This window comes from Amphritea japonica ATCC BAA-1530 (assembly GCF_016592435.1).
GTDB lineage: Bacteria > Pseudomonadota > Gammaproteobacteria > Pseudomonadales > Balneatricaceae > Amphritea > Amphritea japonica.
The window spans coordinates 634,220-864,905 of the sequence record NZ_AP014545.1 but is presented as its reverse complement, the minus strand read 5'-3'; the positions used below and the strand labels follow the sequence as shown (position 1 = coordinate 864,905).

Sequence of the window (230,686 nt, the reverse complement as noted above, 5' to 3'; positions counted from 1 at the left end):
GATCAAAAGCCGCTCCCATTTCGATCTGACCGTTTACTCCCTGTTCACGAATAATTGCTACTTCAGGACGTACACCTGATTCAATCAATGCCGCGGCAAGGTTATCATTCTGATCGAAGCTCAATTCAACATTCAGGCCCGGATCTTCTTTCTCCAACAGAGTATCAAACTCCTGCTGAGCACATTCAGAGTTATCGCGAAGCGCCTGCATACGGTACGAGGTTTCGGCCCACCAGCGCTGTAGCTGGATACGTGACTCAACATAGATCTCCTCATCATCGAAATGAATCCGTAGTTCATCATCCAGATTCAGAGAGCCGATAACTTTTGTAATCTCACCCAGGCCCGCAGCATTCAGTTCAGTCAGTACTTTTTGCAAGTCATCCCGTTTAACCTGAACCACCGCCCCCAGCTCTTCAGCAAACAACGCTGCCGTAAATTCAGAGCTATCAGCCGCCAGCATATCCAGATTAATATCAACACCCGCATGCCCGGCAAAGGCCATCTCAGCAATAGTAGTAAATAAACCACCATCTGAACGGTCATGGTACGCCAACAACAACCCCTGTTTATTCAACTCCTGAATTGCTCCAAAGAAAGCCACCAGCTGACCTCCCTCATCAACATCTGGCACATCACGGCCTACTTTGTTGTACACCTGAGCTAATGCTGACAAACCCAAACGATTCTTACCATTACCCAGATCCAATAAGATCAGGTCTGTTTCACCCTGGTCAGTACGCAGCTGAGGTGTCAGAGTCTTACGTACATCCGTTACGGGAGCAAAGCCGGTGATAATCAGCGAGGTAGGCGCGGTGACAGATTTATCCTCACCGTTATCCTTCCAGACCGTACGCATCGACATAGAGTCTTTACCGACGGGGATGGTGATTCCTAGCTCAGGACAAAGCTCCATACCGACAGCTTTAACTGTTTCATAGAGCTTCTCATCTTCGCCAGGGTGACCTGCAGCACACATCCAGTTAGCCGACAGCTTGATATCGATAATGTCGTTAATCTGTACGCCAGCCAGATTAGTTACCGTTTCACCCACCGCCATACGACCAGAAGCCGGAGAGTCAACCAAGGCCAACGGGGTACGCTCACCCATTGCCATCGCCTCACCTGCATAAGTATCAAATGAAGCCGTAGTCACAGCACAGTTAGCAACTGGAACCTGCCAGGGACCAACCATCTGATCACGGGCAACCTGGCCGGTAATAGAACGATCACCAATGGTAATAAGGAAAGATTTTGAAGCAACAGCAGGCAACTTAAGCACCCGCTCAGCGGCCTCTTTAAGATCAACAGCAGCAGCATCAAATGCCGACACTTCATAGCTAATTCTTTCAACTGAACGATGCATCTTTGGCGGCTTACCAAACAGCACACTCATCGGCAGATCGACCGGTTTATTCTGGAAATGAGTATCACCCAGCGTCAGATGCTCCTCTTCAATCGCAGTACCCACAACAGCGTAGGGACAACGCTCACGGGCGCAGATAGCTTCGAAGCGCTCCATATTTTCAGGATCTACCGCGAGAACATACCGCTCCTGAGCTTCGTTACACCAGATCGCCAATGGAGACATACCTGGCTCATCGTTATTCACATTGCGCAGTTCAAAATCACCGCCGCAACCGCCATCTTTAACCAGCTCAGGGAAGGCGTTTGATAAACCGCCAGCGCCAACATCATGAATGAAAGCGATAGGGTTCGCATCACCCTGTTGCCAACACTGATCGATCACTTCCTGACAACGACGTTCCAGTTCAGGGTTATCCCGCTGGACAGAAGCAAAATCAAGATCAGCAGAGGACGTACCAGATGACATAGAAGACGCTGCACCACCACCCAGACCGATCTGCATAGCAGGCCCACCCAGACAAATTAGTTTTGCGCCAGCAGATATCTGCCCCTTATCCACATGGTCAGTTTTGATATTACCGTAACCGCCCGCAATCATAATCGGCTTGTGGTAACCGCGCATCTCTTCACCGGCAGCGCCATTAACCTTCTGTTCAAAGGTACGGAAATAACCGTTCAGCGCCGGGCGACCAAATTCATTGTTAAATGCTGCGCCACCTATTGGGCCTTCCAGCATAATATCCAAGGCAGAAACAATCCGTTCTGGCTTACCATAATCCGACTCCCAAGGCTGACTAAAGCCAGGGATATTCAGATCAGAAACAGTAAAACCAGTCAGACCAGCCTTTGGCTTAGACCCTTTACCGGTTGCTCCCTCATCACGAATTTCGCCGCCTGAACCGGTTGCAGCACCCGAATGAGGCGCAATCGCAGTTGGGTGGTTATGGGTTTCAACCTTAATCAGGATTTCGATGCTTTCCTGGTTATAGCCATACTCTTTAGTCGCAGGGTTAGGGTAGAAACGCCCCGCTTCTGACCCCACCATAACGGCGGCATTGTCGGAGTACGCTGACAGAATATTCTCGCCGCCCAACTCATTAGTATTACGAATCATGGCAAACAGGGATTTATCCTGTGCCTCACCATCAATATCCCATGACGCGTTAAAGATCTTATGGCGGCAATGCTCTGAGTTTGCCTGAGCAAACATCATCAACTCGACATCAGCAGGATTACGACCCAGTGCAATAAAACTGTCTACCAGATAATCAATCTCATCATCGGCTAATGCCATGCCCAGTGCCGTATTTGCTTCGACCAACGCCTCACGTCCACCCGCAAGAATATCAATCAGCGTTAACGGTGCGGGCTGATCTTCACGGAACAGTTGTGATGCGCTATCGATAGCGCTCAGCACAGTTTCAACCATTCGATCATGTAACTCAGCTTTTAACAGCTCCAGCTCATCATCAGTCAGTGCCTGAGAAGACTGCACAAAATAGGCAGTCCCGCGTTCCAGTCGCTTAATGCTCTGTAAGCCGCAGTTCCGGGCTATATCAGTCGCTTTCGAAGACCAGGGAGAGATCGTACCCGGACGCGGTACGACTAAAATCAATTGACCTGAAGGCTCTTCCACTTTAGCGTTAGGACCGTAACAAAGAATACGCTCCAACGTGATCTGTTCCTGGTCAGACAGACTAGTCTCCAGGTCAGCGAAGTGCATGAACTCACCGTAAACCCCTGTAACATGGGCAATTCGTGATTTCAGGACAGACAGCAGCTTATCGTGACGAAAAGCAGAAAGAGCAGGCGCTCCACGCAGTACCAGCATGTTAGTTTCAAGCCTCTTGAGTATGCCTAACAGATAGGTGTTATGTAGGAGAAAAGTAAGGCCGAATTTTACTGAAATAGCGGATTAGTTACCAGAAAAAGCCCCATTTTCTTATGCGAATAAATATATTTCACGTTAAAGAGCTACTTTTCCTATTGATCACAGTGTCTTTGTTCGCTGCGTTACTGCTTTTTAGCGAAAGCCAGCGTACTCAATTAGACGCAATTCAAAAGACAGGCGTACTCCGTGTAGCCACCCGCAACACTTCAACGACCTATTATCAGGATAACAACGGTCAACCCACAGGCTTCGAATACGAACTCGCCAAAGCCTTTGCCGACTATCTGGGGGTTGAGCTTGAGCTCATCGTCCCTGACTCCTTTGGTGAGATATTCACCCTGATAAAAAATCGCAGTGCCCACATAGGTGCCGCTGGTTTAAGTATTACCGAGGCACGAAAAAAGAACTTCCGCTTCTCGCCCGCTTACGCTTACTCCACACCTACACTTATTTATCGGGTAACCCAAGGCAAGCCGGCTCCCAAAACTCTGAGTAATCTCAAGGGAAAAACCGTTAAGATCATCGCAAATAGCAGCCATAGCGAACTACTCAAGACACTTCAGCAGCAGCATGACTTCCTTAAGTGGCAGGAAACCTCAAACAGTAGCGTGACTGAACTGTTAGAAGAAGTGTACGAACAAAAGCTTGATTACACCATTAGTGATGATCTGGTATTCGACGCGCAGAAATCCTACTTTCCTGGCCTGAAGAAATCGATTGTTCTCAGCAAACCTGAGCCCGTAGCCTGGATTTTGGTTAAACAGAATGATCAGAGTCTTCAACGGGCGCTCCGCCGTTTTTTTGCACGGCCCAGCACACAAGAACTCTTAGTTACTTTGAAAAAGAAGTACCTTACCCGACAGACTCGCTTAGGTTATGTCGATATCCAAACCTTTCGTAAAGACCTTAAAACCCGTTTCTGTAAGCTAGAGCAGTATTTCATGATGGCCGAGCAAGAAACCGGTATCGACTGGCGCCTGCTCGCCTCAATCGGCTACCAGGAATCACACTGGAAACCGGATGCGGTCTCCCCCACCGGCGTTAAAGGGATAATGATGCTCACCCAGGCAGCAGCTAAAGAGGTAGACGTAAAAGACCGGACTGACCCGATCCAAAGCGTTCTGGGTGGCGCGCGCTATCTGGAAAAAGTTATGAGCAAGATCCCTAAACGAATTGAGGGTGAGAACCGCCTGTGGTTTTCACTTGCTTCATACAATGTAGGCTACGGGCATCTTGAAGACGCCCGGATTCTAACTTCCAGAGCAGGTAAGAATCCTGACTTATGGGAGGATGTAAAACAGTTCCTCCCACTACTGACCCAACGAAAATATTACTCCACTGTACGTCATGGCTATGCCCGCGGTTATGAACCAGTGCTGTACGTTAAGAATATTCGCAACTACTTTGATCTGCTGGACTGGGAGCTCCAAAAGGCTCGAATCGAAGCCGCGAAGCCTCCACTGAAGCCCGCCGAGAACGAAGGTGAGATATTCATGTCAGGTGGCAGCACTGACAGCGCGGTTAAGGATGTTGTCGAAACCATTCCTTCTACCCTTTAAAAGTCGCGAATAACTTCTTTTCGACCTAAATAGTACAACTATCAAAGACAAGAACCCCTTTGATTGATATTAATTATCACTTCATATCTCCACATATCAGCAAAAGCAATTTACAATGCAGATCTATATTATTCAGCTGAGTAAACTCTCCCTGATGTTTCCACGATTTCTAAACACTTTCACTGTCGTATTATGCCTCTGCATAACGACAATCTGTCAGGCAGAACCCGATGACCCTCTCAGCTATTATGCATCAGAGGTTAAACACAACCAGCCTGCCCCATTGCACAAAGACATTAAGGCCATCTGCAATCAGATCGGCAATAAACTCAGCAGCGTTTCAACCAAAGACTGTCTGACAGCCAACTTCTCCCCTCCCCGATTTTATTCCAATCGGCAGCTGCCCCTACTGGAAAAGCACTTCCCCGCAAATCCTGAACTAAAAAAGGCACCCCGTATTCTTTATCTCGGCGGCATCCATGGCGATGAGTATTCCAGTGTCAGCGTCTCATTTAAATGGCTGGAAAAACTCAGGGAAAGCCATAACGGTGATTATGACTGGCACTTTATGCCTCTCGCCAACCCCGACGGTCTACTACAAAAAAAATCTACCCGGGTTAATGCCCACAAGGTAGACCTCAATCGTAATTTCAGACCCGCTGAGACATCAGTCGATCCGTTAAAGCACTGGCAAACTTATGCAAGAAAAAGGGCTCGATACTACCCGGGAACAAGCCCTTTAAGCGAACCTGAAACACAAGCAATCCATCAACTTATAGAAGAATTCAATCCTGATATCATCGTCTCGGTTCACGCCCCACACGGCATTCTGGATTACGACGGCACCATCACGCCACCCCGAAAGCTTGGACCTTTACACCTTAAACAACTGGGCACCTACCCTGGATCTCTCGGTAATTACGGCTGGTTTGTAAAACAGATACCGGTGATGACCATAGAACTCAAACATGCTGGGATAATGCCTGAACGCAAAGATATTGACCGAATGTGGGCCGATCTGAACCGCTGGATTAAATTACGCACCGAAGGAGATGGAACTTTGCTGGCGCGAAAAGAGGCGAGTCAGGAAGCTAACTCCGCCCTATAACAGATAAATGGAAATAGACTCAACCTATCACGGTTCGTTTTAAAACTACCCTAATGAAGGTTTTTCAGCTTTTCTTATGGCTTTCTTTTCAGCACGACGACGACGAAAAAAAGCACTCATCACACCACTGCATTGTTCAGCCAAAACTCCAGCCTCATAATCTGGCCAGTGATTCAGCCAGCGCTGATCAAACAACTGCACATTACTTATCACCACACCAGCCTTTGGCTCAGATGCACCGAACACCACCCGATCTATCCGGGCATGCACAATGGCCCCGGCACACATAGCACAGGGCTCAATGGTGACATAAAGCGTGGCGCCACTAAGACGGTAATTTCCCAATCGACCAGCCGCATCACGCAATGCCATAATCTCAGCATGGGCAGTAGGATCATGACCCGAGATCGGTCTATTAAAGCCTTCACCAACCACCTGATCATCCAGCACTACAACAGCCCCCACTGGCACCTCATCAGCATCTGCTGCTTGCTGTGCCAGCTTGAGCGCATGCTCCATCCACCGAACATCATCTTCTTTCGTCATAAGTCTCAATATAACAAAAAGCCCACAGAAGCAGGCTTTTTCAATTTTAAACTACGTATATATTTCATATAACCTCCTCAACACTGATTCATACTGTAAACCCAGTATCGAAGCTATCCTTACTTACACGCTACTCGGCAAGGAATCGTTATCTAGCCTGGCGCGCCAACTGCTTTAACATAGTGCGAAGTGCGCTTAAGATACCTTTTTTCTATTACGTGCCATGACAGAAACGCCATTAGTACAGTCAATACGATACTACACAACAAACCAATATAAGGGTTCCTGTCATAAAGCCCTAGATGTTCAAGCAACTGAATAGTAGGAAAATGATAAAGATAGATACCATAAGATAAATCACCAAATTTCCCAACACCAACGGCAAGCAAACTCGTATTTGCAATTGCAACTACAAACAAAGGGTACACAATCATATTGATAATTTCAGAACTGCGGCTATCTAGCTGTGACTTAAAGCCCGCGTAATAAATCAACGAAAACACAAGAATCGCAAACACATGAAATGGTCTAAATTTGACAAACCCCAGCACACTACCCAATGCGAAATAAGGAAGCTGTCCCGGAAATTGGTTTACTAAAACAGAGCTCATCGGATGGTCAAAATAATCGGAAAAAAACACAAACCAAGCAATTCCAACAACTAGCGCTATTATGAAGCCCTGTGCTTTACCTAAGCGAACATACATAAAGCATAAAATTGGCACTATAAAATACAGCATCACTTCAACTTTAATTGTCCATAGTGAGCCATTCAATGCCTGCATTTTATTATCTAGCAATGCACCTGGTAACGAGGGTTGTAGAAAATTTAGAAACATGAGATTAGATACAGCATATTTGACACTTTCGAGGCTCGTCATAAACTCATCTATTTGCATAGTACTAGTGATAGCACCAACAACAAGGCAGTAGATAATAACTGCTACATATGCAGGGTAAATTCTTCTAACTCTTTTCTCTAGATACTCCAACCAATTAGCACTTGAAAAATAGCTCTTCGTAACCAAATAACCGCTAATTGCAAAAAAGCCTTTCACCGCAAAACCAGAGTCAAAGTATTGAGTTATCCAGTCCAGCTGCTCGGCACTTGCCAGGACAGAAGTATGTGCAATCAATACTATAAAAGCCAAAAGAAAACGCACTTCGTCAAAGCAATTTATTTTATTCATTTCTCAACGTTCAGTTTTTTCGTTTAAAGGAGCGAAGCGAGCCATTCATTTAGAATATGCTACAAATTTTCGGCTAAGAAAATTAGTAGCAGGCTTCTCAAAAAATGCGTACATACCTATACCAGCAAGAACACTGCCGACAAGACACATCAAAGATAATATATCATTATTAATATCAAAATTAATGACACTCGCCAACTTATAGAACACTGGAAGAGCGAGTATCTGTACCAGATAGATACTGTAAGAAGCATCTCCTAAATAACGAACAACAGGATGAAAAACCTGTTTCGCATGCACCGCACCTAGCACGATTAAAAAAGAAGGCACCCCCCAAACCAATTCTCTCACTAATTCAAGCTGCCTAATATTTTGATTTAATGTTAAGAGCAGCAACATCGCTCCTACAAGTAAACACAACACGCCGAAACTAGTACCTAACGCTTTATTGTTGAATATATACGCAACTAACATCCCAGCAAAAAACTCAAAAACTATCAGTTGAGAGGAAGCAAAAGAAACAAGCCCTAGCAAAAGGAACACAAAAAAATACATTTTCTTCCAAGTATCAAATAACAGAGCCGCCCCAAACACAGCATAAAAAAGCATTTCCCACTCTAACGTCCACCCTACCAAAACAATTGGAGTCTCCCCAGTAAATAGACTGGAAACGAATAAGTAAGACGCCAAAGCCCTTTCAGCTGATACTACTAACTCTCTAAAAGCATTTGGGGCGACAAGGAACGCTATTATCACTACAGTTGTAAGTAACCAGTACGCAGGAAGAATTCGAATTAGGCGAGATTTATAAAACGCTCCCACACTTCGCTTTCTTTTCATCTGTGTGTGTAACATCATAAATCCCGATATTACAAAAAAAACATCTACTCCATTTGCGCCCCAGCCTTCTAATGCGCTAAAAAAATGTGTCGGTTTACCATAGCTTTGTGCTGTGCCTATTATGTGAAAAAAAACGACATTAATTGCGGCGAATGCCCTAAGCACCTGAAGGTTTTCAATCACGTCCTCTACTTCCTACCTTCTGCTAAAATGCCTTTAAACACTCGAACCATAAAACCAGATCCCTTGCACATTAACTTAATACTCCTAAACGTTTTTAGATGTTCAAGTTTTTCTTCTTCAATCATCTGCACTTCGAGTTATCCCGTTTCAGTTTCATTCTTCATCAAAACCGCGCCCTGACTTTCTATTTCAGCGAACTTCTATACCATTATCGAACAGCACTTATTATTACTATTCGCATAAAGATTTTTCATGCACTCCAATCTTTCTCAATCATGCCCTACCATCACCTCGCGAAAAAACTCAAATTTAGAGAGTATAAAATCGTGACAATTTAGTATGTACTTACTTGCCAATCTAGTCATCGATTTGATTGAGTAGGTAGAACCATATCACCTTATTTAGTCATAAGTCTCAATATAACAAAAAGCCCGCAGAAGCGGGCTTTATCGATTTTAATCTACGTATTTATTCCCACTCAATCGTTGCTGGCGGCTTAGAACTCACGTCATAAGTTACCCGGGAAACCTGAGGAATCTCATTAATAATACGGCCAGATACTGTTTCCAGCAGCTCGTATGGCAGGTGAGCCCAGCGAGCGGTCATAAAATCGATCGTTTCAACTGCACGCAGTGCAATAACATATTCGTAGCGACGACCGTCACCCACCACACCTACCGATTTAACCGGCAGGAATACAGCGAAAGACTGGCTGGTTTTATGATACCAATCGGCACGATGTAATTCTTCTAAGAAGATCGCATCCGCTTCACGCAATATATCAGCATAGGCCTTCTTCACTTCACCCAGAATACGCACGCCCAGACCTGGACCCGGGAATGGATGACGATACACCATGTCATATGGCAGACCCAGTTCCAGACCTATTTTACGTACTTCATCTTTAAACAGTTCGCGCAGTGGCTCTACCAGATCCATCTTCATATCGTCTGGCAAACCGCCAACGTTATGGTGAGATTTGATTACGTGTGCCTTACCCGTTTTAGCTGCAGCCGATTCAATAACGTCAGGATAGATAGTTCCCTGCGCCAGGAAGTTAACATCCTTAAGCTTCGTCGCTTCTTCATCGAACACTTCGATAAAGGTGTTACCGATAATTTTACGCTTTGCTTCCGGGTCACTTTCACCCAGCAGCCGTCCCAGGAACAGCTCCTCAGACTCGGAACGGATCACAGTTACACCCATGTTCTTAGCGAACATGTCCATAACCTGATCGCCTTCATTCTTTCGCAACAGCCCGTTATCAACAAAGACGCAGGTTAACTGGCTACCAATCGCTTTATGCAACAACGCAGCAACTACTGATGAGTCAACACCACCGGACAGGCCCAGCAATACTTTCTGATCTCCGACCTGGCTACGTACTTTCTCAATCAGGTCAGTAATAATATTGGCAGGATTCCACAGCGCTTCACACTCACAGATTTCCAAAACAAAACGGGATAAAATTCGACCGCCCTGCTTCGTATGAGTTACTTCTGGGTGGAACTGCACACCGTAGTAGTTCTTAACCGGGTCACACATCGCAGCAACCGGTGCACTTTCGGTACTGGCAATAACACTAAACCCTTCAGGTAGCGTACCAACCTTATCACCATGACTCATCCAAACATCTAGCAACAGAGAGCCATTGTTCGCGATATGGTCTTCAATCCCTTCTAATAAGCGGCTTGGACTATCTTCCAAACGTACCTTCGCATAACCAAATTCACGCAGATCAGAGCTGACAACGCTACCGCCCAACTGTTCGGCCATCGTCTGCATGCCGTAACAGATACCCAGCAACGGAATACCTAAATCAAACACAACCTCAGGTGCGCGAGGAGAGTCGCCTTCGGTAACGGACTCAGGCCCGCCCGCCAGAACAATACCCTTAGGATTGAATTCGCGTATCGCTGATTCTTCCATATCCCATGGGTGTATCTCACAGTACACTCCGATCTCACGTACACGACGCGCAATCAGTTGAGTATATTGAGAACCGAAATCCAAAATCAGAATTCGTTGAGCATGAATATCTTGTGACATTTCGATGACTCCGAAATCATCGCCAATACCCGTTCAGGCTTTCCTGGCGATCGGCTGTTTTAGCAGCGTGTTAAAAAAGAAAAAGTGGAAGGGCCGAAGCCATCCCACCTGTTTTATCTATTAAGCAGCAATTACCCAACGCGATAGTTAGGCGCTTCTTTTGTAATGCTGACATCATGCACATGGCTTTCTGCCATTCCCGCACTCGTGATGCGAACAAATTCAGGCACGGTACGCATAGTCGTTATATCTGCGCTACCGGTATAACCCATTGAGGAACGCAGGCCACCAACTAACTGATGAACAACACCAGCCATCGGCCCTTTACAGGCAACACGACCTTCAATACCTTCCGGCACCAACTTCTCGGCACCCTGAGAGGCATCCTGGAAGTAACGGTCAGATGAACCAGAACTTTGGGCCATCGCACCCAGAGACCCCATACCACGATAAGACTTATACGCACGGCCCTGGAATAGTTCAACTTCGCCCGGCGCCTCATCGGTACCCGCCAGCATTGAGCCAATCATAACCGCTGAAGCACCGGCAACAATTGCTTTCGACAGGTCTCCGGAAAAACGTACACCACCATCAGCGATACAAGGCACACCATATTTTTCCAAAGCCGTTGCAACATTTGCAACAGCACTAATTTGTGGCACACCAACACCAGCAACGATACGGGTAGTACAGATAGAACCCGGACCAATACCGACTTTAACACCATCAGCACCGGCTTCAGCCAGCGCAATCGCTGCATCCGCAGTAGCAATATTACCACCAATAACCTGTACATCAGGGTAGGTTGATTTCACCCAGGCAACACGATCGATAACACCTTTCGAATGGCCGTGAGCGGTATCAACAATAATCACATCGACACCGGCTTTAACCAGGGCATCAACACGTTCTGCCGTTTCAGCACCGGTACCAACGGCGGCTCCAACCAGCAGCTGACCTTTACTGTCTTTGGCCGCGATAGGATGAGTCGAAGCTTTGTTCATATCTTTTACGGTCATCATACCACGCAGACGAAACGCATCATCAACGACCAGAATCTTCTCTATACGGTGTTTACGCAGAAGATTACGCACATCATCAGGATCAGCACCTTCAACGACTGTCACCAGGCGTTCTTTAGGGGTCATGATAGAGGCAACTGACGCATCAAGTTTCTTCTCGAAACGTGCATCTCGGCCGGTCACAATACCCACCAGGTCACCATTATCAATCACAGGAAAACCCGAAAAGCCAAGGCGTGTCGACAGGGCGTTCAATTCACCTACTGACATATCAGGACTGCAGGTAACTGGATCACTGACAACGCCGGCTTCATACTTCTTCACCAGGCGAACCTGCTCAGCCTGCTGCTCGATGGTCAGATTCTTGTGGATAATACCGATACCACCTTCCTGAGCCATAGCGATAGCCAGGCCGGATTCAGTAACCGTATCCATTGCAGCGGAGACCAGAGGGATGTTTAACTCGATGCCTTTAGTCAGGCGTGTCTTCAGCGATACGTCTTTAGGTAAGACCTCGGAGTAACCGGGAACCAGTAGAACATCGTCAAAAGTAAGGGCTTCTTCAGCGATTCGTAACATGTGTGAGACTGCCTGTAATGTCTAAAAAAATAAGACGCGGGATTATAGCCTTTTGTCGAACTATCGACAATCAAAATGCACAAGTTTAATCATTTTCTAAATTATGCCTGGCGCAGGTTACAAAGCGATGATCGGTTAGTTTAATATGCTCTCTATGCAATCCTACTCAAAGCCCCAAAACATGGCCGTTCACAGACCGGACAATAAAGCACTTAGCGTCAGTGAACTTAATCGACAGGTTAAATCACTGTTAGAAAGTTCTTTTCTCACCATTCATGTAGAAGGTGAGCTATCGAATGTCGTCCGCCCCAGTTCTGGACACTGGTACTTCACCCTGAAAGACCGTGATGCCCAGGTACGCTGCGCCATGTTTCGCAATCGTAACCAATACCTGAAATACCAACCCAAAAATGGTGACCAGGTCATCGTCCGGGCCAAAGTAAGTCTCTACCCCGGGAGGGGTGATTATCAGCTGATCTGTGACTTCATGGAAGACGGTGGCGTTGGCTCCCTTCAAAAAGCCTACGAAGCACTGAAATACAAGCTCCAGCAGCAAGGTCTGTTTGACTCTGCCGTCAAAAAAACTATTCCAGATACACCCCGGCACCTTGGCATTATTACATCCGCCACCGGTGCCGCAGTCCACGATATTCTAACCGTTTTGAAACGACGATTTCCCTCACTGCCCGTTACGTTATTCCCTACTGCTGTGCAAGGTACTGAAGCCGCCGGACAGATTGCTGATGCGATTCGTCTGGCCAATGAAGATGGTCGCTGCGACGTTTTGATTGTCGGTCGTGGTGGCGGTTCTCTGGAAGATTTATGGCCTTTTAACGAAGAGATAGTCGCCCAGAGCATCTATAACAGTGAAATTCCTATCATCAGCGCTGTCGGCCATGAAGTCGATGTATCTATCGCCGATTTTGTCGCCGACCTGAGAGCAGCTACACCCTCTGCAGCTGCAGAACTTCTCAGCCCAGACCAGCAGCAAATACTACAACGCCTGAATCAGCTTCAGCAGCGACTCGAACAGGCCTGGCATCGAAGCCAGGCTCAGCGCTTACAAAAAGTAGAATGGACGCGCGCCATGCTCCGCCATCCCGGCGACAAATTAAAAGAGCAGGCACAAAAGTTGGATGATTTGGAACTGCGAATGCAAAGAGCAGTCAAAACCTCCGTCTTACAACAACGCGTACGTCTCAATAGTATTCAACAGCGTTATATACGCTGCATACCGACTTCTCGCATTGAAACCGCTAAACAGAGAACAACAGAGTTAGAACAACGGATGCTCACACTGATCCAATCGGCTCTGAAACAGAACCGCCTCAGACTGTCTGGTATGGCGGCAACACTTAACAGCGTCAGCCCGCTGGCAACACTCGACAGGGGTTACGCTATTGTTCAGGATCAGCAAGGCAAAGTAGTACAAGATATTACCCAGCTTTCGTCCGAAGACAGTGTTGAAACCCGACTAAGCAATGGTCGCTTTGTTAGCCGGGTGACAGAAATAATAATGGACTAAGGAAACCCCATGCGCTTCGTCAGCTTAGTATTCAGTCTGATTTTCAGCATTAACATCTTTGCTTTTGAGCTTCCGGAAGAATCCCGGGTACCCGGCGGCATCGCTTTGATTCCGCTTATCGGTCTTAACACAGAGGCGGCTCCCTCAGCCTGGTATCGCAGTAATCGCGTGATGGTTCTGTCGAGTCAGGATACAGTATATGCACAACAATCCCCGTGGCTCGCTGTAATCGGTATCCCGCTGTCAGCCAAAGCGACTGATGAGCAACTCATGAAAGCCAATGGCCAGCGCTTTCCCTTTCGTATACAAGATAAAGCTTACAAAGAGCAGAGACTGACAGTCACCAACAAACGTCATGTAAACCCAAACAAACAGGATCTGGAACGGTATAAGCGGGAAAAGGACGAGATGGTCGCAGCGTTCAAAAGCTGGTCTTCACCTGCGATTAATGGTCTGGACTTTGTTCTGCCCGCAAGCGGGCGATTCAGCAGCCCCTTCGGGCTCAAACGTTTTTTCAATGACCAGCCCCGTAATCCCCATAGTGGTCTGGATATAGCCGGCGGACAAGGCGGGGATATTAGTGCCCCTTCTGCTGGCAAAGTCGTCGCCGTAGGGGAGTATTTCTTTAATGGTAACACCGTCATTCTTGATCATGGTTTCGGGCTGACAACGATGTACTGCCATATGAGCAAAATTGATGTAAAAATCGGTGACCAGCTCAATACCGGCGACCGTATCGGCGCGATCGGCAAAACTGGACGGGTAACAGGCCCTCACCTCCATTGGAGTGTTAGTCTGAATAACACCCGAGTAGACCCGCTTCTTTTTGTTAAAAACTAGCTGAATATGGTAGGCTTCGCCGTTCTTAAAACCGAATCGACAGAGTAATCATGTCTGAAATTAAATATGAAACAAATGAACAGATCGCCAGCTACGGTATCGGCCGTCAAATGGGCGATCACCTGGCCACTCAAAGCTTTGAAGGCGTAGAGCTGGAAGCAGTAGTTACTGGCATCAGAGAGTCTTTCGCTGGCGAAGCACTAAGCATCGAAGGCGACAAGATCCAGGCTGCATTCAATGAGATCCAGGCACGCATGCAGGAGCAAGCTGCAAAGCTGGCTAAAGAAGCTGCCGCTGAAGGTGAGATGTTCCTGGAAAAGAACGCTCAACGTGAAGAAGTAATTGTTACCGATTCTGGTCTGCAATACGAAATCATCACAGCTGGTGAAGAAGGCGGCGAAAGCCCAACAGCTGAATCGACTGTACGCACGCACTATCACGGTACATTCCCGGACGGTAAAGTTTTCGATAGCTCTTACGAGCGCGGCCAGCCAGCTGAGTTCCCTGTTGGCGGCGTAATCGCAGGCTGGACAGAAGCGTTGCAGCTAATGACTAAAGGCGCTAAATGGAAACTGACTGTACCTTATCATTTGGCATACGGAGAGCAGGGTTCACCTGGTGGCATCCCTCCTTTCGCTACGCTGGTATTTGATGTAGAGCTGCTGGACATTCTGTAAGCACTGCACCTGGTTTGATATGATTGAATAAAGACCGGTAGCGCTTGCGCCCCGGTCTTTTTTTATGGAGAGTAATTATGCAACTCAATGTACAGATCTCCGGCAACGGTGCCCCTCTGATCATCATGCATGGTCTGTTCGGAACCCAGTCAAACTGGAGCGGACAGATCAAAGCACTGGCAGAACATTTCACAGTCTATGCAGTTGACCTGCCTAACCATGGCCGCTCACCCCATACAGACCAGACCAGCTACCCGCTAATGGCCGACAACATCATCGAACTGATGAATCAGCATGATCTGGACCGCGCCCATATTTTAGGGCATTCCATGGGCGGTAAAGTCGCCATGCAACTGGCGCTGAACAATCCTCAGCGAGTCGACAAACTGATCATCGTTGATATTGCTCCGGTTCAGTACCCTAACCATCACAACGAAGTATTTTCCGGCCTCAACGCCGTCGACCTGAACCAGCTAAAATCCAGAGGCGACGCAGATAAGCAACTAAGTATGCATGTAAAGGAGCTCAGTGTAAGACAGTTCCTGCTGACCAACCTCTACCGTACCGAAGAAAAGACTTTTGCCTGGCGGATGAATCTCCCCGTTTTAGAAGCCTGCTACGATGAAATCAGCAAAGCACCAACAGGCCCAGCATTTGAATACCCGGTTCTGTTTATCAAAGGCGAAAATTCAGATTACATCACCAGCGAATACCGTAACCCGATACTAGCGCTATTTCCAAAAGCTGATTACCGGTTAATTCAGGGCGCAGGCCACTGGCCACACGCCGAGAAAGCGTCAGTTTTTACCAAAATGGTTTTGAATTACCTTCAGAAGTAATGCGAGAGAACCTACCACTAGGCCATCCTGAATTAACTCTCCCATAGATCGCTGTTCACTTTCCTGGTCAATCAAGGATAACTTAGTAACCACTCACTTCTATTGTGCAGCGATCACCGTCAGCTCTACCAGGACATTCGGACGAGCCATGTGAGCTTCAACACAGGCACGGGCCGGTTTTGGCTTATCAGCAATCCAGTTATCCCAAACTTCATTCATAGCCGCGAAGTCCTTCATATCCCGGACATAGATAGTCACAGAGAGTAACTTATCAGTTGAAGATCCAGCTTCTAGCAACAGACCTTCAACCTGCTCCAGACATCGCCGAGTCTGCTCTGCGGTATCCCACTCGTCTGCACTGGCTGTCTGGCCACACAGATAGATAGTGTCGTTGTGTTTTACAATTTTGCTCATGCGATCAGTTGAACCGATTCGTTCAATATTCATATTGCTTCTCGTTCATTATTTAATAGACAAAAGTAACTTACAGGGTTTTCCGTTCATACCTGTTAACCCGCAACGGTTCCAGATCAAAACGGGTTTCGCCTTTGGTAATCAGGTCAGCCATCACTTCACCAATCACAGGACCCAACTGGAAACCATGGGCAGAAAATGCAAAGGCATGATAAGCCTTATCAGTACGCATACTCTTACCCAGAACAGGTAGATTGTCTGGCATGTAGGCTTCCAGACCGGACCACATACGGTTAATACAAGCGGTTTTCATAATCGGGAAAAACTCAATGGCATTTTGCGCACCAGTAGCCAATAAACTGTAATCCAGTCGGGTGATATTGTTAGCCCGATCCGCAAAGCCTTTGGCTCCTCCACCAATCAATACCGTACCGTTCTCAAACTGTTTGAACGACAAAGGGCGACTAACAGCACCAACCACCGGACCGGCAAAATGCGGCATCCGGGCAGTGATCATCAGCATCGGCGCGCTATATGACATAGGCACGTTATCACCGATCATCACCGAAATAATATCACCCCAGGCTCCGGCACAATTGACCAGATGTTCGGCCTGATATTGCTGAGTTTTCGTGTCCACCAGCCAGCTGTCACCAACCTTGCGGATCTGTTCAACCTGCTCACCTTCGCAGAAGCAAGCACCTAAACGCTCCGCAGCGATACGAAAAGCCTGAGTTGAATGAAACGGAATCGCATAGCCATCCTGTTCAGATACCACGCCACCAACACAATGGGCCGCCACGTGGGGCAAGCGTTCACGCAACTCCTGCTGATTCAGCATTACTTCATGAAAATAATCCAGGCTATGCATCTGTTGTTCACGAGCGCGCAAGCTTTCCAGGTCTTTTTCATCTGCCGCTATATTGATCAGACTTCGACGTCGAAAGCCGGTATCCGCATCCAGCTCATCATCAAGCTGCTGCCAGCGTTGCATTGCTGCTTTACTTAACTCAACTTCCGCAATATTCCGACCCAGCAGCCGAACACCGCCGGCGTTCACACCTGAGGCATGGCGGGATACTGTATCTTTCTCTACAACAATTACAGACACACCGCGCTGCGCTAAATGATAGGCGGTTGAAGCACCCTGAATACCGCCGCCGATCACCAAAACATCTGAACTTAACTTTTGGGAGGTTGTATTAATAGTCATCAGCTTGCCTCCTCAGTCTTCTTTGCCTCAGGCGTTACATCAGTAAACTGACTCAGTTCCTGCAATGTGACTAAGCGCATAGGTGATCGCAGACGATAATAGCCAACATCGGCAACCGGCTCATTACGCCAGTTTGCCAATAGTTCACTAACCGTGTGGCCACACATTCGCCCCTGACAGGGCCCCATACCGCAACGGGTCTGACTCTTCAGTTGATTAGGTTCACGACCACCTAATTCAAAACCTTTTTTCAGGTCAGCAACCGTACGTTCTTCGCAACGACAAACTACAGTATTGGGGGCTTCTGGAATTCGCTGCTGATCAAGCGGACGATAAAGACGATCAATAAAGCGTCTAAAACGCTGTTGTCTGGCAACGAATCGCAGATCATCAGCCGCTTCGGCTTCTGCCAATGAGCGACTTGTAACCCCAAGATTCACCAGTTGATTAAGCGTGACGACTCGACCCATCGCCGCGGCTGAATCGGCACCGATGATACCGCCAGAATCGCCTGCGACAGCGATGTGCGATTTAGAACTTTGGCCCCAGCGATTTATCTTTGGTTTCCAACACAACTGCTGTTGACACCAGTCATGCTCTAAACCAAGCGCCTGGGTGATATTCAGGTTGGGAATAACACCCTGATGAAGAAAAACATAACTGGCAGGCAGCGAGTGTTCTTTACCGCCACAGTTGAAGCTCAGCCCTGCGGTCTGTTCATCTCCTGTGACCTTCAGGTCTTTGGCAAAGCTATAGATATTTGTACCCGACTTGCGGATCTCATTCAGTAAACCAACGCCTTTGATCAGCATTCCTGGTGCGGTCACTGCCCCAGTCAACTCTGTCATAACGTGCAGATAATTCTCTTTCGGCGTAGTATCCACCAACGCTTTAACCTTAACCCCCAGTCGCAGGTACTGCGCCACAATGAGGTAAAGTAACGGACCGGTACCGGCAAATATTGCCCCGTCACGCACCAGCCCATCGGACTTAAGCATGACCTGCGCACTACCGGCGGACATAACACCCGGGAGATGCCAGCCCGGAATGGGAAAAGGCCGTTCCATCGCACCAGTCGCCACAATAATCTTCTGTGCCGTCAGTCTTTTTGTCGTGCCATTATCAGAGAAAAGGATCTCGCCATTATCACCTACATGCCATACGGTAACACCACTGATATGACGGGCATTACAACCTCTAAACTGGACTGTTAATTCGGCACCCTTGGTATAGTCAGGTCCCAGTACTTCAGCATCAGGCAACGGACTGGCATCGACATTGCGGTAGATCTGACCACCGCTACGGGGCTTATCATCCAGCACTACGACACTAACACCAGCCTGGCTTGCGGTAATAGCCGCTGACATACCTGCGGGACCCGCGCCGATAATAGCGATTTCATAGCTATCCGTAATGTTTTCCGGCTCATCAGGAGCCAATAATTCAGTCATTTTCAGCCCCCGTGTGAGCTAGCTGCGGGTTAGCGGCGATAGTCGCCTCGGTAATCACCTGACGGTTAACTTGCATACCTTCGCTGACTTCGGTCAGACAGGCCTGCCGATTGGGCATACCATCAATCTCGACCATACATTCGAAGCAGACGCCCATAGCACAGTAAGCGGAACGCACCTGCTGATTCACCGGAGAGACCCGGGTAGCGGTTTCCCCTGCCAGCGCCATGGCTGCCCAGACTGTTGTTCCCGGCGCGACCACAACAACGGAATCGTTGATGGTTACCTGTACTTCAGTCTTTGGGTCTTGTTGTTTTGTAACAGATCGGAACATATCCTCACCTGTTGATATCTTTTTTGAGGTAAAAAAAGCCCGGCACAGGAGTCAGCTATAAAGGGTTTAACCTATAAAAAGGCTTAACCATTCAGAAACTAAACCTATGTCGCAAAAACTACTCTTATCGAGTTGATTCGCTTTCGTTCTGGCCGACACACTCCTTCATAAAGAAGCCTGGACCGGGCTGAAAAGTCACGAATGAGTGTTTAGACCCTCAGGTCAGAGTCACTCGGGAGCAAAGGCTTTTCGATAGAAAAGCAGGAGAATTACAGCCGTGAACCTGTAACTCTCCGGGGTAAGCAGATAACGCCGATTAGTTTGCGATCTGATCCAGGATTCCCTGACCCCATTCAGCGCCAACATCTTCAAGAATCTGAGGCCATACTTCAGCACGGGCTTTCTTCGCCGCAGCTGCCAGCTGGTCATCACTCAGCTTAACGATAGTTGCACCGTAAGCTTCCAGTTTCTTCTCGTTAGCCGCCTGGTCAGATTCAGCTTTAGCCCAGCGACGTATCTCAAAGTCAGCTGCTGCTTTACGCAACGCTACCTGATCGTCAGAATCCAGATCAGACATAGACTCGTTATTGATGATCATGTACCAGACTTCAAAGTGAGTATTCACCGGAATGTAAGTCTTAGTTACGTCACGGAAAGAGGCGTAGTAACCTTCCGCACCGGAACCGATCACACCGTCAACAACACCGGTCTGTACGGCAGTGAATGCCTCAGAGAACGGGATTGGTGAACTGATATAACCCAGTGCATCAGCAGTCAGCTGGAAGCTCTTGATACCCGGCACACGTACCTTGATACCTTTATCAACACTAGGGTTGCCCGGAGATACTGCATCACGGTTCAGCGCGACACCGCCAAAGTAAACCGGGTAGGCTGCCAGCATTTCGATATCCTGCTTGGCATACAACTCTTTCATCGCCTGGTTAATCGCTCCGCCCGGACCATAGATAGACTGCGCCTGCTCCCAGTTTGCCGCGATATACGGGAATGCTGAAATCTGCATCTTACGGGATGCTGCAGTGGCTGCAGGCTGTACCGCCATATCAATTGCACCGACGGAAATACGTTCCTGAACTGTGGTGTAATCACCCAGTGCGCTGGCCGCAAAAATCTTCAGAGAAAGATCACCGCCAGTGGCTTTTTCAATATCGGCAGACAGTTCCTTCAGTTCTACATCGATAGTTGCGCCCTGTGGACGGATATGACTGATCTTCAATTCAGCCGCTTCAGCGATAGATGTCAGAGCCAGAGTGCTGGCCAATACCGCAGTTGTTAGAAACGTTTTCTTCATTACAGATTCCTCTCTTTTTAGATTTTTTATCTATAGGTTTTTCTTAATGCGTTTAAGTAATCGAACCCGACTTCGTCTCAGTAACCGAAGTAGTTCGGAAGGTACATCGACAGGTCATCCCAGAACGATGTCAGGAACACTACCGGCAGGTAGCCAGTAATAATCAGTAGCATGGCAGGCTTAATCACCTTAGTGACCTGAACTTTACCGATGCGGGCACCGAGATACAGGATTGAAGCGTATGGCGGCGTGACTCCACCCATAGCGGTATTCACACCCATGATCGCGGCGAACTGAATTGGACTGATACCGATCGCTTCCATCAACGGCAGAAGCAGAGGGGCGATCAGAATAATTGCGGTAACATCGTTAACAACCATGCCCACCAGGAACAGCAGCACGTTAATCAGAATTAGCAGTACCACTTTATCTTCAGTGATCGAGAAGATGGCTTCAACCAAGGCCTGAGGCACAGACTCGACCACAAACATCTGCGACAGAATCATACTGAACAGAATCATCAGCATGATGGCACCCACCGCAGTCGACGCTTCCTTGCCTGCGAACAGGAAGGTTTTCAGATCCAGACCTTTATAGATCAGGAAACCAACAGGCAATGCGTAGATCACCGCGACCGCAGCTGCTTCAGTCGGCGTCATAATGCCGCCGTAGATACCACCCAGAATGATCACCGGCATCAGCAGTGCAGGGGTCGCTTTAAAGCCACGACTAGTCGCTTCAGCTACAAACTCTTTGCCTTTTGGTCGCTCGTCCAATACAAGTGGGAACTTACGCGCCAGCCAGACGTTGACCACCGAGAAGTTCAGCATGATCAGCAAGCCAGGGCCTAAAGTCGCCAGGAAACACGCCAGAATGGAAGTATCCGTCACCCAACCATAAACAATCATGGTTACGCTTGGCGGAATCAACAATCCTAGCAGTGATGCGTTAGCGATCAGAGCAGTCGCGTATTCACGGGGATAGCCCTGTTTTTCCATTTCAGGAATCAACAAAGGACCGATCGCTGCCACACCGGTCAGACCGGAACCGGAGATTGCACCTATTAACGCACAACTAATCGTTGCAACAACACCCAGACCACCACGCAGATGACCAACAAAAATGTTAACGAAGTTAAGTAGACTGGCGGCTATCCCGCTGACACTCATAATGGTGCCGGCCAGTACAAACAAGGGGATCGCAAGCAGTACCGGATTACCCAGCTGCTGGAAGCCCCACAGCATATTGCCTTTCATTATCACGTCGCCGAGGAAATACATCACCATCAGGCCGCCGCCAAAACAGTAGGGTAATGGCAGGCCCAGGGTCAGCAAAACGACCAGAACCGCCACTGCAATCAGTGCAATTTCAACCATCTTATTGCTCCTTATTATCAGTAGTCAGGTCGCGGATGTGATTCCACAGGTGCCACGCGGTATAGATCATCATCAGAACCATACCGGTGAGCAGAGCAACATCTACGTAAAAAGTGGGGATATACAGGGTCGGACTCTCTTTCCAGACCCGCAGGGAATACTTAGTAAAATCCCAGGCCCAGTACATCAGCCAGCAGCCGATAATCAGACTCAGTACTTCACCAACAATGGCCAGTGACACAACCTGACGCTTGGTTTTCAGGAAGATCTCCAGCACATTGGCACGAATGTGGGTATTTTCACGAGAGGCGTTTACCGCCCCGAGGATATACAGCCACATCGTTGGGTAGAGCAACGTTTCCTCTAACCCCATTACCGGGATTTCGAGAACGTAGCGGGTCACTACCTGGACAAACTGGCCACCCGCTACCAGACATATCAGTCCAGTCAGCAGATAGCTGGCAAACTTGTTCATTCGGGTTTCCTCAGATACTTCTTATTATTCCAGCGGCTCTCATCCGGACCATATAATCTCTTACGAGATTCATTCCTTTACACACTGGTAGCCTTAATATTTGTTCAACGCAGGTATAAAATCAATTTCAAAATATTGATACCTCCATAATCTTAAGTTATGGTTAGTCATAAAACATATGAGTAACAATGAGTTACAAATCCGACAAAATTGAGGGTTAACAGTAACAAAATGAATATCACCGTTCGACAGCTGCAATGTTTTCGTGAAGTCATGCGTACTGGCTCAATTTCAGAGGCGGCACGTACCCTGCAACGAACCCAACCGGCGGTCAGTAATATGGTCGCCACCCTGGAAGATGAACTGGGAGTTGAGTTATTCGAACGGCAGCGAGGTCGTTTGATCCGTAAGCCAGAAGCCCATTACTTTCTGGAAGAATCAGAGCAGATACTGGAACGACTGAATAAAACAGCCCGTACCATGAAGGAGATTGCCGGACTGGAGCTTGGCCGCCTGAAGATCGCCTGTATGCCCGCAGCCTCTAACTATTTGATGCCACGCCTGATTGCAGAATTTGTAAGGGATAAGCCCCGGGTAAATGTATCGATGATGATGCGGGACTCTTCTGTGATTGAGGAGTGGGTTGCTTCTCAGCAATACGATATCGGCCTGGCAGAAACACCACCACCTAACCGGGCGCTATCAGCGCTGACCTTTGATCTTAAGTGTGTTTGCGCCCTTCCCATCAATGACCCCTTAGCCAACAAAGCCGTAATCACTCCGAAAGATCTGGACAACCTGCCACTGGCAACACTCCAGGAGGGACACCCGAACTATCAGTCCGCTCTGAAAGCATTTAGAAGTCAGGGAGCAACATTGAATCAGCGCTTTGAGCTACTGACATTCCAGCCCGCGTTAAAGCTGGTAGAAGAAAACCTCTGCTACTGCATCTGTGACCCAATGACGGCCAGCGGCTATCTACAACGTTTTGATGACCGGGCAAGATTAGTATTCAGACCCTTTATACCCGAAGTTATTCTGTCGGTATCAGTTCTGACACCAGCACATCGCCCGGCATCCGTACTAGCCAGCAGTTTTACTGAGCTGGTTACCCAGCAGTTAGAAGAGTTGAATGCGCAGTTCTATTCAGAGTGAGGAACTTCTAAATGTTCAACAAGCAAGCATTCATTAAATAGCAAGCCGTGACTGATCACTCAATCGTTGGAACCAATTGTAATGCGGTTCAGTTGCCGCATTATCAACATTAATCGGCATGTGTGTCCGCGCAATATCATCAAGATTAAAGGTTCTCAGCTCGTAACTGTAACGTGTCTGACCTGAGCTATTAGGTACACTGGCATGGAGGTGCGCACTTGAAAAGCAGAGCAGATCACCGGGTTCTACAACGACAATCTGTTCTCGGGTGGTTTCTATCGGCTCCAATACTTGTGGCGCATATGGGTAATCGATGGAACCGTCCTCCCCCGCTTGATCTCTTGCAGTACAAAAAGCCTCAAACGACCAGCGATCAGTGCTATTCGCCACGGCTCTATCCCAGTAGTCCGGATAGAACACTATCGCGCTCTGTTCAGTAACCGGATATACCGGACTCCACCAGTTTATCTGCTGTTGAATGTTGCTCCCCCAGGTATCCCGGTGAGGTTTGATACTCCCTCTGAACATAGGACTATCCGGTTGTTCACTCTCTCTTGGAGGGACTGAACGCAAAAACAGTTTATCAGCGTAGCTAAGGTTGAGCTCTACCCCGCACTGGCGCAACGCCAGACAAAAGAATCTGGCGAATTGAGGATTCTCAGAAAAGCTTTGCTGTATCCGCTGCAGGTATTTATTGCCGCTCTCCCTGCCCGTCACCTGACCTGATATCTGATCTGAGGTGACCAAATACTTTGCACTTAAGCCTTCATTTACTAGGGCATCTACCTGACTATTTAATTCAGATAACACTGATAGCTGTTTAAACACAATCAGATCACCATTAAACAGAATCTCACTCCGCTCGGCATCGGTAATAGCGGTGCTATATTCATGAATCTGCATCAACCTGCTCTACTTCGACCTAGTAATTCGTTCTGAGAATGGCGTTCTGGGTTGAGTCACACTGCCCTGATAAGAGTGGCTTGACAGCAGCAACTGTTTCGCAGCCTGTTTAAGGTCTTCTATCTGTGAGAATGCAACAGAATTGAAGCCACAACGTAACAGGTAGGCTATCTGATCCGGTAGCACAGAGCCGAATGCACGCAACTCCCCATGAAAATTAAACTTTTCCCGGATCAGTGATGCGGTCGAAAAGCCCGATCCATCCACAAAGCTATCAAACGCCACAGCGACAAGGTCGGTCAGTATAAAGACCTCATGCAAAACCTCTAAATCAGCACTTCCGCTTATCCAGACACCGGGCACTTCTGCATAGTCTCTGAACTCCGGCGCAGCTTTCAACCAACACTCAACGGGCAAAATATAACGATAGCCCGGCTCTGGTTTAAACTCAGAGTTCATTTCTAATACAGGCTCTGATACAGCCCTATTATCTCCAGCCTTCAGGTTATCATCCGGCTTATCGTTTACAGGCCAGCCAACTAAGATAGCTCTGTCTTCCTGTATCCGGTTATCTCTAATTATTTGCTGCATAGACAGACTCCTTGAACAGGGATTTTCCAATACGCAGATATACAGCACTGAAGGATTCAGACGGGGTGGATCGGTTTGCAATATATACCCCGATAATTTTTCCTATCGCGGGAACAACCTTTTCCATGGGCAACGAGGGCCCCAGCACTTTACCTATGGCATTTACCTTTCCGCTCATTCCACCCAGGGTAATCTGATAATACTCCTGACCATTTTTATCGACGCCAAGAATGCCAATATTGGCTATATGATGATGTGCGCAGGCGTTAATGCAACCGGATATCCGCAGACTCAGATCACCCAGTTCATACAGCTGGTTGAGGTCGTTGAAGCGTTGCTGAATCGCAGCATTTACCGTTAAAGATCGCGCATTAGCTAAGTTACAAAAATCAGCACCAGGACAGCATACCGTATCGCTAAGCGTCCCAACTGTCGGCGTATCAAGCTTGAGCTGACGAAGCGCCAACCAGAGACTATAAAGGTCCGTGCTTTTAACATCGGTAAGAATAATATTCTGCTGCTGAGTGGTGCGAATTTCGGCGAAGGAGTACTGTTCGGCCAGATCTGCTAACTGCTCTAACTGCTGAGTTGAAATATCACCCGGCGCAGTCCCCTGATATTTCAGGGATAACGTCACTATTCGATAACCTTCAATTTTATGCGACCGCACATTGCGTTCCAGCCAACGAGCATATTCAGAATATAGATCTGCATCGATTATGCGGCTTTTATCTGTAACCTCCGTAGCCGACTCATAATCTGGTGCGGTAAAGAACGACTGGGCATAACTTATCTCTTCCTGAGTGAGTAACCTATCTACTCCCTCATTTCGATCAAATTCCTGTTCAACCTGACGAGAGAACTCTTCAACCCCCAGGTTTGCCACCAGAATTTTGATTCGGGCTTTATACTTATTATCGCGACGTCCATAGCGGTTATAAACCCGGATAATCGCTTTCAAAAAGCCCAGCAGTTGCTCTTGAGGTAAAAACGCTCTGATCAGGCGACCCAACATCGGAGTGCGCCCCAGGCCGCCACCTGCCCAGACTTTAAAACCGATATCCCCTGCATCAGATTTGATTAACTGCAGCCCAATATCATGCAGCCGAATAGACGCGCGATCTTCTTCGGCACCAATAACTGCAATTTTGAATTTTCGCGGCAAATAAGCAAATTCAGGATGCAATGTAGACCACTGACGTATGATTTCACAATAGGGGCGAGGGTCTGAGACCTCCCCATGCACAACACCAGCCAACGGATCTGAGGTGGTATTGCGAATACAATTACCGCTGGTTTGAATCGCATGCATTTCAACACTGGCCAGCCGGTCTAGTATTTCTGGCACATCTGCTAACTCAACCCAGTTAAACTGAATATTCTGCCTTGTCGTAATGTGGCAATAATCACGATCAAACTCCCGACAGATCCGGGCCAACATTCGCAGCTGAATGGAAGAAAGCATTCCGTAGGGAACGGCGACCCGAAGCATAGGCGCATGCTTTTGAATATAGAGACCATTTTGTAACCGCAGAGGCAGAAACGCCTCTTCACTGATCAAACCACTCTGATAGCGCTCTATCTGATTCTTAAACTGTGAGACCCGGCCTCTGACAACCTGATAGTCGACTTCATCATATTGATACATACTACAAAAAATCTCTCTAATACTGATTAGATACAGTCTAGAGAGGGTTCATTTAGGATCACAGATACAAAAAATTAATTATCTATAAGTACAGATTTAGGCAAATATAACTCAAACAGATAAGAACGTTGAATCGACACACTTCCTGCTTAAACTTAATCCTGATTCGATATCAGACTATTCAGGTAAGCCGCTACCTCCTCGCCTCCTTTGAGTTGCTGAGCCTTCATGCCCAGACTACGGGCAGTTACTACATTCTCTTTCATATCATCCAGAAACAGAACCTGTTCAGGCTCTGCCTGAAGTTGATCCAGCACATAAATAAAAGCTTCAGGATCTGGCTTAGCCAGACGAATCAGGTGGGAGGCAAAAACTAGTTCTTTATCAAAATACTTATCCAGATCGAACTCATTAAACAAGCGAGGGTAATGAAGTTCATTAGTATTGCTTAGAACAGCAAGCTGATAGCATTGTCGTAATTTAATCAATAGCGCAGGCAATTGCGGGTAGATTCGTAAGGGCCATTTTCTAAACTCTGCCACGACCAGTTCAGGCGAGACATCCAGATTCAGATCGCGTTGCAAATATTCAGCCAGTTCAAGAGCAGACAATTCACCCCGTTCAAATGCTAAAGCCACATCAGAATGAAACCATTGTTTCAAATCGAAAGACTGGCCGGCACTCAACCAGTGCGCTGGCAACGGGCCGGCACCCAGCTCAACAACAACATTACCAAGGTCAAACAGAACAACCTCTGCTTTTCTTTTAGAAGTAGTCATGGTGGAGTTTTTAGAATCCAGAAAATGAAATACTGCATCCTACAGCATTCTCATGAAAACAATTTTTTTAACATGCTTAGAAAACAGCCTCAATATATCTGAACCACCGGGCGCCTAAACTAATAACAGCCAAAGCCTGATCAACAAGCCTGAACTTAATATCAACCGCTTATTCCGCCCGCACTTTCAGAACATTGATCTTGCGGCTTTGTAACAAGATAAAACCACCGCTAAGAACAATAATAAACCCACCAGACAGAGTCATCATATCCGGGCGCTCAGCAAATATTACAATACCTAATACAAGGGCAAACAGTAACCGGGTATAGCGAAATGGCGCCACAACCGAAACATCACCACTGCGCATCGCTATCGTCAGGCAGTTATAGGCTGCTACACCAAAAATAACCGCCGCAAGAATCTGCACACCCGCCGGGGTGTTGATAGAAATCGGCTCGTTATAATAAAGTTGCAATATCAGACCACTGACTATCAGAATAAAAAAACCATAAATACCCAACTGCACATTGGAAAGTACCGGAGGAGCTGCACGGGTCGCCAGATCACGGCCTGCAAAACCCAGCATTCCAATCACCGCAAACAACGAGGCCGGATTAAAACTATCCAGCCCGGGACGTATAATCATCAGCACACCGAAAAAACCAGTCAGAATAGCTAACCAGCGTACCCCTCCTACTTTTTCTCTGAAGATCAATGCGGCACCCAATACAACAACAAGAGGCGTTGCCTGTAGAATAGCCGAGGCACTGGATAGAGGCGTCAGGGTAATCGCCAGAGCAAAAAAAAGACGACCCACTATCTCGCAAACTGACCGAATTAATAAAGGTTTTGATAATATGGCTGGATGAAAAACAGACTCACCTTTTTGCAATGTCAGCAGAATAAAAACCAGCATTCCACCAGCACCGAACAGCATCAATATCAGTCCTATAGCCATACTCTCTGCCGCTGCTTTAATGAACATATCCTCTATAGCAAAAGCTGCCATTGCCAGCACCATAAAGATGCTACCGCGAGTATTATCCAAATGTATCGTCTCCTACTAGAAATCAATAAAAATAGTAAACCGCTATATCATTCCACGAAAACAGAACTCTTTTTCACGGCCCAAAACACCTGCTGATTTAGCTATAGACCGAGCTTTCAACATCTACTAACAACCTCATCGGGCAACCTGTGAAGATAGAACTCAATTCTGATGATAAGAGTAAGGTTAAAAGATTAAAACGATCTCACATGTAAAGACAGATACAGAATCTAAAAAATGAATAGGCATAGATAAGCTAATGATAAAGATTGAAGTTAGTACCTGAAAACGACGCGCTTCAACCTTGTAACATCAACACATAATCAACCCACAAATATAGATCCACCAACGGAGAAGCCGCTTTCTATTGATAATACGACTTGATTTTAGGATCGCCTTCCACCCTTTCCTGGTGAGCTAACAGGTCGGGGGTTATATCATGCACCAATGCTGTGGGTATATGATCAAGCATGCCCGAGCACAGCCACTGGACAAAAACCAAGACCTTCAGATCTGCGATGGTTAAACGGTTATCCGCAAAGTATTCACCACCCTGTTTTGCTAAGCGCTCATCCAGCCATTTAAGCGTCCAGGTGACTGGTCCCGCGACTAATTGATCTCGCGCATTTTTCAATGCATCACCATCCAGGCCCAGTGTTCCACCTAACTTATGACTAACATCTTCGATGGCATCCATAACCTCATCACATAGCAACGCTTGATAAGTATCGTCCGGATAGAGCCCAGCCTGCTTTCCGAAATAGCGACCCAAAGCATTACATTGGGTAATTTGCTCGCCATCAATATCAACAACAGGGACCTGACCAAAAGGAGTTTTCTTGCGCACTTCAGCGAACTCATTGAATGAGAAGCGGTGATCCTCGAACTTCTGTTCCATATAATGCAGAATCAGACGGATAGGCTCTCCACGTCCGCCATTCATATCAAAGTAAGTGACCTTAATCTTTGTCATAAGAATTTCCCGATTCACAATCGCTAAGTTTTAATCCGCTTTTGAACAAGCCCGAACTAATTTTATAGTCCATAGAACCTATTACGTCGATAAATTCAGGTATCAGAAAATGAAGATGAACGAAGGGAAGTAAAAAAAACCTTTGCTAACGATTGATAGCAGAAAGGTATGAAGAGTTGCCTTTAAACAGTTTCATCAAAAATAAAGCCTTCGGCGAAGAGCTTTTTAAACACACCTGCATCAATCAACTTCTGATTTATCTCGGCAAACTGCTCATTCACTGCTTCCAGCTGTCTATTGAAATCCTGAAGCTTTTCCGATTGAGAATCGCTTTGTTCCTGCTGATCTTTTATACGATTTTGCAGCTCTTCAGTACGACGGGATTCTCGCAACTGATCAGCTTCTCGTTGTGTTCCGGCATTCTCTTGCGACTCCTGATTTTGTTGTGCAAGCTCAGCACGGGCTTCAGAAGCCATCGCTGCAGCACGGGCAGCGATCGCCCGATCTTGTGGTGAGGGATCAGCAACAGCCAGTGCCGCTCTTAGAATAACTTCTGCTTTTTCCAAAGTTGCTTCAGGATCATTAGGTATCGGGGAGGTATCTATACTAACTTCGCCACCAACAGCATAGAGCCTGCCGTCGGGCCCTCGCTCATACTCAAAGGAAGGCGCCCCGGCATACTGGCCACCTGCAGCCGCATGACTAAGTTCATGTTGCCGTACTTCCTGATCACGAGCAGCCAGTTCACGTATCAGCTGCTGTTCTTCGCTCTGAGGATCTGTTTCGGATGATTTTCTCGACTCACTACGCTGATCGCGACTGAGCTGTTGCTCTTCTGTATAGGGGTCTATGGATGCACCAGCACCAGAGGGGGGTACCGGTTTTGTTACGGGAGAAGCTTGAAGCACTTCAGAAGAGGATAATGAAGAAGGTAATACCGTGCCTGATACCGCAGGTTGATTCCGGCCGGCAGTATTAAGTGACTCATTTGTATTCAGAGTAAGCGCATTGGCAGTTATCTGTAACTGCATCACTCTCACCTCCTTTACATTACTTCCGACTCCTTATCTGGAAATAATAATCTGATAAAGCCGTACCCTAAGCACGAATATCAATTAGTGTACCCAAAGTAGCATCCGCAGACTGCACCACTTTAGTGGATGCCGCAACGGCATTCTTTTCAACGGCGAGTTCACCTAAGGCCTGATTCAGGTCTTTACCGGTGCCTTCTTCAGGTGTATCAGTTTTACCTGCTCCGGCTATATCAGACGCCGCTTTCTGTACACCATCGAGTCCCCGATTGATGCCCAAAACACCTGTATTTAATGCTGATGTAACATTCATAAAACACACCTACTGCTTACTTGATTGCCTGTAGTTTTTCTTAAACCGACCTAAAATTCAGGCCTCAGACACTCAACAATATGAACTTAGAGACAAAACTTATTAGGGACTATTATAGCGCAAACAGCAAAACAGTTCATTTATTGACCACTGAGAAGCGGCTCCAAATCAATGTATTTGGCCACACTTACAGCAGAACAGTCCTCAATATGGGGAATTTCAGCCAATAAGGGTGCTGAAAGCATCGATTTGAGGGTTTCCAGATTCTCGTCGTAACAACTCATGTCAGCATCTGCCCGGTTCGCCACCCACCCAGCTAATCGCAAACCATCTTTTACAATCGCTTCGACCGTCAACAACGTATGACTGATACACCCCAGCTTCATTCCCACCACCAGAATAACCGGGGTTCGCAATAGCTTTGGCAGATCCGCCAGTGTTTGACGACTATTCAGCGGGACACGCCATCCACCCGCACCTTCAATTATCATAAAGTCAGCCGGTTGCATCATCACACCCCGACATAGGGCAGCCATCCGATCAGCATCCAGTCGGCGGCCAATTTGAGTTGCCGCAATATGAGGCGCAATAGCGGGTTCCAGTGCGATCGGATTAACCTGCTCATAGGACAACGTAATCGATGACGTTTGCTGCAACAACAAGGCATCGCTATTACGTAATCCATCAGGCGTCTGCTCACAACCCGCTGCAACCGGTTTGTGGGCAATGGTCGATAAGCCGCGCTGGTTTGCGGCTTCCAGTAACCCTGCTGACACCACGGTTTTACCCACATCGGTATCAGTGCCTGCAACGAAAAAGGTACGTTTAGCCATTTATATAGTCACCATAAAAAACCTGGTAGGTTGCAGGTAGTTTCCCCTCTGCCCCTCGAAACTGTTCATAAGCCTGTTTAAAAGCAGAGATCCTCGCTTTACCAGTCAGGCCACTCTGTCGTCCTGCACTGATATTATGCGCGCCTATCCCTTTCAATTCAGTCGTCAGTTCACGCAACTGATCGTAAAGCAGTACTTCTCTATCCTCCCTCAGGCTAACTTCTTGCAGATACTCAGTTGCCTGTGCCTGAAGGGTTTCAAAACTGATAAATCGATTAACATGCTGGAACTTATCAACCTCTGACCAGGCATCTCGTAATTCAAACAGCGTGTCAGGGCCCAGTGTACTGAACAGGAAACGTCCTCCGGGCTTAAGCACCCGGGCCACCTCACTGAACAGAGAAGGCAAATTCTCACACCATTGAATAGCCAGGCTAGAGAAAATCAGATCAACGGAACTATCTGCCAGAGGAATATTTTCTGCATCACCGCAAAGCCATAGAGTATTAGCCGTGACACGAGTTTGTTTAGCATACTCAAGCATTCCCTGGGCCAGGTCGAAACAGATCAAATGCTCAGGACGCAGTTGCTCGGTCAGCAAGGGAGCGAAGTACCCGGTGCCACATCCAAGATCCATTACCAGTGGAACCGATTTTTGATCCAGACTTTCCAATAGATTATGGCCAATCCTTCGTTGCAATTGCGCTACATTATCGTAACTCACTGCTGCCCGACTAAATGATTCAGCGATCTGCGGCTTAAGAAACTGAGCACTCATAACGGCAGCATCCGAATTTTGTCCGCCAGCAGTTTCGGCTCAGAGAGAAACCCCACATGGGACTGCCCCGCCAGCACTTCAATCTGAGCCAGGGGCGGCAGCTTATCTAACACGCCAATCATCGCTGCGGGGGCCAAAGTATCCAGCTCACAAAGAAGATGCAGAGCAGGTATTTGAGTGTGCTGATATAGCCCCCGGTAATCGCCCCGTAAAATAGACAAACTATCGATCAATCCCCGTGCACTGAAATCAGTTCCAGACTTGATTTTTTTCAATAATTTCAAATCTGAACGAGCAGTTTCACCGCCCTTTATCTGTAGTAGATTAAAGCGCTGCAGGGTTTTCTCCGGGGTTGCTTCCAGATCGCTTTCAAACTGGCTGTAGACCCTTTCATCCATTCCGTAAGACCAGTCTGAACGTTCAACAAAACAGGGACTACTCGCCAATGTAATCAGTCTGGAAACCCGGGCAGGATAACGCTGCGCAAAAGCCATTGTGATAATACCGCCTAAAGACCAACCCAGCCATAGTGCTGCCGGAGGGGCCACTTCTGCCAGCAAGCCGGTTACCGCATCAATATCATAAGGTTCAGGTAAACAGCTTGCACTTTTTCCAAGGCCGGGCAGATCGATCAGTGTAATCTGAAACTCCGCTTCAAGTTCGGGCAACAACGTTTGCCAGATACCACTATGCATACCCCAGCCATGAATCAGTACCAAAGGTTTCCCTTCCGGGTTACCTCTTTTCTCAACAAACAGCATCAGGCGTCTTCCCTCTGCTTTATTTGCGTCATCACGTCCGATAAGGCATCCAGCAAACGGTCTAGCTGTTCATCGGTGTGGGCTGCACTGAGCGTGACCCTCAAGCGGGCTTCTCCCTGAGGCACCGTTGGCGGTCGAATCGCACCGATGAAGATTCCCTTTGCTTCCAGCGCAGCACTGATAGCCATCGCCCGATCAGCCTCACCCACCATAATAGGTTGAATAGGTGTCGGTGATTCCATTAATGGCACTCCCAGCTGTGCACAACCCTTTTGGAAACGAGTAATCAAATGCTGTAGCTTTTCCCGGCGCCATTCGTCCTGCTGCACCAGTTTCAGGCTGGCTCGGGTCGCTTCGGCAATAGCCGGTGACATACTGGTGGTATAGATATAGGTACGGGCATGTTGAATCAGCGTTTCAATCAGTTCTTCAGAACCCGCCACAAATGCCCCGGAGGTACCAAAAGCTTTTCCCAGAGTACCCATTAAAACTTGAACCTGATCACCGCCCAAATCAAAGTGATCTACCGTGCCTCGCCCCTGCTTACCGATGCAACCGATGCCGTGAGCATCATCCACCATCACCCAGGCATTATGATCAGCCGCTGTCTGACAGATGTCAGGCAGCTCAGCCAGGTCACCATCCATACTGAAAACACCATCACAAACGACTAATTTTCGACGGGCTTCAGTACGTTTCAGTCGGGTAGCGAGATTCTCTGAGTCGTTATGCAAAAAACGTTGAAAACGAGCCCCACTGAGCAGCCCTGCATCCAGTAGAGATGCGTGATTAACGCGGTCCTGAAACACCGCATCGCGCTTATCCAATAGCGCATTCACCGCCCCGATATTAGCCATGTAACCCGTGGAAAACAGCAACGCTCTCGGGCGCCCGGTGAATTCTGCTAACTCCTCTTCCAACGCATGGTGTGCCTGACTATGGCCGTTCACCAAATGAGAAGCTCCACCACCGACGCCGAAGCTGTCTGCACCTTTCTTCAGCGCGGTAATCACATCAGGGTGGTTTGCCAAACCCAGATAATCATTAGAACAGAACGCCAGGCAAGCCTTACCATCAACGATAACTTCAGGCGATTGCGGACTTTGTAATATACGTCGCTGACGGTATAGAGACTGCTCTTTACGCGCTTGCAATTCAGCGTTCAGCTGATCAAAAGACATGGTCAGATCCTTAATAGGCTGTCAGGAACAGCCCGGCGGGTAAGGTAACTCAGGCTTCGTAAAAAACAGAACTGTCTTTCTGCTTTTGCAAATCACTGATAATCGTCTGTTCCTGTGTTTCATCAGCCTCAGAAATACGTTGTTCAGGATTAATACCCAAACGTTTAAACAGCTGAAGATCACGATGAGTTTCAGGGTTCGGCGTAGTCAGCAGACACTCGCCGTAGAAAATGGAATTGGCGCCCGCTAAAAATGTCATCGCTTGCATCTCGTCACTCATGCTTTCACGCCCCGCAGACAAACGAACGTGGGATTGCGGCATCATAATACGGGCAACCGCAATATTACGGACAAAATCAAGGTGATCCAGATCCTCCACGTTTTCCATCGGAGTGCCGGCTACTTTTACCAGCATATTGATCGGCACACTTTCCGGCTGCTTAGGCATATTGGCTAATTGTCGTAACAAGCCAATACGGTCAGTCGCCGTTTCACCCATACCTAAAATACCGCCAGAGCAGATTTTCATACCTGACTCACGCACATGGTGCAGTGTATCCAGTCGATCCTGATAAGTACGGGTGGTGATAATCTTATCGTAGAACTCCGGTGAGGTATCCAGGTTATGATTGTAATAATCAAGACCCGCATCAGCCAGCTGATCAGCTTTACCTTCATCCAACATGCCCAGTGTCATGCAGGTTTCCAGACCAAGCTCTTTAACACTTTTAACCATCTCGATCACATACGGCATATCTTTATCCGCAGGATGCTTCCAGGCCGCGCCCATACAAAAACGAGTTGAGCCCGACGCTTTAGCTTTTTTAGCCTTTTCTATAACGGCATCAACTTGCATCAATCGTTCTTTCTCAAGACCGGTGTTGTAGTGACCGCTTTGAGGGCAGTATTTACAATCTTCCGGACAGGCGCCTGTTTTGATCGACAACAGCGTACTGACTTGAACCTCATTCGGATTGAAAAACTGGCGATGTACAAGTTGTGCCTGAAAGAGCAGATCATTAAAAGGCAGATCAAATAATGCCTGCACTTCCTGTTCTGTCCAGTCGTGTCTGATCTCTGTCTGGTTTTGTTGCATCGCCGCGTCTATCCTGTGTTAATACTGAAAGATAAGGATTTTTTTTAAGGACCTAATTTTAACCCGACAGAAGGATCTGTCAACCTATGATAACAAAAATCAAAAACAACTGGTTATTTTTTAAGCAGCCAGAAGACTGTATTCTCTGCGGGATAAACCCTGCTAACGAAACCTCTCTCTGTCAGCACTGCTATACAGACCTCCCCTGGATCAGGTATGCCTGCAAACGTTGCGGCATCCCACTAAATACTTGCGACCAAATTGATTTAACCTGCCCTGCATGTCTGCACAGCCCCCCAATTTTTGATCAGGCGGTGGCGCCATTTGAATATCGTTTCCCTATTGATCAGCTTATCCAACTAGCCAAATTCAGTAACCAGTCTCATTATCTGAATCCATTAGCGGCGCTACTCTGCTCGCACTTATTGAAACCAGATTCATCTACAGTGAAATATCCGATGCCTGAGATGATCATTCCGGTACCTATACACCCAAAACGTTTACAGCAGCGGCAATACAATCAGGCCGCACTACTCGGTCGTGAAATAGCTAAAAGGTTACAGATCCCTTTTAATACCAAACTGGTAATTAAAACCACAAACACACCCCATCAGGCAGACCTTAACCGTAAAGCACGAAAGAAAAACCTTCGTAACAGTTTCCGCTGTACTCATAAACCACCCTCCAGCGTCGCCATTATCGATGACGTCATGACAACCGGTACCACCGCAGCAGAAATCAGCAGGATCTTAAAGGCCTCCGGCTGCCTTAACATCTATATATGGACAATTGCTCATACGGCAAAACAGTTGCATTTAGGTTGATTTGCCGCCTTTATTACTGTTGAATCAGAAACTTAAGATAACTGATACCCAATCGGCTGTTTTAAAACCGGCATAAAAAACCGCCCGCAACACCCTGTAAGGAGTACGCATGGATCTGAGTAGCATCGGCAACCTTATCGGAGGCTTAGGCCTTTTTCTCCTGGGTATGCAGCTGATGACCAATGGCTTGAAGCGTGCCGCGGGTCAAACTCTGCGTAAAGCACTGGAAGCCGCAACAAAATCACGCTTGCGCGGACTTATATCCGGTACCGCGATTACAGCTTTGGTTCAATCATCCAGTGCTGTCACCGTTGCAACAATTGGCTTTGTGAATGCCGGCTTACTGAACCTTGGTCAATCGGTCGCTGTAATATATGGCTGCAATATCGGCACCACGATGACCGGCTGGCTGGTTGCCACTATCGGTTTTAAATTTAAGATCAGTGCGTTTGCCCTGCCAATGATAGGCCTTGGGGTAGTCATGAGCCTGATTGGTGGCGAAAAGCGCTATGCTCACCTAGGCACCAGCTTAACCGGTTTTGGTCTGTTTTTTATCGGCCTTTCCTTCCTTAAGGGAACCTTTACCGGACTGGAAAACAGCATCCCTTTTGAAGCAATCGGTGCAACCAGTTATGGACTGGCCTTGTTTGTTCTGGCGGGCTTTATGATGACAGTACTGATTCAGTCATCCAGCGCAGCTATGGCAATCACCTTATCAATGGCCTCTACCGGCGCCATCCCTCTGGCTGCAGCAGGCGCTCTGGTGATAGGTGCAAACCTTGGGACAACCTCTACCGCCGCCTTGTCAGTTATTGGTGCAACCTCTAACGCTAAGCGAATCGCCTGCGCACATGTATTCTTCAACCTGATTACCGGTACAGTCGGGTTACTCTTACTGGTCGGCATGGCTGGCATCATTAACCGTTCAGAACTGGCCCAGAGCTTTGACCTGGTTATCTTACTAGCACTGTTTCACACCCTGTTTAATGGCGTTGGTGTGCTGATAATGTGGCCCATCACCACCCCGATGGTAAGCTTTCTAAATACACGCTTCCGTCGTAGCGACGAAGATCAGGCTAAAGCCCGTTACTTAGACAAGAATATTCTTGAAACTCCAGCGCTGGCTATCGATGCAATGACCCGCGAACTGGGCAGAGTCAGTCGCATGACCTCTACATTAGCCAAACAGGCAATTAGCGCCGAAGTATCTGATAGTGCCCACATCAGAGCCCAGACCCTCACCATCAACAAACTCATTGTTGACATTGGCAAGTTCAATCAGAAACTTGCGCAGCAACAACTGAGCGAAGAAAGCTCACAAATTCTACCCAGTGCAATGCGAGTTGCCCGCTACTTTAATGAGATGGCCCGACTCTCCAGCCTGATTGTCGAGTACAGTGAGCGTTTCGATCAGATCAATGACAGTAATACTCAGAAAGATATCTATGAGCTGAAAAAAATCACTACAAAAATGCTGGATGCAGCCATCGTAGAGGACGAGCTATATGCCTCTTCCTCTGAGACCCGGGCCGTTCTGCGTCAGCTGGAAAATAAATACCAAAAAATTAAGCAACACGTACTGGATGCAATGATTGCTGGGCGCCTCACCCCGGATGAAGGAACTAATCTATTAGACTCACTCAGCCATATTCACCGACTAGGCGAGCAAGCAGAGAAGAGCTCCCGTTACTGGAGTAGTCTCAGCCCTGTTGAACACCGATCCCCTATCCATGACCGACCACATAAGTCGGACAAAGAGACCTCTGAGGACTCTTCAATAGAGGAAAAAAACGCTAAGACTTCAGATGAATCGCTGGCAGTAAACTAAAACTGAGAGCAGAATAGAGCCTGCTCAATTCAGCGCGCCTGCCCCGTTGTAGACAGCGCTGTTTTCACTTCAACGGCCAGTTGTAAAAGATGACTTCCAGCATAACATTTGAACCAGTAGCGGTTATCCACAGCGGATATAAAGAAAAATTTGGCATCCCTCGCCAGCCAGGTCTGGCCCGTTCGATGACCGCCACTATCGAGCTATTACCACCTTACAACACCCTCGATGCTGTCAGAGGCCTGGAACAGTGCAGTCATATATGGCTGCTGTTTATTTTTAGCGCTTGCGTTGGCAAAGGCTGGTCTCCGCTGGTTCGCCCGCCCCGCCTTGGAGGCAATGAGAAATTAGGGGTACTGGCTTCCCGCTCTCCTTTCCGGCCAAATCCTATCGGCCTGTCACCAGTTAAGCTTGAGAGAATACGCTCAGAAGGCTCCCGAATTCTATTGGACGTCGAAGGTGCAGACCTGTTAGATCAAACCCCAATTATCGATATTAAACCCTATCTGCCCTATGCTGATATTATTTCAGAGGCAGAGTTCGGTCTGGCCAGTTCAATTGAAACCCTGGACCTTCCGGTCAATTTCAGTCCAGCTGCCGAACTCCAATTAGCCGAACACAGCAGTCGTCTGAATCAACCACTGAAACAGCAAATCAGTGAAGTATTACTCTGTGACCCCCGTCCTGCCTACCATAAGAACAAACCTGAAACACGAGAATACGGCATTCGCTTACATGACCTGAATATCCGCTGGAACGTCAGCGAATCCTCAGTACAAGTAACAGTGATAGTGTTAGATTCTTAAAAATTTCAGACAAAAAAATAGCAGCGCGAGCGCTGCCAAAGAGGGTACTAAATATCAGTACTAGAGAGCCTTGCATTTCAATCTTTACTTAAACCACGATTCTTCAATTACATTTTACTCCTTATCTGTCGCAGGAAATGTCTCGCCATCCACTAGTCGAGCTTCCCCTAAGAAGTTGTGACCACTATAAAATTCCAACCTGAAATAATGCTGAAAGGATGAATAATATTTCATTAGATTTTAATTTTAAGATAAACTAATATATTAGATTATTCTAATTAAACGAATCAGCGGGGCTCTCAGGCAGAGTTACCCAATTAAGCATTCTTTACTTAACTCTTCTAACTGAGATTTAAATGCATGAGCGAATTGTCAGAACAGACCTCAGCCTCAAAGCTGGAACACTTCCCAATCACCTTTTTCGCGATGATTATGGGCATGACTGGACTGACGCTTGCCTGGGAAAAAGCAGTCAGTGTGTTTTCCGCTCCCCCTATTATTAGCCATGTACTGCTGACCCTGACAGCTTGCCTGTTTCTGATCATTGTCTTAATTTACCTGCTAAAGATAATGCTAAAAACACGCGCAGTGTTAGGTGAGTTTAATCATCCAATCAAACTCAGCTTCTTTCCCGCCTTCAGCATCAGTCTGATCCTACTGAGCGTAGCAACACTAGAGATATCAAAGACGTTATCACTGTTTGTCTGGGCTAGCGGCAGTGCTCTACACTTACTATTTACTGTATACGTTCTGAACCAGTGGATCCATCACCCAAAATTTCAGATCGCACATATAACTCCCGCTTGGTTTATCCCGGTTGTAGGCAACATTCTGGTCCCCATTGCCGGCGTTGAGCACGGCTATTCCGAGGTAAGCTGGTTCTTTTTTTCGATCGGTCTGGTCTACTGGATCATTTTAAAAACACTCGTGCTTAACCGAATGATCTTTCATGATCCTCTTTCTGGCAAAATGCTACCAACACTCTTTATTCTTATCGCCCCTCCTGCGGTCGGATTTATCTCATACCTGAAACTCAACGGTGAACTGGATAGCTTTGCCCGCGTTTTGTTTTACTCCGCCATGTTTCTGATACTACTTTTGCTAAGTCAGCTACCACGCTTCGCCCGGATCAAATTCTTTATGTCCTGGTGGGCCTATTCCTTCCCGCTGGCCGCTTCTGCCATTGCTGCTCAGGTCATGTATACCACTCTGGAGCAACCTTTTTTCTATTACCTGGCCATGATCCTCATAGGTTTAGCCAGCGCCGTCATTTCCCTGTTGCTCTTCCGTACGCTGCTAGCGGTCATACGTAATGAGATCTGTCAGCCAGAATAAATTGCTTTAGTTGATTTGCTTTCTGTTTAAAACCGGGCTGTAATAGCCCGGTTTTTATTCAGTGTATTTTTTCACAACGGCATTATTCACGGGGTATAAGTATGAGCATTTCCAGCGAACAGGTCCGCTTTGACCAGCAGCATATCTGGCACCCATACTCTTCAATGATTAACCCACCCGCCGCTTACCCTGTAATTTCAGCCCAAGGGGTACGTCTAACACTGGAAGATGGAACAGAGCTGATCGACGGCATGGCATCCTGGTGGTCAGTCATTCACGGTTACAGTAATCCCGCCCTGAATGCCGCGGCACATGAACAGATAGATAAAGTCTCCCACCTCATGTTTGGTGGCTTGACCCATCAGCCAGCCATCGAGCTTTGCCAACAGCTGGTCGAGATGACCGCCGAGCCTCTGCAAAAAGTTTTTCTTGCAGACTCCGGCTCTGTAGCTGTCGAAGTCGCTTTAAAAATGGCGATTCAATACTGGCACGCCAAGGGCAAACCTGAAAAACATAAGCTACTCACTATCCGTAACGGTTATCACGGCGATACCTTCGGGGCTATGTCGGTCTGCGACCCGATAACCGGTATGCATGAAATTTTTAGCGGTGCACTGCCGCAACAGTTTTTTGCTCCTGCTCCGACAATAAAATTTGACCAGCCCTGGGATGAGAATGATTGCTCAGAACTAGAGCAAATGATTATTGAACACCATCATGAGATCGCCGCGCTAATTTTAGAGCCTATTGTTCAAGGCGCCGGCGGCATGCGGTTTTATCACCCCCAATACCTGAAAAAAGCTCGCGTGCTTTGTGATCAATATAACTTGCTGCTTATCGCTGATGAGATCGCCACTGGTTTTGGCCGCAGCGGTAAACTGTTTGCCTGCGACCACGCAGACATCACCCCTGACATTCTCTGCCTGGGCAAAGCAATTACCGGTGGCTATATGACACTGGCTGCCACACTTACTACGACGGAAGTAGGTGAAACGATCTCTGCTGGCGGCGCAGGTTGCTTTATGCACGGCCCCACCTTTATGGGAAATCCGTTAGCTTGCGCGGTCGCCAATGCCAGCTTGAAACTACTGCGGGAATCCGACTGGCAAAGTAATATCGGCCGTATCGAAGAACAATTGAAGCAGGGACTGGCTCCTTGCGCTGAACTGGACTCAGTTGCTGAAGTCCGTTGTTTGGGCGCTATTGGTGTCGTCGAGCTAAAAGAGCCCGTAGTGACTGCAGAAATTCAGCCCCTGTTTGTCGAGCAGGGTATCTGGATACGCCCCTTTGGCAAACTAGTCTACGTTATGCCGCCTTATGTCATGTCCAATGATGATTTGCAGATACTGACAACGGGGATGCTTGAGGTTATTCGAGAGTATTCTGCAAAGCAGTAAGGCATCCTTGCTCGCTTCACCAAAAAAACAAAGCCGCCCATGGCGGCTTTTTTGTGCTGGCTCTGGCAAGGAAAACAAAGTTCCCGTTTAGTAAGTCGCAGAACTAAAGCAAGTATCTACTTAGTTATCTCTCTTTCGTAGCTCAAACGTTTTGCCGCATCCAGCGTCAGCATCTGCATAAAGGCTTTGGTTTCAGCATCATTACCAACCGGCGCACCGCCCGCTCCTCCGCCAAAAACATTCTGTGGCACTTTACGCTTAGCAAACGCATCAGCCCAAAGCCGTTGAATCTGAACTTCAGCGTCTAGCTTTTGCGCCAGTGCGTTATCCGCTTGCAGGATAACTTTCTTCTGATAGGCTTCAGCATCTGCCAATGTACGCTGAGTCTGAGCTTCTATCTTTGCTTTTTCCAGATTAATCTCAGCCGTTTCTCTGGAAATTGCAGCTTCAGCCTTTAGCTTTTCAGCCCCCGTTATCGCAAGTTGTTTCTCAGTTTCAGCTTCCGTCGTTTTCTGGATTTGCTCCACTTTAGCCTGCGCCTGACGCTCAGCCACTTCTCGCTCACCCCGGGCTATAGCAAGCAAGCGCTGCTCCTCTTCCTGAACCCTTTGTTCACGGGCAATCGCCCGATCAGCAGAAGCTTTTTGCTTAAGCTGCATACGTTCAATAAATTTCTGATTAGGTTTCATATCTGTTACTAACGCAGAGACCACCGTAATACCAAAATCAATAAAGCGCTGGGATTTACGGCGGGGCTGACCATCAGCATCCATCACTTTCTTAACCAGGAATACCGTTTTTGTATCTTCACCATAAGCCTCCTGATCGGTACCCAGCGCAGCATTTGCTGAACCCGATGTCCCGCGCGTAGACCTAACCGATACTTCTTCCCGTTTTACCAGAAAAATACCATTGCTCATCTGGTTTTCAAATTCTGAGTTAAACTCTGTACGTCCACCTCCGTAATACTCTTCTGCAGCCATCAATGATGCATTAGCTTGCAGGGTTTCTTTGAATGCCGGTAGAAGCGCAGTTCTTAAAAGGTTTTCCGGAGAACGGTATTCGTGTGCTAACTTAAGGAAAGACTCTTCGTCAGAGGGAATAGAAAAACGCACAGTTGCTTCCGCATGCGCATCCACCTGATCCAGGAACATAATGCTTAACGGTGGCAGACTGGCTGAAGCATTATCGGTATCTTTTTCAGCGCTAATCGCGTTGATACTTGCTCCGGTAGCCGCCTGAACCGTCATCGCGCGCTTCCAGGAGTTATATCGCCCAAACGGATAGAACTTATACCCTACCTCAGTAACGACTGCCTCATTACCGGTAACAGTACGTACATGATAGATATAACCTGGCTCAGCATAGAAAAATGATTTAGACAGGACGTAAAACAATATAAGTAGTGCAATAACCCCCAACACTGTTTTAGCCATCAGCGATGAGTTAGATTTAATTTTTTCGGTAACATCGGTCATGAAAATCCCTTTCGTCGATTTTAAGTCATTATTTATTAATGATCGATTTTACACCAACCAATTGATTTATATAAAATTATTTTCACATGAATTTGAATAATTCTTGTAAATTTCATAAGAACTAAAGCAGATTTCAGCACACATAAAAAAATCGCCTGACAGCGATTCTTTAATTATCAAATAGGCATATTACAACGCCAGGCTTTACATCTTTATTTCACTAATTTGAATAACAGGCTGGGCATCAGTGAAGTTGGGCAGATCCGCCATTATTTGCTTGGCGTGTGGGCCAAAGGCTTTTTGAAAAGTCCCGACTGACTCATATGTCATATGCCCCATAGCAACAAAAGCTGGCGCTTCTCCAGGTGCTCCGCCCGCCATTCCATAATCTACCGCACTCTCTTTTAATGCATCACCCAACAGTTCTGCAACCAAAGGCATATGAGTCTGACAATAGTAATCAATATCAAATTTCACATCAGCAGAGTTGGCGTACATGACACTTACTTTAATCATCTCTTATCCTTGTTCTTTATACATAGTGTTAAAAGGATTGTAGCTTATTAACCCGATTCATTTAGCCCTGATTAACCTCTTTCACTAAACCTGTTATCGCCATCGTTCTGCAAATAAGGTTCACCTCTCTAAAGCTTCACCTCTTTGCTATGACTCACACTACCAGCTAAGGCTTTACTGCTACTCCGGTTACTAGCTGACGAACTAAAACCGGAAACAAGTCGTGCTGATATCGTTGCGCTTCCTGGATATCAAATCCCGCCTGCCGAATATACTCTGCCGTGTCCCTATTCAGCTGACAGCCCCCTGCACAACGATGCCAATACGGGTTAAGACGGTGTTGCCAGCGTTGCACCTTCTCACTGTCGGCTAACACATGTTCAAAAAATAACAGGCTTCCGCCAGGCTTCAACACCCGCGCTATCTCAGACAGTACCTGTAAGGGCTCTGGTACCGAGCAGAGAACCAGAAAACAGACCACTGTATCGCAGCTGCTATCCGGTAGCGGTATCGCCATCGCATCAGCTACCAACAACTCAATTTTAGCTTGCTGCTTAGGTGGCAAAGCTGACAGCACCTTCCTTGCCCTGGCAACAACACTTGTATCGGGCTCTAACGCCAACAGTTGAGTCACTTGATGCTGGTAACAGGAAAAACTAGTACCGGTGCCCGCCCCCACCTCAAGAACCACACCCTCGGCCCGAGCAAGTAACTGATCCCGTTCCGGCGCAACCACCTTCGACACCCGGTCCAGCAACCAGGGGAATAACCAGCGATGATACGGGTTTATTCTGCGTAGACTCATCTCAGTGCATCCACTATTATTGGACTGTAACAACAAAAAATTCTTTTATTTTTCAGGAGCTTTACCTATGGCACGTATCAAAATTGATATGCCCGACAATTATAGCTTCAGCACCGAAATGCCGGTACGCATTAGCGATATTAACTACGGCGGACACCTGGGTAACGATGCCGTTCTGGCCATGGTACATGAAGCCAGGGTACGTTTTCTAAATTCATATAATTATGGTGAGCTGGATATCGAAGGGGCCGGCATTGTTATGACCGATTCAGCGATCGTCTATAAAGCTGAAGGCTTCCATGCCGACTTGGTGCAGATCGATATTGCGGTTGGTGACTTTAATAAATACGGTTGCGATATCTACTACCTATTAAGCAACAAAAAGACCGCCGTTGAGATCGCTCATGCTAAAACCGGCATCATCTTCTTCGACTACAATGAGCGTAAAGTTATCCCAGTACCTGAAGAGTTTCAGAACCGAATTGTAAAAATTGCCGAATAATTGCGCACTAAGCACACAATTTGTAACGCCGACTGATTAAGCTTTATACAGGAAAATAATCACTGAATGGTTTTTAACCCATAACCTAAAAGCCCCATGCTACGGGCTTTAGAATGGTTATCCCAGAGTTACACACAGCTTTGTGGCCCTGTTTCTGTTTATAACTAAAGATTAAAACGGCTGTGCATAAAACACCTACCTCTTAGGCAGGTGCAAATAAAAAAACCGCCATTTGGGCGGTTTTTTTTAACGTCAACTTAAGCCTTACTTATTCATACTCCTGGTATGCCATCGGCGCCAGGTTCTCAAATTTAGTAAACTGACCAATGAAGGCCAGACGATTACTACCGATCGGCCCGTTACGCTGCTTACCGATAATAATTTCAGCGATACCTTTATCTGGTGAGTCTTCGTTATAGACCTCATCCCGATAGATAAACATAATCACGTCAGCATCCTGCTCGATAGCACCCGATTCTCGCAAGTCCGAGTTAACCGGACGCTTATTCGGCCGTTGCTCCAAAGCTCGGTTAAGCTGTGACAGAGCAATTACCGGACACTCAAGCTCTTTCGCTAAAGCCTTAAGAGAGCGGGAAATCTCTGAAATCTCCGCAGTACGACCCTCACTATTCCCCCCCTTGAGTTGCATCAACTGAAGGTAATCGACCATGATCATAGCGATACCACCATGCTCACGAACAATCCGACGCGCCCGGTTACGCATCTCTGTTGGGCTAATTCCCGCAGTATCATCGATGAACAGAGGCTTATCCCGCAACATATTTACGGCAGTGGTCAGACGCGGCCAATCATCCTCTTCCAGCTTACCGGAACGTACCTTAGTCTGGTTAATTCGCCCCAACGAGGACAACATCCGCGTTACCAACTGATCCGCGGGCATCTCAAGACTGAAGACTAATACCGGCTTATCCTGCGCCATCAGCGCATTTTCAACCAGGTTCATTGCAAAAGTGGTTTTACCCATAGACGGTCGTGCCGCGACAATAATCAGATCAGAAGGCTGCATACCACCGGTCGCCTTATCCAGCTCATCAAAGCCAGTGGTCACTCCCGTCATCGCACCATCGGAATTAAACAGTTCATCAATTTTATCCACTGCTTTTTTCAGCAGTGGGTTTACGCCAATAGGGCCACCTTCATTGGGACGATCTTCAGCGATCTGGAAGATCATCTGTTCCGCTTCACTCAGAAGGTCACCACTGGCCCGACCTTCAGGCATAAAGGCGTTATCAGCAATTTCATGCGCAACATTGATCATCTTACGCAGTAACGCACGATCCCGGACAATCTCAGCATAAGCACGGATGTTAGAAGCACTGGGGGTGTTTCGAGCCAGTTCGACCAGATAGTCTAATCCACCCGCCGCATCAAGGTTACCGGTACGGTCCAGTTCTTCAGAGATAGTAACAACATCGATTGGCTGCATGTTGCCAACCAGTTTTTCGATGGTGCGGAAGATCAAACGGTGGTCATGACGATAGAACTGATCTTCCATCACGATTTCTGAAACAGTATCCCAGGCGTTGTTATCCAGCATCAATCCACCCAGCACAGACTGCTCGGCTTCCTGTGAATGGGGCGGGACTTTTACACCCTCCATATCTGCTGAATCAGGATCCAGATAATCCATAAAACCTTATACCTCGACAGAAACCAATAGCCGCTGAACAACTCAACAGCCCTAAAACAAAAAAAGCACTGCGCAGTATAATACTACGCAGTGCTTCTTAACTCACCTGATCTGATTAAATCAGATCAAAAGTAATGCTTAGTCGCCAACAACAATGATGCCGACATGAGCAGTTACTTCAGGGTGAAGCTGGATAGCAACTTCGAATTCACCAGTGTGACGCAATGCGCCTTCTGGCAAACGAACTTCGCTCTTAGAAATTTCGATGCCTGCCGCTGTGATCGCATCAGCGATATCAGCAGTACCGATAGATCCGAACAGCTTACCTTCGTCACCAGCTTTGGCTACGATAGACAGTTCGATTTCGTTCAGCTGGTCAGCACGAGCCTGAGCAGAGCTCAGTTTTTCAGAAGCAGCAGCTTCCAACTCAGCACGACGCGCTTCAAAAGTTTCCAGGTTACCAGCGTTAGCAGGAACAGCTTTGCCGAAAGGGATCAGGTAATTACGACCATAACCACGCTTAACGGAAACCTTGTCACCCAGGCCACCCAGTTTGCCAATTTTCTCGAGCAGAATAACTTCCATCTCGCAAACCTCTATATTTACTCTTGCCCATCAATGCATAACATCAACGGGCTGAAACTTGTTTAATCACCTGCACATCAAATAATGCAGGTTAACCGTAATTACTGGTGGCTGTCAGTGTATGGCAGCAGCGCAACGTAACGTGCACGCTTGATAGCAGTCGCCAGCTGACGCTGGTAACGAGCTTTAGTACCAGTGATACGGCTAGGAACGATTTTACCGGTTTCAGTGATGTAACCTTTAAGGGTATCCAGATCTTTGTAATCGATCTCAGTAACACCTTCAGCGGTAAAACGGCAGAATTTTCTACGACGGAAAAAACGAGCCATGGTATATCTCCTCTAAATAAATGTTAAACCGATTACTCGGCAGCAGCTTCTTTAGCAGCTGGAGCTTCAGCAACAGGTGCCTCTGCAGCAGGTGCTTCAGCAGCTGGAGCTTCTGCAGCAGGTGCAGGAGCTGGCTTCTCAGAACGATCATCGCGACGTGGACGACGCTCTTCACGGCCTTCGGCAGCTTTAATAGGAGATACATCTGTAACTGCATCTTTACGACGTACAACCATGTTACGGATAACCGCATCGTTGTAACGGAAGATGTTAGTTAACTCGTCCAGAGTTTCCTGAGCACATTCAACGTTCATCAGAACGTAGTGAGCTTTATGGATCTTGTTAATTGGGTAAGCCAGGTGACGACGGCCCCAATCTTCCAGACGATGAATTTGACCTTCAGATTCTTCAATCAGCTTGGTGTAACGCTCGACCATAGCTGGAACCTGTTCACTCTGATTCGGATGAACCAGAAAAACGATTTCGTAATGACGCATTATTGCTCCTTACGGTTTATGCAGCTTTCGCACCGTATCGAAAAACGGAAGAAAGCAAGGAGTTAAAGTTAGTTTCCTCTATGGCAAAGCCAAAGGGAGGCGAAATTATACGCGAATAATCGTAAAACACAAACCTGACAAAGGGTATCAGGCCAATAGAAAGGGCATTCGGATCAGATTTTGAAGCCTGCTTGCTTTGAAGACCCTATTTCACCGTCTGACTCATCTTGGCACAGAACAGTTGCCGGCTATGTTTATCCGGATCTTTACGGATCGAAGCCCAACAACTATTGGTATCCTTGAAGAGAGTAAACTTGTGCCCCTTACGCAGATCAATCAAATAAACCTGCTTATAAAAATCATGATCATTCCAATGACTAACCTTTAGATCCGTCTCAAGACAGGTATACCGGGAAACAATATTCACCCCTTTACGTTCAATCCGAACATAATGACGAAAGTAATTTTTACCGCGTTCATTGCCACGGATCTGAAAACGGACGAAGTCCTGACATTGATCAAGCGTCATAACCCGCTTATCTTCTAAAAGCACAGCGGTTGTTATGGGCGTACCTTTATAAGTAAAACCACCTAGCAGATAGATTTGAGACGGGTCTGCCAGCAACGGCTGAGCAACACACAGTAACCCCAATAATATCCATTTGCGTAACATTATTTTCCCCTTTATAAGCCGCAAAGCCGCTTTAAGAAAAAAGAGTATATATAAAAACCCTAATATAGGCACAAACTATTTTGTCTACTACCTATATAGAATTCACAAGCTAATTATTTCTACAGATCGCTGTCAATCTAAAAGAACTCTAATTGACCTATGGTTAACTTCATTCGATTGAGCTAAATCGGCCCCGGAACTCTCGCGGTGTCAGACCGATAATTTTAATAAATACTTTTCGAAAAGCACTAACATCGTCATACCCCACATTAAGCGATATCACTTCAATGCTATCAGACGACTCCTCTAAAGCCTCGCAGGCCTTACTAATCCGTAAATGTTGTATGTATTCCTTAGGCCTATATCCGGTCGCCTGAACAAAGCGACGAAGAAAAGTCCGCTCAGTCAAATAGCTGTCAGTTGCCAGCTGTTTCACTGTAACCGAGGTATCACTACAACTTTGCAGATAGTGCTGACTCTTAAGAATCACTTTATCACCGTGATCGAATGGGGGAATAAAACAACGATAGTAGCGTTGCTGACGAGGAGCAGTATCAACAACTAATCGCTTTCCCAGCAGTCTCATTAGCGCAGGGCTACCAAACTGTGCAACCAGCTCTAAGCCCATATCCAGCCAAGCCATCAGCCCACCAGCGGTAATCAAATCACCATCATTAATCAGTATTTTATTATCATCCACCTGCACTTCAGGAAAACTATTTGCCAGACGCTCAGCCAATATCCAGTGTGTTGTTGCCGGGCGCTGATTTAACAGACCTGTCTGCGCCAAAATAAAGGCTCCGGCACAAACGGAGCAAAGTATTGAACCTGAAGCGTGCATCTCTTTAAGCCAACGAGTTATCTGCTGTTGTTCATCGGTGTAGAAACTACCCGTGATACATGGAGGTATAATAACCACCTGCGGAATGCTCTTAAACTGATTATCTGCGCGACATGCCTGATCAACGTCTTCTAACTCAGAGCTTTCTAACACCTGTATATTAAACAACAGCGCCAGCGGCTGCTCCTGACCGAAACGACTCGCCAACTCGAATAACTCCCGCAGTCCCTCTATTGCAGACCTCATAACTCCGGGGTAGTACAAAATCACAATATTAATACTTTTCATAAAAGCCACAGATCTTGTCAGTTATTGCCTTAAATATGTCAAATATGACTCCAGTATAAAACTATGATCCGCTTGATAATAGCCATATCAACTGACGCTGACCGAAGAGAGATAGATATGACACAACCACAAACTGCCCTGCTGTTAATCGACTTTCAGAACGACTATTTTCCTAATGGAAAATGGGAGCTGGAGAACATCCAATCTGCGGCAGAAAACGGAGCCAAACTACTCGCCGTTTTCCGTGAGCAGAACAGACCCATCGTGCATGTTCGTCATGAGTTTAAGTCGGATGACGCCCCCTTCTTTCTCCCGGGATCAGAAGGAGCGAAGATTCACGCCAGCGTTGCAGCCCAGGGCAATGAAGCGATCGTTTTAAAGCACTCAGCTAACAGTTTTAAAGAGACAAGCCTAAAAGAGATTCTGGATACTCTAAAGGTAGAAAACCTGATTATTGCCGGAGCGATGAGCCATATGTGTATTGATGCCGGCGCCCGCGCGGCTGCAGACCTGGGTTACAACGTAATAATCGCTCAAGACGCCTGCGCCACCCGCGCCCAAGAATTTAACGGTGTAACAGTACCCGCCGAACAGGTGCATGCATCTTTTATGGCAGCACTAGCGTTTGCCTATGCCCGGGTTGAAAATACTCACGTATTGCTAAGCGAATTAGTTTAATAAAAAATCTAAAAAAACCGCCTTTATCGGCGGTTTTTAACTTTAGCCTTTCCTGCAAGAAAATCTTATTCGACTTCTACAATCTCAAAGCTATGGGTAATCTCTACCCCGCCTTTTTCCAGCATGAGCGAAGCTGAGCAGTACTGTTCGGCCGAAAGTTTAACGGCACGTTCCACCTTCTTCTCATTCAGGCCCCGGCCAGAAACAACAAACTTCACATGAATTTTTGTAAATACCGCAGGAACTTCATCGGCTCGTTCAGCATCGATTTCAGCAACACAATCCACGACATCCTGACGAGTCTTCTTCAGAATACCGATCACATCATAAGAGGTGCAACCGCCCAAGCCTAACAGCAACAATTCCATCGGACGAGGGCCTTGCTTCAGTTCACCATCAAGGGTGATATCAAAACCGGAACCGGTCGTTCCTTTGAAACGAACATCGCCGTCCCATTTTACTTTTGCTTGCATAGTCTCTGTATCTTCTTAATTAAAACTTTATTATTTAAATAGCTCAGCTAATTTGGCACCCGGATCTTCAGCCCGCATAAAGGTTTCACCCACCAAAAAACTATCAACATTGTGTTCCCGCATCGCAATAACATCTTCGCGACCCAAAATACCACTTTCAGTAATAACAATACGATCTTCGGGAACCATATCCAACAGGTCAAAAGTATGACTCAGTGAAAGTTCGAAGCTGTGCAGGTCACGATTATTAATTCCAACCAAGCGATTACCCAGCGGCAATGAACGTTCTAGCTCAGCCTTATTATGAACTTCGATCAGGACATCCATACCCAACTCAATGGCCAACGCATTGAGGTCAGCCATCTGCTGGTCACCGAGTGCAGCCACAATCAACAGGATACAATCAGCTCCAATAGCACGGGCTTCATACACCTGATAAGGATCAACAATAAAATCTTTACGTATAACGGGCAGGGAACAGGCAGCTCGGGCTTCCATTAGATAAGCCTCGCTCCCCTGAAAGTAATCCGCATCAGTCAGTACCGACAAACAGCTGGCACCACCTGCTTCGTATGACTGGGCAATATCTGCAGGAATAAATGAATCTCGAATCACCCCTTTAGACGGGCTGGCTTTCTTTGCCTCAGCAATAATCGCTGAACGACCTTCAGTCAAAGCCTTAGCCATGCTCGCGACAAAACCACGAGGGTCCGTAGCACTGCCCCGCTGTTCATCAATCTGCTTTTTAAGATCATCGATGCTAACTTTTGCCTGACGCTCGGCAACTTCTTCGTGCTTGCGGGCAATTATTTTCTTCAGAATAGTGGGAGTATCAGGATTGTTCATTATTCGCCCTTAAAGCCTTGCGTAAAGTCGGCCAGTTGTTTCATTTTTGCGGCCGCTGCGCCACTTAGTATTGTCTCTTTCGCTTTGGCCACCCCGGCCTTCAGGTCTTCAGCCAGATCAGCCGCGTAAAGTGCTGCACCTGCATTCAGTGCAATCATATCGACCGCTTTCATATTGTCACCGGCAAAGGCCGCTTCAATCAAAGCCCGGCTCTCAGCAGAGCTACTGACCTGTAAGCCGTCAAGCGATTGCACATCCAACCCAGCGTCAACTGCATTTATTCTGTATTCGTGGATTGCACCATTTTTCAGTTCAGCAACATAGCTATCCGTCGCCAGACTTAGTTCATCCAGACCATCACACGCATGAACCACCAGCGCGTGTTTGGCTCCCAGCGCCAACAAAGCTTCAGCCATGGGAAGACACAATGACTTATCAAAAACACCCAGAAGATAATGCTTAGCAGAGGCTGGATTAGTCAGCGGCCCAAGAATATTAAACAAAGTACGCAGGCCCATCTCTTTACGCGGGCCAATTGCATACTTCATCGCACTATGGTGTTGCGGCGCAAACATAAAGCCCACACCCACTTCATCAATACAACGCCCCACCTGTTCAGGTGTAATGGCCAGATTCACGCCTGCCGCTTCAAGCAGATCTGCAGCGCCAGAGCTTGAAGACACTGAACGATTACCGTGTTTTGCAACATTGCCTCCAGCGGCCGCAACAACGAAAGAAGACGCACTGGAAACGTTAAACAGATTAGATTCATCTCCCCCCGTTCCAACGATATCCACTGCATTGTTTGCTTTGACGCTGACAGGAATCGCCAAAGCGCGCATAGCTTCCGCGGCACCGGTGATCTCATCGACCGCTTCACCCTTCATCCGCAGGGCGATCAGTAATCCACCGATCTGCGCATCGGTCGCATTTCCCGTCATAATCTGGTTCATAACAGCTTTCATCTGCTCAGCCGTCAGATCCTGACGATCAACAGTTACCGTCAGCGCTTGTTGAATATCCATCGCATGATTACCTGCTTCAATAATTATTTTTTTCGCTTAATAAAATTAGCCAGAAGATCATGACCCTGCTGGGTCAGAATAGACTCTGGATGAAACTGAACGCCTTCGATATCCAGCTCTTTATGCCGTACACCCATAATTTCGTCCATAGATCCATCTTCATTCTGAGTCCAGGCAGTCATTTCAAGGCAATCTGGCAGAGTCTTTTTATCAATCACCAGCGAGTGATAACGGGTGACCGAGACAGGATTTTCCAACCCCTTAAATACGCCGGTATTGTTATGAAACACAGGAGAGACCTTACCGTGCATCACTTGCCGTGCGCGGACAATATCCCCACCAAAGGCCTGAGCCATGCTCTGATGACCAAGACAGATGCCGAAGATAGGCAGCTTACCGGCAAAGTGATTGATCGCAGCAACCGAGATACCCGCTTCATTAGGAGTACAGGGGCCTGGTGAGATAACCAGCTGCTCCGGATTCAACGCTTCAATCTGTTCAATCGTAATCTCATCATTACGATGGACCTGAACATCAGCACCTAATTCACCCAGATACTGTACGACGTTATAGGTAAACGAGTCGTAGTTATCTATCATTAACAACATATTGGACCTGACCTGTTGGATTCAGAACATTACACAAAAGAGCCGATAATATTACCGCAAGCAGCAGCAGGATCATATATAAGGGAAAAGCCTTAACGAAATATTATTCCCGATCCGGAATAAATTTTACCCTGATATCAAATAGGTTCTATACCGTTGTTATGATTCTTCCACGCTAAATATAAGATATTCATTAACTTTTTGGGAAAGTTTCAGCTTAATTTCATGTTCGCTGGATATAGTTAGCCCACATTGAGTGAGTCTCCAGACAGGTGACCACTGTAGCAACCAAAATATGAATATTAACTAAACATCAGGGGCCGTCAGCATGAAATCATTCGTTAACCAAAAAAACACTTTCAGCTCGCTGTTTACACTATTGCTCGTGATGTTCTCTTTCCAGGCACAAGCCAAAAATGCAATCTATACATCCTTCTTCAGTAATGTCGCTGTTTCAGGCTACGACACTGTTGCCTATTTTACTGACGACAAAGCCACTAAAGGCAGCAGCCAATATTCAACCGAGTACAAGGGCGTTAAGTGGCAGTTCAAAAACGCGGAAAACCTGGCAGCATTTAAGCAGGCTCCTGAAAAGTATGCACCCCAGTACGGCGGCTACTGCGCCTGGGCCGTTGCCAATAATGATACAGCCTCCGGTGATCCGCAGCAGTGGACTATTGAAGATGGCAAATTATATCTCAACTACGATGCCAGCATTCAGGCCAAATGGCTGAAAGACAAATCCAACCTGATTCAACAAGCTGACAACAACTGGCCTGCGGTTATTCGATAAGCCGACGAACTGTTACTCACATTTTTTAAAAAGGATTTACCATGAAATCTCGAATTATCTCTATCGCCAGCTGGGTCATTATTCTCTGGATAGCAAAAGTATTCTTAAGCTCTCTGCCCTATAAGTTCACAGGTCACCCGGATACTCAGCATATCTTTTCCACTATCGGTGGCTGGATGAGCAATACAATTTCTACTGGTCTGGGTCACTGGTTTACTCAATACGGCGCTTACGCTGTAGGCTCTGCCGAACTGATTGTATCTATAATCCTGTTGTCGCCAGCAGTGTTCTTTCTCCTTAAAAAGTTGAACCTGATAAGCAAGACGCCTGCTCGGGAAATTATTCACAGCATCGGTGGAGTTATGGCTTCATCGGTTATGTTGGGAGCCGTATTTTTCCATCTGGCAACACCCCTGGGCATTGTTGTGCTGCATAACGGGCAGAGCGATAACGGCTCGTTGTTTTTTGCCGCAGTATCAATTCTGATTCTGGGTATTACAATGGCTCTGGTTAACTATACTCACTGGCGTTCGCTGAAATCTGCCAGCTGAACAACGTTACTTAGGTTAACCTGCTTACATTAAGCACCGGTCCACTGGTCATACATTACTTACTGAGAGCTAACGGGCTTTTATGATTATTCGAATAGTACTGGTAATTTCATACATTGCTTCCTGCATCCGATTGAGAGCTAAGCCCTGGCGCTACTTTCAGCTTAATGCTGACTATTTCAATAAAGCGAAAGGCCTCTATTCGAAGCAGGATATAAATGACCTGATCCCTGAACAGTGGCGCTTATCTCAATGGATAGATAAGCCCACAACAGAGACTACAGACAACCCGAACATTACCGCTGAGTCCTATCCTCTTTTTGTGAAGCCCGAATGGGGACAAAACTCGCAAGGCATACTGCGGGCTGATAATGCTGAAGAGTTAGCCCGAATACGCGCGCAACGTAATACCAAACAGCCAATGCAATACCTGATTCAGGAAGGGGCTAAAGGCAAAATTGAGTTTGAAATTTTTGCTATTCCCAGTGATAAGTCAGCTGTTCGTTACGCCATGCTATCAGTCACTCAGGTTATAAATCATAGCGATGATGATTATCCGATCAACGGCATCTACAACCAGCAAACTGAGTATCTGGATATCACTGAAAAGTTAAGTCAGGATCAACGCGATCAGCTCTGGGATTATATCAAGGCGATAGGCCGCTTTAGAATATCCCGGGTCGGCGTACGCGCTGATTCTATCAATCAACTGATCGCTGGCGATTTTAAAGTGATTGAGATCAATCTGTTCCTGCCAATGCCATTGGTTCTATTGACCTCAAACACAAGCACTCGCGACAAGTACAAAGCCGCGCTGAAATGTACCTGGTTACTGGCTAGAAACACTAAAACGTTGCCAAGCATTAAAAAAGAGCCGGTTATATTTTTTAAGAAGCTCGCTTTTATCCGACGCACTAACCGGACTGATTAAGGACATATTTGATGCAAGCAATAAAAAAAGCGGTCTACAGCTGGATCAGCCAGAAATTTATGGATGGCTGTAGCAGCTATAACAATCTTGATGTCAGAAAGAGTTGCCGTTCTAAAGAGCAGGCACGGGCGGTGTTTGACCAGGGTAATGTTCCCCATGCCAAAGGGCTGATCTTTTTTAACCCGTTCAAAGCCCATAATTTTGCTAAGCAACACGGCTTCCCTCTGGTCATTAAGCCAAATGTAAGTGGCTATTCCCGTGGCAGTTACTTTCCGATCAATAACTACCGCGAGCTCTGGAAAGCGATACTCCTGGCTAAGATCTGGTGGCCCACAACGGTAGTCGAGCAGTACCTAAAGGGCTGCAACTATCGGGTTGTCGCCATTAAGGGGGAATTGATGTCTGTCATTGAACGTTATCCGCCAACGGTAACCGGTAATGGCGCACTCAGCATCGAGGCGCTAATTGATGAAGAGAATGCAGTACGGACAGCAATGAAGCTGTATCCAACTATCTACCCGATTCAGAAAAACGAGCAGACGATTAACTTTCTGAAAAAACAGAACCTTAGCCTGGACTCTGTCCCCGCTTCAGGTGAGGTGATCACTTTGTTCTATCGTATTTCACTGGCCCCTGGCGGCACTGTGAGAACAATCGATAAAAGTACTATCCCAGAAGACAATAAACAGTTGTTTCTCAATGTACTGGAAATGTTCGACGCTAACATTCTGGGTATCGACGTTATTTTTGAAAAAGGTATCGAGCACTCCTATAAAGATCAGAAGTGTATCTTCCTCGAGGTGAATTCCCGCCCCTATCTGAAGATGCATGACTACCCCCGCTTTGGTGAAAAAGAGGATCTGACACCTTATTACCAAAAGCTGGATCAACTCGACATCAGTAACGCAGACACCTACTGATGAATACTATCGCGCGTAATTTCTTCCAGTTTGCCGGGGTCCATTCCCTATTGATAGGCCTGCTGCCTTTTTTTATCCCCGTGCTGCTGTTGCAGCGGGGTAATACGATAGAGGCCATCGCCCTGTTTATCGCATTAACCGGCCTGAGTTTTATCTTTTCGCTGAAACTCTGGGAAAAAGTCTATCAAAAAGCCAACTGGCGGCTGATTACCGCAGCCTCTTTTATGACAGAAATTTGTCTGGTCGCCGCACTACTGTATATCGATGGTATTCAGTTACTGGTGTTAGCGGCCCTGCTGAATGGCGCCTACAACTGTTTCTACTGGACCACTCAGCGGGTGCTATTCAGCACCATGACCACCGAACCAGCTCAATCCTCTGACTCAGCATCCGATGGGCAGCCATCAGCCAATCACCAGACCGGCCGCCACTATGGCAACTTTCAGATTATGGTCGTGGTACTGTTAAAACTGGGGATTCTGATAAGTGTATTCCTGCTCGAAGGTGGCTATGAATTTCAGCTATTCGTACTGAGCACCGTAATTTCTGGCGGCGCTATGTTGTGGTTTTTACGCACCAGTAATACTACAACCCTAGCCACCATCAACGAGACTTTAAGCCGCTCATCCAGCAGGCATGATAGCTTAACCGAATCAGCCACAACCAGCGGCTCTGTACAGGCCCAAAGCCACTACCAGTCTATTTTTAAATTCAAAGATAACCATAACTCAGCGGTCGTTTTTTATCTTGATGGCGTATTCCTGTTCCTGGAAAGTTATTTCTGGATAATCTCTCTGTATTACATTACCCAGGAAAATATTAAGCAGTTAGGCCTGATTGTCGTGTTACTGACGGTATTCTTGTCGGTTATATTCTTCCTGCTGAAAAACAGAATCGACGCGATCGACCGCAACAAAATCTATGTCATTGCAGTCGTGTTCTATGCGGCTTCCTGGTTATTACGCAGCATGCTGGATAACAGCATGCCGGATTACTGGATCTACCCGGCGATTTTGGTTATCGCCTTCCTGACGACCTTCTTCCGATTAAGCTTTAATAAGCGTTTCTTCGATAACGCCCGCCAGCTACGTCCGCTTAATTATCTGCTAGCGAAAAGCTATCTGTCACAAACAGGCATCGTCATTTTCTTCACTCTAATCGCCCTGCTTGCTTCTTATTTTGAGGATGTTCAGTCTGCGTTGGCATCAACCTATCTGATACTCACTCCTATCGCATTAATATATCTGGTCTATAGCGTACCTAAAGAAGCGGTAAACAGATCTCCCACTGAAGAAGAAAGCAGGGCTTCAGTCACAGCACCACCCCAGAATTTACAGTTTAGTAAGACGGAAAATTAACATGGAAAAAATGATCAGTAGTACTGTGAATATCCTGGATCAACTACAGGATTTCATCAGCAGCATAGACGCCGCAACCTATCAGGCAAGTCACAAACCGATGTTTGACAGCAGCATCGGCCAACATCTGCGCCATATCCTCGATATGTTTCAGGCCCTGATTCAGAATAGCGATGCATCGGTCATAAACTACGACATTCGTCAGCGCGGTATCCCACTGGAAACCATCCAGCAGGAAGGTATTGTCGCGTTAGACAGTGTGCGGCAATGGCTAACGGGCTTAACGACTGCTGACCTTCAACGTAACGTTACAATACTAACTGAGGTGGATATTGACGAGCAGTTCAGCGTTCAGCTCTCATCCTCTTTTGGCCGTGAACTGGCATTTGCATCAACCCATGCGATCCATCACCTGGCGCTCATGGCCACTATTGCAAAAGTGCTGGGCTGCCAGGTTGATGCTCAATACGGTACAGCGCCTGCTACCGCTACTTATCTGCGTTCTTTAGCGGCAGAAGCGGAACTTACGACACAACCTGAAGCGTCCGCACAGCCGGCATAAGCTCAAAGGAATCGCCGCATGTGCACAGTAAGCTGGTTAGTTGATTCTGATGGTTATCAGTTATTCTTTAACCGTGACGAACAACGCAGTCGTAGCCGGGCACTGGCTCCCCAGCCATTGCAACAGACAGACTGCAAAGTCTTGATGCCGATCGACCCGGATGGCGGAGGCAGCTGGATCTCGGTAAATGACCAGGGTCTTAGCTTGTGCTTACTGAATTTTTATCAGGGTAAGATGCCAGAAGGCGTATTAAAAAGCCGCGGCCAGTTACTCAAGTCTTTATCGGCCTTACCAACACAGCCTGACATCGCGACTGAGCTCAGTATGGCCAACCTACACCAGTACGCTCCGTTCACCCTGCTAACCTTTGCATTAGATCAGCAACCCCAGGGCTTTCAATGGGACGGTAAAACCTTGTTAATCCTAAGCATTAAAAGCCCGATGACATCCTCATCAGTTGCGTTTGATGCTGTATATTCAGCCCGTCAGCACAACTTCGCCCGCTTAGGCCACGTACCCGATGCCAATCAGTTGCTGGCTTTCCATCAAAGCCACCAATCGGCGAATCCGACAGGTAAACATAGTCTGTCAGATAAATATCAGAGTGAAGAAAATGGCCAGGCAATACAGGGAGAACTGTCCGTTTGCATGCACCGGGACGATGCCAGGACAGTCAGTTTAAGTTACATCGAAGTGACTCTTGAAAAAGCGACCTTTAATTACCTGGATGGCTCACCTTGTGCACACCAGTTAACAAGTATCGAAGCGCTCAGAAAGACCGCAGAGCAAAGCAGCCTGTATCGGGTATCAAAGGGGTTTAATCCAGTCGTCCCTAACCCACAAGAAGCCCTGGCCTGAAGCTCTGATTACCGTTTGAATTAATATATACGCGGCTCAGCTCTTAGTGATCCTGACAACAATGCTTTTCTAATGTCAGTGAGACTGAGTCGGCGAAGCGCAATGCATGAGGTTTATCAATAGTCACACTCGCAAAGCTAACCCAGGGGTGCGCAGTAGCGATATCCAGCACATCCCCCACCAGCTTTTCCAGTAGTAGAAAATGCCCTTCCTCTACATGCTGGATGATCTCTTTACACACCACCTTATAGTTCAGCGCCTTCTCCACATCATCGGTGATAGCCGCTTTCTCCGCCGGATAATGGATCTCGATATTAATCACCACATCCTGCAGTTTCTCCCGCTCTTCCGGGTTGAAACCGATATAGGTGCGCAGACGCAGATTAGTGATACGGATGATGGCATTACTGACACTCGGCATTGGCAGTCCTTTTATGTTGTGTGGCTCAGTTGTTTTTGTAGTCTATCAGAAGAAAACGTTAGCACATCGTTGACAATAAAAGCATATCCGACTGCCATCAAACTCGTGCATAATACTTTAAATGAGAGTCATTCAAACTAGCTTTATCGGGATAATCGTATGACAACCCTCGTTGTAGGTGCAAGTGGAGAAACAGGTCGATTATTGGTTGAACAACTACTTAATCGGGGCGAGCTGGTAAGAATTATCGTCCGTTCAGGCTCTAATCTGCCAGAGGCTGTCAGAAACCACCCTAATCTGAGCATTACTCAGGCCAGCATCACCGAGATGAACGACACTGATTTAACCCAGCTGGTAACAGGCTGCGAAGCGGTGGCCTCCTGCCTGGGGCATACCTTGAGCCTCAAGGGGATCTATGGACAACCCCGCCGACTGGTGACTGATACAGCTCGTCGCATATGCTCTGTCATACAGGAAAACACCTCTGAACAACCTGTAAAGTATGTACTGATGAATACCACAGGTAATAAAAACCGGGATCTTAAAGAGCCTACCTCTTTTCGCCATAACGCTGTCATTGGGTTATTACGCCTATTACTACCGCCCCATGTGGACAACGAAAAAGCTGCTAATTTTCTTCGCACTGAGATCGGTCAGAATCACCCGGCCATTGAGTGGGTTGCTGTCCGCCCCGATGGCTTGATTGATAACCCCGACGTAAGCGAATACGACCTGCATCCATCACCAATCCGGGACCCCATATTTAATTCGGGGCAGACCAGCCGCATTAATGTTGCTCACTTTATGGCGACGTTAATTAACGACGCCGATAGTTGGACTCGCTGGCAAGGACAGATGCCGGTAATTTATAACCGCAGCTAAACTTTTAATGATGAGATCGGTTCCAATCGACACTCTGCTATATTTTGTATGTGCTGTGACAGGTATGATGGCGCTTCGTACACTTTATTCGATATTTTAGACCCTTTGCCGGACACGATTATGACTGATGAAATCAATTACAAGAACAACCCACTACACGGTCTGGGTTTAAAAGAGCTGTTGACGCAAATAGTCGAGCATTACGGCTTTGATATCTTGTACGCCTATCTGAACATCAACTGCTTTAAGACCAACCCCAGCATTGAGTCCAGCGTGAAGTTTCTCAAGAAAACAGAGTGGGCACGGGAAAAAGTAGAACAGTTCTATCTGTATAAATTTAAAAACCTGCCAAGAGTTTCATCCGAGCAGTTTGCCCTGTCACCCCGAGATCGTATTATGCCTGAGGGACAAACGCCGCGAGATCCTGTCGAGCTAAGCCTTGAAGATGCCGAGGTAGAACGCGAGCAGAAAGCTAAAAAGGCCGCTGAGTTCAGCAAAAGTAACCGCAATAACTCTGGCAAAAGCTATGGTGCGAAACGTGGCGGCTATTCCAGCAGGCAGGAAGACGCGCGCGATAAACAAGATCGCTGGAAATCTGAACGCAAAACTTCCGCTTCTCAAAGCTCCTCATCTGATAACGATGATGATCCATGGGCAAAGTGGAGAAAATAAGGCCACTGACCTATTTATGAATTCCACAAACAACCGATACGGCGAAGGCGACAACTCCTATAAAGCAGCTGGCGAACTGGCCGGTCTGACTCTACTGGTCAACGACTTCTACGACATTATGGATGACATTCCGGAATCTAAACGAATCCGGGATATGCACCCTAACGACCTGAGCGAATCCAGAAAGAAGCTAATCTATTTCCTGTCTGGCTGGCTTGGCGGCCCCAGACGCTACGCCGAAACCTTCGGCCCCATCAGCATCCCCGCCTCCCACAGCCACCTGGATATCGGCCACAGCGAAAGCGACGCCTGGATCCTCTGCATGCAAAAAGCAGTTGAACTGCAACCTTATGATGCATTGTTTAAAGAATACCTGATCACCCAGCTACGGGTACCTGCCGAACGGATCAGAATCGTTTGTAATAGATAGTTCGTATCTTATATTGGATCGCAGTTTAGCTAATCGCAAGATGTTGAATCACTAGCGGCTAGAAACACCCAACTCTACTCGCAATCTTTCCTTACAAAAAAAGGCGTATCGATTACTCGATACGCCTGAGAGCCAAAGGCAAGGGACAACCTGGAATAAAGCACTAAAACCAAAAGGCTTTTTCTAGCAAGGAAAACGCAGTTTTCCATCTAGCCACTAGCAGGAGCCGAAGGCTCCGTTCTAGCTACTGTCGCGTAATTAAGCAGCCGGAACGGTGGCGTATGCGACGATCTCACAAAGCATCTCTTCACGCGCCAGACCGGCAACGATCATCGCTGCACGGTTCGGGTACGGTGCTTCAAAGTAGTCAGCGTAAACTTTATTGAATACTGGTAACTGGGAACGGTCTGTTACGTAGATCAGTACCTGAGTCACATCAGCCATCGTCAGCTCAGCGGCTTCAATCGTGTGCTTAAAGTTCTCCATGGTCTGACGCGCCTGGGCCTCGATACCACCCTCAACAACCTGACCTTCAGCATTGATTGGAATCTGTGCAGTCGACAACTGGCCATTAGCGATAACCGCCCATTCCAGTGGAGCCTTAGAGGCAAACAGTTCAGTCTTTACAGCTTGTTTCATAGTCATTCACTTATAAAAATAGAAAAATATTTAAAACATTGTCACCACAGAGAACTCGGAGCACACAGAGGAAAATTAAAAACTACTTAAAGGCGCCTTATACAGTAGCCTGATTAGTAGCGTTTTTCTCAATGCCCTCTGTGTTCTCTGTGGTAATCATTTCTCAAAACAAAAGAGCAGCGACAATCGCCGCTGCTCTTTTCAACCTTGATTTACAGTCCCTGCTCGTCGGCCATCTTGCGGGCGATCTGTGGTGCCGTCCAAAGCGAGGGCAACAAGACTAGCGATACCGGTACCGCCGTCACGACGATAAAGGATTGCAGCGCAGAGATACCGCCTGATCCGATTGAGATCAACAGCGCAGCAACAACACCCATCATGATGCCCCAGAAAACACGGACAAACGCCTGAGGATGGTCAGTACCGGTCATTACCATGGATACAGCGTAAGTCATGGAGTCACCGGTAGTTGCCACAAAGATAGTGGTCAGAATCAGGAACAGAACCGAAATCATAAAGCCCATCGGCAGCTGTTCTGTAATTGCCAGTAGCGCAGCCGGTAGGTTAAAGCCAGTGAATGGCTCGGATATTACACCCGGTGTTGCCAGCTCGTATGCCAGACCGCTACCACCCACGATAGTAAACCAGAAGCAGGTAATAATCGGTGCGACCACTGAGATCAGCAGTACCATTTCACGGATAGTGCGGCCTTTAGATATGCGGGCAACAAACATCGCCATCAAAGGACCGTAACCCAGGAACCAGCCCCAGAAGAACACAGTCCACCAGTCCAACCAGCCAGGACTAGAACGGAAAGTCGCCATCGGAATAAACTGATCCAGATAGATACCGAAAGAGTGTAGGTAGCCATCAATAATGAATGCGGTTGGTCCGAAGATCAGGATAAACGCCATCAGGATAACAGCCAGAATCACGTTAGCCCGGCTGAGGATCTGGATACCTTTGGTCACACCGCTTACCGCAGAGATCGTGTAGATACCGATCAAACCGACCAGAATCATTACCTGAGTCGCGTAGGTATTAGGGATACCGAACAGTTTCTCCAGACCAAAGCTCACTTGCAGTCCCAGAAAACCGATCGGGCCTACCGTACCGGCAACCACCGCCAGAACACAGCTTGAATCAACAATTGCACCCAACGGGCCGGTCATAACCTTGTCACCAAATACCGGATACAACAATGTACGCGGCTTAAGCGGCAGACCTTTCTCATAATGCAGATACATGAATACGATGCCGGTCAGACTACCCAGAATCGCCCAGGCCAGGAAGCCCCAGTGCATGAAGCTCTGCGCTAATGCGTTGTAAGCCGCATCAATAGTACCGGCTTCAGTACCTGAAAATAGCGGTGGTGCTGAAGTAAAGTGCGCCATTGGCTCAGCTGCCGCCCAGAACACACCGCCACCCGCAAGCAGGGTACACATGATCACCGAGATCCACTGGAACGTTGGCATTTCAGGCGCTTTAACACCACCTAATACAACGGAACCGGTACGACCGATAGTCAGGAAAAGGCCGATAACAAAAGTTAACAGCAGCAGAATTTGCCAGTAAGCGCCAAAGTATTTTGTCGAGGTAGCAAATGCACTGTTAACCCAGCCAGACATCATTTCAATGTCATATAGGGCAAAGGCTGCGAACAGCACCAGTACACCACCACTGATTAGGAATACTGGCAGATCTACGCCTGCCAATAGCTTGTTGTCGGCCATAGAAGCCTCTTGATTGGCTGACTGTTGCCCGGCAACAGCAGCTTGGGTTGTGTTACTCATTTTAGTCTCCTGACGGATCTTTATATTTATTAGTTATCAGGTAAATCTATGGTGCATGCCGGACTCTCATTGGCCTGCACCATAAAGGGTTATAAAACTATTCATCGGGATTACAGCGCTGAATTCAGCGAGCCTTCAGCCCTTCATCTAAAAAGTTGAGCCAGTTCAGACCCATGATCTTTGCCACCTCTTCATCGCTGAAGCCCCGCGCCTGCAGACCATCTGTCAGATTCGGAAAATCACGACTATCACGGAACCATGACAGTGGACGTGGCCAGTCAGCATTTGCCTTAGAGCCTTCGCCATAGTCCATAGCTTTCGACCAGCGACCATTGCGCATCCATTCCAGAATCGACAAGGGTTGTTCCTGGCACAGATCGGTACCAATCCCGATCTGATCGATCCCCATCAGGTCAGCAGTGCTGGCCACCATGTCGCAGAAATCTTCCAGGGTACAATCCGGGCCGTTCTTAAGATGGAACGGATACAGACTGAAGCCCAGCAGACCGCCAGATTCACCCAGTGCTTTCAGTACTTTGTCAGACTTATTACGCTTGGCTTCATGGAAGCTCAATGGGTTCGCATGGGAGATAACAATCGGACGTTCAGAAATCTCGATCGCGTCGAGCGTACTGCGCTCACCGCTGTGGCTCATATCCACAATCATGCCGACCCGGTTCATCTCTTTGATCGCCTGGCGACCAAAGCGGGTTACACCGCTATCTTCAGCTTCATAGCAACCGCAAGCCAACAGACTCTGATTGTTATAGGTCAGCTGCATGATCATCAGGTTCAGCTCACGCATCACCTCGACCATGCCGATATCATCCTCAATCGGCGAGCAGTTCTGAGCGCCGAACATGATGCCCACTTTACCCAGCTGCTTCGCCAGACGAATATCATCCGCGCTTCTGACCGGCATGATCAGATCGCTGTTCATCTCAAAGTGACGATTCCACTCAGAGATACGCATCAAAGTTTCACGAATCTGCTCGTGGTAAACGATGGTGGCATGCACCATCGTTACACCACCTTCGCGCAGCTGTTCGAAGATCTTGCGGTTCCAGTTGGAGTACTGGAGCCCGTCAATTACGATCATTTCGTTATGCATAGCAATACCTCCAGACCTAAGCTCGTAAATAAATAAAGCGTTAAGCGCTGATGTAGGTTGTCTTCACAACGGTGTAGAACTCTTTGGCATAAGTTCCCTGTTCACGTGGTCCAAAGCTGGAATCTTTACGCCCACCGAATGGAACGTGGTAATCGGTACCGGCCGTTGGCAGGTTAACCATCACACAACCTGTTTTGGCATTACGTTTGAAGTCAGTTGCATATTTCAGAGACTGTGTGCAGATACCGCCGGTCAGACCGAAGTTTGTATCATTCAGCGTCGCCAGTGCTTCATCGTAATCTTTAACCTTGATAATGCAGGCGATCGGTGCAAACGCTTCTTCACGGTTGATAGTCATCGCGTTAGTTGTTTCAGTGAACAACGCTGGCTGCATGTAGTAACCTTCGGTCTCTTCGGTTAGCACCTCGCCACCACAGACCAGCCTGCCACCTTCGCTCTTAGCCGTTTCCAGGTATTGCAGGTTCTGCTCCATCTGGCGGGCATCAGCAACTGCACCGATATTTACACCAGCCTTCATCGGATGACCGACAACCAGCTTCTTCATACGCTCAACCATCGCCTCAACGAAACGATCGTGAATTCCTTCGGTCACAATCAAACGGGAAGACGCAGTACACTTCTGACCCGTACCGCCGAAAGCACCACCTACGGCACACTCAACAGCGTTAGCCAGATCAGCATCATCCAGTACAACCAGCGCGTTCTTGCTACCCATTTCTAACTGGCACTTAACCAGATTTACCGCTGTTGCAGCCGCTACTTTGCGGCCTGTATCCAGCGAACCGGTAAAGGTCAGCGCATTAATACCGCGGGAATTAATCAGTACATCACCGACTTCAGCACCCGGACCCATCACCAGGTTCATAGTGCCTGCAGGTAATCCCTGACGAGAGATAATTTCAGTCAAAGCCCAAGCAGATGCTGGCACCTGGTTAGCAGGCTTCCAAACTACCGCGTTACCGAATGCCAGTGCCGGTGCAATTTTCCATGCGCCGGTAGCCGTCGGGAAGTTCCACGGAGTGATGATGCCTACAACGCCTACTGGCTCACGACGGGTTTCAATTTCGATGCCCGGACGAACTGATTCAGCGGTTTCACCCATCTGACGCAGTACTTCAGCAGCGTAGTAATGGAAGAACTGACCGGAGCGATAAGTTTCACCTACCCCTTCAGCCAGTGTCTTGCCCTCTTCACGTGCCAGTAATTCACCCAACTCATCTTTACGGGCGATTAGCTCATCACCGATCGCCATCAATACAGAATAACGCTGTTCCAGACCACTCTTCTGCCACTCAATCTGGCCGACTGCTGCTGCAGCGATAGCCGCTTCCGTCTGAGCTTTATCAGCCTGAGCATATTGGCCGATCACATCGCTGATATCAGCAGGGCTGATGTTTGCCACGCTGCCTTTGTTACCTTCGACCCACTCACCTGCAATGTAATTTTGAAAAACTGAATCAGACATTTTTGACCTCCTGCATGTATATGGATCAATCATAGACTTCGTGCTTTAATAATAAAAATTAATAAATAATATTCCGCGATAAGATTTTCTTATCTAGATATTTCAGAGGTGCATCATGCTGCCAGAGTTTAAGATTGCTCAACTGCGTCACTTTGTCTGGGTTGCCGAGCTAAAAGGCTTTCACGCTGCCGCAGAGAAAGCTCATCGCACCCAGCCCGCCATCTCTCTCTCAATTCGTGATCTGGAAAATAAACTCGGGGAATCACTCTTTGAAAAGCGCAACGCCAAGACCGCCAAAACAGAACTGACACCTTTCGGTCAGTATTTCCTGCCAAAAGCCAAAGAGCTTATCGAACATCACGATCGGATTTCGCAGGACATGACGCTGCTGGCAGAGCACAAGACCGGCCACCTGCGCCTGGCTTCCGTGCCTTCCATTGCCAGCCAGGTATTGCCCGAGCTATTACTGGAGTTCGTCAACGACACACCTGAGCTGCATATCAGCTTCTTTGACGATAACTCCGATGCGGTCTATCGAATGGTTGAGAATCAACAGGTAGATTTCGGTATCGCCCATCTGTTTCATGAACAGGAGCACAGCGATAAAACCTTTATCCCTATATGGGAAGATCAGATCGGCGTCGTCTGCCCCAAAGATCACCCACTAGCTGCACATGAAGAGCTTCACTGGAAGGAACTGCGCAAGCACCGCCTGATCGGAAACGGCACCTCCCGTCTATTAGAGGACAGTGAAGCACGACCACTGCTGGGCCACTCTCAATTCTATATCTCTAACATGATTTCACTGATTGCTATGTTGGAAGCTGGCTTTGGTGTGACAACACTGCCCCGCTATGCAGTGCCAAAAGAGAGCGATACCCTGTGCTTTATTCCACTAAGCACACCCGTCGTAACCCGCCGTATCGGCATCGTAAAGCTGACTAATAAATCACTGACTCCACCGGCACAGGCTTTAGTCGATTTCATTCTGGCACGCAGTAATTCAGGAAAATAACAGCAAAAAATAAAAAACATTCACCCCTAACAACCTGTTCTACAGGCCTACACCTATAGAAAAAATAATAGTTTGCGGTGTTTTGATAAGTTTCTCTTATTAGCCGATATAACCTTCTGATTTGTGTGCTCTCCGCTTTTTACCCCATGATAAGTGGTATACCGGAAGGGCAGCCAATCAGATTTTTATGCACCCTCAGATCTGAGCCATACTTAACTCAATTGCGTATGGGACAGCTTCACCCTTCCTCGTATAGCTCTGCATATAACCATTACAACCGAAACCAGCAGAGCAAATAAAAAAGAGGTTTCGAACATATCTATGCTGTTGTCGGTCATTAAGCGCCGAACTTATAAACGATGTATAGAGAACGTTTGAAAGTGTTACACAATAGCTTTCATGCTGTCTCAAGTAGCTATTTAACGAGGATAATAATAATGACCACGCCAGCTGCTATAAAAGCTGCCCTGAGAGGCGACAACGCACTACCGCTACGGCCAATCAATCAGGTAATGGACCTGGAACGATTAGGCGCCATTCACCAGAGCCGGCTGAGTTTTATGCGTACTTTGGTACGCCGGATTATGCGTGAGCGGTGGCAGATAGAACCCGCTCGCTTTGAGCTGGACGAACAAGGCTATGGCACCGTAGTCTACGAAATCAACACTCCAAACAAACTATACAGTTTTGTATTATTTTCCGATTATCTGTCTCCAGACGAACGAAACGATCGGGTCATTGCTACCAAGTGGGACCTGACTATGGCCCTGGTTGATGGTGAAGTTGATGATCTTTATCTGGAAAAACTACGTCAGAACGTGCCTAAACAAGAAGCCGGAAGAGTTGATGCCCGGGTATTTGTTCTGTCACGTGCCAACCGTAGTGCCCGTAACTTTGACTATGTTGTTGATCAGCTGGCCAACAGCAAACAGCCAGATGTGGCACAGATTGCTAAAGTCGGTTATCTGTACCGGACCACCGCCGTATACGGCAGCGGAAAACTGGGTATGGCCGACTGGGAAAAAGTAGCCAGCCGTCATGCCGACTTTGCCCGCCCCTTTGCAGCGGAGATGTTTGTCTGCTTAATGCTGCGTAACTTCAGCCTGCTACAGGCAGAACATATCGCCCAACACAAAGCGCCGGAAAGCTATAACCCGATGCTGCCTGAGATCAAACGTTTCTTCGGTATTGGCAACTCAACCGGTCTGGGCATGGCCCCTTATCTGATCAACCATCCGTTATTGATCAACCAATGGGTGGAGATGCGAGAGCTGGCACTGGCAAGGGTCCGCGTATTAGGCAATATCAATCATCGCATCCAACAGCAGTTCCCTGAATTACTGGAACGCTGCGCAGTCCATACCGCAGAAACCGTAACCGAAGATGATTGGCAAACAGCCAACAACCAACAGGTACTGAAAGATCTGGACGCGATTCGCGAACATACCCGAAACGGCTTCGACAGCTGGGAAACCTTATTGCAGTGGAGTGAGAAGAACTGCTCGCTACAGGGACAGGAAATGCTGGTGTCTGTGATGCTGGAACTCTATCCAGAGTTGGTCGACGACCTGGAAGATTATCATACGGCAGAAGAGTTTCAGGATCTTGATCCGATAATGCCACTACAAGAATTAAAGCAAGTGATCGAAGACCGCTATCAATGGGCACTCAGTTTCGACTTCGCAGCTGAAGGCGCCAAAGATACGTTCTGGTACCGTTCTGAGGAGAAGATGGAGCCGCGTCTGGGTAATGCCCGTGACGAAGATGGTAAAGATAAAGAGATGGCTCTGGGTGTCGCTTATGCCGTACGCAGATGCTACGACCAGCTCTCTGAATATATGGCAGAGAACCCAGAACACAGCACTGCCCGCTTTATGGTTGCACAACCCAAGCTTCGTGGAATCGTACGTCGTATTCAAAGCATGAATCGCTGTATCTACGGTGATATTCAGGCAAACCTGTTGGATCGTGAAATCCTACCGATGCACCTTTTGCGTGCCAAACTGGCATTCTTTGGTGTCGGTAAGTTTGATCCACGATCCAAACTCTGGGTTCGTAACACGATGTTCCAGGGCGCTCCGCTTCTGGAAGATATAGGCAAAACATTCAACGACGACTGGTTTATGCCTCTGGCACCACAGCAGCAAGGAGAATTCTGATGCATGTCTCTATGATCGAACTAAAAGCCGCTCTGCGACGCTGCTTTGAAGCCACTGGTTACTTTGTAGGTAACTATGAAGATGCTGCTAATATGATTCTATGGCTGGAAAAGCACGGACTTAACGGTCTGAGCGAATTAGAACGGGCATTACCTTTTATCGGCGAAGACAGCACAAAAGAGGCAAGCTCTGTTATCTATGAAGACAGCACATCAGCAATTATCGATAGCAACGGCCGCAGCGCATTAAACTGTATTGCAGCCTCTGTCGATCTGGCACATGCTAAGGCGCTGGAGAATGGGATTGCAACCGTGACGGTACATAACTGTCATAACCGGATGTTTATTCTCAAAGCACTGACCGATTGCGGTCGTCGGGGCATCAGTGTTGCAGCCTACTGGCAGAACGGTAGCCAAACGGTTACCGAGCATACCGCTGCCATCAAAGCCGGTGAACGTTACCCGAGTTATAGCGAAGCCACGACCACGCTGTCTTCTAATGAAGAAGATAAGCAGGCACTGACTATTATCTGTAGCTCCCGCGTCGACCTCACTTCGTCTCTGCAGCGCTCAAAAGGCAACCAGAATGCGCGCTATATCAGTGCTAAGCAGGTTGAATTGAACAAAGAATACAGCGTTGATAACGGTATCGATATCGATGAAGCGCTCTGGGCTCAAATCAACAAAATCGGTGAAGGCGTACTGGTCGAGAACAACGAGCGGTCCCGCCAGGGCGCAGGTGGCCGCTGAGGTTAGCAATTAATCACCACAAAAATTAGGTGCTATCGGTACTATAGAGGTGTAGCGATATCACTTGATACAAACGACCCTGCTTCTGGTTAGCACCACCGGAAACGGGGTCTTTTTTTACATACACGACGGCAGTAAATAAAACCTTCTCAGATTAATACAGCCAGACGTCGCTACGTGACTTACTGGACGGGAACTTCGTTCCCTTGCTAGTCGCTAGATGCTTTTCTTTATTCGCACAGTAGTATTCATAACAATAAACGTTGTAGGCTGAATTTCTGCTAGTGCCATTTTGAGCTGCGGGGTATGCTCCAGGCTCGCCTAGCCACTATTACGGACTCTATTCCTACATGCTCTACACCCAACCCGAACTCCTGGCATTGCTGATTGTGACCTGCGGTATCGTCATGCAAACCTGGTTTGGCATCGGCTTTGGTTTAGTTGCGGCCCCACTGCTTTTTCTGATCAACCCTTCCTATGTGCCCGGCCCAGTTCTGATTCTGGGGACTAGCTTATCGGTTCTGGTCGTATCAAGGCTGACCCTGATGAAAAATCAAGGCGAGTTAAGTTGGCGCAGAATAACCCCGGCAATCATCGCTCGTCTGCCCGGCGCATGGTTTGGGGCGCTGCTACTAGTCTCTATTCCCGCCTGGAGCCTGAGCCTGCTATTTGGTATCACACTCCTATTAGCTGTGTTACTGACCTGGAAAGTTTTTCGAGTACAGACAACAAAGCTCAGCCTGATCATTGCAGGATTCTTCTCAGGATTGATCGGCACGGCAACCTCAGTGGGTGGCCCACCCATGGCGCTGGTGTATCAGGAACAAAACCGCATCACCATCCGTAACGAACTCGCCGCGTTCTTTATGATCGGCACACCCTTCTCTATCCTCGCCTTAGTTCAGCAAGGAAATATCGATGCGGATATAGCGATGCTTAGCCTGAAAATGCTACCCGGCGTATTGATCGGTTTTTGGCTGGCCCATAAAGTCGATGGGAAAATTCGCGCCGATAGCGCTAAACCGGTATTGCTTACCGTATCGGCCGTATCGGCGATTTTTGTTATTTATAAAGGTTTCACGGGTTGGCTTGGATAAGTTGCTAGACGTCGCTTCTCAACTTGCTCGTGGCTCGACAAGGCTTCGCCGCTTGCTCGATAAAAAAAGAGATTCATCAATTGAAGATAAAAACCTTTACTCATGAACTATGGCTTTTTGGCCTAAAACAAGCGAACGCCTGTATATTTGGTGGTTTTCTCCTGGCGGTGATGATTGCAACCAGCTTCTGGTATCCGCTAGATAGTATCCATCGCTATGATTTCATCTTCTTGTCAGCCATCGCTTTTCAAGTTTTTCTATTGGCTTTCAAATTTGAAACAGCTCGAGAGTCTGTTGTTATTATTGTTTTTCATCTCGTTGCCACAATTATGGAGCTATTTAAAACATCAGATGCCATTGGTTCATGGACCTACCCTGAAGCCTATTTTTTTGGCATCGGCAACGTGCCCCTGTTCACCGGATTTATGTATAGCGCCGTAGGAAGTTACATCGCCAGAGTCTGGCGCATCTTTGAGTTTGAGTACTCTTATTACCCGCCCAGGCTGGCAACTATTTTGCTGGTTAGCTTAATTTATGCGAACTTCTTTACCCATCACTATATATGGGACCTGAGATGGGTACTCTTGGCTGCCACAATACTTCTTTTTTATAAGACAGACATCTACTTCAGGGTTATCAATACACACCGCAAAATGCCAATCCTGCTCGGATGGTTTCTGGTGGCCCTATTCATCTGGTTTGCTGAAAACATTGCCACTTACACCAACGTCTGGATCTACCCAAATCAGGCCGATGAATGGCAGATGGTATCAATAGCAAAACTCAGCTCCTGGTTCTTACTGATGCTGCTGAGTTTTGTCTTAGTCTCAATCATTAACAATATTCAAATACGTAAAGCCGTAGCTAAAAAAGCGGTAATAGCTGTATCACTAAATGATACTGATCATTAACAAAAAACCGCCTTACGGCGGTTTTAAAAGTACTTGTTCTAGCAAGAAAAACGAAGTTTTTCGTCTAGCCGCGAGCAAGTCGCGAAGCGACGTTCTAGCCACTTACGAGCTATCCCGCCTTCCTCTCAGCCTCATCTACCAACTCAGCATCAGGTGATTCATTCCCCAGTACTTCTGCCAGGGTACTCCGCGAGAGTCTGCCGGTATATTGCCCGTCATCATCCACTACAGGTAATGAATACTCAGAGTTCAGCGTGTCAGGAATGACCGTTTCCAGTACCGCATCGGGCGAGATTGCATCCAGCTCTTCACAGCATTCAACAGTCATTTCAGCAGCATTGTCTTCCGCATAAGCTTCCTGCAACGCCTCTTCTGTAACAACCCCCTGATATCCGTCATCATTAACGTAATAACCGTAATCCTCTTTGAAGCCGCGCATCTGTTTCAACGCTTCTTCTATCGTATCAGCAGTAATCCGATAAGCAGGATCTTTCATGACGGTCTCAACCGTCAGCGCCCGGGCCCGGTTTACATCACGAACAAACGCTTCTACATAATCTGTCGCAGGATTGAGCAAGATATCTTCTGGCTCACCCTGCTGTACCATCTCACCATCTTTCAGGATCGCAATCCGGTCACCGATACGCAGTGCTTCATCCAAGTCATGAGTAATAAAAATGATAGTCTTGTGCAGTTTTTCCTGCAGCTCAATAAGCTGATCCTGCATCTCAGAACGAATCAAAGGATCCAGTGCGGAAAAGGCTTCATCCATCAACAGGATTTCTGCGTCGGTACACAATGCTCGTGCCAGGCCAACACGCTGTTGCTGACCACCGGAGAGTTGCGCAGGATACTGTTCTTCATAGCCTGCCAGGCCTACCGTTTCCAGCCACTCTTTAGCTTTTGCTTTGCTTTCACTTTTGCTGACACCCTGTATCGACAAGCCGTAAGCAACATTATCCACAACCGTGTTATGCGGTAACAAACCGAAACGCTGGAAGACCATGGACATCTTATGACGACGGAAGTTCTGCAACTCCTTGTCGCCCAACTTCATCACATCAGTGCCTTCGATTTCGATCACCCCTTCCGTAGGGTCAATCAAGCGATTGAAGTGACGAATCAGGGTGGATTTACCCGAGCCGGATAACCCCATGATGACAAAAATCTCACCCTTATTAATGGTCATGTTGATGTCTTTCAGACCCAGGGTGTGCCCGGTAGCGGCAAGGATTTCATCCTTACTCTTGCCCTGATGTACCAGCGGCATGTGCTTCTGCGGATTACTACCAAACAGCTTATACAAGCCTTCAATCCGAATCAGTGCCTGTTGATCTTGAACTGGCTCAGCCATTTTCCAGACCCTCCATATGCTGTTGACTCCGTTTCGCATACGCCTGTGATACCCGGTCAAAGATAATCGCCAGCGCAACAATCGCCAAGCCATTCAAAAGACCCAGGGTAAAGTACTGATTAGTAATTGATTTCAATACAGGCTGCCCCAAACCTTTCACGCCGATCATCGAAGCGATTACCACCATCGACAACGCCATCATAATGGTCTGGTTAATACCGGCCATAATGGTCGGCATCGCCAGAGGCAGCTGCACGCCCATCAACCGCTGTATCGGACTGGCACCATAAGCGGTTGCGGCCTCCAGTACATCTTTATCCACCAGCCTGATACCCAGGTTGGTTAAGCGAATCACCGGGGGTATCGCATAAATGATTACCGCGATAACACCCGGAATCTTACCAATACCCAGCAACATCACTACGGGTATCAGATAAACAAATGCAGGCATGGTCTGCATAATGTCGAGCATCGGCGTGACTGTTGATTGAATTCGGTCAGAGCGGGCCATCGCAATACCAATGGGAACCCCGAGCGCTATGGCCATCAAGGTACACACAAGAATGATACTCATGGTGCGCATGGTATCGTCCCACATACCGAAGTAGCCGATCATAAAGAATGAGACTACAACCCCCAGAACGAGTTTCCAGGAACGGCTGGCTACCCATGCCAGAGCAGCAATAACGGCGATAATTACAAACCATGGACTCGCCAGTAACAACTTCTCAAACCACACCAGAAACGCAAGCAGCGGATCAAACAACGCTTCTATTGTTTCACCGTACTCCCGGGAAAAGTCCCGGTAAATACCATCAAGGCCTTTACGGATATCCCGCAGTTCACCCCGGCTCAGCTGAGGAATTTCACTCAACCAGCTTGTTTCAGCCATACAACACCCCTTTCAAACAACGCCTCTGCAAACAACACCTCTGCAAACTACGTTTCTTTAAATACAATTCGTTAAACACAACAAAGCCCGGTTACCTGTGGATAACCGGGCTATTCTTAACACGATTTAGCGATAACTCACTGAAGAGCAGCTTTAACTTTAGCGGCTACTTCAGGGCTTACCCAGGCAGTCCAGCTCGCTTCATACTCAGTCAGGAAATGTTCCGCAGCAACTTCACCATCAGCCTGGTTATCTTCCATCCAGGCAAGCAAGCCATTCATCTGACTATTGGTAAAGGAGCGATTCGCTACATAGTCATACGCCATTGGCGACTTAGCAGCAAAATCTTCAATGGTCACTGTTTGTACAACCGACGGTGGGTACATTGTTGGCTTTGGATCTTCACAGTCTTCGGCAGAGGTACAGTTAACGAACTCGTCCTTATCAACACCGGTGCCAAAGTCTACTTTCACCATTTTGTACTTACCCAGTACAGCGGTTGGCGCCCAGTAGTAACCAAACCAAGCTTCTTCACGAGTGAATGCCTTAGCAATAGAACCGGCAAGGCCAGCGCCTGAACCTGGATCAATCATCTCAAAACCTGAATCTGCCAGGTTCATTGCATTAAACAGGTTTCCGGCAGAAATCTGACAGTTCCAGCCTGCAGGACAACCGTAAAAAGCAGACTTCGTATCATCTTCCGGATGAGTAAACAGCTTAGCGTGTTTCTTTACACCTTCAATGGTGGCCAGCTCAGGGTATTTCTTAACCAGATACTCCGGTACCCAAAAACCTTCTTCACCACCATCGGACAGGGAATTACCGGCGTAGCGAAGACGCTTCTCAGCAACACCTTTATCCAGCGCATCCTTCATGGAGTTACTCCACATCTCAGGCGCGATATCCGGCTCATTCTTTTCAATCATAGAGGTACCCGTCGGCATTGTATCGCCAGGCACCAATTCAGCTTCACAACCGTAGCCATGTTCCAGAATAAATTTATCAACATTGGCAATCAGTGTGGCTGAACTCCAGTTCATGTCCGCAATGGTTACTTTTCCGCACTCGTCCGCAGCTTGTACCTGACCTACAGCCAGTAGCATTGCAGAAGCAGCTATCAGTTTCCTCATGACATCTCCAAGTTAATTTAATCTACTAAAAATTAATCTAATATAATTTGATCTGAATATATTAGTCTTCTAATATTTAGAACTCAAACTAATTTCGATCTATTTCAGCTACTACTAGTCTGGGCTATACTCGCCCAGCTTTTTGAGATGATTGAATAGCCGAAGTTTCAATGGTTCAGATATTAACCAGAGTATAGAAATCCCATGACAGACAACGCTCCCTGCTGGCAGGATGTTCTCATTGAATTAAGGAAGATCATCCGCGCAACCGACCTGCAATCAAAGCGGGTTGTGAAGGCCTGCGGCTTAACAATTCCGCAAGTGATGGTGTTACGTGCAATCCAGGAATTGGGGGATGTCACCGTCAAACGCATCTCGGACAATGTATCCCTTAGTCAGGCAACCGTTTCAACTATTATGAATCGACTGGAGGAACGCCAGCTGGTCGAGCGGATTCGTAGTAATACCGACCGTCGTATCGTCAATGCCCGACTGACCACACAAGGTAATGAGGTACTGGATACTGTGCCTTCATTGTTACATGAATCATTTATCAATCGTTTTGATAATCTCGGCTCAACACAACAGCAACAGATACTCGCGGCTCTGCAAGACGTAGCAGGAATGATGGACGCAGAATCACTCGATGCGGCGCCTCTGTTAGATATTGCCGCGCCAACCCGAGACACTCAGGAGGTCTAACATCGGGTCGCCATGGCAAGCAACTGCGCCTCAAGTCCGGTCCAATTGGCAGGCGTCTCACCGATGACTTCAATTCGACTGTCCATCACTTCATCCAATGCTTGAACTTTCAGTATGGAGTCCGCCAGATTAAAGGCATATATGCCCTCGTCCGTGATAAAGACCGCTTTAAGTCTCTCGGCCGTGATACCTGTCAATAACAACTCTAGTCTGGCAAAATCGAATTCAAATTCCGGGCTAAAAATCCAGCCACTACTGCTATAGCCCTCTCCTTTGTTATCTTTACGCAGAAAGCCACTCTCTGGGAAAACATCTTCTTCAAGTGAATGATCATGAAAATGTGCAGCCTTTTCTTTAGTCTTAACGGTCAATGTAAAGCCTGAGGGCTGATCCAGCCAATCGAGTTTTAACTGACCATTACTACAACTTTCTACCGGTGTGTTAATGGAATGCCCAGAGAGATACTCTTCCAACTCAGGTATAGCACTCGCAGTGTAGAGATCAGTTTTATTCGCTACGATCAGATCAGCGACCTGTAGCTGCTGGTTGAAAGTTTCATGACTGGTATATCGATTGTCCCTGAGCTTACGAATATCAACCAGTGTAATAGTGCAACGCAGATCCAAGACGCCGGAATATTCTGGCTGCCGAAGCGTTTCAACGACCTCTTTAGGGTGACCTAATCCAGTCGGTTCGATCAGCAAACGATCAGGTCGTGACTGGCGAATCAGTTGATTTAGTGCGATCTGCATTGGTACCCCGGCAGTACAACACATGCAACCACCGGGCAGCTCTTTTATAAAAACACCGGGAACTTCACTTTCATTGTTCATCAGTCCGGCATCAATACCCACTTCGCCAAACTCATTGACCAACACAGCCCAGCGTTCATTTTCAGGTTTATTCGCAAGGAGATACTGAATTGCGGTTGTTTTACCGACACCGAGAAATCCGGTGATGATATTGGTGGGGATCTGACTGAACATCAATAAAGTCTGCAGCTGGTTAATTTGTTATAAGGTAACAAATTAACCTTTAGCCGTCACTGCCATGAGGGTTCATTTCAACATTATGTAAAATGAAAAAACGCCCAACAGTCCGTAAGATAACCGATTGCTAAAGCCTATATGACTTGATCCATGTACGACTCATTAAGCGAGTGAGCTAGATAACAGAACTTACGACGCCTTAGAAAACAATAGCCAACCTGTAGACTTACTGAAGTTATAAGAACCACCTACTTCAAATAAATGAAGCACTATATAAAGCTGATACAGATGGCTAAAAATTCTCTCAGCGGCAGTTACCACATCTCTCGTTTAGGAATACAGCGAGCCCGCCGGAAAAAGCCAATTTTTATCTCTTCGTCAGTGAATCTAATATATGACCGAAGTAAACTGAAATCAGAAGCACTACGCTTTTCCATCATGACAGAAGCAGCGACAGCGCATCTACCTGACTGTGCATTCCCCAAATCAACACCTTCTTGCCAGGCATTATATTGGGATCTGTGTGACGCACACCCAGCCAGTAATACAGCTACAAAGAGTATGCTTAAAGTTTTCATCTTCTTAACCTCTAAACGAAGATGAGCACCCCCCACTGTTATGGCGTTCCCTGAAACTATCTAGCTATCGTTCCCTGATACTTTCAATCTATGCCCCAAGCCATGACACAACTAAAGTTTACGAATAGAGATTGAGGATGAACAGAAAACCACTACCCAAGTTGGGTTTTTGTTATAAATCAAGCCATTAGCAAGTAATTAAAGTGTTTTGAAAAAACTAATCCTTATAAAACAAGCGGTTAATAATATTAGTCTGAGGCTATAGCAAGCGCAATAAACCCAAAGTGGGTATATTGCTATCTAATCAGGATCGTAGCCCTATAATTTCCAGAGTTCAGACTCACAAATCATCCGATTCTGATCAGCCGTATCATTATCCTGTTTCTAAGCTCCCGGGCCCTTTAATCTCGTAACGCCTGCTCCATCTGCCGGAGTTTATCAACCATCGGTTTATCCTGATCGGCTTCGGCCAGGGCCTGATAGATATGGATGGAGTCCAGAAATTGATGATAACGGCTGTCTGAATGCAATAAATCATCATCTGCAACGGACCTTTCTTTCAGCAACGCTAGATAGCTATCTATATCGGCAACCGTCCACCGCTCTTGTTCGAGTAACAGGTACATATTCACTAATAGCGGTCGCGGCGTTGTATCCTCAGTAACAATACCCCGGTTATCTACTGGCAGCTCTCGCTCTGTTACGCCCCCGAAGCGCCAAACGGATATACTAGCAATCAATAGCAGCAGGCATAAACCAGCAATCCAACCTTTTCGCCCGTTGTTTTCCTGTTCTGGCTTAGCACTTTGAGTACCCATTCCAATAGAGGGATTCAATGTTGACGTATTGTTGACCGCTGGCGCTACCGGCATAGTTCGCTTTGGCTGCGTCACATCCGTAACAAACAAATCACTTAGCGGCTGAGTCTGATCACCGCTTTTAATTATTGAATTAATAAACTGTCGTCGTTGACGTCGATACTCGCTTATTTCCAGTTCCCCATCAGAATAACGGCGACACAGTTCATATAAACTCCGACTCATAACCCTCTCCATTCGAGATCTCCATTAAAGCTCTCTGACTAGGCGAAATCCGGTCGCCTTATCCGTAATCCCGCTTACAGAAACCGATAACGAAACAGAACAGTCCGACATTTTCACCCTGTAACTGCCACCCACTGCCTCAAGGCCCGACCCGCTTTTCACCAATTCCTGGGCATTCCCAAGGTAGTTCACCAACCCCCAGGCATTAGGCCTGCCCTGCTGCACGCTCACAAGATCACGCCCTTTTAGAATCTGAGCACCGCGTGATAACCGGCAGTTATAGTTTTGTGGTTGGTTACCACCCGTCGCTTTCGCTGCGTGCACCCATTGATCTTTACTCGGTAAGTGATACTGATAACCGGTCGTGCTACTTAACCATGCTATATATTTATCTATCTGTGCCTGATTCAAGCCGGTTATGGGAAGCTTTTGAGCCCCACCAACGGCACTGCAACTCCCTGATAATTTACAGTACTGGTTATAGTCGTTGCGGGATATTTCGAATTTACTGATCGCATATGAACGGCTACTTCCAGGGACAACAATCATAAAAGGAGCCTTGCTCTTTTCAGTTAGCATATCCCAGCATACCGCCGCAGAACGTATCCCTTTGCCGGCCAGACCAGCAGTACAAATACGATCTGACGCTATCCGAGCAACTGAGTCTGGTTTGGGCACTGATACGTCAGAAGACTCCTGATCTGAGCTCCTGTTTGCGTTACCTGCGTTCTGATTAGATAAAGTAGAACTTGCAGGCTTCGGGGCAGTTTGCCTTGACGTACTTGGTTTTACAGTGCTTAGTTTTAATTGCTGCAACGAACGATTCTCAGGGAATAACTGTTGCGCCGTCTGGAGTAGCTGGTTTGCCTGAACAGGAGATCGGGCCATTAAACTATTAACCTGACCGATCACAGCATCTTGCAAATCTCGACTCAGCTGTTGGTATTTTTCTGCGTTCAACTGCGGCTGCAACTCTGACAATAAGCCCGCCGCTTTGACGACTCTGTCAATATCAGGCTTCTTGATTGCTTGTGTAACATGATATAAACGCGCACCGTTCTGATACTCAGCTATTCGCTGATCGACAATCTCTGGATCCGCAAGCAGATCCCGGGCGCTTAGCATCAGTTTCTCGGCCTGAGAAAAACGTTTACGGGCGGCGAGTTGATCTGCCAGGCGAAGGTATACCGCCTGGAACGTCTTTGGTGCCTGCTGAGTGACAAAAGAGTCCCCCTCTCCCAGTTCACTTTTCAGACGCGTGAAAGTTTGCCGGGCAGCACTCAGATCATTAGCCTGAATTTGAGTATCAAACGTTTGCTTCAAACCACTGATAAGTGCCTCACTCTTACGTTCAGCCTGCTCCTGTTGAAACAAGATTTCTGCCTCAGAGATCCCCTCATCCGTTGCATTCAAAGTACCGAGACTTGAATCATACTGTGCAGCACGCTGCAGAAAGTCTCTGGCCGCGTCAAAGTCATTCAGCCTGGTCAGGCGCTTAGCTTCTCCGTCATAGGCAATAGCAAGGCGGGTGTTAATGCCCTGAATATACGCAGGGTCATTCTGCTCAATTTTTAGCCTGGATAACAACGTCACCACACGTTTCTCCCATTCGGGGGTAACCTCAGGGTCAGTTAATAACTGATCAAGCTGCTGTTTCAGAGATTCAAGCTGTGCAACTTTTTCCTGTTCAGACACACTCTCCTGACGAGCCTGTAACTTAGCTAGCAGATCGGTAATTTCAGAACTTTCGGGAAGCAGGCGTTTACCGTCCTGCAGAATACCGATAGCCCCGATAACATCCGAATCGGCAGCAGCAACGGCTTGTTCCGTGTAACGCTGAACCATACGCTTCCGGCCTTGCGTGACGATAACTTGATCCCCTTTGAGAACATCAATTCGATCAAGTAAGCTCAGTGCTTTACGGGTTGTACTATCCGATAATTCGACGGACTCCAGCAAACTTGCAAGTTCAGACTGAAGCGTCTGCAGCTCTGCCTGCCTTGCCGAATTCTCTCCGGCTAACACCGAAGCTGCCAGCTCCTGTTCCGTCATCTGCTTTACCTGTTCCAGATGCTGCTGCTCGTAAGCTATGGTCTGTTGCAGTTCCGGACTGACGTCAAGGGTAACGATCCGCGCCAGCGCTGCAGAAGACGCCTCCCAGTTATGTTGATCTCGCTCGCTTCGGGATTGTTTAATCCAGGCCGATGCCAGCCGATCAGACACTGCGATAATGGTTCGCTGATCAGCAATAGTGGGCTTAAGTCGGACAATTTTTTGCTCAGCACTCTCAAGCCGTTGCTCGAGAATATCTGCATCAATACCCGCGACCTGCTCATCAATAAAACGCTGATATTGCTCCTGTGATTGCTTCAGCGTCAGCTCCATGCCGACAAGATCCGCAGGAATGAGAACCCCGACAAAGGGTACCAGAAGGTCTTCGGCCTCTTGCCAGGCGTGGGCATCGATAAAGCGTTGTTGCTCGTCAACCAATAACCTGGAGAGCTGTTGTTGCAACTGATTTAACCTGTCATTACCTGGTTCAAGCTGTTGTAGTTCCTTTATAACCGGTAGCACATCAGTATAATTATCCAGATTATTCAGTGACTCACTGTTCAGCTGCCGTTGTAGTTCACTAATCCGGGTTGCCCGGTTGAAGCGTAGTCTTTCCAACTCGAGCTTCCGAGTCGTGTTATTTAATTCCTGATTATCGGGAAACAGTTCCATGGCCACCTGCCCCACCTGTTGCGCTGAACTAAACTGATGCAGATCGATCAGTTCAACCATCGTTTCAGCCAATTTAACCGGAATACGGGCATCACCCAGCATTGCACTGCCGGCATCAACACGCCGAATACTGGCCAGTAAAGCTTTCAGCTCTATCAAAGCGGTAACAAACGCCGTTGTTGGCAATTCCAGAGCTCTGTTCAGCTCATTATTCAGAACATTCAGCCGCTCAGCTTTCTGCTTGGTCAGTTGTTCCTGTTTATCGGACAGACGGCGGGAATCTTCATAAATCTGTAGCGCTCTATCGGCCAACTGCTGCGCTTGGTTATAAGCATCGGCATCAGCATTTTCAGCCACCTGATTAAGAAAATACCGGGTTAACTCACGTTTAACCTGAGTATCATTGTAAAACGTGTTTTGCTGCTCAGTCTCCATCGACTGGATCTTATCCAGCCACGCCTTCACCGCCTCATTATTCCGATTTTTCAGATCATCAACAAAATCGTCAATCTGACGTTGATGCAATAAATTTAGCAACGGAAAGTATGCAATACCGCAGACAAACAACAGCATCATCACCCAGACATACCACCGGCTTACTAAGCCGTGACGCTGATGCTGCGGCAAAAACTGCTGAAGAAAGGTCTCAACACTGGCGGTCCGTTGCTGTTCATCAAAGGCCAGTAACTGCCGGAGAGCTTTATTCTGATTTCGGTTGAGCTGTTTAAGCTCCACCATTTTCATGCCTGCTAACCGGGCCTCATCGGCGGGAACTTTTTTTCCATTGCGGATAAATGGATGTTTGCCACAAACCAATTCATAAATGATACAACCCAGGGCATACAGATCATCTCTGGCATCAACCGTTGCAGCCCCATCTAACATGGCAGGTGATGCATAACTGGGTGTCAGAGCCCCCAGATCTCCGGCATCGAAACTGTCTTCCGGTGCCGCTGCAGATTTAGCCGCGCGTGCAATGCCAAAATCGAACACTTTAATCTGGCCATTATTCAGAAAAACATTACTGGGTTTAAAGTCTGAATGAACAATACCCTGTTGATGAGCATATCCCAGCGCACCTGCCATACCAGCAACGTATTCCAGTACTCTATCGAGCGATAGCCCGGCAGGATTTGCTTTAATAACCGTACTCAACGGAGCTCCCTGCATCAGCTCCATCGTCATAAAGACATTATCCCGATCCCGATCAAAATCAAATACATTAACAATATTCGGGTGGGCAAGATTTTGAGTCTTCCGCGCTTCACGCTGCAGTGAGCGAAGTGACTCCGGGTGCTCCCGAAACGTTTTATTCAGGACTTTAATGGCAACCAGAGAATCGTGATCATGGGCATCGAGACGACGCTGATCTTCAGCTTTATAAACATCACCCATCCCCCCGCAACCGATAAACTCTACTAACCGGAAGCGCTCTTTAATGACGGAGCCAACGCCCATGGCTGTCTCGTCTGTGGCATGTTCGGCAAAGGGCTTCTTCCAACGCGACGTACTGGTGCCAGTACTGGTTACCGTTGGGGCAGGCGAGGCCGCGCCCGCCGAATTAATCCGGCTGCTGTCCTCCTGATTATGCAATACCGATGATAACGCCCCGTTTTCGGTGGCAGGACTCAACGGCGCATGTATCGATTCTGTTAGCCGGGTTTTATCTTCGCCTTGCGGCAAAACACCCTGGCCAGACGGCAACAGCACAGCGGTTTTATCATCGGGCTCTGAACGGACAACCGTCGCGTCATCCAGTGCAGCTGACGTTATTCCTGTACGGTGCTGGTTGATGACCTCAACCAACTCACTATGATCATCAGAGCTAATCAGCTGTTGGCTTGCCATCTGCTGCAGGCCCTGAATAATTTTGTCGGCCAGCTCCGGCTGCTCTGATACCAGAACAGCCATCGTTTGCGATAACTGCTCCCGTTGGATCTGTCCCTGTAGATACAGTTTAAGCTGCTGTTTAAAGTCCTTCATAAAAGCGCGATCATTCCTTTATTCAGGCAGCGGTTAAATTGTCGATAAGAATAAGGGTGATATTGTCCCGACCGCCCCGTTCCAGACAACAATCCATCATCTGTTGTGTCAGCTGATCCAGTGGCAAATCACGTTGTTCCATAAAAGTGGCAATATCGGTATCAGAGAGTTCTTTATCTAAACCATCACTACAGATCAGGAAGCGGTCGCCGGCTTGTAGGTTACGAATGTCCATATCCACGAATAGCTCGTCTGACGCACCCACTGCCCGGGTAATAACGTTCCGTTCTGGATGCACTAATGCCTGTTCAGGCGTGAGCATCCCTTGAGCCACCAGCTCCTGAGTATAAGTATGATCCACCGTTTCCTGAACCAGCACACCATTTCGATATAGATAAACCCGACTATCGCCACACCAGTAAATCAGATAATGAGCTGGAAGAAGTACAACTCCAGCCACGGTTGAGCCGATGATTTTATGCGATTCACCGGCCAGATTTCGCAGCTTTCTGTTGGTCTCCAGCAATAGATCTTCAAGCAGATCAACAGCGTCTGGAAACTCTGGCCTGAGTTCAAAATTTTCAAGCGTTTCAACAATCGACTGGCTGGCTACATCTCCGGCAGAATGCCCTCCCATACCATCGGCAACGGCCCAATGGCACTGTGCTGACTGACTTAAATAGGCGTCCTCATTATGCTTTCTTACATGACCGACAGCGGTCATGGCATAACTGTTTACTCTATTTGAAGGTAGCTGCGTATCATCCGACATAAACCACTCCATGGTTCAGATTCATTTACATTCCTTCGAGATAAAAACGAAACTGCGCGGCATCCGGCAAACCATCATCAAACCAAAGCTGAGAAGCGATCGAGTCTGATCCCTCACTCCACCAAACCGACGGCCGGCTAAACTCAGACAATAGATCCAGATGACGATAGTCAGCCCGCTGCTGTTCAAGGTTAACCATTTTAGATACCGGCTTTGCTGCTTTATAGAGATCAACAGAAGGGTAAGCTGGCAATAACCGAAGATTACTGACCTGGCGACAAAACAGAGAGAAGTCAAAACCATCACCCAGTGATTCTAATAGCAAATCTTCAATCTGCATCAGCAACTCTTCCTGATCTTCCAGTTGCTTCAAGCAGATAAACGGCGATAACACTGGCACGGCAAGCAGACATGGAAATTTTCGACCCACGCTATCAATACTGGGAATAAAAACCCCCAGCCAGCCGTTGCTATCGACAATCCCCGGCGATAGATAAAACTGCCATACCGGGGCCACCATATACAGCTCGGACCAACGTTCAGCCAGATAGTTTTTACTACTGCTCATCCCCTGCTGCAGCCAACGATCCAGATTAGTAATACACCCCCGGCTAAGCCCACGGCTAACAAAATCCCCTTTACAGGGCACCTTGCCATAGAAGCCACTCTGAACAACGCTCATATCACAGCGAATCCTGACAGCGGAAACCTGACAACAGATCACCAGCAAATGGATTAATCACACTGCGAGCCCGTAGTTCATATGTTGCACTAAGCCCTCCCTCACTGAAGTTAACTTCATACACGGCCCGATTCTCAGTGCTCTTTAGTTGCGATTGATTCAGCAATCGAAACCAGGCCCAGGGCCCCTCTTCGGTGCTGGATTTACTATCGCCATTGAGGCTTTCGAAACGCAGCCGAACGGTATCACTATCCAGAGAGGGCCATGTCACCGCACTGGAGCGACGTGGGCCGTGACGATAGATAACCTCCTGAGAACCAATACTGAGGAAGAACTTAGATGCATCTGTATCCAAGCGTACGGGGCGCATAACAAAGGGGACTGACAATTCACTGTTACGGAAGAATGTCTCCTTGATATCGTTGGCTTTCTGCAGTTGCGAAAGTGTCGCTTTACCCAACCCCAGTTTCTGACCATCCACTTCCCGTTCGACCCAGATCCGACCTTTAGTATCGATAAAGTCTTTCAGATAGGTATTCACAAAACTATCTAAGGTGCCATCCGGGCCGAAGAAACGGCTAAAATCCTCCAGCGTCACTTCAGAACGAGCATTAGATTTAACCGGATAGCGACCCTCCAAAAAGTTCTTACACTCGTAAACAACCTGGGATTGCCACAACTGATTCAACTCTGTTTTAGTATTATCCAGAACCACCGACCAGTTTTGCGCACCTAATGCTCCCAACCACCCCTGCATCATTTGTGGCATATCGGCCTGATAGCTGTTCACCTTGGCCAGAGGATCGGCCTGATTCCGGGCGATACGCCCCTGGACCGCATCGATAGCGCCGGTACTGGAAAAAGAAGAGTTAGCCGCATCATCCATATAGTTGCTCAACTCAGCCAGATCCCGGCTAAGACGATCTAACAATGACGAACTACCGCGCTTCTCCAGCAATTTATAATAAGGGGTATAATAACGTTCCACCTGCTGTCCCAGGTCCCCCCCCAGATTGTCCAACAAGCCCGCTTTCTTTGCGTTCCGCATCAACCGACTGACCTTTTGTTGCTTAACCGCCAACCCCTGACTCACACTGGAAACATCCCGGGCGAGCTGGTCAGAACTTTCCTCCTGCTTTGCTGAAAACGGCTTACTCAGCGTTGTCTCTTTATTCAGGGTTTCCACCAGATGGCGCAGCGGACTATCCAACCCGGCAGCGACCGAGATCTGACGAATACTCTCTTCTGCATTCGTCGGGCGCTGCATCGTCATATCATTGATCATGTCATCCCAGTGCTGAATAAAATCATCGTAATAGAGACCCAACACTTTGCGCTGCAGGGCGTCGCTGTCCATATAGTGACGGGATTGATAGCGCTCTCCCATCACCCAGTTATTATCAATGTATTCTTTAGACAGACTCGCACTGTTTGGCAGAAACAAAGTGTAGAATCCCTGTTTAGTAAAGACGCCGGGCATAACGAAACGAGTCAGATCAGCACCATTTCTACTTTTGAAAAGATCAAACGCATAGGGTCCAAACACCTCGTCCAACGCAAGGTCATACTTGCGCTCCTGGCTCAACTCCCGTTTAACTGCCTGATACACCTGTTTCTCTAATGAGTCTTTTGATAAGTAGCGGCGCGCTTGGGAAACAATATCCTGATTTAACGTTACTGGCAGAAAGCCATGCTCCATTAAAACATCCATATGCCCCTGAAGATCGGCAACGGTCTGCTCATCTAATGCGTAAGTTTCCTGCCAATCAAGTATCGCCCAGGTGGTTAGAAGCTCAGCATCGTAAGGTTTCACCCCGCCATACATAAGGTAGGTTTTAAGTAGTTCATAGAGACTGTCAGTCTGATTCGGATCGCTGGCAATAATCAACTCTTCTATCCGTGCGACCAGTACGGGAAGAAAGGCATTTTGTAGCTGTTTCAAGTAGGCCGAACGCGCCCCTTCCGTCAACGTCGGGCCCTGGTTCAGACCAAAACGGTGATCTAAGCCCACTTCATCATAAAGCTTTGTCGCAGCTCTCAGGGTATTCAGTTCAGGCAGTACCGCCAGAAAATCAGCTTCAGACAGTGGAACCTGTACCGACTGTGATTCAAACTGGGTATTAAGCTCAACCAGCGCGTTGATTTTTCCCTCATTGTTAACATAGGACCAGCTAAACAGGCTCGTACCAGCCAGGAATAACCCCAGAGCACCACCCATCGCAAATCGCTGCAGCCAACGACGTCGGCGTATCAGCCCCTGATCCACTCCGGCAATACCCGCTTCCCTAAAGATCACCTGTTGCAACAGGTCTTTGAGAAAGTAGCTTTTACCTCGCCCACTGGCACCCACCAGCGTTGTTTTGCTAAAACCAAAACTTTGCGTCAAGGCCCCCAACAAGCGGTCAATTGGAGTACCTGCCTGCGTGCCACTGGTAAAGTAAACACCGCGCAACAGCGCCCCTTCGTTGTAGCGGTTGGAACTGAATATATCGCCGAGAAAGATTGAAACAATATCCCTCAATCCTGCGAACTGACTTGGAAATCCCATAATAAGACTGCGTTTGTCCGGGTCCTGCTCCTGATACATGCGCTCAATCAGTTGCTGTTCAATGCGCACTGTCAGGCTATCAAACCGGGTCGCATAGCCATCAATATCAAACGCAGACGGCCCCTTATCCGGCAGTGGAAATGTTTCTCCCCAAACCTGCCCCCGGGCATCACGGTCATAACTACCAAAGAACTCACTAAACCCAGAGATCAGATCGCACTTAGTAAAGGTGAAATAGACAGGCGCCGATATACCTAAATGCTCATTCAGCTCATCAATACGACGGCGGATGGTCTGCGCATAGAGCGCACGCTCATCTTCTGATTGCTGCATGATGTCAGCAATACTCATCGTCACCAAAACACCATTAACCGGCTGTTGGGGACGATTATTTTTCAACAGATCCATAAACTGCTGCCAGGCGGCTTTATCCACAGATTCATGGCTGTCCTGCGTGGTAAAACGGCCCGCTGTATCGATCAGAACGGCATCATCGGTAAACCACCAATCACAGTGACGAGTACCTCCGATACCCTGAATCGCCTCACTGCCGAGTTTATCGGCCAGTGGGAAATTCAGTCCCGAGTTTACTAAAGCGGTGGTTTTACCCGATCCCGGTGGCCCGATAATAATGTACCAGGGCAACTCATACAGATTGGCCTTTCTACCCGAGCGCCCTTTCGTTGAACGCAATACACTAAGGGCTTCATCAAACCGTTCACGGATAATTGCCTGCTCATCCTCCCGGGCGGTTTCAGCTATTGAAGCCTCCGTCTGAAGCTCACTACCCAGATCATCCAAAAGCTGTTCATTTTTCCGTTTACGGCGCCAAAACAACGCCACTGAGATCGCCACCCAACACAGAACCGTTATAACAATAGCCAGTAATCGCGCAAATTCACCGGCAAGAAAATAGTTTTCAGCAATAGCAATCAGTGGCCCGATAAACCAGATTAGAAGTGCCAGACAGAGAATTCCGATTCCCTGAATAAACCACCGGTTTGTGATTATTCTGATTAATTTATTCACGTGTTTTCCTGTCAATCCCTGAACTAAAACAATGGTTCAATACTGAATAACTATTTACGCAGCAGAATCTCTACGCGCCGGTTCAGTGCCTTGTTCCGGTTTGAGTTATTCTCAACCAGCGGTTCACTCGACGCTTTACCTTCTACCCGCAGAATCACGCCCCCTTCAAGCTGGCTCAGCAATACTTCACCAACGGATTGAGCCCGAGCCTGAGATAACGCCCAGTTAGAAGGATATCGTGCTGAAAAAATCGGCACGTTATCAGAATGTCCCTCGACAACAATAGGCTTACCCACCCCTTTCAGCTGCACACCAATTCGCTCAATCAATGGGGTGAATGCTGCTGAAAGGTGAGCCTGGCCGGAAGGAAATAGCCCCGTATGTCTCAACCGCAGCCGGACCTGATTTCCCTCATCAAACAGCTCAACAGTGCCTGATTCCAGCTCTTCAATCAGCACCGGTTCCAGCAGTTCAAAGTAATCCAGCTGCTCGGGGGATAAGTCCGGTTCTGCAACCGTCAACATAGGGGCAGACAATCGATCAATATTGACCGGCGTAACTTCAACCTCGGCTGTATTACCAATACCTATAAACTGTTCCATCACCTGATCGGATTGCTGGGTAATCGTCCAGATAAAGCCAAGGAATACGCCCATTAGCATGAACAGGAAGAACACCCAGATAACCCAATACGGGACATAGCGAGCAACACCGCTACGGCGATCGGACACCCCTTCCCAGTTAGGCGATAAGCCTTCAGGTTCATAGTCGCGGTGCCGACTAATCAGAATATAAAGCTCACTACGCAGACGATCTAACTCACGCCGGCCATTAGCCATGCGCCGATATTTACCTTCGAAGCCCAGTGATAAACAGGCAAAGTAAAATTCCAGCAATTCGAGATTGCTGGAAGGACGCTTCATTAACTCATCCAGATAGGAGAAAAAACGTTCACCTCCCCACGCCTCCTGATGGCGGCTAATCAAGAGACTTTCACTGCTCCATTGACTGGTGCTGCCCCAGGGAGTATTCAGAACAATTTCGTCAACCAAAGCACACAACGGATAGCTGATATAGTCATTATGCTCACGCCCCCCGGGTAACCCCCAGGCCTGAGACTCATATAATTGAATCTGATCCAGTGCGTAACGGTGAAACTCATCCAAGTCAGGACATTCAACCGTATTCTGTATTTTGCCTAAGAATGACAACAGCGGAGTTACCAGCTGCAAGAGTGGGTTTTCACCCTGTAGCCCAATCCCCCCTGAATGGCTGTCATAACCCGGTTCATAATCCATACCGGCAGCACGCTTTCTTAAAGGCGGCAGCGGCGCTGATTGGGGTGCAGCGCTTTGATGATCTGAATGCTGATAACCCCGATCTGGGACGACATGTTCAGTTCGAGGCGGGGCCTGCCGAGGGGCAGGTTGAGGAGGCTGCTGATCCCGGTTTCCATTGGTACGGGGTTTGCGCCCCCCCGGCATTGGGCGTATTACTGTTTGATCATCCATGATAACAACTATTTATCTGCGTTTAATGGCCCAGAACTGGCACTCAAGCCCTGGGAACTCGCCTCCAATATGGAAAGCAATGCCGCCGGATTTATCCAGCTCTTTCCAGATTTCATGGCTGGTATCGAGCTGAAAATACGTAAAGCCAGCATGATAAGGAATTTCACGTGGCGCAACCGGTAACGGCGAGATAGGAACCCCTGGCAGGGCGCTGGTAATAAGCTCTCTGATACGTTCGACAGGACCAATCTTTATCTGCTGGGGGAACTGAGTTCTGAGCTTCTCCTGTCCCACCTGAGCACTGACAGCAAAGATAAAATCAGCACTTTTTAATAATACCCGATCCCGAATTCTTGCCGCACGAATACCGTATTGCGACGGGGATAACGGTATGCTTTCAGCAATCTGCTCCAGCACAGTGCCAAAGCAGCTTTTCAGTTCCTCCATCACCGGCCTGAACGTCTCAATCAGATTATCCTGCTGATACTCGTTAAATTCGATCGGACGTTTGTCAGGTTTCATAAAGGTCGCCAGCTCACCCGTTAACTGCAGCAGTCGCTCATAGAGTTCAAGCGGCGCCATCTCAATTACCTGTCGATACAAGGTCAGCAGGGGGTCGAAACGGTTCAGTAGTTGCAGCAGCATAAAGTCGGTCACTTCTGCAACGCCTCCTTTACCACCAGAGCTGCTTACCCGGGCAGCAAGCTCTCTGGCTCGGGTGGTCAACATCGACTGTAATTCGGTCAGAAAGTTGAGCAGTAGATCGGACGCCCCGATACTCTGTAGAGGAGAGATAAACTGCTGACGCAAACGGATCTGCCCTCCCTTGACCTCTTCAATATGAGCAATCGCCAGCCGGGTATAACCATCCGGCACCCGGTTATCCGAGTTTTGCCGGGCATCTTCAACAAACATCCGCAAACGTAGCTCACCCACCTGAATGTTGGTGCGTTCACTTTCGGACGACACTATATCGGCAACTTCAACGCTCTTTGGCAAGTAACGGACCAGGCTATTTCGATTATCGTTGCTACCGACTTCAACAACACCCTGCTGCTGAAGTGGAATGGCCAGATACACCACTGCATCAGAGATAGAATCATCAACCAGGATAGGTAGTGGTGGCGCATCCCCCGTATGCATATCAAAACAGGTGCCATCGGTAAAACTCCCGGCACAATCGTCCAGAGATAGCTCACCAATCTTTAAGTTAGATTCATTTATCTTCAGGCGGGAAAAACCCCAGTTAAACTGAGCGATCGTACGGGTGCGATTGTTGATCTCTTTCAGCAAGTACTGATCGTACTGTTGAAAGTGCTGCGGCCGAAGAAACATCCCTTCATGCCAGATAACTTTATTGGTCACTCCATGACTCCACATCAAAATCCAAATCAGATATTAAAAAACACTCAGAAACATCGTTAGTCGAGCAGAACCAGTGTCAGCTGGTTATCTTTGAGCCGGACCTGGACTGACTGATCTTTCTCAGCGTTGACTGCTACGACCTTTTTCATCACACCATTATCGGTATTTTGAAATGCCGCGAGTACACCCACAAACTCAGTATCATCATCGAGCAGTGTTTTTTTAAGCGCCGATCCACCCGGGTTAACCACCATCTCGTCACGTAGTAACAGATCACCGGCTAACAGGGAATTGTCCGCATCATACAGCGCAAAGAAATCACTTTCTTTAAACAAAGCATCGTCTTCTAACTGATAAATACGCAGCACTGTCGGAGAAGGCCGGCCATCAAGATCCTGATTCACACCGGAATCAGCAATCACAGATATAATAAGCTCTGGCGGAGGCGGTGGCGGCTCATCATCAGATAGCATATCTGAAACAGTTGAGCAGCCACTTAAAAATGAGGTGGCGATAAGCAGCACAAATAGTTGCCGCCAAAATCGCTCCATTAATCCCTGGAACATAACGAACTCCCTTTCAACGAGGCTGAATTAAACCCCAGAAGCCCTGTTTAATGCAATGGTTGCAGATCAATAGATAAACAAAAACCGACCCGAAGGTCGGTTATTCTTATCCAGAACGCAGAAACGATCAGGCTTTCGGCACACGCCAGTCATCAGAACCCGAGGTTCCGGCAACTTCATGAGTCCAGCTGATTTTACGGTAGGTAAATGAAACATCTTCCATGTGAGTGAAATGTTCCATCGCCGGATCCTGACAGTTCGGCATATGTGCCTTAATATCAACGATCATGGCATCTTCCAGCACATGAGTGAAGTAATGCTCCTGCTGGCCCGTCATAGAGGTACGGAACCATTTCAGCTCAATTCTAGGCAGACGCTCACCGCTGGTCAGTGCTTCAAACAATTTTGGCGAAGATTTGTCATAGATTTTAGAAACAACCAATGCATCATGGACACGTTGCCCACTTGGCTGACCACTTTGTGGGTCACGAGGAATCATAATCTGGTGGGAAAACCCCTGAACAGTGATCTCATTTTCATGACCTTCCTGATAGCGATTACCCATGGACTCCATGCTGTTCGCGCCTTCAGTGATATTACCCTGAGTTTCGCCCTCAATGGACATATAACCTGGTGTTGGCATTGTTCTCTCCTTAGATAGTGTAGTTAGCCTGCCAGGTTAGAGCACGGATTAAGCCATAAAATAATTACGCATTATAAAACAACAAGTTATACGATTTTCAGTAAATTCACTATAACCTCAAACACCATAAGCTGAGCATTTATCCGCGCAATCAAAAGCAACTGCGCAAACTCATTCGGCGCTTAACAACGCCTGTAGCTTTAGCTGCAAAGGATTGGTCATAACGCCAATCTGATCGACATCGATAATCTCTTCAAAACTTGAGCCTCCTGACAGTTGTGCCACCATCCGTACCAGATCATCCGGCGGGCGAAAAGCGGGTACGGGGGACGTCAATACAACAAAGGGGAGCGCTCCGGCAATTTTTGGTTGTGTTTCGAAGGAGACGCTATAGCCCAGCCCCTCAAGTAAGCGCACAAGACCCGGACTGCTCTCAAGTAGCAACCAGATAACCAGCGCATTAAGGACAAAGGGAGTGATTGAATCAAAGTGTGGCTGCTCCCCTTTCGTCCTTTCCGAAACAAGACGGGGCAGATCATAACTACAGTCGTAACTGAGTACCCAGCGCACTGGCGAGCTGAAGCTCAGAATAGAACCATCCAGGTTGCCACTATAAACCCAGGGTTCGGCCACCAGTTCATTCTGGATAGCAGGAACAGGAGAAGATAACTTAGCGTTATGTCCAAAGGTATCCCGAAGTACCGCTTTATAATTTTCCAGGATAATAGAGAAATTCTTTTCAGCCCCGACCACTTTATCGCGGGATGCACTCTGCATATATTCGCCCAACACTTTCCGGGGGGCAAACAAGGGGGTAATCGTTTTCAGGTAGGTCTGAAGTTCTTTATTCAGAACAGCAGAAACAGTCTTAGACCGCTCCCGTAGCTGAGTCATCTGCTCAAGCTGAATCTCTTTAATAGGCGTCATTGCTCCCTGCATCTCTCTTACTCCCTTAACGTGACAGTCCTTTTGTTTCACGGAGTTTACTGCAGCCAGCGATTAAAACAAAGGGCTATGAAACGACTGACTATAAGTGAGAAATAAAGCGCGCAACTTATCGCTACTAACCTGATTTTGCTCAGTTATTTTATCAAAAAGGCTCAATTAAGGGTGGCTTGATTATTGCTAATTACTGTATGCACCAGGGTCGTAACAGAAAAGATAAGGATGTCAGCCATGGATAAGGTTTACCCAGCAACGATATTGCTCGCCACAATGATTACTGCGGTTGCAGGCAGCGCATCGGAGCGCCCTCCCCGTCTGCCCTCATCCACCTATAATGTTGAAATTCGACCCGATAATTACTATTACCATGAGCAACAGGTAGCAGACTGGTTTATCCAGTGCTTCCAGCGCAAACAACCCTCCGAACGCTACTGGCACTGTAACGCATCGGACAGCGAAACAATTAAACGATTCAGAACCACACTCAAAGATCCTGCTTTAGCCTTTACGGCTCCGGAGTCTCAACAGAATAACGGTGTTAAAAAAGTACCGCCGCGCGCGCTCGCAAAACAGTCTGCGACTGAACGACCAAGCCTTGCTGAGGCGCAGCACAAGGTAACCTCTCAACAGAACGTTATCCCAACAGAAGCCCAATCAGCCGAAGTAAAACCGGCAACCCCGGTACAGATACCGATACAAGTACAGCTCAGAGAGCCTGCAGCGCAGTTGGCTTATCTTGAGCCAAAAGACGATAAGGCAGAGAACGCTGATTTTAAAATCAACCAGATTCCCGAGGTGCAATTAACGTCTGAGAATGCAGATTTTAGTAATCCAGCACTGGAACCTGAAACCCACTATCTACTGCAGCTGGCCGCTTTTCAAAATAAAAAATCAGCCACTCGCTGGCAGCAAAAGTATCCTGATATAAAAACCCGTGTAGTCAGAACCCAGGGGAAGTTCACCCAGTGGTTTAACGTCATCACAGCACAGCCGATTGAATACATCGATGCCATCGCACTGTCTACCGACATCAAAGATCAGACCGGTGAAACACCCTGGATACGCGAGAAAAACGAGCTTTTATAATCGACGGATATGTAGTGGTCAAAGATCTCTGACCCCGAAATATCAGGTAACTGAATGCTCAAATTCCCTGATATTCGACAGCTCCAAAAAAATCTGTTCAGTACGCACCAACAGAGCTGATCAGCCGATAGAAATAGTGCCCGAACCGGCGGCGACAGAGCCGCCACAACTAATCGAATCCCCCACCCTGGCAGCTGGTTTACCATTGATCATTACTGTTGAAGAACCCGCCGCGATAGCCCGTCCATGCGGTGGACATTTACTACAACCGTGCGCTGCGAGCGGATCCCCCACCCGGGCAGCAGGGATACCATCGATGAGGACATCCCCACTTCCAGCCACTATCGGGGTTGGCGGAAAACAGCCATGACCCGACCCAATATCACCTAAACGCGCAGCTTTTGGCATGTTAAACACTCCTTGTTAATTGATGTATGGCCACTATCGGAAAACCGCTCATTATTCATCGTAGGGGAAACACGTATGCGCAGCAACTTCCTGGTTTTCATCTCTATCAATTCCATCTAATCTCCAGCTATCACTTACTCTTTCACGAACATTACGAGCTATTGGCTCACTGGTTATATCGATTCACAGATTCTCTTTACTTTACCGGTTTAGCCTTTCTAAGGTTTTAAAATCCATTCTTTTCTAGCCACTTCCTACTACTCTTAATTCTCTCAATACCTTCCTTCAACTCATCGACCGTCTGCCCCCCTCCAACGCCGCCAAATGCACCATTATAAATCAAGATAACACTCAAACCTTTTTCTGTTATTAGACTACTAAAGAAAGAAGTTTCTTTACCTATATAATCAATAGCCACTGGATAAGGTTTGCTCTTTAAAAAAAACAAACCCAATTCTTTCTCCTTTTCTTCAATATAATCACTTAAGCTATGGATCTTACCCCTATAGGTATATACGTTTAATACCACCTGCCATTTCATACTCTCTAATTCATCTTCATTTACCTCTTCCATAAACTGATCCAGAAGTTCAATACCTTCTAAACTATTAGCAAAGAACACTATCTGCGTCTCTTCTTTAAGAGGGGCTGGCTCACCAAACTGATCATTAAGTGCTTCCCAGCTAACGCTATCTCCAAGGTTAATAAATTCAGATGCATAGATGCTGTTTGGTAGAGAAATCTGGCATAACAAAATAATAAATACCGAATATTTATACACAAAAAGCCTAACCATATTTTTCATTGCACATTCCATTGCTATAACTTAATAATTTTACCAATTAAGAATTATGGAAATTCTAATTCACGAATTGTATTTCGTTCTCAACGATTATACCGCTTACGCAGTTTTGTATCGTTTTCCCGCTTTAGTTTCTCAAAGGTTTCCATATCCATATCCCGCCAGTAATGCTTGGGACGGTTGGTTTTTTTGTCGTATTCTGCTGTCGTCGGGTCAAGATGGCGAAACTCTTCGTGGCTGGGGTCATCCGAGAGAGGCTGAGTGACATCCATAAAGTATTGCATAGAGTCCCAGCTGGCCGCGCACTCTTGCCAGAGCTCTGAAGGCTTGTAAAAATCTGACATATCAATACCCCAGTCATCTTTGTAGTGAGCCAGTACCAGGTTGTAACGCAGCAGGCCGCTCGGCAATGGGGTACTGTGCAGATAACACTCCATCTCGCTAAAAGGCGCTTCATGAAGTACCAGGTTTTTCTTTTTTTGGTGGTATTGAGTGACCAGACCACTTTCACGGCAGAGGTACCAGGCACGGTAGTCCTTGGTGCTGTAAAGGAGCTCGGGGTTTAGTTTTTTTGCTAAAAAACCAATCATCCAACATAAAAAAGACGGACTTATCATTATTAAAGCAAAAAGAGCATCATCACTATTGTAAGGTTCATCACTAAACAGGGTGAGAATAAAAAGAAATAATAGCCCTCCACCAAAAAGAAAAGTAACGAACCGCCCCCCCCCATACATTAAATTTAGCGTATAGGACAGTTTGTTATAGCGTAGTGGACTGATACCTATATGAGCAAACTGAGCCACACTCAGTAACTGTTGTAATATCTTGAATTCTTCTTTCGTTAATGTGCCTGCAGCAGCCTTTTCTTTTATACCCGGTTCATCATCCCGTTCGTACTCTCTAAGCGTCTCAGGTGTAACATTAAACGTATCTCTAGGCAGCACCTCTACCGTCGGTACTATTCTTGCCAGATACTGCCCTTTTCGATAGCTGTTTTTAGGGCCTTGTTCCCGCTGTAACAGGCCTTTATCGGGCCGATAAGCCGTCGATTTATACTCTGCCACTGGCGGGTTAATAAAAGTATCCAGATCCATCATGATAATGCAGTGTCCTTATACTTGGCTGCCGTGACTGAGCTCGCTGGCCCAGCCCGGCTGACTGACTTTTTCAAAGTCTGGTTTTTCAGCCAGACTATTTTTCTTTTCTGCTGCATCATCCAGCGGTTTCAGGCTGGGAAAGGTCGTTTGATCCCCATCATTGGCCATCAGCATACGCCAGCGGGCTTTAACCGCCCAATCATACTCAACAGAGCCTAAACTATAACCGGCCCGCTGCAGTTTTTCTGACGGCGGGGTTGCTACAATTATCTCCAGCCCCCCATCGATCTTGTTATAGCCAACCGACGATACCTGTTGATAGACCTTACGGTTATAGCGCTGCACTGCACCACGGCCGGTGCTTACCAGGGTAATGTTGTTCTGGCGCCGGCGCAGGTAGAGTTCCAGCCCTGCATCCTCCGGCAGATTACTCAGGATGCTGATGGTTTGCAGGCGATTACCTTTGTTATCACAACTGCCGTTATCGAGGATTGAAATACGGATACCGGCAAATAGGTTCAGTAGCCGGGTATAGGCTTCATCTTCATTCTGCAACCAGGGGGCATCATCTTTTTCGCTACCAAAGGGGCCATGTTTAATCCACTCCTCAAGCGGCGTATCCGACAGCCAGATACTCAGCCCTACTCCGGTTAGCATCAGCGCCAGACCAACCCAGCCTACCGGCCCCAGCCCGGTCAGCATACCGGCAGCGGTCATCATTCCGGCGCCCACGGCCGCTACGACCAGTGCCGCCCCCTTATCATTATCTCCTTTATCAAAGGCATTAACCGCATCCCAGATGAAAGCTGCAGTAGATAAAACTCCCGCTATCGCAGTCGCTATCCAGACCCGGGTTATCTGTTGTGGTAGCCTTTCTGCCAGTCTTGTACTAAACGCTTGGGCCGATTTATTAAAAGCAGACCCTGGGCTATTATTAATGACGACTTTGGCGCCCGTTCTTGCCAGAATATTAGGATTTTTACCGCCACTAGCCCAGTATTCGTGATAAAACTTACCCGCATTTAAAGATGCGACAGTTATATCAACAAAAGCAGAAAGGACATTGAAACCTGTTTTCGCTTCCCTTTTTCTAATAAAAGCAGTTGTTGCAACTTTCAAATTCCACATCTCAAACACAAGCATGACAAAAGGAAACTGTACTGTTTTGCCCAATTGTCCCGCCTTGGAATAGAGATCTACCTTGAGACCTTCGCTGGCCAGATCAACATTACGGACAACTGCAACACTCTGCGTCTGACTATGTTGCAGCAGTGCATCAGCCGCCTGTTGATGCCGACGTAGTATTGCCACCGCTTCGCTATTAGCGGGGGCGGTGATAAAACGTACTTCATTCAGCTGTAGCTCTGACAGATTGCGGGCTGCCCGGGCGCGGCTGGTACTGGCCTGAATCTGCCCATCGGCACTACTGATATCGCCAAAAAAACGTTTTTGATGACTTCCCGGGTGCTGGTACTGTCGTTGGGCTTCGCTCAGGCCGAAACGTTGCCCAGTTTTTAAATCCTCAATACCCAGAACAACTTCATCAACAGCACTGCCTTTATGGGCTTTAAAGGTTAGTTCATGGAACAGAGGATCACTGCTGCGTAGCAGGTTAAACAGATTGCCATGCACCTTCATGGCCCGTTCCAGGCTCTGGCCAGCGGCACTGCCCAATACCCGACTCAGGGCGGTATTAGCAACCTCTGCTAGCTTACCGGTCACAAAACCAAACACCTGCGCCGCCCGACGGCTTTCGGTAAAGAGATCAGGCCTAGCTTTTTGCAGAGCCAACAAAGCAGTCACTTCAAAGGTAGCTACCGAGGCTAATTGAATTTCAAGCCCCGCCTGCTGCTGCATATAGCCCAGCCGGAAACGGCCATCCCCCTGATTATCCTCTACCGCCAATTGCGGCAGAGGCTGATCGGTGGCCGGCGACTCTTTCCCGGGCAGCAGCATCGCACTTAACGGCTGGACACTATAGGGATTGAAAATACCCACCACCAGCTGTTGTGCCGGACCCTGAACCGGCGGACGTAACGGATCAACGCCATTAAGTTTATCCAGAACACCCGGCTGACAGGTCAGTGGTGCCAGCAGATCAGTCACCAGCTTAAAGCCGGCGATATAGTCGGCCCCTTCAAGGCTGAAATAATCCGCCAGCAGTTGCTGGTTATTACGGTTTTTCATCTGTGCAGTCAGATATTCCTGGCTATAGCGCCAGCTATTGTCCAGGTTTTGCCGCTGTATTGTTCGAATTGTGCTATGAAAAGCCCCCCCCAGAAAACCTATATCTTCATTCTGAAAAAATTTAGATATCGGGTTTTCTTTACCGCCGATCGTTGGTGGAAGCCCCCGCAGGGCGAGCAATTCTGCACTACGGTAGTTAGGAAGCATCTGTTGACGCTGCAGAAGTAGCTGTTGATATAATTGAACCCCTGCTACAGCTTGCGCGGCATGACGCATCTGAAATAGGTTATCTGGCAACAACAAACCAGGTATCTGCCGTTGCTTAGCATCTGCCCAGATATCCTTTACGCTTGAGGTCGCTTGCCATATTTTCTCAACTTGAGAGCATTGCTGATTCTGCTCATCCAGTAGTATTTTTTCCATTACCGCACTGCGCGCCTGACCCGCATAAAGAAATGAGGTTTTAGTGTCCGGATGCCCCCAACTGGAAGTATTAACCGCAGCCGGCCCTCCCTTTTCATACTTTTGCAGATCGTCATTGACACGATCGAATAGTTCACTCAGATGAGTTGAAGTCAGATTAGTGCTATAACGCTCAGGGGTTGGGGTGAGTAGCTCATCACCGTCATTCCTTGGGCGTTGTGCTGGTTGCTCGGCAATATTCACCAATCGCCCTACTCGCAACTTTAACGATGGTTCAGCCCAAACACGACTACAGCGTTGACGGCGAGCAGCGGCATCGCTTTGCAGATAATTAATCCGGGCTGCTGACCATTGCACTTCGCTAAAGGCCATTTCAAAATCATTAATTTTCTCAACCTTCTGACTTTCCGATGGCCTCAATTTTGATGATGTTTTAGCCTTCTGCTGACGTATGGGTATCCACAACTCAGATAGTGGTTTACCCACCGGCTGACGCAGGTTATCCGTAGTTTTAATCAGCTCTCCCTGACGATGATCGGTAAGACGAATATCCCGCATCTCAAGCTGACCTGCATCATTGTGGCTAACCAATAGCTCTCGCCAGAGCTGGCCCTTACGAAACAGGTAGAGATAACCAAACCTTGGCGGTAGAGCATGTGCTTTTTTATCAATTAAACCGGTCCATTCAAGCATCGGAACAACCGGTTGCAGAGCATAATCCTGAGCCTTCTCCTGACGTTTACACTCATCAACATTGTCAAACAAGCTGACACGTATTGGAGGGCCCTGCTCGGCCTCAATATCCAACCAAACATTACGTTGGGGCTGGCCATCCCAGGGCCATTGCCAGAGTTCAAACGGTGGATGTTTAGGTTGCAGATCTACTGACTCTACCGTTTTCTGGTTACTCAGCCACTCTTGCTCTTGCTGATTATTCAGGTCGTAAAATGCAAAACTGTGGCCTGTTGGGTGCTGCTTGCCATACACCTGTATAAACAGTTTTTTACTGTCGCAGGCAACTTTTGTTTGTCCGGTAGAATCCGTACTCATCCCTGTACCTTTGAATCCTGTATCGTTTAAATTAAATGGCCGGTGGCCACAGCAAAACGTTGCTGCTCTGTTGGCAGTGCCAATATTCGCTCGGCTGATTGTGGTATGGGGATATACACCACCTCCATGTCCGGCCGGTAGCATTGCTGTAAATACTGAAGCATTAATGACTCGTCACTGACACCACAGGCCTGAATATCATCAATGAAGCGTTGCTGCAGCTGCCACCATTCCTCAGACAGTGCTGTTTCATTATCCGGAAAAAGTGTTTTACAGTGTCGCTTGATCAGCTGATCTTTTTTGAGTCTTGCCAATGCCAGCTCCTGACTCTCTGTTAGCACCCATTCATTCTGATCTGGTTTACTGTAATGCTGTTGAATGTGTGCACGCCAGTGATCCGTTTCGCCTTTAAGTTCGGCGTGACGCCATATAATGCCTTTCAACTCACCCAACCAACGGTCTGTATCCTCTACGGCCCCATCATTAAACAGATAGTGAGCAATTACTGGAGATTGGAAGTGAAGCAACCCCTGTCGTTGGCCGTCGAAACGGATAACCAGCCGATCTTGCAGCTGTTTTAACACCTGAGAGAAATCCAAATCAGTCGATGCCAGAAGAATCACACCTTGAGGTACATTCTGTTCCTCTGCCGTAACAGCATAGTATTCAAATAGTTGTGACTCTATTCCAAACTCAAAAAGCCAGGGGCTGTAACTTAGTTGTTCGTTAAACAAGCTACCGTCAAACAGGGCAGCCTTTTCATCCAGATCGCCTATTTCAAATAGCCGCTGTAACTGCTGAGGGTGAAAATCAGACAATAGATACGCCGTAGTATCAGGCATCTCATTCAATGTTTTTTCCAGAGTATTAATCATACCTGCTCCTAATTCCGTCCACATGGGCAATCGTTCAAGGGGCAGCTACCATTAGGCTGCTTCTGACACATTTGAGTCATTGGCTGATTAGTCAACCGGTCTTGCGCTACCTGATGCGTAAACGCAGGTGTTGATTGCCAAGCCACTTGCTGTGGCAACGGATCGCTAATCTGCCCAGGGTTATCACTTTGCGCTTCAACGGGTTGCGTCGGCGGTGTGGGGGATGCTTTGGTTGCGCTGCCCCCTCCTCCGCCTGAGTTAAGTTTAATACTAGCGCCGGTGATGGTGACGCCGGAGGGGTCTAGTTTGACCATGCCGCTGCCCGCTTTCAGGACGATCTCGGTGCCTGCGGTAATCAGAATTTTCTGGCCCGCTTTATGATGTATCTGCTGCCCTGCGTACAGGTGGCTCTTTTGGCCTATAGATATATGCTGGCTCTTATCGATAGTCAGGTGTTGGCTCTTATTCACCTGCTGAAATTGGTCGCCCTGGGTCAGATGGTGGTCGTCACTTCGATATTCACTGTAGACATTTCCCTCTACAATCTTGTGACGGTCATTACCCAACCAGCTGCGGTGGTCATGCTTGGTTCGCTGATCGATATCTTTTTCAGCGTGATAGAACACCTGCTCTTCACCCTTTTTATCTTCAAAGCGGATCTCGTTAAAGCCATCACCACCTTTAGTGGAGTTAGTTTTAATCGTGCTGCGAGATTTATGTTCGGGCAGCCGATAAGGAGGTCGGTTAAGCCCGTGATACACCCGACCGATGACCAGTGGTTTATCTGGATCACCTTCAAGGAAATCCACTACTACCTCTTCCCCTATCCGCGGCAGGAACATACCACCGAAGCTACCGCCCGCGTGTGTCTGACTAACTCTGATCCAGCAGGAGCTGGTTTCATTTCCCTGACCTTCCCTGTCCCAATGAAACTGCACTTTGATACGGCCATGTTCATCGGTGTAGATCTCTTCACCTTCAGGGCCGGTCACCGTGGCGGTCTGTGTGCCTTCAACATGGGGCGACTTCACATCGGTTGTCGGACGAAACGGAACATCGAAAGGAACACAGATATATTTGTTGCTGTATTTACTGCCTTCTGTTGACGCACCTACCTCTAACACCTGCGGTTGAGAACATTCATGCTCAACCCGGGCAATTAAATACTCAGTGTTTAGCAAGTCCCGATCGTGACCGGTCAGCTCAAAACTGCAACCCGGCATCATGCGGTTAACGTCACTCTGCCCTTTGGCCGATTGTCGGTAGCTATTCAGAGACTCAAGGCGGATAACCGCATTATTCGTACCCCGGCCAGAATCGATAAAACGTCCTGGATGATCATAAATTTCCAGTGGCACATCCAGCTCAGCCGATTTAGTAGACTCCAGTTTGAGATTTGGTTTCTTAAAATCAAAATCACGCAGAGTGACTTTACCCGGGACGATAGCTTCGCTGTAACTGAAGTTAAAGATATGTTGCTCTCGCACCGCCCCCTGACTGTCGTGAAAACAGTCCAAGAAAGGGTCGCCGCTAATGGTAGGATTTGAACCTGAGGTATCGCTGAATATTAATATGTGGCTTTCATCACTGTGTTCGAAGTAGTAATGAATACCCTCTTCAGCCAGCAATCGCTGGATAAAGTCCAGCTCTGTTTCCCGATACTGCACGCAGTAATCATAATCAGGATAACTCTTTGCCAGATCAAAACGGAACTCATCAACATCTAAACCCGCACCGGTAAGAACAGTTTCGATAATGGTCTGAACATTCTGGAACTGGAAAATACGGCTATTTTGACGATGTTTCAACGCCCAGATTTTAGGCACAAGACGGATATGGTAGGAGCTCTGATTGACGCCCTGATCCCCCAGACTCACCTCGGCGATCATGCCATGGATATAGCGGGTAAGCTCTTCGCTGCCGTCGGTCTGATCCAGCAGAGTTACAAATGCTGGCTGACCTATCAGGGTTGAGAAATCAATATCACCATCATCGGAAACGACTTCTAATGCAATATCAAACAGCGCAGAGATCTCCTCTGCCCCATTCAGCCGAACCAGGCTAAATTGTTCACTGTCTTCTGTATCCTGCAATTCGAAGAAAAAACGTTCTTCATTTGCACTTAAAAACACCATAACTCATTCCCTTGTATAAATGGCTTTACCGGGTAAAGCTCATAGGTATTCCTTTACTGCCTTAATCTAAAGCAAACCATATGCCATTAGTTAAGTTCACAGCTATTTTCTCTCAGGTTATAGCGTCCCAGCTTCTCAACCAGTGAACGGCGGGACACCCCTAAGGCATCAGCGGTACGGGTCTGATTACCTTTATGACGCTGAAGATGCCGCGCAATCACCCGGGCTTCAAGACGCCCCATGATATCTTTCAAGCTGGCGCTACCTTCCAATTCCTGCTCCAGGGGAGTCACCGGTATATCGGTGGATTCATAGCCCGGCAGGTGCTGTGGCTCTATCACGCCATCCTGCTCTGCCAACAACACCGCACGCTCAATAATATTGCGCAGCTCACGGATATTCCCCGGTAGCGGAAGACTCTGAATCAGATCCAGTACCTGAGGCTTAATACCGCTGATCGCTTTGTTGTATTGCCCGCTAAACTGAACAATAAAGTAATGTGCCAGTGCAGGAATATCTTCACGCCTTTCCCGCAGCGCTGGCAACTCGATTGGAAATACGTTGAGCCGGTAAAACAGATCTTCACGGAAGCCTCCCTCGCTAATCAGCTTAGGCAGATCCTGATGGGTTGCCGCCAAGATGCGGATATTAACCGGGATACTCTCCAGCGCCCCCAGCGGCCGAACTTCCCGTTCTTGCAATACCCGCAGCAGTTTGGCCTGAAGCTTTAAAGGCATGTCCCCAATCTCATCGAGAAACAGGGTGCCGCCTTCAGCCGCTTCAATCAGGCCTTTCTTATGTTGAGTAGCACCACTGAACGCCCCTTTTCGATAACCAAACAACTCACTTTCCAGTAGTTCTTCCGGCAGTGCGGCACAGTTCTGCGGGATAAACGGACCATCACGATGAGGGCCATTGCGATGGATACAAGCGGCTATGAGTTCTTTACCTGTGCCGGTTTCTCCCTGTATCAACGCGGTTGCCGTTGAGTCTGCGATCTTTTCAATCAGATTGAATACCTGTTGCATCGCAGCTGACTGACCAATAATTTCATCCACTTTTAGCTTACCGCTCATACGGCTACGTAACTCTTCGTTCTCAATCTGGAGCACCTGATTCGTTTCATCCAGCTGAACAATCAGATTACGGTTTTCAGCCAGCAGACGATTATTTTCTGCAACCACTACCGCCTGTACCGCAAAGGCTTTTACAAAGCCTTCGAGTTTATCCGGAAAGGGTTCAACATCCCCCGCGTCACTAACCCGGCGGTTAAACAATTGCATCACCCCCAGACTAACCCCTTCATAATCGGTCAGAGGCACCACCATCAGTGACCGGGTACGAATACCACTCAGTCGGTCTCGGTGATAGATATCATCAAAATTAAAGCCGCTATAGCTGTATGCATCGCTGATATTAACGATCTGACCGGAGAGGGCCGCGTAGGCAGCCACCTCCTCCATATTCGGGCGACGATCCGGCTTCAGATCGATTTTCTGAAGCGGTACAACACTGTTATGCAGATACTCGCCCTGAGCCACTTCCGGATGTAGGTAGCGTTTGGTTCGATCCAGAATATAGATGCAACCCGCTTCAGCAGCCGTGAGTTTACGGGCCGCCGTAAGAATCTTATCCAGCAACAAATTCAGGTTCTTCTCACGGGTAATACTCAGATTGATCTTTACCAGTTCTTCCAGAGCCAGCAACGATTCTTCAATCCCATAATCAATCATTTTCGGTCACGGTGCTCTCGTCAGTCTCTTCTCTGACTGATGAAACCGGCTCCAGCTCATAAATCGGCGGATCATACTCATTGCCAAAACTAAGCTTAAAGCCACCGTTATCGTCCATATCCAGTAGTAGAGTGGTATAACGGGTTTCATCCGACATCCGCTCAAGCACTTGCGTTGCGATCTGCGGTAGCAGTGTTCCGTTAAGGATATGATCGATATTGCGAGCGCCGGTTTCCACCTCAGTACAACGCTGTGCAATAGCATCCACCACGCTGTCACTGTAATGCAGCATCAGCTTTTGACTTGCTGCCAGTCTGTGCACCACCTTATCCAGTTTAATCCGTACAATATCGCCCATCACTTCTGCAGCAATTGGATAGAAAGGCACAATCTGCATCCGCGCCAGCAGTGCCGGTTTGAAATGAGCACTGAGTACCGGACGGATCGCCTCAATCAACGCCTCTTTCGAGGGGCGCTGACCATCAGCACACATGTCGGTAATAATATCGGTGGCCAGATTTGAGGTGAGGAATACGATAGTGTTACGGAAGTTAACCAGCTGCCCTTCTCCGTCAGAAAGCATCCCTTTATCAAACACCTGATAAAACAGATTCATCACTTCCAGATCGGCTTTTTCCACTTCATCCAGCAGCACCACTGAATAGGGTTTCTGGCGTACCGCTTCAGTAAGCAACCCACCCTCGCCATAACCCACATACCCCGGGGGAGAGCCTATCAGGCGGGAGACCGAGTGTTTTTCCTGAAATTCAGACATATTGATTGAGGTTAAAAAACGCTCGCCACCAAACTGCTGATCAGCAACACCAATAGCCGCTTCTGTTTTACCGACACCACTGGGACCAACAAACAGAAACACGCCGGTTGGCGTTTCCGGATTATTCACGCCGGCTTTAGCTGCCCGAATGCCCTGATCTATGGCGTCTATCGCGTGGTTCTGCCCTTTGATTCGTTGCTGCAGCTGCTGATTAAAACTGAGGACACTCTGAGCCTCATCCCGCACCATTTTACCCAGAGGGATACCGGTCCAGTCGGCAATCACCCGACCGACAACATCTGGAGATACCTCATAATGGATCAGCGGATTATCTTGTTGTAACTCGTTCAGAGCGGCAATTTTATCACTGACTTCCCGACGCAGTTGTTGCTCATCAATTTCAGCACTATTAGTTTCTAAACTATCTGTTTCTAAACTATCTGTTTCTAAACTATCTGTTTCTGAACTACCTGTTTCTGAACTATCAACTTCTGATCGATTTTCGACGTTAAGAGCCCGATGCTGTGCCAGTTGCTGACGCAGCTGAACAATACTGTTCACCAGTTCCTGTTCGGTCTGCCACTGAATTAAGAGCGTATCAAGTTCAGATTGTCGCTCACTTATCTGCTGGGCCAAATCCGCCAGCTGGCCTTCATCCTCTAATACATCGCTGGCGATATCCCGTTGCAGTGCATGGGACTCCCGTTCCAGCGTTTCAATCATACGCTCAAGGTCATCAATCGCATCCGGCTTGGCCGTAATGCTGATTTTCACCCGCGCGGCGGCGGTATCTAATACATCAACCGCTTTATCCGGGAGCTGACGACCAGAGATATATCGGGACGACATTTTCGCTGCGGCTTCAACCGCATCATCGCGTACATAAACGCCGTGGGCTGCTTCATAGGTCTGACGTAATCCCCGAATAATAGTTACCGCTTGTTCGATTGTTGGCTCATCCAACTTTACTAATTGGAAACGGCGCGCCAGCGCTGGGTCTTTTTCAAAGTATTTCTTATACTCAGACCAGGTGGTCGCTGCCACAGTCCGCAGCTCACCCCTGGCTAGGGCAGGTTTCAACAGATTGGCTGCGTCACCACTGCCTGCTGTTCCGCCAGCACCGATCAGCGTATGGGCTTCATCGATAAACAGAATAATCGGCTTGGGGGATGCCTTAATAGCGCTGAGCACACCGTTCAAACGGTTTTCAAACTCTCCTTTCACACTGGCACCGGCTTGCAGCAACCCCAGATCAAGGCCATAGAGCTCAACTCCCGCCAGAATCTCCGGTACATCACCCTGGGCTATTTTCAACGCCAGCCCTTCAACGACAGCGCTTTTACCCACCCCCGCATCACCCACACAGATCGGGTTATTCTTCCGCCGACGCCCCAGAATATCGATCATCTGACGGATCTCTACATCACGGCAGAACACCGGATCAATCTCTCCCGCGCGGGCTTTAGCGGTGAAGTTGGTACAGAATTTTTCCAGAACACTCATATCGGCTTCGGCTACCGCCGCAGCAACACTGCCTTTAGCAACACTACCAACCTCACAGGAACCTTCAGTAATGGATAAATAATTAGCCTTGAGATCATCGTAAGGGATGCTGTTCAGATCATCGACATAACTGGCCATACCATGGCGACGCTGATTCGCCAGTATCGCCATCACCAGATGACCACTGCGGACCTCAGGCGCAGCCAGCTCAAGGGATGCAATCAGCCAGGCATCTTCAAGCAATCCCACTAATGACTGTGCAAATACGGGTTTGCTCTGATTGCCCTTTTGCTCCAGTTCAATACTCTGTTGGACCCTCTTTACGAAGTGAACGACATTGATCTCAAAGTGCACCAAAATCCGGGCCAGATCATTCTCCTCTTCCAGCAACTTCATGAGGAAATGATCAACATTAACCTCATATCCACTGTGGGACACACAAAGACCAGCAGCAGCTTCTAAAGCCCGGGTACAATTACTATTCAGTCGTCCGACCAGTGATTTAAGCTGAATCTTTTCCATCATTAACGTCCCTGTTGCGGTTCAGTATTTTATAATCTGAACCGGTTAACCAATCCCATGCAATATAACTGCACGATCACTACTATTCGGGTTTCCCAGCCAACCTGTCCAGCCAAGATAACAACTACCATCGAGACCCAGGCTGCATTCAGGTACCTGATCCCCCTGTACAATCAACTTAATATCGAAACAGAGTTGCTCTGGCATCAACATCAGTATCATCTCTTTCAGTGCGGCATAATGAATACCGTTAGGCAAAAAATCGGTAAACTGCTGATAATCCAAAGGCCCCATCTGTACCACAAACTTACTGTTATAGTCCTTTACCCTCCCACCCAGTGTAATATCTTCACCCAGTTGGCTAGGCCCCCGACCTAAACGGTTCTGCTGCTCATCGGGTACTGTTGCCCAGCGTTCAACATGCTCGATAATCTGCACTGATACATTGTTGAAATACCCACTCACCACCTGTCGCATCACGCTGGCAGAGTTACCCTGCATCGCCATCAATCCGGTAAATCCGAGCATACGCGGCCAGTTAATGGCAGATTCTGCCCGCGATGCCTGATCCGGTGCGCCCATGAGTGCAAACATCCACTCCGAGAAGTCATTCTCGGCTGCTGCTTCATACTGCAGCGATGGTCGATACTTGTGCCACACCCGATATAAAAAAGCCGTCAAGCGGTGGTTAAACAGATCCAGAAAATCTCGCTGTCTGGACGTAGGCAATTCAAAAACCTGTAATGCTAACTGCCCTGTTTTAAATCTGTACCATTCGGCAGCCGGCAATAACTCTTCAGGACTTTCACCGCTGCGCAGCTGCACCAGCTCTTCATTACTCAGCGGATAAACACTGAGAACGCCTGCACGAATTTGCTGTTTATACTCCGCCGCGCCTAAGACCAGACTGGATATATCCAGCCGGTGGTCTCGCAGTGCCCGGATCTGCTGCTCTGAGGTCAGGAAATACTCAATAAATTCCTGATTCTCAATCTGCATCTGCTCGTAAATAATCGACTCTGTTACATGAGCAGGAAGCGGTGAAGCCGGCCCATACAGTCCGATAAAATTATTCTGTAGCTCAAGCTGCCCCTGTCGATTCACCCCGGCATGCTCAATATCACTGGCTGGAAATGCCAGACTGGGATGCCCTTTAAAGCGAACCCCTTCTTTTACTACGGGCCCTTGATGACCCACCTTTGCTCCAGCGTGTAATGATTCCAGCAGGTTAACCGCTTTGAAAAACTCAAAGCTGTGAGCCGTCTGCTGCAATTCATTACTCAGAGTAAGAAATGCTGACCGCTCTGAATCTGCCATCGATAGATCTCTCCGTTATCCAGCCCTTCCACTTCCAACTCATGGTGTGCATTGATATTGGCGTACTGACTGAAAAAGCCGTTCAACACGGAGGCAAACAGGAACATGGTACTTTCACCCTGTATTCCTTTTGCTCCGAACTTGCTCTCACGTAGCTGCAACTTTGTTTGCAGCGCCCTAACGGGAACCCCTTTGATAATCCGGTCCCGGGTCTCTGTCGAGATACTTTGAATACCCTCCAGCATCTGCTGACTGGCCCGCTCTGCCTGCCGATCGAAAAACGCTCTGAAGTCATAACAAGCCAGCAGGGTACGCAGGGAATCTAACCGCGATAAAGAACGATAATGCAACGCCATCTGGGAAATTAGTTGCCAATGCAGGCCTTCACGTAGCGGTGGCTGCAGAGCATTCGTCACCCGTGTGATATTACGAAAAGAGGCAAACTCTACCGAGTCTGCTGTTGGGTAAATAATATCACCCGCTCGTAATACTTCAGGAAGCTTACGGTTAGTACAGGTCAGCTCCAGTGAGATAGTTTCTGTGGGTGGCACCGTATCCTGACTGTCAACATGGACAAAACTGATGTAGTTATCCAGACCACTCTGCAACGTAGAAAGGCGCCGCCTTAAGGAATAAAAAACCTGTTTATCCATGCTGTCAGAACGTATCTCATGATCAAAGCTTTCAAACGCTGGATAGTCATAACGTTTGCTCTGCCCCCGTTGACTGCCGCTTACATGATCGATCGAGAATAGCTCGATATGCTCCTGATTATCATGACTCGGCCTGACCATATACTCCAGGCGACGATGATCCACCCGAATAGGATCGGCATCAGCACTGAACAGATTTATAATGGGCGTACAGAACAGTCTTATATGATTATTCTGTAGCCGCAGCTGTGAATCAAACTGGCGATTAAACTGAAACTTCAGACTAAAAGATTCAATCATCGGTTGCTGTAGATGCTCGCCCAAACCTTTTACATCCACGAAGAGAAACTTCTCCGGTAGGCTGAAGTATTCCTGCAGCAAACGGTAGCCATTGAACGAACGGTTACTGTAAGGAAGTAATGCCTCATCATCAGCAAAGCCAACCGGAGAAACAGCTTTCGGCCCCAACCTAACCTTTGTTTGCTCACCGGAACGTAACTGCACCGTCAGTTCAACCTGATCCAGGTAGCGGAACAGCCAAAGATAGAGCCCCTGACTGATGTGCATCTCCCGATCGCCATGCAGAAAGAGTCGCAGGGTATCCAGGCCCAGATTTTCAGATGCGGCCCCCGGTTCAAGCTGAAAGCCCAGTGTTAGCGACGCGCCATCACTCTGATTCATCGCAGTTACCTGTTGAAGTTCAATAGGATAAATGTCAACGTCATAACAACTACGAAACCGACAACTGGTGTTCTCCACCTCTACCGACTGAACCTCTTCTCCCCGAGCGATACGCTTACCTTCAATCAATGCGTTCTCTATCGGCTTAAACTCCAGCACACTCATCGAAGGCAATGGCCTGAGATAGTGCGGCCAGAGCAGTCCCAACAGAGCATGAGTAACCTCGGGCAGTTCATCATCCAGCTTTTGTCGTAATCGACCTGTGAGAAAGGAAACCCCCTCAAACAAACGCTCAACATCGGGATCATTACCCTCCTCGGAGAGGAATTTAGCTAACCCCGGGTTCTGACGAGAAAACTCCGAGCCCATATCTCTCAGATAGGACAGCTCATCCTGGTAGTATTTATTAAACGCCATTCTAGGCAACCACCTTACAAAGGCCGTCACTTGCCATCATGGTTTGAAATTTGACCCTGACCGGACAATCAGGAATAGCCATATGTGCGTTAATCTCAAATCGAAGATCGAGCGGGTTTTCATCATTTTGCAGATACCGCACCCTGATCCGTTCAAGACGCGGCTCATACTTTTCCAGTGATAGTTTTATCGCTTTACGCATATCGGTCACCGCTTTCATATAACCGCTACTCATATCCAAATCATTAAAGTCGGGCAACCCATAGTCATCGAGCGCGGCAACACTACCCTGACGGACATTGAACATATTCTGCAGATGCATCTGCACTGATTTACGCAGCTTATCTTCATTGACATCCAGAGACTGCTTTGCCCCCTCATCACCCAGCGCAACACGCTGAAGAAGGGTGTAATGCAACATAACAATTATCCTCACCGCTCTCTAAAGAGAGCGGTTTCATCAAGCACAACTAACGGATTAGGTCTTATCCAGCTTGCCCACCAGGGACAAAGTAAAATCAGCACCCATATACTTGAAATGAGGACGAACATGCAGAGAGACCTTGTAAAACCCAGGCTCACCTTCGACATCTGCTACCTGAATAGAGGCTTCACGCAAAGGCCGCTTGCTGCGGACATCAGCACTGGCACCATCCTGATTGGCAACAAACTGACGGATCCAGACGTTCAGTTCCTCTTCCAGATCGTTACGCTCTTTCCAGCTACCAATATTTTCCCGCTGCAGTACTTTGATGTAATGCGCCAGACGGTTAACAATGAACATATAAGGCAGCTGAGTACTCAGCTTATAATTCATCTCGGCCTGCTTACCCTCTTTGCTAACACCAAAGAACTTAGGCTTCTGAGTAGAATTCGCTGAGAAGAAAGCGGCATTGTCACTGCCCTTACGGAAGGTCAGCGGGATAAAACCGGCTTCAGCCAATTCAAACTCACGACGGTCTGAGACCAGCACTTCTGTCGGGATTTTTGTTTCAATCTGGCCCATCGCTTCATACTGATGCAACGGCAGATCTTCAACGGCACCACCGCTCTGCGGACCGATAATGTTCGGACACCAACGATACTTAGCAAAGCTTTCAGTTAAACGTGAAGCGAATGAAAACGAAGTATTACCCCACAGGTAGTTCTGATGATCACCGGAGATACTTTCATTATATTTGAATGCCTTCACCGGATTATCCCGCTCATCATAAGGCAGACGCAGCAAGAAACGCGGCATTGTCAGACCCAGACTACGGGCATCTTCACTATCACGGAACGAACGCCATTTAGCGTACTGCGGGCCTTCAAAAATTGAGGCTATATCATTCAGATTTGGCAGTTTCTGGATGTCATCCACGCCAAAGAATTCAGGTGCTGCAGCGGCAATGAAAGGGGCATGGGACATCGTTGCGATACTGGCAACACTTTGCATCAGGCTAATATCCGGAGAGCTGTGATCAAACTCATAGTTGGCGATCATTGCACTAACCGGTTCACCACCATGCTGACCGAATTCAGCGGTATAAATTTTCTTATACAGACCAGATTCGGTAATATCAGATGCATCTTCAAAATCCATAGCCAGATCTTCTTTCGATACATTTAATAGCTGAATCCGGTTATTCTCACGAAAATCGGTACGATCCACGACAAACTTAAGGCCTCGCCAGGCCGATTCCATCTTCTGAAAATTGTCTTCGTGAAGAATTTGATCCACCTGCAAGCTCAGCTTTTCATCAATAGATGCGATCATTTCATCGACCAGCTGTTTACGGATGCGATCGCTCTTCTCACCAGATTTTAGAATTTCTGCAATAAAAGCCTGCACCCCTTTTGAGGCAACATCATAGGCTTCATCACCGGTTTTCATATTGGTCTGCTGCATGATCTGATCAAGCAGAGAGCTCTCTTCTGTTACCGCAACTGCGCCTTGAACGGCAATCTGTTCCTGTTCTGACATAATTTAATCCCTTACTTCCTGGTTCAGCGTTCTACTTCAGCGACGCAGTTACTATTCTTCAATACCTAATTCAGCCATCAGTTTCTGACGGGAATCATCATCACCCAGCAACTCTTCGATCTGCTTTCTAAAGGCAGGAACGTTGCCCAATGGTCCTTTCAAAAACGAAAGCGCTTCGCGAAGTTCGAGCAGTTTTGCTAGTTCTGGCACTTGCTTAACAACAGACTCAGGCTCGAAATCACGGAGGTTATTGAAGGTTAAAGAAGCAGACATCTCTGCATCCTCCTCACCGGACAACTTATTCGGCACCGTCATCTGAACATTCAGACGCTGACTGGCCATCACATCAGAAAAGTTGTCCTTATTAATATCGATCAGCTCACGATCCTGAAGGTCTTCTTCCTCTTCCCGCAGAGTATAATCACCCACCATTACTACCTTGTTTGGCAGCTCGACATCTTCCTTAGCATCACCTGTCGCCGGTTTATAGACGATGTTGATCCGCTCCTTGGGTGCCACTGATCCATCTTTAGCCATGAGCCTTCATCCTTTCTAATTTATAGTGCCAGCGCACTCAGCGGATCCATCAGGCATAACACCATTTTTAACTGATCCACTTCGTCCTGCTGCTCTTTGGTATATTTCTGCTTTGCTTGTTTCTGACCGTGACCGCTCAGCAGAAGCTTTATTACATTCAGATATAATTCCGGTTCCCACCGCTCCAGGCCTCTTTCCTGCAACGATTGAACAAGAGATTTTAATTGCGGTATTGCAACATCCAGATGCCCTGCATCGAAACAAAACTGAGCTTGTTGCAACTGCCACCAAACACGCTGTCGCTCGCCTTCTGCCTGAGCGGCACCTGTCGTTAGTAGTTGTAGCCCCTGATCAAACTGCCCTTTTAAAGCTGCTTGTTTAGCTTCACCGTATGCCGCATCCCAGGCCGACGTATCAGCAGTATTAGAATCGGTAGCGCCAGCGCCACCGACTGAACTTAATCCAGTCTCGACCCAGGCCTGCGTCAACGGATCAACAAACCCCTCTCCATTGGCAAACTTACGACTAATAAAATCAGGGAATCGTATAAGTAAATGACTAACATTGTGCATAACTACGGCCGCTGCATCAGGGGCATCAAGCTCCTGTAATGCCCGGCACACCAGTCGATGTAAACCCAGCCAGAAAATAGCTCCACCGGCATAGCTTTTTTCACATTCCTGAATTAATAGCTGCCAGTTACCGGCCTGTTCAAGCGCCTGCAGTTCCTGAATTCGAGTGTCTGATGGAATTTTCGGCAGCACGCCACTGGGAGGGAGTTTTTCCAGAATCATCCAGGTACTGGTACGTAACAGATGATAGGGGTAAGGGTCGGTGATGCGCTGCTGACGCAGCAACTGGCAGATCTTATCCACAGTTCGATTATTTGTTGTCAGCGCTTTTTCTATATCGGCTGTCGAAGTAACAGACTGGGGCTGAGCTTTAACCTGCTCTACCTGATTAGCTGTTGTATTAGGCCGGGGCTTAGGCTGGCTGGAAGACTGTGCTGTCTCTGCCAATGGTTTTGACGCAACGACCTGCTCTACCTTAGCCTCAGCTTTTTCTTCTGAGATGCTCTGTTCCTGAACTTTATTCTGTTCGGCCAGAATGAATTCAGCATCCCGACAGAAGCTGCTGAGTTGATTTTTACATTCGAACAGAAAAGGGGCATCATCGCCTAACCGTTTGTTAGCCGCCTGTTCTAAACGCTTAAACTGTTCGTTACTACGGACAATATCAGTAGCAATATCTTCGTTAACTTCAACTTCAGAGAATGGCCGCTCCAGCTTTTTAAGCATCCATTCAAACGCAGCAGCCCGCAATTTATTTGGCTTTTTAAGTCGGGCAGGATAGATATCATCCCAGTAGTCTGCTTCCAACATCGATGCTAATAATGCGAAACCACTATGCAAACCCGCAAAGCCATGACGATAAAAAAGAGCAACACTTAGTCGACTAGCTACGCGGAGATCTTTCGAATGCTCCCGCAGGATCGTTTCCGATAAAACCTGAACACGAGTCCAGTCAATCGGTTGAATATCAATCCCTTCGCCTTTCTTTATCTCATCATCCAGCTCATTATAAATATCATCGTGCTGGACATCCCTACCGGTTGGCGAGGATGCACTGATTAGCGTTGTAGCGAGCTTTTCTGCCCAGTCTTGCTCCATAATTCCCATAAGAAATTCAGGTATTAAACAGATGAGAGAATCGGCTTAGCGAAGCCAGGTGCTGATAGATCAGCTCTAGTGCACCGGAACGATTTAACTCATCCAAATCTGTGGCGCTCAGTTTTTTAAGGCGTTCACGGTTAACAACAAAAAAACCATCCAGTTTACGGCCTTTACCCGTTTCTTCAGCGATGAATGTCGCTTCTGTAGATTCAAGCAATCCCAGGTCGGTAAGTTTGTCTGTAAAAATCTTATTGCGCCTGAAATCCAGTTCAAACTGCTGCAAAAACTGACTGGTTTTTTGCAGATAGTCCGTCTGCTCATTGGCATCCGTGAATAATGCTTCTCCCCGTCCTTCTCGGTTACAGCCAGAATAGCTCTCGTCGATACACACCGTCAGCGTACTGTTCTGATCAGAAACACTGGCAACCGTAAACGGATAGCGACGGACATAGGCGGGCAGGTACGACGCAAGCCACTGTCCCTGTCCATCGACAAACAGGTTTTCACCGGCCTCGGTACCAACTACAGCGACCGGAACATAGCCATTTTCAGCAGACATAAAAACAATTGGGTAGTGGAACAGTAACTGACCGAACTCGGAGAGACCGACAGGAATGGTATTAGCCGCAGCAGCAAAGCTGTAATCGGCGATATCGACATTAAAGTCGTTATGATGAGCAGAACTGACAGCACTCAGTTGCTGATAGAACATCGGAAGCATTTCAAAATCCTTTTTATTTATCTGCCTATCCCTGGGCAAAACGTTTACCAGCAGCGATAGTATCACGCTGTGGCACGGTTAACGTGAAAACACTATCGTATTTTTGCCAGAGATCAAAGAGTTGTTTAAATTTTTCGGTTTGACGCACATAACCAACGGTTCTCCCACCCTTATCAAGGTAAGCAAAAATATCGTCTTGCTGATCCTCTGGTAACTGTACACCATCACTTTTTACATCAAAGATAATGACAAACTCGTTAAACAAAGCATCATCAGCACCAAACAGATAGTTCAGAAAGTCAATCATACTCGCTGATAAAGCTGTATCCGTCAGAGCCGAACGGAACAAGACAGAAGAGCCGCTGGTGTTCAATTGGCCCGACAGTAAACTTGCCTGAGCGGTCAGATACGCATCCGCCCCTTTCAGGCTCAGAGTTGAAGAGGCATAGTCTCCCGCAAAGGTAAAATCAATCGGATTATTTGCTGCACCAATACTTTCAGTAGACTGAACTCCTAAGCTCAAATTATCGTTTACATCGAGGGTAACACCAAGATTAGATCCCAGACTTCCCGCTTCTGAGATAAGTGTTAAATCATCCGCTGCTGCCATTGCAATCTGCATGCTATCTTCTTCTATCACAGTCACTTTATTGGCTCGGGTCTGAGTCAAACCGGAAACAGCCAATTGACCAAAACGAGTTTCCTCAACCAACCCCCAGGATCCCAAATCAATTTCATTATCAGCCTTAAAGGTTCCTTTACCGCCAATAAACAGGTCACCCGCATCGAAGATACTGTTTCCTGCCGTTACCGTCAGATTACCTAAGACAGATACATTGTTCAGCGTCAGGCGGTTGAGCTCTGCTATAGAAGCGTTCTGCGCAGAAATACTCAGCGTATTAAAATCATTACTTACATCTTTCAATAGCAGATTAGCGGAGGTATCCGCCGACAGATGCCCCGTAACCTGCATCCTTTGATGACCAACAATATCCCCAGACACTGCGGTTAACTCTACATCACCATCAACAGTTACCTTTAGTAAGTTGATCCCTGTTTGAGCGACCACCTCCAATCCTGTTAGAGTGCTATTCTGCCCGATACCTCCAGATGTAAACTGATCACTGTTAACCGCCAGTGTATAACCCCCATCTACCAGGCCCAGTCTTATATCGGAGCCCTTTAATGAAAGGCTATCCATCAGATTCACTGACCCTACGACTGTTTGATCACCTATAGTCTCCACGTGGTTATACAGTTCAGCCGCTCCGCCAACAAAAAGACTATCGGCAATAACGATATCGTTAATGACAGCGTCACCACCGATACTGATTGCACTGGCGGTCACAGTGGAAGCAAAGGTTACATCCTCACTAACGGTAAGATCACTGATATTAACCGCATCATTGATCTCCGCTATACCGGTTACTGTTAGGTTATGCGCACCCGTGAGGGCGTTGGTCATAACCTTGCTGCCGGTTAGATTCAGGTCAGTCAGCAGACTGACGGCACCGATGTAATGTTGCGTGCCCGTGGTGGTTACATCCGCTCCCAAATCAGCTGTACCATTAATGACCAGGCTGTCCGCGGTGACAACACCATTGATCAGCGCAGTACCATCAAGTGTCATAGCTTTTGCATTGACGGTGGAGGCAAATGCACTATTACCACTGACCGACAGGTCATTGACAGCAACAGCCCCATTGATATCAGCATTGCCGGTGACTGCTAGGTTGTGGGCGCCACTGATAGCCTCGGCTGTAACAGTCGTCGCTGTCAGTGTGACACCATCCATTAGGACAAGCGCACCGCCATAGTTTTGTGTAGCGGTTGTGGTGATATCTGCAGCAGTATTTGTATTGCCGGTAACGGCCAGGCTATCTGCGATGACGGTCCCCTTAAACTCGGCAGCGCCACCAATACTGATCGCGTCAGCATAAAGGGCGGTAGCAAACGCCGCTGCGCCGCTAACCGACAGATCATTCACATCCATCACACCGTTAATATCGGCATTACCAGCCAGGGTAAGGTTATGCGCACCGGTGACCGCATTGGCGGTAACCGTCGTTCCTGTCAGGATCACGTCGTTATTCAGTGCCACTGCACCGGTATAGTTCTGGGTACCACTGGTGGTGACATTAGCGGCCAGAGCTGTAGCTCCGGCGATATCCAGACTGTCCGCCGTCACCAGATCGGTAATAACTGCATCGCCGCCGATACTGATCGCATCGCCAGTGACCGTCGAATCAAAGATGGCATCTGTACTGATTGTCAGATCATGAACATCAACCGCTCCGGCACTGTTCAGTACGCCGTTAACCGTCAGATTATGCAGCCCGGTAACTGACTGAGTACCAACATTACCGGTCAGGATAACGTTGTCACTAAGGGTCAGGTTACCCATATAGGTTTGCATGTCAGCATAGATATCCACAGCCAGATCAGTTGCCTTAGTAAAGACAATCTCACTCAACTGTTCCGTGGTTCCTACATCGCCCGACAGATTAACAACCGCATTCAGGATGAGTTGATGATGACCATCCACGGCCCCATTAAAGTTCACTGCTGAGCCGGTTAGCGTCGAATCACCGGTCAGGCTTACATCTCCGCCGTAGGTTTGCGTAGTGTCCGTAGTGACATTCGCACCTAAATCAGTCATACCACCGATGGACAGACTGTCGGCCAGAATAGCACCCTCGATCACCACATCACCACTAACGATAAGATCGCTAACAATCACACGCCCATTCAGATCAGCATTACCACTTACGCTGAGATTATGCGCTCCGGTCACTGAATTAGCGGTGACAGTAGTACCCGCTAAAGTCACTCCATCGGTCAGGGCTAGCGCACCGGTATAGTTCTGAGTACCTGTAGTGGTTATATCGGCTCCGATACTGCTTGTTCCAGCGATATCCAGACTGTGTGCAGTCACAACTTCATTGATGATCGCATTGCCACCAATGTCGATCGTGTCCGCATTCACGATGGCAGCGAATGTGCTATTACCGCTTACCGATAAATCATTAACCGCAACAGCCCCGTTGATATCCGCATTGCCGGTGACCGTCAGGTTATGAGCTCCATTAATAGCATTAGTCGTGACGGTGGTTGCCTTCAGAGTAATAGCGTCAGTCAGGACAACGGCGCCATTATAGTTTTGAACAGTTATGGTAGTGATATCTGCTCCGGCATGGGTATTACCGGTGATAGCCAGACTATCCGCACTTACCGCACCGTCAAAATCAGCAGTACCGCCAATGCTGATCGCATCGGCATACAAGGCGGTAGCAAACGCCGCTGCACCAGTAATAGAGAGATCATTAACATTCATTACACCGTTAATATAGGCATTACCGGCCAGGATAAGATTATGTGCACCGGTGACAGCATCGGTGGTAATCGTCGTTCCCGTCAGAATCACGTCGTTGTTCAATGCCATCGCACCGGTATAGCTCTGCGTACTACTGGTGGTAACATCCGCGGCCAGATCCGAAGTACCCGCGACACTCAGACTATCGGCTACCACTACATCGTTAATGACAGCATCACCACCGATACTGATATCACTGGCTGTCACTGTGGAAGTAAAAGTTGCATCCTCGCTAACAGTCAGGTCACGGATATTCACCGCATCATTAATATCTGCTACACCGGTTACCGTCAGGTTATGAGCGCCCGTGAGGGCATTGGTTGTAACCTTGCTGCCGGTTAGATTCAGGTCAGTCAGCAGACTGACGGCACCGATGTAATGTTGCGCGCCCGTGGTGGTTACATCCGCCCCCAAATCAGCTGTACCATTGATGACCAGGCTGTCCGCAGTGACAACACCATTGATCAGCGCAGTACCATCAAGTGTCATAACTTTTGCATTGACGGTGGAGGCGAATGCACTATCCCCACTGACCAACAGATCATTAACCGCAACAGCCCCATTGATATCCGCATTACCGGTCACCGTCAGGTTGTGAGCACCACTGATTGCCTCAGTTGTGACGGTAGTGGCCATCAGAGTAACGGCGTCCGTTAACACAAGGGGGCCACCATAGTTTTGCGTCGCGGTTGTGGTGATATCTGCAGCAGTATTTGTACTGCCGGTAACGGCCAGGCTATCTGCGATAACTGCCCCATCAAACTCGGCAGCGCCACCAATACTGATCGCGTCAGCATAAAGGGCGGCAGCAAACGCCGCCGCACCGCTAACCGACAGATCATTCACATCCATCACACCGTTAATATCGGCATTACCAGCCAGGGTAAGGTTATGTGCACCGGTGACCGCATTGGCGGTAACCGTCGTTCCTGTCAGGATCACGTCGTTATTCAGTGCCACTGCACCGGTATAGTTCTGCGTACCACTGGTGGTGACATTAGCGGCCAGAGCTGTAGTTCCGGCGATATCCAGACTGTCCGCCGTCACCAGATCGGTAATAACTGCATCGCCGCCGATACTGATCGCATCGCCAGTGACCGTCGAATCAAAGATGGCATCTGTACTGATTGTCAGATCATGAACATCAACCGCACCAGCACTGTTCAGTACGCCGTTAACCGTCAGATTATTTAGTCCGGTAACTGACTGAGTACCAACATTACCGGTCAGGATAACGTTGTCACTAAGGGTCAGGTTACCCATATAGGTTTGCATGTCAGCATAGATATCCACAGCCAGATCAGTTGCCTTAGTAAAGACAATCTCACTCAACTGTTCCGTGGTTCCTACATCGCCCGACAGATTAACAACCGCATTCAGGATGAGTTGATGATGACCATCCACGGCCCCATTAAAGTTCACTGCTGAGCCGGTTAGCGTCGAATCACCGGTCAGGCTTACATCTCCGCCGTAGGTTTGCGTAGTGTCCGTAGTGACATCCGCACCTAAATTAGTCATACCGCCGATGGACAGACTATCGGCGAGAATGGCACCTTCGATCACGGCATTACCGCCGACCGTTAACAGGTCCGTAATGAGCGCAGATGCAAAAGCTGCATCGCCACTGACTGCCAGATCACGAACCATCACCGTTCCATTCAGGTCGGCATCACCCGTCACTGTCAGATTATTCGCCCCGGTCACCGCATTAGCTGTAACAGTGGTCCCGGCTAGGGTTACCCCATTAGCCAGAGTTATCGCGCCGGTATAGTTCTGAGTACCAGTGGTAGTTATGTTTGCTCCGATGCTGCTCGTACCGGTGATATCCAGGCTGTCGGCGGTCACGATGTCATTGATGATAGCGTCGCCGCCGATACTGATGACGTCTGTATTCAGGGTGGAGGCGAATGCACTATCACCACTAACAGTAAGGTCATTGACTGCAACAGCTCCATTGATATCCGCATCACCGGTGACTGTTAGGTTATGGGCTCCATTAATAGCATTAGTTGTGACGGTGGTTGCCGTCAGCGTAACGGCATCCGTAAGTGAAACGGCTCCATTATAGTTTTGCGCAGCGGTTGTGGTGATATCTGCTGCAGTATTTGTACTGCCGGTGACTGTCAGGCTGTCAGCAATTACCGCATCCTCAAACTCGGCAGCGCCGCCAATGCTGATCGCATCGGCATACAGGGCTGTCGCAAACGCCGCTGCACCAGTAACCGAAAGATCATTAACATTCATAACTCCGTTGATATCGGCCTCACCGTTTACGGTAAGATTCTGGGCACCGGTGACGGTATTCATGGTGACCGCAGTGCCCGCCAGAGTAACCCCGTTGGTCAGGGTTACCGCACCGGTATAGTTCTGCGTACCAATGGTCGTAACATTCGCACCTAGACCAGTACTACCGATGATATCCAGACTACTGGCTGACACTACATCGCTAACAACCGCGTCACCGCCGATACTGATTGCATTCGCTGTCACAGTCGAAGCAAAGCTTGCATCCTCACTAACGGTAAGATCACTGATATTTACCGCGTCATTGATCTCCGCTATACCGCTTACCGTTAGGTTATGCGCACCCGTGAGGGCGTTGGTCATAACCTTGCTGCCGGTTAGATTCAGGTCAGTCAGCAGACTGACGGCACCGATGTAATGTTGCGTGCCCGTAGTAGTCACATCGGCACCCAAATCAGCAGCGCCGCTGATTACCAGACTATCTGCGGTGACTGCACCATTAAAACTTGCAGTACCATTAAGTGTCATAGCTTTTGCATTGACGGTGGTGGCAAATGCACTATTACCACTGACCGACAGGTCATTGACCGCAACAGCCCCATTGATATCCGCACTGCCAGTCACCGTCAGGTTGTGGGCGCCACTGATTGCCTCAGTTGTGACGGTAGTGGCCATCAGAGTAACGGCGTCCGTTAACACAAGGGTGCCACCATAGTTTTGCGTCGCGGTTGTGGTGATATCTGCAGCAGTATTTGTATTGCCGGTAACGGCCAGGCTATCTGCGATAACTGCCCCATCAAACTCGGCAGCGCCACCAATACTGATCGCGTCAGCATAAAGGGCGGCAGCAAACGTCGCCGCACCGCTAACCGACAGATCATTCACATCCATCACACCGTTAATATCGGCATTACCAGCCAAGGTAAGGTTATGTGCACCGGTGACAGCATTAGCGGTAACCGTCGTTCCTGTCAGGATCACGTCGTTATTCAGTGCCACTGCACCGGTATAGTTCTGCGTACCACTGGTGGTGACATTAGCGGCCAGAGCTGTAGTTCCGGCGATATCCAGACTGTCCGCCGTCACCAGATCGGTAATAACTGCATCGCCGCCGATACTGATCGCATCGCCAGTGACCGTCGAACCAAAGATGGCATCTGTACTGATTGTCAGATCATGAACATCAACCGCACCGGCACTGTTCAGTACGCCGTTAACCGTCAGATTATGCAGCCCGGTAACTGACTGAGTACCAACATTACCGGTCAGGATAACGTTATCACTAAGGGTCAAGTTACCCATATAGGTTTGCATGTCGGCATAGATATCCACAGCCAGATCAGCTGCCTTAGTAAAGACAATCTCACTCAACTCTTCCGTGGTTCCTACATCGTCCGACAGATTAACAACCGCATTCAGGATGAGTTGATGATGACCATCCACGGCCCCATTAAAGTTCACTGCTGAGCCGGTTAGCGTCGAATCACCGGTCAGGCTTACATCTCCGCCGTAGGTTTGCGTAGTGTCCGTAGTGACATCCGCACCTAAATTAGTCATACCGCCGATGGACAGACTATCAGCGAGAATGGCACCTTCGATCACGGCATTACCGCCGACCGTTAACAGGTCCGTAATGAGCGTAGATGCAAAAGCTGCATCGCCACTGACTGCCAGGTCACGAACCATCACCGTTCCATTCAGGTCGGCATCACCTGTCACTGTCAGATTATTCGCCCCGGTCACCGCATTAGCTGTAACAGTGGTCCCGGCTAGGGTTACCCCATTAGCCAGAGTTACCACGCCAACATAGTTCTGAGTGCCCGTAGTCGTCACATCGGCAGCCAGATCAGTCGTTCCGGTAATAGCCAGACTACCAGCAGTCACCACATCATTGATGATCGCATTACCTCCAATACCGATTGAGCCTGCATTCACGGTGGAGGACAGCGTTGCATCTGAACTGACGCTCAGGTCATTAATATCAACGGCACCGACACTGTTAAGCGTGCCAGTAACCATCAGATTCTGTGGCCCTGTAATTGACTGCGTCGAGACATCACCAGTCAAGGCAACATGCTCGCTCAGCGTCAGGCTGTTCAGAAAGCTCTGGACACCCGCTGTTATATCCACGCCCAGCGCAACCGCTTTATCAAAGACGATTTCTGTCAGTGCGGCGGTCCCTCCCACATCACCGGAGAGGTTAATGCCCTCAGCATTCAGCTCCAGTCGCTGAGCACCATCCACTGTTCCACCCAGGTTTACCGCACTACCCATGCCGGTTGCCGTCAGTACCACATCGTTGCTCAGGGTGGTATTGCCGACGTAGGTCTGATCGGCATTGGTAGTAACATCAGCACCTAGATCAGTCATCCCGGTAATAGCCAGACTATCAGCGGTCACCACATCACTGATGATCGCATTACCACCAATACCGATTGAGCCTGCATTCACGGTGGATGACAGCGTTGCATCTGAACTGACGCTCAGGTCATTAATATCAACGGCACCGACACTGTTAAGCGTGCCAGTCACTACCAGATTCTGTGACCCTGCAATTGACTGCGTCGAGACACCACCGGTCAAAGTAACATGGTCGCTCAGCGTCAGGCTGTTCAGAAAGCTCTGGACACCCGCGGTGATATCCACGCCCAGCGCAACCGCTTTATCAAAGACAATTTCTGTCAGCGCAGTGGTCCCTCCCACATCACCCGAGAGATTAATACCGTCAGCATTCAGCTCCAATCGCTGAGCACCATCCACTGTGCCACCCAGGTTTACCGCACTGCCCATGCCGGTTGCCGTCAGTACCACATCGCTGCTCAGGGTGGTATTGCCACCGTAGGTTTGGTCCCCTGTGCTCGTAACATCAGCCCCCAGATCGGTGGTACCAGTGATGTTCAGGCTATCCGCTGTAATTGTGCCACCAACCATTGCATTGCCACCAACGGTTACTGCATCTGCATCCAGTGTAGAGGCAAAGGCTGCATCGCCACTGACACTCAGATCATTAACGGATACCGCTCCATTAAGATCGGTATCACCGGCCACTGCCAGGTTATGCACCCCGGTCACTGCGTTAGCGATCACGGTAGTGCCTGTCAGGGTAACTTCGTTCGTCAGGGATACCGCGCCGGTATAGTTCTGAGTGCCTGTGGTGGTCACATCGGCAGCCAGATCAGTCGTCCCGGTAATGTCCAGACTATCTACGGTTGCTGTATCACCAATAGAAGCATTACCGCCAACAGTTACTGCATCTGCATCCAGTGTGGAGGCGAAGGCGGCATCGCCACTGACACTCAGATCATTGACTGATACCGCTCCATTCAAATCGGCATCACCGGCCACTGTCAGGTTATGCACCCCGGTCACTCCATTAGCAGTCACGGTAGTGCCTGTCAGGGTAACTCCGTTCGTCAGGGATACCGTGCCGGTGTAGTTCTGCGTGCCTGTGGTGGTCACATCAGCAGCCAGATCAGTCGTCCCGGTCACAGCCAGACTATCAGCGGTCACCACATCATTGATGATCACGTTACCATCAATGCCGATTGAACCTGCCTTCACGGTGGAGGACAGCGTTGCATCTGAACTGACGCTCAAGTCATTAATATCAACCGCACCGGCACTGTTTAACGTACCAGTCACTACCAGATTCTGTAGTCCATCCATTGTGCCATTCAGGTTTACCGCACTTCCCATTCCAGTTGCGGTAAGTGCTACATCGTCACTCAGGATGATAGCTCCATCGTAGGTCTGATTGCCGAGGCTAGAAACATCAGCCCCTAATACAATCTGAGCATCCCCGTCAGGATTAACAGGCGCTGCACTTGCAGAACCTGCTATAAAACGCAGATCACCACTACCTGTATTACTGATAGTTGCATTGATATGAATATCATCGCCCGCTTCTAACGTCAGGCTATTGCCGGTATCAATACTGACTCCGACAGCAACTGTAATATCATCATGGGCCTGCAGAGTCAGATCTGTAGTTAAAAGCAGTTTAGTAATAGTATCGTTATCGATGCTATTCGTTGTTCCAGAAAACTCAAAATCAGTTTCATCAATCCCCGGAAGACCTGGAGCAATACCGTCATCCGCTACAATGCTAAGATTTTCAGGATCAAGCAATAACTGGCCATTACTACCGTTTTCAGCGCCCAGATCAGCATCACCGGTAAAGCTCAACGACTGTTTACCGGACACCTCGGCAAATCCACCGTTTCCGTTATTCCCAGCGCCTCTGGCGCTAATTTCGCCCTGATAGTTGGTACGGTTATCAGCCCAGACAATCACCCGGCCACCATCACCGCTATCTGTAGCATCAGCTTTGATTTCAACTTCCGAACCCACAAACGTATCGGAGGCATTGGTGATATCCGGGTTGCTTCCCTGATAATCCCCGCCAATCCGCACCTGGCCACCTCCTGTTTTACCTGAGGCATCAATAAGGGCATTGCCGGTTAGGGCGACTCGTTCACCGAGCACATCGATAACCCCACCCCGACCATCGGCTGAATTAGCGATCAAACTACCGCTGTTAAAGGTATCACCACCCTCACCAACCAAGCGGATAACCCCATCCTGATTCTCAACGCCACCGGCCCGAATCACACCGCTATTGTTCACAACACGGGTAAAGACATCCCGCGCGGCTTTAGCAGTTAGATAGACTTCACCACCATTCGCTTCGATCAACCCAGTATTTGTGACAGCATCACCAGTACCGGATGAAGTTGCCTCATCCACACGCAACTGCAGTAAGCCATCACCATCAAAATCGATAGTTACCGCACTACCGGAAGCGAGTTCAACACGGCCTTTTTCTGCCAGAATAACGCCCTGGTTTTCAACCTGGCCCGCCACCAGCACGACTGATCCGCCGGTTGCCGCCTGAATCAACCCCTGGTTTACAATTACACCGGTACTGCCATTCGCATCCATGAGCAACTGCCCGGTCTGGAAAGCTGTATCGTCAATATCAAGGGTGGTCGCTACGAAGGAGTTAACATTGACCGTCGAGTCAGGACCGAACACCATCCCATTACGGTTTTGTAATACCATTAGTTTGAGGTTTGCATTTCCCTCAATCCGCCCCTGGATATCAGACGCTTTTACATCCTGGATCTTATACAGAACGGATGATCCGGAAAGCTGGGCATTGTGTTGCAACAATTCATTACTGGTTAGATCCAATCGACTCACAGTCGCGATCATCACTTTACTAGTCTGGGTAACAATGTTGGTATTGTTATCAGGTATAGCGATGTTTCCTGCACCAAGCGTCACTGCAAAATCGTCAACTGACGCCTGAGCACCGTTGAGCAACATGACAGTACCAACACTTGTCGCACTAAACGCTTTAATAACTTGTACGAGCGGCTTTAGTTTCCATTCCATGGAGCAAATCCCTTTAACGTTTTACGGGCACAGAGAATATTCTGTGCCCGTTAGTTTTCATCCCTGATGTCGTCGTAAATCTATCAGAACAAGTAGTTCAGTTCGCCATACAGTTGTGTATCACGATTATTCGACGCTGCTCTATCACCTAGAGGCTTCGCTGCAGTCAATGTTGCAGTAAATGATTCGGCGGGGGTTAACCTTAACCCAATACCCACAGAACTCAGTTCCAACTGGGACTCTTCAGTGATAAGCGGTAAATTTTTATAGCCATGCGCGTAATCGACAAACAACATCAGTTGTAATAGCTCACCCCAACTTCGGTCATTAAACGCAGGCTTATCGCTAAATCCGGGGGCATTACTAATCAGCTCAATACCTGTATAAAACCCTTTATCCGCCAAGTACTCGCCACTCGGATAACCCCTCACGCTATCGAAACCACCCAGCCCAAACTGTTTAACTGAAAATAAAGGATCAGCAGAGTATTGGCCGTTAAACTTAAAAATCAGGGCATTGTTATCAGACAAACGCTGGTAACGGGCAATATCAAACTCAACCAGGTTAAATTCTGCTGGGGCGGGCCCTTCAGATGAGGATCTGCTGGCGTTAGCATCATTATTTCCCATCGCGCCCAGAACATCAGCGAAACCATGTTCAGCAGCGAAAGCCCCTCGGGTGAAGCCACCACCAAAGAGGTTATCCGAAAAATCAAAACCATAACGGACCGCCAGTGCAGTCAGATCGTCAACGTTACTCTCGATAGAGGCCTGCGTATTCTTTACCTGATCATGAATCAGTTCAGCTTCAACATAGCTGTTTTTAGTGCGGCTTCGCACCAGTTGCTTTCTAAGACCGACCTTCCACTGCGTTGATTCTCCGGCAAAAGCAAAAGCGGCCAGATCACGACCTACTTCATAATCACTTTTATGCAGATGCAATGAAACAATATAATCGGAATCGACCGGGCTAAAGTCATAGGTAACACCCGCATACTTAGCATTATCAACAGAGTAATCACCCTCAACATCAGGCTTATTCTGTAGAATAAAATTAAGTGCTAACTTATCAGCCAGCCCCAGAGGGTTATTAACATACAGATCCAGGCCTAGTCGTTCCTCACCCGAGTATTGCGATCCCTTATTATCGAGATAGATATCTCCAGATACCCTATCTTCGCTATTAATATTAATAACCATCTGGGTTAAGCCCACTGCATCACCAGGCTCAAGTACGCCAGAGATATCCAGGCCTGGATAATCCAGCACGGTCAGCAAAGCCGATTCAATCTCAGACTTTTCCAGCGGTTTTCCAATCTGATCGGCAAAAACACGGGTAATCAATTCAGCGTCGAAAGAGGACTCACCAGAAACCTCTACACTCCCTAACTCTCCCATTAAAAGGTGTAACTCAACAGTGTTATCAACAACATCCTGCGCAGGAACATACGACGTCGCTAATACATACCCCTGCGATCGATAGTAGTTGGTTACCTGGTCAGCCAGTTGCTGTAAACGCCCCAGCGTGAAGCGAGCCTTATATTTCACCATAGCATCCATCAGCATATTGACGACGACTTCATCATCAACCAATTTTTTACTTTTCTGAGAAGGTATAAGTAGATATAAATTAAGCAGATTCACATCAAACTGGGGACCCGCTTCCAGGTCAACAGGCCGCTCTTTACGTGGAGGAATAGTCAGATCAAGCTCTTTAGGCTGCTGTAGTGATTTATTCAGCTCCCGAGGACTCGAGCCGCCAGTGGTAGCCGCATCAGGCAAAACAGGTGCAGCTGATACTGAACACGTCAGTACTCCAACTGCTACCCCCGTAACCATGCCACTAAATAGAGTTTTTAACCCTTTAGTTTTAATCATCTTTGCGCTTTCATCCCTATAAGCCGTTAAACATTCCTTGTCCTCTACAGCGTCTGAACAATAGCTACGCTGCGAGCCAACAATCTACAAAACTCGATTAATTTGTCTTACTTGCTCTTCATATACACGAGAAAACTCTTCACCAAACAGACCGTGAAAATTATCCTGAGCTTCAAGTTGCAGCTGCTGATATGCCGTTGTGTACATATCCCAGTAACGGCTCTTTTTCGACAAGGTAAAACGAGTCGTCAACTGCGACTCAAGAGTGACTGGCTCGAAGCGCTCTAACAATGATGTCAACGCAGCTTGCATACCTGACATCACCGCAACCTGATGAGCCTTAACATCAACCACACCTTCCAAAACCGATTCCTGTGGCCCCAGATAACCTTCTGAATGAGTCAGCATAATCAGCATCGCTTCATCTACGTTGCTACAAAACTTCAGCGGATTATTACGGACAGCGCCAATACGGGTTACATCCATACCAAATTCCCGTTTTATATCGTTACGAGTCTGCAAAATATCCATTGTTCCTTTCGTCAGGATGTTCAGCATCTCACCCGCGGCGCGCATGATTTCGACTTTATTTTTACCGATTAAATCTTTGGGGTTTAACCCCAGACCTTCCAGAAAGCTACGGATCGCTCGACTATCAATGTGTAATTCGCTACCTGAGGTCATCTGATCCGACGCTGATTCAGCCTTCACCGATGGTTTTTCCATTACTTCCGCAGGAGCCTGGCTATCATTTGCCAGCGCTCCAGATGACTCAGACTCTTCTACGGAAACAGTTCTTTCAATGACAGCTACTGAGGCCGGAGCAATCTCGTTAAGCGGTTCTTCTTCAACCGAGAGCGTGTCTGTTTCCGATCCCGACATGAAATTTGAAAGATCTGAAAAATCAAAAGGTTCTTGCTCTTGCTGTGGCGCGATAGAATGAGATTTAGGGGAGCGATAATAATCATCAGCATGACCTAAAGGAATATTCGGTAGTGGAGCGGTTCTGGCTGGAGGCTGAGATTCGTGCAGTTCAGCTTCATGCTCTGCAAAGAAATCATCTATTGAGAAAGAATCAACCGATGCCTGCTGCAATCGTACAGGTTGATCTTCTTCGACGGTCACTAGCAGTTGATTTTCGCCTACGACAAGCCGATCCCCATCCTGCAGTTTATGACGCTGACCACGAGTAATAAACTGGCCTGTATTTAACTGGGTACCAGGAGAACTTGTATCTTCGAGGTAGTAGCTGCCCGAAATGAGATAACACCGGGCATGATATCGTGAACAGTAACGATCCGGGTCTTCCAGGACGATGTCATTATCGTCAGCCCTACCCAGAGTAAACTCTTCACCGGAAAAGACCTTTTCTACTTTTCTTGCCGGAGCTATCCCCCTGAAAGCAATCAGAGTAAGTCTAATCTTCACCGCAAACCATCCATAGTCGATACTTCCTAAGTAAAACAATCCATGTTTTCAACAGCGCACATTGGGCCATAATCTGACGCGCAGGTCAACCGATCCAGATCAGAGGAAAGTATCTGACAAGGCATTTATTTACCAATGAAAGCGGTATAAAAAAACCTCCAAAGGGAGGCTTTCTATCGCTCAAAACAGCAATCAGAGATTGTCTAATCCTTGTTCCACCATGGCTACAGCCTTGAATATAGCCCGGCCTTTATTCATGGTTTCATCCCATTCAGAGCTGGGCACAGAATCAGCTACAATACCGGCGCCGGCTTGTATATGTAGCTGGCCGTTTTCAATCACAGCGGTACGAATTGCTATGGCCGTGTCCATATTACCGTTCCAAGAAAGATAGCCTACAGCACCACCATAGATACCCCGTTTTACCGGTTCTAATTCATCAATAATTTCCATCGCCCGTACCTTAGGCGCCCCACTCAGAGTTCCTGCAGGTAGGGTTGCACGCAATACATCCATAGCCGACACATTTGGTTTCAGATGACCTATCACATTAGAGACAATATGCATTACATGTGAATAACGCTCTACAGCCATCTGGGTCGTCAGCTCAACTTTGCCAATCTCTGCAACACGACCCACATCATTACGTCCCAAATCAATCAGCATCAGGTGCTCAGCGATCTCTTTAGGATCTTCCAGCAGATCTTTTTCCAACGCCTGATCCTCGGCCTCGGTTGCCCCCCGCGGGCGGGTTCCAGCAATCGGTCGAACCGTAACGACGTTATCCTCTACCCGTGCCAGAATTTCTGGAGAAGAGCCTACGACATGATGATCGTCCAGATGCAAGACATACATATATGGCGAAGGGTTCAGGCAACGCAGAGCACGATAAAGATCAAGAGGACTGCTGGTAAAAGGAATTGTCATCCGTTGCGAGATAACCGTCTGCATTACATCTCCAGAGAGAATGTATTCTTTGATACGATCAACAGAATCCTTATATTGCTGTTCGCCAAAACTGGATTTAAATTCTGATTCGGATACTTCTCTCCGTTCTGACGGTTGGGTATCTTGCTGTGGGACCGAGAAACGCAATCGACTAACGAGTTCATCAAGCCTCAACTGCGCTTCATCTAACGCGTCTTCTACAGCAGGATCCGCATGACTGATCAGTATCAGCTTGCCACTCAGGTTATCAAAAACAACAACCTCATCGGATACCATCAACAGGATATCCGGCGTACCGATAACATCATCCGGCGCAGAGTCCGCCAGTCTTTTTTCCACATAGCGAACACAATCGTAACCGAAATAGCCTACCAATCCACCGTTAAACCGGGGCAAACCTGGTAGCTCAGCCGCACGATAACGGGCCTGGAATTGCTCAACAAACTCAAGAGGATCCGAAACCTCAGCTTGTTCAACAATCTCACCGTCAGTTTCAACCCGGATGTTATGACCAAAGACTTTAAGTACCGTTCTACAAGGCAACCCGATAATGGAATACCGACCCCACTTTTCTCCGCCTTCAACTGACTCTAGCAGATAGCTATAGGGCTGATTTGCCAGTTTCATATAAGTAGACAAAGGGGTATCCAAATCCGCTAAGACTTCGCGGACAACCGGGATACGATTAAAGTTTTGTGCAGCTAATTCAGAAAATTGTTCAGGACTCATCGTTTGTACTCGTTGCTACCCTGAGACTTTATCATCAGAGTATTTAAAATATATTCCGTTTGCTTGTTTCAAAGCAGGTCGGACACCATAACTGAAATGCGGGGTTCAGTTACGCCATCGCCAACGCTCTCCGCCATAGCGGGTGCACAGAACTATCTCTATTGGGGTTAGCAAATCTGACACGGTGTTTCCAGGCAATCATTGATTCAAGAAACTCAACTTTATAGCAGCCTCACCCCTGAATCAACTCAGGCGGTGGCTCGATAGCTATTTTATTAACCCTGCAGAAAGCTCTACCTCACTTTCCGACTTAAGAAACTCAATTCACACCTTGTTTTTCAATCTGCAGACAAAAAAAACCGGCCTTGGGAGCCGGGATAAGGTTTGGATGAGAGTCCACTTACATAATAGGCATGAGGAAAGCCTTACAACAATTTACTAAACAACTTCTTACAACCTTCTAACAACTCGCTTACCCTGACCCTTTAGGGGAGAACCTGAGAAGTCATGACAAACTCGATAAGTCACAGTATAGTCGAGTAAACTATAAATAAAATACGAATTTATTATATAAACAGTAAGATTTATACGAACCATTATATGAATTTTCGGTGCCCTAATGAACTTTAAACACCTACGTTATTTTCTTGCAGTAGCTCAGGAAGGCAGTATTAATCGAGCCAGTGAAAAGCTTCATCTAACCCCGCAAACGATCAGCGGACAGATCAAACTACTCGAGCAAGAACTGGGAACTGCGCTATTTAAAAAACGAGGGAGGAATCTTAAATTAACTAAAGCTGGTCAACATGCTCTCAACTATGCCGAAGATATCTTTCTGTTAGGGGACGAGCTCAAACAGAGTATCAATAATGCAACCACACTCAAGCAACAGCGCTTTACTATTGGTATTGCCGATGTGCTACCAAAACTGATCACTTATCACCTTTTAGAACCCGCCTTAAAGCAGTCTGATTCCAGTAGATTAATATGCGAAGAAGGCCCACTGCCAAATCTCCTGGCCGACCTCGCAACCCAGAAGCTTGATCTGGTGCTAGCTGACAGGCCACTGGATGCTAGCTTCCATATTCGTGGCTATAACCACCTATTAGGCGAATGCGGACTGAGTTTTTTTGCTACTCCAGATGTCGCAGCAACTTACCGGGCAAACTTTCCAGCCTCTTTAGAAGGTGCTCCAATGCTGATGCCATCAGCCGAAACCGAACGGGGGTCAGGCCTTAAGCGGTGGTTTGAACGCCACAAAATACGACCAGATATTCAGGTCGAGTGCGCAGACACAGCATTGATTGAGGCTTTTGGTCTTTCTGGCGCCGGAATTTTTTGCGCACCAACTGTTATAGCACAGCAGATGACTCGCCAATATGGTGTAGAGGTTATCGGTCGCATGGATGATATAAGGGAACGGTTTTATGCGATTTCACTTGAACGCAGAGTCAGCCACCCCGGTGTGCTTGCGGTATGCAATTCAGCCAGAACGGCTCTTTTCGAAGAACTCGATAAAACGGAAAAGAGCTGATTAGTTAATCAGCTCTTTCAGGTTATCAATAATGAGGTCTGGAGCATAACGAGCAACAGGTTCACCATGATTATAACCATAGGTAACGGCAGCAACTTTACACCCTGCCGCCTGCGCAGCTTTAATATCGCTGCGGGAATCTCCCACCATCAAAGTATGCTCAGGACTGACGCCGGATACTTCCATTGCATGCAGCAAAGGCAACGGGTGTGGCTTTTTCTCAGCCAGGCTGTCACCACCTAAGGTAATAGAAAAGTAATCGTTAAGACTAAACTCACCCATCAAAGCATCAGTAAAACTCAGGGGTTTGTTGGTAACCAGGCCCATATTAACCTGCGCCGCCTGCAAGGCCGTTAGCACTTCGATAACACCGGGGTACAACCTGCTTTTCTCGGAACAACAGGTGCCATAGTGCTCTAAAAACAGCTCATAGGCTCGGTCAAGAAGAACAAGCTCAGGTTCATTTCCCACAGGAGAGTCGAGGCCAGTCAGTGCACGTTTCACTAACATCTGAGCACCATTGCCGACCCAGTTTCGTACTCTGCCTTCGCCGGCTTCCGGCATCCCCATAGCGGCCAACATGCGATCAACAGCAAGTGCCAGATCAGGCACACTGTCCAGCAGAGTACCGTCCAGATCAAAGAGGACTAATCGGGGAAACTCCCCCTTAAATAACTCTTTCAAAGCGGTTAACCCACTCAGACCGCAGCCAGCTCAGCACGCATCTTATCGATAGTCGCCTGGTAGTCATTGGTATTAAAAATGGCAGAACCCGCGACAAAAGTATCCGCGCCAGCCGCAGCAATCTCAGCAATATTTCCCACGGTCACTCCACCGTCAACCTCGAGACGGATGTCGTAACCACTCTGGTCGATGAGCTTGCGAGCTTGTTTCAGCTTATCCAGCGTCGCCGGAATAAACTTCTGACCACCAAAACCCGGGTTGACCGACATCAACAGCACCATATCAACCTTATCCATGACGTATTCCAGATAGCTCAATGGTGTTGCCGGATTAAACACTAACCCTGACTTACATCCACCCTCGCGGATCATCTGCAATGAACGATCAATATGCTCAGAAGCCTCAGGATGAAAAGTAATAATACTGGCACCGGCTTCAATAAAGTCACCAATCATACGATCCACTGGCTTCACCATCAGATGAACATCAATCGGGGCTTTAATACCATGATTGCGCAACGCTTTACACACCATAGGGCCGATGGTCAGATTAGGCACATAGTGATTATCCATCACATCAAAATGTACGTAGTCAGCACCTGCTGCAAGGACGTTTTCTACCTCTTCACCCAGACGGGCAAAATCTGCAGAGAGAATAGATGGAGCAATCTTAAAATCAGCCATTAGCATAACTCGGAATGTAATAGAGAGAGGAATCCGGCTATTGTACTTTCCCCGCTTTGAAACTCAACCAGCTTTGTTCTTGCTAATATCTGCTGGCTCTTTAATAATCGAAGCATGAAACTAATTAAGCCCCTGATTTTTACACTTTTTTTAAGCCCTGCAGTTGCTCTATCTGCAGCAGAAGACACTGAGGCCGAAACACCATCAGCAGTGCCTGCGGCCAGTGAAAGCACTGATATTACCCGCGTTATGCCAAAACCAACTCAGCAACGCCAGGCTGACTTAGCACTAGAACAAGATATTGAAACTGAAGCAATATGGCTGGAACTAAATAACCAAAAGCAACTGGCGTTGCTTCAGAAAGCAGCCAGTGCATCCCCTGTCGGCAGCATAATGATCTTTCCTGACCGGGATACCGGAGCAGACTGGCCATCTATTGTTCATCCCCTCCGTACCCAGATGACCGCATTTGAATGGAATACCCTGAGCCTTTCCCTTCCAGAACACCCCCCTACAGTTATTCCTCAGCGCACACTCCCTGCATTACAGGCAAGAGGTCTGATTCAAACAACAGACACTGCTGAAGAGGTGACGGAATCAACAGAAGAAACGGCCACTTCGACTACCGATACGACTCAAGTCACAACTCAAGCAACATCACAGGATGAAGGCCAGATTGCAAACTACAACACACAGATTATTGAACTGGGGCAGCTGGCAACTGACCAATTAAGTAATCTGGACGGAAAGTTAACGATTATTCTGGGGATCGGCGAAGGTGCCACCTGGGCCATGCACTATTTTACTCAAGACGAGAAACAGGAAGATCGTTTTCTGGTGCTATTAGATGCCGTTCAGCCAAGGGACGATTCAGCCCCAAACCTGCTAAAAATGATCGCAGACACTGAAGCCCCGGTGTTGGATCTATGGTTTAACCGTAACCAGTACAAACGGCAGCAAGCAGAGCTACGTAAGCGCGCCGCCCTTCGATCGAGTAATAAGGGTTATCAGCAGGTGCGACTAAATCAGCGCAGCAACGATCCACGTAGGGAGCCACTCTGGCTAACCCGCCAACTACGAGGTATTTTAAAAAATCGAATTCTGGATAAAGAACCCCTGGTACCAGCCCTCCCTTCAAAAGCAGAACCGATGGTTCTCACACCGGGAAGCTAAGGGTGCTTTCTCCTACTCATCCGTGATATTACTGATTTTTACGGGCTGTTTTGATTCGATCATACGCAGCCTGAATTTCCTGAGTTTTCTCCTTTGCAAGCTGCATCATCTCTTCGGGCAGGCCTTTGGCTACAAGTTTATCAGGGTGGTGTTGGCTCATCAGTCGGCGATAAGCCTTTTTCAACTCAGCATCGGAAGCAGATTCTTCAACGCCTAAAACGCCGTAAGATTCCTTTAGAAGCTGCAGCTCAGAGACGAAACCGCCCTGATGGGATTGATAACTATGTTGCTGATATGAAAACTGCGATTGCATCCGCGCCATCAACGCAGCCATCTCTGCTTGTGACATCTGTAACAAACCACAGACTTCACGAATAATAATAGTTTCCGCTTCGCTCACCTGACCATCAGCCATTGCCGCTTGCAGCTGAATCTCGACAAACATCAACTTCAAAGGAATACGGAAACGAATTAACGCGCTAAGCGGCCGCATCACGTCCGCTATTTCAAAATCGTTTTCTTTACCTTGAGAGAACAACTCCATCGCTTCTTTACGACGTTCTTCACTCAGCCCCATCCGATTCATTACTTCACGGGCGTACTGAATCTCTTCCTCACTAACCCGCCCATCGGCTTTAGCCAGCTTCCCCATCACCGTGAAGGTCGCTTTAAAAAAAGCATCCTGAGGGTTCAACGCTTGCCCCAGAGCATTTTTCAAAGCCGCTGATATGGCGACACCAATGCCCGCACCAATTAACAACCCAACAAACCCGCCACTAAACAGGCCAATCAGACCACCAATAACCAGTGAAGTCCTGTTTCTTTGAACTAACTGTCCCAGACTAAAACCCGCTTTTTCACTTTTAAATGCCATTTACCCGACCTTTCTCAATATCTTCACTGACTTCCTGAAGTCGCTCAGGAGTACCTATATCCCGCCAATAGCCTGAAAAGGATTCACCCGACACTCGTCCTGACTGCATCGCATTGCGTAACAAAGGTGCCAACGGAAATTTACCCTTTGAGCAGCCATCAAACAACCGGGGCGATAGCACACTAATACCACTAAACGTCAGACAATCGCTTCCTTTATCAAGTACTTGATCATCTTGTAATTGAAAATCCCCTCCGGGATTATGCGCTGGATTTGAAACCAATATCAAATGGGCCATCGAACCTACTGCAAGACGTTGAGACAACAAACATCCAAACGAATAGTTCGTAAACACATCTCCATTAATCAATAAAAAAGGGGCTCCATCCTCACTCAATAACGGCAGTGCTTTGAATATCCCCCCTCCGGTTTCCAGTGGTTCACTCTCAGCCGACCAGGTCACTTTAGCACCAAAGCGCGAACCATCACCTACATAGGCCTCCAACTTTTCCCCCAGCCATGCATGGTTAATGACGATCTCTGTGATTCCCGCCTTCACCAATCGTTCAATGTGATATTGAACCAGCGGCTTACCAGCCACAGGCAGCAATGGTTTCGGGGTATTCAGGGTAAGCGGCCTCATACGAGTTCCCAAACCCGCCGCCAGAATCATCGCCCGCATCAGCTAAACCACCGGTCAAGTTGATCATTATCAAACTGATCATTCATATACATCGCTGGCACTACAACATCCTGCAACCAGACAGAAAACGTCGTTAAACTATCATAACGCCCCGCTACACGAATAATATAATTCAAGGTTCGGGGTATATCCGCAAGATAACCAGGTTTTCCGTCCCGAAGTAATAGGCGGGCAAAAATACCCGCAGCCTTCAAGTGACGCTGCGCACCCATCAGATCAAACCAGCGATAGAAGGTGTTGCGATCATATTCTTCTATCAGCCCGTCATTTACCAGCAGATCTCCAAACTGATCAACCCAACCATATACCCGCATATCTGGCCATTCGATATAGCAATCCCGTAATAACGACACCAGGTCATAAGTTATAGGGCCAATGACCGCATCCTGAAAATCGATGACCCCAGGGGTATTATCTCCGTCAACCAATAAATTCCGCGAATGATAATCCCGGTGCACACACACTTGAGGCTGTTCCAGCGCTGAGTCAATTAAAAATCCAGAGACCTCAGCAAACATATGTTTCACCCCAGGACCTATCGGCAGGCCCAACAAATCTGCCACCAGCCAGTCACGGAACAGATCCATTTCCCGCTGAAGTAGGGCCCGGTCATAGCCAGGTAGGGGGTGATCAGCGATAGCGCGGCACTGTTGCAGTCGGGTGAGTGCACCAAAAGCTCTTCCATAGAGTTCATCCGCATTCTCGTTGTTCAACTGATCCAGGTACAGATCATCACCCAGATCAGATAGCAACATATAACCCAGCTCTAAATCCACCGCATGAACAACGGGCGCATGAATTTCCAGAGGTTCCCAGGCTCGAGCGATACAAACAAAAGGGTGACTGTTCTCTTTTTCAGGAGGGGCATCCATCAAAATCCAACTCATTCCATGACTTTTCAATCGAAAGTAACGTCTGAAACTGGCATCACCTGAAACAGGAATGCACTGCCAATCGCTAGCCAGATCAATATTCAGCGCTTTAAATGTCTGTTCTACCCAATGCTTTAGACCGGCCAACCGTTGTCCCATATTTATCAATCCCCTAGCGTTGTTATAGCCGAATGTTTTATCATGCCATGCTCTATAGGGTATGTTACTCGAATCAAGGTTTAGCGATAAGAGAAATAGATGTTTTTCTTCGCAGACTAATGGACAATCTGAATGCCGTTCTCAAGACGTTCTTCTTACACACTGACACTGGCCGTTATTGCCGCAATGCCAGCCATCCTGCACGCGGCTAATTTGGATCCAGATATCCAGAATGCCCTCTGGACCTGTACCATGGAAGATGGTCAGGACTGGCAGTGCGGCCATCCGAATCAGGATAATAATCTACCTACAGCAACCGAGCAGGAAAAACCGTCAGCTGAAATTAAACAAGAACAACCCATAAAATCTGGTTCGTTCACGTCAAGTCAGCAAATAAATGGTACCTGGTCCTGCGAAGCAAACGCTGTCGGTGGCTGGTCATGTCTTGACAACACAGCTCCCACCGTGACTTCAGAACCAGGTAAATCATCTACAGAAAAGGCAGTAGCAGTAACCAGTGCTCCACTCCTTTCAGCCAAGACACTTAAACCAGACCGGGCAGCACAGGCCGACCTGACAGACAGGCGCCACGAAAATCTTGACTGGTACCCGGTATCCGGAGCGACAAAAGCTTGTCACGGTATCTATCTTGAGCCTGAGTCACACAGCAGTACACAATTAAGCTCATCACTAAATCAAGATAAGTTACAACTAGATGCCGACCGATCAGAAACGCAGTTAGGCGGATTAACCCGACTCGAAGGTAATGTTGAGCTACGTCAGCAAGGCCGTTATTTGCGAAGTAATTCTGCTCAGTTCGATCAGATATCTAACCAGATCAGTATGGTAGGCAACGTACAATACAGAGAGCCAGGGATGTTACTCCGCGGTACCCAGGCCCAAACCAACGCAATATCCGGTGAAACAGTCGTTAGTCATGCCGACTATGTCGTACATGAGCGATCCTTGCGGGGTGATGCAAGCCGGATTATCCGCATGCAGGATAACCGGATCAGGATGGAAGAGAGCACATATACCACGTGCCCGCCCAACGATGAGAGCTGGGAAATCGCAGCAGACTCCCTGGTACTGGACCCCAGTCGTGGCTTTGGCACCGCCCGCCACGCTACTCTCAGAGTTGCTGACACCCCAGTATTCTACTTTCCTTATCTGGAATTCCCAATTGATGACCAGCGCCACTCAGGTTTTCTGTTCCCATCCTTCGGCTACTCAAACGAAGATGGAATTGAAGCGGCTATCCCCTACTATTTCAATTTAGCTCCCAACTTCGACGACACACTGACACCTAAAGTGTTTACTAAACGAGGATTGTTGCTCGAAAATGAATTCCGTTACCTGGACAATTACGGTAAACAAACGCTTAGTACCGGTTTATTGGTTGATGATAACCAGGCCAATCGCGACCGTTGGGCCCTGGGCCTCAATCATTCCGGTCACAAGGAAGCCTGGAGCACTCTGGTCGATTACAACGCTATCAGTGATGATGACTACTTTGATGATCTTGGCTCTAGCCTGGATGTTGATCGCTCCAATCACCTGAATCAACAGGCTGAAGTACGATACAGCAGCCGACACTGGTCAGCGAAACTCAGGGCGCATAGTTATCAAACTATTAATAACAGCAAATCTCCTTATCAACGAATGCCGCAGCTCCAGCTGGAAGGGAGCTACAGCCAGAATCAGGGACAAGAGATAGTCTACAGTTATCTGGCTGATACTACTTTGTTTGACCGGAAAATCGATGGTTTGACAGGTATTGACCGGGTCACCGGCAGTCGTCTACACCTGCAGCCCTCTCTAAGCATGCCTACAGTTTGGAGCTGGGGCTACATGACACCTAAGGTAACAGCCTGGCTTAGCCAGTATAATCTGGAAGATCAGATTGTCGGACAAGACGACAGTATCAGCCGCGCGGTAGGTCTGTTTAGTTTTGATTCCGGGCTGGTTTTTGAGCGTCAGGCTGGCCGCTACACTCAAACACTGGAGCCCCGGCTATTTGCCCTTTACAGCCAGGAAGAAGATCAACAGGGCATTCCTGACTTTGATACGGCTGAAACAGACTTTAGCTACCAAGGCTTATTCCGTGAAAATCGTTTTACCGGACTGGATAAAGTTGGCGATAACCAACAGGTATCTTTTGGTATTAGCTCTGCGTTCTATCGAAATGACGGTAGTGAAAAAGCCCGACTGGGACTGGCACAAGCCTATTACTTTGCCGACCGTACCGTGCAACTTAACGGCGATACAAGTGTCGATACTGAAGCGCAATCAAACTTTGCCGCTGAAGCCAGCTGGAGCCCCTATTCAGATCTCCAGCTATCAATTGATACGGAGCTGGATAAACAATCATTAGACCCACTAGAAAACAATTTTAAAGTGCGCTTCACCCCAGCTCCCAATAAAGCGATTAGTTTCAGTTATCGCTACCGGGAAGAGGTACGAAATCAGGCTGAAGCAACTTTTATCTGGCCGCTCTCACCTGAATGGAGTGCAATGGGACTATGGCAAAAAGACCTGGAAAACTCTCAAACACCTGAAGCATTGCTTGGGTTAGAGTACGCCAGTTGCTGTTGGAAAGTTCGGGTTGCCGCACGACGGTGGATAGAGGATGATAGCGATGGGAAAGAAGACACCGCTCTATTCCTGCAATTTGTCCTAAAAGGGTTAGGCGGGATTGGTAATGACAGCTCCGCCCTGGAAGGTATTTTTGGCTTTAAAGAACGTGAAGAGAATAATGACTACTAAGCTCATGAATAAACTAAAGCCAAGTGTGGCTGCCCTATTACTGGGATTAAGCGTCTCGGCCAGTGCCATAGACACTCCTATTGATCGCATCATCGCTATCGTAAATGATGATATCGTTTTACAGAGCGAACTCAGTAATCGTGAAGCGATCATCAAAGCCCGACTGAATGCTCAGGGACGCGGAATCCCCGATGAGCAAGTACTACAAGGTCAGGTATTGGACCGATTGATTCTAGACAATATTCAATTGCAGATTGGTAAAGAAAGAGGCATCAGAATCAGCGATAGCGAGCTGAACGCCTCAATGGAGCGAATAGCTGCAGGCTCAAAACTAACACTGGAGCAGTTCCGTGAGGCTTTAATCGCCGAAGGGCAGGATTACGCTCAGGCACGTCAACAGATCCGCAATGAGATGCTGATCCAGCGAATTCAACAGCGCATTGTCAACAGCCGTATCAATGTCTCCCAACAAGAGATCAATAACTACCTTGAGTCTCAACAGGGACAACAGCTGAGCTCTGAACGTTACAATATCTCCCAAGTCCTTATTGCGGTTCCATTGCAAGCGACTGCTACAATGATCCAGTCGGCTCAACAACGTGCTAATGAGATATTTGTACAACTGGAAGGTGGGGCTAATTTCGCAGAAACAGCGATATCGCACTCCAAAGGTCCAAACGCACTGAAAGGCGGCGCGATTGGCTGGCGTAAACTCAACGAGATGCCGGAAGAGTTTGCTTCTGTGGTGAAGACACTCAAGACTGGTGAGTTTAGTAATCCGCTACGCAGTCCTAGCGGCTTTCACATACTGAAAGTCATGGACAAGCAGGGCGGCACTGTTCAGCTGGTTAAACAGGTTAAGGTTAGCCACATTCTTCTAAGCCCCAACGAGATACGTTCTCCGGCCCAGACCCGTCGTGAGATAGAGTCGATCTATCAAAAAATAAAGGAAGGCGTTCCTTTTGATGAACTGGCGAAACAACATAGCGATGACCCTGGCAGCGGCTCATTAGGCGGTGACTTAGGGTGGACACAAGCTGGCCAGATGGTGCCTGAATTTGAGCAGGTAATGTTTAATACAGCCAAGGATCAGTTCAGTGCACCCTTTGAATCCCGGTTTGGCTGGCATATCCTCAAAGTAGAAGATAGTCGTGAGCAGGATATGGGTGATGAAATGCAGACCAATCAAGCTCGAGCTACGATACGTCAGCGTAAGTTCAATGAAGAACTGCAGAACTGGTTACGTGAAATCCGTTCCCAAGCTTACATCGAGCTTAAGTAATACAGATGCAATCCTATAGACTAGCCCTGACCCCGGGTGAACCCGCCGGAATCGGGCCTGATCTCTGTATTCAGATAGCTCAGCAGGGCCATGACCACCAATTAGTGGTCATTGCCGATCCGGAAATGATGCAGCAGCGCGCTCAAGCGCTCAATCTGCCGCTGACACTACTGCCATACTCAGAAGAAGAACAAGTCTGTGCTACGCCTGCAGGATCACTCTGGATATCTCCAGTCAACCTTACCGAAGCAGCAATACCCGGACAACTCAATTCAGCCAATGCCAGCTACATTCTAGAGACTCTAACCCGGGCCACACAGGGTTGTCAGAGTAAGGAATTTGCCGCATTAGTCACTGCTCCTGTGCACAAAGGGGTGATCAACGATGCGGGCATCCCCTTCAGCGGGCATACCGAGTTTCTCGAACAACTCACTCACACAAGTAAAGTCGTGATGATGCTGGCAACGGAAGGACTACGAGTTGCTTTAGCAACGACCCACCTCCCTCTTACAGAAGTCCCTGCTGCCATTACCCAGCCTCTGCTTGAAGAGGTATTATCAGTTCTGCAACAGGACCTCCAACAAAGTTTTGGTTTGAAGAATCCCAGAATTTTAATTGCCGGGCTCAACCCTCATGCCGGTGAAGGCGGCCATATGGGCAGGGAAGAGATAGAGGTGATACAGCCCGTTATTGATCGGTTGAGGCAACAGAATTTCAATCTTAGCGACCCATTGCCCGCTGATACATTATTTACTGATAAATTACTCAATACCGCTGATGCGGTACTGGCCATGTATCATGATCAGGGACTTCCTGTACTCAAATATAAGGGCTTTGGCCGCGCAGTTAATATCACCCTGGGGATGCCTATTATCCGCACCTCAGTTGATCATGGCACCGCTCTGGATCTTGCCGGAAGCGGCCAAGCCGACAGCGGCAGCTTACTAACCGCCATCAATTATGCTGCCGAAATGGCAAGTAATCGTTATAACACCGGAATAATGAATGAGTAACAAGCCAGCAGGCCACAAAGCGCGCAAAAGATTTGGTCAGAATTTCCTTCAGGATCAAGGTATTATCCGCCGTATCGTCCGGGCTATAGCCCCAGGTGAAACACAGCATCTGATCGAGATCGGCCCTGGACTCGGCGCGATAACAGAAGAATTATTAGATCTTTGCCAGCGCCTGGATGTAGTCGAACTTGATCGAGACCTGATACCTATTCTACGAACCAAGTTCTTCAGCTATGCAGAAAAATTTACCATCCATGAAGGCGATGCCCTGAAATTTGATTTCAGCTCCCTGCAGCAGCAAGATGAGCAGTTACGTGTTGTCGGCAACCTGCCCTATAACATATCCACACCGTTAATTTTCCATCTTTTAAGCTTTGCTGATCAGATTGAAGACATGCACTTTATGCTGCAAAAAGAGGTCGTAGACCGGCTGGCCGCTCAGCCAGGCGAAAGCGCTTACGGTCGCCTGGGCATCATGGCTCAATACTATTGCCATGTAGAACCGCTATTTCTGGTACCACCCCATGCCTTCGATCCCGCCCCAAAGGTTGATTCTGCCATTGTCCGCCTGATACCTTACAAAGAGCTACCTCACCCGGCTAAAGATATAGACAAACTGGCAATCGTTGTGCGTACTGCCTTTGGCCAGCGCAGAAAAACATTGCGTAACAATCTCAAACCTCTGCTCTCCGGTGATGAAATAGAAGCGCTTGGCATCGACCCTGGCTTACGTCCGGAACGACTTGCCCTGACAGACTTTATCCAGATAAGTGATTATCTGAGCAGCAAACAACTATAAAACGACGCTATATGATCTTCTCAGAAACAGCTAATAATATCGCCATTAATGTAGAAACAGCATACCTGCCGGATCAGTCTGATCCGGCAAAAAAACGCTATGTTTTTTCCTACCACATCACCATCACAAATAACGATCAGCAACCGGTGCAACTACTCCGGCGGCGGTGGTTAATCGTCGATGGCGATGAGAAAATCCAGGAAGTCGAAGGTGAGGGGGTGATCGGAGAGCAGCCCGTAATCGAGCCACAGCAAAGCTATAGCTATACCAGTGGAACCGTACTGAGTACCCGGGTCGGTAGTATGCAAGGACACTATCAAATGCAAACAAACGATGGCCAAACCTTTAATGCTGATATTGAGCCATTTACTTTAGCTCAACCGAACGCTCTGCACTGAGGAACACATGGCAACTTATGCAATCGGGGATATCCAAGGCTGTTACGATGAACTTCAGGCGTTACTGGAGAAGGTTGATTTCAGTGACAACGACAGGCTATGGCTGGCTGGAGACCTAGTTAACCGGGGCCCTAAATCTCTGGAAACGCTACGTTTTTTGTATTCGCTGGGGGATCAAGTCACAATCGTACTGGGCAACCACGATCTGCATATGCTGGCGGTCTATTATGGCGTCATCAAAACTAAACGATCTGATACATTCTCTGATATTCTAACGGCTCCCGATGCCCCTAAACTGATCAACTGGCTGCGTTTCCAACCCCTGCTTGCGACCGATGAGAAATTAGGATTCACGATGGTCCACGCTGGCATCCCTCCCCAGTGGTCACTCAAAAAAGCACACCGGCGCGCCCGCGAAGTTGAAACCGTACTACAAGGAACTCTGGCTAAGGAATTTTTCAGGCATATGTACGGCAACCAACCCACCAGCTGGTCCGGTGAACTGGAAGGCTGGGACCGACTTAGAACGATTACCAACTACTTTACCCGGATGCGCTTTTGCGACAGCGAAGGTAAAATGGAATTCTCAGCCAAAGGCACACTGGCCAGCCAGCCAGCGGGCTTCATGCCCTGGTTCAACCATAAGAGCAAAGCCATCAGGAAAAACCATCTTATTTTCGGGCACTGGGCAGCCCTGGAAGGAAAAGTAGACAAAGCTAACATATATGCCTTAGATACCGGCTGCGTCTGGGGAAATAAGCTAACAGCTCTCCGGCTGGATGATAAAGAATTGTTTTCTGTAAAAAGCAAAAAGAGGTACGGCAACTGATGGATAACTTTGAATGTATCAATATCGCTCAAGCTGAACAACTCATTGCTGAAGGCGCCGTGGTCGCTGACATTCGTGACCCGCAAAGTTACCAAGAGAGCCATATCATTAACGCCGTTCACCTGAGCAACGATTCGCTCCATGAATTCACCCAATCTGCTGATATGGATGCCCCCTTAATTATATGCTGCTATCACGGTTTCAGCAGTCAATCAGCTGCGGGCTTTCTGATCCAACAGGGTTTTGATCAGGTATATAGTCTCGATGGCGGCTTTGAACTCTGGCAGGCCAGTCGTCCCGACCAGTGTTCCAGCGACTAAAGCATGCAAACCTTTCTGGTTGGAGGAGCCGTCCGGGATACCTTATTAGGCTATCCAATCTACGATCGGGACTGGGTGGTCGTGGGCGCCAGTCCTGATAAAATGCTTGAACTGGGGTTTCGCCCGGTAGGTAAAGATTTCCCCGTCTTTATCCACCCTGATAGCGGCGAAGAATACGCCCTGGCCCGTACCGAACGTAAATCTGGTAAGGGTTATACCGGTTTTCAATATCACGCTAGCCCTGATGTCACCCTGGAACAGGATCTCATTCGCCGCGATCTTACGATCAACGCAATGGCGATGGACGATCAAGGAAAAATCACCGATCCCTACCAAGGACAAGCAGACCTGAACGCCAAGGTCCTGCGGCATGTCTCTCCGGCTTTTTCTGAAGACCCTCTGCGCGTACTCCGCGTAGCCCGCTTTCTTGCTCGTTATGCCTCAATGGGATTTAGTATCGCCCCGGAAACAATGACGCTGATGCAGACGCTTGCCGCTGGAGATGAACTGGAGCACCTGACAGCTGAACGGGTGTGGCAGGAATTTCAGCGGGCACTGGGCGAGACCTCACCCGAAGCCTTTCTCATCGCCTTACAAGAATCCAACGCTCTAGAAGCGTTATTTCCCGAGCTGACGACAGCCGCTAACCACCTGCCGACACTCACAGCGATCCGTCAGGCTAGCGATGCAAAAGTACGCTTTGCCATTTTATTACGTACCGCTTTCATTAAAGGTGCATCCCATACTGAACTGAGCATTCAAAAAATCAAAACTTTTTGTGATATTCACAGGACGCCCAATGCATACCGAGACCTAGCACTTCAGCTCTGCACCCAGTCAGACCGTCTATGCCGGTTTTCTCAGTTAGATGCGACGGAACGGCTTACGCTCATTTCTGAACTAGGGTTATTACGGCGAAGTGAGCACTTACCACTACTATTGCAAGGCTGTGAACAAATCTGCGATGAGGAGCTAACCGCTAAAAAACAACTTCCTGAGCTACTGGAGCTGTTACAGCAGATCAACCCGCAACAGCTCATGAAACAAGGTTTCAAGGGGAAAGCATTGGGAGACGCCATCACCCAGGCTCAATGGAATATTTGCCAGCAACAGATAGAGGGTACGTTAGAATGAATCAACCTGTTGCCCTGGTCACCGGAGCAGCCCGAAGAATTGGCGCTACAATAGCCCACAAACTGTGGCAACAGGGCTATCGGGTAATTATCCACTGCAACCACTCGATCTCCGACGCAGAAAAGCTCGCACAACGTTTAAATAACGACCGAGCCGATAGCGCCCTCGTCATACAAGCTGACCTGAATCATCCGCCAGAAATTTCAAAATTGGCAGAACAGGCACTGGTTTACTGGGGACGGGTAGATCTACTGATCAACAACGCCTCTTCATTCTACCCTACCCCCCTGCAAGAGAGCACAGACCAACAGTGGGACGATCTCATCAACAGCAATCTGAAAGCGGCCTACTTTCTCTCAGCACAACTAGCAGGTAGTTTAAAGCAGCAGCAAGGCTCGATTATTAATTTGGTGGACATCCATGCGCAACGAGCGCTACCTGGTTACCCAATTTATTCCATCGCTAAAGCAGGGCTTCAGATGATGACGATAAGTCTGGCGAAAGAGCTGGCTCCTGAAGTACGGGTCAATGGCATTGCTCCCGGTCCGATTCTATGGCCAGAACAAGCAGCAAGCATTAGCCCTGAAGAACAGACCGCCATAGTGAATAAAACTCTGCTGAAGCGGACTGGGTCACCGGAAGATATCGCTGAAACCTTGTTATTTTTGGCTCGCCAGAACTTTATTACAGGTCAGATTATCGCCGTGGATGGCGGAAAGTCCCTTTATAGTCACTAGTTGAAATTGGTACAGCTTAATCATCCAGACCTATCAACGGACTTTCCATTATCGCGGCTACCGCAGTAATCAACTCACGCTCAACGGGCATAATCCGTCCATCAAGCCGCACCACCTGCACCATCCCTTTCAACAATCGCTGACGTATAAAGGGAGTTGCCGCCGCCAATTCGGACACTGCCTTAGCTAAAGATTCCCGATTGCACTTTTCTTGAGAGACCGGTTTCAGCGTATAAAAACCTGCCACGCCAGCGCCGCGAGTAAAGGCTTTAATGCTGATATCCTCAGAACTCTCCCCATGATAAGCCAGCATAGAGGTAACCAGGGCGTAAGGCTCTTTTAAGGTATCCAGCACTTTATGACGATTCTCGCGTTTTCTCGCCATGCCAAAATGCGCATCACAATAGCGACTCACTAATTGATAAAGCACCCATTCAAACAGATCTATCTGCTGATCTGCTTGCACAACCTGAAGCAGCAGTCGTTTAAACGCTTTATATTGATGAACTGACTGGGACTTCAAAGCTGGAATCGTCAACTCAATCAGCTGCAGGTACGCTTCACGGGGAAGGCCTGCGAATAAGGGCAAGCAGCGCCCTAAACGCTTTGACAACGCCATATCCTGTTCCGTAATAAGGTGCAGCTGCTTATCCTTGATAGCACTATCACCATCCAGCAGTAATCCTAGCAATACTATCCGGGCATCATAGGGATCACGAGCCAGACTATACAGGTCACTGTCAGCCCCTGATGCCCCTGATGCCCCCGTTTCCTCCGACTCCCCAGACGCATAATCCATCAACTCAACACCTGCAAGCGTGCCAATCAGACGATCAACAACTTCTTTTTTAGGCTTGGCTCGATCAAAATCAGGGGTAGAGTCTGTCACTAACGGTTCTGGATTAAGATACTCACCATTCCAGCGCGGTTCTATCTTTCGAATACGCTGATCCAGCGGCGGATGAGTCGACCATAACCACCCGGGCATCACCGCCGTAAAAAACAGATGACCTGCCTCCTGGCTGCTGGGGTGATTCATATGCCCCTGGAACGAGCTTCCGCCAATCACTTTCAGCGCCCCGCCTATACCATCAGGATTACGGGTAAATTGCACAGCCGAAGCATCCGCCAGAAACTCACGCTGCCGGCTAATCGCCGCTTTTAGCATGTTACCCAACAAGACCCCGCACCAGCCGATAATCATCAGCCCCAAACCCAGCAACACCAGATAGCCGCGACTGGAGTTACGCGACTTACTTGAATCAACCCACCAACTGGTGCGGCTACTGGCAAACATTCGTCCAAGCTCGCCGAAAAACACCATGCCATGCAGCATGATCAATAAACGCATATTGAGACGCATATCGCCGTTAAGTATATGACTGAATTCGTGGGCAATAACGCCCTGCAATTGATCCCGGTTAAGCCCATCCAAAGCCCCCCGAGTCACACAAATAGCAGCATCGGTCAGACCAAGACCGGCTGCAAAAGCGTTGATACCCGTCTCTTGACGCATAACATATACAGGCGGCACTGGCACACCTGCTGCCAACGCCATCTCCTCTACCACATTAAGCAATTGTCTTTCGCTACTATCTGCCGTCGAATGAAGTATCTGACTGCCGCCAAACTGTTCAGCAACCGCGCCACCTCCCTGCTTTACATCAAGCCATTTCAGCCAGGCTGCAAAGATCAATAGCAGACCTATCGCTGTCGCCACAATAAAAATACGTTCCCAACTGAGGTAATCTAGAAATACTCTGTCCGGCAGAGACAGAGGGTCATCATTTACCCAGAGATACCAGGCAAACAAGAGATTAATCAGGCACACCATTGCCAAATTAAGAAGAATAAAGAGCAGTAACAACACACGACTGCTCTTACGGGCCTGATCTTGAGCCGCATAGAAATTCATTTGCAGAACCTACATTGGAGCACTCTAATTTAAAGCCTTCAGAAACTAACTTTAGGTGCAGCCTGAAGCTGTTCTTTGTCCGCAAACTCTAATAAAGACGCATCTTTAACGTGCCCAAAAGTTCCTGCCAGAATCACCGGAGGAAAGCTCTGCTTATAACTATTGTAGTCAGTGACAGCATCATTAAAAGCCTGGCGAGCGAAGGACACACGGTTCTCAGTTGAGGTAAGCTCTTCACTTAACTGGCGCATATTGGTATCGGCTTTCAGATCAGGATAATCCTCCACCACAATACTTAACTTACCCAGCGCCCCTTGCAGGCCCCCCTCGGCTTTAGCAAGTTGCGACAATGCCTGTGCACTTTCCGGGTTTGCTGCAGCGGCCTTAAGTCCTGCCATCGCTTCATTTCGGGCAGCAATGACCGCCTCCAGCGTTCCACGCTCATGCTCAAGATAAGCTTTAGCGGTTTCAACCAGATTTGGAATCAGATCGTAGCGCCGCTTTAATTGCACATCGATCTGCGCAAAGCTGTTCTGAAATCGATTTTTAAGCGTTACCAGGCGGTTATAAATAGCCACTACATAAAAGACTAGTATTGCTATAACAACTAAAAAAATGAGTGATCCGGTTCCCATCATAAGCTCCTTTATTTTCCCAATACCCGTCAGTTATTCATGCAGAAAGGTCTCTCTCATGCCAAATAAAAGACACAGGATTTAACAATTGTTTCTCTTTATCATAATCCAGCCATAGTTGCTGATAAGTCTCCGCCAGCACCGGATGTCGTTCTTTTGGGGCGAGCTCCGCTAAGGGCCACAGTACAAACGCATTCTCTGTAATCTCTTCCCGGGGAAGAGAAACACCTTCAATATCACCAATCAAAGCATCATAGGTAAGGAGATCGATATCAAGCGTACGACCACTAAACCTTGGCGACGTCCGACAACGATCATTATCATCCTCCACCTGTTTCAGCTGCTTACTCAGCTCCCCGACCGACAGTTCGGTTTTAAACGACGCCACCAGATTGTAAAAATTATCACCATCAAACCCAACTGACTCACTCTCATAAACAGGAGAGAGTTCCAGCTTTTCAAACAGCGCATCCAGCGCATCCAGACAACGTCCAATATATAATTCACGATCGGCATTACTACCGATACTGACAAATACCTGAGCCATCAGAAACGCTCCCCCCGTTCAATAATTACACCCACATCTCGAGCAGTGGGCACTGCACCTGGCTTACCCAGCTTTAGCTTCAACCAGCGCACGCCAAACTCACTTAACACAATCTGAGCAATCTCTTCGGCCATCGTTTCTACCAATAGAAATTCACTGGTTTCAATAAAGCTGATAAGTCGGTCAGATACGGTTTTATAGTTAAGGGTACTATCAATATCTTCAGAAGCAGCCGCCGCTTGAATATCCGTAGCCATCTGAACATCCAGGCAAACTACCTGACGAATCTCTCGCTCCCAGTCGTAAATTCCAATAACGGTTTCGACCTGTAAACCCTCAATGTACACAATATCCAAGACAAAACCCTTACAACACAATAATTAATTTGAGCCCCGAAATAAAAAAGTCAGAATACAGTTTTCAGCTCTCTCTGAGAGCGAGTCCAGCCTGTTTTTATGATCATCTGCCCTTTAATCTGGACCATCATATAACGCCCATCTTTTTGCCAGATAAGTCGGCGAGTTGAGCAATACTCCCGCTTCAGCTTAATAATACGATTGCAGGTTTTTTTGCTACTAACCCGCATCGTTTCCCGACCCCAGTGAGCGTAGATAAGGTTGATATTATCGCCCGCGCCAACCCGACTGCCATCATCCATTCTAAAGCCAGCAAAACTCATATCGGCCAATAATATCATCATCAAGCCTATAAACTTCTTCATCCCTGAACCTCTTTCCTGCACCAATAGCTTTCATCCTGAGCCTAAGTGCGTTATATAAAATACAATAACTATATTAAAGAAAACTTAAAACCACGGTAAGACATATGATCGCAGCGGATGCCACCATAACACTCTCCGTCATGTTCGCAGCTTATCTGTTGGGCTCCATCCCCACGGCGATTCTCGTTTGTCACTTTATGGGGATAGGCGACCCCCGTCAACAGGGCTCAGGCAACCCCGGTGCAACGAATGTATTACGGGTGGGAAGTCGATCGGCAGCACTGCTTACGCTCACTGGCGATCTGAGCAAAGGAATGCTGGCAGTCTCAATTTCACAATGGCTGGGACTGGACCTGTTTAACCAGGCATTAGTGGGTATATCCGCATTGATTGGACATGTCTGGTCAATATTTCTAAGGTTTGGCGGTGGTAAAGGCGTTGCAACAATGCTGGGGAGTTGCCTGATTCTCGATTACCGACTGGGGCTTGCACAATGCGCTATCTGGTTATCATTATTGGTCATTCAAAGAATTTCATCGCTTGCCGCCGTAGGTATGGCAGTTATCAGCCCGATTATCTGTTGGCAACTCACTCCGCAAATTTTATTACCTATGATTATGATGTGTTGCTTATTATTAGCCACCCATCATCAAAATATTCGAAAGCTATTGAATGGCAGAGAGAGCCAGCTTTAACCCTGGTTCTCTGTCACTTTTGCTTTATAGGCTCCAAACTGTCCATCGGCCAGCGTGGCTGACACTGGATGGACAAGTCACTACTCTGCCCTGCCATGAGGCGCTGGCAACCTGCATAAGCGATCATCGCTCCGTTATCTGTACAGAAGCGCGGGCGAGCATAGAACAACTGAGCTCTCTCCTTCTTTACCATCACTTCTAAACGATCACGTAAACGTTGGTTTGCACTGACCCCCCCAGCAATAACCAACTCCTTGAAACCGGTCTGCTGGAGCGCGCGACGGCACTTTATCGCCAAAGTATCGACAACAGCTTCTTCAAACGCTGCCGCGATATCACAACGATCCGTTTCAGACAGCACACCATCCACTTTCAACTTATTTGCGGTATTCAAGGTAAAGGTTTTCAGACCACTAAAACTGAAATCAACGCCGGGACGATCCGTCATTGGCCGCGGAAAACGAAACCGCTTTCGATCCCCTTTTTCAGCAAGACGGGCAACTTCAGGCCCACCCGGATAATCCAGACCCAACATTTTAGCTGCTTTATCGAAGGCCTCTCCAGCCGCATCGTCCAACGATTCTCCAAGCAAATTGTATTCACCAATCCCCTCGACTTTAACCAACTGCGTATGACCCCCAGAAACTAACAACGCCACAAAAGGGAACTCTGGCGGCTGTTCTTCGAGCATCGGGGCCAACAGATGACCTTCCATATGATGTACCCCAATTGCAGGCACCCCCCATGCCAGCGCCATAGCCCTGCCGGTAGACGCTCCTACCATCAAGGCACCAATCAAACCAGGACCCGCAGTATACGCAACCGCATCTATCTGATCGGCAGACGTTCCCGAAGAAAGCAGCACCTCATTTACCAAAGGCAGCAGTTTACGCACATGATCCCGGGAAGCCAGCTCAGGGACCACACCGCCATATTCCGCATGCACAGCGACCTGACTATAGAGAGCATCACCCATTAGCCCTGCCTCACTATCATAAATAGCTACACCGGTTTCATCACAGGAGGTTTCGATTCCTAACACGCGCATTAGTTACTGTTCTCACTACAAATACAGAAAGAAGCCAGCGATTCAAATCGCTGAGTCATTAGAAGGACGCCATTATCCTTCAATTTAACAATCATTTCATCGTATTTAGGCTTTACACTGCAGGTCCATAAGAATAAAATACCGGCCCTTATTGGCAAGCTGAGTCTAAACTCAGTGGAACAGACATCAAATATTCTTAAAGGACAGGTATTTATATGCCAGCAGTTAAAGTTAAAGAAAACGAGCCATTTGACGTAGCTCTGCGTCGTTTCAAGCGTTCTTGCGAAAAAGCCGGTGTTCTGGCTGAAGTTCGTCGTCGTGAATTCTACGAGAAGCCTACTTCTATCCGTAAACGCAAGGCTGCTGCTGCTGTTAAGCGTCACCTGAAGAAAGTTCAGCGCGAAAACCAGCGTCGCGTTCGTCTGTACTAAGATCTTCACCACGCATTAAACAGCCCTAATAGCCAGGAGAGCGGAATGTCTGAACTGAAGCAACGCATCAGTGATGAGATGAAAGCAGCCATGCGCGCGAAAGCAAAAGCACGCCTTGGCACTATCCGCATGATTCTGGCTGAGCTCAAACGCATCGAAGTCGATGAGCGTATTGAGCTGGATGATGCCCGCGTACTCGCGACGCTGGACAAAATGCAAAAACAGCGCCGCGATTCGATCGAGCAGTTCAATGCTGCAAGTCGAGATGATCTGGCCGATATTGAGCAACAGGAGCTTCTTGTTATCAAGGAGTTCCTGCCTCAACCTCTTACCGAAGCCGAACTTACCGCTATTGTTAATACCGCTGTGGCCGACTCTGGCGCACAAGGCATGCAAGAGATGGGTAAAGTTATGGCCCTGGTTAAGCCTCAGGTGCAAGGCCGCGCCGATATGGGTGCTATTAGCCAACTCGTCAAAAACCGCCTGAATAGTTAAAATAACTGCTGGACCCTCATAATCAGCAGGTAGCTACTCATTATGGCTGGACGCATTCCACAAGCCTTTATCGATGACCTTCTCGCTCGCGTCAACGTGCTTGATATCGTTGAAGCCCGCGTAAAGCTTAAGCGTACCGGGAAAAACTATTCCGGCCTGTGCCCCTTTCATAAAGAAAAGTCGCCCTCCTTTACTGTCAATAACGAAAAACAGTTTTATTACTGCTTTGGCTGTGGCGCCGGAGGCAACTCTCTCGGCTTTCTGATGGAACATGATCGTCTAAGCTTCCCGGAAGCCGTCGAAGAGCTTGCCAAACTGGCCGGCATTGATATGCCCAAACAAGAAGGACCAGTAGATCACCAACGCGAACAACGCATAAAAGATATATACGCCCTACTTGAAGAGGCCAGCGAATATTATCAACAGCAGTTGCGCGAACACTCCACCAAAGACAGTGCTGTAGACTATCTGAAAAATAGAGGCCTTACCGGCCAGTTTGCTGCACGCTTTGGCATCGGCTATGCCCCTCCTGGCTGGGACAACCTGCTAAAAAAACTTGCTCGAGACAACGATACAAAGCTACGTTTAGAGCAGGCTGGCATGCTCATCCATAAAGAGGATTCAGAGCGCTACTATGATCGATTCAGGGAGCGTATTATGTTCCCTATCCGTGATATGCGCGGGCGTGTTATCGCCTTCGGAGGTCGAGTTCTCGGTGATGAGAAGCCAAAATATCTGAACTCCCCTGAAACCGATACTTTTCACAAAAGCCGTGAACTCTATGGATTGTACGAAGCACGAAAATTCAACCAAAGCCTTGATCGACTAATTATCGTCGAAGGCTATATGGATGTAGTAGGCCTGGCCCAATACGGTATCGGCTATGCTGTCGCAACACTGGGCACCGCAACGACAGCCCAACACCTGGAACGTCTATTAAAAATGGTCCCCGAGGTCATCTTTTGCTTCGATGGCGACCAGGCCGGCAGAAAAGCAGCCAAGCGCGCACTGGACACAACAATGCCAGTCATTACCGATGGCAAGCAGGCACGATTCCTGTTCCTGCCTGACGGTGAAGACCCCGATAGCCTGGTCCGACAAGAAGGCTGTGATCTATTTGAAAAACGTATCCGCGAAGCCCTTCCGCTATCAGACTTCTTCTTCAAGACACTTGAAGAAGGCGCTGACATGAGCTCACTGGACGGACGCGCCCGGTTCAGCAATGAAGCACTGCCGCTAATTGACCAGATGCAACCCGGTATTCTTAAACAGATGATGCAGGAAAAAATATCCGAACTAACCGGACTCAGCCTGGAACAGCTGATCAGCGTCAACAACCTGCAGGAAGCAACCAGCCCGCCACCGGCATCAGAACAGGACTACTATCCGGCAGAACCAGCCTACCAGGAAGACGGATACTTCGAATATCAGCCTGAACACTCCCATCAGGATTTTGGAAACACCAAACAGAGCAAGTTCAACAAAAAAGACCGCAGATTCGGCAAAGGCAACAAAAAGCCCCGCCCACTGCCGCCCGGCGGATCAGCAGTACATATAAACCCGAGCAGCACAGCGGTGTCTATCTTACTGCACCTGCCAACACTAGCCCCTCAGTGCGGCGACCTTGCTATACTCTCTGACTCCGACGATACCGCAGAGCAGCTGCTTTACCAACTTAGCCTTTATCTACAAGAAAACCCCGGCATGACTCCAGGCATCCTCGCTGTGGACTGGCAGGAAAGTGAGTTATTAAGACCCTTAATTCAGCTACTCAATGAAATTGCCCACCAGGCCCCCATTATCGTCACCGGTAATGCTCAGCAAGTATTAACTGACTGCTTAAGCCGACTCCAGGAGCGCCACCTTGACCGGCGAATACTCCTGCTTAAGTCACAGCCCCACCTCAGCACAGAGGACAAAAAACAGCTGAATCAACTAATCATGCAGCAAGCTGGCAGCCGATTAAGAAAAACGCCTGAAAAATAACCACCAAACCATTGAAATATACTAATTTACCCCCACCTAAACAGCTATAGAGCATACGCGAACATTTTTTTCACATTTCCACACCAGCACATTGAAAAATAGTCTATTTTTTATAGATGAAATATACGCTTAAGACTCTGTAATCTGTAGAACTTAACCCCCGCAGTCGCTATAATGTCGGGCTAATTTTTCCACTTTCGTCATCATTGAAGGGCAACTATGTCAGATACCTCACAGCAGCAGTCACGCCTCAAGGAACTGATCGCACGAGGTAAGGAGCAAGGCTACCTTACTTATGCTGAAGTTAATGACCATCTGCCACAAGATATCGCCGATCCGGATCAAGTCGAAGACATCATCCGTATGATCAACGATATGGGCATATCCGTTACTGAAGTTGCCCCTGATGCAGAAACCCTGCTGATGACAGAAGGCGATTCAGCAGAAGTAGAAGCTGACGAAGAAGCTGTTGCCGCACTGGCAGCAGTTGAATCTGATGCGGGTCGCACAACAGATCCTGTGCGCATGTACATGCGGGAAATGGGTACGGTAGAACTACTGACGCGCCAGGGCGAAATCGAAATCGCCAAGCGTATCGAAGAAGGTCTGCGTGAAGTAATGGCCGGATTGGCCGCATTCCCAGGCTCCGTAGAAGCTATTCTGACAGCCTACGATGTAACCGTCGAAGAAGAAGGCCGTCTGAGCGATATCTTCAGCGGCTATATCGACCCGGATGACGGCACAGAGATACCATCTGCAGCTCAACAGGCAGAAGCAGCAGCCGCTAATGCCGGTAATGACGACGATGAAGAAGAAGAGAAAGAACGCGGGCCTGACCCAGAGGAAGCCAAGCGTCGCTACGGACTAATCCGCAGCACCTACAAAACCTATCTAAAAGCTGTTGAGAAAGACGGTCGCGGTAGTAAAACCGCAGCCAAGGCTTTCGAAGAGCTTGCAGAAGCATTTTCACCGATCAAACTGGCACCCCGCTACTACGATATGCTGGTGACCAATGTCCGGAGCTCCATTGAGAACATCCGTAAGCAAGAGCGGATGATCATGCAGATCTGTACTCAACGTGCAAAAATGCCGCGTCGCCAGTTCATTAAAGAATTCCCGGGCAACGAGACTAACAGCGAATGGCTGGATGGTCTGATCAACTCTGATTCCGAATATGCACGCCCTCTTAAGCGTCACGAAATAGAACTCCGCAGAGCACAGAAAAAACTGGTTCAGGCAGAACAAGATATTCACCTGACCCTGAACGAAATAAAAGAAGTCAACCGTCGCATGTCGATTGGCGAAGCTCGTGCCCGGCGCGCGAAGAAAGAGATGGTTGAGGCCAACCTGCGTCTGGTTATATCTATCGCTAAAAAATACACCAACCGAGGCCTGCAATTCCTGGATCTTATTCAGGAAGGCAACATCGGCTTGATGAAAGCGGTTGATAAGTTTGAATACCGCCGTGGTTACAAATTCTCAACCTATGCAACCTGGTGGATTCGTCAGGCAATTACACGCTCCATTGCCGACCAGGCACGCACCATACGTATTCCGGTTCACATGATCGAAACGATCAATAAGCTAAACCGGATCTCTCGCCAAATGCTTCAGGAAATGGGCCGCGAGCCTTCTCCGGAAGAGCTGGCAGAGCGCATGGACATGCCTGAAGATAAGATTCGTAAGGTACTGAAGATTGCTAAAGAGCCGATCTCTATGGAAACCCCCATCGGAGACGATGAAGATTCCAGTCTGGGTGACTTTATCGAAGACGTAACCATCAGCTCCCCGGTAGACTCCGCCACCGGCGAAGGCCTTCAGGAAGCAACCAAAGAAGTTCTGGCCGGTCTGACAGCCCGTGAAGCCAAAGTACTGCGCATGCGTTTTGGTATCAACATGAACACTGACCACACTTTGGAAGAGGTTGGTAAACAGTTTGATGTTACCCGTGAGCGTATTCGGCAGATCGAAGCCAAAGCTCTTCGCAAGCTACGTCACCCAAGTCGCTCAGACCATCTGCGCAGCTTCCTTGACGAACATTAAAATCTTTTAAATCAGACCGTTGCGCCCATAATATCCTGTGGTATTATGGGCGTCGTTCTCCATTAGAGCGGCTTTTTAAGATTAAACAGAGCTACAGCCAATAGGCTAGCATCTTCAAATCTTTAAATTAAAGCCCATATCAAATGGACTGAAGTTCAAACAGTTTGCACATCTATGCGCCTCTTTAGCTCAGTTGGTTAGAGCACCCGACTCATAATCGGTAGGTCTCAGGTTCAAGTCCTGAAAGAGGCACCATTTCCTTTCCAGATCATCACCAGAAATAGCACGACTCAGCTCTCTAATAGGGATAGATAGGTCTCAGGCTCAAGCCCTGAAAGAAGCACCACTTCCTTTCCAGATCATCACCAGAAATAGCACGACTCAGCTCTCTAATAGGAATAGATAGGCCTCAGACTCAAGTCCTGAAAGAGGCACCCTTTCCTTTCCAGATCATCACCAGAAATAGCACGACTCAGCTCTCTAATAGGAATAGATAGGTCTCAGACTCAAGTCCTGAAAGAGGCACCATTTCTTTTCCAGATCATCACCAGAAATAGCACGACTCAGCTCTCTAATAGGAATAGATAGGTCTCAGACTCAAGTCCTGAAAGAGGCACCATTTCCTTTCCAGATCATCACCAGAAATAGCACGACTCAGCTCTCTTATAGCGTGGACAACCGTAAGCTCAAAGCCTGCAAGGCGCATCACCCTTTTGCTATGAAAGACTAAACACATAACTCACTATGCGAGGCAGACCTGCCGCAGCTCTGCTTATAGGAAATAAACAGAGGTATTAATATCTAATTAATGGAAGGTATGGTTTGAGTAAACATAGGATCTTTAATCTCGTGCTGAGGGTTATAGCCATTAACAGTACCGAGTAACAACTGCCTAACTTCCTCATGATCGAAACTATCGAGAGCAAGCTCCATTCTTTCAATGACAACCCTTAACTCATCCCACTCCACCATAACTTCCTCAGCCCGCATAATCATAGGATGATCAGTTTCCTGAACATTGTCACCTATAAGCAACTCTTCAAAGAGCTTCTCACCATCTCGTAAACCTGTGTAGATAATCTCAATATCGCCATCAGCATTATTGGCATCACGCACTGACAGGCCTGTCAGGTTAATCATCTGCTTGGCAAGGTTCTTTATTTTAACGGGCTCACCCATATCCAGTACAAACACATCACCAGAACACCCCATTGAGCCCGCTTGAATGACAAGAGAGGAGGCTTCAGGTATTGTCATAAAATAACGGGTAATCTCCGGATCTGTAACGGTAATAGGCCCCCCTTCACTTATCTGCTGACGAAAAAGCGGAATCACAGAGCCCGAAGAACCCAATACATTGCCAAAACGGACCATCGCGAAGCGAATATCGCTTTCCTGTTCACGTTTACTTAATGCTTGCAGAACTAGCTCAGAAAAGCGCTTACTTGCACCCATGACATTGGTTGGACGTACCGCTTTGTCAGTCGAAATTAGAACAAAGTTTTTAACCTTACAGTGTATTGCGGCTTCTGCCGTATGCCAGGTACCAAACAGGTTGTTTCGGATGCCTGCAATCATGTTACTCTCAACGAGAGGAACGTGCTTATATGCAGCCGCATGGTACACCGTATCAATTTCATACTGCTGCATAACCTTGATCAGATGAGAAGAATCAAGCACAGATCCGAGCACTGGAACAACGCAAATATCAGCCCCACTAAGCTTAGTCATCTCCCGCTCAATTCCATAAAGGCCAAACTCAGACTGATCAAACAGAACTATGCATCTAGGCTTTTGCTTGATAATTTGGCGACAGAGCTCAGAACCGATAGACCCTCCAGCTCCCGTGACTAAAACAACCTGACCCCGAATACAGGCATCAAGTAATGTTTTATCGGGCAGAACCTCCTCACGCCCAAGCAGATCGGCAATATCAACCTCACGCACATCTGTCATACTTATCTTACCACCCGCAATATCAGATAAGGCTGGGAGGGTCAGAGCTCTTATATGGAGCTCATTAAGCGAATCTATAACTTCTTTCCGTCGACGCCTGGAAGCAGAAGGGATCGCCAACAAAACAGAATCAATATCAAAGCGTTCGACTAATGAGGAAATATCTACAGACTTATAAATTCGAACGCCGTTAATATCCATTCCTGAAAGAGAGCTGTCATCGTCTATAAACGCAATAGCAGAAAACTCGTTGGAATGATAAAGCGCTGTTGCCAGCTGTCGACCTGCAGAGCCAGCACCATAAATAAGCACACGCTCAGTAGAGAGCTTAGCGTTACCTTCACCACCAGGGAATTGATGCAAAATAAGCCATCGCGCAACCATACGACTACCACCGATGACTAACACAGAGACTATCCAGAAAATCAAAATAACTGAGCGTGGGGTATTATACTCGAGCCCTAGCAAGTAAGTGACTACAGCCCAAATTAATAAGGATAGCGTAACCGCCTTTACAACAGTCCAAAGCGCACGATAACCTATGTATCGTATAACCGCCCTATACATTCCCATCCTAATAAAAATAGGAATAAAGATAATAGGAGCAAGGATATATGCCGGCCAATGAGCAAAGTTATTAGCAGTCCAATCACCATAACGTAGCGCATAACTGAGCCAGCAACATATCGGTAATAGAACCAGATCCAATGCGACAAATATGGTTTTTTTAAGCTTACGCTTAGAATCAAGCAACTTCTGAAGCAAAGTTAAACCCCAATCTATAAACTATAATATCATTGAATTCTATCGCCAGAACCATGGCCAAGTAACGTCAGGAACAGATACCTGAAATAGTTTTTAGGTGACATAGACATTATCATTTTTTGGTCAAATTTAGCTAACAGCTCAGGAGTCGACATATCAATTTTATTAACCTGAGCCATTCCAGTAATACCGGGACGAGCTTCATAAATACCTAGTTTATCACGTTCTAGAATCAACTTGTTCTGAGTAAGTAATCCCGGGCGCGGGCCGACCAGACTCATCTCACCTTTCAACACATTCCACAGTTGCGGAAGTTCATCTAATTTTGACCGACGAAGAAAGTTACCAAATTTTGTAACGGAATCACGAGAAGCCAAATGCGTCGCTACAGACTCAGTATCCAGCGCCATAGTACGGAACTTAATTAAAACGAAAGGCTTTTGAAAGCGCCCCATCCTTTCTTGGCGAAAAAGAGGAGAACCAGTATCAAACAAACCAATGATATAAATAAGCAATAACACAGGGAAACCAAAAAAAAGCCCCAGTAATGCAAAAGAAACATCTAGCATACGTAGCATATTACTATTTATCCTTTAAAAAATAGTCAGTTGTCGCCTTAATGCCTTGTTCAACCGTGAATGGCGGCTGCCAATCTAATAACTCTTGCGACTTAGTGCCATCAATCTGTAACGACCCTACCAAACGATCGATATAGGCACCTTTACCTGTAATAAAACCTGCTATACGAAACACACAAATAGGAACGGGCACCAGCCGAGTAGGTCTTCCCATAGTTTTACGTAATAAAATTAACAATTCTGCAAGCGACATATCCCTTCGATCTGAAAGTAAAAACGTTTCATTTGCCGCCGCTGGATGATCAATACATCTCAAAATAAAATCAACCAAATTACCTACGTAGATCATACTTCGCAAGTTATGCACAACGCCAAAAGGTAACGGTAATCCCGTATTTGCTAATTTCAATAAGTTATAAAAATTAGCCTTTACCCCCGGTCCATAGACAAGTGGAGGTCGTAGTATAACGACTTCCATACCGGTATCACGTGATATTTTTTGCAAACCATCTTCAGCTTCTTTTTTAGAAAGAGAATACGGGTCTTCTGGCACAAGTGCAGAGCGCTCATTGAAGGCAGGTATATGACTAGTAGATTCACCATTAACTTTAATTGAGCTAATGAATATAAAACGCTTAATACCTGAAGCCGCAGCTTGTTGGGCTAAAGCCAGGGTTCCGTAAACATTCACTTTACGAAACTCATCAAGAGGATTGATACTGCTTTCGTTCATAACGTGAACACGGGCAGCACAATGAATAGCCACATCACATTTATGAAGATCTAGATTGAACTGAGATTCCGAAGTAATATTTTCTGTATAAATGTAATCATGATTCTTTAGTTTCTCTTTGTCGCGACCAATTGTAACTAATTCAACATCTCTAATAACTAATTCATCTTGTAGGGCGCTACCTAGGAATCCTGTAGACCCAGTTAACAAAATTCTCATTTCATTAATCCAAATGTACTTTTAAATAAAAATCTAAACAGACTAATAAAATACCATCTAAAATGTTGTGAAAAAATATTACGGTTCTTATAGCCACCTTGATGAATTGCTACAACATTTCTCAAATAAACAACATCCTGAAAAAAAATTTTCTTAGCTCTATAACAGATATCTACATCTTCAAAATACATAAAATACTTTTCATCAAACCCACCTAAATTCTCATAAAGATCAGCATTAAAAACTAAGAATGAACCTGCAGCCCAATCGACTATTGAACCATCTTGTAGTTCAGCCTTTTCGTACGAATCAGTGAAAGACCTACCTTTTAAAACGTTAAAAAAGGAAAGAAACGTTGGAAATTTTCTCAATGAATATTCCATAACAGAAAACTCTTTATCAAAGAAAAGATTAATTGAATAGATCTTACCAGATTGACTATTAACGCGAGAAAGTAAGTTATTAATCATACTCTCAGATATATTTAGATCAGGATTACATACAACAAACCAATCATTGTGACTCATACCAAGATCACGAGAAACTTTAAAATTAATATTATTATTAGAACCAAACCCGAGACATAAATCAGAGGAATTGTATTCAAAACCATGAGTGGAACAATATTCACTCAACCTCTGACTAGATAGATTATCCCGAATAATGACAGTAACATTAGAAAGAGAGTTAATTTCTTTCAGATTAAAATTATCAATTATATCATCATCATTTCCATGAGAAACAATAGAGATGTACATATGATTCATTATCATAAACCTTAATAAAAACCCAAAAGAAACACTAATACTTCTATATAAAATCGCATCCGTTATCACATAATCATTATAAAAAATGACTCTAACCGAAGAAAAGTCCTCTAAGTAATCTTTAGACCTCAAACATTCAATCTTTAAGGATAGACTTGATTTTATGCATTAGATAATAAACTGGCAACAATAACTTAACTGATATGAATTTATTTGCCAAGGATAAGAACATTACTAACTCCATATTTCTCATCGCGGAACGATTTGAGGAAAGCCCATCCCCTTCATTAGCCACATGTCCGAGAATGGTCAACTTTTCTTTTAGTCGATAGACATTAACTTTAGGCTTCAACATAATCGAAGTCCAGAGTTCAAGATCTTCCATATGAGTCATTGATTCGTTAAACCGATAATCCTTGACATTTTTCACAACGACGCAGGGAGTACAAATTACATTCTTAATCAGGTTTAAAAAAGGGAAAAATATATTTAACTTAACTAACGATAAATGAGAAGCCTTATTTACCACTGAATCCTCATGACTAAATGAATGAAACAGAAAATCAATTGAATTATTGGCTAACAGAGGTTCAATTATAGCTAATTTACTTTCATGAAATCGATCATCCGAGTCCAGAAAGACAACATAATCTCCAGTACTATTATCCATACCAACGTTTCTAGATTTCGAAACCCCTTGATTAAATTCATTTTTCAACAATCTAAATACTAATTCACCTGTATAGTTATCAATGTATGAGCATATGACATCAATAGAACCATCTTCACTGGCATCATCAACGACAATTACCTCAACAAGAAAGCCATGTTTTTTTTGCTTCGAAATACTTTCCAACGTATTAACAATTGAGCTTTTAGAATTATATGTTGGAACAACAATAGATAATTTCATTTAAAACACTTTCAAAGTAAACATTAAAACAACTGAACCACTCAACCCTTGAGAACTATTTGAATAGATCTAAAAATAGACACCAACATTATTCTGAATGGAAACTGTTTAAGAAAACATAATTTTCGATCAAACTTAAACATAAAAAACAGGCATAGTAGAGCAGTGCAACTACGCTCCTGTTCGAAGGGGGTAAAGGTATTAAAATCGACACACAATGATTCTAACAGCTTATCTTTGTTATTTCTGATAACAAATTTGGATATTGAATAAGCATCCTTTTTATTTGCCCTCATATTTACTTTTGATAATGAATACGGGAAAACACGATATTTAAACAGAAAATCATCAACATTACTAAACTTAGCACCACATTCATAGAAACGTGCCCATAGAAAATAATCCTCTGCATGCGGATACTTGCTAACAGAATAACTAAGCTTATGAGCATCCCAAAATGAACGCTTAAACATTACCGAACCATGAGCAAAAGGAGGCCCCTGACTTAACACAGCGAGAATAGACTCATCAGTACGTGGCATAACAAATGAATCTATTAATCTACTCGACTCATCGATTACCAAGAAGTGACAGCCGCATATATCACTACCACTTTCCAATGCTTTAACTTGCTCAAAAAACCTACTGGCCATGGATATATCATCTTGATCCATTCTGGCTATATACTGGCCCTTTGAGATAGAAATCCCTTTATTCAAAGTTGCTACCAAACCAGCATTTTTTTGAGTAATTAAAACAACTCTAGAATCACTATTTTTATATTCCTGGGCAATACTTAACGAGCTGTCTGAAGAACCATCATCAATAAGAATCAGCTCAAAATCTCTAAATGTTTGGTTTAGAATAGAATCTACAGCATCATGCAAATACTTTTCTCCATTATAAATGGGCAGGATGACACTTATAATAGGATCAGACATATAGATTCCAATGATAGAATAATTTGTTCTTACGATGATTGTTCTGAGTTATTTGATACAAGCAGCTCTTCATGATACTTTTTTATTCCTTGGATCAAGTTATATTGTGTAGACCATGAAAACTTGTCCTGAGTTTCAGATATATCCAAGACGACACTTTTTACATCAAACAACCTAGGTTTCATATAGTTAATTGTAGCTTTCAAACCCGTCACACTTTCAATCGATGATATGATCTGTTTTACCGAGTACCCAGATCCTGATCCGACATTAAATGTACCATATATATCAGAGGTGCTCGCTTTAATACATAAAGAAATCAAATCATCAATAAAGATATAATCTCTTATTGAGCTCCCATCTCCCCAAACATCGATAGTCCTATTCGTTTGGATCTTGTACATAAAATCAGTAATTACACCTTGCCCCTTTAAAGTAGACTGACCTGTACCATAAGGGTTAGCCACTCTCAGAATCACAGATTGAATATTATAAAGATGACCATACATCTTGATATAATTTTCCATAGCTACTTTGACAACACCATATGAACAAATAGGGTTTAATGGATGATTAATGTCAATCGGTGTATACAATGGCTCACCATAAACTGTTCCACCGGAGGAAATAAATATAATCTTAGAAATTCTCTTCTCTTTCATTAAATCCAGCAAACCAATCAAATTGACAAGATTCGTTTCAATATCCGCCACGGGATCTTTATTTGATGAACTCGGCGTTGTTGAGCTGATTAAATGAAATACGGTTGTTACTCCATCAAGTGCCTTTCCTAACACTTCTTTGTCCGATATTGAGCCTTGAATGTACTCTAACGTAGGATAATCAGGAAGCTTATTCGGACCATGATTTAGTACTTTTACATTAGCATTTGAAGCACACAGTGCTTTTACTAAGTTGCTACCGATGAATCCAGCACCACCAAGAATCAGCATTTAGCCCCCGATACAATTGCCATTTTCATAGACTGAAATAGATAGTTTATCATAATCGCATCCATTGCTTGGGAACAATATCCGTTGAATCATGTAGTGAATTGAACCATTTAAGTGGAGCTATAACACATTTATCAAGATTCGTATTTAACCAAGCGCCCCACCAACTGAAAGTACTATTTGAAATGACTTGATGCTTACACTTTGACATTAGGTGAATATCAACCTCAGGCCGATCTACACTGCCCTCAACAAATACGGTTCTATATTTAAACGCCAGATTATCTTTACACCACAAAATATCATCGGAAAAAATAAACAGTGTAGTAGTAGGGTCTGACAAAACGTTTATACTATCCAAGTAATTTAATGCCTTTTCAAAGTATTCCTCACTACAAATACCATGAATATTATTAGCAGATAGATCAGTTATATAATCTCCTCGACGAATATGTATAGCAATACTATTACAACTCTCAATCTTATTATTAATTGCTAATTCAGCCTCTGTAAGCCTATCATCTAATGAGAATTCTTGAATCAACAATTCTCTTATGTTACTGAAATACTTTTCTGACTGAAAATACCCAGATAACAACACATTGTCATCTAAATCGAAGAAACTGGAATCAAAAAGAAGATCTTTTTCAACGTAGTGATTAAGCAACATACTTTTTTTGGAAAACGCGCTCCCTAACAAAGGAAAACCTGATAGCACAAGTCTAAAGTCACGAGTAAAATCAAACTCACAGTCACAATTTAACTTATTAAGACGTAACGGGTGTGTTTTGTAATTACTAAAAACACTTACATTTGCAGAAACTCGGGTATTATTAAGAACCGCTAACGACTTTGCTGCCGCATACTGAAACATTTGATTCCCTAAGCCACCAATAATTTTAATTTTAACCATTAGCTTTTTTACCTAGTTTAACTGACATGGACAATCCAATAAGAAACAGAACTCCGCCCGTACAGAGTGAAGAGATATAATAGACATCAATATTTTGAGGGAAAGGAAATAAAAGAAAGAATAGTAAGGACGGAAGCACAGCTATTAAAAAAATCATTACTAGAGTAAAATTTATAGTAAATGGCAATATCTTTCTCATATTAAAATACATCAAAAGCATAGTTATTAAAGCACCTACGTTTAAAGCCATCGGTATTGAATTGATGTCATTAACATAAAGAGCTGCCATATAGACCAAAGCGTTGGTAGCAAGCGCACCAAATATATAGGGATACATGTATCCTTTCATTTTAACTTCAGAGTGAGCAATAGAACTAATTGAATTGGTTACTGTTCTGAAAAACTCAATCCAAACACCGAATACGCAAAAAGCATATCCTTTAGCATAGTCCCCACTGACTAAAATGGGGAAAATATATTCAATAGAGAATGTAAGAAACAGTGCCAAAGAGAAATAGACTGGAATAGTAGAATTAAGATAAGAATTGACAGCAGCCAACCTTAACTCAGTGCTTTCACTTTTAATACTACGATAGAAACCAGGATGATAATACTGCATTAATATTGATTCGACCACACTAAATATTTGAGTCGCCAACACCAAACCAACACCCAAAAAACCTAAGTATTCTAGGCCAATTAATTTCTCTATACTTATTCTATATCCTGAATTCTGTGCCCACATAAAGACCGTAGCCAATGAAACCGGTACTGAAAACCGTATTATTTTATTGATTTTTTGTTGATCAAATACACACAAACTAATCAATGAATTATTAACTACCTCATTAGCAGACAAAATACTTCGCATTATATAAACAGCAAAGACTATGATGACTGCATTACCTATCAGAATACCCAGTAGCCAACTCGATGCACTTTTATCTACATAGTAAATAACAACTAGGCTAAAACATAGCGCAAGAAAACTAGTAAAAAACGTCATCGTAGTAAATAAAATTCTATAGTTCAGCATATTAAATAGAGGAACAACTGTTTGATTTATACTGACTATTAACACAAGCCCACCAACTAATAGAGAAAAACTCACTACAGAAATATTAGCTGATTCACTCAAGTTATGAATAACTACCGCTCCAATGGAAGCTATGATGCAAACAACAATTATATATAACAAATATAGCCATAACCGATCGTAGAGAACATTCTCTCCATACCATTTATGAGTGTAACGATTAAAAAACTGACCAACAGGACTAATAAGAAGAAAGACAAAGAAAGTATATATTGTTGTTAATAAGTATATCTGACCCATAACTGAAGGATCTAAATAATATGTAGACAGTTTTAAACTCAGCAGCATAAGTAAGACTTGAGCAGCCTTACCAATTAAAATAACCCAAAAGTCTCGAGTATTATTTTTCATCTAGAATATGGCCGATGAGAGTATTTGAAAACACTTCAGCTCTATATGGATCTGCTTTCTCAGAAAAAATATAGCATTCAATATTTTTTTGAATATCTAAATACTGATCTTCGGTCATTTCCGTCAAATATAAGTAAAGCTCTTCGTGAGAATTAAACTTTCTACGATCTATAAAACAACCTTCGGGGATATGATCTGTCACATTTGGCGCGCCCCAATAGACTGGAACACAGCCAGCAAAAAAACAATCGAAAATCTTTTCAGTTATATATCCTGGTATCATCTGTGCATTTTCATAGCAAATGGCAAACTTATATCCGGATAAAGTTATTTTTTTATTATCAACAACTCCCTTGTATGTTTTATATTTATAAAAAAATAATTTTAGGATTTTCATTTTTTTAACTAGAAAATTCACATACCTATTTCTAGTAATTACGTCATCCCAGCCTACTCCATAAAACTCAAATACTCCTCCACTTGTATTCTTCTCGAACCAACGAATGGTCTTTACCCGCTCAGAATAGAGCTCGAGCTCATGACTCACTCTTTTATTTCCAGAGATTAATGTACAGAGTTTTTTATTATTAAAACCTCTTGAGCCAGCTCGATACTCTTCCTTTTTTTTAGGGAATTTATGTGAAAAATTAATTTTGAAGTATTTTTTATTATCAACAAGATCATCATTCCATGTAAATACTTTATCAAAAAATCTGTGGCTTTCTCTATTCCAGTTATTAGGCGAAATAACAGAAGACTCAAACAAAATCAGCCATTTTTTTGACCTTCGAAGGTTCAGACACCAGTTCATCGTCACAAACATCATGATAAATAATATAATCCGAATTTTCCCTAGAATTTATATCAAGGGTAGCGATACTGACACCTTTTTCTTCAGCATTAAGCTTTAATAAATAGTGACTATATGCATAATCATCTCTATTTATCCCCTTATCACTTAGATCAAATATTATATTGTTATAATATCCTTCTAAATAATAGCAAACCTTGATCATTTTATTTTCCAAAAATAATTTAAAGCTGGCTTTATATTTCTTCTATTAAAATACAGATTACAATAACATTTAATTGAACTTACATTCTTTTTCGCCACCTGAAAAGCTTCCTGCCTTTGCCTTTCAGAAAGCAAATTACTAACATTATCATGTGAAATATTTATAGATGAGGGTATTTTTATATATACAAAATTCTGATATTTTTCTATTATTTTAAAATAAATATCATAATCCATGCTATATTTATTTTCAACATCATACTTATAATCATCATATACCCTTGCTGCAAAGAATATATTCTGAAGCCCAACTATAGAACCAAACTTTAATAAGTTCTGTTTCGTAAAATCCACATCTGGGCATTTTCTATTTCTTGTTGTGCCGGCCTTATAGTCATACGTATACGAATCAAAATATATCGCATCAAAATCTAACAAGCTTTTATATTCGGAGACTTTTTCAAGCGTTTCTTTTAATAACAGATCATCACTCCCAAGATATCCAATCACATCACCACTACATGAGCGGACGCCAATATTGATAGCATCAGAAATACCTGAATCAATTTCATTTATCCATCTAATACATTCATTTTCTTCTGAAAACTCACGAATGATTGAATGTGATAAATCTGTAGATTTACCATCCACAATTATCAACTCTTTATTTGCCCAACCAGAAGCAAGAAATGCATTAATTGAATCAGTAATGAATTTCTCGCCATTATAGTTCGGCATTATCATAGATATCTTAAGCATAAGTTATAATTTTCACATCCTGAAATATTCTATTATGCTAAAACTTCAGCTAATAATTTTATTTCATTCTCTATACCATTTTGATGATTACCTACAAATAGTCCGTGTGTATCTAAATATTCTGCTGCGTCTAAAGAACCCGATACTTCATAATCAAAATACTCTAGAACTTCTTTATTCTTTAAAAAATTCCCAGTCACAATTGGCCGACATTCAATTCCATTTTTGACAAGCAACTTGACTAATTCAGCTCTATCATAGGGTGCGTTTTCTTTTAATATTAATGAAAAGCCAAACCAACTGCTTGAACCAGTTTCTTGCTGTATCTCAATGTATGGGTGATCCGAAAAATAGCTTTGAAATAACTGCGCATTGCTGCGTCGGGTTGCAATGAAGCCCGGCAATTTTTTAAGCTGTTCAATACCCAGCGCACCACTCATCTCTAATGGTCGTGCGTTATAGCCCGGTAACATAAACTTAAATGACTCTTCAAAAGGATCATCACTTTTTTCGCCACTGACCTCATTAAACTTTGGCAGGTTACGTGTCCAACCATGAGCTCGAATGCAAAGTAAAATATGATAAAGCTCTTCATCATCCGTAACTATACAACCACCTTCCATGGTTGCTATATGGTGTGAAAAGAAGGAACTATATGTACCCATTACTCCGAATGTACCGGCTTGTTTACCATCAATGGTTGCACCCATTGATTCACAGTTATCCTCTAATATATAGATATCCCGGCCAGCAATTACTTCATTCATTCGGGCATAATCATTCGGATTACCCAACAAATTTACTGACAATATCGCTCTGGTTTTGTCAGTAATCGCTGCTTCTAGCTTATCTAAATCCATATTCAAAGTTTTACGATCTATATCAACAAATTTAACTTTCAAACCATATTGTTGAAGAGGAAAGTAAGTAGTAGACCAAGATACAGCGGGGACAATTATTTCATCCCCACGGTTCAATTTTAACTTTGAATTTTTTGTAAAGAATAACGACGCTATCATCAACAGATTTGCTGTCGAACCTGAACTTACCATTAACGCATATTTAGAACCAAAGAAATCAGCAAAGTCCTTCTCATACTGAGCCACTTCTTTGCCCATAGTAAACATATCGGACTCTATCACGCGTTGAATAGCAGAATACTCTTTCTCATTCCAAGTGCTACTCGCTAGTGCATAATTAGTCATTACAGTACTCACTTAAATAAAATTGGTATGTTTTCCGAATGCCGGACTCTAACTGAGTTTTATAAGTCCAACCAAATTCTTTTAGCTTCTCATCATCAATTAGCTTTTGTTTCATGCCAACGGGTTTGGTTAAATCATGTTTAAATTTTCCGGTATAACCCACTACATTTGCCACAGCTTGATAATATTCATTAATACTGAAATCTTTACCCAAGCCTACATTTAAATTCTGAGGCATTCTGTTAAAATTATCTATTGCATAGAAGACAAACTCAGCTAGATCTTCGGCATACATAAATTCTCGGCGCGCTTCACCATCACCCCATATATCAACTTCAGATAAATCATCTCTCTTAGCTTCCGATATTTTCCTAATAACAGCAGGAATCATATGCGAATTATTAGGGTCAAACTTATCAAAACAGCCATACAAGTTACACGGAATAATCGTTTTATACTGACGATTTCCATCTTCTTTATTTATGTATTCACACAATCGTGTACTCGTTATTTTTGCGAGTGCATAACCTTCGTTTGTTGGCTCTAACTCACCTTTAAGAATTAAATCCTCTGACAACGGGTTACATGCATCACGTGGATACATACAAGAACTACTTAAGTTTAAAAACTTTGCCACTCCAAAACTATTTGAAGCCGTTAGGATATTAAGTCCCATTTGCATGTTATCGACTAAAAATTTAACTGGTTGTGACATGTTGGCTTGAATGCCACCAACGATACCTGCAGCATGGATAACCATATCTGGAGAATGCATGCTTATGTAGTCATTTACTGCGCTGCCATCGAGTAAATTAAGCTCAGCGCTGCTAGGTGATAAAAATTCATGACGGTGCTTAATAGCAGCTGCAAGAATATTTTTACCGACCATTCCATTGGCGCCAGTAAGTAATATCTTCATTGTTTTCTACTCAACTGTAATCGAAGTGTTGTAGCCATGATTTTTTAAAATAGCATGTTGCTTTGCTTTATCTAAATCACTAGCAACCATTTCGCTACACATTTCTTCAACACTAATTTGCGGCACCCAACCTAATTTTTCCTTTGCTTTAGATGGGTCTCCTAATAATGTTTCGACTTCAGCAGGACGGAAATAACGCGGATCTACTTTAACAATAACATCGCCTACTTTTAGCGCAGGTGCATTCTCGCCTGTAATGGCTTTAACCGTTGCTACTTCGTTGAGCCCTTCTCCTGTAAATTCAAGCTCAATCCCTGCTTCGTTTGCGGAGAGTTTGACAAATTCACGAACAGAAATTTGCTTGCCTGTAGCAATGACATAATCATCAGCAGTCTCTTGCTGTAGCATCATCCATTGCATGCGTACATAATCTTTCGCATGGCCCCAGTCACGAAGTGCGTCCATATTACCAAGATACAAACACTTCTCTAAGCCTTGTGAAATATTTGCGATTCCACGGGTAATTTTACGGGTAACAAAGGTTTCACCACGACGTGGCGACTCATGGTTAAATAAAATCCCATTACATGCATACATGCCGTATGATTCACGGTAATTTACCACTATCCAGTAGGCGTACATTTTTGCTACAGCATAAGGGGAACGCGGATGAAACGGAGTCGTCTCTTTTTGCGGAATCTCTTGAACTTCTCCGTACAACTCAGAAGTAGATGCCTGGTAAAATTTTGTTTTCTTTTCCAGCCCTAAGAATCGAATAGCTTCGAGTAAGCGTAACGTCCCCATCGCATCAACATCAGCGGTGTATTCTGGGCATTCAAAAGAAACGGCTACATGTGACTGCGCGCCAAGGTTATATACTTCATCCGGTTGAACATCTTTAATAATTCGAGTCAAATTAGATGAATCGGTTAAATCACCATAATGTAGAAAGAATTTTTGATTTTTCTCGTGGTTATCTTGATATATATGATCAACACGCTCAGTATTTAATGATGAAGCGCGACGCTTAATTCCATGTACTTCATATCCTTTTTCTAATAACAACTCAGCAAGGTAAGAGCCATCTTGCCCTGTGATACCAGTAATCAACGCAACTTTATTCTTTAACATGTGACTTCCTATTAAAACCATTCTTACGAATCAAAAAAACTTAACTCAATTCCATTAATCACGAAAACACCATCTACTTACCTAGGACCTTCCACATTTAAGCGCTCCTTCGGGTTTTCACCTGCTGCTGATTTGTTTACTACCACTACCGATAATTTGACGTTAGCATTTCGCTATCGATCAAGTAAAAGCTGATGCTACGGTTCTTCTCAGAAAGAAGGTTCACTCGTACCCAGTCTTCCACATCGCGAATTCTTCCAGAACCTTATAATATCAGCACTAAATTTTGACATTATATATAATTGACGCATCAAAGTACGACATTACCTGATATCAAACTACGAAAATTGAAGCCGATGAACAGACATAACTCTGCGACGCTCGAGTGGGACTCAGAAAGCCCCAAATCAGTCCATTTCAATGACTTCTACTTTTCCACTGACGACGGTCTAGCCGAAACCGACTATGTATTTCTTAAGAGTAACAAACTGAGAGAAAGGTTCTCTTCACTAAAGCACAATACATTCACTCTCGCTGAAACCGGCTTTGGTACCGGGCTCAACTTTCTAACCACCTGGTTGCTTTGGAAAAGCTCTTCAACCAATTCAAGTTCACTTCACTTCATTAGCGCTGAAAAATACCCATTATCTAAAAATGACCTGACACGGGCGTTATCCGCCTGGCCGCAACTTAAACATGAAGCAGGCCAACTTCTAACTCAATACCCTGAACTCAACTCTGGTTTTCATCAGTTAAGGTTTGATGGTGGACGCGTTGTGTTGACGCTAATGTTTGGTGATGTGGTAGATTGTTATCGTCAGTTAAACGTTAAAGTCGATGCGTGGTTTTTAGACGGTTTTTCACCCGCTAAGAACCCTGGCATGTGGACTCCAGAACTATTCCAGTTGATGGCTTACCACAGCAAATCTAACACCACTTTTGCTACCTTTAGCTGCGCCAGGGTGGTCAGAGATGGGCTTACACAGGCAGGATTTATTATTAATAAGAAACCCGGCTTCGGCCTCAAACGAGAGATGCTTTCCGGTACTTTTTCAGGCACTCCAATGCAGACAAACAACAAAGAAAAGACACCCTCATGGTTTTCACTTCCCCCAAAACATACAAGTGATAAAACGGCGCTGATTATCGGCGCCGGTGTAGCCGGTTGCTCTACCGCGCGTTCATTAGCCCAAAGAGGCTGGAAGGTTACGCTTGTTGATCGGCACTCCGCAATCGCAACGGAAGGATCAGGGAATAGGCAAGGGGCGCTTTACGCCAAACTGCCCGTCGAGCCTATCCCCGCGAGTCGCTTTCATCTGTCGGGATTTCTTTATAGCAGCAATTTCCTTAAACAAAATTTAGCGGACCGCCCTGATATTTGGTCTCCTTGCGGCCTGTTGCAGTTAGCGTCCAGTGAAAAAGAGCGGTTAAAACACCGAAAGCTTGCTGATTCTGGTAATTACCCCGATTCTATCGTTCGCTTTGTCGAGCAAGATAAAGCCTCTGAACTTGCTGGCATCACGGTAAACAATAGCGGCCTGTTCTTTCCTGAAGCAGGCTGGGCAACTCCGCCACTGTTGTGTAAATGGCTAACAGAACACCCTAACATCACCATAAAAACCTCGACTCACATTGCTAAGCTAGAGCACAAAGAAAACAACTGGACGGCCTTCACAAAAGAGAACCAAACGCTCTCAGCAAGCATTGTGGTCGTCGCTTCAGCAGCCGACAGCACCTTACTTGAGCAACTTAAACAACTACCGGTACAGAAAATACGTGGTCAGGTTTCCCTAACTCAGTCGAACATTCAAGCCCCCCCATTAAACACTGTACTCTGTAGCCAAGGGTATATTTCCCCATCAAAAGAGGGCCGCTTTTGTTTTGGTGCGACATTCGACCTTAAAGACGAAGCCACAGATATCCGCGAGTCAGGTCATCAGCACAATCTCACCAAAATTGCAGAAATGGCACCGGAGTTAGCAAATACACTACAGCAATACCATACTGATAATAGCTTAACAGGGCGTGTAGGCTTTCGTTGCGCTTCACCAGATAAGTTACCGATGATAGGCGCAGTGCCCGTGTATGAAGCTTTTGTCGAGGACTATGCACAACTGCGCCATGACGCTAAAAAGGCTATCGATACACCGCCAAAACACTATCCAGGACTGTACGCAAACCTGGCCCATGGATCAAAAGGGCTGATTAGTGGTCCAATAAGTGGTGAGATTATTGCAGCCATGCTCGAAAATGAGCCGTTACCCATTGAAAAGGAACTGATTGATATACTAAATCCGGCACGATTCATCATCAAGAATCTGATCCGGCGGACGATATAATAACGATAGTTCTTTGAAAAAAGTGAAAGTTAATTATGGCATTGGTTATTTACGATCAGGGATATCGTATACAAACACCGGTTAAATCTATGTTCACCCCGCGTGGGGTGGAGCAGATGACAGCGGCCGCCAATACCGCACCCGCCGGCGGCGACAAAGACCATGAAAAAGATCATATTGACCAGATGCTGCTTCAGGAAGCGGGATCACAGAGCAAAGGAAACGCTCGAAAAGCTGCATCAGCATATAGTGAAACAAGCGGTAGCAGCACTCCAGAAGAACACCCTCGCTCTTATATTCCGGCCTCTCTGATCATGTCACACCCGGTACAGGCCGTATTGCAAGGTAGTAAGATTCAGTCCGCCTTATACAAAATGAAGCAATTTGATATAAGCCATCTAATCGTGCTCTCTGGCACCGGCAGACTCATGGGTGTTGTAACAGAAAAATTACTACTGCAATACTTAAGCACTCAGGGCGCTCAGCTACATACTGTGGAAGACACTATAGAAGAGTGCTACACAACAAAGATCATTACCGCCACACCGGATACCAATATTCGTCAGCTAGCCGTCAGTTGTGTTGAACATCAACTCACCTGCATTCCAATTGCCCAGGATAATGGCAACCTTACCGGAATTATCACACGCACTGATTTACTTCAGTCATTGATCAACAACGAGTGGCTTGATAGCCGCGCACCATAAATCAGTAGATACTGCAGGGTTGAGAGCGGCTACGGTTTCCGATGCGGTAGCGCGCCCCCCTCATCTATTTGTACAGTTTCAGATTTATGTCCAAAAAGTCCTGCCAGAAAAGCAAATACTTTTTTTACACCACGCCAGATTTTTGGCAACAACCAAACCACTAAAGCAATAAACAGTACCAGCCCAACCAAAAAGGCGATGGGGTAGTTGAACGCAGCCCATAACCCCCCGAAGACTGCCAGATCTTCTGTTATAGAAGCGGTCCAGTTAGTGACAGGCTCTGGTGAAGTGTTAATCATCACTCGGCCACCTGCTTTAAGCGCATGACTGGTTGCCGACAGCGACCCGCCCACCAGTGCCGCTGCGAGTACTACCGCACCGTTCATATCACCAACCGCACCAGCCGCCAAAGCAGCACCCGCAGGTATCCTGATAAAGGTATGCAGCGTATCCCATCCGGTATCCACACCCGGAACTTTGTCAGCAAAGAATTCAACACAATACATGAAGCCTGCTGCCATCAGCACCATGGGGTCAGCCAGAATCTCTAACTCAGCGGGAAGTTGAAGGTTACCCATATTAGCCATGACACCGAGCATCAGAATAGTAGCGTATAAATTAATGCCGCTGGCCCAGCCAACACCCATAGTCAACGCAATTAACGCGGTAATCTGTTCTAACTGATCCATAAAGCCACCCTCAGCACTGAGTTAAAGCGCACATAACACGAACACCCAAGCGCTTATAAACTATCACGTGCTACTATATTGCACCGCCCTGTACTCTGGCTGAACAAAATCACAGCAACACCCTGCTTTAGTTTAGACCGAACCTGCTCAACGCGCGTCTCAAGCCCCACCTCAACATCACCATAATCGGTGCCATCACGGGTAACAAACTCCTCAATCATTGACGTCAGGGTTTCTGAACTGACTTGCTCCCAAGGAATTATCACGGTTAAAAAGGCAAGCGAAAGAAGCTGCCTGCACGCTCTCTGATCCGTGGGCAGTATTTGAGGTCAGACCGATATTGTTGAGCACGTTGATCAACCTTTACCGACTCACGGACTAAGCGTAAATCCGAATCATTCTCCATTCTATGTAGCCCGCCATGACCGATTCGCGATGCAATATAAAGCTGACCAGCCTGGTCCATTGTCAAATTATTTCGCTGAGCTGCCATCTGCGCATGCCAACCGAGGAAATCCAGCGCTGTTTCAATGTCAGAGTACTGACCATTCCAGTTCTCCGTGGCCAGGCGATACTCTTCCCAGTCAGATGAATCGGGACTAATGTATTCACTGGCCTCAGTGCCGATGGGCATATTAAGTTCTGCCAATGCTATATGCAGCGGTAACCCCCAGCGACTCTCGGTTGTTACCACAGCATCTAGCCAGTCATTATGTTGATAAAGCCCGCGACAGAAAGGATTGTCCGGGGTGATAAAGCGTTCAGGAACGACCTGAGTAATCTGAGTGCATCCCTGCAGGAACAAGGCACTTAATAAACAAAGTTGTACCAGTCTGTATCTCACTCAGTCACTCCATTTAATTATTGTAGCTCGCTAACAAAACCAACATCTGCTGCTCATCTATCACCGGGATACTTAACTCTTCTGCCTTTTGTAGCTTAGAGCCGGCCCCCGGCCCTGCCACCACGCAATCAGTGTTCTTGGACACACTTCCTGCAACTTTAGCACCTAACGCCTGCAACTGCTTTTTAGCCTCAGCGCGGGGCATCTGTTCCAGCGTACCGGTTAATACCCATGTTTGTCCTGTCAGGGGCAGAGTATGATGATCCACCTCAACATCCTGCCAATGTACACCAGCATTTCGTAGCGCATCTATCACTTCAAGGTTATGCACCTGATGGAAAAAACTCACGATATACTGCGCCACAATTGGCCCAACATCAGGGGCTTCCTGAAGCTGTTCTTCACTGGCTGCAACTATCGCTTCAACAGATCCAAAATGAACCGATAGCGTTCTGGCGGTTGCCTCACCCACTTCACGAATACCCAATGAATAGATAAAATTTGCCAGCTCGGTTGCTTTACTTTTCTCGATACTTTGCAACAGCTTTGTCGCAGACTTATCCCCCATCCGCTCCATGCTCGCAAGTTGCAGATGGTGCAGTTGGTAAAGGTCAGCAGGGCTGTGTACCAGTTCTTTTTCTACCAGGCTATCGATTAGTTTTTCACCCAGACCATCAATATCCATCGCCTTACGCGAAACATAGTGTTTTAACGCTTCTTTACGCTGAGCGGCACAACTTAAGCCACCAGAGCAACGCGCTACCGCTTCGGTTTCAATGCGAACAACTTCCGAGTCGCACACAGGACAACGATCGAGCATATGGACGGGCTCTGGCGATCCGATGCGACGATCAAGTACAACCGATACCACTTGGGGAATAACATCCCCAGCTCTGCGTACAATCACCGTATCACCTGCACGTACGTCCAGACGCTCTACTTCATCCATATTATGCAGCGTTGCATTACTGACTGTCACACCGCCGACAAAGACTGGTTTTAAGCGGGCTACCGGCGTGATCGCGCCGGTTCTTCCCACCTGAAACTCGATAGCATTAACCGTGGTGATCTCTTCCTGAGCGGGAAACTTATGAGCGATCGCCCAACGAGGCGCCCTTGAGACGAAACCCAGCTGCTGTTGTAGCGCCAATGCATTCACTTTAAAGACTATCCCATCAATCTCATAAGATAGCTGGCTACGCTTCACTGAAAGCCTTTCAAAGTAATCCATACAGCCTTGAACACCCTCAACCACTGCCATTTCAGCATTGATCTTTAATCCCCATGTCGCCAGCTTTTCCAGAATAGCCGCATGGGTATCAGGTAGCTCTCCTCCACTAACCACACCAACCGAATAACAACACATCTCCAGTGGGCGCTGAGCTGTAATTTTGGGGTCCAGCTGTCGCAGACTACCGGCGGCGGCATTACGAGGATTTACGAAAGGCTTTTCTCCGCGTTTCAACGCAAGCTCATTAAGCCGGGCAAAGCCTTTGCTGGGCATGTAAATCTCACCACGGACTTCAAGGCGCTCGGGATACCCATTCCCCATCAGTTTTAGCGGAATAGAAGGAATGGTACGTACATTCAGCGTAATATCCTCACCCGTACTACCGTCTCCCCGGGTCGCCCCTCGTACCAAAAACCCGTTCTCATAGAGCAGACTGACCGCAATACCGTCTAACTTTAGCTCACAGGCAAATTGTAGTGTTATATCATCGGCCATTTTCAACCGATCCCGTACTCGCTTTTCAAACCCCTGCATGTCCTCTTCAGAGAATGCGTTATCAAGTGATAACATCGGCATTTCGTGGCTAACCTGATTAAAGGCAGCCAGTGGCTCAGCACCCACTCTTTGAGTAGGCGAATCAGCGGTAATTAATTCAGGATTCTCTCGTTCCAACTGCGTCAACTGTTGAAACAGCCGATCATACTCCGCATCCGGAAGCTGTGGATTATCGAGAACATAATATTGATAATTATGATGACGCAATTGATCGCGCAGCTGTTCTAACAGCTGCGTAACGGGACTATCAAGATTCATGGGCGTGGTCTGGGGATATCAGGCGGTTGTAGTTTTTTTCAGCTTACGCATCTCATAACGACGAATACGCTCACGGTAGTGTTCTTTGGTTTGATCTCTCATGGTGGAACGATTTTCATCTAACAACACACCATGTAGATTTTTAGCGACCGCATCTGCAGTAGCCAACATGCATTCGTAGGCATTCATAACATCACGAGGTTCTTCCATCGACATAAAGAACGTGACCCCCCGTGTTTCTATGTTATCCATCGTATCAATTTCAAAATAGCCAGGTTCAAGCGCGTTAGTCATACTAAACTGAATCGCGCCTTTATCGATTCCATCTTCATAACGATGAAATATTTTCATATCACCGTAACGCATACCGCAGGCTAAAACGATCTGTAATAAGTTGCTACCCGCGAAGCTATCGCCACCATCAGGAGAAACGACAGAGATCACCAGCACTTTATCTGCTTCAGGTATTTTCTGCAGAGGCTGTCCCTTCATGCCGATCATAGAAGCGTTTTGTTGTAGCTTATCAGCATCCGACCCCACTTCGGCCAAAACATCAGCCTCTGGCTCTGCCACTTCATCAACAAACAAACCTTCGTCAGGCACAACCTGGTCAGCTTCCATTGCAGAGAAAACCAGTTCATCTGCTTTGGATTCTGGCTCAGGATCATCCATAAGCGTAAACATACTTGCTTGCTGTTCTGGCAGTTCCATTGCCGTCTGTTCAGGCTGGTTATCCTCATCCTTTACCGGACGAACTAACTCACTGACCGGACGGGTAAGATCGAAATCATGATCTTCTTCCACTACAGAGCCTTCAGATGGTGTCTCTATGCGAAATCCATCAGGTAACGATGCAATCAGGTCATCTTCATCTGCCGAATAGAGAGCGGGCTTTTTTCTGTACTCAGGTTCAAACAGGTCAGCTCTATCGTTAGAAGGCGCACCTTCCGTAAACAGATCAACTACGCCAACCTCTTCAGCCGCCTCTTCTGTCAACATTTGCGGTTGTTCTCCGACCTCAGCGAAAAGATCTTCATTCTCAAGTTCTTCAATATCAGCAACTGGCTCTGGCTCTGGCTCTGGCTCTGGCTCTGGCTCTGGCTCTGGCTCTGGCTCTGGCTCTGGCTCTGGCTCTGGCTCTGGCTCTGGCTCTGGCTCTGGCTCTGGCTGAACAAGTATAGGCTCATCGACGACTGGAATGTCCTCTTCTTCAAATAACTCTGGCTCAGGCTTTACTGCTGGAATCACCCGCACCGCAGAGACTCCTTCACTCAGTTCATTAAACGAAGGTCCATCAGAGTGAGGGGGAAAGCTATCGGCGGAGGCAAACAGAGGATCCTGTTCTTCCGGAGCATCAGACTGATATCCCCTTTGAGGAGTTTCGTTTAAGGGGCTTTTTAGTGGCTTTGGTTCAGGCGATACTGGTCGAACGGGTGAAAGGTCCAGTTCATCGTTTCCAAAAACTGGCTCCTGGCGTTTTGTAGATATAGTCGGTTCAGTAATAACAGGAGGAGCAGTAACGCCCCCTTCTTGCCCGATAACCCGCGCACCACCACCGGGTAATTCCGGATTAAAGGAGTCATCAGGCACCTCAGGGATATCAGACAAAGATCTGTCAATTTTCATTTTCAGATTATTGCCGCCGCCACGCATGCGCCGCCAGCCATCCAACACAATCAGGAGAACAACTATCGCGCCACCGATAATCAGCCATTCACGTAGTCCTAATTCCATCGCCTGATGCTACCCTTATTCAAATTTATATGCGTGGTTCGTCATCTCTATTATGCCGAACGCTAATACTCATTCAACAACTTGATCAATAGATAGTTCTAATATATCAACTTGATCATGAACAGCAACAGGAGAAATCATTCCACTCAAATCTCCAGCCGCAGGCCGAGGCTGTCCTGACGCAGATATGCGTGCAACAACTTCAACCTGATCGGCAGAAGAAAGCAGCGCATCCGGACTCATAGAAAGACTATCGTCCAGAACCAAAGATACGGGCAAATCAGCAACTGTTAAGCGCTTTGCTGCCAGGGGCATACGACCGCCTACCGGTCGTGCAAAGACAAAGACCGTCATATCCGGTTTGACTAAACTCTGAAGCTCAGGCTTTAAACTCACTGTCAGCTCTAGTTTTGCCTCCACAATTTCAGGCAGATCCGGAACAGTCTCACCTGCCGCTATAAGCTTATCCCGGGCAGAGCGTACGCCTGATCTCAAAGAATCAGCCTGTTCACCCGTTGCATTACGCAACCCCTTCTGCCAGAACCCCATGGCATCACGATAATTACCCGATTCATAGGCCTCTATTCCTAACAACCCCAAAGCGGTCACTTCAAAAGGCTCGAGCGTCAGCGTTTTTTCAACTTCCTTACGAATCTGGTCATTCATTGTCCCATTACTGGCAAAAAACAGCGCCTGAGCATACTGACCATTAACCCCTGCGTACTGAGGCGCATCTTTAGGCAGGTATGTCAGCGCATTAGCATAACCCTCGGCAGCAGCCGTATAGTTCTGCATACTCATAAACGTATTCGCTAACAAGTACCAACCTTCAGGATTTTCAGGCTGCTGCGTAAGCTTATCCTGCAACGCAGCGATCGCTTCATCGACTGTAGGCTGCTTACCATTGAAAGGATCAGCCGGTTGATTCAGTGCAACGGACAAATCACTTGAGCGACCATACTGACTGTATAAAGCCAAACCCATTGCGGGTAACAGCATAGCTAATACAAACGCCGTAATAATTGACTGACGCGTAACATTAATCGCAATCGTTGACGAACTTTCAACCGTATCATCAACATCCTGGAGCAGGTTACGTTCCAATTCCAGTTTCAGTGAAGCATAGTTTTCCTGATCCAGAGTTCCTGCTGTTAATTCAGCATCCAACTCAGACAAACGCTCCTGATAGATCGTAATATTCAGCTCCCGACGATTTACATCAGGCAGGCTGTCAGCCTCTAACTGTCGGGCCCGGTATACCGGAAGTAACACAAATGCGACTGCCAAAAGTGAAAGCAGTGCGATTCCTAGCCATAGCGCCGTCATTTATCCTCTTCCTGTTTCAATAGCTGATCAAGTCGCTGTTTTTCTGTATCGCTCAAGCCACTCTTCGGCTTACCCGGCTCTACTTTCTTTCGTTTTCCACTGACAACCAATACCACTACGACACCTATCAGTAATAACGCGGCAGGCCCATACCAAAGCAGATATGTCTGGTTGGATACCCGTGGGCGATAAAGTACAAATTCACCATAGCGAGTCACCATGAAATCAACAATCTGATCATCGTCAGCACCATCTTCTAACATCCGATGAAGTTCTACACGTAGGTCTTTTGCAATAGGGGAGTTGGAATCGGCAATGTTTTGATTCTGACATTTAGGACAGCGTAATTCTGCCGCTAAAGACTGGAACCGTTCCCGGGTAGCATCATCACTAAATTCATAAGTATCGATGGCCGCAGCAGCTAAACCACTAAAGCAAAATAACGCAACTAAGCAAAAAAATCGCAGCATCAGTTCCCCTCCAACTGCTTCATTCTCTCACGCAACTGGCTCCAGACCCTTTGATCAACTGCCCCTACGTGCTTATAGCGAATAACACCCTGAGCATCCAGAATAAACGTTTCTGGAGCGCCATATACGCCAAGATTCAAACCAAGCTTACCTTCTGGATCAAAGATATTCAGAGCATAAGGGTTCAGGTATTTATCCAGCCAAACCTGCGCCTTAGCCCGATCATCCTTATAGTTAACACCATAAATAGTGACACCTTCATCGCGCGCAATACGATTCAGTTGTGCATGTTCCTGCTTACAGGTTGGACACCATGTAGCCCAGACATTCAGCAGTGCTGGACGCCCTTTCAGATCGGCGGCTGTCAGAATCCGCTGTTCATCAAGCAGCGCTGTCAGACGAAAATCCGGCATCGGCTTATCGATCAACGGCGAGGGAATCGTCGTGCTGTCTTTGCCTATGCCGTTCCAGAGAAACAGGCCTAAACCCACAAACAGAACTAAAGGTAAAATAGCTATTAATCGGCGCATCAGTATTCCTATCGAAAAATGCCTATCGAAAAATCAAATCAGGCAGCCGCACGGGCGGCATCACGCTGGGCTTGTTTACGGTATCGAGGGTCAGTCGCGGCCAAGAGGCCTCCTGCTGTCATCAGCAAACCACCAAGCCAGAGCCAGCGAACAAAAGGCTTATGCTGAACACGAACAGCCCAGGCACCATTCCCCAGCGGTTCACCCAGAGCGACATACAGATCCCGGAAAAGTCCTGGATCGATATCCGCTTCCGTCATGACATTACCCCGTGCCGGATAAAAGCGTTTTTCCGGATTCAGTTCGCCATAAACCTCACCCTTATACAGGACCCGTATCACGCCCATATCTGAACTATAGTTGGGCCCCTGAACTTTCTTAGCTCCGATAAACTCAAACTGATACTCATTAAAGCTAAGCACCTCACCCGGCGCCATTCTCAAATCACGCTCTTCGTTGTAAGTTGTCACCATCACCACACCAACCACAGCAACTGCCAGTCCGGTATGGGCCAGAATCATGCCAAAATAGCTACGTGACATACCGGCTACAGCTGCTTTCAGATTGCTACGACCAGAGATCTTCTTCCAAAAATCTCGCACGCTACTGAAGACAACCCAAAAGACCAGGGTCATAACACCCGCAACAACTAAATTAAACTCACCAGCATAAAGGTACTGAGACAATAACCCTGCTATCACACTAGCTACAGCAGGTAACCAAAGCTGCTTCAATAGAAAAGAAACAGACGTATCTCGCCACCGGGACGCAACACCTATGCCCAACACTCCGGACACGAGTAACATCAGCGGAACAAAGAGTGAATTGAAGTACGGAGGGCCCACTGAGATTTTACCCCAGCCCATCGCATCGACAATCAATGGGTAGATTGTCCCCAACAGAACCATCATCGCCGACACCACTAACAAAATATTATTGACTAACAGCAATGATTCGCGAGACAGCAGCGCAAAGCTTGATTCACTCTTCACATTACCGGCTTTTACCGCGTACAGAATAAGAGAGCCGCCAATCGTAATGACCAGTAAGGCCAAAATAAAATAACCGCGATCAGGGTCAGAGGCAAAAGCATGTACTGAGGTTAAAACCCCAGAACGTACCAGAAATGTACCTAACAAACTCAGAGAGAAAGCAAAAATGGCTAATAGCACAGTCCAGCTTTTAAAGACCCCGCGCTTCTCGGTAACCGCTAAAGAGTGAACCAGTGCAGTACCAACCAGCCAGGGCATAAAGGATGCATTTTCCACCGGATCCCAGAACCACCAGCCGCCCCAGCCAAGCTCGTAGTATGCCCACCAGCTTCCCAGAGCAATACCCAGTGTCAGAAAAGCCCAGGCAACCGATGTCCAGGGGCGTGACCAGCGTGCCCATGCCGAATCTAATCGTCCCGTTAATAAGGCAGCGATAGCAAAGGCAAACGCAACCGAAAAACCTACATAGCCCATATACAGCATCGGCGGATGAATAATCAGGCCGATATCCTGCAGTAGTGGATTAAGATCTCCGCCTTCAACGGGGAACTGTGGCAAATGACGGTCAAATGGACTGGATGTCATCAAGGTGAAGAGTATAAAGCCCACACCGGTGATCCCCATCACCCCAAGCACCCTGGAGATAATTTCCAGTGGCAGGTTTTTACTCTTTACGGCAACGGCGACTGTCCAGCCGCTCAGGATCACAACCCAGAGTAATAGAGAGCCTTCATGCCCCCCCCAGATTGCACTGATCTTATAATACCAGGGTAATAAAGTATTAGAGTTCGTCGCAACATAAGCGACGGAAAAATCATCAACAACGAAGGAATAACCCAAACAAAGAATACTAATGATAAGAAAGAAAAACATACCCATAGCTAAGGGCCGGGCGTAATTCATCAATAACGCATTACCTACAGAAGCACCCACCATCGGTACTACTGCAAGTAAAGCAGACATGCAAAGCGCCAGAATCAGCGCATATTGTCCCAGTTCAGGAATCATAATTACTCAGCTCCCTGTGCACGGATTTGATCAGGCATTTTGCCGGCTTTTTCCAGTGCCTCAGCAACCTCTGGCGGCATATAATTCTCATCATGCTTAGCCAGTACTTCCACCGCCTCAAATACACCTTCACTATTCATAGCTCCCTGAGCCACGATTCCCTGCCCCTCACGGAACAGATCAGGCAAGATACCCGTAAAAGTCACTGTCACCGCATTAGCGTAGTCAGTCATATCGAATGTAACCTTAAGGCTTTGAGTATCACGTATCACACTGCCTTCAACGACCATACCTCCCGCCCTTATGCGAGTTCCCTCTGGCGCTTTATTCTCAACGATATCCGTTGGCGAATAAAAGAGGTTAATATTCTGATTCAGCGCGTACATCACCAGTCCTACAGCTATCGCCGCACCAAACACAATAAATAACACGATAATCAGGCGCTGCTTACGTTTCGGGTTCATGACTTCGGATTCTCCCTGCGCAGCCTGCGGGCCTGCTCGATAAAGATCTGACGCTTTTGCATCAAAGGATTTACTATATTAGAAACAATCACAACCAACGCAATTGCATAGCTCAACCAGACATAGAGGCCATGGCCACCCATGTCGATAAATTCGGCAAATGATTCAAAACTCAAGGTAATTCCCTCAACCGGTAATCAGGTCACGTACCCAGCTGCTACGACGCTCGCGCTGGATAATTTCATTACGTAAGCGCAGCATCATCGCCACGGCAAAAAAACAGTAGAAGCCGATCACCATAACCAACAATGGTACCCACATCTCTGAAGGCATTGCTGGACGCTCAGTCAGTGTAAACGTCGCGGGCTGATGCAATGTATTCCACCAGTCCACAGAATATTTGATGATAGGAATATTCACCAAACCTACCAAAGCCAATACCGCTGTCGACTGAGCAGCAGTCTGGGCATTTTCAATAGCAGAATTAAGGGCAATTATCCCAAGATAAAGGAAGAACAAAATCAACATTGAGGTCAAGCGAGCATCCCATACCCACCAGGAGCCCCAGGTCGGCTTCCCCCAGATAGCACCCGTCGCCAGAGATAAAATAGCTATCGTAGCGCCAATAGGTGCACAGGACTTAGCGACCATATCAGCGACTTTCATTTTCCAGATCAGGCCAATCGCGCCGGCGACAGCCATCAACATGTAACAAGATTGCGCCAGAATAGAAGCAGGAACATGAATATAGATTATCCGGAAGCTATTCCCCTGCTGATAATCAGCCGGAGCAAAGACCAAGGCCCAGACAGCACCTGCCACCAACATCACTACAGCAGCTATAGCAAAAATCGGTAGTAATTTTCCTGTAATGTCATAACACCAGCGAGGAGAAGCAAGTTGATAGAACCAACGAGGCATCCACTTTTTATCAGCCATTTTTCAACCTTAAAGGGTTATTACCCACTTACACTAATTCTTAATGCGGCACCAATTGCCAACGGAGCCATCACCAACCCAAGCGAGAGCATCGCACCCAATATGGCAAAATACCCACCTAACGGAAGCCCTGTTACTGCTCCCTGAACTGCAGCACTGCCAAATATCAGCACAGGAATATAGAGAGGTAGTACCAATAGCGAAATCAACACCCCCCCTTTACGCAAGCCAACGGTTAATGCTGCACCTATTGCACCCACCAGACTCAGCGTAGGAGTACCCAGTAATAAACTAATCACCAGACCACTCATCCCATCTGCGGGTAGAAACAACATGACACCCAGCAAAGGCGCCAACAACGTTAACGGCAACCCGGTTAGCATCCAGTGCGCAAGCACTTTAGCCAATACCACCATATATAGTGGCTGAGGGCTAAGCAGCATTTGCTCCAGAGTGCCGTCCTCAAAATCAGAACGAAACAAGCTATCCATCGATAACAAGGTCGCCAACAGTGCAGCGACCCAAACCACACCGGGTGCAACATCAGCTAAAAACCCAGGATCTGGACTCACTCCCAGAGGAAATAGTGTTGCCACCATCAGAAAGAAGATCAGTGGGTTAACCAGGTCACTTTTGCGACGATAAGAAAGCAACAGGTCTCTTTTCAACGCGCCCAAGAAAGGGCCATCGACCTTATATTCACTGACCATCTCATTATCTGCCGATTGATTAGGCACAGTATCCTTCATAAAGTTCCCGACAATTGATCAAGATTAAGTCGTCGAATTTTATCACTCATTGCCAGCTCATGATGCGTTGTCAGAATAACAGTGCCTCCCTGATCAGCATGGGCGGCAATTAGCATCTCTTTTTCTGCAACACCACGCTTATCGATCGCGGTAAAGGGCTCATCTAATATCCACAAAGGCGCGTGACTTAGATACAAACGCGCCAGGCTTACCCTCCGGTTCTGTCCTGCCGACAGTGTATGGCAAGGACTATCTTCATAGCCACTCAAGCCTACTTTTCCCAGCGCAAAATCAAGCTTTGTGATATCAATTCCTGGGTGCATCGAGGCATACCATTGCAAGTTTTCCCGTGGCGTCAAAACTGCCTTTACACCGGGTTGATGACCAAAATAAAGCAATGATTCCCGATAATCCTGAGCACAGTCATACAACGACTGCCCCTGCCAGTAGATATCACCCTCAAAATGACGGGACAGTCCGCTCAGGATGCGCAGTAGCGTTGTCTTACCGCTACCATTTTGCCCTTCAACCTGAAGCACTTCGCCCGCATTAACTTCAAAGTTGAGTGACTCGAACAGTACTCGGTCATCCCGTTCACAGAACAAATTTTCAATTTTAAGTCTTGGTGTGGGCAACGGAGCAACCTCAAAAAAAACGAAACTGGCAGAAACACCTTTATAATTAGCAATATCCGCCGAAAGCAAGGCATTATATACAAAATAAAGTGCCGAAGGGCATAACTGAGTCAAAAGAACTATAAGCTATACCGGAGGTCGCTAAGAAAACGATTATGCTAAATCCTTTAAGCGTCCAGAGCTTACAAACCAACACCGGCAAATCACTATCGGCGGCAGAGCTTGTTCGCGCACTCCCCCTTAACAACCCGACACAAATAACGGTACGACAAAGCAGTGCCGATACTACCCGACCCAATCAATTCACTCTTCAGGTTCAATTAGGCAGCCAGCTTTATCAACTCAAAAGTAATCAGTCACTACCGCCAGGAAGCGCAGCAACACTCACTCGAACTGCCGCAGGTCAGATACTACTAAGCACAATTGCAACAGCGCCTTCGTCACAGCTACAAACACTTACTCAACCAGCCACTACACAGACTAAACCGATTCAGTCCAGTAGCGCCGGAACTCAGCCTGGCGCCAATCAACGGCTAGCCGCTGAACAATCACCAATTGTACAAATAAAGGGCAGCACTGAACAAAAACAAGGACAGCCACAAACAACTGATCAACCTCGCCTTCCGCCAGCAACAGCAAATCTCCCATCCCGCTTATCTGCGGAGTTAAACAAGCTCCTTCCACTTAACCGTCCTGTACTGGCAACGATTAACGTTACAGCTCAGGCAGGCAACCAAGGCGGCGCAAACAGTATCATAGCCACGATCAATGGTCGCACCCTTCCCCTGACGCTCAATCAACAACTTCCGTTTGACGGCAAGGTACTGTTAGTCAGAACAAATAATGAACAGGTTCTCGTCCAATCGATCACATCACCCACCCAGAACCAGAGCCTGGATCGCCACATAAGCGAGGCCCTGCGCTATGTACTCCCAGCTCAACAACCTGTCGCAGATGCCTTAGTCAAACTACAACAGCTCAATACTAATATCGGCGCTGATAAAAGCCCGATAAACAGCATCCTCAGCTCTCTGATAAACCTGTTTGGTGTTAAAACAGCACCCGGAGAGACGCAGACAGGAATTCAGCAAAACCTATTAAATGGCGGACTGTTTACTGAACGTAACCTGGCAAGCCCCCATAACCAGATTCCAAGCGGAGAGATGAAAAAGCAACTCAGCCAGTTACTCCAACAAGCAGATAAACTCCCTGAACAACCCAGGCAACAGCTCCATGAATTGGTAAAAGGCTTACTTAGCCGGGTAACAAGCAATCAACTGGAAAGCATTCAAAATACTCGTGTCAGCAGTGATGGAGGCCTCGAACGCTTTTTTGCGCTGGACCTGCCGGTACGTAATGGTGAGCAGCTGGATAACGTCGAGTTAAAAATTTCCGAACACCGAAACCAGCTGTCCGAGAGTGAGTGGCAGCAATTATGGCGTGTTCGGCTACACTTCGATTTGCAAGAACAGGGCAGCGTTGATGCAGAGCTTATCTTAGAAGAAGAGCACCAAATAACGGCTCATTTCTGGTGTAGCAGCAGTCAAACAGCTGGAGAATTAAGTGAAAAACTACCTGATTTCAACCGCCAATTGCATCGTCAGGGATACAGCATTACCGGCATCCACTGCAGCGAAGGTGTTGCACCAAAAGCGCTTAATCGGGTTGAACAGTTAATTGATGTAACAACCTAAGAAAAAGACAACGACAATGAATCGAAAAACTGAAGAATACAAACGAGCGGTCGCCCTGAACTACGATCATCAAGGGGCTCCAAAGGTGACGGCACAGGGCCAGGGACTTATTGCTGAACAGATCATCCGGCTAGCTCAGGAAAACGACATACACATCCATGAAAGCCCAGAGCTGGTCGAGGTATTGCTGCGACTCGAATTAGGCGATGAGATACCGGAAAGCCTCTATCGGGCCATTGCTGAAATCATCGCCTTTACCTATAAGTTAAAGAACCCTTCAGAGAATGAAACCTGAGTCAGCTCTTACTTCCCGGTGCCGCTACCTCTTTATGTAACAACGCCATCAATTCCGCTTCAGGCCGTCCAATACCGCAGTTTTTAACCAAGTCATCAACATCAGCCCCCATCTCCATCAGGCGAGCCGCTTGGTTATACGCCAATACACCGGGATCCCGATTGACTAACTCCTGCTGCTTCTCAGTAGTGATGTTCAGCTGTTTTTCCACATCCATCAGCCGATGCCCCATACCGATGGAGCTACTGGTCAATGCCTGAATTTCATTTCGCAGCACATTAATCAACGCCTCATACTGGCGCTGATGCTGCTGTAGTTTGCGTCTAGCATTAATCGAATAACCAATTGCAACACATGCAAGTAAAGCGACAACAGCCAGTCCTAACCAAATCATTTTTTCTCCTCGCTACGAACGATTTGCCGTGTTAAATCCCTGCAACAGGGCTGGCACATTCACTACAGCACACTGGTGCTCCATACAGGTACCCAACAACCAGGGTCTGCTCTGGGAGTTATTATTCCAGTTTATCTGATGCGCTTCGATCTCTTTAGACCCTAACATAGAATCAATCGTCAGAGCCCATCCGGCACCTTTCAGTTTAACTAACTCAGCATAGTCGGCTCTATCAGGCTCATACCGCTCAGGAATAATCCACATTCCGGTATCAACAACCTGAACAATTTCTCCCGACTCAGAATAAGTACCCAGAATCCAGTCACTTTGAGTACTTAGCCCCAGATTCATAGCATTTAGATCGTGCGCCCCCTGCAGATACTTAATTGGCAATGCCAACTTCACACCGTACATTTTCACTAACAAGCACTTTAAAGACTCAGCTGCTATTTCTGGCTCTGGCTCTGGCTCTGGCTCTGGCTCTGGCTCTGGCTCTGGCTCTGGCTCTGGCTCTGGCTCTGGCTCTGGCTCTGGCTCTGGCTCTGGCTCTGGCTCTGGCTCTGGCTCTGGCTCTGGCTCTGGCTCTGGCTCTGGCTCTGGCTCTGGCTCTGGCTCTGGCTCTGGCTGAATAGTTTGAGTTTGGTTTATCTCTGCGTCCAGCGATATTTCCATATCCGCCAGATCCAATTCTTCGATTTCGGGGCCTGTTTTAGGCAACTCCGCCGCAACCAAAGGCATCTCTACGACATCAACTACTGTGGATGCTGACAAATCCAAAGCAGACTCGATGCTGTAGGGGTTTTGCTCCTCTTTCAGAAGCGAATCTAAATAATCTTTCACCAGCTGCTGCTGCCGATTCAACGTTTCTTCGCTCATGACCGGCTCCGCTCTGCCAAACCACGTAACACTCTGATATAAGCCTGAACGCCCGGCATACTCAGGTCTAGCTGAGACGGCGTTATCCCTTTGGCACTGGCAGTAATAAATTTACTATCCACCGGCACTACTGCAGCGGCAATATTCTCAGCAAAGCGTTGATGCAACTCTCTCAAACAGCTTACCGAAGCGCCGATACTACGATCATAAAAAGTAGGTATAAGCGTATAGGTTAACTGACGCTTTCTCGCACGATTAATCATTTTAATAGTACGTAGCATCCGCTCAAGACCTTTTAAAGCCAGAAATTCAGTCTGGACAGGCACTAACAAATGCCCGCAAGCCGCCAGAGCATTGATCATCAAAACACCTAGCACGGGCGGGCTATCAATAACGACATAATCATAACGGTCTTTTACTAAGCGTAACGCTTTCGCAATCTGCAGCCCCATACCCTCCTGACCGATGGCTTTACGCTCAAGTGTCGCTAACGCTGTCGTCGCGGGAATCAGATCTATACCGCTATTTGAGGTTGGCATGAGCAGAGGCTCCAATAGCCTCATGTCAACATCACAACCCGGTTGAAACAGGTCATATACACTGTTTTCTAATTCATCCGGATCATATTTAAAGTAACTTGTCATAGAACCGTGGGGATCAAGATCAACAAGCAGCACCCGTTGTCCCGCATCAGCCAGCAAACCTGCTAACGCAACTGCGGTTGTGGTTTTTCCCACTCCGCCTTTCTGATTGGCAACCGCCCATACCTGCATTACTGCGGTGACTCCTGTGTCGGCGGAGCAAAACTCTCCGGGGACGTTAATGTTTCAATATCTATGGGTTGTGTTTGATCTTTACGACGAAAACTAATCCGCCCCTGTTCATCTACAACCTTTTCTATTGCCGACTCTGGCAATCCGCTTTCGGTAAGGATACCACTAACCGCATCCTCACTAACCTGCTCACTACCAAAAGCAGAAACGACTCTCTGAGTTTTGCGATCACGGGTAATAACAATCACAATCCGACGATTAACCTTACGGCCATCTTCGGTCCCATTATCAGCTAAAGGCTGATACTCACCAAATCCGACAGCGGCCATGCGCTGGGGCTTAACTTTATTTAACTCAAGAATCCTGACCACACCTGCAGCTCTTGCAGCCGATAATTCCCAGTTAGACGGGTACTCATCTGAAGAGATAAACTGGTTATCGGTATAACCTTCAACATGGATAGGATTATCATACTGGTTAACAATTTTAGCCACTCGCTCAAATACCGGATCACTGGTAATTGCAGGCAGCGCCCCTCCTTCGGGGTATACCAGGTTAGCCCCTAATTCCAACGCCACCCATAAATTATTACTTTGTACTGCGACATGCCCGCTGCTAATCAGCTTTTTGAACTGCACTTCCATCTGGTCGCCAATCGCCTTCAACACCGCGCTATTTTCTGGCTTAGGCTGAATAATCTTTACAGTCGGTACCCGGCTATTTTCTTCTCCGCCCCGGAACACACCAATACCGGCAGGATCTGTCTCAGACTGTCCCTCTATCGCTCTTTCAGCATCGCCTTCAGGACCTGCAAACACACCTGACAATGAGTCAGCTACCTGCTTATACTTTTCTTCGTTAACTGACGATATAGCGTACATCACGACAAAAAAAGCAAACATCAGGGTAATAAAATCTGCGTACGAGATTACCCACCGCTGGGCATGGAGATTTTGCTCCTCAATTCTCCGCCTGGGCACCGCTTAATGCCCCTGTTCCAGATAGCCCTGAAGCCGTAATTGAATGATTCGAGGATTCTGCCCTTCAGCAATAGAAAGCAACCCTTCCAACATCATCTCCTGATAATAGAATCGCTGTAACACCATTGAACGAATCTTATTTGCCAACGGTAGAAACAGGAGGTTTGCTATAGCAACACCATAGATAGTGGCAACAAATGCAGTCGCAATACCGGCCCCCAGACTTGCTGGATCGGCCAGATTAGACATCACATGAACCAACCCTAAGACCGCACCAATAATACCCATTGTAGGGGCGTATCCACCCATACTTTCAAGCACTTTGGCAGCCTGAATATCACGATATTCACGGCTCACCAGTTCGGTTTCAAGTGTAGATCGGATAACATCAGAAGCCCGGCCATCGACCAACATTTGCAGCCCGTTACGAACAAAGCTGTCCTGCTGATCGTCTATTTCATCTTCCAAGGCCAGCAGCCCTTTTCTTCGGGCAATTACGCACCAGCTGACAATGCTATTTATCCCGTCACGGTAGTTCTGATCAGCCCGCCCAAAAACCATGCCGGACAATTTTATAGCCCGGGACAATTCCGACTGAGATGACTGAATAAAGACTGCAGCGAGCGTCCCTCCCAGCACGATCAGTAAAGCCGGAATATCCAGCAGGTCTTCAACTGCACCTCCTGCCAGATGATTCCCTCCCACTATTGCAATTACTGCCAGCACTACGCCACTCAGGCTGATCAGATTCATCGTTGTCCCCAGTGAGTTAAAGTCTGTCTGATATTATCAATATTTAGCACGGCATCTGCGAGCTCTGCTGTAATAACCGCTTTAGGCATACCAAAGATAGTACTACTGTCTTTGTCCTGAGCCCACACTCGGGCACCCGCTTTTTTCAACATTCTTGCACCATCGCAGCCATCGGCTCCCATCCCGGTCAGAACAATTGCTAATACCCGTGAACCATACCCTTTAGCAACCGATGCAAACGTCAGATCAACACTGGGCTTATAAGTCATCCGTTCATCACTTTCACGAATAATTAGTTTCGCAGCGTTTAGTGGATCAATAATCATTTGTTGCCCGCCCGGAGCCAGATATGCGCACCCCGGTAACAGTTGATCCCCATCCTCTGCCTCTTTAACTTTTATAGCACACAGATCATTCAGCCTGCGGGCAAATACAGTAGTAAACGCTTTAGGCATATGCTGAGTTAGCAGAACAGGCACTGGAAAGTCGCCCGGTAGTCCCGTGAGAATAGTCTGCAAAGCAGCAGGGCCTCCGGTAGAAGAGCCTATAGTCACAATTTTACAATCAGGAAACTTTGGAAGCGTATCAACAGAAACGGGAATTTCAACCTCAGGCACTGCATCTATCTTGCTGTTTGAGACATGTTCAGGCTCTGATTTCATTGGTGTTAACGGGCGAGAAACCGTTTGTTTTCGCCCCCCCAACGCTATAATTTTGTCAACCAGCGCCATACCAGTCGTTGCGGAATCTGCCACCCATGCCCTGGCATCCTTTTCCATATAATCGACCGCGCCCAATGCCAGAGCTTCGAGCGTAACCGCAGCACTGCGTCGCGTCAGCGAGGACAACATCACCACCTGACAAGGATTTTCAGCCATGATTAGTTTCAACGCCGTTATGCCATCCATTTCCGGCATTTCCACATCCATCGTAACGACATCAGGCTTCAGCTGCTTTACTTTCGCGACAGCCTCTTTCCCATTCTTCGCTGTATCAACAACTTGAATACCTGAATGCGCAGCCAGCATCTGACTGATTCGGTTACGAAAAAAACCGAGTCATCGACAACTAAAACCCGAACTGTCATACAGTTCCCCTGCACCTGAATCTAGAGCGACAAGAATCAGTTCGCATAGGCCTTTAACAAACTAGGAATATCTACGATAAGTGCAATTTTTCCGTCGCCGGTAATAGTTGCGCCGGAAAGTCCTGGAGTACCATGCAAGACGGAACCAAGCGGTTTAATGACCACCTCCTCCTGTCCTACTAATTGATCCACAATGAAGGCAACCTGCATGTTACCGATATTAGTGATCACCACATGTCCATTCTCTGGCAATGGTTCTTTCTCATGCCCCTTTAACAACCATCGCTTCAGGTGAAACAAAGGCATCGCCTTATCGCGGACGATAATCACCTGCTGACCTTCAACCATATTTATCTGGGTAAGATCCAGGTTAAAGATTTCATTAACATTCACCAACGGTAAAGCAAACGCCTGGTCTTTCAACAACACCATTAAGGTTGGCATAATCGCCAGTGTCAGCGGCACCTGAATCTCTATTCGCGATCCCAGACCAAGATTTGAATCGACATCGAGTTTACCATTGAGCTGGGTAATTTTGGTTTTCACCACATCCATGCCCACGCCACGACCCGATACATCCGAGATTTGCTCTTTTGTCGAAAATCCCGCTGCAAATATCAGGTTATAACACTCATGATCACTCAAACGAGCAGCAGCTTCGGGATCAAGCATACCCCGCTTTATAGCTAAGCTACGTAGCTTCTCCGGATCCATACCCGCGCCATCGTCCTGGATCACAAGCAGAATATGATCCCCTTCCTGCTCTGCAGACAGTAACACGTGACCCTGGCCTGACTTGCCGTTATTAATCCGAACTTCAGGCTCTTCGATACCGTGATCTATTGCATTACGGACCAGATGAATTAGCGGATCCGCCAGGGCTTCAACCAGATTTTTATCCAGATCAGTCTCTTCTCCCCGCAGCTCCAGATTAACCTCTTTATTCAGCTGTCTAGAAAGATCACGTACCAGACGAGGGAAACGCCCAAATACTTTTTTAACCGGTTGCATCCGGGTTTTCATAACAGACATCTGTAGATCAGCGGTCACCATATCCAATGACCCAAGAGCCTTACTCAGATCTCCATCATCCTTTTCGGAACCGAGTCTGACTAACCTGTTTCGCACCAGAACTAACTCACCCACCATATTCATGATCTGATCAAGCAAGCGGGTATCAACCCTGACATTACTTTCAGCCACCGGTTTTGTAGTCTGTGTTTTAGCTGACACTGGCGCTTTAGGTTTGGGTTTGGGCTTGGGTTCAGGCTTCGGCTCAGGCTTAGCCGGCACAGCTGCCGGTGCCGGTGCGGCAGCCACATTTTGAGAAAACGCCCCTTGGCCAGTTGCCTGAAGATCATCCAGCAGATGCTCAAATTCATCATCGGTGATCAGATCAGTAGGGATTCCGGCAGAGGCCTGAGCTACAGGCGCAGATACAGGCGACAACCCATCACCCAGCAGCTGATCAAACTCAGCATTGGCATCCGCACTCCCAGCCTCAACATCAACGGAACTAAGTCCGGGCGCACCACTTGGACCATGGAGCTCATTCAGTAAACTCTCGAATTCATCCTCTGTAATCAAATTTGGATCCAGGGCTATCGCAGGCTCAGTAGCCAACCCTGGCGCACCTGCAGGCCCATGCAACTTATCGAGCAGATCATCAAACTCATCTTCTGTAATCAGGTCGTTTGATAACACCCCACTGTCGGGAAGAGAGAGCTCTTCACTGCCCAAGTCCGCCACTAACTGATCGAACTCTGCACTCACTGTCGCATCGGTTTGCGGTGATGTATCTACTGGTGCAGCAGAAGGAGCCGGACTCGCTGCCACTACCTGACCTGCAGCCATTGCATTCAAGCCAGCCAACAACTGAGGATCTGCCACATCGGGATAACTTCCCTGTTGAACCGCCTCAAACATTGCATTAATGCTATCCAGCGCCTGAAGCACCAAATCCATCAAACCCGCGGATACTTTTAATGCATCATTGCGCAATTGGTCAAAAAGGTTTTCAGCGCTGTGACAGCAGTCAACCATAGGATCAAGCTGTAGGAATCCAGCGCCACCTTTAACCGTATGAAAGCCACGGAAGATAGCATTAAGCAATTCCCGATCTTCAGGGTGCTGCTCAAGATCAACCAACTGCTCCGATAGCAGCTCTAAGATCTCTCCAGCTTCAACTAAAAAATCTTCAAGAATTTCCTGATCAACATCTAAGGACATACGATTTACCCGTTAAAAGCCCAGACTGGAAAGAAGATCATCCACATCATCCTGATTGGATGCGACCTCAGTTTTATTACGACCGGCCATTTGCGGACCTTCAGCTTCAATCGCAGACCGTTGCGGCTTCTCTTTATCTTGAGAGTCCGGCAAATCAGTCTGGGAATCCGAAGATAAAACACCCAGGCTATTTACCCTCGATGCGACTTCCATCAAGCCTACCAGCTCATTTTCAATATCGGTCACCAGCTGAATAACACGCTTAATCAGCTGACCGGTAATATCCTGATATTCTTGCGCCAGCATAATCGCAGTCAAACGCTCTTTGAGATCAGCGAGTGCCTCGGAATGGTCTTCTGCATAGCAACACAGCTTCTGATGCAAATCCGCCAGTTCAGGTTTTTCGCTTTTTACGGCAGCTAACTCTTCGAGCAACCCTTTACGCAGTTGAAAACCCTGTTCGAGCTGTCTAACCAACTGCAACGATTCATCTACCTGATCAATCGTTTTATGTGCATTGCTTTCGGTGAGTTCAATCACATAAGAAAGGCGATCACTGGCATCGGAAATAGAAGCGATATGGTGTTTGGAGTCCTGTAATAGCTCAGTGCTACTGACATCATCAGTAAAACCCACTATCGCGTCATGAACCGCCCGGGTCAGTTTTCCCACTTCATGATAAAGCGCCTGGTGTCGTAGCTCATTTAGTTGCTGCACTAACTGCATCGCCTGGGGTATATCGCCCTGCTTCAGCAGTTCCACCAACTCTTCAGCGCGCGTTTTCAACTCTAATTCGAAACGACGTTGATCCTGAATAGCATCTATATCAGACATGCGCGCCTCCTAGCCCTGCAGGCGTTCGAAAATCTTAGCAATTTTTTCCTTCAGCACACCCGCAGTAAACGGTTTTATTATATAACCGTTCACACCGGCCTGAGCAGCCGCAATAATCTGTTCACGCTTAGCTTCTGCTGTCACCATTAGAATAGGAATGTGGCGCAACTCAGGATCGGCCCGCACATGCTTCAGAAGGTCGATACCATTCATCTTTGGCATGTTCCAATCGGTCACCAGAAAATCAATGCCACCAGACTTCAAAATAGGTAACGCTGTTGCGCCATCATCGGCCTCAACAATATTAGTAAAGCCTAAATCACGTAACAGATTTTTGATAATCCGCCGCATCGTTGAGAAATCATCTACAACCAGAATTTTCATGTCTTTATTCAAGACAATCCCTCCTAACACAAATACTGTACGACGGTCTCAGAACGTGGGCATAAACCTCCGAACCTTACCGCCACTCTTTTAAACGACTACGTAAACGCAGCGCAGCTTGACTATGTATCTGACTCACCCTTGACTCACTAACACCGAGCACTTTGCCAATCTCTTTCAGGTTGAGCTCCTGATCGTAATACAGAGATAACACCAGTTTTTCTCTTTCCGGTAAGCCTTTAATTTCCTGGGCGATCGCTTTAACAAAATCTTCCTGTTCAAACTGTTCAGAAGGATCAGGTTCACTACCGGCAATATATTCTCCCGGCCCGTCATCCTGAGGACTGGTGAGCTTATCAAAACTAAATAGCCGACTCTCTGCTGAATCTTTTAATAATGCATGATATTCAGTCACACTGATATTAAGTTCAGCAGCAACCTCCCCATCTTGGGCATCCCGCCCGGTGCGCGTCTCAATTACCTGAACCGCTTCAGCCACCCGGCGACCATTTCGGTGCACCGAACGCGGTGTCCAGTCCCCCCTACGCACTTCATCGATGATAGAACCACGAATACGGATACCCGCATACGTTTCAAAACTAGCCCCTTTGCTGGCATCATATTTTTTTGCCGCTTCTAACAAACCCACCATACCTGCCTGAATCAAGTCTTCCAGCACAACAGTATTCGGTAATCGCGCCAACAAGTGATGGGCAATTCGCTTTACCAAAGTACCATGCTGCTCAATTATTTCCTGACTTGAGCGAAACTGAAGCTGATTATACATAGAGGATACTCTGACTCCGGTTATTCAGGCGCCACTAACCAAACGCTCAACAAAAAATTCAAGATGCCCCCGCGGATTTGAGGGTACTGGCCAGGCGTCAACCTTTGTCGCTAACTGTTTATAAGCCAGCGACGCTTTACTCCGGGGAAATGCTTTTAAAACAGCACGTTGCTGCCTCACACCCTTTCTTACTGACTCATCATAAGGGATTGCCCCCAGGTATTGAAGGGTCACATCAAGAAACCTATCAGTTACTGTCAGCAGCTTACTGTACATATTGCGCCCCTCCTGCTCAGAGCGAACCATATTCGCCAGTACGCGGAAGCGAGTCATCTTGTAATCCCTGTTAAGCAACTTCATCAACGCATAAGCATCAGTGATGGAAGTAGGCTCATCACAGACGACAACTACTACATCCTGTGCCGCTTTAACAAAACTCACTACTGCATCGGAAATACCCGCTGCAGTATCAATAACCAGAACATCAAGATCATCGGCAATTTCACTGAAGGCATGAATCAGTTCGGAATGCTCGTGCACGCTCAGCGATGTCATTTCCTGCGTACCTGAAGCAGCGGGCACAATTCTGACATTGGTATCCACCTCTACCAGCAAATCCTTAAGACTGCATTCACCCGAGAGCACATTCGAAATATCACGCTCAGTTTTAACACCTAAAAGAACATCAACGTTTGCCAGTCCAAGGTCCGCATCCATTAAAACAACACGATGACCCATCTCTCCCAGCGCGAGACTCATATTCACAGAGACGTTAGTTTTACCTACACCACCCTTACCACCGGTGACCGCAATAACTTTGACCGGTCTGGAACTATTCATTCCAACCATCCATTACGGCCATGTATTCCAACGTTCTCGCTGCAATCTGCTTTATTAGCAACTCAGTTCTCCCATTGTTCATCCCGGGCCAGACGCTCCTGCTGGTGCTCGCTGAAAACCCTGTGACTACGACTCGCCTTTTGCGCGGTTACCACCGCCCGACTCACCAGATCTTTCTTATGCGCTACATCAATATCATCCGGCACTCTCTGCCCATCAGTTACGTAACTCACTGACAACCCATTTTCCATCACCAGATCCAGTGCTTCGCCAAGATTACCCGACTCATCAAGCTTACTCAGCACACAACCATGCAGCCCAAGTGGCGCATAAGTTTCGTAAGCACTCTCAATAACATGACGCTGACTCGAACAAGACAGGACTAACAGCTTTTTCATTCTGACAGTCACCTCATCCAACATACTTAGCTGTGCCTGAGTATGGGGCTCATGAGCACTCATACCTGCCGTATCAATTAACACTAACCGCTTACCCCGGAGGGAAGTCAAAACCTCCTCCAGAGGGTTATTCTCATCCACAACCCGTACAGGCACATCCAGGATACGACCGAAAGTCAGCAACTGCTCATGCGCAGCTATCCTAAATGAATCCGTTGTTACCAACGCCACGCTAGAGCTACCATGCTTCAATACATAGCGAGCAGCCAGCTTTCCAATCGTAGTCGTTTTTCCCACACCGGTCGGCCCAACAAACGCAATCATTCCTCCTCGCTCAACAAAGTCCTCTCCCATCACTGGAATATTATCGCTAAAGCGAGTCAGAGCAGAGCGCCATGCATCATCCAGCACATCATCATCTCCAACTGTTGCGGATAGCTGACGACTAATCTGCGGCCCTAAACCAATTCGTTCAAGTCTTCGCTCCACCTTTACAACTGAGGAGTCAGCCAATTCATGGCGAGGTTTTGGTTTTTTCGGCGCGATGGGACTCGCTGTCGGTCGTGAGCGTTCAGAAGCTGGAGCAGCGTGCGATTCAACGACTCTCTGGGGCGAAGCCTGGGGCTGGCTTAAAATATTTTTAAGTGAGTCAATCTCCAGCTTTAACGATTGAATAACCTCACGCTCATCATCCACCCCCTGATGAACAGGCTCTACAGGAGACGCCATCTGTCGTTCTTGCCGGGAAGGATCTAACTGCGGACGCATCACCTTAGCAGGCTTTTCTTCTACACGCGGCGCCTGATAAGCCCTTCCACGCTGTCGCTTTTTAAGGGTATCGAGAATTTCATTGAGTTCTTCATCATCACCATCCATCTGGCGATTTTTTTGACGCGGCTCAGCACCACCATCCTGGGCTGTCGCAATACGAGCCTGTGCCTTGCGCAACTCTTCTGCAAGATTACTTTTCAGCTTACCTTGCTGTTTTTTGGAGCTTTCCGCCGCCCGCTTACGCTTGAATTCCTGCTGCGCTGCCTCGTATTCATGCTCATGTGCAGCCACAACTTCGACACCACCCGCAACGCGGTGATTAGACACAATGACAGCGTCAGGACCTATCTCATCCCTAACCCGCTGCATAGCCTGTCTCATATCCGGAGCAAAAAAGCGTTTAACTTTCATAACCGTCTCTATTATTTACCTGATCAGACACCGGCCTGACCCTGTCCACCCACTGTAGCAATAATTGTCACCCGTTTGTTTTCAGGAATTTCCTGATAGGAGAGCACACTGATCTGATTTTCCCCATAGCGAACAAACTTTGCCAACAACGGCCTGATAGGCGCAGCAACCAATAAAATCGACGCTCGCCCTGCAATCTCTTGCTGCTGCGCTACGTCTGCAAGAGAGCTTTGTAATCGCTCAGCCATCGTTGGCTCAATCACCAAACCATCACCACTTTCTCCCTGCTGTACCGATCCCAATAGCAACTGTTCCAATTGCGGATCAAGCGTAATCACAGGTAAATCATCATCACTGCCGACAATATTCTGAACAATCATCCTTGACAGCGAAATACGCACTGCTGCGGTAAGCCCCTGAGGATCCTGAGTACGCGCTACAGCCTCAGCTAACGCTTCTGTAATTGTTCTGAAATCCCGGACCGGCACCTGTTCCATTAATAAGTTCTGCAGCACTTTCAATAGTGTACTCACAGAAAGACGTCCAGGTATCAACTCTTCTACCAGTTTTGGGGACGTTTTTGCCAGAAGGTCCAATAATTTCTGTACTTCATCATGTCCCATCAGCTCATGGGAGTGAGCCTGTAAGATCTGATTAAGATGCGTTGCTACGACAGTTCCTGCATCCACTACTGTATAACCCAGGGTCTGCGCCTGCTCTTTCTGACTTTGTTCGATCCAGACAGCATCAAGACCAAAGGCGGGATCTTTAACCTCAATTCCTTTTAAAGCCCCAAACACCTGACCCGGATTAATAGCTAATTCCCGGTCGGGATAAACCTCTGACTCACCGACAGAAACGCCCATCAGGGTTATTCGATAAGCGCCGGGCATCAGATCCAGGTTATCCCGTATATGCACCGACGGAACCAGAAAACCAAGATCTTGCGAGAGTTTTTTTCGCACACCTTTAATCCGACTCAGTAGTTGACCACCTTGTAACTTATCCACCATCGGTATCAACCGATAACCCACCTCTAAGCCGATCATATCCACCGGCATTACATCATCCCAATCCAGCTCTTTAATATCCTGATCAGCTTCAGACGGCTTAGGCTGCTGCGGCGCTTCTTCCGCTGCCTGCGCCTCTGCAGCCACATTTCGTTGCTGAATAAAATACGCCCCAACACCCGCAGCAATCGCCAGCGACAAAAAAGCCACATGAGGCATCCCGGGAAGCGAGCCCATGATAAACAGGATTCCAGCTGCAACCGCCAACGCTTTAGGCGAGCCAAATAACTGACTGATAACCTGCTTACCCATATCCTGAGATGAGTTAACCCGGGTTACCATAATCGCAGCGGCGGTAGACAGCAGCAAGGATGGAATCTGAGCAACCAAACCATCACCGATAGTCAGCAATGAATAATAACGCGCCGCCAGATCAAAGGAGAGATCATGCTGCATCATCCCTATCCCCAGTCCTCCGAGAATATTAATCACCAGAATCAGGATACCCGCAACTGCATCACCCCGGACAAACTTACTCGCACCATCCATAGAACCATAAAAGTCGGCTTCCTGAGTTACTTCCTGTCGTCGCAGCTTTGCATCATCCTGACTAATCAAACCGGCATTCAGATCCGCATCAATTGCCATCTGCTTGCCCGGCATCGCATCCAGCGTAAAGCGAGCACTTACTTCCGAGATGCGCCCAGCACCTTTGGTCACTACGACAAAGTTGATAATCACCAGAATCAGAAATACCACCAGACCCACAACATAGTTGCCGCCGATTACCACCTCACCAAAGGCCTCAATCACCTTACCTGCCGCATCCCCCCCTTCGTGACCGTGCAAAAGCACTATTCGGGTCGAGGCAACATTCAGCGCCAGACGCATTAGCGTGGTAATCAGTAGAATTGTAGGAAAAACAGCAAAATCCAATGGCCGCATCGCATAGACACAGACCAGCAAGACAACAATAGACAGCGCTATATTAAAGGTAAACAAGGTATCAAGAAGAAAAGGTGGCATCGGCAGTGTAACCATGCCGAGCACAAGTAGAAGCAGAAAAGGAATACCCAGATTCCCTTTCCCTGCGCTGCGCACATTACCGTAAATCGCCGCTCTATCCACTTACACCCCGAAGAACATCTTTGCCCACAAGCAAAGCGTCAAAAATACGTCATAGAAATAATAATAAGTTACAGCCTGAAAAAATAACACTAATACGCATGTAAAACATCAATTTTTTGACGCTTTACCTGCCATTCTATGATTATTGCAAGAATCCAGCCATATCACGGAAACATACGCGGATTATTTGGAGGGTCTTATTCGTCTTTCTGTAATTCTGAAGGAATATCCAGATCCGGAGAGATATCTATTGGAGCCGGACCCTGGCGCTGCTTATGCCGCTTTAATTGGAAAACATACGCTAACACCTCTGCCACCGCCTTAAACAAGCCAGCAGGAATCTCCTCTTCCACTTCTGTTGAGTGGTATATCGCGCGAGCAAGCGCTGGAGAGGAAAGAACAGGCACTTCATGAGCATCAGCTATCTCGCGAATTTTTAGGGCAACAAAATCAGCACCCTTCGCCACAAGAAATGGAGCTCCACCACCACTCTGATCATACTTAAGCGCCACCGCATAATGCGTCGGGTTTGTGATAACCACATCAGCCTCGGGCACTGCGGACATCATCTTACGCTGGGATATTTCACGCTGAAGCTGCCTGATTCGCCCCTTCACTTCGGGCTTACCTTCAGTATTCTTCATCTCATCTTTGACTTCCTGAAGAGTCATTTTCAGCTTTTGGGTATAGTCATAGATCTGAAAAGGCACATCGACCAGGGAGATCAGAATCATTGTCAGGCTCATCACCAGAAACGCCCAGATTACTATCTCTGTCGCATGAGACATTGCTGGAAAAACATCCTGCGCCCCCAATGAAAACAACTCTTGCTTAGAGACCAATAACACCAGAAAGGAAAGCGAACCGACAACCAAGAACTTAGCCAATGCTTTAAACAGTTCAATCAACGCTTTCAAAGAGAACATGCGCTTAATGCCTGCCAATGGATCAATTCGACTCAGCTTCGGCGCCATCGCTTTCATGCTAAGATTCCAGCCTCCCAGCGCAACAGGCCCAACAAACGCAGCCACCAACAACACCAAAAAGAAGCCAAACAGTGATTTCAATGCTTCTGATAACGAAAACCCCAGATGCGTGAACATCAACGCAGGGTCCATCACAGACTGCCGGTCCAGGCTGAAATTGAACCTCATCATGCCCGCCATAGCATCAGCGACCTGACCACCAAACATCATTGCAGCGGCTGCAGCAGATAACAACAAAACTGTCGTCGCCAATTCTTTTGATCGCGCAATATCCCCCTTTTCTTTGGCATCACGTAACCGCTTTGCCGTGGGTTCTTCGGTTTTCTCCTGACCGCTCTCCTCAGCCATACCTAAAGCCTCCCGACACCGATAACCAGATCAAGGTAATCGAAAGCCAGCGAAATAAACCGCTGATACTGTCCGAGAAAACCTTCCAGGCTTGCCCAGGCGATAATCAATCCCATCAACATAGTAAACGGAAATCCGATAGCGAAAATATTAAGCTGCGGAGCCGCTTTCGCCATCACACCGAAGGCAAAATTAATCACCAGAAGCGCGGTTACAGCAGGCAATGCCATCAATAGCGCGCTCGACAACATCCAACTACCTGACTTTACCAGCGCCATATAACCTGAAGCAGGCATAGCTCCTTCAGAGACAGGGAGCACAAAAAAACTCCTGGCCAACGCTTCAAACATCACCAAATGACCGTTAAATGCCATAAATAAAAGCATCACCAGCATGAGATATAGCTGAGAGAGAACAACAACAGACACACCATTGGCTGGGTCACTAACAGACGCAAAGCCCAGACCCATCTGAGAAGATATCAATTGCCCGCCCAAGGCAAACACCTGGAACAGCACCTGGATCACAAACGCCATCGCCGTGCCGATAACAATCTGCTGCGCCACCAGAATATAGGTTTGCAGAGACATTCCGCTCAAAAGCGGCATCTCCGGCAATACCGGCAGCAGCACAACCGTCATAGCCAGCGCCAGACCCAGGCGTATTCGCGCAGCGACCAACTGAGTACCAATCATCGGCACTACCATGAAAAAAGACGCAATTCTGAAGAAGGGCAGGAGAAACTGAGCCATCCACTGCTCTATCTGGAGCGTTGTAAGCTGTAGCACCGGCTAGCCCAGAAACAACGGGATGTTAGCAAAGATATTACTAAAGTGGTCCATCAATCGCCCAAGAATCCAGGGGCCAGCCCACATAATCATCAACAAGGTAACAATCAGGCGAGGCAAAAAACTCAACGTTTGCTCATTAATCTGAGTTGCAGCCTGAAAAGTAGAAACCAGCAAACCCACCATCAACGAGGGCACAACGATAACAGCAACTAATATAACCACTAAAAATAGCGCTTCGCCAAACAGATCAAGAGCCATCTCCGGTGTCATATCAAACCCTCATATACAATCGCAAAGAAAAATCATTTAACAGCCCTAAACCACAAAGCTGCCGGCCAGCGTACCTATAACCATAGCCCAACCATCCACCAGCACAAATAGCATAATCTTAAACGGCAATGAAATAATCACTGGCGATAACATCATCATACCCATCGCCATAAGCACACTGGCGACAACAAGGTCGATCACCAAAAAAGGAATAAAGAGCATAAAACCAATTTGAAAGGCAGTTTTCAGTTCACTGGTAACAAAAGAGGGCACGAGCACGGTAAAAGGAATATCATCCGGCGTTTCAACCGCTTCAGTCCTGGAGATATTCATAAACAGATTAAGATCGGTCTCTCGAGTCTGAGCCAGCATAAAACCTCTAAATGGTTTGCTAGCAGCAACCAGAGCATCGACGGAAGTCATCTCTTCGTTTAAATATGGCTGCACAGCCTGCTCATTAACCTTATCCAGAACCGGCGACATAATAAAAAGCGTCAGAAACAATGACAGCCCTACCAGAATCTGATTAGAGGGCGTTTGCTGCAAACCCAACGCCTGCCGCAAGATTGCAAAGACAATAATGATCCGGGCAAAGGAGGTCATCATCATCAGAATTGCCGGCAGGAACGTCAGCAGCGTCATAAGCCCCAGAATCTGGAGCGTTACACTGTAATCCGCACTACCATCTGGATTAGTCGTTAAGGTTACGGCAGGAATCCCTGGATCCGCTGCCAAAACCAACCCGGGAAGCATTAGGAGCGGCAGCAATAGTACTAAGACTCTTTTCACTCTGTCCCCTTCCGGCTCAACGCCTGCTGCAGCTTGTTTGCAAACTCCCCCATAGCTACACCCGGCTCAATCAAAGGCTGATCATAGCTCTGCAACAGATTCACCCGACCCGGCGCAACCCCTAAAAGAAGCTGCTTATCGCCTGCCTGAACCAACACCAGTTTTTCACGGGCCGACAAGGAAAGCGAAGCAACAACCTGAAGCGAGCGATGCTGTCCAGAGATACCGGTAAAACGTTTAAGCAACCAGGCCAACAAAAAGATAAGCCCGATAACAAGTAACAATCCAGCGAGCATCTGCACGACCGAGCCCGTATTGAGAGGCTCAACGACAGGGCGAGCCTGACTTACAGTAGGCACTATCGCTGGAGAAGACACTGACTCGGCAGCAAGCAAACCACTATAACCCAGCCCAAAAAAAACAAGCAGGATTCGATAGCACGACTCAATACAAGAGCCAAAATAAGAACAGACAGACAACCGAATCATCTCAGCTTATCTATACGCTCCTGCGGACTGATAACGTCAGTCAGCCGGATACCATAACGATCATTCACGACAACAACCTCTCCGTGAGCGACCAGAGTGCCATTAACCAAAACATCAAGAGGCTCACCCGCAACCCGGTCCAACTCTACAACCGAGCCCTGATTGAGCTGGAGCAAGTTACGAATTGAGATATCTGAGCGTCCAACCTCCATCGATAATTTAACGGGTATATCAAGAATCACATCCATACTAGGGTTATCCAGCGCTACGCCTTCATCCCTCAGTTCATCGAGATCAATCGACTGGCTACTCGCAGCGCCAACCTCAGCCTGAGCCTGCTCTGCCATAGCAGCACCCCAGTCATCCATTCCCGCGTCTTGATCCTGATTCTCAATCTCGTCATTACTCATGAGTGATACGCTCTGTTTATCGATTTAGTCATTTTTAGTCCGACTGATAACTTTTACAGCCAGGTTTCCTCTGGAGGTACCCAGTTTACAATTAAAAATGGGGACTCGGGCAGCTTTGAGCAACAAGGTATCAGCAATATCGATGGGAATAACATCGCCCGCTTCAAATTGCATTACATCCCGTAACTTCATTTGCCTCTCAGCAATCACCAGATCCAGATCCATTGGTGCACCAAGCATATCGCCCTTCAGAGAGGTAAGCCATTGCTCATCCAACTCCTCTTCTGCAGGTTTATAACCTGAAATCAGGATATCCCGAATCGGCTCCAGCATTGAATAAGGCATCGTAACGTGGAACTCGCCAGTTCCACCCTCCATATCCACCTGAAAACTACTCACTACAACCACTTCAGATGGATTGATCACATTCGCCATCGCCGGATTAACCTCATGCCCACTCACCTCAAACTTCAGCGGCATAACTGGCTCCCATGAGCCCTCGAGATCAACGAAAAACTGGCCAATAACTTTATTTATCAGCCGGATCTCAGTCGGCGTAAATTCCCGCCCTTCGATTTTTGCATGCCGGCCATCGCCACCAAAGAAACTATCAACCAGTTTAAAAACCAGCTTTGCATCCATTACCAACAACGCAGTACCGCGCAAAGGCGATACTCGTAATAGGTTAATACTGGTGGGAACGTAAAGTGTATGAATATAATCGGAGTATTTCATTATCTGCACACCACCGACGGAGACATCGGCATTATTGCGCAGCAGGTTAAACAAAGAGATTCGGGTATGCCGGGCAAAGCGCTCGTTAATCATCTCAAGAGTGGGCATCCGGCCACGAACAATACGCTCATGACTGGCAAGATCATAAACCCTGACCTCTCCCTCTTCTTCAGCGACATCTTCATCAGTCTCTATGTCGCCATCATCTACACCATGCAGAAGAGCGTCGATTTCATCCTGTGAAAGCAGATCTTTAACTGTCATAACAGGTTATCCATCACTGCATTACAAACCCGGTAAAGAGCACTTTTTCAATTCCAGGCTTACCTATCCTTTGTTGCATAATAGTCTGAATTTCCTTTAAAGAAGCTTGCTGCAACTTTAGCCGCCCATCAGCAGTCCGTATCTCAGCAAAAGACTGACTGGAAAAAAGACGATTCAGGTTCGATACAATTTTAGGCATATGCTTGGTTAAAGCAGCAACTACTTCATCATCACGACTTTTAGCCTCAACGTATATCTGCATATAGTGAGTACGGTCATCATTGCTTGGCACAACTACGGTGAAATAAGGACTGCCTTCCAAAGTTCTAATTTTGGTATACAGTGCCTGAGCTGGCTTTGCTGGCTCTGCAGGCGCAGCAGCAGCCTCATCATCAGAGCCCCCCAGCATGAACATAGCACCAACACCACCAATCACTGCGATAAGAAGCACCCCAACCACAATCAGGATCAACTTCATCTTTCCAGACTTTTTGCCACCCTCAGCCGCTTCATCCGCAACTGTTTCGGTATTTTCTTCAGCCATCTTTTGCCTCACAAACAGTGAACCGGTCAAACCGGCACTATGCGTTAAATCACGACCCAATGCGTAATATAACATACTGATTCAGCAGCGGAAGCAGACTCCTCTCAGTTTAAGAAGAAGATCATTTATCAGGCATAATAATCTACCAGCGACAGACTCTCTTGCTGCATCAAGCCAGATTCATTCTCCTCTCCAGAATCACCCTGATAATCTGTGTAAAGCCCAGCTGCATCACTATCATCACTCTCCCTGCGCTGCTGTCCTTCACTTTGATCATGCACCGAAGATTCAGACAGATTAAGTCCTTGCTCGGCAAACATCTCGCGCAAGCGCGGCATATTCTGCTCTAAAGCCTCCCGCACACTTCCATGGGGCGTATTAAACACCACACTGACCTGTTCATTTTTAACCTGCAACTTAACCTGCAGCGAACCTAACTCTGGGGGATCTAGCTGAATTTCTGCAAACTGCCCGTTTTTTGACGCCATCATCATCACCCGGTCATTAACCGCCTGCCCCCATGCGGGCATCCCCGGTCGAGCACCATTAGGCATGGACAACTGCATAGGCTCTGCCGCTGCACGAGAGACCTTGCTAGCGGCGGTCAGAGAATCTGCAAAGCTGGTAAGCAGTGCCTCCTGACGCCCTTCAGAGCGAGCCGCCGGCTCAACACCTGGCAATTTATCGAACTCAACCCCACCCGTCTTTATCTGCTGCCTAAGATCACCGGCCACCTGCTGTGTGCTGGCCATAACGTTTCCTGACTGAACGAGAGACTCTGCGGTCTGCCGGACAGAGGGCTGAACAACCTCAGTCGACGGGGAACGTAGCTGTGATTCAGCGCTGGTAAAAAATAAATCTGTTTTTGCAGACATCTCATGTTTCGTCACATAGATCCCCGCAGCTACCTTAGACCCCACCACCTGACCCACTGGAATATCCAGACGAGTTACCGCTTCAGCTACGGGATTCGCAGATTCAGTCAACTGCGCACTTGCCAGCCCGGTCTCACGTACGATTTGAGCAATTGATTCAGAAAATGGATTTTTTTCAGGCTCCTGAGTATTGCTCCCCTCCCCCACCTTTTCTCGAGGCGCTCCTGAAGGTGAAGCAGAACCTTGCGCTATGACTGGCTTTTCTGCATCCAGCAGACTTGCCGTCACTGGTGAATCCACCACACTCTGACCCTGACCGACTCCATTTGACTCAACGCCCCCGGTAACCGGCATAGTTAGCATTTCTGACTTAACAGCAATGTCTGATTGAGACGATGAAGCGGTAATCACCGGCGCGTTTTCTATCTTACCAGCCGCTGCTTCTGGAACAGGTACCGATACCGTTCGATTCACACCGGATTCAATAAGACGCCCAGAAAGCTCCGTTCGCTGTGGATTATGAATCCCGGCAACAGGAGCAGCCTCCGCTACAGGAGCTTCACTCCGGGCCTGAGCACCCGATATCGGCTGCTTGAATAACGCAGCTTCAGTCATATCAGATGTAACTTGTGAACGCCCGACATTCTCACCAGCCGAATCGGGAAGCACGCTACGACCACCTACCTGTTGCAACGCAGAGTCTGCTTTAACCGTCAGATCAACATCACGATGCTTATTTATTTGCTGCAACGCTGAATTTCCTACAGATTCTGCAGCCGATATCTTTTGAAAATTCTGATCTGCCGCTGGAAACAACACTTGCTGAAACTGATCGAGAGCAACCTTTCCCTCTTCGCCTTCCAGAGCACTATTAACAGACGCGTCAGACACTTTAACTAAAGAGAAAGCTTCATCTGTACTCTGCGCATCCACAGAGGGCAACGATTCACCCCCTTCCGGCAACTTCTGACCGCCCTGCGCCTGCTTTGTAGCAGCGGGTAAATGTTGTTGATTCGCTTGCTGCATCGACTTATCGAAGGATTGAACGATCTGAGCAGTTTCACCCAAAACACCTTGAATAGCTGCATCAGCACTCGTTGCTGACACCGTTCCAATACTTAATAAAGATCCGGCTCCCGCTGAAGCCGAAAGCGATTGACTCATACTAAACTCCCCGGCAAATAGTGCCTGAGCTAGAGAGATGCATATTCAATGCCATAATTTTTAGATAAAAGGAGGGCGCTTCAATTGTGAGCGTTCATCAAGCTCTTTCTGCTGCTGCTTCTCTGCCAGCAACAGCTCTTCTCGCTTTAATTTCTCTACCAATGAATCGACAGACTTAAAGTGCCGATAGGCTGCCTGCCAATGCTCTTTTACTTTTTCAAGTTGCGCACGATCCATCAGCAGAGCATTTTTCTGCTGCTCAACCGCCACTCTCAATTTTTGCATAAAGGCCTGATGTGTCTGCAACTGCCCTGGCGTTACACCGCCACTACCCGCACTGTAAAAACTATTTGCATAATCTGAATAATAATCCTGCAACTGCACCAGCGTCTCTTCCCCCTGTTGCACCTTAGATTGCGCCTGCCCAAGCCACTGCTCGGCTTGTTTACGCTTTCGTTCAGCAAGATCCAGGACGACTTTAAGTCGCTTTGAACGCTTCATCACTGAGCCTGATTACCCATGCTAATATTTTGCTGCGCAGTCTGCTGATCCCCTTGGGGATTGGGCGTTAAGACCAAAGCCAGATCCGTCAGACTTTTTTGAAATCCATAAGACTCCTTTAGACCTTGCTGCAAAAACGCATTCATCAGCGGCATCCGCGTAATCGCAAAATCCGTCTCTGCATCACTCCCGCGAACATAAGCCCCGATAGAGATCAAATCACTATTCTGCTGGAATTTTGAATACAACTGCTTAAACCCCATGGCAGCCTGCAAATGATCTGGCGAAACCACCTGCGGCATCGCCCGGCTGATGGACTGTTCGATATCAATAGCAGGATAATGCCCCCGCTCAGCCAACTGCCGTGAAAGTACGATATGCCCATCAAGAATAGCCCTGGCCGAATCGGCGATTGGGTCCTGCTGATCATCCCCTTCTGTAAGCACCGTATAAAACGCAGTAATTGAACCACTTCCCTGCTCACCATTCCCAGCACGTTCAACCAGTTTAGGCAGTTTGGCAAATACCGACGGTGGATACCCCTTCGTCGCAGGCGGCTCGCCCACCGCCAGCGCAATTTCCCGTTGTGCCTGAGCATAGCGAGTCAGCGAATCCATCAATAACAATACATTTTTACCCTGCTCACGAAAATACTCAGCCAACCGGGTTGCTAATTGCGCAGCTCTCAACCTCATCAAAGGCGATTCATCAGCAGGCGAAGCCACCACGACCGAACGACGCATCCCTTCTTCGCCCAGACTATGATCGATAAACTCTTTTACTTCTCGCCCCCGCTCACCAATCAAGCCAACAACCACAATATCGGCTTCAGTAAACCGGGTCATCATCCCCAGCAGCACACTCTTGCCGACACCACTACCGGCAAACAAGCCAAGCCGCTGACCTCGCCCCACACTCAGTAATGAGTTAATGCCTCGAATACCCACATCAAGCGGTTGATTAATTGGCTGACGACTAAGCGGGTTAATATTCTTCCCTTGCAACGGCACAGTAGCAGCACAACCAAGCGGCCCTAAACTATCTAACGGCTTGCCTACACCATTAATAACTCTTCCCAGCAATTCAAAGCCGACCGCTACATCCCCACCACCTTGTAGAGGGCTAACTCTGGCACCTGGAGCTAATCCATCAACCATATCAATCGGCATAAGATAGAGCCGGTCGCCTGAAAAACCCACGACCTCTGCTTCAACCGGGGGACCTTTATCTGGATGAATCAGACAGTACTCCCCCATAGACGCTTTAATACCAACAGCTTCCAGGGTCAAACCAATCAGACGGGTAACTTGCCCATGGGAAACCGGGGCTGGAATTTTATAATCGAGCCCTTTCAGGCGAGAGAGACGTGCTAGGAGAGGCTCATTCATGGGATTCCGACGGCATTGAAGCGTCACCACCGGCCTCATCCGGCAGCTGAATCAACGCCTGATGCAAGCGCTCAGAGGCCGCATCGAATCGACGTTCCAGAGTATTATCTATCAACCCATAACCGCTGAGCACTTTACAGCTTCCCCTGGAAAGCGAAGCATCCTCCACCAGCGACCAGTGTTCATTCAACACCAGCAAAGGTTCAAGCGCCGGAACATCCTCAGGATGAAGAAGCACTTTAATATCACTACCCGTTTGCGGCAATTGCGCAATCGCATCTTCAACCGCCGTTACAACCAGAGCACCATCCAATTCAACCTGTGCGCCGACAACCGCCTGACCAAATTCCGCAATCAACGCAACGATCAACGCTTCAACCTGCGAGTTTACTTGTTTCAGGGGTTGATCCAGCTGATCCTTAAGCGCATTCAACAGCACCAGCTGAGCTTCGATATCCTGACGAGCCGCAGCCAGACCTTCCGCCTGTCCCTTAGCCCGCCCCTCTTCAAGCCCTTGTTCCACCCCCTCTTTATGCCCCTCCAGCAAACCTTCCTGATAAGCATCCTCCCTGATCTTCTCAAGCTCAGAAAGTGTTAGACGACCATCTACAACTTCTTCAATCGCCTCTTCAACGACCGGCTCAGGCTTACATTCCAACCCAACCACATGCTTACTCTTGACAACAGGCAAGGTCCATAGCGCTGCTGCACGGGCATCTTCCGCACGAATTCTGATCACAGTTTTATCAACCGCTTTCATACTCATCACAACATCTCTTCCCCGCCACCGCCAAGCATAATCTCACCTTCATCAGCCAAGCGACGCGCAGTCGACAGAATCTCTTTCTGAGCATCTTCAACTTCACTCACGCGTACAGGACCTTTAGCCTCGAGATCATCACGCAGCAGCTCTGCTGCACGCTTAGACATATTCTTGAACACTTTCTCTTGCAACCCAGTCTCAGCACCCTTCAATGCAACCACAAGCACATCAGTACTAATTTCACGCAAGATAACCTGAATACCCTGATCTTCAACATCAATCAGATTATCGAACACAAACATCATATCGGAAATCTGATCGCACAGAGACTCATCCACTTCACGAATACTTTCCATGAGCTCTTGCTCAATACTACTATCAATGTAGTTCATGATATTAGCTGTCGTTTTCAAACCACCCAGACTAGCCGTCTGGCTCGTTGCCCCTGAAAACTGAGCTTCGAGAATATCGTTCAATTCCTGCAACGCTGAGGGTTGAATCTGATCCAGCGAGGTAATTCTCATCAATATTTCAAGGCGTACATTCTCATCAAAACGCTGTAAAACATGAGCCGCCTGATCCGGATCTAAATACGCCAAAACAACCGCCTGAATCTGCGGGTGCTCAAAACGGATAATATCTGCAACCTGACGAGAATCCATCCACTTGAGACTTTCCAATCCCGAGGTATTCGTGGTCATCAGAATACGATCCACCAGGGACTGAGCTTTTTCACCGCCTAAGGCCTGATTAAGCATCTCTTTAATATAATGATCATTATTGATTCCGATACTCGTCTGATCACTAATAGCCTCCATAAAGTCAGCCATGACCGACTCCACCGCAGACTGAGGAATATTATCGAGATTACTCATCGACAAACCCAGTTGCTGAACCTCCTTCTGCCCCAAATAACGTAACACTTCTGCAGCATCACTCTCGCCAAGAGAGATCAACAATACAGCCGCTTTTTGAGTATTGGTTAGTTCTGTACCGCCCTCTGTAACCTGATCATTCATGTTCGGATACCCATTGTCTGATCGCCTGCGCCACTTTTGCCGGATCTTCTGCAATCATGCTGCGAATAGCATTAAGCTGATACTCATAGGTCTCATTTGGTGTTGGCGCCAGCGCATTATCAATACCGCTAAAGGTCACTTGATCACCGGATATTTCACCCATATCAAGAGATTCAAGGTCAGCCGAAAGATCAGTCTGTGCTGCCGCGTTAGCACTGTCAGTAGCCGCTTTCTGAGCAGAGCTCACCGCAAGGTTTTTCATAATTGGTCGCAACAGACCGAACACCAGCAGTAACACAAACAAACCAGCCAGCACCTGCTTGGCAATATCGTGCACCCACTCCTGCTTCCAGATAGGAATCTCTTCCTCCTCATAAACATCAGGTACCGCAAAGGGCGAGTTAATTACGTTCACGCTATCACCGCGCACCGCCGAATACCCCACAGCATCCTTAACCAGTATAGTCAGTCGCGCTAACTCATTTTGATCCCATGGCGTACGGGTTTGTTCTCCACCATCCTGACTTGTCGTTGCCAGATCATCTACAACTACCGCCACAGAAAGCCGGTTAATCTGTCCCATTTGATGTTTCGTGTAACTAATCGAGCGGTCCAGCTCATAATTTCGGGTCGCCTGAGAGCGTGCATTTTTAGGCCCTTCAGGCCGATCAACAACCCCCTCACCCTGAACTGGCAACCCATTCACAACCTCAGGCACCGAACTAGCACCCGGAGGTTGATTTGAGAGAGAACCAGGCACTCCGGAAGCAGCCCCCTGCCCCGAAGTACTCTCATCCATTGTTTGCTCACTGCGCAAGGCAGGCAAGTCTGGATTATAGATCTCATCAGTTTGTTCCACGGCAGTAAAATCGATATCCGCCGATACCTCTGCACGATAACGCCCAACGCCGACAACCGGCTGCAAAATACTGTTTACCCGATTCACCAGCGTCTCTTCAATCCGGCGAGTGTATTCCAGCTGTTTTGCCGCTAGCACTACGTCGGTATCCATATCACGGGTATTAAGTAACCGTCCTTTCTGATCAACAACGGTGACATCCTGACTGGCCAGCTCAGGAATACTGGAAGCGATCAGGTTCGCTATGGCCTGAACCTGGATAGATTCAAGGCGACGTCCTGCCACCAGATCAAGAAATACTGAAGCCGTTGGTTTTCGCTGATCTCGAACAAACACAGATTGCTTCGGCAGCGCCAGATGCACTCGCGCCTTACGCACGGAAAGCATACTGGTTATCGTACGTGCTAACTCACCTTCCAGCCCGCGTCGATAGCGTGCATTTTCCATGAACTGACTGGTACCCAGCCCCTGCTCCTTATCCAGCAGCTCAAAACCGACAGTGTTATCTCCAGTATAACCCTCTGCAGCAAGACGCAGGCGCGCTTTATGCAAATACTCATCGGCAACCAGGATATTGTGGCCACTGGAATCAAATTTATAGGGAATACCGTTCAGCTGAAGCTGCTCAACAATTTGGTTCGCATCAGCATAGGAAACATTATTGTAGAGCACCCGGTAATCGGGCTCCTGCGACCAGAGTACAACAGCAAAACCGATCGCAATAGTGGCAGCAAGACCGACCATCAGACCCAACTGACGCACTAACCCCAAGCGGTTAAAGCCGAAAGCTACCGGACCACCTGTTCCTGTCTGTACTGTCGCGTTTTCCATCTAGCCCAGTTTCCTGATATTACTGCTAATTATTATTCTATATTGACCAGTCAAATCAGATCGGCATTTTCATAACATCTTCATAGGCAGAAACCATGCGGTTTCGCACCTGAGTCAGCGCCTGAAATGATACCGACGCTTTTTCCATACTAATCATTACCTGGTGCAGATCGACACCTTCAACGCCTTTTTCATAAGCCGTTGCCAAACTTTTTGCCTGAGCCTGAGAATTATTGATGCCATCAATCGCACCTTTAAACATATCAGCAAAGCTTTCGCCCTCCTGAGACTCAGTAACCGCACGAATACCCTGAGGGCGATTCATATCAGGCGAAGGCCCCTGTTGAGCCTGCGTCTTTAATTCTCGCATCTGCTGCAATACTGAATTTATATCTGCACGCTCAATCATACCCACCTCAATAATGGCAATATATTGACATTATAAGTTTGAACCGCCACTTAGCAAGCACCAAAACAACTTATTCGCCAATTTTATGACACAAACATATGTCAAAATTTAATCCCTACCATACATAAAGCAAAAAACGGGCCATAGGCCCGTTTGTTTTTTGACATCAAATCTATCCCGCTTTCGGCGGCTCACCATAATTCAACCGCACATACATCAGTGCTACCGTGATCGCATCACCCAGTGCCGTATGACGCTCCAACATCGGAATATCCAAACATTTAGAGATCGTATCAAACCGAAGATCAACATCCCCGCCCACATGCCGCCACTTAATAATATCGTGATACACATGGGACAACTCAATCGCCTTGCCTGGCAAACCAAAGCCATACCTTGGACGCAGATATTTCTCCAGCATGCGTACATCATAATTAACGTAGTAACCGAGAATAGGCCGGTTACCAATGAATTCCAGCACTTGTTCCAGCGCCTCATCCATATAAACACCATCAACCAGATCAGCAGCACGAATCTTATGGATTTTAATGGAATCACCGGTAAGACTCTTTGGTGGCCTAAGCTTAATATCCAGCCGCTCGCTGGTCATCACCTTACGCCCTTTAATCTTAACCGCACCAATTGAAAGAATCTCACCCTCCTTCACATTCAAACTGGTCGTTTCGCAATCCAGCGAAACGACTTCGTCACCTTCATAAGGCGTGAACAGGTGCGCATATGGTCCATTTTTATGATCCATACGCTCTTTCATTTTTCTTATTGTTCTTGGAATAATCATATTCCGTACTATCCTCCCAGGTGATACCGGAGTGTCAGACTCTTTTTAAAGCCTTTGACAATATGCATGCCATCTCGAAGCAGATCTCTCTCCATTTTATCCAATGAAGACAGCTCAAGGATATTAGGCGTTTGGTCTACTCCATCTTCAGCATCATCAATCCGTTTCACCTGCTGCTTCAAACGAGTCTGAATAAACAATGCCAGCGCCTCAGCAAGCTCACGACCATGCTCTTCCTTCATCTGACCGATTTCAACCAAAGCCTCAATCCGTTTGAAGGTATTAGTTTCCAGAATTTTATATTGCAACGCCATTGCCCGAATGCCATGCACGACAGGAAAGATACCGGCCTTTTTAACGTCCAGCTCACCTTTATCCTTTAGATTTCCAAAGAAAGTTAACGGCGTATCAAACTCTAATGACGCTTTAGCAAAATGGGAGAAAAACACATCATTATTTTGCAGATGACGCATAAACCAGTTTCTGGATGTCTTAAACAGCGCCGCATTACCTGCAACAGGATGCGCATCAACCGCAATGGCCAGATTCATCTGCGCCTCGCCTTCGCATCGATAAGACCAATCACTTAACTGCTGCGTCCACTCGCCTATCGATTTAACCCAGGCAGGATTAGAAACCATTATATTTCCCGGACACTCAGGGAAACCAAATGAAATCAACGTTTCAGTAAAGAGCTGCATCGTCTCCTGCATACCAGGCCACTGCAAACCATCACGATAGATCAGCGCATTATCCTGATCCGTCTTCATAATCTGCTCGCCACGCCCCTCACTTCCCATGACAATCAGGCACACATGAGGCTGCATATCCGCAGGCACAATCAAGTCAAATAGCTTGGCTATGACACGACCATTCATGGCAGCAATCAGATCCATAGCAAAACGCGCTTTCACGCCGTGCGTCACTAACCCCTTTATCAGGTCATTCAATCCATGAGCCGCCTCATGAAGATCCTCTATCGTTTTCGCCCGCTCAATCCGTAAGCCGATAACATGAGAGTGACTGGAGAAGTAACTCAGCACATCCGTTAATTCGATAATACCGGTAAGCTGATTATCATCCATCACCACGACCCGCTCGATATGCTGCTGAGTCATTGTAATCAGTGCGTTAAACAGATAATCATCTGAGGTGGTGGATATCAGTCGATAACTGGCTATATCAGCAACATCCGCAGTCAAGTCAAGCCGATCAATCACAACCGCATTAAGCAGATCTGTACCCGTAACCATTCCATATCGGTTGCCACGCTTAACCAATACACAGTCCGCATGCTTTTCCCGCATCAATACCGTTGCGTCCGTGATTGATGCTCCCTCAGGCACAATCAAAGGCTCACGAATCAAGCCATCTTTGACCTGCGCAAGCATAAACTCCGCCATGTCCTGATCGCCGCCTTCCTGCGCCTGAATCTCTGTCTTGGCAGACAGGCTTTGCTGAAAGTAATCACCAAAACGGCTATTGCCTGCACACAACTCCAACAAGGCTTTAGTCGGCAAAATGTGACATATAGTTTCTTCTTCAGCGATGAAGTTATGAATAGCAGTACCACGAATAGCCGACCAGGCACCAAAGTAGTCTTCATTAGCGTAGTGCACAAAAACCTGCTCTTGCTTCTCCTCACCTTCGACAGCCACATCACTTTCACCAACCCGCCCCTTGAAGATTACGTAAACCCCCTCAGGCACATCACCAGCAGCAAGAAGAACTTCACCGGACTGGTAGTAGCCGATATCCAGACTTGAGCGTAGATACTCCTGCTCTCGCTCTGACAGCAAGCTGAACGGCATATTTTCCATTTTAAAAGATGATGGCATAGACAATCTCCCCAACCTAAAGCTGTTACAAAATTTCTGATTAAAGCGCTAAGACATAGCCCTTTAGGCTGAAACTCTGTTGTAACTTAAAATTCGGTCACAAAAAAGAAAAAAGGCGCACCAACCCTCGCTGGTGCGCCTTGCATTTAGTCAGATCTATTCAGATCTTAGTGTGCGTGAGCCTGACCAGCACCCCGTGGTACACGGATGTTTTCAACGATTTCCTGAATCTCCGCTGGAGGAGGAGGAGTCATCATTGAAACAACATACGCCACGATGAAGTTCAGTACCATACCAATAGCACCGAAGCCACCAGTAGAGATACCCAGGAACAGGTCCGCTTTATCGCCACCCATGAAGGTGAAGTAGATCATGTAAGCCATAGTAGAGCCCAGACCTACACACATACCTGCAATAGCACCTTCTTTGTTCATGCGCTTATTGAAGATACCCATCACGATAACCGGGAACACAGAGGAAGAAGCCAGACCAAAGGCCAGTGCCACTACCTGCGCCACAAATCCGGGCGGATTAATACCGAAGTAACCTGCTATACAGATAGCCACCACTGCTGCCAGACGGGCATACATCAGCTCCTGCTTCTCAGAGATATTCGGATTAATAATCGTCTTCATCAAGTCATGCGCTATCGCGGTAGAGATTACCAGCAACAAGCCTGCCGCAGTCGATAGTGCCGCAGCAACCGCACCCGCAGCAACCAACGCAATTACCCAGTTAGGCAACTGAGCGATCTCAGGGTTAGCCAGTACCATGATGTCACGGTCAACGTATACTTCGTTGGCAAATGGAACACCTGGCTTAGCAGTAGGGTTTGCATGTGCGTTAGTTACCGCACGCTCACCGTGCTCACCACGAGCATCGCCATCGTAAGCAGGCTTACCTTTAGCGCCGTTAAACGCCGCACCAGCAGCATACTGAACTTTGCCGTCACCGTTATAATCGTGCCATCCTAACAGACCCGCATTTTCCCAGTTCTTGAACCAGGTAGGCATAGTCTCATAAGAAGTACCCGCATTATCAGCACCGTTGATAGTCTGAATCAGGTTTACACGACCGAAACCAGCAACACCCGGTACAGTTGTGTACAGGATAGCGATAAAGATCAGAGCCCAACCAGCAGAAGTACGCGCATCTTTTACACGTGGAACCGTGAAGAAACGAACGATTACGTGTGGCAGACCTGCAGTACCAGCCATCAGAGCCGCTGTCAGACAGAAGATATCAACAGTTGATTTTTTGCCTGCCGTATATTCAGCAAAACCTAAATCAATCGATAATTTATCCAGGGTTGCCAATACTGACAGACCGGAATCCAGCGTCGCACCCAGACCAACCTGTGGCAGGAAGTGACCGGTAACCTGCATAGACATGAAGATTGCTGGAACCATGAACGCCAGAATCAGTACACAGTACTGAGCTACCTGAGTATAGGTAATACCTTTCATTCCACCCAATACAGCGTAGAAGAATACGATTGCCATACCGATAACAACACCCGTGTTGATATCAACGTGCAGGTAACGAGAAAATACGATACCAACACCACGCATCTGACCCGCAACGTAAGTAAAGGAGATTACGATAGTACAGATAATCGCAATCAGGCGCGCCGTTTTGGAGTAGTAACGATCACCAACAAAATCAGGAATCGTAAACTTACCAAACTTACGCAGATAAGGAGCAAGCAGCATCGCCAGCAGCACGTAACCACCAGTCCAGCCCATCAGGTAAGCCGCACCATCACGACCGATGAAAGACACCAGACCCGCCAAGGAGATAAAGGAAGCAGCTGACATCCAGTCTGCAGCAGTTGCCATACCGTTTGCGACTGGGTGTACACCACCGCCCGCTACGTAAAATTCTTTTGTTGACCCGGCACGGGCCCAGATAGCGATACCGATATAGAGGACAAAAGATCCCCCTATAAACAGGTAAGTAAGTAGATCAAGACTCATATAATTTTCCTCAGTTCAATTCTTATTGTTCTTATTCGTGAACGTCGTATTTTTCATCTAGTTTGTTCATGCTGGCTACATACATCCAGATCAGAGCAACATAGATGAAGATTGAGCCCTGTTGAGCGATCCAGAAACCCAGCGAGAAGCCGAAAAACGGAATTGCATCCAGGGTATCAACAAGCAAGATCCCACACACATAAGACACTACAAACCAGACAGAGAGGTAGGTAGTGATAATGCGCAGGTTTTCGGACCAGTAGGCCGAAGCATTGTCTTGGGTAGACATTGGCACCATCCTTATTTTTTGTTATTAGGTTAAGTAAAAGTTGTGGACAGATAGAATTTAACAAACTGCTTTGGCAAACAAATCCCCTACTTTGGTCTGACCCACGCCCCTTAATCACAGCCAAAACGGCCGCAGCCCAAGCCCTCCGCGACATCCAGCCATTCACAAAAAACCGTTAAAACTCAAAGCGCTAGACAAAGGTATAAGAGCTGTAGGGAAGTTAGGATGAGTTCAGGTACACTAGGCCTTCCACCAAAGTAACAACGGTAGCCTTACTATGCTTTCCGGCGGCTCAATCATTCTTATATCTCTGGCCTATGTCGGCCTGCTGTTTGCCATCGCCTATTTTGGCGACCGCAGCGCCAAAGGACGTTCATACGCCAACAATCCGGTCATCTATTCGCTATCTCTGGCAATCTACTGCTCGTCCTGGACATTCTACGGAGCCGTCGGGCGCGCCTCAGTCAGCGGCTGGGAGTTTCTCGCAACCTATTTAGGGCCAGCTATCGTATTTATCTTTGGCTGGCGCATCATTGAGAAAATCATTCTTGTCAGCAAACAACAGAACACTACATCCATCGCAGACTTTCTCTCCTCCCGCTATGGCAAAAGCCAGGCATTAGCCGTATTGGTAACTGTGATTGCCGTTTTCGGCACTATTCCCTACATCGCCATGCAGCTCAAAGCGGTCGCTATCAGCTATAACGCCATTGCACCCGGGGCCACCGAAGCACTAAGCAAGGGCAGCGATACTGCGCTGTTCGTCGCACTAATAATGGCAGTCTTTACCATCCTCTTTGGTACTCGCCATATCGATGCTACCGAACACCACGAAGGCATGGTACTGGCAGTAGCCTTTGAGTCCATCGTCAAACTCACAGCTTTTCTGGCCGTAGGTCTGATGGTCACTTTTCATATCTTCGACGGCGTGCCAGACCTGATTGATAATATCCGCAGCCAACTGCACAGCAACGCAAACTTCAGCAACCCCCTGAACGAGACCTTCCTTGGAAATAGCTTCTTAACTGAGATTCTCTTAGCCTGTGCTGCAATTCTCTGCCTGCCCCGACAGTTTCACGTTACTATCGTTGAAAACACCCATCTTGAGCACTTGAAGACCGCCCGATGGCTGTTCCCTCTCTATATACTTCTGCTATCCCTGTTTGTTTTACCCATAGCTACCGCCGGAATGACATACTTCGACCCCAATACGGTTGATGCTGACACTTTTGTACTGATGCTCCCTCTGCAAGAGGGTTACAAAGACCTGGCTACGTTTGCGTTTATTGGAGGCTTATCGGCGGCGACCAGCATGGTAATCGTTGCCTCTATCACCCTATCGACAATGGTGTGTAACGATATAGTTATGCCACTATTACTCCGGGTTTCATGGTTAAAGCTCTCGAAAAATAAAGACCTGGGCGCAATGCTACTCAGGGTCAGACGCATCACTATTATCTGCCTGATGATCCTGGCTTACTTCTACTACCGAATCCTGGGTGATCAGGGCACTCTCGCCTCATTTGGCTTATTAGCCTTTGTCGCTTCCGCCCAGTTTATACCCGGCTTGCTCGGCGGCGTTTACTGGAAAACAGGCTCCCGCCACGGCGTACTGGCGGGCCTGTCTGCAGGCTTTTTGATCTGGCTTTATACTCTGGTTTTCCCAACCATGGCCAACGCCGGCTTAATGCCAACATCATTCTTAGAAGCTGGTTTGTTTGGCTCCGATCTATTAAAGCCAACACAACTGTTCGGCCTCCCCAAAATGGACCCCCTCACCCACGGCGCTTTCTGGAGCATCTCCGTCAACACCTTGCTGTACTTCCTGGTATCAAGGTACAGCCCCCAAAGACTCATTGATCGCATTCAGGCCAGCGCCTTCGTCGACGTTTACAATAAAGACCTGTCAGAACCCTCTAAAGTATTTAGCCATGCAACGGTAGGCGACCTACAAATCCTGACTGAACGCTTCCTCGGCATCAGCAGAACACAGCACGCTTTTACCGGCTTCGCCCTCAAAGCAGGTCTTGAGCCTTTGCTCTCAGGAGACAAAGCCAGCTCAGAACTTATTCAGTTTACTGAGCGTTTGTTAGCCGGCGTCATTGGCGCATCCTCTGCCCGTATCGTGCTTGCTTCAACCCTGCGGGGTAAAGACATGCAGATCGGCGATGTAGTAACCATCGTTGATGAAGCCTCGCAGGCACTTCGCTTTAACCGTTCCCTGCTGCAGTCAACTATCGAAAACATCACTATGGGCATCAGCGTAGTCGACCAGCAGATGCGACTTGTGGCCTGGAATCGACGCTATATCGAGATGTTTGAGTACCCCGAAGGACTGGTATGCGTAGGCCGGCCGATAGAAGAAATTTTTCGCTATAACGCCACCAAAGGCGAATATGGTGAAGGCCAGATTAACGATCACGTCGAGAGCCGCCTTAATATACTGAGAGAAGGTAAAGCCCATTCTTATGAGCGGCACCGAATGGACGGCTCGGTACTGGAAGTTAAAGGCAACAGAATGCCTAACGGTGGTTTTGTTAACACCTATATGGATATTACAGAACATAAACGGGTACAGGAGGCTCTGCGAGAAAGCGAACAAAATGTTCGTAACTATACCGATAACGTACCGGTTCTGATCGCTTTCCTCGATACGGAGCGCAATTTCCGCTTTGTCAATAAAGCCTATGCCCGCACCTTCGGTCTGGACCGACATAACATCGCCGGCACATCAAGCAAAGACACCTTATCAAAACAGGAGTTTAAGATACGTAAACCCTATATCAGCAAAGTATTACAGGGTGAGCGACAGCGCTTTGAAACCGAGCTGCCATCAACGGATGATCAGATACGCTATGCAGAAGTAACCTATATACCGCACTTCAACGAAGCCAAAGAAATACTCGGTTACTTTACGTTGTACCAGGATATTACCGAGCGCCGCAAGGCGGAGCAGTTACTACAGGAAACCAATGAAAACTTGGAGTTACGGGTACATGAACGGACTCACACTCTATCCGTTGTAAACAAAGAACTACGCAAAGAAAATACCATTCGTTCCCTGATCGAGGATGAATTACGACAGGCAAAATTCGATGCTGATGCTGCCAACCTGGGCAAAACCCGGTTTCTGGCAGCAGCCAGTCATGATTTACTTCAGCCCCTGAATGCTGCAAGACTATTTATCTCCGCCCTGGCTCAGCAACAACACAACATTGAGACACGACAACTGGTCGACAACCTAGACGGCTCATTGAAAGCTGCAGAAGGCCTGATAACCACCATTCTGGATATATCCAAACTAGATGCCGGCGCACTGGAACCCAACCTCAGCCACTTTTCAATCGACACCATGTTCGACAACCTCAGCGCTGAATTCACTGCACTGGCAGAAGAAAAGAACCTCAGTTTTCACTTTGTAAAATGCTGTCAGGTCGTTCACTCAGATCAGCAACTGTTACGCCGAATTCTGCAGAACTTTCTTTCCAACGCGATCCGTTATACTCAACAGGGCAAGATACTACTCGGCTGTCGACGACGGGGAAATAAACTTCAGATTGAGGTATGGGATACCGGTGTCGGCATTGCCGAGAACAAACTGGGAGAAGTATTTGAAGAATTCCGCCGCATTGACAATCCGAAACATTCTCAGGTTGACGGACTAGGACTGGGACTGGCGATTACCGAACGTATAGCCCTGATGCTTCATCACCCACTTAACGTGCGCTCCTGGCCAGGTAAAGGCACCGTTTTCAGCGTCAACGTACCGCTAGGCGATAAAACTAAAGCAGTAAAAGCACGCCCCGAAAAACGTGGCTGGACCCGCAGTAAAGCACTAGAGGGCATCAAGGTTCTCGTAATTGATAATGAACCGAAAATTCTGGAAGGAATGAGCGCTCTGCTCCAGGGCTGGTCCTGCTCTGTACTCACCGCCATCTCCGCCATAGAAGCAAAAGACCAGATACTTGAACAAGAGTTTATGCCGGACATCATCCTCGCTGACTACCACCTTGACGAAACACGTACCGGCATCATGGCACTACAGGAACTAGGCGAACTCTGGCACCACCCAATACCCGCTGTCGTCATTACCGCCGATCGTACCGATGCTGTCAAAGAAGAGATCGCTGAAACTCAGGCTGAATTACTACACAAGCCGATCAAGCCCGCCGCTCTGAGAGCCGTTATTAGCAAATTGATCGCTTCAGCCAGGGTATGACACTGATACCCGCTACTTTATTGCTGATATGCTGCACCGGCCTTGCATACAACCAGTGCAGCTATGCAGCTGAAGACGTAAAAGACGGGAGCGCATGGCAAACTATCGCTCCAACCAGCTACCCAATGCAACGTAAATGGGTAAGCAGCGAAGCACACCCCTGGCGAATGATCGGCAGAATCAACCTGGCAGGCAGAGGCCATTGCACTGCCACCCTGGTCAGCGCTAATCAGGCATTAACCTCAGCTCACTGCCTCTGGAACAGCAATACTGGTAAATGGTTTCCAGCCCAGTACATTACTTTCGTTGCCGGCGCCGAAAAAGATACATTTCAGGGCCTGAGTACCGCTTCAGGGTACACAATCGCCCCCGACTTCAATCCCCATACACTTAACTCAGCAGAGCTCATCAAACATGACTGGGCACTACTGACTTTAAACAAACCGCTTGGCACCCTGTTAGGCCATCTACCCCTGGCGGCTGAACATATGATGACTATCGGCCAAGAAATATCCCAGGCTGGTTACCGGGCAGATCGACCCTATGTATTAACCGTTGAAGACCGTTGCAGCATCACCCAGGCCTACGAAAACAGAGCAATACTCCGCACCAACTGCAACACTCTGGAAGGTGACTCTGGTGGGCCTGTATTAGTTAAACAGAACAAGCAGTGGGTATTGATGGGCATCCATCGCGGACGAACTATTAATAATCAAAGCCTGGTTATCAGTGCTAACAATTTTAGCGAATTCATTACCGGCAACTAAAAACAAAAAAGCGCACCCAAGGTGCGCTTTATCATTTCATACTTAACAACAGCAATTATATCAGCCCATATCTGTTTTTGGCGGATCCACACAGAGCCGCTGAGCAGCAATAACTGCCTGGGTGCGACTATGAACACCCAGCTTACGAAGTATCGCTGTTACGTGCGCCTTGATCGTGGCTTCAGATACATTTAGCTCATAAGCGATCTGCTTGTTCAGTAGTCCCTCGGTTAACATCGTTAACACCCGAAACTGCTGCGGCGTCAGCGAAGCAAGGTTCGCAGCAAATTTCTGATCTTCCTCAGTGACATCAACAACACCCTCGGCAATCTCTTCCGGCAACCATTCCTCACCTTCTAAAATCGTTGTTATCGCTTCAGCAATAACATCTAAAGGAGATGATTTAGGAATAAAGCCCGATGCACCGTAGTCCAGCGCCCGTTTCATCACTGAAGCCTCTTCACTACCGGACACAACCACCACGGGAATCCCCGGGTTTTGCCCACGCAGAAATACCAGCCCGGTAAAACCGTTTGTACCCGGCATATGCAGATCAAGCAATACCAGATCAGCATCAGAGTGACTATCGACAGCAGCCTGAACGGCTTCCAGAGAATCGGCTTCGACGATTTCAACGCCAGGAACAGCCTGTGTAACGGCTTGTTTAAGCGCCGCTCGGAACAGCGGATGGTCATCCGCGATGATTATCTTCTGCGCTAGTTGCATTAAGTTAATCTCCCTCCTTACCCGCTCTCAATCCGTGAAAACGTGCAATATATCCGCTTTTAAAGTGTCAAGCCTGATGGCTGCACCCACATATATTAACACCACTTTTAAAGCAAAACTCCCCCCCGATCATAAAAATCGAGAGGGAGTTCACTAATTGGAATCCGACGTTTATGTCGGAGTCACAATTACTTACGGTTCATTCGATGCTCAATCAGGTCATCAACAACTGACGGATCTGCCAGCGTAGAAGTATCACCCAACGCATCAAAATCATTCTCAGCAATCTTACGCAGGATACGGCGCATGATTTTACCCGAACGCGTTTTAGGCATACCTGGAGAGAATTGAATCAAATCAGGTGAGGCGATCGGACCGATCTCAGAACGAACATGCATACGCAGCTCTTTCAGCAACTCATCAGATTGCTCAAAGCCAGACTGCAGGGTTACATAAACGTAGATACCCTGACCCTTAACTTCATGGGGATAACCTACAACCGCTGCTTCAGCAACCGCAGGGTGGGCTACCAGCGCAGATTCAACTTCTGCAGTACCCATTCGATGACCCGATACGTTGATTACATCATCAACACGACCCGTGATCCAGTAGTAGTCATC

At 47.3% G+C, this 230,686-nt stretch carries 205 protein-coding genes and 1 tRNA gene (2 of these 206 cut by a window edge); 55 read left to right on the top strand and 151 right to left on the bottom strand.

Features of this window, described 5'->3' with window-relative positions; translation table 11 throughout:
• On the bottom strand, positions 1-3,199 hold the 5' portion of the coding sequence (gene purL / locus AMJAP_RS03960) for a phosphoribosylformylglycinamidine synthase (RefSeq protein ID WP_019622482.1). It extends 704 nt beyond the left edge of the window; the window shows 3,199 of its 3,903 coding nt (coding positions 1-3,199); it begins with the start codon at positions 3,197-3,199; its stop codon lies beyond the left edge, outside the window.
• A gap of 113 nt (positions 3,200-3,312) precedes the next feature.
• Between purL and mltF the strand changes: the two genes are divergently transcribed.
• A complete protein-coding gene (gene mltF, locus AMJAP_RS03955) occupies positions 3,313-4,818 on the top strand; it encodes a membrane-bound lytic murein transglycosylase MltF (protein ID WP_019622481.1) in 1,506 nt (501 codons plus the stop codon).
• Between the two features lie 115 nt (positions 4,819-4,933).
• Positions 4,934-5,926 (top strand): M14 family zinc carboxypeptidase, encoded by a 993-nt coding sequence (locus AMJAP_RS03950; protein WP_019622480.1) that lies wholly within the window; start codon positions 4,934-4,936, stop codon positions 5,924-5,926.
• A gap of 45 nt (positions 5,927-5,971) precedes the next feature.
• Here AMJAP_RS03950 and tadA read toward each other — a convergent pair whose 3' ends face one another.
• From tadA to guaB, 5 genes are all read right to left on the bottom strand, one after another.
• Positions 5,972-6,472, bottom strand: a complete 501-nt coding sequence (gene tadA / locus AMJAP_RS03945; protein ID WP_019622479.1) for a tRNA adenosine(34) deaminase TadA — start codon at positions 6,470-6,472, stop codon at positions 5,972-5,974.
• Between the two features lie 152 nt (positions 6,473-6,624).
• The gene (locus tag AMJAP_RS03940) at positions 6,625-7,662 is read right to left on the bottom strand and encodes an acyltransferase family protein (protein WP_019622478.1); all 1,038 of its coding nucleotides are present in this window, start codon (positions 7,660-7,662) and stop codon (positions 6,625-6,627) included.
• Positions 7,663-7,707: 45 nt separating this feature from the next.
• Positions 7,708-8,685: an acyltransferase family protein gene (locus AMJAP_RS03935; RefSeq protein WP_019622477.1), complete on the bottom strand. Its 978-nt coding sequence runs from the start codon at positions 8,683-8,685 to the stop codon at positions 7,708-7,710.
• A 468-nt stretch (positions 8,686-9,153) separates the two neighbouring features.
• The gene (gene guaA / locus AMJAP_RS03930; protein ID WP_019622476.1) at positions 9,154-10,734 is read right to left on the bottom strand and encodes a glutamine-hydrolyzing GMP synthase; all 1,581 of its coding nucleotides are present in this window, start codon (positions 10,732-10,734) and stop codon (positions 9,154-9,156) included.
• A 131-nt stretch (positions 10,735-10,865) separates the two neighbouring features.
• Positions 10,866-12,335 (bottom strand): IMP dehydrogenase, encoded by a 1,470-nt coding sequence (gene guaB / locus AMJAP_RS03925; RefSeq protein ID WP_019622475.1) that lies wholly within the window; start codon positions 12,333-12,335, stop codon positions 10,866-10,868.
• Between the two features lie 181 nt (positions 12,336-12,516).
• On the opposite strand from guaB, the gene xseA reads away from it, so the two are divergent.
• The 4 genes from xseA (at position 12,517) to AMJAP_RS03905 (ending at position 16,216) form a co-directional block, all read left to right on the top strand.
• A complete protein-coding gene (gene xseA / locus AMJAP_RS03920) occupies positions 12,517-13,860 on the top strand; it encodes an exodeoxyribonuclease VII large subunit (RefSeq protein ID WP_019622474.1) in 1,344 nt (447 codons plus the stop codon).
• A 9-nt stretch (positions 13,861-13,869) separates the two neighbouring features.
• Positions 13,870-14,700, top strand: coding sequence for a M23 family metallopeptidase (locus AMJAP_RS03915; RefSeq protein ID WP_019622473.1), 831 nt, complete (start codon positions 13,870-13,872; stop codon positions 14,698-14,700).
• 50 nt (positions 14,701-14,750) lie between these two features.
• Positions 14,751-15,377 carry an FKBP-type peptidyl-prolyl cis-trans isomerase gene (locus AMJAP_RS03910; protein ID WP_019622472.1) on the top strand — a complete coding sequence of 209 codons (627 nt, stop codon included), beginning with the start codon at positions 14,751-14,753 and terminating at the stop codon, positions 15,375-15,377.
• 77 nt (positions 15,378-15,454) lie between these two features.
• Positions 15,455-16,216: an alpha/beta fold hydrolase gene (locus AMJAP_RS03905; RefSeq protein ID WP_019622471.1), complete on the top strand. Its 762-nt coding sequence runs from the start codon at positions 15,455-15,457 to the stop codon at positions 16,214-16,216.
• Between the two features lie 99 nt (positions 16,217-16,315).
• On the opposite strand, the gene AMJAP_RS03900 is transcribed toward AMJAP_RS03905, so the two are convergent.
• The 7 genes from AMJAP_RS03900 to AMJAP_RS03870 form a co-directional block, all read right to left on the bottom strand.
• On the bottom strand, positions 16,316-16,663 hold the full coding sequence (locus tag AMJAP_RS03900; RefSeq protein WP_019622470.1) for a RidA family protein: 348 nt from the start codon (positions 16,661-16,663) through the stop codon (positions 16,316-16,318).
• Between the two features lie 37 nt (positions 16,664-16,700).
• Positions 16,701-17,843, bottom strand: a complete 1,143-nt coding sequence (locus AMJAP_RS03895) for an NAD(P)/FAD-dependent oxidoreductase (RefSeq protein WP_019622469.1) — start codon at positions 17,841-17,843, stop codon at positions 16,701-16,703.
• Positions 17,843-19,294 (bottom strand): NAD(P)/FAD-dependent oxidoreductase, encoded by a 1,452-nt coding sequence (locus AMJAP_RS03890; protein WP_019622468.1) that lies wholly within the window; start codon positions 19,292-19,294, stop codon positions 17,843-17,845. The genes AMJAP_RS03895 and AMJAP_RS03890 overlap by 1 nt, the downstream gene beginning before the upstream one ends.
• Positions 19,287-19,628 carry a (2Fe-2S)-binding protein gene (locus tag AMJAP_RS03885; RefSeq protein ID WP_019622467.1) on the bottom strand — a complete coding sequence of 114 codons (342 nt, stop codon included), beginning with the start codon at positions 19,626-19,628 and terminating at the stop codon, positions 19,287-19,289. The genes AMJAP_RS03890 and AMJAP_RS03885 overlap by 8 nt, the downstream gene beginning before the upstream one ends.
• Positions 19,629-19,944: 316 nt before the next feature.
• A complete protein-coding gene (gene dctP / locus AMJAP_RS03880) occupies positions 19,945-20,937 on the bottom strand; it encodes a TRAP transporter substrate-binding protein DctP (protein WP_019622466.1) in 993 nt (330 codons plus the stop codon).
• A gap of 77 nt (positions 20,938-21,014) precedes the next feature.
• Complete coding sequence (locus AMJAP_RS03875; protein WP_019622465.1) at positions 21,015-22,313, bottom strand: TRAP transporter large permease; 1,299 nt, start codon at positions 22,311-22,313, stop codon at positions 21,015-21,017.
• A gap of 1 nt (position 22,314) precedes the next feature.
• Positions 22,315-22,788: a TRAP transporter small permease gene (locus tag AMJAP_RS03870; RefSeq protein ID WP_019622464.1), complete on the bottom strand. Its 474-nt coding sequence runs from the start codon at positions 22,786-22,788 to the stop codon at positions 22,315-22,317.
• A gap of 231 nt (positions 22,789-23,019) precedes the next feature.
• Between AMJAP_RS03870 and AMJAP_RS03865 the strand changes: the two genes are divergently transcribed.
• Positions 23,020-23,943, top strand: a complete 924-nt coding sequence (locus tag AMJAP_RS03865) for a LysR substrate-binding domain-containing protein (protein WP_019622463.1) — start codon at positions 23,020-23,022, stop codon at positions 23,941-23,943.
• Positions 23,944-23,976: 33 nt separating this feature from the next.
• On the opposite strand, the gene AMJAP_RS03860 is transcribed toward AMJAP_RS03865, so the two are convergent.
• The 13 genes from AMJAP_RS03860 to bioB all read right to left on the bottom strand — a co-directional run bounded on the left by AMJAP_RS03860 (position 23,977) and on the right by bioB (position 35,878).
• Positions 23,977-24,846 (bottom strand): phytanoyl-CoA dioxygenase family protein, encoded by an 870-nt coding sequence (locus AMJAP_RS03860; RefSeq protein ID WP_019622462.1) that lies wholly within the window; start codon positions 24,844-24,846, stop codon positions 23,977-23,979.
• 9 nt (positions 24,847-24,855) lie between these two features.
• A complete protein-coding gene (locus AMJAP_RS03855; protein ID WP_019622461.1) occupies positions 24,856-25,437 on the bottom strand; it encodes a DUF934 domain-containing protein in 582 nt (193 codons plus the stop codon).
• Positions 25,421-27,085: a nitrite/sulfite reductase gene (locus AMJAP_RS03850; RefSeq protein ID WP_019622460.1), complete on the bottom strand. Its 1,665-nt coding sequence runs from the start codon at positions 27,083-27,085 to the stop codon at positions 25,421-25,423. The genes AMJAP_RS03855 and AMJAP_RS03850 overlap by 17 nt, the downstream gene beginning before the upstream one ends.
• 155 nt (positions 27,086-27,240) lie before the next feature.
• Positions 27,241-27,864 carry an HAD family hydrolase gene (locus tag AMJAP_RS03845; protein ID WP_019622459.1) on the bottom strand — a complete coding sequence of 208 codons (624 nt, stop codon included), beginning with the start codon at positions 27,862-27,864 and terminating at the stop codon, positions 27,241-27,243.
• 169 nt (positions 27,865-28,033) lie between these two features.
• Entirely contained in the window at positions 28,034-28,912 is an 879-nt protein-coding gene (locus AMJAP_RS03840; protein WP_019622458.1) for a DMT family transporter, read from the bottom strand.
• 364 nt (positions 28,913-29,276) lie between these two features.
• The gene (locus AMJAP_RS03835) at positions 29,277-29,885 is read right to left on the bottom strand and encodes a glutathione S-transferase family protein (RefSeq protein WP_019622457.1); all 609 of its coding nucleotides are present in this window, start codon (positions 29,883-29,885) and stop codon (positions 29,277-29,279) included.
• Positions 29,886-30,067: 182 nt separating this feature from the next.
• Entirely contained in the window at positions 30,068-30,916 is an 849-nt protein-coding gene (locus tag AMJAP_RS03830) for a putative metalloprotease CJM1_0395 family protein (protein ID WP_019622456.1), read from the bottom strand.
• Between the two features lie 67 nt (positions 30,917-30,983).
• Positions 30,984-31,229, bottom strand: coding sequence for a hypothetical protein (locus tag AMJAP_RS03825; RefSeq protein WP_019622455.1), 246 nt, complete (start codon positions 31,227-31,229; stop codon positions 30,984-30,986).
• Between the two features lie 140 nt (positions 31,230-31,369).
• Entirely contained in the window at positions 31,370-32,062 is a 693-nt protein-coding gene (gene bioD / locus AMJAP_RS03820) for a dethiobiotin synthase (RefSeq protein ID WP_019622454.1), read from the bottom strand.
• Positions 32,055-32,840, bottom strand: coding sequence for a malonyl-ACP O-methyltransferase BioC (bioC, locus tag AMJAP_RS03815; protein WP_019622453.1), 786 nt, complete (start codon positions 32,838-32,840; stop codon positions 32,055-32,057). The genes bioD and bioC overlap by 8 nt, the downstream gene beginning before the upstream one ends.
• Complete coding sequence (locus AMJAP_RS03810) at positions 32,837-33,601, bottom strand: alpha/beta fold hydrolase (RefSeq protein WP_019622452.1); 765 nt, start codon at positions 33,599-33,601, stop codon at positions 32,837-32,839. Before AMJAP_RS03810 ends, bioC begins: the two co-directional genes overlap by 4 nt.
• Positions 33,601-34,782: an 8-amino-7-oxononanoate synthase gene (gene bioF, locus AMJAP_RS03805; RefSeq protein WP_019622451.1), complete on the bottom strand. Its 1,182-nt coding sequence runs from the start codon at positions 34,780-34,782 to the stop codon at positions 33,601-33,603. Before bioF ends, AMJAP_RS03810 begins: the two co-directional genes overlap by 1 nt.
• A gap of 49 nt (positions 34,783-34,831) precedes the next feature.
• Positions 34,832-35,878, bottom strand: a complete 1,047-nt coding sequence (gene bioB / locus AMJAP_RS03800; protein ID WP_019622450.1) for a biotin synthase BioB — start codon at positions 35,876-35,878, stop codon at positions 34,832-34,834.
• An 86-nt stretch (positions 35,879-35,964) separates the two neighbouring features.
• On the opposite strand from bioB, the gene AMJAP_RS03795 reads away from it, so the two are divergent.
• From AMJAP_RS03795 to bioA, 5 genes are all read left to right on the top strand, one after another.
• Positions 35,965-36,702 (top strand): ComF family protein, encoded by a 738-nt coding sequence (locus AMJAP_RS03795; RefSeq protein ID WP_019622449.1) that lies wholly within the window; start codon positions 35,965-35,967, stop codon positions 36,700-36,702.
• Positions 36,703-36,811: 109 nt separating this feature from the next.
• On the top strand, positions 36,812-38,530 hold the full coding sequence (locus tag AMJAP_RS03790; protein WP_019622448.1) for a Na/Pi cotransporter family protein: 1,719 nt from the start codon (positions 36,812-36,814) through the stop codon (positions 38,528-38,530).
• Positions 38,531-38,619: 89 nt separating this feature from the next.
• On the top strand, positions 38,620-39,336 hold the full coding sequence (gene tsaA, locus AMJAP_RS03785) for a tRNA (N6-threonylcarbamoyladenosine(37)-N6)-methyltransferase TrmO (protein WP_019622447.1): 717 nt from the start codon (positions 38,620-38,622) through the stop codon (positions 39,334-39,336).
• Positions 39,337-39,696: 360 nt separating this feature from the next.
• The gene (locus tag AMJAP_RS03780) at positions 39,697-40,671 is read left to right on the top strand and encodes an SLAC1 anion channel family protein (protein WP_019622446.1); all 975 of its coding nucleotides are present in this window, start codon (positions 39,697-39,699) and stop codon (positions 40,669-40,671) included.
• Positions 40,672-40,772: 101 nt separating this feature from the next.
• Positions 40,773-42,068 carry an adenosylmethionine--8-amino-7-oxononanoate transaminase gene (bioA, locus tag AMJAP_RS03775; protein ID WP_019622445.1) on the top strand — a complete coding sequence of 432 codons (1,296 nt, stop codon included), beginning with the start codon at positions 40,773-40,775 and terminating at the stop codon, positions 42,066-42,068.
• Between the two features lie 116 nt (positions 42,069-42,184).
• On the opposite strand, the gene AMJAP_RS03770 is transcribed toward bioA, so the two are convergent.
• From AMJAP_RS03770 to AMJAP_RS03760, 3 genes are all read right to left on the bottom strand, one after another.
• A complete protein-coding gene (locus AMJAP_RS03770) occupies positions 42,185-43,546 on the bottom strand; it encodes an SPFH domain-containing protein (protein WP_019622444.1) in 1,362 nt (453 codons plus the stop codon).
• A 204-nt stretch (positions 43,547-43,750) separates the two neighbouring features.
• Positions 43,751-44,062 carry an EthD family reductase gene (locus AMJAP_RS03765; RefSeq protein WP_019622443.1) on the bottom strand — a complete coding sequence of 104 codons (312 nt, stop codon included), beginning with the start codon at positions 44,060-44,062 and terminating at the stop codon, positions 43,751-43,753.
• 166 nt (positions 44,063-44,228) lie between these two features.
• Entirely contained in the window at positions 44,229-44,867 is a 639-nt protein-coding gene (locus tag AMJAP_RS03760) for a class I SAM-dependent methyltransferase (protein ID WP_019622442.1), read from the bottom strand.
• 67 nt (positions 44,868-44,934) lie between these two features.
• Between AMJAP_RS03760 and AMJAP_RS03755 the strand changes: the two genes are divergently transcribed.
• Positions 44,935-45,369, top strand: a complete 435-nt coding sequence (locus AMJAP_RS03755; RefSeq protein WP_019622441.1) for an acyl-CoA thioesterase — start codon at positions 44,935-44,937, stop codon at positions 45,367-45,369.
• Positions 45,370-45,637: 268 nt separating this feature from the next.
• On the opposite strand, the gene dnaB is transcribed toward AMJAP_RS03755, so the two are convergent.
• The 6 genes from dnaB to AMJAP_RS03725 all read right to left on the bottom strand — a co-directional run bounded on the left by dnaB (position 45,638) and on the right by AMJAP_RS03725 (position 50,191).
• The gene (gene dnaB / locus AMJAP_RS03750; RefSeq protein ID WP_019622440.1) at positions 45,638-47,020 is read right to left on the bottom strand and encodes a replicative DNA helicase; all 1,383 of its coding nucleotides are present in this window, start codon (positions 47,018-47,020) and stop codon (positions 45,638-45,640) included.
• 138 nt (positions 47,021-47,158) lie between these two features.
• Positions 47,159-47,605 (bottom strand): 50S ribosomal protein L9, encoded by a 447-nt coding sequence (rplI, locus tag AMJAP_RS03745; protein ID WP_019622439.1) that lies wholly within the window; start codon positions 47,603-47,605, stop codon positions 47,159-47,161.
• Positions 47,606-47,706: 101 nt separating this feature from the next.
• Positions 47,707-47,934 (bottom strand): 30S ribosomal protein S18, encoded by a 228-nt coding sequence (gene rpsR, locus AMJAP_RS03740; protein WP_019622438.1) that lies wholly within the window; start codon positions 47,932-47,934, stop codon positions 47,707-47,709.
• A 32-nt stretch (positions 47,935-47,966) separates the two neighbouring features.
• The gene (rpsF, locus tag AMJAP_RS03735; RefSeq protein WP_019622437.1) at positions 47,967-48,431 is read right to left on the bottom strand and encodes a 30S ribosomal protein S6; all 465 of its coding nucleotides are present in this window, start codon (positions 48,429-48,431) and stop codon (positions 47,967-47,969) included.
• A 205-nt stretch (positions 48,432-48,636) separates the two neighbouring features.
• The gene (locus AMJAP_RS03730; RefSeq protein WP_019622436.1) at positions 48,637-49,104 is read right to left on the bottom strand and encodes a hypothetical protein; all 468 of its coding nucleotides are present in this window, start codon (positions 49,102-49,104) and stop codon (positions 48,637-48,639) included.
• Positions 49,105-49,273: 169 nt separating this feature from the next.
• Positions 49,274-50,191, bottom strand: coding sequence for a GlxA family transcriptional regulator (locus tag AMJAP_RS03725; protein WP_236588742.1), 918 nt, complete (start codon positions 50,189-50,191; stop codon positions 49,274-49,276).
• A 159-nt stretch (positions 50,192-50,350) separates the two neighbouring features.
• Between AMJAP_RS03725 and AMJAP_RS03720 the strand changes: the two genes are divergently transcribed.
• Positions 50,351-50,911 carry a cysteine hydrolase family protein gene (locus tag AMJAP_RS03720; RefSeq protein ID WP_019622434.1) on the top strand — a complete coding sequence of 187 codons (561 nt, stop codon included), beginning with the start codon at positions 50,351-50,353 and terminating at the stop codon, positions 50,909-50,911.
• Positions 50,912-50,976: 65 nt separating this feature from the next.
• Here AMJAP_RS03720 and AMJAP_RS03715 read toward each other — a convergent pair whose 3' ends face one another.
• Genes AMJAP_RS03715 through AMJAP_RS03700 form a run of 4 tightly spaced genes read right to left on the bottom strand, consistent with a single transcriptional unit; the run spans position 50,977 to position 53,863 of the window.
• Positions 50,977-51,384, bottom strand: a complete 408-nt coding sequence (locus AMJAP_RS03715) for an OsmC family protein (protein WP_019622433.1) — start codon at positions 51,382-51,384, stop codon at positions 50,977-50,979.
• Positions 51,385-51,414: 30 nt separating this feature from the next.
• Positions 51,415-52,230, bottom strand: coding sequence for an indole-3-glycerol phosphate synthase TrpC (gene trpC / locus AMJAP_RS03710; protein ID WP_019622432.1), 816 nt, complete (start codon positions 52,228-52,230; stop codon positions 51,415-51,417).
• Positions 52,230-53,255, bottom strand: coding sequence for an anthranilate phosphoribosyltransferase (gene trpD, locus AMJAP_RS03705; RefSeq protein ID WP_019622431.1), 1,026 nt, complete (start codon positions 53,253-53,255; stop codon positions 52,230-52,232). The genes trpC and trpD overlap by 1 nt, the downstream gene beginning before the upstream one ends.
• Positions 53,256-53,278: 23 nt before the next feature.
• Positions 53,279-53,863, bottom strand: coding sequence for an aminodeoxychorismate/anthranilate synthase component II (locus tag AMJAP_RS03700; protein ID WP_019622430.1), 585 nt, complete (start codon positions 53,861-53,863; stop codon positions 53,279-53,281).
• 328 nt (positions 53,864-54,191) lie between these two features.
• On the opposite strand from AMJAP_RS03700, the gene AMJAP_RS03695 reads away from it, so the two are divergent.
• The 7 genes from AMJAP_RS03695 to AMJAP_RS03665 all read left to right on the top strand — a co-directional run bounded on the left by AMJAP_RS03695 (position 54,192) and on the right by AMJAP_RS03665 (position 59,836).
• Positions 54,192-54,656 (top strand): YHS domain-containing (seleno)protein, encoded by a 465-nt coding sequence (locus tag AMJAP_RS03695; RefSeq protein WP_019622429.1) that lies wholly within the window; start codon positions 54,192-54,194, stop codon positions 54,654-54,656.
• Between the two features lie 41 nt (positions 54,657-54,697).
• Complete coding sequence (locus AMJAP_RS03690; RefSeq protein ID WP_019622428.1) at positions 54,698-55,207, top strand: hypothetical protein; 510 nt, start codon at positions 54,698-54,700, stop codon at positions 55,205-55,207.
• 82 nt (positions 55,208-55,289) lie between these two features.
• A complete protein-coding gene (locus AMJAP_RS03685; RefSeq protein ID WP_019622427.1) occupies positions 55,290-56,138 on the top strand; it encodes a D-alanine--D-alanine ligase family protein in 849 nt (282 codons plus the stop codon).
• Positions 56,139-56,149: 11 nt separating this feature from the next.
• A complete protein-coding gene (locus tag AMJAP_RS03680; protein WP_019622426.1) occupies positions 56,150-57,058 on the top strand; it encodes a hypothetical protein in 909 nt (302 codons plus the stop codon).
• On the top strand, positions 57,058-58,416 hold the full coding sequence (locus AMJAP_RS03675) for a hypothetical protein (protein WP_019622425.1): 1,359 nt from the start codon (positions 57,058-57,060) through the stop codon (positions 58,414-58,416). The genes AMJAP_RS03680 and AMJAP_RS03675 overlap by 1 nt, the downstream gene beginning before the upstream one ends.
• A gap of 1 nt (position 58,417) precedes the next feature.
• Positions 58,418-58,978 carry a DinB family protein gene (locus AMJAP_RS03670; RefSeq protein ID WP_019622424.1) on the top strand — a complete coding sequence of 187 codons (561 nt, stop codon included), beginning with the start codon at positions 58,418-58,420 and terminating at the stop codon, positions 58,976-58,978.
• An 18-nt stretch (positions 58,979-58,996) separates the two neighbouring features.
• The gene (locus AMJAP_RS03665; RefSeq protein ID WP_019622423.1) at positions 58,997-59,836 is read left to right on the top strand and encodes an NRDE family protein; all 840 of its coding nucleotides are present in this window, start codon (positions 58,997-58,999) and stop codon (positions 59,834-59,836) included.
• A 43-nt stretch (positions 59,837-59,879) separates the two neighbouring features.
• Here AMJAP_RS03665 and folX read toward each other — a convergent pair whose 3' ends face one another.
• Positions 59,880-60,257, bottom strand: a complete 378-nt coding sequence (gene folX / locus AMJAP_RS03660) for a dihydroneopterin triphosphate 2'-epimerase (RefSeq protein WP_019622422.1) — start codon at positions 60,255-60,257, stop codon at positions 59,880-59,882.
• Positions 60,258-60,416: 159 nt separating this feature from the next.
• Here folX and AMJAP_RS03655 point away from each other — a divergent pair, with 159 nt between their 5' ends.
• The 3 genes from AMJAP_RS03655 to AMJAP_RS03645 all read left to right on the top strand — a co-directional run bounded on the left by AMJAP_RS03655 (position 60,417) and on the right by AMJAP_RS03645 (position 62,241).
• A complete protein-coding gene (locus AMJAP_RS03655; RefSeq protein WP_019622421.1) occupies positions 60,417-61,139 on the top strand; it encodes an NAD(P)-dependent oxidoreductase in 723 nt (240 codons plus the stop codon).
• Between the two features lie 120 nt (positions 61,140-61,259).
• Positions 61,260-61,811, top strand: a complete 552-nt coding sequence (locus tag AMJAP_RS03650) for a VF530 family protein (protein ID WP_019622420.1) — start codon at positions 61,260-61,262, stop codon at positions 61,809-61,811.
• Between the two features lie 16 nt (positions 61,812-61,827).
• On the top strand, positions 61,828-62,241 hold the full coding sequence (locus AMJAP_RS03645; protein ID WP_019622419.1) for a group II truncated hemoglobin: 414 nt from the start codon (positions 61,828-61,830) through the stop codon (positions 62,239-62,241).
• 258 nt (positions 62,242-62,499) lie between these two features.
• Here AMJAP_RS03645 and AMJAP_RS03640 read toward each other — a convergent pair whose 3' ends face one another.
• The 4 genes from AMJAP_RS03640 to AMJAP_RS03625 all read right to left on the bottom strand — a co-directional run bounded on the left by AMJAP_RS03640 (position 62,500) and on the right by AMJAP_RS03625 (position 67,270).
• Positions 62,500-62,880 carry a RidA family protein gene (locus AMJAP_RS03640; RefSeq protein WP_019622418.1) on the bottom strand — a complete coding sequence of 127 codons (381 nt, stop codon included), beginning with the start codon at positions 62,878-62,880 and terminating at the stop codon, positions 62,500-62,502.
• A 212-nt stretch (positions 62,881-63,092) separates the two neighbouring features.
• Entirely contained in the window at positions 63,093-64,673 is a 1,581-nt protein-coding gene (locus AMJAP_RS03635) for a BCCT family transporter (RefSeq protein WP_019622417.1), read from the bottom strand.
• Between the two features lie 124 nt (positions 64,674-64,797).
• Entirely contained in the window at positions 64,798-65,784 is a 987-nt protein-coding gene (locus tag AMJAP_RS03630; RefSeq protein WP_019622416.1) for a dipeptidase, read from the bottom strand.
• Between the two features lie 40 nt (positions 65,785-65,824).
• On the bottom strand, positions 65,825-67,270 hold the full coding sequence (locus tag AMJAP_RS03625) for an aldehyde dehydrogenase family protein (RefSeq protein ID WP_019622415.1): 1,446 nt from the start codon (positions 67,268-67,270) through the stop codon (positions 65,825-65,827).
• Between the two features lie 115 nt (positions 67,271-67,385).
• Between AMJAP_RS03625 and AMJAP_RS03620 the strand changes: the two genes are divergently transcribed.
• From AMJAP_RS03620 to AMJAP_RS03600, 5 genes are all read left to right on the top strand, one after another.
• Positions 67,386-68,285 carry a LysR family transcriptional regulator gene (locus AMJAP_RS03620; RefSeq protein WP_019622414.1) on the top strand — a complete coding sequence of 300 codons (900 nt, stop codon included), beginning with the start codon at positions 67,386-67,388 and terminating at the stop codon, positions 68,283-68,285.
• 437 nt (positions 68,286-68,722) lie between these two features.
• Positions 68,723-70,444: a hypothetical protein gene (locus AMJAP_RS03615; RefSeq protein WP_019622413.1), complete on the top strand. Its 1,722-nt coding sequence runs from the start codon at positions 68,723-68,725 to the stop codon at positions 70,442-70,444.
• Positions 70,444-71,193, top strand: coding sequence for a DUF3726 domain-containing protein (locus tag AMJAP_RS03610; protein WP_019622412.1), 750 nt, complete (start codon positions 70,444-70,446; stop codon positions 71,191-71,193). The genes AMJAP_RS03615 and AMJAP_RS03610 overlap by 1 nt, the downstream gene beginning before the upstream one ends.
• 350 nt (positions 71,194-71,543) lie before the next feature.
• The gene (locus tag AMJAP_RS03605; RefSeq protein WP_019622411.1) at positions 71,544-72,290 is read left to right on the top strand and encodes a sulfite exporter TauE/SafE family protein; all 747 of its coding nucleotides are present in this window, start codon (positions 71,544-71,546) and stop codon (positions 72,288-72,290) included.
• A gap of 80 nt (positions 72,291-72,370) precedes the next feature.
• Positions 72,371-73,201 (top strand): DUF817 domain-containing protein, encoded by an 831-nt coding sequence (locus tag AMJAP_RS03600; protein ID WP_019622410.1) that lies wholly within the window; start codon positions 72,371-72,373, stop codon positions 73,199-73,201.
• A gap of 109 nt (positions 73,202-73,310) precedes the next feature.
• On the opposite strand, the gene AMJAP_RS03595 is transcribed toward AMJAP_RS03600, so the two are convergent.
• The 3 genes from AMJAP_RS03595 to AMJAP_RS03585 all read right to left on the bottom strand — a co-directional run bounded on the left by AMJAP_RS03595 (position 73,311) and on the right by AMJAP_RS03585 (position 76,577).
• Positions 73,311-74,555, bottom strand: a complete 1,245-nt coding sequence (locus AMJAP_RS03595; RefSeq protein ID WP_019622409.1) for a quaternary amine ABC transporter ATP-binding protein — start codon at positions 74,553-74,555, stop codon at positions 73,311-73,313.
• Entirely contained in the window at positions 74,548-75,447 is a 900-nt protein-coding gene (locus tag AMJAP_RS03590; protein ID WP_019622408.1) for an ABC transporter permease, read from the bottom strand. Before AMJAP_RS03590 ends, AMJAP_RS03595 begins: the two co-directional genes overlap by 8 nt.
• A gap of 137 nt (positions 75,448-75,584) precedes the next feature.
• A complete protein-coding gene (locus AMJAP_RS03585; RefSeq protein WP_026340192.1) occupies positions 75,585-76,577 on the bottom strand; it encodes an ABC transporter substrate-binding protein in 993 nt (330 codons plus the stop codon).
• A gap of 204 nt (positions 76,578-76,781) precedes the next feature.
• Here AMJAP_RS03585 and AMJAP_RS03580 point away from each other — a divergent pair, with 204 nt between their 5' ends.
• Positions 76,782-77,279: a MarR family winged helix-turn-helix transcriptional regulator gene (locus AMJAP_RS03580; RefSeq protein ID WP_019622406.1), complete on the top strand. Its 498-nt coding sequence runs from the start codon at positions 76,782-76,784 to the stop codon at positions 77,277-77,279.
• Here the strand turns inward: AMJAP_RS03580 and AMJAP_RS03575 are convergent.
• The 7 genes from AMJAP_RS03575 to icmH form a co-directional block, all read right to left on the bottom strand.
• The gene (locus AMJAP_RS03575; protein ID WP_019622405.1) at positions 77,276-78,265 is read right to left on the bottom strand and encodes a CobW family GTP-binding protein; all 990 of its coding nucleotides are present in this window, start codon (positions 78,263-78,265) and stop codon (positions 77,276-77,278) included. The genes AMJAP_RS03580 and AMJAP_RS03575 overlap by 4 nt on opposite strands.
• A 982-nt stretch (positions 78,266-79,247) precedes the next feature.
• On the bottom strand, positions 79,248-79,889 hold the full coding sequence (locus tag AMJAP_RS03570; RefSeq protein ID WP_019622403.1) for a hypothetical protein: 642 nt from the start codon (positions 79,887-79,889) through the stop codon (positions 79,248-79,250).
• Positions 79,890-79,913: 24 nt separating this feature from the next.
• Complete coding sequence (locus AMJAP_RS03565) at positions 79,914-84,596, bottom strand: protein kinase domain-containing protein (protein WP_019622402.1); 4,683 nt, start codon at positions 84,594-84,596, stop codon at positions 79,914-79,916.
• 22 nt (positions 84,597-84,618) lie between these two features.
• Positions 84,619-85,368, bottom strand: a complete 750-nt coding sequence (locus tag AMJAP_RS03560; protein ID WP_040404735.1) for a PP2C family protein-serine/threonine phosphatase — start codon at positions 85,366-85,368, stop codon at positions 84,619-84,621.
• 25 nt (positions 85,369-85,393) lie between these two features.
• Positions 85,394-86,050, bottom strand: coding sequence for a type VI secretion system-associated protein TagF (gene tagF / locus AMJAP_RS03555; RefSeq protein WP_019622400.1), 657 nt, complete (start codon positions 86,048-86,050; stop codon positions 85,394-85,396).
• Position 86,051: 1 nt separating this feature from the next.
• The gene (tssM, locus tag AMJAP_RS03550; RefSeq protein ID WP_019622399.1) at positions 86,052-89,627 is read right to left on the bottom strand and encodes a type VI secretion system membrane subunit TssM; all 3,576 of its coding nucleotides are present in this window, start codon (positions 89,625-89,627) and stop codon (positions 86,052-86,054) included.
• 50 nt (positions 89,628-89,677) lie between these two features.
• Positions 89,678-90,838, bottom strand: coding sequence for a type IVB secretion system protein IcmH/DotU (gene icmH / locus AMJAP_RS03545; RefSeq protein ID WP_026340190.1), 1,161 nt, complete (start codon positions 90,836-90,838; stop codon positions 89,678-89,680).
• On the opposite strand from icmH, the gene AMJAP_RS03540 reads away from it, so the two are divergent.
• Positions 90,832-91,140, top strand: coding sequence for a hypothetical protein (locus tag AMJAP_RS03540; protein WP_026340189.1), 309 nt, complete (start codon positions 90,832-90,834; stop codon positions 91,138-91,140). The genes icmH and AMJAP_RS03540 overlap by 7 nt on opposite strands.
• 10 nt (positions 91,141-91,150) lie before the next feature.
• Here AMJAP_RS03540 and tssK read toward each other — a convergent pair whose 3' ends face one another.
• The 4 genes from tssK to AMJAP_RS03520 form a co-directional block, all read right to left on the bottom strand.
• Positions 91,151-92,503, bottom strand: coding sequence for a type VI secretion system baseplate subunit TssK (gene tssK, locus AMJAP_RS03535; RefSeq protein ID WP_019622397.1), 1,353 nt, complete (start codon positions 92,501-92,503; stop codon positions 91,151-91,153).
• A 56-nt stretch (positions 92,504-92,559) separates the two neighbouring features.
• Entirely contained in the window at positions 92,560-93,069 is a 510-nt protein-coding gene (gene tssJ / locus AMJAP_RS03530; protein WP_019622396.1) for a type VI secretion system lipoprotein TssJ, read from the bottom strand.
• A 127-nt stretch (positions 93,070-93,196) separates the two neighbouring features.
• On the bottom strand, positions 93,197-93,712 hold the full coding sequence (locus tag AMJAP_RS03525) for an Hcp family type VI secretion system effector (protein WP_019622395.1): 516 nt from the start codon (positions 93,710-93,712) through the stop codon (positions 93,197-93,199).
• A gap of 171 nt (positions 93,713-93,883) precedes the next feature.
• A complete protein-coding gene (locus AMJAP_RS03520; protein ID WP_156815230.1) occupies positions 93,884-94,690 on the bottom strand; it encodes a hypothetical protein in 807 nt (268 codons plus the stop codon).
• Between the two features lie 198 nt (positions 94,691-94,888).
• Here AMJAP_RS03520 and AMJAP_RS03515 point away from each other — a divergent pair, with 198 nt between their 5' ends.
• A complete protein-coding gene (locus tag AMJAP_RS03515) occupies positions 94,889-95,743 on the top strand; it encodes a hypothetical protein (protein WP_019622393.1) in 855 nt (284 codons plus the stop codon).
• 120 nt (positions 95,744-95,863) lie between these two features.
• Here AMJAP_RS03515 and AMJAP_RS03510 read toward each other — a convergent pair whose 3' ends face one another.
• From AMJAP_RS03510 to trpE, 19 genes are all read right to left on the bottom strand, one after another.
• On the bottom strand, positions 95,864-96,151 hold the full coding sequence (locus AMJAP_RS03510) for a type VI secretion system PAAR protein (RefSeq protein ID WP_019622392.1): 288 nt from the start codon (positions 96,149-96,151) through the stop codon (positions 95,864-95,866).
• A 226-nt stretch (positions 96,152-96,377) separates the two neighbouring features.
• Positions 96,378-96,956 (bottom strand): hypothetical protein, encoded by a 579-nt coding sequence (locus AMJAP_RS03505; protein ID WP_019622391.1) that lies wholly within the window; start codon positions 96,954-96,956, stop codon positions 96,378-96,380.
• 80 nt (positions 96,957-97,036) lie between these two features.
• Entirely contained in the window at positions 97,037-98,053 is a 1,017-nt protein-coding gene (locus AMJAP_RS03500; protein WP_019622390.1) for a hypothetical protein, read from the bottom strand.
• 15 nt (positions 98,054-98,068) lie between these two features.
• On the bottom strand, positions 98,069-101,713 hold the full coding sequence (locus AMJAP_RS03495) for a hypothetical protein (protein ID WP_019622389.1): 3,645 nt from the start codon (positions 101,711-101,713) through the stop codon (positions 98,069-98,071).
• Between the two features lie 26 nt (positions 101,714-101,739).
• Positions 101,740-102,588 (bottom strand): DUF4123 domain-containing protein, encoded by an 849-nt coding sequence (locus tag AMJAP_RS03490; protein ID WP_019622388.1) that lies wholly within the window; start codon positions 102,586-102,588, stop codon positions 101,740-101,742.
• 8 nt (positions 102,589-102,596) lie between these two features.
• Complete coding sequence (locus tag AMJAP_RS03485) at positions 102,597-104,723, bottom strand: type VI secretion system Vgr family protein (protein WP_019622387.1); 2,127 nt, start codon at positions 104,721-104,723, stop codon at positions 102,597-102,599.
• A gap of 86 nt (positions 104,724-104,809) precedes the next feature.
• Positions 104,810-106,456 carry a sigma-54-dependent Fis family transcriptional regulator gene (locus AMJAP_RS03480; protein ID WP_019622386.1) on the bottom strand — a complete coding sequence of 549 codons (1,647 nt, stop codon included), beginning with the start codon at positions 106,454-106,456 and terminating at the stop codon, positions 104,810-104,812.
• On the bottom strand, positions 106,449-109,259 hold the full coding sequence (tssH, locus tag AMJAP_RS03475; RefSeq protein WP_019622385.1) for a type VI secretion system ATPase TssH: 2,811 nt from the start codon (positions 109,257-109,259) through the stop codon (positions 106,449-106,451). The genes AMJAP_RS03480 and tssH overlap by 8 nt, the downstream gene beginning before the upstream one ends.
• Positions 109,260-109,301: 42 nt before the next feature.
• Positions 109,302-110,573 (bottom strand): type VI secretion system baseplate subunit TssG, encoded by a 1,272-nt coding sequence (tssG, locus tag AMJAP_RS03470; RefSeq protein ID WP_019622384.1) that lies wholly within the window; start codon positions 110,571-110,573, stop codon positions 109,302-109,304.
• A complete protein-coding gene (gene tssF, locus AMJAP_RS03465) occupies positions 110,537-112,324 on the bottom strand; it encodes a type VI secretion system baseplate subunit TssF (protein WP_019622383.1) in 1,788 nt (595 codons plus the stop codon). The genes tssG and tssF overlap by 37 nt, the downstream gene beginning before the upstream one ends.
• 1 nt (position 112,325) lies before the next feature.
• The gene (gene tssE, locus AMJAP_RS03460) at positions 112,326-112,745 is read right to left on the bottom strand and encodes a type VI secretion system baseplate subunit TssE (RefSeq protein WP_019622382.1); all 420 of its coding nucleotides are present in this window, start codon (positions 112,743-112,745) and stop codon (positions 112,326-112,328) included.
• A 57-nt stretch (positions 112,746-112,802) separates the two neighbouring features.
• Entirely contained in the window at positions 112,803-114,287 is a 1,485-nt protein-coding gene (tssC, locus tag AMJAP_RS03455) for a type VI secretion system contractile sheath large subunit (RefSeq protein ID WP_019622381.1), read from the bottom strand.
• Positions 114,288-114,338: 51 nt separating this feature from the next.
• Positions 114,339-114,824: a type VI secretion system contractile sheath small subunit gene (tssB, locus tag AMJAP_RS03450; RefSeq protein ID WP_019622380.1), complete on the bottom strand. Its 486-nt coding sequence runs from the start codon at positions 114,822-114,824 to the stop codon at positions 114,339-114,341.
• 20 nt (positions 114,825-114,844) lie between these two features.
• Complete coding sequence (gene tssA / locus AMJAP_RS03445) at positions 114,845-116,503, bottom strand: type VI secretion system protein TssA (RefSeq protein WP_083935381.1); 1,659 nt, start codon at positions 116,501-116,503, stop codon at positions 114,845-114,847.
• A 7-nt stretch (positions 116,504-116,510) separates the two neighbouring features.
• Positions 116,511-117,218 (bottom strand): SapC family protein, encoded by a 708-nt coding sequence (locus tag AMJAP_RS03440; protein ID WP_019622378.1) that lies wholly within the window; start codon positions 117,216-117,218, stop codon positions 116,511-116,513.
• A gap of 25 nt (positions 117,219-117,243) precedes the next feature.
• Positions 117,244-128,232, bottom strand: a complete 10,989-nt coding sequence (locus AMJAP_RS03435) for a filamentous hemagglutinin N-terminal domain-containing protein (RefSeq protein ID WP_201356407.1) — start codon at positions 128,230-128,232, stop codon at positions 117,244-117,246.
• Between the two features lie 83 nt (positions 128,233-128,315).
• On the bottom strand, positions 128,316-130,109 hold the full coding sequence (locus tag AMJAP_RS03430) for a ShlB/FhaC/HecB family hemolysin secretion/activation protein (RefSeq protein ID WP_019622888.1): 1,794 nt from the start codon (positions 130,107-130,109) through the stop codon (positions 128,316-128,318).
• A gap of 84 nt (positions 130,110-130,193) precedes the next feature.
• Positions 130,194-131,537 carry a type VI secretion system-associated FHA domain protein TagH gene (tagH, locus tag AMJAP_RS03425; protein ID WP_019622889.1) on the bottom strand — a complete coding sequence of 448 codons (1,344 nt, stop codon included), beginning with the start codon at positions 131,535-131,537 and terminating at the stop codon, positions 130,194-130,196.
• A gap of 192 nt (positions 131,538-131,729) precedes the next feature.
• Entirely contained in the window at positions 131,730-133,214 is a 1,485-nt protein-coding gene (trpE, locus tag AMJAP_RS03420; protein WP_019622890.1) for an anthranilate synthase component I, read from the bottom strand.
• A 619-nt stretch (positions 133,215-133,833) separates the two neighbouring features.
• Between trpE and nhaR the strand changes: the two genes are divergently transcribed.
• Positions 133,834-134,748, top strand: a complete 915-nt coding sequence (gene nhaR / locus AMJAP_RS03415; protein WP_019622891.1) for a transcriptional activator NhaR — start codon at positions 133,834-133,836, stop codon at positions 134,746-134,748.
• Here the strand turns inward: nhaR and AMJAP_RS03410 are convergent, their stop codons facing one another.
• Both AMJAP_RS03410 and rpe read right to left on the bottom strand, forming a co-directional pair.
• On the bottom strand, positions 134,749-135,432 hold the full coding sequence (locus AMJAP_RS03410; protein WP_019622892.1) for a phosphoglycolate phosphatase: 684 nt from the start codon (positions 135,430-135,432) through the stop codon (positions 134,749-134,751).
• 14 nt (positions 135,433-135,446) lie between these two features.
• Positions 135,447-136,115 carry a ribulose-phosphate 3-epimerase gene (rpe, locus tag AMJAP_RS03405; protein WP_019622893.1) on the bottom strand — a complete coding sequence of 223 codons (669 nt, stop codon included), beginning with the start codon at positions 136,113-136,115 and terminating at the stop codon, positions 135,447-135,449.
• A 114-nt stretch (positions 136,116-136,229) separates the two neighbouring features.
• On the opposite strand from rpe, the gene AMJAP_RS03400 reads away from it, so the two are divergent.
• Positions 136,230-137,288 (top strand): DUF3530 family protein, encoded by a 1,059-nt coding sequence (locus AMJAP_RS03400; RefSeq protein WP_019622894.1) that lies wholly within the window; start codon positions 136,230-136,232, stop codon positions 137,286-137,288.
• Positions 137,289-137,316: 28 nt separating this feature from the next.
• Here the strand turns inward: AMJAP_RS03400 and djlA are convergent, their stop codons facing one another.
• The 3 genes from djlA to AMJAP_RS03385 are packed head-to-tail and all read right to left on the bottom strand — an operon-like array spanning position 137,317 to position 139,896.
• Positions 137,317-138,162, bottom strand: a complete 846-nt coding sequence (djlA, locus tag AMJAP_RS03395) for a co-chaperone DjlA (protein ID WP_019622895.1) — start codon at positions 138,160-138,162, stop codon at positions 137,317-137,319.
• On the bottom strand, positions 138,152-138,844 hold the full coding sequence (gene murU / locus AMJAP_RS03390) for an N-acetylmuramate alpha-1-phosphate uridylyltransferase MurU (protein ID WP_019622896.1): 693 nt from the start codon (positions 138,842-138,844) through the stop codon (positions 138,152-138,154). Before murU ends, djlA begins: the two co-directional genes overlap by 11 nt.
• On the bottom strand, positions 138,844-139,896 hold the full coding sequence (locus AMJAP_RS03385; protein WP_019622897.1) for an aminoglycoside phosphotransferase family protein: 1,053 nt from the start codon (positions 139,894-139,896) through the stop codon (positions 138,844-138,846). Before AMJAP_RS03385 ends, murU begins: the two co-directional genes overlap by 1 nt.
• Before the next feature lie 132 nt (positions 139,897-140,028).
• Between AMJAP_RS03385 and AMJAP_RS03380 the strand changes: the two genes are divergently transcribed.
• Genes AMJAP_RS03380 through AMJAP_RS03340 form a run of 9 tightly spaced genes read left to right on the top strand, consistent with a single transcriptional unit; the run spans position 140,029 to position 149,174 of the window.
• Complete coding sequence (locus tag AMJAP_RS03380; protein WP_019622898.1) at positions 140,029-142,662, top strand: LPS-assembly protein LptD; 2,634 nt, start codon at positions 140,029-140,031, stop codon at positions 142,660-142,662.
• Positions 142,652-143,944 carry a peptidylprolyl isomerase gene (locus AMJAP_RS03375; RefSeq protein ID WP_019622899.1) on the top strand — a complete coding sequence of 431 codons (1,293 nt, stop codon included), beginning with the start codon at positions 142,652-142,654 and terminating at the stop codon, positions 143,942-143,944. Before AMJAP_RS03380 ends, AMJAP_RS03375 begins: the two co-directional genes overlap by 11 nt.
• Positions 143,945-143,949: 5 nt before the next feature.
• The gene (pdxA, locus tag AMJAP_RS03370; RefSeq protein WP_019622900.1) at positions 143,950-144,957 is read left to right on the top strand and encodes a 4-hydroxythreonine-4-phosphate dehydrogenase PdxA; all 1,008 of its coding nucleotides are present in this window, start codon (positions 143,950-143,952) and stop codon (positions 144,955-144,957) included.
• The gene (gene rsmA, locus AMJAP_RS03365) at positions 144,950-145,756 is read left to right on the top strand and encodes a 16S rRNA (adenine(1518)-N(6)/adenine(1519)-N(6))-dimethyltransferase RsmA (RefSeq protein WP_019622901.1); all 807 of its coding nucleotides are present in this window, start codon (positions 144,950-144,952) and stop codon (positions 145,754-145,756) included. The genes pdxA and rsmA overlap by 8 nt, the downstream gene beginning before the upstream one ends.
• A gap of 11 nt (positions 145,757-145,767) precedes the next feature.
• The gene (apaG, locus tag AMJAP_RS03360) at positions 145,768-146,154 is read left to right on the top strand and encodes a Co2+/Mg2+ efflux protein ApaG (protein WP_019622902.1); all 387 of its coding nucleotides are present in this window, start codon (positions 145,768-145,770) and stop codon (positions 146,152-146,154) included.
• A 7-nt stretch (positions 146,155-146,161) separates the two neighbouring features.
• Positions 146,162-146,983, top strand: a complete 822-nt coding sequence (locus tag AMJAP_RS03355; RefSeq protein WP_019622903.1) for a symmetrical bis(5'-nucleosyl)-tetraphosphatase — start codon at positions 146,162-146,164, stop codon at positions 146,981-146,983.
• Positions 146,983-147,303, top strand: coding sequence for a thiosulfate sulfurtransferase GlpE (glpE, locus tag AMJAP_RS03350; RefSeq protein WP_019622904.1), 321 nt, complete (start codon positions 146,983-146,985; stop codon positions 147,301-147,303). The genes AMJAP_RS03355 and glpE overlap by 1 nt, the downstream gene beginning before the upstream one ends.
• Positions 147,304-147,306: 3 nt before the next feature.
• Positions 147,307-148,437, top strand: coding sequence for a hypothetical protein (locus AMJAP_RS17815; RefSeq protein ID WP_019622905.1), 1,131 nt, complete (start codon positions 147,307-147,309; stop codon positions 148,435-148,437).
• On the top strand, positions 148,434-149,174 hold the full coding sequence (locus AMJAP_RS03340; RefSeq protein ID WP_019622906.1) for a pteridine reductase: 741 nt from the start codon (positions 148,434-148,436) through the stop codon (positions 149,172-149,174). The genes AMJAP_RS17815 and AMJAP_RS03340 overlap by 4 nt, the downstream gene beginning before the upstream one ends.
• Positions 149,175-149,190: 16 nt before the next feature.
• Here AMJAP_RS03340 and AMJAP_RS03335 read toward each other — a convergent pair whose 3' ends face one another.
• From AMJAP_RS03335 to AMJAP_RS03315, 5 genes are read right to left on the bottom strand one after another with little or no spacing between them, the layout of a single operon-like run.
• Complete coding sequence (locus tag AMJAP_RS03335) at positions 149,191-151,089, bottom strand: M48 family metallopeptidase (protein ID WP_019622907.1); 1,899 nt, start codon at positions 151,087-151,089, stop codon at positions 149,191-149,193.
• Between the two features lie 38 nt (positions 151,090-151,127).
• Positions 151,128-151,724 carry a LemA family protein gene (locus AMJAP_RS03330; protein WP_019622908.1) on the bottom strand — a complete coding sequence of 199 codons (597 nt, stop codon included), beginning with the start codon at positions 151,722-151,724 and terminating at the stop codon, positions 151,128-151,130.
• A gap of 37 nt (positions 151,725-151,761) precedes the next feature.
• The gene (gene folK / locus AMJAP_RS03325; protein WP_019622909.1) at positions 151,762-152,271 is read right to left on the bottom strand and encodes a 2-amino-4-hydroxy-6-hydroxymethyldihydropteridine diphosphokinase; all 510 of its coding nucleotides are present in this window, start codon (positions 152,269-152,271) and stop codon (positions 151,762-151,764) included.
• Positions 152,271-152,627 (bottom strand): dihydroneopterin aldolase, encoded by a 357-nt coding sequence (folB, locus tag AMJAP_RS03320; protein ID WP_019622910.1) that lies wholly within the window; start codon positions 152,625-152,627, stop codon positions 152,271-152,273. The genes folK and folB overlap by 1 nt, the downstream gene beginning before the upstream one ends.
• Before the next feature lie 50 nt (positions 152,628-152,677).
• The gene (locus AMJAP_RS03315) at positions 152,678-152,992 is read right to left on the bottom strand and encodes a hypothetical protein (protein WP_019622911.1); all 315 of its coding nucleotides are present in this window, start codon (positions 152,990-152,992) and stop codon (positions 152,678-152,680) included.
• Between the two features lie 104 nt (positions 152,993-153,096).
• Between AMJAP_RS03315 and plsY the strand changes: the two genes are divergently transcribed.
• Positions 153,097-153,687: a glycerol-3-phosphate 1-O-acyltransferase PlsY gene (plsY, locus tag AMJAP_RS03310; RefSeq protein WP_019622912.1), complete on the top strand. Its 591-nt coding sequence runs from the start codon at positions 153,097-153,099 to the stop codon at positions 153,685-153,687.
• A gap of 13 nt (positions 153,688-153,700) precedes the next feature.
• On the opposite strand, the gene tsaD is transcribed toward plsY, so the two are convergent.
• A complete protein-coding gene (tsaD, locus tag AMJAP_RS03305) occupies positions 153,701-154,735 on the bottom strand; it encodes a tRNA (adenosine(37)-N6)-threonylcarbamoyltransferase complex transferase subunit TsaD (RefSeq protein WP_019622913.1) in 1,035 nt (344 codons plus the stop codon).
• Positions 154,736-154,950: 215 nt separating this feature from the next.
• Between tsaD and rpsU the strand changes: the two genes are divergently transcribed.
• The 5 genes from rpsU to AMJAP_RS03280 all read left to right on the top strand — a co-directional run bounded on the left by rpsU (position 154,951) and on the right by AMJAP_RS03280 (position 159,945).
• Positions 154,951-155,166 (top strand): 30S ribosomal protein S21, encoded by a 216-nt coding sequence (gene rpsU / locus AMJAP_RS03300; RefSeq protein ID WP_019622914.1) that lies wholly within the window; start codon positions 154,951-154,953, stop codon positions 155,164-155,166.
• A gap of 45 nt (positions 155,167-155,211) precedes the next feature.
• Positions 155,212-155,661, top strand: coding sequence for a GatB/YqeY domain-containing protein (locus tag AMJAP_RS03295; protein WP_019622915.1), 450 nt, complete (start codon positions 155,212-155,214; stop codon positions 155,659-155,661).
• Between the two features lie 42 nt (positions 155,662-155,703).
• Entirely contained in the window at positions 155,704-157,647 is a 1,944-nt protein-coding gene (dnaG, locus tag AMJAP_RS03290) for a DNA primase (protein ID WP_026340236.1), read from the top strand.
• A gap of 219 nt (positions 157,648-157,866) precedes the next feature.
• The gene (rpoD, locus tag AMJAP_RS03285) at positions 157,867-159,690 is read left to right on the top strand and encodes an RNA polymerase sigma factor RpoD (RefSeq protein ID WP_019622918.1); all 1,824 of its coding nucleotides are present in this window, start codon (positions 157,867-157,869) and stop codon (positions 159,688-159,690) included.
• A gap of 178 nt (positions 159,691-159,868) precedes the next feature.
• A tRNA-Ile gene (locus tag AMJAP_RS03280) sits at positions 159,869-159,945 on the top strand.
• A gap of 546 nt (positions 159,946-160,491) precedes the next feature.
• Here the strand turns inward: AMJAP_RS03280 and AMJAP_RS03275 are convergent.
• The 15 genes from AMJAP_RS03275 to gmd all read right to left on the bottom strand — a co-directional run bounded on the left by AMJAP_RS03275 (position 160,492) and on the right by gmd (position 174,904).
• Positions 160,492-162,354, bottom strand: a complete 1,863-nt coding sequence (locus AMJAP_RS03275; RefSeq protein WP_236588760.1) for a polysaccharide biosynthesis protein — start codon at positions 162,352-162,354, stop codon at positions 160,492-160,494.
• An 86-nt stretch (positions 162,355-162,440) separates the two neighbouring features.
• Entirely contained in the window at positions 162,441-162,989 is a 549-nt protein-coding gene (locus AMJAP_RS03270) for a sugar transferase (RefSeq protein WP_019622920.1), read from the bottom strand.
• A gap of 4 nt (positions 162,990-162,993) precedes the next feature.
• Positions 162,994-163,941: a UDP-glucose 4-epimerase family protein gene (locus AMJAP_RS03265; RefSeq protein WP_019622921.1), complete on the bottom strand. Its 948-nt coding sequence runs from the start codon at positions 163,939-163,941 to the stop codon at positions 162,994-162,996.
• Complete coding sequence (locus tag AMJAP_RS03260; RefSeq protein ID WP_019622922.1) at positions 163,938-164,708, bottom strand: glycosyltransferase; 771 nt, start codon at positions 164,706-164,708, stop codon at positions 163,938-163,940. Before AMJAP_RS03260 ends, AMJAP_RS03265 begins: the two co-directional genes overlap by 4 nt.
• A 136-nt stretch (positions 164,709-164,844) precedes the next feature.
• Positions 164,845-165,621 (bottom strand): glycosyltransferase family 2 protein, encoded by a 777-nt coding sequence (locus AMJAP_RS03255; protein ID WP_019622923.1) that lies wholly within the window; start codon positions 165,619-165,621, stop codon positions 164,845-164,847.
• 41 nt (positions 165,622-165,662) lie between these two features.
• Positions 165,663-166,562, bottom strand: coding sequence for a glycosyltransferase (locus AMJAP_RS03250; protein ID WP_019622924.1), 900 nt, complete (start codon positions 166,560-166,562; stop codon positions 165,663-165,665).
• 29 nt (positions 166,563-166,591) lie between these two features.
• Positions 166,592-167,515: an NAD-dependent epimerase/dehydratase family protein gene (locus AMJAP_RS03245; RefSeq protein WP_019622925.1), complete on the bottom strand. Its 924-nt coding sequence runs from the start codon at positions 167,513-167,515 to the stop codon at positions 166,592-166,594.
• A gap of 49 nt (positions 167,516-167,564) precedes the next feature.
• Entirely contained in the window at positions 167,565-168,428 is an 864-nt protein-coding gene (locus AMJAP_RS03240; protein WP_019622926.1) for an alpha-1,2-fucosyltransferase, read from the bottom strand.
• Complete coding sequence (locus AMJAP_RS03235; RefSeq protein WP_019622927.1) at positions 168,421-169,875, bottom strand: lipopolysaccharide biosynthesis protein; 1,455 nt, start codon at positions 169,873-169,875, stop codon at positions 168,421-168,423. Before AMJAP_RS03235 ends, AMJAP_RS03240 begins: the two co-directional genes overlap by 8 nt.
• Positions 169,865-170,641, bottom strand: a complete 777-nt coding sequence (locus tag AMJAP_RS03230; protein ID WP_201356405.1) for a glycosyltransferase family 10 domain-containing protein — start codon at positions 170,639-170,641, stop codon at positions 169,865-169,867. Before AMJAP_RS03230 ends, AMJAP_RS03235 begins: the two co-directional genes overlap by 11 nt.
• The gene (locus tag AMJAP_RS03225) at positions 170,634-170,891 is read right to left on the bottom strand and encodes a hypothetical protein (protein WP_201356404.1); all 258 of its coding nucleotides are present in this window, start codon (positions 170,889-170,891) and stop codon (positions 170,634-170,636) included. Before AMJAP_RS03225 ends, AMJAP_RS03230 begins: the two co-directional genes overlap by 8 nt.
• On the bottom strand, positions 170,888-171,628 hold the full coding sequence (locus AMJAP_RS03220) for a glycosyltransferase (protein WP_169336969.1): 741 nt from the start codon (positions 171,626-171,628) through the stop codon (positions 170,888-170,890). Before AMJAP_RS03220 ends, AMJAP_RS03225 begins: the two co-directional genes overlap by 4 nt.
• A 53-nt stretch (positions 171,629-171,681) precedes the next feature.
• On the bottom strand, positions 171,682-172,854 hold the full coding sequence (locus tag AMJAP_RS03215) for a DegT/DnrJ/EryC1/StrS family aminotransferase (protein ID WP_019622930.1): 1,173 nt from the start codon (positions 172,852-172,854) through the stop codon (positions 171,682-171,684).
• Complete coding sequence (locus AMJAP_RS03210; RefSeq protein ID WP_026340238.1) at positions 172,847-173,773, bottom strand: GDP-L-fucose synthase family protein; 927 nt, start codon at positions 173,771-173,773, stop codon at positions 172,847-172,849. Before AMJAP_RS03210 ends, AMJAP_RS03215 begins: the two co-directional genes overlap by 8 nt.
• Before the next feature lie 6 nt (positions 173,774-173,779).
• A complete protein-coding gene (gene gmd, locus AMJAP_RS03205) occupies positions 173,780-174,904 on the bottom strand; it encodes a GDP-mannose 4,6-dehydratase (protein WP_019622932.1) in 1,125 nt (374 codons plus the stop codon).
• A 356-nt stretch (positions 174,905-175,260) separates the two neighbouring features.
• Between gmd and mnmC the strand changes: the two genes are divergently transcribed.
• Positions 175,261-177,243, top strand: a complete 1,983-nt coding sequence (mnmC, locus tag AMJAP_RS03200; RefSeq protein WP_019622933.1) for a bifunctional tRNA (5-methylaminomethyl-2-thiouridine)(34)-methyltransferase MnmC2/FAD-dependent 5-carboxymethylaminomethyl-2-thiouridine(34) oxidoreductase MnmC1 — start codon at positions 175,261-175,263, stop codon at positions 177,241-177,243.
• 35 nt (positions 177,244-177,278) lie between these two features.
• On the top strand, positions 177,279-177,950 hold the full coding sequence (locus AMJAP_RS03195) for a CBS domain-containing protein (protein ID WP_019622934.1): 672 nt from the start codon (positions 177,279-177,281) through the stop codon (positions 177,948-177,950).
• A gap of 29 nt (positions 177,951-177,979) precedes the next feature.
• Here AMJAP_RS03195 and AMJAP_RS03190 read toward each other — a convergent pair whose 3' ends face one another.
• From AMJAP_RS03190 to ccmA, 14 genes are all read right to left on the bottom strand, one after another.
• A complete protein-coding gene (locus tag AMJAP_RS03190) occupies positions 177,980-178,639 on the bottom strand; it encodes a DUF4126 domain-containing protein (RefSeq protein ID WP_019622935.1) in 660 nt (219 codons plus the stop codon).
• Between the two features lie 53 nt (positions 178,640-178,692).
• Positions 178,693-178,905, bottom strand: coding sequence for a YheU family protein (locus AMJAP_RS03185; protein WP_026340239.1), 213 nt, complete (start codon positions 178,903-178,905; stop codon positions 178,693-178,695).
• A gap of 2 nt (positions 178,906-178,907) precedes the next feature.
• A complete protein-coding gene (locus tag AMJAP_RS03180) occupies positions 178,908-179,483 on the bottom strand; it encodes a transglycosylase SLT domain-containing protein (RefSeq protein WP_019622937.1) in 576 nt (191 codons plus the stop codon).
• A gap of 13 nt (positions 179,484-179,496) precedes the next feature.
• Entirely contained in the window at positions 179,497-181,527 is a 2,031-nt protein-coding gene (ligA, locus tag AMJAP_RS03175; protein WP_019622938.1) for an NAD-dependent DNA ligase LigA, read from the bottom strand.
• Between the two features lie 18 nt (positions 181,528-181,545).
• Positions 181,546-183,261, bottom strand: a complete 1,716-nt coding sequence (zipA, locus tag AMJAP_RS03170; protein ID WP_019622939.1) for a cell division protein ZipA — start codon at positions 183,259-183,261, stop codon at positions 181,546-181,548.
• A 69-nt stretch (positions 183,262-183,330) separates the two neighbouring features.
• Positions 183,331-184,587, bottom strand: coding sequence for a c-type cytochrome biogenesis protein CcmI (ccmI, locus tag AMJAP_RS03165; protein ID WP_019622940.1), 1,257 nt, complete (start codon positions 184,585-184,587; stop codon positions 183,331-183,333).
• Positions 184,584-185,057, bottom strand: coding sequence for a cytochrome c-type biogenesis protein (locus AMJAP_RS03160; protein WP_019622941.1), 474 nt, complete (start codon positions 185,055-185,057; stop codon positions 184,584-184,586). Before AMJAP_RS03160 ends, ccmI begins: the two co-directional genes overlap by 4 nt.
• On the bottom strand, positions 185,057-185,587 hold the full coding sequence (locus AMJAP_RS03155; RefSeq protein WP_019622942.1) for a DsbE family thiol:disulfide interchange protein: 531 nt from the start codon (positions 185,585-185,587) through the stop codon (positions 185,057-185,059). Before AMJAP_RS03155 ends, AMJAP_RS03160 begins: the two co-directional genes overlap by 1 nt.
• Before the next feature lie 38 nt (positions 185,588-185,625).
• Entirely contained in the window at positions 185,626-187,587 is a 1,962-nt protein-coding gene (locus AMJAP_RS03150; RefSeq protein ID WP_019622943.1) for a heme lyase CcmF/NrfE family subunit, read from the bottom strand.
• 2 nt (positions 187,588-187,589) lie between these two features.
• Positions 187,590-188,051, bottom strand: coding sequence for a cytochrome c maturation protein CcmE (ccmE, locus tag AMJAP_RS03145; RefSeq protein WP_019622944.1), 462 nt, complete (start codon positions 188,049-188,051; stop codon positions 187,590-187,592).
• Complete coding sequence (gene ccmD / locus AMJAP_RS03140) at positions 188,048-188,227, bottom strand: heme exporter protein CcmD (protein ID WP_019622945.1); 180 nt, start codon at positions 188,225-188,227, stop codon at positions 188,048-188,050. Before ccmD ends, ccmE begins: the two co-directional genes overlap by 4 nt.
• A 10-nt stretch (positions 188,228-188,237) precedes the next feature.
• A complete protein-coding gene (locus tag AMJAP_RS03135; protein WP_019622946.1) occupies positions 188,238-188,990 on the bottom strand; it encodes a heme ABC transporter permease in 753 nt (250 codons plus the stop codon).
• 20 nt (positions 188,991-189,010) lie between these two features.
• On the bottom strand, positions 189,011-189,700 hold the full coding sequence (gene ccmB, locus AMJAP_RS03130) for a heme exporter protein CcmB (protein WP_051088438.1): 690 nt from the start codon (positions 189,698-189,700) through the stop codon (positions 189,011-189,013).
• 35 nt (positions 189,701-189,735) lie between these two features.
• Positions 189,736-190,374 carry a cytochrome c biogenesis heme-transporting ATPase CcmA gene (ccmA, locus tag AMJAP_RS03125; protein ID WP_026340241.1) on the bottom strand — a complete coding sequence of 213 codons (639 nt, stop codon included), beginning with the start codon at positions 190,372-190,374 and terminating at the stop codon, positions 189,736-189,738.
• Positions 190,375-190,529: 155 nt separating this feature from the next.
• On the opposite strand from ccmA, the gene fliK reads away from it, so the two are divergent.
• Both fliK and AMJAP_RS03115 read left to right on the top strand, forming a co-directional pair.
• Positions 190,530-192,068, top strand: coding sequence for a flagellar hook-length control protein FliK (fliK, locus tag AMJAP_RS03120; RefSeq protein ID WP_019622949.1), 1,539 nt, complete (start codon positions 190,530-190,532; stop codon positions 192,066-192,068).
• A 16-nt stretch (positions 192,069-192,084) separates the two neighbouring features.
• Entirely contained in the window at positions 192,085-192,363 is a 279-nt protein-coding gene (locus AMJAP_RS03115; RefSeq protein WP_019622950.1) for an EscU/YscU/HrcU family type III secretion system export apparatus switch protein, read from the top strand.
• Between the two features lies 1 nt (position 192,364).
• On the opposite strand, the gene AMJAP_RS03110 is transcribed toward AMJAP_RS03115, so the two are convergent.
• From AMJAP_RS03110 to AMJAP_RS02955, 32 genes are all read right to left on the bottom strand, one after another.
• Complete coding sequence (locus AMJAP_RS03110) at positions 192,365-192,757, bottom strand: DUF2802 domain-containing protein (RefSeq protein ID WP_019622951.1); 393 nt, start codon at positions 192,755-192,757, stop codon at positions 192,365-192,367.
• Between the two features lie 12 nt (positions 192,758-192,769).
• Complete coding sequence (locus tag AMJAP_RS03105) at positions 192,770-193,633, bottom strand: chemotaxis protein CheW (protein ID WP_201356403.1); 864 nt, start codon at positions 193,631-193,633, stop codon at positions 192,770-192,772.
• Complete coding sequence (locus AMJAP_RS03100) at positions 193,630-194,406, bottom strand: ParA family protein (RefSeq protein ID WP_019622953.1); 777 nt, start codon at positions 194,404-194,406, stop codon at positions 193,630-193,632. Before AMJAP_RS03100 ends, AMJAP_RS03105 begins: the two co-directional genes overlap by 4 nt.
• Positions 194,406-195,386, bottom strand: coding sequence for a flagellar motor protein MotB (locus tag AMJAP_RS03095; RefSeq protein WP_019622954.1), 981 nt, complete (start codon positions 195,384-195,386; stop codon positions 194,406-194,408). Before AMJAP_RS03095 ends, AMJAP_RS03100 begins: the two co-directional genes overlap by 1 nt.
• A gap of 3 nt (positions 195,387-195,389) precedes the next feature.
• A complete protein-coding gene (locus AMJAP_RS03090; protein ID WP_019622955.1) occupies positions 195,390-196,139 on the bottom strand; it encodes a flagellar motor protein in 750 nt (249 codons plus the stop codon).
• Entirely contained in the window at positions 196,136-197,167 is a 1,032-nt protein-coding gene (locus tag AMJAP_RS03085; protein ID WP_328702000.1) for a protein-glutamate methylesterase/protein-glutamine glutaminase, read from the bottom strand. Before AMJAP_RS03085 ends, AMJAP_RS03090 begins: the two co-directional genes overlap by 4 nt.
• A gap of 95 nt (positions 197,168-197,262) precedes the next feature.
• The gene (locus tag AMJAP_RS03080; RefSeq protein WP_019622957.1) at positions 197,263-199,455 is read right to left on the bottom strand and encodes a chemotaxis protein CheA; all 2,193 of its coding nucleotides are present in this window, start codon (positions 199,453-199,455) and stop codon (positions 197,263-197,265) included.
• A gap of 12 nt (positions 199,456-199,467) precedes the next feature.
• Complete coding sequence (locus AMJAP_RS03075) at positions 199,468-200,289, bottom strand: protein phosphatase CheZ (RefSeq protein WP_019622958.1); 822 nt, start codon at positions 200,287-200,289, stop codon at positions 199,468-199,470.
• Between the two features lie 9 nt (positions 200,290-200,298).
• Positions 200,299-200,673, bottom strand: a complete 375-nt coding sequence (locus tag AMJAP_RS03070) for a chemotaxis response regulator CheY (RefSeq protein ID WP_019622959.1) — start codon at positions 200,671-200,673, stop codon at positions 200,299-200,301.
• Between the two features lie 76 nt (positions 200,674-200,749).
• Complete coding sequence (locus tag AMJAP_RS03065; RefSeq protein WP_019622960.1) at positions 200,750-201,460, bottom strand: RNA polymerase sigma factor FliA; 711 nt, start codon at positions 201,458-201,460, stop codon at positions 200,750-200,752.
• Between the two features lie 24 nt (positions 201,461-201,484).
• The gene (locus AMJAP_RS03060; protein ID WP_019622961.1) at positions 201,485-202,300 is read right to left on the bottom strand and encodes a MinD/ParA family protein; all 816 of its coding nucleotides are present in this window, start codon (positions 202,298-202,300) and stop codon (positions 201,485-201,487) included.
• A 62-nt stretch (positions 202,301-202,362) separates the two neighbouring features.
• Positions 202,363-203,880: a flagellar biosynthesis protein FlhF gene (gene flhF, locus AMJAP_RS03055; RefSeq protein WP_019622962.1), complete on the bottom strand. Its 1,518-nt coding sequence runs from the start codon at positions 203,878-203,880 to the stop codon at positions 202,363-202,365.
• Between the two features lie 23 nt (positions 203,881-203,903).
• Positions 203,904-206,018, bottom strand: a complete 2,115-nt coding sequence (gene flhA / locus AMJAP_RS03050) for a flagellar biosynthesis protein FlhA (RefSeq protein ID WP_019622963.1) — start codon at positions 206,016-206,018, stop codon at positions 203,904-203,906.
• Positions 206,019-206,215: 197 nt separating this feature from the next.
• Positions 206,216-207,352 carry a flagellar biosynthesis protein FlhB gene (gene flhB, locus AMJAP_RS03045; RefSeq protein ID WP_019622964.1) on the bottom strand — a complete coding sequence of 379 codons (1,137 nt, stop codon included), beginning with the start codon at positions 207,350-207,352 and terminating at the stop codon, positions 206,216-206,218.
• A gap of 2 nt (positions 207,353-207,354) precedes the next feature.
• Positions 207,355-208,140, bottom strand: coding sequence for a flagellar biosynthetic protein FliR (fliR, locus tag AMJAP_RS03040; RefSeq protein WP_040404955.1), 786 nt, complete (start codon positions 208,138-208,140; stop codon positions 207,355-207,357).
• A gap of 3 nt (positions 208,141-208,143) precedes the next feature.
• Entirely contained in the window at positions 208,144-208,413 is a 270-nt protein-coding gene (gene fliQ / locus AMJAP_RS03035; protein ID WP_019622966.1) for a flagellar biosynthesis protein FliQ, read from the bottom strand.
• Positions 208,414-208,458: 45 nt separating this feature from the next.
• Entirely contained in the window at positions 208,459-209,166 is a 708-nt protein-coding gene (gene fliP / locus AMJAP_RS03030) for a flagellar type III secretion system pore protein FliP (protein ID WP_019622967.1), read from the bottom strand.
• A gap of 32 nt (positions 209,167-209,198) precedes the next feature.
• Positions 209,199-209,690 (bottom strand): flagellar biosynthetic protein FliO, encoded by a 492-nt coding sequence (gene fliO, locus AMJAP_RS03025; RefSeq protein WP_019622968.1) that lies wholly within the window; start codon positions 209,688-209,690, stop codon positions 209,199-209,201.
• Positions 209,687-210,100 carry a flagellar motor switch protein FliN gene (gene fliN / locus AMJAP_RS03020; RefSeq protein WP_019622969.1) on the bottom strand — a complete coding sequence of 138 codons (414 nt, stop codon included), beginning with the start codon at positions 210,098-210,100 and terminating at the stop codon, positions 209,687-209,689. The genes fliO and fliN overlap by 4 nt, the downstream gene beginning before the upstream one ends.
• Positions 210,101-210,124: 24 nt before the next feature.
• Positions 210,125-211,099, bottom strand: coding sequence for a flagellar motor switch protein FliM (gene fliM, locus AMJAP_RS03015; RefSeq protein WP_019622970.1), 975 nt, complete (start codon positions 211,097-211,099; stop codon positions 210,125-210,127).
• A gap of 13 nt (positions 211,100-211,112) precedes the next feature.
• On the bottom strand, positions 211,113-211,643 hold the full coding sequence (locus AMJAP_RS03010; protein ID WP_026340247.1) for a flagellar basal body-associated FliL family protein: 531 nt from the start codon (positions 211,641-211,643) through the stop codon (positions 211,113-211,115).
• 128 nt (positions 211,644-211,771) lie between these two features.
• A complete protein-coding gene (locus AMJAP_RS03005; RefSeq protein WP_019622972.1) occupies positions 211,772-213,682 on the bottom strand; it encodes a flagellar hook-length control protein FliK in 1,911 nt (636 codons plus the stop codon).
• A gap of 60 nt (positions 213,683-213,742) precedes the next feature.
• The gene (gene fliJ / locus AMJAP_RS03000; protein WP_019622973.1) at positions 213,743-214,183 is read right to left on the bottom strand and encodes a flagellar export protein FliJ; all 441 of its coding nucleotides are present in this window, start codon (positions 214,181-214,183) and stop codon (positions 213,743-213,745) included.
• Positions 214,183-215,571 carry a flagellar protein export ATPase FliI gene (fliI, locus tag AMJAP_RS02995; RefSeq protein ID WP_019622974.1) on the bottom strand — a complete coding sequence of 463 codons (1,389 nt, stop codon included), beginning with the start codon at positions 215,569-215,571 and terminating at the stop codon, positions 214,183-214,185. The genes fliJ and fliI overlap by 1 nt, the downstream gene beginning before the upstream one ends.
• A complete protein-coding gene (locus AMJAP_RS02990) occupies positions 215,564-216,337 on the bottom strand; it encodes a flagellar assembly protein FliH (protein WP_019622975.1) in 774 nt (257 codons plus the stop codon). Before AMJAP_RS02990 ends, fliI begins: the two co-directional genes overlap by 8 nt.
• Positions 216,337-217,353: a flagellar motor switch protein FliG gene (fliG, locus tag AMJAP_RS02985; protein WP_019622976.1), complete on the bottom strand. Its 1,017-nt coding sequence runs from the start codon at positions 217,351-217,353 to the stop codon at positions 216,337-216,339. The genes AMJAP_RS02990 and fliG overlap by 1 nt, the downstream gene beginning before the upstream one ends.
• Positions 217,346-219,043 (bottom strand): flagellar basal-body MS-ring/collar protein FliF, encoded by a 1,698-nt coding sequence (fliF, locus tag AMJAP_RS02980; RefSeq protein WP_019622977.1) that lies wholly within the window; start codon positions 219,041-219,043, stop codon positions 217,346-217,348. Before fliF ends, fliG begins: the two co-directional genes overlap by 8 nt.
• Positions 219,044-219,098: 55 nt before the next feature.
• Entirely contained in the window at positions 219,099-219,452 is a 354-nt protein-coding gene (gene fliE / locus AMJAP_RS02975) for a flagellar hook-basal body complex protein FliE (protein ID WP_019622978.1), read from the bottom strand.
• 172 nt (positions 219,453-219,624) lie between these two features.
• Positions 219,625-220,251 carry a 3'-5' exonuclease gene (locus AMJAP_RS02970; protein ID WP_040404959.1) on the bottom strand — a complete coding sequence of 209 codons (627 nt, stop codon included), beginning with the start codon at positions 220,249-220,251 and terminating at the stop codon, positions 219,625-219,627.
• A gap of 8 nt (positions 220,252-220,259) precedes the next feature.
• On the bottom strand, positions 220,260-222,089 hold the full coding sequence (locus AMJAP_RS02965) for a DUF294 nucleotidyltransferase-like domain-containing protein (protein WP_019622980.1): 1,830 nt from the start codon (positions 222,087-222,089) through the stop codon (positions 220,260-220,262).
• Between the two features lie 167 nt (positions 222,090-222,256).
• Positions 222,257-224,065 (bottom strand): sodium:solute symporter family protein, encoded by a 1,809-nt coding sequence (locus AMJAP_RS02960; RefSeq protein WP_019622981.1) that lies wholly within the window; start codon positions 224,063-224,065, stop codon positions 222,257-222,259.
• A gap of 31 nt (positions 224,066-224,096) precedes the next feature.
• Entirely contained in the window at positions 224,097-224,354 is a 258-nt protein-coding gene (locus AMJAP_RS02955) for a DUF4212 domain-containing protein (RefSeq protein ID WP_019622982.1), read from the bottom strand.
• A gap of 277 nt (positions 224,355-224,631) precedes the next feature.
• On the opposite strand from AMJAP_RS02955, the gene AMJAP_RS02950 reads away from it, so the two are divergent.
• Both AMJAP_RS02950 and AMJAP_RS02945 read left to right on the top strand, forming a co-directional pair.
• Positions 224,632-228,573 carry a hybrid sensor histidine kinase/response regulator gene (locus AMJAP_RS02950; protein ID WP_019622983.1) on the top strand — a complete coding sequence of 1,314 codons (3,942 nt, stop codon included), beginning with the start codon at positions 224,632-224,634 and terminating at the stop codon, positions 228,571-228,573.
• The gene (locus AMJAP_RS02945; protein ID WP_019622984.1) at positions 228,570-229,340 is read left to right on the top strand and encodes a trypsin-like serine peptidase; all 771 of its coding nucleotides are present in this window, start codon (positions 228,570-228,572) and stop codon (positions 229,338-229,340) included. The genes AMJAP_RS02950 and AMJAP_RS02945 overlap by 4 nt, the downstream gene beginning before the upstream one ends.
• Positions 229,341-229,400: 60 nt before the next feature.
• On the opposite strand, the gene AMJAP_RS02940 is transcribed toward AMJAP_RS02945, so the two are convergent.
• Positions 229,401-230,066, bottom strand: coding sequence for a response regulator transcription factor (locus tag AMJAP_RS02940; RefSeq protein WP_019622985.1), 666 nt, complete (start codon positions 230,064-230,066; stop codon positions 229,401-229,403).
• Between the two features lie 188 nt (positions 230,067-230,254).
• Positions 230,255-230,686 carry the final stretch of an acetate--CoA ligase gene (gene acs / locus AMJAP_RS02935; RefSeq protein ID WP_019622986.1) on the bottom strand. It continues 1,518 nt past the right edge of the window, so 432 of the gene's 1,950 nt are visible here — the last part of the coding sequence; its start codon lies off the right edge, out of view — the gene reads right to left on this strand; it ends in the stop codon at positions 230,255-230,257.

Excerpts from the sequence above, each read along its gene's own strand:
- mltF (WP_019622481.1), top strand. The coding sequence starts at position 3,313 with ATGCGAATAAATATATTTCACGTTAAAGAGCTACTTTTCCTATTGATC.
- AMJAP_RS03950 (WP_019622480.1), top strand. The coding sequence starts at position 4,934 with ATGCAGATCTATATTATTCAGCTGAGTAAACTCTCCCTGATGTTTCCA.
- tadA (WP_019622479.1), bottom strand. The coding sequence starts at position 6,472 with ATGACGAAAGAAGATGATGTTCGGTGGATGGAGCATGCGCTCAAGCTG.
- AMJAP_RS03940 (WP_019622478.1), bottom strand. The coding sequence starts at position 7,662 with ATGAATAAAATAAATTGCTTTGACGAAGTGCGTTTTCTTTTGGCTTTT.
- guaA (WP_019622476.1), bottom strand. The coding sequence starts at position 10,734 with ATGTCACAAGATATTCATGCTCAACGAATTCTGATTTTGGATTTCGGT.
- guaB (WP_019622475.1), bottom strand. The coding sequence starts at position 12,335 with ATGTTACGAATCGCTGAAGAAGCCCTTACTTTTGACGATGTTCTACTG.
- xseA (WP_019622474.1), top strand. The coding sequence starts at position 12,517 with ATGGCCGTTCACAGACCGGACAATAAAGCACTTAGCGTCAGTGAACTT.
- AMJAP_RS03915 (WP_019622473.1), top strand. The coding sequence starts at position 13,870 with ATGCGCTTCGTCAGCTTAGTATTCAGTCTGATTTTCAGCATTAACATC.
- AMJAP_RS03910 (WP_019622472.1), top strand. The coding sequence starts at position 14,751 with ATGTCTGAAATTAAATATGAAACAAATGAACAGATCGCCAGCTACGGT.
- AMJAP_RS03905 (WP_019622471.1), top strand. The coding sequence starts at position 15,455 with ATGCAACTCAATGTACAGATCTCCGGCAACGGTGCCCCTCTGATCATC.
- AMJAP_RS03900 (WP_019622470.1), bottom strand. The coding sequence starts at position 16,663 with ATGAATATTGAACGAATCGGTTCAACTGATCGCATGAGCAAAATTGTA.
- AMJAP_RS03895 (WP_019622469.1), bottom strand. The coding sequence starts at position 17,843 with ATGACTATTAATACAACCTCCCAAAAGTTAAGTTCAGATGTTTTGGTG.
- AMJAP_RS03890 (WP_019622468.1), bottom strand. The coding sequence starts at position 19,294 with ATGACTGAATTATTGGCTCCTGATGAGCCGGAAAACATTACGGATAGC.
- AMJAP_RS03885 (WP_019622467.1), bottom strand. The coding sequence starts at position 19,628 with ATGTTCCGATCTGTTACAAAACAACAAGACCCAAAGACTGAAGTACAG.
- dctP (WP_019622466.1), bottom strand. The coding sequence starts at position 20,937 with ATGAAGAAAACGTTTCTAACAACTGCGGTATTGGCCAGCACTCTGGCT.
- AMJAP_RS03875 (WP_019622465.1), bottom strand. The coding sequence starts at position 22,313 with ATGGTTGAAATTGCACTGATTGCAGTGGCGGTTCTGGTCGTTTTGCTG.
- AMJAP_RS03870 (WP_019622464.1), bottom strand. The coding sequence starts at position 22,788 with ATGAACAAGTTTGCCAGCTATCTGCTGACTGGACTGATATGTCTGGTA.
- AMJAP_RS03865 (WP_019622463.1), top strand. The coding sequence starts at position 23,020 with ATGAATATCACCGTTCGACAGCTGCAATGTTTTCGTGAAGTCATGCGT.
- AMJAP_RS03860 (WP_019622462.1), bottom strand. The coding sequence starts at position 24,846 with ATGCAGATTCATGAATATAGCACCGCTATTACCGATGCCGAGCGGAGT.
- AMJAP_RS03855 (WP_019622461.1), bottom strand. The coding sequence starts at position 25,437 with ATGCAGCAAATAATTAGAGATAACCGGATACAGGAAGACAGAGCTATC.
- AMJAP_RS03850 (WP_019622460.1), bottom strand. The coding sequence starts at position 27,085 with ATGTATCAATATGATGAAGTCGACTATCAGGTTGTCAGAGGCCGGGTC.
- AMJAP_RS03845 (WP_019622459.1), bottom strand. The coding sequence starts at position 27,864 with ATGACTACTTCTAAAAGAAAAGCAGAGGTTGTTCTGTTTGACCTTGGT.
- AMJAP_RS03835 (WP_019622457.1), bottom strand. The coding sequence starts at position 29,885 with ATGACAAAGATTAAGGTCACTTACTTTGATATGAATGGCGGACGTGGA.
- AMJAP_RS03830 (WP_019622456.1), bottom strand. The coding sequence starts at position 30,916 with ATGCAGTTACAGATAACTGCCAATGCGCTTACTCTGAATACAAATGAG.
- AMJAP_RS03825 (WP_019622455.1), bottom strand. The coding sequence starts at position 31,229 with ATGAATGTTACATCAGCATTAAATACAGGTGTTTTGGGCATCAATCGG.
- bioD (WP_019622454.1), bottom strand. The coding sequence starts at position 32,062 with ATGGCTAAACGTACCTTTTTCGTTGCAGGCACTGATACCGATGTGGGT.
- bioC (WP_019622453.1), bottom strand. The coding sequence starts at position 32,840 with ATGAGTGCTCAGTTTCTTAAGCCGCAGATCGCTGAATCATTTAGTCGG.
- AMJAP_RS03810 (WP_019622452.1), bottom strand. The coding sequence starts at position 33,601 with ATGCTGTTTGTTGAGAAAAGAGGTAACCCGGAAGGGAAACCTTTGGTA.
- bioF (WP_019622451.1), bottom strand. The coding sequence starts at position 34,782 with ATGTCTTTTGATCAGCTGAACGCTGAATTGCAAGCGCGTAAAGAGCAG.
- bioB (WP_019622450.1), bottom strand. The coding sequence starts at position 35,878 with ATGCAACAAAACCAGACAGAGATCAGACACGACTGGACAGAACAGGAA.
- AMJAP_RS03795 (WP_019622449.1), top strand. The coding sequence starts at position 35,965 with ATGATAACAAAAATCAAAAACAACTGGTTATTTTTTAAGCAGCCAGAA.
- AMJAP_RS03790 (WP_019622448.1), top strand. The coding sequence starts at position 36,812 with ATGGATCTGAGTAGCATCGGCAACCTTATCGGAGGCTTAGGCCTTTTT.
- tsaA (WP_019622447.1), top strand. The coding sequence starts at position 38,620 with ATGACTTCCAGCATAACATTTGAACCAGTAGCGGTTATCCACAGCGGA.
- AMJAP_RS03780 (WP_019622446.1), top strand. The coding sequence starts at position 39,697 with ATGAGCGAATTGTCAGAACAGACCTCAGCCTCAAAGCTGGAACACTTC.
- bioA (WP_019622445.1), top strand. The coding sequence starts at position 40,773 with ATGAGCATTTCCAGCGAACAGGTCCGCTTTGACCAGCAGCATATCTGG.
- AMJAP_RS03770 (WP_019622444.1), bottom strand. The coding sequence starts at position 43,546 with ATGACCGATGTTACCGAAAAAATTAAATCTAACTCATCGCTGATGGCT.
- AMJAP_RS03765 (WP_019622443.1), bottom strand. The coding sequence starts at position 44,062 with ATGATTAAAGTAAGTGTCATGTACGCCAACTCTGCTGATGTGAAATTT.
- AMJAP_RS03760 (WP_019622442.1), bottom strand. The coding sequence starts at position 44,867 with ATGAGTCTACGCAGAATAAACCCGTATCATCGCTGGTTATTCCCCTGG.
- AMJAP_RS03755 (WP_019622441.1), top strand. The coding sequence starts at position 44,935 with ATGGCACGTATCAAAATTGATATGCCCGACAATTATAGCTTCAGCACC.
- dnaB (WP_019622440.1), bottom strand. The coding sequence starts at position 47,020 with ATGGATTATCTGGATCCTGATTCAGCAGATATGGAGGGTGTAAAAGTC.
- rplI (WP_019622439.1), bottom strand. The coding sequence starts at position 47,605 with ATGGAAGTTATTCTGCTCGAGAAAATTGGCAAACTGGGTGGCCTGGGT.
- rpsR (WP_019622438.1), bottom strand. The coding sequence starts at position 47,934 with ATGGCTCGTTTTTTCCGTCGTAGAAAATTCTGCCGTTTTACCGCTGAA.
- rpsF (WP_019622437.1), bottom strand. The coding sequence starts at position 48,431 with ATGCGTCATTACGAAATCGTTTTTCTGGTTCATCCGAATCAGAGTGAA.
- AMJAP_RS03730 (WP_019622436.1), bottom strand. The coding sequence starts at position 49,104 with ATGTTACGCAAATGGATATTATTGGGGTTACTGTGTGTTGCTCAGCCG.
- AMJAP_RS03725 (WP_236588742.1), bottom strand. The coding sequence starts at position 50,191 with ATGAGGTCTGCAATAGAGGGACTGCGGGAGTTATTCGAGTTGGCGAGT.
- AMJAP_RS03720 (WP_019622434.1), top strand. The coding sequence starts at position 50,351 with ATGACACAACCACAAACTGCCCTGCTGTTAATCGACTTTCAGAACGAC.
- AMJAP_RS03715 (WP_019622433.1), bottom strand. The coding sequence starts at position 51,384 with ATGCAAGCAAAAGTAAAATGGGACGGCGATGTTCGTTTCAAAGGAACG.
- trpC (WP_019622432.1), bottom strand. The coding sequence starts at position 52,230 with ATGAACAATCCTGATACTCCCACTATTCTGAAGAAAATAATTGCCCGC.
- trpD (WP_019622431.1), bottom strand. The coding sequence starts at position 53,255 with ATGGATATTCAACAAGCGCTGACGGTAACTGTTGATCGTCAGGATCTG.
- AMJAP_RS03700 (WP_019622430.1), bottom strand. The coding sequence starts at position 53,863 with ATGTTGTTAATGATAGATAACTACGACTCGTTTACCTATAACGTCGTA.
- AMJAP_RS03695 (WP_019622429.1), top strand. The coding sequence starts at position 54,192 with ATGAAATCATTCGTTAACCAAAAAAACACTTTCAGCTCGCTGTTTACA.
- AMJAP_RS03690 (WP_019622428.1), top strand. The coding sequence starts at position 54,698 with ATGAAATCTCGAATTATCTCTATCGCCAGCTGGGTCATTATTCTCTGG.
- AMJAP_RS03685 (WP_019622427.1), top strand. The coding sequence starts at position 55,290 with ATGATTATTCGAATAGTACTGGTAATTTCATACATTGCTTCCTGCATC.
- AMJAP_RS03680 (WP_019622426.1), top strand. The coding sequence starts at position 56,150 with ATGCAAGCAATAAAAAAAGCGGTCTACAGCTGGATCAGCCAGAAATTT.
- AMJAP_RS03675 (WP_019622425.1), top strand. The coding sequence starts at position 57,058 with ATGAATACTATCGCGCGTAATTTCTTCCAGTTTGCCGGGGTCCATTCC.
- AMJAP_RS03670 (WP_019622424.1), top strand. The coding sequence starts at position 58,418 with ATGGAAAAAATGATCAGTAGTACTGTGAATATCCTGGATCAACTACAG.
- AMJAP_RS03665 (WP_019622423.1), top strand. The coding sequence starts at position 58,997 with ATGTGCACAGTAAGCTGGTTAGTTGATTCTGATGGTTATCAGTTATTC.
- folX (WP_019622422.1), bottom strand. The coding sequence starts at position 60,257 with ATGCCGAGTGTCAGTAATGCCATCATCCGTATCACTAATCTGCGTCTG.
- AMJAP_RS03655 (WP_019622421.1), top strand. The coding sequence starts at position 60,417 with ATGACAACCCTCGTTGTAGGTGCAAGTGGAGAAACAGGTCGATTATTG.
- AMJAP_RS03650 (WP_019622420.1), top strand. The coding sequence starts at position 61,260 with ATGACTGATGAAATCAATTACAAGAACAACCCACTACACGGTCTGGGT.
- AMJAP_RS03645 (WP_019622419.1), top strand. The coding sequence starts at position 61,828 with ATGAATTCCACAAACAACCGATACGGCGAAGGCGACAACTCCTATAAA.
- AMJAP_RS03640 (WP_019622418.1), bottom strand. The coding sequence starts at position 62,880 with ATGAAACAAGCTGTAAAGACTGAACTGTTTGCCTCTAAGGCTCCACTG.
- AMJAP_RS03635 (WP_019622417.1), bottom strand. The coding sequence starts at position 64,673 with ATGAGTAACACAACCCAAGCTGCTGTTGCCGGGCAACAGTCAGCCAAT.
- AMJAP_RS03630 (WP_019622416.1), bottom strand. The coding sequence starts at position 65,784 with ATGCATAACGAAATGATCGTAATTGACGGGCTCCAGTACTCCAACTGG.
- AMJAP_RS03625 (WP_019622415.1), bottom strand. The coding sequence starts at position 67,270 with ATGTCTGATTCAGTTTTTCAAAATTACATTGCAGGTGAGTGGGTCGAA.
- AMJAP_RS03620 (WP_019622414.1), top strand. The coding sequence starts at position 67,386 with ATGCTGCCAGAGTTTAAGATTGCTCAACTGCGTCACTTTGTCTGGGTT.
- AMJAP_RS03615 (WP_019622413.1), top strand. The coding sequence starts at position 68,723 with ATGACCACGCCAGCTGCTATAAAAGCTGCCCTGAGAGGCGACAACGCA.
- AMJAP_RS03610 (WP_019622412.1), top strand. The coding sequence starts at position 70,444 with ATGCATGTCTCTATGATCGAACTAAAAGCCGCTCTGCGACGCTGCTTT.
- AMJAP_RS03605 (WP_019622411.1), top strand. The coding sequence starts at position 71,544 with ATGCTCTACACCCAACCCGAACTCCTGGCATTGCTGATTGTGACCTGC.
- AMJAP_RS03595 (WP_019622409.1), bottom strand. The coding sequence starts at position 74,555 with ATGGCTGAGCCAGTTCAAGATCAACAGGCACTGATTCGGATTGAAGGC.
- AMJAP_RS03590 (WP_019622408.1), bottom strand. The coding sequence starts at position 75,447 with ATGGCTGAAACAAGCTGGTTGAGTGAAATTCCTCAGCTGAGCCGGGGT.
- AMJAP_RS03585 (WP_026340192.1), bottom strand. The coding sequence starts at position 76,577 with ATGAGGAAACTGATAGCTGCTTCTGCAATGCTACTGGCTGTAGGTCAG.
- AMJAP_RS03580 (WP_019622406.1), top strand. The coding sequence starts at position 76,782 with ATGACAGACAACGCTCCCTGCTGGCAGGATGTTCTCATTGAATTAAGG.
- AMJAP_RS03575 (WP_019622405.1), bottom strand. The coding sequence starts at position 78,265 with ATGTTCAGTCAGATCCCCACCAATATCATCACCGGATTTCTCGGTGTC.
- AMJAP_RS03570 (WP_019622403.1), bottom strand. The coding sequence starts at position 79,889 with ATGAGTCGGAGTTTATATGAACTGTGTCGCCGTTATTCTGATGGGGAA.
- AMJAP_RS03565 (WP_019622402.1), bottom strand. The coding sequence starts at position 84,596 with ATGAAGGACTTTAAACAGCAGCTTAAACTGTATCTACAGGGACAGATC.
- AMJAP_RS03560 (WP_040404735.1), bottom strand. The coding sequence starts at position 85,368 with ATGTCGGATGATACGCAGCTACCTTCAAATAGAGTAAACAGTTATGCC.
- tagF (WP_019622400.1), bottom strand. The coding sequence starts at position 86,050 with ATGAGCGTTGTTCAGAGTGGCTTCTATGGCAAGGTGCCCTGTAAAGGG.
- AMJAP_RS03540 (WP_026340189.1), top strand. The coding sequence starts at position 90,832 with ATGACAACAGCGGAGTTACCAGCTGCAAGAGTGGGTTTTCACCCTGTA.
- tssJ (WP_019622396.1), bottom strand. The coding sequence starts at position 93,069 with ATGTTCCAGGGATTAATGGAGCGATTTTGGCGGCAACTATTTGTGCTG.
- AMJAP_RS03525 (WP_019622395.1), bottom strand. The coding sequence starts at position 93,712 with ATGCCAACACCAGGTTATATGTCCATTGAGGGCGAAACTCAGGGTAAT.
- AMJAP_RS03515 (WP_019622393.1), top strand. The coding sequence starts at position 94,889 with ATGGATAAGGTTTACCCAGCAACGATATTGCTCGCCACAATGATTACT.
- AMJAP_RS03510 (WP_019622392.1), bottom strand. The coding sequence starts at position 96,151 with ATGCCAAAAGCTGCGCGTTTAGGTGATATTGGGTCGGGTCATGGCTGT.
- AMJAP_RS03505 (WP_019622391.1), bottom strand. The coding sequence starts at position 96,956 with ATGAAAAATATGGTTAGGCTTTTTGTGTATAAATATTCGGTATTTATT.
- AMJAP_RS03500 (WP_019622390.1), bottom strand. The coding sequence starts at position 98,053 with ATGATGGATCTGGATACTTTTATTAACCCGCCAGTGGCAGAGTATAAA.
- AMJAP_RS03495 (WP_019622389.1), bottom strand. The coding sequence starts at position 101,713 with ATGAGTACGGATTCTACCGGACAAACAAAAGTTGCCTGCGACAGTAAA.
- AMJAP_RS03490 (WP_019622388.1), bottom strand. The coding sequence starts at position 102,588 with ATGATTAATACTCTGGAAAAAACATTGAATGAGATGCCTGATACTACG.
- AMJAP_RS03485 (WP_019622387.1), bottom strand. The coding sequence starts at position 104,723 with ATGGTGTTTTTAAGTGCAAATGAAGAACGTTTTTTCTTCGAATTGCAG.
- AMJAP_RS03480 (WP_019622386.1), bottom strand. The coding sequence starts at position 106,456 with ATGATTGATTATGGGATTGAAGAATCGTTGCTGGCTCTGGAAGAACTG.
- tssH (WP_019622385.1), bottom strand. The coding sequence starts at position 109,259 with ATGATGGAAAAGATTCAGCTTAAATCACTGGTCGGACGACTGAATAGT.
- tssG (WP_019622384.1), bottom strand. The coding sequence starts at position 110,573 with ATGGCAGATTCAGAGCGGTCAGCATTTCTTACTCTGAGTAATGAATTG.
- tssF (WP_019622383.1), bottom strand. The coding sequence starts at position 112,324 with ATGGCGTTTAATAAATACTACCAGGATGAGCTGTCCTATCTGAGAGAT.
- tssE (WP_019622382.1), bottom strand. The coding sequence starts at position 112,745 with ATGTTGCATTACACCCTTCTTCAGCGTGTTGCGCTGGGTGATGAGGGG.
- tssC (WP_019622381.1), bottom strand. The coding sequence starts at position 114,287 with ATGTCAGAACAGGAACAGATTGCCGTTCAAGGCGCAGTTGCGGTAACA.
- tssB (WP_019622380.1), bottom strand. The coding sequence starts at position 114,824 with ATGGCTAAAGATGGATCAGTGGCACCCAAGGAGCGGATCAACATCGTC.
- tssA (WP_083935381.1), bottom strand. The coding sequence starts at position 116,503 with ATGGGAATTATGGAGCAAGACTGGGCAGAAAAGCTCGCTACAACGCTA.
- AMJAP_RS03440 (WP_019622378.1), bottom strand. The coding sequence starts at position 117,218 with ATGCTTCCGATGTTCTATCAGCAACTGAGTGCTGTCAGTTCTGCTCAT.
- AMJAP_RS03435 (WP_201356407.1), bottom strand. The coding sequence starts at position 128,232 with ATGGAATGGAAACTAAAGCCGCTCGTACAAGTTATTAAAGCGTTTAGT.
- AMJAP_RS03430 (WP_019622888.1), bottom strand. The coding sequence starts at position 130,109 with ATGATTAAAACTAAAGGGTTAAAAACTCTATTTAGTGGCATGGTTACG.
- trpE (WP_019622890.1), bottom strand. The coding sequence starts at position 133,214 with ATGAGTCCTGAACAATTTTCTGAATTAGCTGCACAAAACTTTAATCGT.
- nhaR (WP_019622891.1), top strand. The coding sequence starts at position 133,834 with ATGAACTTTAAACACCTACGTTATTTTCTTGCAGTAGCTCAGGAAGGC.
- rpe (WP_019622893.1), bottom strand. The coding sequence starts at position 136,115 with ATGGCTGATTTTAAGATTGCTCCATCTATTCTCTCTGCAGATTTTGCC.
- AMJAP_RS03400 (WP_019622894.1), top strand. The coding sequence starts at position 136,230 with ATGAAACTAATTAAGCCCCTGATTTTTACACTTTTTTTAAGCCCTGCA.
- djlA (WP_019622895.1), bottom strand. The coding sequence starts at position 138,162 with ATGGCATTTAAAAGTGAAAAAGCGGGTTTTAGTCTGGGACAGTTAGTT.
- murU (WP_019622896.1), bottom strand. The coding sequence starts at position 138,844 with ATGCGGGCGATGATTCTGGCGGCGGGTTTGGGAACTCGTATGAGGCCG.
- AMJAP_RS03385 (WP_019622897.1), bottom strand. The coding sequence starts at position 139,896 with ATGGGACAACGGTTGGCCGGTCTAAAGCATTGGGTAGAACAGACATTT.
- AMJAP_RS03380 (WP_019622898.1), top strand. The coding sequence starts at position 140,029 with ATGCCGTTCTCAAGACGTTCTTCTTACACACTGACACTGGCCGTTATT.
- AMJAP_RS03375 (WP_019622899.1), top strand. The coding sequence starts at position 142,652 with ATGACTACTAAGCTCATGAATAAACTAAAGCCAAGTGTGGCTGCCCTA.
- pdxA (WP_019622900.1), top strand. The coding sequence starts at position 143,950 with ATGCAATCCTATAGACTAGCCCTGACCCCGGGTGAACCCGCCGGAATC.
- rsmA (WP_019622901.1), top strand. The coding sequence starts at position 144,950 with ATGAGTAACAAGCCAGCAGGCCACAAAGCGCGCAAAAGATTTGGTCAG.
- apaG (WP_019622902.1), top strand. The coding sequence starts at position 145,768 with ATGATCTTCTCAGAAACAGCTAATAATATCGCCATTAATGTAGAAACA.
- AMJAP_RS03355 (WP_019622903.1), top strand. The coding sequence starts at position 146,162 with ATGGCAACTTATGCAATCGGGGATATCCAAGGCTGTTACGATGAACTT.
- glpE (WP_019622904.1), top strand. The coding sequence starts at position 146,983 with ATGGATAACTTTGAATGTATCAATATCGCTCAAGCTGAACAACTCATT.
- AMJAP_RS17815 (WP_019622905.1), top strand. The coding sequence starts at position 147,307 with ATGCAAACCTTTCTGGTTGGAGGAGCCGTCCGGGATACCTTATTAGGC.
- AMJAP_RS03340 (WP_019622906.1), top strand. The coding sequence starts at position 148,434 with ATGAATCAACCTGTTGCCCTGGTCACCGGAGCAGCCCGAAGAATTGGC.
- AMJAP_RS03335 (WP_019622907.1), bottom strand. The coding sequence starts at position 151,089 with ATGAATTTCTATGCGGCTCAAGATCAGGCCCGTAAGAGCAGTCGTGTG.
- AMJAP_RS03330 (WP_019622908.1), bottom strand. The coding sequence starts at position 151,724 with ATGGGAACCGGATCACTCATTTTTTTAGTTGTTATAGCAATACTAGTC.
- folK (WP_019622909.1), bottom strand. The coding sequence starts at position 152,271 with ATGGCTCAGGTATTTGTCAGTATCGGTAGTAATGCCGATCGTGAATTA.
- AMJAP_RS03315 (WP_019622911.1), bottom strand. The coding sequence starts at position 152,992 with ATGAAGAAGTTTATAGGCTTGATGATGATATTATTGGCCGATATGAGT.
- plsY (WP_019622912.1), top strand. The coding sequence starts at position 153,097 with ATGATCGCAGCGGATGCCACCATAACACTCTCCGTCATGTTCGCAGCT.
- tsaD (WP_019622913.1), bottom strand. The coding sequence starts at position 154,735 with ATGCGCGTGTTAGGAATCGAAACCTCCTGTGATGAAACCGGTGTAGCT.
- rpsU (WP_019622914.1), top strand. The coding sequence starts at position 154,951 with ATGCCAGCAGTTAAAGTTAAAGAAAACGAGCCATTTGACGTAGCTCTG.
- AMJAP_RS03295 (WP_019622915.1), top strand. The coding sequence starts at position 155,212 with ATGTCTGAACTGAAGCAACGCATCAGTGATGAGATGAAAGCAGCCATG.
- dnaG (WP_026340236.1), top strand. The coding sequence starts at position 155,704 with ATGGCTGGACGCATTCCACAAGCCTTTATCGATGACCTTCTCGCTCGC.
- rpoD (WP_019622918.1), top strand. The coding sequence starts at position 157,867 with ATGTCAGATACCTCACAGCAGCAGTCACGCCTCAAGGAACTGATCGCA.
- AMJAP_RS03270 (WP_019622920.1), bottom strand. The coding sequence starts at position 162,989 with ATGCTACGTATGCTAGATGTTTCTTTTGCATTACTGGGGCTTTTTTTT.
- AMJAP_RS03265 (WP_019622921.1), bottom strand. The coding sequence starts at position 163,941 with ATGAGAATTTTGTTAACTGGGTCTACAGGATTCCTAGGTAGCGCCCTA.
- AMJAP_RS03260 (WP_019622922.1), bottom strand. The coding sequence starts at position 164,708 with ATGAATCATATGTACATCTCTATTGTTTCTCATGGAAATGATGATGAT.
- AMJAP_RS03255 (WP_019622923.1), bottom strand. The coding sequence starts at position 165,621 with ATGAAATTATCTATTGTTGTTCCAACATATAATTCTAAAAGCTCAATT.
- AMJAP_RS03250 (WP_019622924.1), bottom strand. The coding sequence starts at position 166,562 with ATGTCTGATCCTATTATAAGTGTCATCCTGCCCATTTATAATGGAGAA.
- AMJAP_RS03245 (WP_019622925.1), bottom strand. The coding sequence starts at position 167,515 with ATGCTGATTCTTGGTGGTGCTGGATTCATCGGTAGCAACTTAGTAAAA.
- AMJAP_RS03240 (WP_019622926.1), bottom strand. The coding sequence starts at position 168,428 with ATGGTTAAAATTAAAATTATTGGTGGCTTAGGGAATCAAATGTTTCAG.
- AMJAP_RS03235 (WP_019622927.1), bottom strand. The coding sequence starts at position 169,875 with ATGAAAAATAATACTCGAGACTTTTGGGTTATTTTAATTGGTAAGGCT.
- AMJAP_RS03225 (WP_201356404.1), bottom strand. The coding sequence starts at position 170,891 with ATGATCAAGGTTTGCTATTATTTAGAAGGATATTATAACAATATAATA.
- AMJAP_RS03220 (WP_169336969.1), bottom strand. The coding sequence starts at position 171,628 with ATGCCGAACTATAATGGCGAGAAATTCATTACTGATTCAATTAATGCA.
- AMJAP_RS03215 (WP_019622930.1), bottom strand. The coding sequence starts at position 172,854 with ATGACTAATTATGCACTAGCGAGTAGCACTTGGAATGAGAAAGAGTAT.
- AMJAP_RS03210 (WP_026340238.1), bottom strand. The coding sequence starts at position 173,773 with ATGAAGATATTACTTACTGGCGCCAATGGAATGGTCGGTAAAAATATT.
- gmd (WP_019622932.1), bottom strand. The coding sequence starts at position 174,904 with ATGTTAAAGAATAAAGTTGCGTTGATTACTGGTATCACAGGGCAAGAT.
- mnmC (WP_019622933.1), top strand. The coding sequence starts at position 175,261 with ATGAACAGACATAACTCTGCGACGCTCGAGTGGGACTCAGAAAGCCCC.
- AMJAP_RS03195 (WP_019622934.1), top strand. The coding sequence starts at position 177,279 with ATGGCATTGGTTATTTACGATCAGGGATATCGTATACAAACACCGGTT.
- AMJAP_RS03190 (WP_019622935.1), bottom strand. The coding sequence starts at position 178,639 with ATGGATCAGTTAGAACAGATTACCGCGTTAATTGCGTTGACTATGGGT.
- ligA (WP_019622938.1), bottom strand. The coding sequence starts at position 181,527 with ATGAATCTTGATAGTCCCGTTACGCAGCTGTTAGAACAGCTGCGCGAT.
- zipA (WP_019622939.1), bottom strand. The coding sequence starts at position 183,261 with ATGGAATTAGGACTACGTGAATGGCTGATTATCGGTGGCGCGATAGTT.
- ccmI (WP_019622940.1), bottom strand. The coding sequence starts at position 184,587 with ATGACGGCGCTATGGCTAGGAATCGCACTGCTTTCACTTTTGGCAGTC.
- AMJAP_RS03160 (WP_019622941.1), bottom strand. The coding sequence starts at position 185,057 with ATGCTGCGATTTTTTTGCTTAGTTGCGTTATTTTGCTTTAGTGGTTTA.
- AMJAP_RS03155 (WP_019622942.1), bottom strand. The coding sequence starts at position 185,587 with ATGCGCCGATTAATAGCTATTTTACCTTTAGTTCTGTTTGTGGGTTTA.
- AMJAP_RS03150 (WP_019622943.1), bottom strand. The coding sequence starts at position 187,587 with ATGATTCCTGAACTGGGACAATATGCGCTGATTCTGGCGCTTTGCATG.
- ccmE (WP_019622944.1), bottom strand. The coding sequence starts at position 188,051 with ATGAACCCGAAACGTAAGCAGCGCCTGATTATCGTGTTATTTATTGTG.
- AMJAP_RS03135 (WP_019622946.1), bottom strand. The coding sequence starts at position 188,990 with ATGGCTGATAAAAAGTGGATGCCTCGTTGGTTCTATCAACTTGCTTCT.
- ccmB (WP_051088438.1), bottom strand. The coding sequence starts at position 189,700 with ATGGTCAGTGAATATAAGGTCGATGGCCCTTTCTTGGGCGCGTTGAAA.
- fliK (WP_019622949.1), top strand. The coding sequence starts at position 190,530 with ATGCTAAATCCTTTAAGCGTCCAGAGCTTACAAACCAACACCGGCAAA.
- AMJAP_RS03115 (WP_019622950.1), top strand. The coding sequence starts at position 192,085 with ATGAATCGAAAAACTGAAGAATACAAACGAGCGGTCGCCCTGAACTAC.
- AMJAP_RS03110 (WP_019622951.1), bottom strand. The coding sequence starts at position 192,757 with ATGATTTGGTTAGGACTGGCTGTTGTCGCTTTACTTGCATGTGTTGCA.
- AMJAP_RS03105 (WP_201356403.1), bottom strand. The coding sequence starts at position 193,633 with ATGAGCGAAGAAACGTTGAATCGGCAGCAGCAGCTGGTGAAAGATTAT.
- AMJAP_RS03100 (WP_019622953.1), bottom strand. The coding sequence starts at position 194,406 with ATGCAGGTATGGGCGGTTGCCAATCAGAAAGGCGGAGTGGGAAAAACC.
- AMJAP_RS03090 (WP_019622955.1), bottom strand. The coding sequence starts at position 196,139 with ATGAATCTGATCAGCCTGAGTGGCGTAGTGCTGGCAGTAATTGCAATA.
- AMJAP_RS03085 (WP_328702000.1), bottom strand. The coding sequence starts at position 197,167 with ATGCTGGCTGCGCATTCAGGTATTCAAGTTGTTGATACAGCGAAGAAT.
- AMJAP_RS03080 (WP_019622957.1), bottom strand. The coding sequence starts at position 199,455 with ATGTCCTTAGATGTTGATCAGGAAATTCTTGAAGATTTTTTAGTTGAA.
- AMJAP_RS03075 (WP_019622958.1), bottom strand. The coding sequence starts at position 200,289 with ATGTCTGATATAGATGCTATTCAGGATCAACGTCGTTTCGAATTAGAG.
- AMJAP_RS03070 (WP_019622959.1), bottom strand. The coding sequence starts at position 200,673 with ATGAAAATTCTGGTTGTAGATGATTTCTCAACGATGCGGCGGATTATC.
- AMJAP_RS03065 (WP_019622960.1), bottom strand. The coding sequence starts at position 201,460 with ATGTATAATCAGCTTCAGTTTCGCTCAAGTCAGGAAATAATTGAGCAG.
- AMJAP_RS03060 (WP_019622961.1), bottom strand. The coding sequence starts at position 202,300 with ATGAATAGTTCCAGACCGGTCAAAGTTATTGCGGTCACCGGTGGTAAG.
- flhF (WP_019622962.1), bottom strand. The coding sequence starts at position 203,880 with ATGAAAGTTAAACGCTTTTTTGCTCCGGATATGAGACAGGCTATGCAG.
- flhB (WP_019622964.1), bottom strand. The coding sequence starts at position 207,352 with ATGGCTGAGGAGAGCGGTCAGGAGAAAACCGAAGAACCCACGGCAAAG.
- fliQ (WP_019622966.1), bottom strand. The coding sequence starts at position 208,413 with ATGACACCGGAGATGGCTCTTGATCTGTTTGGCGAAGCGCTATTTTTA.
- fliP (WP_019622967.1), bottom strand. The coding sequence starts at position 209,166 with ATGCTTCCCGGGTTGGTTTTGGCAGCGGATCCAGGGATTCCTGCCGTA.
- fliO (WP_019622968.1), bottom strand. The coding sequence starts at position 209,690 with ATGATTCGGTTGTCTGTCTGTTCTTATTTTGGCTCTTGTATTGAGTCG.
- fliN (WP_019622969.1), bottom strand. The coding sequence starts at position 210,100 with ATGAGTAATGACGAGATTGAGAATCAGGATCAAGACGCGGGAATGGAT.
- fliM (WP_019622970.1), bottom strand. The coding sequence starts at position 211,099 with ATGACAGTTAAAGATCTGCTTTCACAGGATGAAATCGACGCTCTTCTG.
- AMJAP_RS03010 (WP_026340247.1), bottom strand. The coding sequence starts at position 211,643 with ATGGCTGAAGAAAATACCGAAACAGTTGCGGATGAAGCGGCTGAGGGT.
- AMJAP_RS03005 (WP_019622972.1), bottom strand. The coding sequence starts at position 213,682 with ATGAGTCAATCGCTTTCGGCTTCAGCGGGAGCCGGATCTTTATTAAGT.
- fliJ (WP_019622973.1), bottom strand. The coding sequence starts at position 214,183 with ATGAAGCGTTCAAAGCGACTTAAAGTCGTCCTGGATCTTGCTGAACGA.
- fliI (WP_019622974.1), bottom strand. The coding sequence starts at position 215,571 with ATGAATGAGCCTCTCCTAGCACGTCTCTCTCGCCTGAAAGGGCTCGAT.
- AMJAP_RS02990 (WP_019622975.1), bottom strand. The coding sequence starts at position 216,337 with ATGAGTATGAAAGCGGTTGATAAAACTGTGATCAGAATTCGTGCGGAA.
- fliG (WP_019622976.1), bottom strand. The coding sequence starts at position 217,353 with ATGAATGATCAGGTTACAGAGGGCGGTACAGAACTAACCAATACTCAA.
- fliF (WP_019622977.1), bottom strand. The coding sequence starts at position 219,043 with ATGGAAAACGCGACAGTACAGACAGGAACAGGTGGTCCGGTAGCTTTC.
- fliE (WP_019622978.1), bottom strand. The coding sequence starts at position 219,452 with ATGATTGAGCGTGCAGATATAAATTCAGTATTGCAGCAGATGCGAGAA.
- AMJAP_RS02970 (WP_040404959.1), bottom strand. The coding sequence starts at position 220,251 with ATGATTATTCCAAGAACAATAAGAAAAATGAAAGAGCGTATGGATCAT.
- AMJAP_RS02965 (WP_019622980.1), bottom strand. The coding sequence starts at position 222,089 with ATGCCATCATCTTTTAAAATGGAAAATATGCCGTTCAGCTTGCTGTCA.
- AMJAP_RS02960 (WP_019622981.1), bottom strand. The coding sequence starts at position 224,065 with ATGAGTCTTGATCTACTTACTTACCTGTTTATAGGGGGATCTTTTGTC.
- AMJAP_RS02955 (WP_019622982.1), bottom strand. The coding sequence starts at position 224,354 with ATGTCTACCCAAGACAATGCTTCGGCCTACTGGTCCGAAAACCTGCGC.
- AMJAP_RS02950 (WP_019622983.1), top strand. The coding sequence starts at position 224,632 with ATGCTTTCCGGCGGCTCAATCATTCTTATATCTCTGGCCTATGTCGGC.
- AMJAP_RS02945 (WP_019622984.1), top strand. The coding sequence starts at position 228,570 with ATGACACTGATACCCGCTACTTTATTGCTGATATGCTGCACCGGCCTT.
- AMJAP_RS02940 (WP_019622985.1), bottom strand. The coding sequence starts at position 230,066 with ATGCAACTAGCGCAGAAGATAATCATCGCGGATGACCATCCGCTGTTC.